We start from the raw sequence: 219,888 nt of genomic DNA on the forward strand, positions 1-219,888 counted from the left end.
CGAGGGCGCCACCGTCGAGTACCTGCCGGTCGACTCCTACGGCCGGGTGCACCCCGAGGCGCTGCGCGAGGCACTCGCCCGCGACCCCGAGGACGTCGCCCTGGCCACCGTGATGTGGGCCAACAACGAGATCGGCACCGTGCTGCCGGTCCGCGAACTCGCCGACGTGGCGGCCGAGTTCGGCGTGCCCCTGCACGCGGACGCGGTCCAGGCGGTCGGCCAGGTCCCGGTCGACTTCGCCGCCTCCGGACTCGCCGCCATGACCGTCTCCGGCCACAAGATCGGCGGCCCGTACGGCATCGGCGCGCTGCTGCTCGGCCGCGAGCACACCCCGGTGCCCGTCCTGCACGGCGGCGGCCAGGAGCGCCACGTGCGCTCCGGCACCCTCGACGTGCCCGCCGTCGCGGCCTTCGCCGTGGCCGCCCGGCTCGCGGCCGAGGGCCAAGAGGAGTTCGCCCGCGAGGTCGGCGCCCTGCGCGACGAGCTCGTCGCCGCGGTCCGCTCCGCCGTCCCCGACGCGCTCCTCGGCGGCGACCCGGTCGACCGGCTCCCCGCCAACGCCCACTTCACCTTCCCCGGCTGCGAGGGCGACTCCCTGCTGCTGCTCCTGGACGCCGCCGGCATCGCCTGCTCCACCGGCTCGGCCTGCACCGCCGGCATCGCCCAGCCCAGCCACGTGCTGCTCGCCACCGGCGCCTCCCCGGAGCTGGCCCGCGGCACCCTCCGCTTCAGCCTGGGCCACACCTCCACCAAGGAGGACGTGGCCGCGGTCGCCGAGGCGATCGGCCCGGCGGTCGAGCGGGCCCGGAGCGCCGGTCTCAGCTGACCCGCCGTTGCAAGGCCGGCCGCCGGTTTCAGCCGGCCGGCGCCGGGATCTTCGCGCGCGCCTGCCGCACCAGCGCGATGTACCGCTTCCAGTCCCAGTGCGGGCCCGGGTCGGTGTGGTCCGTGCCGGGCACCTCCACGTGCCCGATGATGTGCTCCCGGTCCACGGGTATCCCGTACCGCGCGCAGATGCCGGCGGTGAGCCGGGCCGAGGCCTCGTACATCGCCGGCGTGAAGTCCTGCGGGCGGTCGACGAAGCCCTCGTGCTCGATGCCGATGCTGCGCTCGTTCATGTCGCGGTTCCCGGCGTGGAAGGCCACGTCGAGCTCGCGGATCATCTGGGCGACGTGCCCGTCCTTGCGCACCACGTAGTGCGCGGCGGCGCCGTGGGCCGGGTCCTTGAAGACCTTGAGCGCGGAGCGGTAGCTGCCCTGGACGACATGGATCACCACCCGGTCGATCACGTAGTCGTCGGGGCGGTCGGCGCGCCGCCAGTTGTAGCCCGAGGCGGCCGTCCACTCGGCGCCCTTGTGGTCCAGCTCGCCCTCCACCCGCTTCTTCTCCATGCCGGGCAGCCGCCACCAGAGGCGGGCCAGCTCGTCGCGGGCGAAGACGGCCGCGCCGGCCACGGCGACCGTGCCGCCGAGCAGCACCGCCCGCCGGGTGGGCCCGCCCTTCTTCCCCGCGGCTCCCTTCTTCCCGGCGGCTCCCTTCTTCGCGGGCCGTTTCCTTCCGCTCCCCTTGTTCCCCATGTGAGCGAGAACGCTCCCGCCCGCGACCCTGGTTCCCCGCTCCCGGTTCCCGGCGCCCCGTACCCTGGTAGGGCTATGACTGAGACCTCGCCGCAGCGCCCGCACCCCCGACCCCTCCGGGTCCTCGCCGCCATGTCCGGCGGAGTGGACTCCGCCGTCGCCGCCGCCCGCGCCGCCGAGGCCGGTCACGACGTCACCGGCGTGCACCTCGCCCTCTCGGCGAACCCGCAGTCCTTCCGCACCGGCGCGCGGGGCTGCTGCACCATCGAGGACTCGCGCGACGCCCGGCGCGCCGCCGACGTCATCGGCATCCCCTTCTACGTGTGGGACCTCGCCGAGCGCTTCCGCGAGGACGTGGTGGACGACTTCGTCGCCGAGTACGAGGCGGGCCGCACGCCCAACCCGTGCCTGCGCTGCAACGAGAAGATCAAGTTCGCCGCGCTGCTCGACAAGGCCCTCGCGCTCGGCTTCGACGCCGTCTGCACCGGGCACTACGCGACCGTCGTCGTCAACGAGGACGGCACCCGCGAGCTGCACCGGGCCTCCGACATGGCCAAGGACCAGTCGTACGTGCTCGGCGTGCTCGACGAGCGCCAGCTGGCCCACGCCATGTTCCCGCTCGGCGACACCCTCACCACCAAGGACGAGATCCGGGCGGAGGCGGAGCGGCGCGGCCTCGCCGTCGCGAAGAAGCCCGACAGCCACGACATCTGCTTCATCGCCGACGGCGACACCCAGGGCTTCCTCGCCTCCCGCCTCGGCACGGCGGAGGGCGACATCGTCGACGAGTCCGGTACGAAGGTGGGCACCCACGAGGGCGCCTACGGCTTCACCATCGGCCAGCGCAAGGGCCTGCGCATCGGGCACCCCGCCCCCGACGGCAAGCCGCGCTACGTCCTCGACATCTCGCCCGTGAACAACACGGTCACCGTCGGCCCCGTCGAGTCCCTCGACGTCACCGCCCTCACCGCCATCAAGCCCCGCTGGTGCGGCGCCGCCCCCGAGGGCCCCGGCCGCTACACCGCCCAGCTCCGCGCCCACGGCGAGGAGACCCCGGTGAGCGCGGCGATGGCCGACGGCGAACTGACCGTCACCTTCGACGAGCCGGTCCGGGGCGTGGCCCCGGGCCAGGCGATCGTGCTGTACGACGGCACGCGGGTGGTCGGCTCGGCGACCATCGCGAGGACGGTGCGCCGGACGGCCGTCTCGGCGTAGCACCTTCCGGAAGAGGCGTCACGCCCCCACCGGCTGCTCCGTGCGGCAGGCGTCCAGGAAGTTCTCCAGGACCGGCGCCAGCACGTGGGGCGCCACCTCGTGGGTCTGGCCGGTCAGGGTGCGGTGCCGGCCGCGCGGGAGGGCGGCCGCCACGCACCGGGCCGCCCGCCGCGCCCAGGCAGGGCTCGCCCCGCCGTCCACCACGAGCACGCGCGCGTGGACCCGGCCGAGCCGGCCGGAGTCCTCCGGCCCGTACGGCGGCTCGTACACCGACACCGGCCCGACCGGCACCCCGGCGGCCGCCGCCGCGAGGGCAAGCGCGCCGCCGCAGGCCGTGCCGTGCACCGCCGCCGTGCCCGCCGCGCCGCCCACCGCGTCGACCAGCGCCGCCAGGTCGGCGATCTCCCGCTCCACCGCGCACGGCCCGGTGCCCCCGCTCGCACCCCGGCCGCGCCGGTCGTAGGCCACCACCGAATAGCGCCGGGCGAGCAGCCCGGCCAGCGGCCGCTCCCCGCGGGCCGTGCCCGACGCCCCGCTCACCAGGATCACCGGCGGCCCGTCCCCGTACCGCTCGTAGGCGATGCGGGTCCCGTCCTGCGACCTGACCAGGCCCCGGGAGCCGCACCGCGTCGTCGTCACCTCGTCCATGGAAGGGCAGACCGGGGCCGCCCCGGGAACTCATCGCTCCCGGCGGGAACTTCCGGAAAAATTCTCGCCGCCGGGGCGAGCGCCTACGGTGGGGCCCATGAACATCTGCGTCTTCCTCTCCGCCGCCGACCTCGACGAGCGGTACACCGCCCCCGCCCGCGACTTCGCCACCCGCCTCGGCAAGGCGGGCCACACCCTGGTCTGGGGCGGCTCGGACACCGGTCTGATGAAGGTCGTCGCGGACGGCGTCGAGGAGGCCGGCGGGCGGCTGGTCGGCGTCTCCGTCGACTTCCTCGCCCACAAGGCCCGCCCCAAGGCCGATCAGATGGTCGTCGCCCGCGACCTCGCGGAGCGCAAGGCGCTGCTGCTCGCCAAGTCCGACGCGATCGTCGTCATGGTCGGCGGCACCGGCACCCTCGACGAGGCCACCGAGATCCTGGAACTGAAGAAGCACGCCAAGCACACCAAGCCCGTCGTGCTCCTCAACACGGCCGGCTTCTACGACGGCCTGAAGGCGCAGTTCCGCCGCATGGAGGACGAGGGCTTCCTGCCGATCCCGCTGACCGACCTGGTCTTCTTCGCCGACGACGGGGCGGCGGCGCTCGCGTACCTGGAGGAGACGGTGCTGGGCCACGGGGCCTGAGAGCATGGGTCCCATGGCTACTCATGTGATCACCGGAGCCGGTTCCGGCATCGGCGCCGCCGTCGCGCGTCGGCTGCACGCGCGCGGGGACGAACTCGTGCTGCACGCGCGCGACGCGGGGCGGGCGAAGGAGCTGGCGGCGCGGTTTCCGGGCGCGCGCACGCTCGTCGGCGACCTGGCGGACCCGGACCGCCTGTCCTGGGCGTTCTCGCACCAGTCGCTGCCCGAGCGGGTCGACACCCTGCTGCACGTCGCCGGCGTCGTCGACCTCGGACCGGTCGGGGAGCTCACCCCGAAGGCCTGGCACCACCAGCTGAACGTCAACCTCGTCGCCCCCGCCGAGCTCACCCGGCACTTCCTGCCCCAACTGCGGGTCTCCAAGGGCCACGTGCTGTTCGTGAACTCCGGCGCCGGCCTCAACGCGCACGCCGAGTGGAGCGCCTACGCCGCCTCCAAGCACGGCCTCAAGGCGCTCGCCGACTCCCTGCGCCACGAGGAGCACGGCAACGGCGTGCGCGTCACGTCCGTCTACCCGGGCCGCACCGCGAGCCCCATGCAGGCGAAGGTCCACCAGCAGGAGGGCAAGGAGTACGACCCGTCCCGCTGGATCGATCCCGAGTCGGTGGCCACCACCATCGTCATGGCGATCGACCTCCCGCGCGACGCCGAGGTCAACGACCTGACCGTCCGCCCGGGGCGCTGAGCCGGAACGGGACACGGGGGCGGGAGCGGGGATGAGCACGGGGGCGGGGAGCGGCAACTCCATCACCGGCGGGACGCAGGGGACCGTCGTCCAGGCCGGCCACATCGAGCACCTGGTGGTGCACCAGGCTCCGCAGCCCGCCGACGAGGTGACCGTCGCGCCCCCGTTCGGGCGGCGCGGCGCGCCCTTGCGCGGGCGCGGGGACCTGCTCGACCGGTTGCTCGCCGCCACCGGCACGCACGTCCTCCACGGCCTCGGCGGCGTCGGCAAGACCAGCATCGCCCTGGAGGCCGCCGACGTCCTCGCGCGCCGCGGAGCCCCCGTCTGGTGGGTGGCCGCGCAGGACGCCGGACGGCTCGCGGGCGGGCTGCGGGCGGTGGCCCGCCGGGTCGGCCTCCGCGAGGACGAGCTGGCGAGCGGTCAGACCGCCGACCTCCTGTGGGAGCGCCTCGCCGCCCTTCCCGGCCCCTGGCTCCTCGTCCTCGACAACGCCGACGACCTCTCCCTGCTCGACGGCCCGGGCGCCCTCGCGGCCGGCACCGGCTGGGTCCGGGCGCCCCGCGCCGGGGGCCTGGTCCTCGTCACCACCCGCGACGGCGACCCCGCCGCGTGGGGCCACGGCCCCGTGCTCCACCCGCTGGGCGCGCTCCCGGGCGACGAAGGCGCCCGCGCCCTGGCCGACCGGGCGGGGGAGGGGGCCGGGCCCGCCACGGACGCCGCCGCCCTCTCCGTACGCCTCGGCGGCCTTCCGCTCGCCCTGGACAGCGCCGGCCGCTACCTGGCCTCCGTCGCCGAACGCCCCGCCTTCCTCCGCACGGACGGCGAGCCCGCCACGTACGCCGCCTATCTCGCAGCCCTCGGCGCGGGGGACCTCGCCGTCGACCGCGACGGCACCCTCGCCCGCATCTGGGAGATGTCCCTGCGCCTGCTGCGGGACCGCGGGCACGCGCGCGCGGAGGAGGTCCTGCGGCTCCTCGCCGGCTTCGCCGACGCGCCGGTGCCGCTGCGGGTGTTCGCCCCCGGTCGGGTCGCGGTCCCGCCGGGCGAGCTGTGGAGCTGCCTCCAGGGCCTGGACCGCGTGGGCCTCGCGGCCCTGCGGACGGACCGGGAGCCGGTGGTGACGCTCCATCCGCTGGTGCGGGACGCGTACCGGGGAGCGCGGGAGCTCCTGTCGGCGCGGGCGGCGCTCGACAGCGAGGTGCCGGAGGAGCACGGTCCGCTGTGGCCGCTGCTCGTCCCGCACCTGCTCGACGCCCTGCGGCCGGGCGTGCCGGAGGACGTCTGGGAGGGCGCGGTGCTCGCCGTGCGCTCGCTGAACGCGCGCGGTCTGGTCGCCGAGGCCGGCACGGCCGTGGACCTGGTGTGCCGGGGCGCCGAGGAGGGACTCGGGGCCGGGCACCGCATCGTGCGGGAGGCGCGCTTCGAACGGGGCCGGGCGCTGCTGAACGCGGGCCGCGACCGCGAGGCACTGGAACTGCTCGGCGACCTCGCGGTGGAGAGCGCGGCGGACGACGTCGAAAGGGAGTTCGCCCTCCAGGTCCGCAACGAGCTGGCGACGGCGTTCCAGCGCAACGGGCGGCTGGACCGGGCCTGCGCGGAGTACTCCCTGGCGCTGGCCGACTGCGCCCGCGCTCTGGGCCCGGAGCACTGGCGAACCCTGGCCTGCCGGCAGAACCTCGCGGTCTGCTTCGCCCTGCTCGGGCGCACCCGCGAGGCGCTGGCCGAGCTGGAGACCGTACGGGAGGTCGAGGCCCGCACCCTGGGGGCCGAGCACCCCAACGCGCTCGTCACCCGGGAGAACCGGGCCGTCCTCCTCCTGGAGTTCGGCGACCGGGCCCTCGCACGGGCGGAACTGGAAGCCGTGACCGCGGCCCGGCGGCGGCTGCTCGGCACGGAGCACCCGCACACCCTCACCGCCCGCTTCAACCTGGCCCGCTGCCTGGAACCCGACCTCGCCCGTGCGGAACTCGCCGCCGTCCTCGACGCCCGCGCCCGCGTCCTCGGCCCCGACCACCCCGTCACCGTCGCCACCCGCGACGCCCTGGAGCGCACGGCACGTACCCTGCCGGGGTGAGTGACACGAATGACTTCCCCTGGGCCTCCGCCACCGGCGTCGGTTCGCTGCCCGGCGGCGACGCCCGGGAGGCCGCCAAGACCGTGACCGGGTCCTTCGAGGACTTCCCGTTCCTGGCCGAGCTGCCCGCCCGCGGGCCGGGCGCGGACATGATCGGGCGGACCGCCGGGATGCTCGTCGAGCTGTACGCGCACGTGGAGCCGAGCGGCTGGCGGATCAGCGACCGGCCGGGGCGGGACACCCGGCGGGCCAGGTCCTGGCTGGGCGAGGACCTGGACGCCCTGGAGGAGTTCACCCAGGGCTACGAGGGCGCCCTGAAGGTGCAGGCGGTGGGGCCGTGGACGCTCGCCGCGGCCCTGGAGCTGCGCGGGGGAGAGGCCGCCCTCTCCGACCCGGGGGCCTGCCGGGACCTGGCCGGCTCACTGGCCGAGGGACTGCGCGGGCACCTCGCCGAGGTGCGCCGGCGGGTGCCGGGCGCCCGGCTCGTGCTCCAGCTCGACGAGCCCTCGCTGACCGCCGTGCTGCTCGGGCGGATCCGCACCGCCAGCGGCTACCGCACCCACCGGGCCGTCGACCGGCAGGTGGTGGAGAGCGCGCTGCGCGAGGTGATCGCCGTGCACGACGGTCCGGTCGTGGTGCACTCGTGCGCGCCGGACGTGCCCTTCGGGCTGCTGCGGCGGGCCGGGGCGGCCGGGGTGTCGTTCGACTTCGCGCTCCTCACCGAGCGTGACGAGGAGCCGATCGGCGAGGCCGTGGAGGCCGGGACCAAGCTCTTCGCCGGTGTGGTGCCGTCCACGGACCCGGCCTCGGGGGCATTGTCGGACCCGGGCGGTAGCGTCATGGGTGTCAGGACGCTGTGGCGCAGGCTGGGGCTGAATCCGGGGACTCTCGCCGAGTCCGTGGTGGTCACCCCGTCCTGCGGTCTCGCGGGCGCCTCGCCGGCGTACGCCCGCAAGGCGCTGGCGCACTGCGTCCGGGCGGCGAGATCGCTCGCGGACAACCCAGAGTGACCGGGTTTCAGGGATCGGGAGGACGAGGAACGGTGGCAGTCGAACAGGGGGCCCCCGCCGAGGCGCGGGAGAAGCACGCCGAGCTGGCGGAGCAGGTCGAGGAGCACCGCTTCCGGTACTACGTGAAGGACCAGCCGGTCATCAGCGACGCGGAGTTCGACCGGCTCCTGCGCGCCCTGGAGGCCCTGGAGGAGGAGTATCCCGAGCTGCGGACGCCCGACTCGCCGACCCAGAAGGTCGCCGGGTCGTACGAGACGGAGTTCACCGCGGTCCAGCACCGCGAGCGGATGCTGTCGCTGGACAACGCCTTCGACGACGAGGAGCTGGCCGCCTGGGCCGAGCGGGTCGCCAAGGACGTCGGCACGAGCACCTACCACTTCCTGTGCGAGCTCAAGGTCGACGGCCTCGCCGTGAACCTCACCTACGAGCACGGCCGGCTGACCCGGGCCGCGACCCGCGGCGACGGCCGCACCGGCGAGGACATCACGCCGAACGTGCGGACCATCGCCGACATCCCGGAGCGGCTGCGCGGCGAGCGCGTGCCGGACCTGGTGGAGATCCGCGGCGAGGTCTACTTCCCGATGGAGGCCTTCGAGGGGCTCAACGCGCGCCTGGTCGAGGCCGGCGACAAGCCCTTCGCCAACCCGCGCAACGCCGCCGCGGGCTCGCTGCGCCAGAAGGACCCGAAGGTCACGGCGACCCGCCCGCTGCACATGGTGGTGCACGGCATCGGCGCCCGCGAGGGCCTGGAGATCGGCCGCCTCTCCGACGCGTACGAGCTGCTGCGCGAGTGGGGCCTGCCCACCGCCCGGCACAACAAGGTGGTCGACTCGCTCGACGGCGTGCGGGAGTTCATCGCGTACTTCGGGGAGAACCGGCACTCCGTCGAGCACGAGATCGACGGCGTGGTCGTCAAGCTGGACGAGATCCCGCTCCAGGGCCGGCTCGGCTCCACCGCGCGCGCCCCGCGCTGGGCGATCGCCTGGAAGTACGCGCCGGAGGAGGTCAACACCAAGCTGGTCGACATCAAGGTCGGCGTCGGCCGCACCGGCCGGGTCACCCCGTACGCGCAGGTGGAGCCGGTGACGGTGGCCGGCTCCGAGGTCGAGTTCGCCACCCTGCACAACCAGGACGTGGTGAAGGCCAAGGGCGTGCTGATCGGCGACACGGTCGTGCTGCGCAAGGCCGGTGACGTGATCCCGGAGATCCTCGGCCCGGTCACGGACCTGCGGGACGGCAGCGAGCGCGAGTTCGTCATGCCGGCCGAGTGCCCGGAGTGCGGGACGCCGCTGAAGCCGATGAAGGAGGGGGACATCGACCTGCGCTGCCCCAACGCGCGGACGTGCCCCGCCCAGCTCCGCGAGCGCCTGTTCTACCTGGCCGGGCGCTCCTCCCTGGACATCGAGAACTTCGGCATGGTCGCGGCGGCGGCGCTCACCCGCCCGCTGGAGCCGGCCGAGCCCCCGCTGGCCGACGAGGGCGACCTCTTCGACCTGACGATCGAGCAGCTGCTGCCGATCAAGGCGTACGTCCTCGACCAGGACAGCGGGCTGCCCAAGCGGGACCCGAAGACCGGCGAGGAGAAGGTCGTCTCCGTCTTCGCCAACCAGAAGGGCGAGCCGAAGAAGAACGCCCTGGCGATGCTGGCCAACATCGAGGCGGCCAAGACCCGCCCGCTGGCCCGCTTCCTCAACGGCCTGTCGATCCGGCACGTCGGCCCGGTGGCCGCCGAGGCGCTGGCCCGTGAGTTCCGCTCCCTGGAGCGGATCGAGCAGGCCACCGAGGAGGAGCTGGCGGCGGTCGACGGGGTCGGCGGGATCATCGCCGCCGCGGTGAAGCAGTGGTTCACCGAGGACTGGCACCGCGAGATCGTGCGCAAGTGGCGGGCCGCGGGGGTCACCTTCGAGGACGAGGGCGCCGGCGAGGACCAGGGCCCGCGTCCGCTGGAGGGGCTGACCGTGGTGGTCACCGGCACCCTCCAGGACTTCACCAGGGATGGCGCAAAAGAGGCGCTGCAAGCCCTGGGTGCGAAGGTGACGGGTTCCGTTTCGAAGAAGACCGGCTTCGTGGTCGTCGGTGACAATCCCGGCTCCAAGTACGACAAGGCCATGCAGCTGAAGGTTCCGGTTCTCGACGAGGCCGGCTTCCGGATCCTGCTCGAACAGGGTCCCGAAGCCGCTCAGGAGGCCGCGCTGCCCGTCGCCGAGTAGCCGCCGCCGGGTCGCGGCGGGCCGGCGGCCGGCCGCGACCCGCCCCTCGACGGGCCCCGGAAGCTCACCCGTTCGGCGCATACCAGATCGTTACGGGTGGCCTGGTGGCATTCGGGCAAGAGATGGAGAGCGCTGCCCGTAGCGGCCCTCCGCGGCCTAGTGTGGTGACCGTGCGTCCGTCGCGCACGGCCGCACGAGGGCCCTGCCGGCGCGCAGGAGCAGGACACGCGTGTCCGGCGCGCGGCGGGACGACGGCCCAGTGGCATCACGACGGCCCCGCGTTGCGACGGCACCGCCGGCTGTGAGAGGGACGGGAATGAAACCGACCGAGAGTGCCGCCCCGGTCGCACGGCCCCAGGGCCGTGCGGCGTTCGTGGGCATCACCTCCGGGCTGCCCGGAGTGCTGGTGGGCGTCGCCGCCGTCCTGCTCGTCGCCGGTCTGTACCGGGCGCTGAGCACCGGCGAGGGCCTCTTCCCCGGCGGCGCCGCCGGCTGGTCACTGGCCGTCCTCACCGGCCTGATCGTCGGCCACCTGGTCGCGCTCGGCCGCGACCGCTGGTGGGGCGGCACCGGCTCCGGCGCCGCCCTCACCCTCGCCGTGCTGCTGCTCTACGGCTGGCTGCCCGCCTGTCTGGTCGCGCTCACCGTCGTCGTGCTGGTCGCCGCCGCCCGCCGGCACCGCTGGCGCCAGGGCCTGCTGCACGGCGCCGTCGACGTCGTCGGCACCGCCGCCGCCGCCCTCGTCCTCGCCACCTTCGGCGACGTCCCCACCGTCGAGCACCCCTGGCGACCCCTCGACTGGGGGATCGCCGACGTCCCGGAAGTGATGCTCGCCGCCGTCGCCTATCTCGTGGCGACCCGGCTGCTGCTGTGGTACGCGCTCGCGCCGCAGACCGGCGGACTGCCCACCGCCGCCCGCACCGCACTGCTCCGGCAGGGCCTCGTCGCCGTCGCCCTGCTCGGCATCGCCCCCCTCATCTGCGTGGTCGCCGCCTCCCGGCCCGTACTCCTGCCGCTCTTCGCCGTCCCGCTGATCGCCCTCGACTCCACCCTGTGGATCGCCCGCGCCCGCGCCGAGGAGCAGCTGCGCGACCCGCTCACCGGCCTGCCCAACCGCCAGTGGCTCCTGGAGCGCACCTGGACCGCCCTGGAGGAGGCCGAGGGCGAGGGCGTGCGCTCCGCGCTCGTCCTCATCGACCTCGACCGCTTCCGCTCGGTCAACGACACCCTCGGGCACCTCGCCGGCGACCGGCTGCTGCTCCAGATCGCCGAACGGCTCCGGCTCGCCCTGCCCCGCGGCGCCGAGGCCGCCCGGCTCGGCGGCGACGAGTTCGCCGTCCTGCTGCCCACCGCCGACTCCACCACCAGCGCCCAGCGGGTCGCCCGGCACCTGGTCGCCGAGCTGTCCTCGCCGCTCGACCTCGACGGGCTCACCCTCGTCCTGGAGGCCAGCGCCGGCGTCGCCGTCTTCCCCGAGCACGCGCTCGACGCCGAGGGCCTGCTGCGCCGCGCCGACGTCGCCATGTACCAGGCCAAGCGGGACCGCACCGGCGTCGAGGTCTACGAGTCCAAGCGCGACTCCAACACCCCCGACCGGCTCGGGCTCCTCGGCGACCTGCGCCGCGCCCTCGACGCCGGCGAGGTCGAGCTGCACTACCAGCCCAAGGTGCGCTTCGACGGCCAGGTGGCCGGCCTGGAGGCGCTGGTCCGCTGGGTCCACCCCGAGCGCGGGAAGGTTCCTCCGGACGAGTTCATCGCCATCGCCGAGTCCTCCGGCCTGATGCCCCACCTCACCGAGTACGTCCTGGAGACCGCCCTCGCCCAGGTCGCCCGCTGGCGCGCCCAGGGCCTGGACGTGCCGGTCGCCGTCAACGTCTCGCCCCGCGACGTGCACACCCCCGGCTTCGCCGGCGCCGTCGCCGCCCGGCTCGCCCGGCACGGCGTCCCGGCCGGCGCGCTCCAGCTGGAGATAACGGAGCACGTGCTCCTGGAGGACCCGCAGCGGGCCGCCGACACCATGGCCGGCCTCACCGGCCACGGCGTCAAGATGTCGCTCGACGACTTCGGCACCGGCTACTCCTCCCTGGTGCACCTGCGCCGCCTCCCGGTGAGCGAACTGAAGATCGACCGCTCCTTCGTCGCCCGGCTCGCCGTCGACACCGAGGACGCCGAGATCGTCCGCTGCACCGTCGACCTCGCCCACTCGCTCGGCCTGCTCGTGGTCGCCGAGGGCGTCGAGGACGACGAGACCTGGGAGCGCCTGCGCGACCTGGGCTGCGACGCCGTCCAGGGCTGGCTGGTCGCCGCCGCGATGCCGCCCGGCGAGACCACCGCCTGGCTCCGCGCCCGAGGCGAACACGGCTGGCGCCGCCCCTCGGAGATCGCGGCCCTGGCCGAGGTCGAGGCCTCCCCGGACCGTGTCGTCCAATGACCCCGGGCGAGCCCGGGCGGCGGCGTATCGTGGTGCCCCCGGCCCCCGACCGGGATGTCCCCTCTCCTGGGGATGATCCGGGCGACGAACTCGTGCATTTCGCCGGACAACCCTGCTCCCCGCACCGGCGGGGAGGGCGATCGGTGTTCATGGCCGCGGCGCACGCCCCCTAGGATTGCGGTACATCCACAAGACTCACCCAGAGGATCGCTGCATGCCTGGCATCACGCGCGAGGAGGTCGCACACCTCGCTCGGCTGGCGCGTCTGGAACTCGCCGACGAGGAACTCGACCACTTCGCCGGACAGCTCGACGACATCATCGGCGCGGTCGCCCGCGTCTCCGAGGTCGCCGACCAAGACGTACCGCCGACCTCCCACCCGCTGCCGCTGACCAATGTCATGCGCGCGGACGAGGTCCGTCCGTCGCTCACCCCCGAGCAGGCGCTCTCCGGCGCCCCGGCCCAGGAGCAGCAGCGTTTCAAGGTGCCGCAGATCCTGGGGGAGGACTAAGACCGTGACGGACATCATCAAGCTCACCGCCGCCGAGATCGCGGCGAAGATCGCCTCCGGCGAGCTCACCGCCGTCGAGGTCACCGAGGCCCACCTCGCGCGCATCGACGCCGTGGACGAGAAGGTCCACGCCTTCCTGCACGTCGACCGCGAGGGCGCCCTCGCCCAGGCCCGTGCCGTGGACGAGAAGCGGGCCCGCGGCGAGAAGCTCGGCCCGCTGGCCGGCGTCCCGCTGGCGCTCAAGGACATCTTCACGACCCAGGGCGTGCCCACCACGGTCGGCTCGAAGATGCTGGAGGGCTGGATCCCGCCGTACGACGCCACGCTGGTCAAGAAGCTCAAGGCGGCCGACGTGGTCATCCTGGGCAAGACCAACATGGACGAGTTCGCCATGGGCTCCTCCACCGAGAACAGCGCCTACGGCCCGACCGGCAACCCCTGGGACCTCACCCGGATCCCCGGCGGCTCCGGCGGCGGCTCCTCGGCCGCGCTCGCCGCGTACCAGGCCCCGCTCGCCATCGGCACGGACACCGGCGGTTCGATCCGCCAGCCCGCCGCCGTCACCGGCACCGTCGGCGTCAAGCCGACCTACGGCGCGGTCTCCCGCTACGGCATGGTGGCCTTCTCCTCCTCGCTCGACCAGGGCGGCCCCTGTGCCCGCACGGTCCTCGACGCGGCCCTGCTGCACGAGGCCATCGCCGGGCACGACCCGCTCGACTCCACCTCCATCGACGCCCCGGTCCCGCCGGTCGTCGAGGCCGCCCGCAACGGCTCGGTGGCCGGCATGCGCGTCGGCATCGTCAAGCAGTTCCGCGGCGAGGGCTACCAGGCCGGCGTCGTGCAGCGCTTCGACGAGTCCGTCGAGCTGCTGAAGTCGCTGGGCGCCGAGATCGTCGAGCTGGACTGCCCGTCCTTCGACCTCGCGCTCTCCGCGTACTACATCGTGGCGCCGTCCGAGTGCTCGTCCAACCTGGCCCGCTTCGACGGCCTGCGCTACGGCCTGCGGGCCGGCGACGACGGCACCCGCTCCGCCGAGGACGTCACCGCGCTCACCCGCGAGGCCGGCTTCGGCCCCGAGGTCAAGCGCCGCATCATCCTCGGCACCTACGCGCTGAGCTCGGGCTACTACGACGCCTGGTTCGGCTCGGCGCAGAAGGTCCGCACGCTCATCACCCGTGAGTTCGAGAAGGCCTTCGAGCAGGTCGACGTCATCGTGTCGCCGACCACGCCGACCACCGCCTTCCCGATCGGCGAGCGCGCCGACGACCCGATGGCGATGTACCTCGCGGACCTGTGCACGATCCCGACCAACCTGGCCGGCAACGCCGCCATGTCGCTGCCCTGCGGCCTCGCGCCGGAGGACGGCCTCCCGGTCGGTCTCCAGATCATCGCCCCCGCCCTGAAGGACGACCGGCTCTACAAGGTCGGTGCCGCCGTCGAGGCCGCCTTCGTGGAAAAGTGGGGTCACCCGCTGCTCGAGGAGGCTCCGTCGCTGTGAGTGCCATGGCAAAGAAGGCCAAGAACTTCAAGAAGTCGAAGACGGGCATCTACGTGTCGCTGGCGACCACCGCCTTCGGCGCCGTCAGCGTGGCCAAGCAGGCCAAGCTGGCCCGCAACGACCACGACGTGCTGCGCCTGATCGACTCCGCCGTGTCGGCCGCCGCCATCGTCACCGGTCTCGCGATCCTGTACCGCGAGCTGAAGCGTCTCGGCGACGACGACGTCCTGCTGGGCTGAGAGGGAAAGTTCCACCGTGACTGTCACTGAACTGCTGTCGTACGAGGCGGCGCTCGCCGAGTTCGACCCCGTCATGGGCCTGGAGGTCCATGTCGAGCTCGGCACCAAGACCAAGATGTTCTGCGGCTGCTCGACCGAGCTCGGCCAGGACGCCAACACGCAGACCTGCCCGACCTGCCTCGGCCTGCCCGGCGCGCTGCCGGTCGTCAACGCCGTCGGCGTCGAGTCCGCCGTCAAGATCGGCCTCGCGCTGAACTGCGAGATCGCCGAGTGGTGCCGCTTCGCCCGGAAGAACTACTTCTATCCGGACATGCCGAAGAACTTCCAGACCTCCCAGTACGACGAGCCGATCGCCTTCAACGGCTACCTCGACGTGCAGCTGGAGGACGGCGAGGTCTTCCGCGTGGAGATCGAGCGCGCCCACATGGAGGAGGACACCGGCAAGTCCACCCACATCGGTGGCGCGACCGGCCGCATCCACGGCGCCTCGCACTCGCTGCTCGACTACAACCGGGCCGGCATCCCGCTCATCGAGATCGTCACCAAGCCGATCGTCGGTGCCGGCGAGCGGGCCCCCGAGGTCGCCAAGGCCTACGTGGCCGAGCTGCGCGAGCTGATCCGCGCCCTGGGCGTCTCCGAGGCGCGCATGGACAAGGGCCAGATGCGCTGCGACGTCAACCTCTCGCTGATGCGGAAGGGCGCGTCGGAGTTCGGCACCCGCTCGGAGACGAAGAACGTGAACTCGCTGCGCTCGGTCGAGCGGGCGGCGCGCTTCGAGATCCAGCGGCACGCGGCGATCCTGGAGTCCGGCGGCAAGGTCGTGCAGGAGACCCGGCACTTCCACGAGGACGACGGCACCACGACCGCCGGCCGCATCAAGGACAACGCCGAGGACTACCGCTACTTCCCCGAGCCGGACCTGGTGCCGGTGGCCCCCGCCCGCGAGTGGGTCGAGGAGCTGCGCAAGGGCCTTCCGGAGCTGCCGCGGGTGCGCCGCAACCGGCTGCGCGAGGAGTGGGGCGTGTCCGAGCTGGACATGCAGGCCATCCTCAACGCCGGCGCGGTCGACCCGATCGTCGCCACCATCGAGGCGGGCGCCGACGCGGCCTCGGCCCGCAAGTGGTGGATGGGCGAGCTGGCCCGCAACGCCAACGAGAAGGGCGTCTCCCTGGAGGAGCTGCCCATCACCCCGGCGGACGTGGCCCGGATCTCGGCCCTGGTCGCCTCCGGCGACCTGAACGACAAGCTGGCCCGTCAGGTCATCGAGGGCGTCCTCGCCGGCGAGGGCACCCCGGACGAGGTCGTCGACAAGCGCGGTCTGAAGGTCGTCTCCGACGACGGCGCGCTCGGCGCGGCGGTCGACGAGGCCATCGCGGGCAACGCCGCCATCGCCGACAAGATCCGCGGCGGCAAGGTCGCCGCGGTCGGCGCCCTGGTCGGCGCGGTCATGAAGGCCACCCGCGGCCAGGCGGACGCGGCGAAGGTCAAGGACCTGATCCTGGAGAAGCTGGGCGTCAGCGAGGGCTGATCCCGGCCACCCGGCACAGAGCGGCCCCGCACCGGAGTTCCGGTGCGGGGCCGCTCCCTTGAGCCGTACGAGGGGGTCAGACCCGCCAGGGGCTCCACTGCTGGTTGGCGCCGTAGTGGCAGTCCCACAGGCGGGCCGGGGCGCCGTTGTCGGTGCGCCAGTCGGCGATCTCCAGGCACTTGCCCGGGGCGTAGTCGAAGGGCGCGGAGATCGTGTAGTTGCCGGTCCACTGCTGGTTGGCGCCCCAGTGGCAGTCCCACTGGCGGGCGGGCGCGCCGTTGTCGGTGCGCCAGTCGGCGATCTCCAGACACATGCCGCTGTTGAGGTTCACCCACCACACGACGCCGGTGTCCTTCATGGGGTCGTTCTCGTAGAACTTCATCCACTTCTGGTTGGCCCCGCCGGTGCAGTCCCACAGGCGGACCGGAGCTCCGGCGTCCCTCCGCCAGTCGGCGACCTCCAGGCACTTGCCGGGGGCGTGCTTCGGGCTGAGGGTGTAGGTGAAGTCGGAGACGTGCGCGGCCTGCGCCGGCGTCGCCGTGACGCCGAAGAGCAGCCCGAGGGAGGCTGCGAGGACGAGCAGGCCGCGGCGGACGCGGCGGGGCGAGATGAAGGACATGGCCTCTGCATTCCGTGTCGTGCGCGGTCGGTGACCGGCGGTCGACGGCATGATGGCACGCACGGGCGAGCCCGACACCCCGTTTTCGATCAAGTGTCCTGTGGTCTCAGGTCGTTGTGCCGACGAAGGCGCTCCAGGCGGCGGGGGAGACGGTGAGGACCGGGCTGGTCTCGCCGAGCTTGGAGTCCCGGAGGTGGACGGCGGCGGGGTGGGCGGCCACCTCGACGCAGTTGCCGCCCTCGCTGCCGCTGTAGCTGGACTTGCGCCAGTCGTAGGCGACTTCGACGCAGTCGCCGCCCTCGTCGCCGCTGTAGCTGGACTTGAACCACGAAAGTGCTGCTGCGCTCATGTCACTCCTGCCAGACGTTCCAGCAGGCCCATGGTGTCCTCGGGCGTCAGGGCCTGTGACCGCAGCATTCCATACTTGGCCTGGAGGATGCCGACCTCGTCGGGGTCGTCGATGAGGAAGCTCACCCGCTGCCCCTCGATGTAGGCGACGTGCTCGTGGTCGCGGGTTTCGATGAGCACCATGGGACCGTTGAGCCCCGCGTGCGTGGTCCGTGCCTTCGGGATGATCTGAAGGGTGAGGAAGGGGAGTTCGGCCATCTCGCGCAGGTGGAGGATCTGCCCCCGCAGCACCTCCCGTCCGCCGATCGGCTTCTCCAGGACGGACTCGTCCAGGAGGAAGGACATCATCGGCGGCCAGGGCGTCTGCTCGAAGATCCGCTGGCGGTCCAGCCGGTCGAGCATCCGCTCCTCGGCCTCCTGCGGGGTGATCGGCGGATACAGGCAGTCGAAGACCGCGCGGGCGTATTCGGCGGTCTGGAGCAGACCGGGCACCACCCCGTTCTGGTACGAGCAGATGCTGAGCGCCTGCGCCTCCAGCTCGATGAACTCCTGTGCGAACGCCGGGTATCGCTCCTTCTTCGGTGCCTTCTCGACCGCCACCGCGAGCGCGCCGCCCGTGCTCAGGAGCGAGTCCAGCTCACCCGCGAGCCCCAGCCGCAGCGCCCGCCGCCCCTGCTCGATCGAGCCGAGCGTCTCCAGCGCCACGCACGCCTGCGTGGCCAACTGGGGCTGTGTCAGGCCCGCTTGTTTCCGGTAGAGCGCCACCAGGGCGCCGACCACTTCCCATGAGGGGACCTTCTTCCTGGAGTTCGTACCGCGCTGCATGAGCGGTGCCTTCCCCGTCCCGTACGTACGCGACGCGTTCCCGACCCGTACAAAGAATTTGTACGGGCCCGCGTCCTGGGGCGCGTGGGGCGCGAGGCGCCACCGTGAACCCCATGAACGCCCAACTCCCGCTGTTCCGCGAGGCCTTCTACCGCCGCGAGCGCCGCTCCGTCCCCCTCGCCCGCGCCTTCGCCCGCACGGCGCTGGCCGACTGGGGCCTGGACGCCCGCGCGGAGGACGTACTGGTGTGCGTGAGCGAGCTCGCCACCAACGCCCTCCTCCACGGAGTCCCGCCCGGCCGCGGCTACCGCCTCCAGCTCTTCCTGGACCACCCCGGCCCCCTCCGCGTCGAGGTCCACGACAGCGGTGCCGGCACCCCCGCCGTCCGCGAGCCCTCGGACGAGCCGGGCCGCGGCCTCCTCCTGGTCGCCGCCCTCGCAGACCGCTGGGGCGTGGGGGAGCGGAACCCCGGCAAGATCGTCTGGTGCGAGTTCACCGCCCCGGCGGACCGCCACCTCCAGGGCGTCCGTCTCAAGGGCCCCGCGATGCCGGACCCCGCGGCCCTGTGAGAGGCTCCGCTCCGCTCCGTCGCGCCCGGCGGAGCGGGGGTGGGGAAAGGGGAACACTGGTGGAAGCCACGGACTACGTCGCCCGGCTGCGCTCGCAGGCGAACGATCCGGGTCGTGAGGAGGCGCTGCGGCGCGACCGTGCGGTGCGGCGCCGCAAGATCGCGCTCGGGGCCGGCGCCGGTGTGCTGGTCCTCGGCGGGTTCGGCTTCTGGCTGGCCGACGTGACGGGGGAGCGGCCGCCGTACGAGCCGTACAGCCCGCAGACGCTCCACGAGCCGAGCTGGCCCGCGGCGTGGCCGTACTCCGTCCGCATGCCGTTCCGGAACTCGCCCGCGTCCCCCTGGGCGGAAGGGGCCGACGGGATCCACCTCCCCCCCGGCTGTGCCCTCCGGGAAGTTCACCGCGAAGGACGTGACCGCCGTCCTGGAAGACGTGAAGACCCTGCTGTCCGAGACGAACGTCTCCGACGGCACGCTCGCCGGCGAGGCGCCCACGGCGGCGCTCGCCCTGCTCGACCCGCGCGGCGTCGACGCCGCCGTACGACAGGACATGGTCACCCGCTTCGACCCCGAGGAGGCCTATCCGCACGAGACGGGCGTCCGGGTCAAGGGCACCATGACCTACAAGGTCTCGCCGGCGGGCGAGCTGGTGGTGGACGCCGACTACACCTTCGTCCACCCGCTGGTGCGGGCCGGGGAGGGCCACGAGGTGCTGCCGGGCGTCGACGAGGTGGCCCGGGTCGTCGTACGGCGCCGGATGACCCTCACGGCGAGGGACGGCAAGCTCGTCCTGGACGCCTACGCGAGCGAGGTCGCCAACCACGACTGCTCGGCGCCGAAGGACGGAACCCTCCACCCGCTCTTCGCCGAGGGGCGCTGGAAGGCGGCCCAGGCGGCCGAGGGGGCCCTCGTCGACCCGTACGACCGGGCGCGGGCCCTCCCCGACGGGCCCGGACACTGCGTCACCCCGACCCGGACCTGACACTTCACCACCGCGCTCCCGCCGGGCCTTCTCCGCGTCACCCCGTCTCATTAGCGTCCCCGCCGAACCACCCCCGTGGCTCGAAGGCGAACCACGGGGCCGTCGATGAGGAGGTCGGGGCGTGGCACCGGAGATTTCGCGCAGGAGGCTGCTCGCACTGGGCGGGGGCGCGCTCGGCGTGGCCGCCGCCGGGTCCCTGCTGCCGCCGTCGCTCCAGCAGGCGCTGGCCGCGGGGCCGCCGGCCGGCGGGCTCGGCGCGGTGCGGCACGTGGTGATCCTCATGCAGGAGAACCGGTCCTTCGACCACTACTTCGGCACCCTGCGCGGCGTGCGCGGCTTCGCCGACCGCAACGCCATCGAGCTGCCCTCCGGCCGGCCGGTCTTCGAGCAGCCCGCGGCGGACGGCCGGACCGTGCTGCCCTTCCCGGTGCGCGGCGCCGCCGAGGCCCAGCGGAAGGACCTCCAGTACATCGGCGACCTCGACCACTCCTGGGGCGGTGGCGCCAAGGCCTGGCACGGCGGCTGGATGGACGGCTGGGTGACGGCCAAGACCGCCGCCACCATGGCCCACTACGACCGGCAGGACCTGCCGCTGCACTACGAGCTCGCCGACACCTTCACCATCTGCGACGCCTACCACTCCTCCATCCACACCTCCACCAGCCCCAACCGCAACCACCTGTGGTCCGGCTGGACCGGCTACGAGGCCGACGGCCGCCGCGCCGTCACCAACGCCGCCTACGCCGAGGCCACCCACCCCGGCTACACCTGGCCCACCTAAGCCGAACGGCTCGAAGCCGCCGGGCGGAGCTGGAAGACGTACACCGAGTGGGAGAACTTCACCGACAACAACATCGAGTTCTTCACCACCTTCAAGAAGATCGCCCGCAAGGCGCTGGCCCGCACCGGCGGCGCCGGCACCCCGGCGCACACCTTCATGGAGTCCTTCTACGCGGCCGTCCGCGACACCGCCGACCCCGCCGAGCGGGCCAGGCTGCTCGGCCTCCTGGAAGAGGGCGTCGCCGGGCTCACCGCCGCCGAGCGCTCCCTCTTCGAGCGCGGGCTGCGCCGGGTGGAGACCGGCACCCTGGCCGCCGCCTTCCGCGCCGACGTCGCCGCCGGCACCCTGCCCGAGGTGTCCTACCTGGTGCCCTCGGCCGCCGACTCCGAGCACCCCGGCGCCTCCTCGCCGATCGCCTCCGCCTCCCTCGTCTACCAGGTGCTCGACGCCCTCGGCGCGCACCCGGACGTGTGGCGGCACACCGTCGTCCTGATCAACTACGACGAGAACGACGGCTTCTTCGACCACGTGCCGCCGCCGGTCCCCGGCGCCGACGACCCGGCCGGCGCGGCCGAGCGCTGGCAGGGGCTGCCCACCGGCCTCGGCATCCGGGTCCCGCTCCTGGTGATCTCGCCCTGGTCGGTCGGCGGCTACGTCTGCTCCGAGACCTTCGACCACACCTCCGTGATCCGCTTCCTGGAGCGCCTGACCGGCGTCGAGGAGCCCCAGATCACCCCCTGGCGCCGGGCCGTCACCGGCGACCTCACCTCCGCCTTCGACTTCCGTCACGCCCGCTCGCAGCCGCCCGTCGAGGCGCCCGCCCCGATCCCGCCGTTCTCCGGGCGCTGGCGCCCCCAGCCGCCGGCGGTTCAGTCGATGCCGGTGCAGGAGCCCGGCGTGCGGCCGGCCCGCCCGCTGCCGTACCAGCCGGACGCCTCCGCCACGGTGGGCGACGGGCTCGTCACCGTCGCCCTGCGCAACACCGGCCGGGCGAGCGCGCACTTCGCGCTCTACCCGTACGCGGGCGAGTTCGCCGTCCCGCAGCACCGGGACGTCCGCGGCGAGGCGCGCTGGACGGTCCCGCTCGCGGGGGACCGCTACCGCTTCACGATCACCGGCCCGAACGGCTTCCGCCGCGAGTTCGAGGGCCCCGCGGCCGGGCGCGCCCAGCTCACCTCGCGCGTCGACCACCACGACCGCGACCTGCACCTCACCCTGCGCAACGACTCTCCGGTGCCGGTCACCTTCACCGTCCGCCCGCTGGCCTACGTGGACGCCGACGACCTCGCCGACTGGCGCCGCACGGTCACCGTGAAGCCCGGGCGGGCGCGCAGCGTCGTGCACTCCGCCGCCGACGCCCACGGCTGGTACGACCTGGAGGTCACCGGCCCCGACGGCTTCCGGCGCCGGCTGATGGGCCACATCGAGAACGGGCGCCCGAGCGTCTCCGGCTGAGCCGGGCGGAGGGCGGTGAGGGGCCGGATACGGGGAGGTGAGGAGCCGGATACGGGGCGGTGAGGGGCCGGAGGCGGCGGTTCCTTATGTCCCTCCGACACCCCTGTGAGGATCGCCACGAAACGGGCAAACGATCACTATTGGCTGTAACAGTGGGCGGAGCACTGATCCACCCAGGGGAGAACCTTCGTTGGCAGCCATCGCCCGGTGGTGCGTGAAGCACCGCCTCGTCGCCGTTCTGCTCTGGCTCGTCGCCCTCGGCGGCGCCGTCACCGGAGCGGCGCTCGCCGGCAGCGCCTACTCCAACGACTACGAGGTGCCCGGCACCGAGTCCGGCCGGGCCACCGCCCTCCTGGACCGCGGCTTCCACGGCGCCGGCGGTGACAGCGACACCATCGTCTGGCACACCGAGCACGGCAGCGTCCGCGCCGCCGACGTCGAGCAGCGGATGTCCGCCATGCTCGACCGGGTCGAGGACCTCCCCGGCATCGCCTCCGTCACCTCCCCCTACGGCTCCGCCCCCGGCCAGATCAGTGAGGACGGGCGCACCGCCTACGCCGCCGTCACCTTCGAGGCCCAGGCCGACGACATCCCCGAGGCCCAGGCCCAGGCCCTCGTCGACACCGCCCGGGCCGCCGCCACCGACGACGTACGGGTCGAGCTCGGCGGGGCCGCCGTCGGCGCCACCGTCGCCCCCGGCGGCCACACCGCCGAGGCCGTCGGCGTGGCCGTCGCCGCCGTCGTCCTCTTCCTCGCCTTCGGCACCGTCGCCGCCGCCCTGCTCCCCATCGCGACCGCCCTCGTCGGCGTCGGCATCGCCTACTCCGGGATCGTCCTCCTCGGGCACCTGATGACCGTCGCCGACTTCGCGCCCATGCTGGGCCTGCTCATCGGCCTCGGCGTCGGCATCGACTACGCGCTGTTCATCGTGACCCGGCACCGCAAGGGCCTCAAACGCGGCCTGTCCGTGGACGAGGCCGCCCGCACGGCCGTCGCCACCACCGGCCGGGCCGTGGTCTTCGCCGGCGCCACCGTCTGCATCGCCCTGCTCGGCATGCTCATCCTGCGGCTCGGCTTCCTCAACGGCGTGGCCATCGCCGCCTCGCTCACCGTCGTCCTCACCGTCGCCGCCTCGGTCACCCTGCTGCCCGCGCTGCTCTCCCTCATCGGCATGCGCGCGCTCAGCCGCAAGGAACGCCGGCAGCTCGCCGAGCACGGCCCGCAGCCCGAGCTGCCCACCGGCTTCGCCGCCCGCTGGTCCGCCTTCGTCGAGCGGCACCCCAAGCTGCTCGGCGCGGTCGCCGCCGTCGTCATGGCGCTGCTCGCCCTGCCCACCCTCTCGCTCCACCTCGGCAGCTCCGACCAGGGCAACAACCCGGCAGCGACCACCACCCGCAAGGCCTACGACCTGATCGCCGAGGGCTTCGGCCCGGGCGCGAACGGCCCGCTCACCCTCGTCGCCGAGCTCGACGGCGCCGACGACCGGGTCGCCCTCGACGCGCTGCCTGCCCGCCTCGCGCACACCCAGGGCGTCGAGTCGGTCTCCCCGATCACGTACAACGGACCCGGCGACACCGCCGTCCTCACCGTCGTGCCCGACTCCTCGCCGCAGTCCAAGGCCACCAGCGAGCTGGTCGACCGGCTCCGGGACGACGTGCTGCCGGCCGCCGAGGACGGCAGCTCGCTCCAGGTGCACGTCGGCGGCGTCACCGCCTCCTTCGACGACTTCGCCGAGATCATCGTCGGCAAGCTGCCGCTCTTCGTCGGCGTCGTGATCGCCCTCGGCTGCGTGCTGCTGCTCCTCGCCTTCCGGTCGATCGGCATCCCGCTCAAGGCCGCCCTGATGAACGTCATGGCCGTCGCCGGCGCCTTCGGCGTGGTCGTCGCGATCTTCCAGTGGGGCTGGGGGAGCGAGCTGCTCGGCCTGGGCAGCGCCGGCCCGATCGAACCCTTCCTGCCCGTGATCATGGTCTCGGTGCTCTTCGGCCTCTCCATGGACTACCAGGTCTTCCTGGTCAGCCGGATGTACGAGGAGTGGCTGGAGACCGGCGACAACCGGCGGGCGGTCCGGGTCGGCCTCGCCGAGACCAGCCGGGTGATCAACTCGGCGGCGGTCATCATGATCTCCGTCTTCCTCGCCTTCGTGCTCTCCGGCGACCGGGTCATCGCGATGTTCGGCATCGGACTCGCCGCCGCCGTCGCCCTCGACGCCTTCGTCCTGCGCACCCTCCTCGTCCCCGCCCTCATGCACCTGCTCGGCGGCGCCAACTGGTGGCTGCCCCGCTGGCTGGACCGCCGGATGCCGCGGATCAGCATCGAGCCGCCCGAGTGCCGCGTGGCCGCCGACACCCGTGCGAAGATCGCCACCGAGACCCTGGCGGCCGTGGCCGCCGGGGAGCCGGGGGAGACCCGGCAGGCCGGGGATCCCGCGCGGATACCGGCCCAGCGCGTGCTGACGACCGAGGCGAAGGCGGAGGGACCCGAGGATGTTCGCGATACCACTGGGTGACGACGGAGCCGAGCTGACCCCGCTCGCCCCCTGGCAGGCCGAGGAGTTCCTCGCCCACATCGACCGCGGCCGCGAGTTCATCGGCGCCCACGTCGGCCTGCCGGACATCGTCACCGACCTCGACTCCGCCCGCGCCCACCTCACCCGCTACGCCGACAAGGCCGCCCGCGACGCCGGCTACCTCTACGGCATCCGGGTCGACGGCCTCCTCGTCGGCGGCGTCCTCTTCGTGCACTTCGACGCGGCGAACGGGACGGCCGAGGCCGGCTGCTGGATCGAGCCCGGATACGCGGGCCGGGGCCTGGTCACCCGGGCCTGCCGGGCCGTCATCGACTGGGCGGTCGAACGGCGCGGCATCCACCGCGTCGAATGGCAGGTCTCCCCGCTGAACACGCCCAGCATCGCCGTCGCCCGCCGCCTCGGCATGACCAAGGAGGGCACGCTCCGCGAGGACTACCCCTACCGCGGCCGGCGCAACAGCACCGAGATCTGGTCCGTGCTCGCCCCGGAGTGGCGCGCCGCGAAGGAAGCCACCCGCGCCTCCTGACGCCCCCCCGCCCGCGCCCGAGGCCGGGCCGCCGTACGCCTGAGGCCGGGCCCGCCGTACGCGTAAGGCATGCCGCCGTACGCCTAAGGCACCCCGGCGTACGCCTAAGGCCCCCGGCGGTCCACAGATGCGGCACCCGCCCGATGTGGGCGCACCCCCTGGGACACGACAGTGGAGGCATCGCGGAAAGCGACACCGACACCGATGCCGACACCGGGACCCGAGGTCCCGCGGCCCCAGGGAGCACACCATGATCGCGTACGAACTCCACCAGGCCCGCCACGCCGAGCTGGTCCGGGAGGCCGCCGCCCACCGCCTCGCCCGCGAGGCCCGCGCGGCCGCCCGCACCGGACGCCGGGAACCCGAAGGGCGGGTGAGCCCGCAGCCGCACCGCTTCGTCCGGGCCGCGTGACCCCCCGTATGGGTGCGGACAAGGACGCCTGTGCGATGCTCGGCGCCGTGGAGACCAGGTCAGTCAGCCCCGTCTTCGTCGGCCGGGCCGGCGAACTCACCGCCCTCACCGAGGCGCTCTCCCGCGCGGGCGCGGGAGAGCCCCAGGCCCTGCTCCTCGGCGGCGAGGCCGGCGTCGGCAAGACCCGGCTCGTCGAGGAGTTCACCACCCGCGCCCGCGCCGCCGGCGCCGTCGTCGCCCTCGGCGGCTGCGTCGAGATCGGCGCCGACGGACTGCCCTTCGCCCCCTTCTCCACCGCCCTGCGCGCGCTCCGCCGCGAACTGCCCGAGCCCTTCGCCGCGGCCGCCGCCGGCCAGGAGGGCGAACTCGCCCGCATGCTGCCCGAACTCGGCGACCCCACCGGCCACGAACCCGCCGCCGAGGAGGCCACCGCCCGCCTCTTCGAACTCACCGTACGGCTCCTGGAAGGCCTCGCCGCCGACCGCACCGTCGTCCTCGTCCTGGAGGACCTGCACTGGGCCGACGCCTCCACCCGGCACCTGCTCGCCTACCTCTTCCGCACCCTCGCCCGCGGCCGGATCACCGTCGTCGCCACCTACCGCGCCGACGACATCCACCGCCGCCACCCGCTGCGCCCGCTGCTCGCCGAACTCGACCGGCTGCGCTCCGTCCGCCGCGTCGAACTCGCCCGCTTCACCCGCGCCGAGGTGCACCGCCAGCTCACCGGCATCCTCGCCGCCGAACCCGAACCCGCCCTCCTCGACGAGGTCTTCGCCCGCTCCGAGGGCAACGCCTTCTTCGTCGAGGAGCTCGTCGCCTCCCACGAGTCCGGCTGCGCCGCCGGCAGCCTCAGCGACTCCCTGCGCGACCTCCTCCTGGTCCGCGTCGAGGCGCTGCCCGAGGCCGCCCAGCGGGTCGTCCGGATCGTCGCCGAAGGCGGCTCCACCGTCGAGTACGACCTGCTCGCCGCCGTCGCCGGGCTCCCCGAGGACACCCTCATCGAGGCCCTGCGCGCCGCCGTCGGCGCCAACATCCTGCTCGCCGCCCCCGACGGCGAGGGCTACCGCTTCCGCCACTCCCTGGTCCGCGAGGCCGTCAGCGACGACCTGCTGCCCGGCGAACGCTCCCGGCTGCACCGGCGCTACGCCGAGACCCTGGAGGAGCGGCCCGCCCTCGTCCGGGCCGACGTGCGCGCCACCCGGCTCGCCACGTACTGGTACCACGCCCGCGACGCCGCCCGCGCCCTGCCCGCCGTGCTCCGCGCCTCCGTCGAGACCCGCAAGCGCTACGCCTACGCCGAACAACTCCGGCTCCTCGAACGGGCCATGGAGCTGTGGGACGAGGTCCCCGACGAGGTCCGCGCCGCCCTGCGCCCCATCGACTACGCCGAGTCCTACCCCGCCTGCGGCTGCGACCCCGAGACCCCGCTGCGCCACCTCGACCTGCTCGCCGAGGCCGCCGTCGCCGCCCGGCTCAGCGGCGAGCGGGAGCGGGCCGCCAAGATCTGCCGCACCGCCCTGCGGATCCTCGACGGCGACGAGCACGACCCGCTGCGCGCCGCCTGGTTCTGGACCGAGATGGCCCGCCTCCAGTCCAACCTCGGCAAGGGCGACGGCTGGCCCGAGATCGCCCGCGCCCAGGAACTCGTCAAGGGCCTCCCGCCGTCCGCCGTCCACGCCACTGTCCTGGTCGGCGCGGCCGGCTGGGGCATGCTCCGCAACCCCGGCCCCGAGGCCCTCGCCGCCGCCGAACGCGCCGTCGAGTACGCCCGGTTCGTCGAGGCCGAGCCGATCGAGCTCAACGCCCGGATCACCCTCGGCACCCTCATGGTCTCGGCCGGCGACCCCGAGGGAGGGCTCGCCGCGATGCACGAGGCCCGGGAACGGACCCTCGCCCTCGGGCAGTTCCACGAGGCCGCCCGCGCCCATGTGAACCTCTCCTCCTCCCTGGAGGCACTCGGCCGCTCCCGCGAGGCCGTGGACATCGCCACCGCCGGCATCGAACTGGCCCGCTCCCGCGGCCTCGTCGAGGCCACCGGCTGGATCCGCGCCAACCTCGCCGAGTCGCTGCTCTCGCTCGGCGCGTGGGACCGCTGCAAGGAGGAGGCCGAGCGGCTGCTCGGCTCCGGCGTGAGCAACAGCAAGACCTGCGGCACCGCCCTGCTCCAGCTCGCCCACCTCGCCACCGCCCGCGGCGAACCGGACACCGCCGCCGGGCACCTCGCCGAGGCCCGCGTGCGCTACGGCACCCGCGACCCGATCCCGCAGTACACCCTGCCCATGGCCCAGGCCGCGACGGCCGTCGCCGCCGCCGCGGGACACCTCGCCGAGGTGCGCGAACAGTTCGCCGCCGCCGCGGACACCGGCTTCCCGCCCGGCACCCACCGCTACGGCTGGCCGCTCGTCCTCGCCGCCGTCACCGCCGAGGCCGACGCCCGCGGCCTCCCGGCCGCCGCCGACGGCCGCCCGGCCGCCCTCGACGCCGTACGCCGCTGCGTGCGCGCCCTGGCCACCCCCGCGCCCGTATGGCAGGCCCACTCGCTCGCCGTCTCCGCCGAGCTGGCCCGCGCCGAGGGCCGCGCCACCGCCGAGCGCTGGGCCGAGGCCGCCGCCGCCTTCGAGGCCCTGGAGCGGCCCTACGAGCTCGCCCGGGTCCGGCACCGGCACGCGGACGCGCTGCTGGCCGAGGGCGGCCGGCGCGAGGAGGCCGCCGCCCTGCTCCGGGCCGCCCACGCCACCGCCGTACGCCTCGGGGCGCACCCGCTGCGCGAGGACGTCGAACTCCTCGCCGCCCGCGCCCGGCTCGCCCCGCTCGACGCCGCCCCCGACACCCCGGCGCGCCCCGAGCCGGAGGACGACGCCTTCGGGCTCACCCCGCGCGAACAGGACGTGCTGCGCCTGGTCGCGGCGGGCCGCACCAACCGCCAGATCGCCGAGGAGCTGTTCATCTCGCCGAAGACGGCGAGCGTCCACGTCTCGAACATCCTCGCCAAGCTCGGCGTCGCGGGCCGCGGCGAGGCGGCCGCCCTGGCCCACCGGCTGCGGCTGCTCGACGGCTCCCCGGCCTGACCCTCAGGAGGCCCCGTCCGGAGCCTCCGGCGCGTCGGGGGCCTCCGGCGCCTCCGGCGCCGGGCCGGGCAGCCGTATCGTCACCTTCCCCGAGGACAGGTCTATCGGCCCCTTGTGCGGATCGCCCTCGCCCAGGTCCTCCCGGGTCAGCGCGAGCCGCCGGCGCTCGTCGTCCGTGTGCTTGCGGCCCGGCGCGAACAGCTCTTCCATCAGGTTGAACACGTGCTCCGCCTCCCTCTCGGGGATGTCAGCCGAGCTCCAGCCGGAGGATCCGGTCGTCGCCGGGCCCCGGGGTGCCCCGGGTGTCGGTCTCGCTCGTCACGAGCCAGAGCCGGGCACCGCCCGCGGTCGCCAGGACCGTGCGCAGCCGCCCGTACTCACCCCTGAGGAACGCCTCGGGCTCCCCGGACCGTTCCCCTCCGGAGAGCGGGATCCGCCACAGGCGCTCGCCGCGCAGCCCGGCCGTCCAGATCGCGCCCCGGGCGTACGCGATCCCGCTCGGCGAGGCGTCCGCCGTCCGCCACTGGGCCACCGGGTCGGTGTACCCGGAGCGGTGCGCGGCCCCTTCGACCACCGGCCAGCCGTAGTTCCGGCCCGGCCGGACCAGATTGAGCTCGTCCCAGGTGTCCTGGCCGAACTCCGAGGCCCACAGGCGCCCGTCCGCGTCCCAGGCGAGCCCCTGCACGTTGCGGTGCCCGTACGAGTAGACGAGCGAGTCCGGGAAGGGGTTGCCGGGCGCCGGGCGGCCCTCCGGGGTCATCCGCAGGATCTTCCCGCCGAGCGAGCCGCGGTCCTGCGCCAGGCCGGTCCGCCCGGTCTCGCCGGTCCCCGCCCAGAGCATGCCGTCCGGGCCGAAGGCGATCCGCCCGCCGTTGTGGACGAAGCCCTTGGGAATCCCGGTGAGCACCGGTTCCGGCGCCCCGAGCCGGTCGCCCGCCCCGCCGCCGTAGCGCATCCGGACGATCCGGTTGTCGGAGGCGGCGGTCAGGTACGCGTACACCCAGCCGTCCCGCACGGCCAGGCCGAGCAGCCCGCCCTCGCCCTCCGGCCGGACCCCCGGCACCTCGCCGAGCGGGGTCTGCCGCCCGGACCGCGCGTCGACCCGGGTGACCGTCCGCTCGTCCCGTGACGACACCAGCAGGTCCCCACCGGGCAGCTCGGCCAGCCCCCACGGCGACTTCAGGCCCTCGGTGAGCGTGCCCGCGACCCGTACGGGGGCCGGGGCCCGGGACCCGCTCGTCGCGGGCGCGGACGGCGTGCCGGACGGGGCCCCGGCGGGGGCGCCGGCGCACCCGGCGAGCAGGAGCAGCGCCACCGCCCCGCCCGCGAGCGCCCGCCCCGCTCCGGTCCCGCTGCGGACGGTCCTGCTGACGACACGGCCTCGGCGCATCCGGCGCACCCCTTCCCGCGACCGCCTCCCGACGGCCGCTCCGGCGGCTCCTTCCTTGATACACCGCCGACCCGCCCCGGGCCCGGAGACGCTCGGGGCCCGTCCGGCCGCCCAGGGGCGGACACCCCTGGGCCCTGTCCGGAAGGTTTCGCCTGGCTCGTGGCTCCCCCAGAGCTTCGCCTGGGTGGGGGTGCCCCGGCGGAGCCTGGGGGAGTGCCCCCAGCACGCCCCCGTGGCCCTGCGGGCGCGGGAAGTGTCCCCACGCCGCGTTGTCGTCGGTCGCCATGGCAGCGTCGTCTCCGCCCCCTCGGCCTGGCGGCCGGGGAGGTGCCCCCCCCACCTCCGCCTTGCGGTCCTTCCCCTGGGCCCTGGCGGGCCCGGGGAGACCCCAACCCTCGGCCCTGACGGGCCTGGGGAGACCCCATGCACCGGACGCCGCTCTCCCCTGTAGCCCTCCGGGCACGGGAGGTGCCCCCAGGTCCGGCCTGATCGACAAGACACCCCCTAGTCCCAGGACCCGCGGGGCGCCGGAAGTGCCGCGATCTCCGTCAGGTCGGCCGGCTCCAGGACCAGGCCGGCCGCCGCCGCGTTCTCCACCGCCCAGCGCTCCCGCTTCGCGCCCGGGATCGGGATCACGTGCGGGCCCTGGGCGAGCACCCAGGCCAGCGCGACCTGGGCCGGGGTGACGCCGGCGCCGTGCCGGGCCGCGACCCGGCGCAGGCCGGCCACCAGCGGCTGGTTGGCGGCCATCATCTCGGCCGTGAAGCGGGGGTGCCGGGCCCGCGGGTCGTCCTCCTCGAATCCGCCGCCGGGCGTCAGCGTGCCGGTGAGGAAACCGCTGCCCAGCGGCATCGCCGCCAGGAAGCCCACGCCCCTGGCCGCGCACCAGGGCAGCAGCCGGTCGAGCGCCTCCGGGGACCACACCGACAGCTCCGCCTCGACCGCGCTCACCGGGAACACCTGCTGGATCCGCTCCAGCTGCCGGATCGTTCCCTCATGGGCGCCGCCGCCCGCCGAGCGCCGCGAGGGGCGGGTCCGGGCACCGACCGCGCACAGCCCGAGCGCCCGCACCTTCCCCGCCCGCACCAGATCGGCCATCGCGCCCCAGGTCTCCTCCACCGGCACCTCGGGATCGGCCCGGTGCAGCTGGTAGAGGTCGATCACATCGGTCTGCAGCCGCCGCAGCGAGGCGTCGCAGGCCCGGCGCACATAGCCGGGGCGCCCGTTGGCCACGACGTGCCCGTCGCCCACCAGCAGACCGCACTTCGTCGACACGAAGGCCTCCGCCCGGCGCTCCTTCAACACCCGCCCGAGCAGCAGCTCGTTGGTGAACGGCCCGTACATGTCGGCGGTGTCGAGCAGCGTCACCCCGGCGTCCAGGGCCGCGTGCACCGTGCGCAGCGAGCGGTCGCCCCGCTGCTGGGAGGAGCTGTACGCCCAGTTCATCGGCATGCACCCCAGGCCCACCGCACCCACCCCGAGCGCCGCCGCCCCGATCGTCCTGCGCTCCACCTGCCGCTACCCCTCCCTGTGCAGCCCCCAAAGTAACCAATGGAGCACGGGATTCTTCGCATAGCCTCCCGGTCATGACACTCGATGACACCGCCGCTGACGTGTGGCTTCCGATTCCCGCGGACGAGATCGAAGGGCTGCCCGCGCCGGGCGCGTCGGGCCTGAACTACCGCTTCTGGGACGGCGGACCGGACTTTCCGGCCGATCCCGCCCGCTGCGCCTTCTACGTCGTGCCCTACATGAAGGGCGAGGAGATCGCGGTCCGCCCGCTCGCCGGGATGGGCGCGCTGCGGGTCGTGCAGACGCTGTCCGCCGGCGTCGACCACGTCACCCCCGGCCTCGGCCTGCTGCGGCCCGGCGTGCGGCTGTGCAACGCCCGGGGCGTGCACGAGGCCAGCACCGCCGAGCTCACCCTCGCCCTGATCCTCGCCTCGCTGCGCGACATCCCCGGCTTCGTGCGCGGCCAGGACGCCGAGGAGTGGCGGTCCGGCTTCTACCCGGCGCTCGCCGACAAGTCGGTGCTGATCGTCGGCTACGGATCGATCGGCGCCGCCATCGAGGACCGGCTCGTGCCCTTCGAGTGCGCGCGGATCACCCGCGTCGCGCGCTCCGCGCGCACCACCGCGCGCGGACCGGTGCTGCCGTTGACCGAGCTGGCCGCCGAACTGCCCCGGGCGGACGTGGTGGTGCTGTCCACCCCGCTCACCCCGGAGACCCGGCAGCTGGCCGGCGCGGACTTCCTCGCCCGGATGAAGGACGGCGCCCTGCTCGTCAACGTGGCGCGCGGCCCCGTCGTGGACACCGCCGCGCTCCTCAAGGAGGTCGAGAGCGGGCGGATCCGCGCGGCACTCGATGTCACCGACCCGGAACCGCTGCCGGCCGGACACCCGCTGTGGCACGCTCCCGGTGTGCTCGTGAGCCCCCATGTGGGCGGCTCCACGTCGGCGTTCATGCCGCGCGCCAAGCGCCTGATCGCGGCCCAGGTGAGCCGGTTCGCGGCGGGCGAGGAGCTGGTCAACACGGTCCTCACCACCTGAGCCGCCGCTCCGGGGGGCGTGCGCCCCCCGAACGCGCTCCTCGCGAGCCCCCTGTTCGTCACGGAGAGTACTCCACCCCTGTCCCTGAGTGACGATCCTGGTGTATGGTCCCGGAGCGGGGGACTGCGTCGAGAACGGGCAGACGCTGGGGAGCGAAGTGACGGGACATCAGATTCCGAGGGGGGCGACGGGTGGAGCACGGCCGAGCGACCGACGATCCGACGCGACGGCGCCACCGCCGCCCACCCCACGCCCCACAGCCGCCCCACCGCCCGGAGCGGTACCCGACCAGCCCGTCCGCGCCGTGGGACCGGCTTCGGACGCCCGCGACATCCAGCCGACGGCCGGAGCTGTGCCGGACCAGCCCGTCCGCGCCGTGGGACGGGCTTCGGACGCCCTTGGTGTCCAGCCGACGGCCGGGGCGGTGCCGGACCAGCCCGCCCGTGCCGTGGGACCGGCTTCGGACGCCCTTGGCGTCCAGCCGACGGCCGGAGCGGTACCCGACCAGCCCGTCCGCGCCGTGGGACCGGCTTCGGACGCCCGTGACATCCAGCCGACGGGTGCTCCCGGCCCGGGGCCCGGCACCGGCGCCGGAAACGGTGCCGTCGCCGTGCCCGCGCCCCGCGCGGCCGGGATGCGCTGCGCGGACCACACCGAGCCGGCCGGCGGCTGCGGCGGCCACGCCGGGCCGCGGACCGGAGGCCCCGACGACCCCCTCGCCGGGCAGCCGGCGCAGCCGCATCCCGGTGAGAACCCGGAGGAGCCCGTGAGCGCCGGGGCGCTCGCCGGACCCGCGCCCGCCGTCGCCAGGACGGCGCCCGCCGGGCGCGGCACCGGCGCGCCCGCGCCCGCGCCCGGCCGCGGACCGGGGCGGCGGCCCGGGCCCGGCGCGGGCGGGCTGCTCGCGCAGATCGGCCTCGGCCTGATCTGCGGCGGCTACGCCACCGGCGCCGCGCTCGGCTGGGGCTCGGAGGAACTCGCCCTGATCATGGGCGACTTCGGACTCAGCGCCGCCGCGCTCGCCGCCGCCCTCTCCTGCTTCCGCTACGCCCGCGGCCACCGCCGCAGCTTCCGCCCCGCCTGGTACCTCTTCGCCTTCTCGTCCTTCATGGCCGCCGCGGGCAACGCGGTCTGGGGGTGGTACGAGGTCGTGCTGCGCCGGGACGTGCCCAGCCCCTCCGCCGCGGACCTCTGCTTCCTGCTGTTCGCCCCGCCCGCCATCGTCGGCCTGCTCGTGCTCGCCAAGAAGCCCGTCACCCGGGCCGGCTGGGTCTGCCTCGGGCTCGACTCCTGGCTGATCGGCGGCTCGCTGCTCACCCTCTCCTGGAGCCTGGCGCTCGCGCACACCGCGTACGTGCCGGGCGAGAGCGTCGCCCGGGCGGCGCTCTCCCTCGCGTACCCGCTGCTCGACATCGTGCTCGTCAGCATGGTGCTCGCCCTGCACTTCCGGCGCTCCCACGTCAACCGCTCGGCCGTGCACACCGCCATCGCCGCGCTCGCCCTCACCGTGCTGTGCGACGCGCTGTTCACCTCGCCGCTGCTGCGCGAGCACTACAGCTCCGGACAGCTGCTCGACGCCGGCTGGTTCGCCGGCTCGCTGCTGCTCGCCTACGCGCCCTGGGGCGCCCGCCGGCCCGCGGAGCCGGGCCCCGCCGCCCGGGCCCGCCAGCCGCACAGCCGCCCGCTCGCCGGCTCGCTCGCCGCCCTCACCCCGTACCTCGCCGCCGCCGTCTGCACCCTGAGCATCCTCTACAACGTCGTCGAGGGCCGCAGCGTCGACCGCGTGGTCGTCCTCACCGGGTGCACCGTCGTGCTCGCGCTGGTCGTCCGGCAGGGCATCATGCTGCTCGACAACATCGCCCTCACCCACGAACTGGCCCAGAAGGAGAACCACTTCAGGTCCCTGGTGCAGGGCTCGAGCGACGTCATCATGATCGCCGCCCCCACCGGCATACTGCGCTACGTGAGCCCGGCCGCCGCCGGGGTGTACGGGCGCGAGGCCGAGGAGCTGGTCGGCTCCGAGCTGGCCTCCCTCATCCACCCCGAGGACCTCGGCGCCGTCGTCCACGAGGTGCGCCGCTTCCTGGCCGCCCCGCCCTCCGAGGAGCCCACCACCCGCATCGAGTGCCGCTTCCGCTCCGGCCGCGGCGACTGGCTCAACGTCGAGTCCACCGTCAACCGGCACCAGGGCGGACTGATCTTCAACAGCCGGGACGTCACCGAGCGGGTCCGGCTCCAGGCCCAGCTGCGGCACAACGCCGAGCACGACCCGCTCACCGACCTGCCCAACCGGGCGCTGTTCACCGAGCGGGTGCGCGGCGCGCTGAGCGGCCGGCGCGCCACCGACCCCGGCACCGCCGTGCTCTTCATCGACCTCGACGGCTTCAAGGCGGTGAACGACCGGCTCGGCCACCAGGCCGGCGACGAACTCCTCGTCCAGGCCGCCCGCCGCCTCCAGGACTCCGTACGGGCCGGGGACACCGCCGCCCGGCTCGGCGGCGACGAGTTCGCCGCGCTCATCCTCGGCGACGGCGGCCGCGACCGGGCCGAGCGCGAGCAGCGGGTCGCCGAGATCGCCGACCGGCTGCGGCTCACCCTCTCCCAGCCGTACCGCGTGGACGGCGGCGAGGTACGGGTCGCCGCCTCGATCGGCGTCGCCTTCGCCGAGCCCGGCATCAGCGCGGGCGACCTGCTGCGCAACGCCGACCTCGCCATGTACCGGGCCAAGGCCGGCGGCAAGGACCGGGTCGAGCTCTACGCCCCGCAGATGCAGGCCGAGGTGGTGCGCCGCACCGAGCTCGCCGCCCGGCTGCGCACCGCGCTGACCGACGGCGAGTTCGCGCTGCTGCACCAGCCCGTGGTCGACCTGAACACCGGCCGGATCGCCGCCGTCGCCGCCCAGGCCCGGTGGCGCTCCGCCCAGGGCATCCTCTTCACCCCGGCCGAGTTCCTGCGGGTCACCGAGGACGGCGAGCGCACCGCCGAGCTCGGCCGCTGGCTCCTGGAGGAGGCCGTCGAGCAGGCCGCCGAGCGGGCCGGCCTCGGGCACCGCGCGCCCGTCACCGTCCGGCTCTCCGCCCGCCGGCTGCTCGACCGCTCGCTGCCGCTCGGCTCCGTCGAGTCATTGCTCACCCGGCACGGGCTGCCCTCCGGCTCGCTGATCGTCGAACTCACCGGCAGCGACCCCCGGGACCCCCGGGTCTCCTTCGACGAGCTGGAGCAGCGCCTGGCGGCCCTGCGCCGGCTGGGCGTCCGGATCGCTCTTGACGGATTCGGCAGCGGACATGCGGCGATCAACGCCCTGCGGAGGCTTCCGGTCGACATACTGAAGCTGGACCGCGGCCTGGTCGAGGGCATCGTGGAATCGGCCAGACTGCGCAAGATCACCAGCGGGCTGCTGCGCATCGCCGGCGACCTCGGCATGCAGTCCGTGGCCGACGGCGTGGACATGCCCGAGCAGGTGCTCGCGCTGCGCTCCATGGGCTGCACCCACGGCCAGGGCATGGCCTTCTCCGGCCCGCTGGACGAGTACCGGCTGCGCCGGGCCCTGGTCAGGGACGAGTATCCGCTGCCCGGGCCGGTCCCGGTGAGTGCCGGAAACCGACCCCCCGCCCGCTCACATGATGAGACGCCCGTCCCACCCACTTGACAGTGACCTGGCGTCGGGGGGAGGGTCAGTGCCATGCGCACCCGAATTCTCGTACTTGGACAGCGCGTCGGCTGAGACGGGCCGAAGAAGGCCCGCCTGAAACGCACCCGACGCGCTCCCCTCGCTTGCCTATCGGCACGAGGGGTTTTTTGTTGCACTGGAACCATGCAAAACCGGCCCAAACCGCCGTAGAACACCTCGCACAACGCTTCGCCAAAACCCTCTGCTTCGAGAAGAGAATGCTGATGACCGAGCAGGCCACCGGGCACCATCCGCAGCCGCGGACCCGTAGCGGCGCACAGCCCGCCACCACCGTCGAGCACGTCACGGGTGCGCAGTCCCTCATCCGCTCTCTCGAGGAAGTGGGCGCCGACACCGTCTTCGGCATCCCGGGCGGCGCGATCCTCCCGGCCTACGACCCGATGATGGACTCGAAGCGGGTGCGGCACATCCTGGTCCGCCACGAGCAGGGCGCGGGCCACGCCGCCACCGGCTACGCGCAGGCCACCGGCAAGGTCGGCGTCTGCATGGCGACCTCGGGCCCCGGCGCGACCAACCTGGTCACCCCGATCGCCGACGCCCACATGGACTCCGTCCCGCTGGTCGCGATCACCGGCCAGGTCGCCTCCAAGGCGATCGGCACCGACGCCTTCCAGGAGGCGGACATCTGCGGCATCACGATGCCGATCACCAAGCACAACTTCCTCGTCACCAGGGCCGAGGACATCCCGCGGACCATCGCCGAGGCCTTCCACATCGCCTCCACCGGCCGCCCCGGCCCGGTCCTGGTCGACATCGCCAAGGACGCCCTCCAGGCGAAGACCACCTTCAGCTGGCCGCCGCAGACCGACCTGCCCGGCTACCGCCCGGTCACCAAGCCGCACGCCAAGCAGATCCGCGAGGCCGCCAAGCTGATCACCGCCGCCAAGCGGCCCGTGCTGTACGTCGGCGGCGGCGTCATCAAGTCCGGCGCCACCGCCGAGCTGAAGGTCCTCGCCGAGCTCACCGGCGCCCCGGTCACCACCACCCTGATGGCCCTGGGCGCGTTCCCCGACAGCCACCCGCTGCACGTCGGCATGCCGGGCATGCACGGCTCGGTCACCGCCGTCACCGCGCTGCAGAAGGCCGACCTGATCGTCGCCCTCGGCGCCCGCTTCGACGACCGCGTCACCGGCAAGCTGGACAGCTTCGCCCCGTACGCCAAGATCGTCCACGCCGACATCGACCCGGCCGAGATCGGCAAGAACCGCACCGCCGACGTCCCGATCGTCGGTGACGCCCGCGAGGTCATCGCCGACCTGGTCCAGGCCGTCCAGGCCGAGCACAGCGAGGGCAACAAGGGCGACTACAGCGCCTGGTGGACGGATCTGAACCGCTGGCGCGAGACCTACCCGCTCGGCTACGACCTGCCGGAGGACGGCAGCCTCTCGCCGCAGCAGGTCATCCAGCGGATCGGCCAGCTGGCCCCGGAGGGCACGATCTTCGCCGCCGGCGTCGGCCAGCACCAGATGTGGGCCGCCCACTTCATCGACTACGAGCAGCCCGCCACCTGGCTCAACTCCGGCGGCGCCGGAACCATGGGCTACGCCGTCCCGGCCGCCATGGGCGCCAAGGCCGGCATGCCGGACCGCACGGTCTGGGCGGTCGACGGCGACGGCTGCTTCCAGATGACCAACCAGGAACTGGTCACCTGCGCGCTGAACAACATCCCGATCAAGGTCGCCATCATCAACAACGGCGCCCTCGGCATGGTCCGCCAGTGGCAGACCCTGTTCTACAACCAGCGCTACTCCAACACGGTCCTGCACTCCGGCCCGGAGGACGTCAACCCGGAGGCCAAGGGCACCCGCGTCCCGGACTTCGTGAAGCTCGCCGAGGCCATGGGCTGCGTCGCCCTGCGCTGCGAGGACCCGGCCGACCTCGACAAGGTCATCGAAGAGGCCAACGCCATCGACGACCGCCCGGTCGTCATCGACTTCATCGTCCACGAGGACGCCCAGGTCTGGCCGATGGTCGCCGCCGGCACCTCGAACGACGAGGTCATGGCCGCCCGGGGCGTCCGCCCCGACTTCGGCGACGGCGAAGACGACTGAGGCGAAGAGCGAAAGCGCGAACAGGAGACCCACACCATGTCCACGAAGCACACGCTCTCCGTCCTGGTCGAGAACACGCCCGGCATCCTCGCCCGGATCGCCGCCCTGTTCTCCCGCCGCGGATTCAACATCGACTCCCTCGCGGTCGGTGTCACCGAACACCCCGACATCTCCCGCATCACCATCGTCGTGAGTGTCGAGGACCTGCCCCTGGAGCAGGTGACCAAGCAGCTCAACAAGCTGGTCAACGTCCTGAAGATCGTCGAACTCGAGCCCAGCGCCGCGATCCAGCGCGAGCTCGTCCTGGTGAAGGTCCGCGCCGACAACGAGACCCGCTCCCAGATCGTCGAGATCGTCCAGCTGTTCCGAGCCAAGACCGTGGACGTCTCGCCCGAGGCGGTCACCATCGAGGCCACCGGTTCGAGTGACAAGCTGGAGGCGATGCTCAAGATGCTGGAGCAGTTCGGCATCAAGGAGCTCGTCCAGTCCGGCACGATCGCCATAGGGCGTGGGGCCCGGTCCATCACGGACCGCTCGCTGCGCGCCCTCGACCGCAGCGCCTGATACACCGCACGACCCCGCGGCGCGACCGCCGGTCCGACCGGCGGTCCGCCTGGCGAGACCCGAAAACTCATCCCACGCACCCCGCCGTACGGTGGGACGCAACACCAGCACCTCAAGGAGATTTCCCAGTGGCCGAGCTGTTCTACGACTCCGACGCCGACCTGTCCATCATCCAGGGCCGCAAGGTCGCGGTGATCGGCTACGGCAGCCAGGGCCACGCCCACGCGCTGTCGCTGCGGGACTCGGGCGTCGACGTCCGCGTCGGTCTGCACGAGGGCTCCAAGTCCAAGGCCAAGGCCGAGGAGCAGGGCCTGCGCGTGGTCACGCCCGCCGAGGCGGCGGCCGAGGCCGACGTCATCATGATCCTGATCCCGGACCCGATCCAGGCCAAGGTCTACGAGGAGTCCATCGCCCCGCACCTGAACGACGGCGACGCCCTCTTCTTCGCCCACGGCTTCAACGTGCGCTTCGGCTTCATCAAGCCCCCGGCCGGCGTCGACGTCGCCCTGGTCGCCCCGAAGGGCCCGGGCCACCTGGTCCGCCGCCAGTACGAGGAGGGCCGCGGCGTCCCCGCGATCGCCGCCGTCGAGCAGGACGCCACCGGCAACGCCTTCGCCCTGGCCCTGTCGTACGCCAAGGCCATCGGCGGCACCCGCGCCGGTGTCATCAAGACCACCTTCACCGAGGAGACCGAGACCGACCTCTTCGGCGAGCAGGCCGTGCTGTGCGGTGGCGCCAGCGCCCTGGTCAAGGCGGGCTTCGAGACCCTGGTCGAGGCCGGCTACCAGCCGGAGATCGCCTACTTCGAGTGCCTCCACGAGCTGAAGCTGATCGTCGACCTCATGTACGAGGGCGGCCTGGAGAAGATGCGCTGGTCGGTCTCCGAGACCGCCGAGTGGGGCGACTACATCACCGGCCCGCGCGTCATCACCGCCGACACCAAGGCGGAGATGAAGAAGGTCCTCGCGGAGATCCAGGACGGCACCTTCGCCAAGAACTGGATGGACGAGTACCACGGCGGTCTGAAGAAGTACAACGAGTACAAGACCCAGGACGAGCAGCACCTCCTGGAGACCACCGGCAAGGAGCTGCGCAAGCTCATGAGCTGGGTGAACGACGAGGAGGCGTAAGCCTCCCGGCGCGGGGCCGGACGACCTGTCCGGCCCCGCGCCACATCCTTGGACACCCCGTCCAACCACGGACGGGTGATCCTGCCAACGAGGCGTATGAGCGACGCCAAGCCACCACTACACTGCTCAACAACATCGCGTCTGGCCCACAGCGTCGTGCGCTTTCACGCGGCAAGCCCCCTCCACCGCTGCGGCCGTCGGGACGGCCGTCCGCACTGCCTTTGTGAGGACTCACGTGAGCTCGAAACCCGTCGTACTCATCGCTGAAGAGCTGTCGCCCGCCACCGTCGACGCCCTGGGACCGGACTTCGAGATCCGCCAGTGCAACGGCGCCGACCGCGCCGAGCTGCTGCCCGCGATCGCCGACGTCGACGCGATCCTGATCCGCTCCGCGACCAAGGTCGACGCGGAGGCCATCGCCGCCGCCAAGAAGCTGCGCGTGGTCGCCCGCGCCGGCGTCGGCCTGGACAACGTGGACGTCTCCGCCGCCACCAAGGCCGGCGTGATGGTCGTGAACGCCCCGACCTCCAACATCGTCACCGCCGCCGAGCTCGCCTGCGGTCTGCTCGTCGCCACCGCGCGCAACATCCCGCAGGCCAACACCGCGCTGAAGAACGGCGAGTGGAAGCGCTCGAAGTACACCGGCGTCGAGCTCAGCGAGAAGACCCTCGGTGTCGTCGGCCTCGGTCGCATCGGCGTCCTGGTCGCCCAGCGCATGTCCGCCTTCGGCATGAAGATCGTCGCGTACGACCCCTACGTGCAGCCGGCCCGCGCCGCGCAGATGGGGGTGAAGCTGCTGGCCCTGGACGAGCTCCTGGAGGTCGCCGACTTCATCACCGTCCACCTGCCCAAGACCCCCGAGACCCTCGGTCTCATCGGCGACGAGGCGCTGCACAAGGTCAAGCCCTCCGTGCGGATCGTGAACGCCGCGCGCGGCGGGATCGTGGACGAGGCCGCGCTCTACTCGGCCATCAAGGAGGGCCGGGTCGCCGGCGCGGGCCTCGACGTGTACGCGAAGGAGCCCTGCACGGACTCCCCGCTCTTCGAGCTCGACCAGGTCGTCTGCACCCCGCACCTCGGCGCCTCCACGGACGAGGCCCAGGAGAAGGCGGGCATCGCGGTCGCCAAGTCGGTGCGCCTGGCGCTCGCCGGCGAGCTGGTCCCGGACGCGGTCAACGTCCAGGGCGGTGTCATCGCCGAGGACGTGAAGCCGGGTCTGCCGCTGGCCGAGAAGCTCGGCCGGATCTTCACCGCGCTGGCCGGCGAGGTCGCCTCCCGGCTCGACGTGGAGGTCTACGGGGAGATCACCCAGCACGACGTGAAGGTGCTCGAACTCTCCGCGCTCAAGGGCGTGTTCGAGGACGTGGTCGACGAGACCGTGTCCTACGTCAACGCCCCGCTCTTCGCGCAGGAGCGCGGTGTCGAGGTGCGCCTGACCACCAGCTCCGAGTCGCCCGACCACCGCAACATGGTCACCGTGCGCGGCACCCTGGCCGGCGGCCAGGAGGTCTCGGTCTCCGGCACGCTCGCGGGCCCGAAGCACCTGCAGAAGATCGTCGCGGTCGGCGACTACGACGTGGACCTGGCGCTCGCCGACCACATGGTGGTGCTGCGCTACGAGGACCGCCCCGGCGTCGTCGGCACGGTCGGCCGGATCCTCGGCGAGGCCGGTCTGAACATCGCGGGCATGCAGGTCTCCCGCACGGTGGAGGGCGGCGAGGCGCTCGTCGTGCTCACCGTCGACGAGACGGTCCCGGCGGCCGTGCTCGCGGAGATCGCCGAGGAGATCGGCGCGGCCTCGGCCCGCTCGGTCAACCTGGTCTGATCCCACCCTCGCGCGTCCCGTACCCGGCCGCTAGACATTCGTCTTACACGAGCGTCTAGCGGCCGGGTACAGTGCTGTCATGGGACACAAGGAAGATCTGCTGGAGGGCGCCAAGCGCTGCCTCCTGGAGAAGGGGTACGGGCGCACCACCGCCCGTGACGTCGTCGCCGCCTCCGGCACCAACCTCGCCTCCATCGGCTACCACTACGGCTCCAAGGACGCCCTGCTCCAGCAGGCCTTCCTGGCGCTGACCGAGGAGTGGGGCGAGCGGGTCGGCGGGGCGGACGCCGAGGGGGCCGGGAAGCTCCCGGCCGATCCGTACGAGCGCTTCCGCGCGGTCTGGGAGCGCCTGATCGGCGCCGCCGAGGCCAGCCGCCCGGTGTGGCGGCTCCAGACGGAGGTCGTCACCCGCCTCGACGACGACGAGAAGCTCCGCGAGGCGATCAAGGAGCCGCAGCGCGAGGGCCGGCTCGGCATGGCCGAGGGCATGCTCGGCCTCGACCCGGCGGCCGACCCCGAGAAGGCCCGGGTGGCCGGCCTGCTCCTGCAGGCCCTCGCCACCGGCGTGATGATCCAGTGGGTGGTCGACCCGGACACTGCGCCGACCGCCGACGACCTCACGGCCGGCCTGAAGGTCCTGATGGGCGAGGACGGCTGACGCACCCCTGGGTCGTCTCTTCCGGATCGTGCCGGGCTCCCGACTCCCCCAGAGCTTCGCCTGGGTGGGGGTGCCCCCGGCGGAGCCTGGGGGGGTGCCCCCGGCACCGCGCCTCGCCGTGTTGTCGTCGGTCGCCGGTGGCCCCCTGGGCTTCGCCCGGGTGGGGGTGCCCCCGGCGGAGCCTGGGGGAGTACCCCCACCGCATCGCTTCGGCCCCCTCGGCCTGGCGGCCGGGGAGGTGCCCCCACCTCCGCCGTGCGATCGCACGCACCGGACACCGCGAGCCCTGCCCTGCGGGCAGACGACGCCACGTTCCGGACAGGACCTAGAGCCGGGCCGCCTTGAGGGCCATGTGGAGCAGCAGCCGGTCCTCGCCCGCGTCCAGGTCGAGGCCGGTGAGCTGCTCGACCCGGGAGAGGCGGTAGTAGAGGGTCTGGCGGTGGATGCCGAGGGCCGTCGCCGTGCGGCCCGCCTGGCCCGCGTGGTCCAGGAACACCTCGGCCGTGCGGGCCAGTTCGGCGTGGGCCGGGGCGAGCAGGGCCCGCACCGCCGGGTCCGGCTCGGCCGCCGGCAGGGCGGTCAGCATCCGGTACGGGCCGATGGCCGCCCACTCGGCGAGCGGGCCGAGCCGCGGCTGGGCGCTCGCCGCCCGGGCGGCCGAGGCGGCCTCGCGCCAGGACGCGTCGAGCTCGGCCAGGCCCCGGCGGGGCGCGGCGATGCCCGCCACCGCGTCCGGGCCCGCCGTGGAGCGCAGCCGGCCGGCCGCCGTGCCGGCGGGGGAGAGGTTGTCGGCCGAGCGCAGCCGGACCAGGACCGCGAGCGCCCGGGCGCCCTGCCGGGCCCAGGGCACCGTGCACAGGGCCGCCGCGCCCGGCACCGTACGCGGCGAGGGGGAGTCCTCGCCGGGCCAGGGCGCGAGGCAGACCAGGGCGTGCAGTCCGTCCGCGTCCGGGCCGAGCGCGGTGCGCAGGGCGGCCACGGCCATGTCGTACTGCCAGCCGCGCTCGGACGTCAGCGTGGTCCGCAGCTCGCGGGAGAGGTCGGCGCCGGCCCGCTCCTCGTCGGCGAGCAGCTCCCCGATCCGGGCCGCGACCTCCATCGCGGCGGCCAGCCGCTCGTGCGAGGGGCCCGGCTCGGCGTCGAGCAGCCACACGTACCCGAGGACCACGCCCCGATGGCGTACCGGGAGACAGATCCGGTCCCGGAACACCCCCGCGTCCGGCGCGGCCGGAATCCGCACCGGGCCGGTCGCCCGGGCGATCCCGAAGCCCTCGAACCAGGCGCGGACCGCCGGGGTGGACTTCCTGGTGAGGATCGAGCGGGTGCGCACCGGGTCCATGGCGCTGTCGTCCTCGCTGTCGTGCGCGCCGAAGGCGATCAGCCCGAAGTCACGGTTCTCCAGGGTCGCCGGGGTGCCGAGCAGCGCCGAGATCTCGTCGACCAGCTCCTGGTAATCGCCCTTCACGGCGCCATTCTCGCACCGCCCGGCCGCTGCTTCAGACATATGTCTGAGAGCGTGTCCACGGATGCGTGACAGCTGTAGATGGCGGACGATCGGAGCGATCCTTAGGTTTCACGGTGGTTCTTCGTGTGGTTCCCGATTCATCACCCGCGATCCGGTTTCGGATGATCGGGCACCGCACCCTCGTCACCCGCCCTCAGGAGGTCCCCGTGCTGGGTCCCGTGATCCTCGCCGCGTCGCGCAGCGACAAGATGCGCCGTTTCGTCTCGGCCGCCCCCGGCACCAAGCAGGTCGTGGCCCGCTTCATCGCCGGCGAGTCGGTGAACGACGTGGTCCCGATCGTGCAGGACCTGGCCGCCCGCGGCCTGGAGGTCACCCTCGACGTCGTCGGTGAGGACATCACCACCGTCGAGCAGTCCTACGCCGCCCGGGACGCCTACCTGGAGCTCATCGGCCGCCTCAAGGAGCTGGGCCTCGGCACCCGCGCCGAGATGTCCGTCAAGCTGTCGATGTTCGGCCAGTCGCTGGAGGACGGACACGAGCTGGCCCTCTCCAACGTGCGCCCGGTCGTCGTCGCCGCCGCCGAGATCGGCACCACGGTCACCCTGGACGCCGAGGACCACACCACCCTCGACTCGATGTTCGCCATCCACGAGGAGCTGCGGAAGGACTTCCCGCAGACCGGCTGCGTCATCCAGGCCTACCTCTACCGCACCGAGGACGACGCCCGCCGGCTCGCCGCCAACGGCTCGCGCGTGCGGATCGTGAAGGGCGCCTACAAGGAGCCCGCCGAGGTCGCGATCCAGGACAAGGCCGAGATCGACAGGGCCTACGTCCGGATCATGAAGATCCTCATGGAGGGCGAGGGCTACCCGATGATCGGGTCCCACGACCCGCGCCTCATCTCGATCGCCCAGGAGCTGGCGCGGCGCGCCGGGCGCAAGCTGGACGAGTACGAGTTCCAGATGCTGTACGGCATCCGCAGCGAGGAGCAGAACCGGCTCGCCGCCGAGGGCCACCGGATGCGCGTCTACACGGCCTACGGCACCGACTGGTACGGCTACTTCATGCGCCGCCTCGCGGAGAAGCCGGCCAACCTGCTCTTCTTCGTCCGCTCGATCCTCACCAAGGGCTGAGCCCCCCACCGCCCTCCCGGCCTCACACCCCTCAGAAGGAGTTCCGCGACTCATGGACGCTGTGACCCAGGTCCCCACTCCCGTCAACGAGCCGGTGCACGGCTACGCCCCCGGCTCCCCCGAGCGCGCCCGTCTGGAGGCCAAGCTCAAGGAGCTGGCCGACAACCCGCGCGAGCTGCCGATGACCATCGGCGGCGTCAAGCGCATGGGTGGCGGCGAGCGCGTCGACGTCGTGCAGCCGCACAACCACAAGGCCGTCATCGGCACCTTCGCCGGCGCCACGGAAGCGGACGCCCAGGACGCCATCGACGCCGCCCTGGCCGCCGCCCCGGCCTGGCGCGCGATGTCCTTCGACGACCGCGCCGCGATCATCCTGCGCGCCGCCGAGCTGCTCGCCGGCCCCTGGCGCGAGACGCTGGCCGCCTCCACCATGCTCGGCCAGTCGAAGACCGCCCAGCAGGCCGAGATCGACACCCCGTGCGAGCTCGTCGACTTCTGGCGCTTCAACGTGGCCTACGCCCGCCAGATCCTCGCCGAGCAGCCGCCGGCGAACTCCCCGGGCGTGTGGAACCGTCTGGACCACCGCCCGCTGGAGGGCTTCGTCTACGCGATCACGCCGTTCAACTTCACGGCCATCGCGGGCAACCTGCCCACCGCCCCCGCCCTCATGGGCAACGTGGTGGTCTGGAAGCCGTCCCCGACCCAGACCCACTCCGCCGTGCTCCTCATGGAGCTCCTGGAGGAGGCCGGCCTGCCGAAGGGCGTCATCAACCTGGTGACCGGCGACGGCATCGCCGTCTCCGAGGTGGCCCTGAACCACCCCGACCTGGCCGGCATCCACTTCACCGGCTCGACCAAGACCTTCCAGCACCTGTGGAAGACGGTCGGCAACAACATCGAGAAGTACCGCTCCTACCCGCGGATCGTCGGCGAGACCGGCGGCAAGGACTTCGTCGTCGCGCACCCCAGCGCCGACCGCGCCGTCCTGAAGACCGCGCTGACCCGCGGCTCCTTCGAGTTCCAGGGCCAGAAGTGTTCGGCCTCCTCGCGCGCCTACATTCCGGCCTCCATCTGGAACGACGGCTTCAAGGAGGAGTTCGCGGCCGAGGTCGACGGCATCAAGATGGGTGACGTCACCGACCTGTCGAACTTCATCGGCGCCGTCATCGACGAGCGTGCCTTCGCCAAGAACAAGGCTGCGATCGACCGCGCCAAGGCCGACGCCTCCTGCACGATCGTCGCCGGCGGCACCTACGACGACTCCGAGGGCTGGTTCGTGCGCCCGACGGTCATCGAGTGCACCGACCCGGAGAACGAGGTCTTCACGACCGAGTACTTCGGCCCGATCCTCGCCGTGTACGTCTACGAGGACGAGAAGTACGACGAGATGCTGACCCAGATGGAGTCCGTCTCCGACTACGCCCTCACCGGCTCGGTCATCGCGAACGACCGCGCCGCCGCCGCGTACACGATGGAGAAGCTGCGCTTCGCCGCGGGCAACTTCTACATCAACGACAAGTCGACCGGCGCCGTCGTCGGCCAGCAGCCCTTCGGCGGCGGCCGCGCCTCCGGCACCAACGACAAGGCCGGCGCCCCGCAGAACCTGATGCGCTGGACGCTGACCCGCGCCATCAAGGAGACGCTGGTCCCGCCGACCGAGTACGGCTACCCGCACATGGGCTGACGCCCGCCCGCCGCGCGAGCGGCCCCTGATCACCGCCCCCCTCCTCGGTCCCCCAACTGAGGACGGGGGCGGTTCTCATGCGGGCGTTACGCTGGCCGGGAGGGGGCTGTCCCGACCAGGAGGTGCGCCATGCCCGGTTCGACGACCCTCGGCCACGGGCACGGGGCGGACGCGATCGACCACCCCGACGCGCTGCGGCTGACGGCCGTGCTGCGCGAGCTCCACCGGCTGCTCACCACGACCGGGGCCGACCGGATCACCGACGCGCAGGCGGCGGCCCTGTCCGGCGGCGACCCCTACGGCCGCGGCGAGCTCGTCGACTGGGTGGAGCGGGTGACCCGGGAGCTGGAGCGGGTCACGACGTAGGCGGCGTCTCCCGGCCCTTGCGGGTCTCCAGGTTCGCCGTGACCACCGCGGCGGCCGCGCCGCCGAAGGCCATCAGGACCGCGAAGCCCGGCAGGCCCATCGACGCGTACGCCGCCACCGAGGCCAGCGCCCACAGCGCGAGCAGCGCCTTCGCGCGCCGGCTGAGGAAGAGGCGGCCGGCCGGGGTGCGCGGCAGCGTGCGCAGGGCGCCCGCCGGGCCCGCGGTGGCCGCCTTGGGGCGCTTGAAGTAGCCGTACACCAGCCACTCGCCGCACAGCTCCCAGCCCTCGGGCTCCAGCGCGCCGAGCACCGCGGCCCGGCGCCGGCCGGCGAGCACCTCGCGGCGGTACTCCCAGGCGAGCGCCACCCCGGGCGCCCGGCGGCACACGAACCGGCCGAGCGAGTCCAGGGACTCCACCTCCCAGCCCTGGTCGCCGTGGACCGCCAGCATCCGGCGGTCGTTGAACAGGTCCGCCGTCCAGGTCCAGTGCTCCGCCTCGGCGTCCGGCTCCCCGGGCGCGGGCGCGAGCCCGCCGAGCGAGACCGCGAAGCGGTCGGCGGGGCCGAACTCCTCCTCCGGGGCGGTGCCCGACTCGGCCAGGTGGCCGCGCAGTTCGTCCACCGTCCGGGTGATCTGCTCCTCCGGGACGCGCGCGGCGCCCAGGGCCCGCGTCAGCTCCGCGAACCAGTCCTCGGTCGTGCTCATGATGTGTGGTCTCCCCCTGCGTGTCCCGGGGCGCGCGACCGCTCCCCGGCGTGCAACTGCCTGCCGACGGCCCGGTGGAACTCCGTCCAGGCCTCGGTCTCGGCCGCGAGCGCGGTCCGCCCGGACTCCGTGAGCCGGTAGTAGCGCCGGCCGGGGCCGCGCTCGGCGGCCCGGAACTCGGCCTCCACCAGGCCCGCCTCCTCCAGGCGGTTCAGGACGGGGTAGAGCGTCCCGCCCTTGATCTCGCCCAGGCCCGCCTCGGCGAGCGCCTTGGCGATCTCGTACCCGTAACTCTCCCGCTCGGTCAGACAGGAGAGGACGAGCAGGTCGAGGACTCCCTTGAGCCAGCTGGATCTGCGGTCTGCGGCCATGACGGCATTCCATCACACTACCTAGGTAGGAACGCAACCTAGGTGGGCGTGCGACCCGTCCCCGTCTCAGATAGTAGGAAGTCCGAGTAATTGTGGAGACAGTCGCGCCCTTCGGGTCTAGCTTTGTAGGAGCCGAACGTCCCGCTCCATCGAGCGCAGGGCGGTCGAGAGCGCGACGCCCCGTGCAGGCCACCCCTGCGGCGGCGCTCCCCGCCCCTTTCCGGCGCCTTCGATCACCACCGATCTCGCATCACCGTTGCTCGTCGATCTCGGATCAACGCTGATCTCAAGGAGTCGATCCCTCATGGCCGCTCAGACCGCCCGCCGCGTCCGCCACTCCGCCGCCCGCCCCAGCGACGACGCCCGCAAGAACGCCGCCGCCGCCCTCCAGCGCGCCCTCGACCGCCGTGACAACGGCGGCGAGACCGGCCACTGAGCCCTCCCGCGCCTGTGCGTTCGTCCACATGGTGGACGGAACGTGTCAGACGATGGGACGAGCAGTAGGGTGCCGACATGTCTCACAGCATCAATCTCGCAGTCATCCCCGGCGACGGCATCGGCCAGGAGGTCGTGACCCAGGGCCTCAAGGTCCTCGCGGCCGTGCTTCCGCAGGATGTGAAGCTGGAGACGAAGGAGTACGACTTCGGCGCCAAGCGCTACCACGCCACCGGTGAGACCCTCACCGACGCCGACCTCGACGCCCTCAAGCAGCACGACGCGATCCTGCTCGGCGCGATCGGCGACCCGTCCGTCCCGTCCGGCGTCCTGGAGCGCGGCTTCCTCCTGAAGCTGCGCTTCGCCTTCGACCACCACGTCAACCTGCGTCCCTCGAAGCTGCTGCCCGGCGTCGCGACCCCGCTCGCCGGCCAGCCCGAGATCGACTTCGTCGTGGTCCGCGAGGGCACCGAGGGCCCGTACACCGGCAACGGCGGCACCATCCGCAAGGGCACCGCCCACGAGGTCGCCACCGAGGTCTCGGTCAACACCGCCTACGGTGTCGAGCGCGTGGTCCGGGACGCCTTCGCCCGCGCCCAGGCCCGCCCCCGCAAGAAGCTCACGCTGGTCCACAAGAACAACGTGCTGACCTTCGCGGGCCACCTCTGGACGAACGTCTTCAACAAGGTCGCGGCCGAGTTCCCCGAGGTCACGACCGACTACCTGCACGTCGACGCCGCGACGATCTTCCTCGTCACCGACCCGGCCCGGTTCGACGTCATCGTCACCGACAACCTCTTCGGCGACATCATCACCGACCTCGCCGCGGCCGTCTCCGGCGGCATCGGCGTCGCCGCCTCCGGCAACATCAACCCGAGCGGCGAGTTCCCGTCCATGTTCGAGCCGGTCCACGGCTCCGCGCCGGACATCGCGGGCCAGGGCAAGGCCGACCCGACGGCCACCGTCCTCTCCGTCGCCCTTCTGCTGCGTCACCTCGGCCACGACGCCGAGGCCGCCCGGATCGAGGAGGCCGTCGCGGCCGACCTCACCGAGCGCGGCGACGCCGTCCGCTCCACGGACCAGATCGGCGACGCGCTCGCCGCGCGAGTAGCGAGCTGACCCGCCGCTGACGCTCCACGACAGCCGCCGGGTCGCCCTTCGCACCCGGCGGCTGTACCTGTGCGGTCGCAGGGTGCCACCATCGAACCCTGGACCGCGCACGCACCGTTTCGTGCACCGGCCCCCACGCGCGATAATCGAACGTGGGGCCGCGGCATGCGGGAAAGCTCGGACGTCCAAGCAGTGCCTGTGTGACTGCGGAGCGGCGTGAGCGCGGTCCGACCCACACAACCGGTGAAGGACAAGCACTCATGACGACGCCCACCATCGAGCTCAAGCCCTCCTCCAGCCCGCTGTCCGCCGCGGAGCGCGAGGCGATCCTGGCCAACCCGGGATTCGGCCGGCACTTCACCGACCACATGGTCACCATCCGCTGGACCGAGGGCCGCGGCTGGCACGACGGCCAGCTCGTGCCGTACGGCCCGCTCTCCCTCGACCCGGCGACCAACGTCCTGCACTACGCCCAGGAGATCTTCGAGGGCCTGAAGGCCTACCGCCGCCCCGACGGCTCCGTCGCCACCTTCCGCCCGGACGCCAACGCCCGCCGCTTCCAGGCCTCCGCGCACCGGCTCGGCATGCCCGAGCTGCCGGTCGAGACCTTCGTCGAGGCCTGTGACGTGCTGGTCCGCCAGGACCAGGCCTGGGTCCCGGCGCACGGCGGCGAGGACTCGCTCTACCTGCGTCCGTTCATGATCGCCACCGAGGTCGGCCTCGGCGTCCGCCCGGCCAACGAGTACCTCTTCGTCGTCATCGCCTCGCCGGCCGGCCCGTACTTCCCCGGTGGCGTCAAGCCCGTCTCCATCTGGGCCTCCGAGGACCGGGTCCGCGCCGTCCCCGGCGGCATGGGCGACGCCAAGACCGGCGGCAACTACGCGGCCTCCCTGCTCGCGCAGGCCGAGGCGGCGGCCAAGGGCTGCGACCAGGTCTGCTACCTCGACGCGGTCGAGCACAAGTGGGTCGAGGAGCTCGGCGGCATGAACCTGTACTTCGTGTACGGGAACAAGATCGTCACCCCCACCCTCACCGGCTCGCTGCTCGCCGGCATCACCCGCGACTCGCTCCTCAAGGTCGCCCGCGACCTCGGCTACGAGTCCGAGGAGGCCCGCGTCTCCATCGACCAGTGGCAGGAGGACACCGCGAACGGCACCCTCACCGAGGTCTTCGCCTGCGGCACCGCCGCCGTCATCACCCCGGTCGGCACGGTCAAGTCCGCCCGGGGCGAGTGGCAGCAGTCGGGCGGCGAGCCCGGCGAGGTCACGATGAAGCTGCGCGAGGCGCTGCTCGCCATCCAGACCGGCCGGGCCGAGGACGCCCACGGCTGGATGCACGAGCTGGGCAAGTAGCACCGGCTCCGGAGTCGTGACCCCGCCGTGGGGTCACGACTCCGAGTCCACCAGGGCGCCCGGGACGGTCACCGTCCCGGGCGCCTCCGCGTCCGGCGCCGGGCCGCCGGCCGGCCGCGCGGCCGGGGTGAGCACCGCGTACAGCAGACCGCCGACGATGCCGGAGAGCACGAAGCTGCAGTCGATGCCGCCGGTCAGGGCGAGCAGCGGGCCCTCGTAGAGCGGGGTGGACACCCCGGCCAGGCCCACCGCCGCGCCGATCGCCCAGGAGGCGGTGGCGCGCGGGTGCCAGCCCGCCGCGAACCAGTAGACCCCGCCGCGCGAGCGCCGGTTGTAGACCTGGAGCGCCTCCGCGTCGTACCCGCCGCGACAGCGCCGGTGCCCGATCAGGGTGATGACCGCCCAGGGGGTGCCGATCGCGGTGAGCAGCAGCACGAACGAGGTCATGGCGGTCTGCGCGTCCGAGGCGAAGTGCCCGAGGAAGACGAAGGCGGTGGCGACGGCCGCGACGACGAGGGTGGCGCGGGCGCGGGTGGCCTTCGGCAGGATCGCGTCCAGGTCCAGGCCCATCGAGTAGAGCATCAGGCCGGCGTTGCCGACCGAGCCGGCGGTGGCGGCGAGCAGCAGCGGCACCAGGTACCAGCCGGGGGACGCGGCGACCAGCGGGCCGGCGTAGTCGGCGCCGCCGCGGGCGGCGAGCGCGGTGAAGGTGCCGAAGAGCTGCGGCACGAGCAGGCCGACGAGCAGGCCGAGGCAGGTGGCGCGCCAGACCTTCCGCGGGCTGTGCTTCGCCGGCGAGATGTAGCGGGTGTAGTCGCCGAGCAGGGTGATGAAGGCGACCGGGCCGCTGAGCCCGGCGGCGACCGCGGAGAGCAGCCAGGTGGGCCAGAAGGAGCCGAGCAGGTACGGGGTGTCGGGCACGGCCGCGGTGGTGAAGTCCCCGGCGTAGGCGACGAGGCCGACGGCGAGCAGCACGGTCATGCCGAGCGCGAGGGCCTGGCTGAGCCGGAGCAGCAGCCGGTAGCCGTAGACCGCGCCGACCACGGTGAGCGCGGCGAGCAGCGCGTAGACGGCGGCGTGCACGGCGCCGCCGGTGGGCAGGCCGACGAGCCGCTCCAGGGTGCCGACCATCACGTCGCCGCCGATCCACAGGGTCAGCGCGGTGTAGCCGAGCGAGAGCAGCAGCCCGACCACCGAGCCGACCAGCCGGCCCCGGACGCCGAAGAAGGCGCCGGAGGAGGTGGAGAGGTTGGTGGCGGTGCGCAGCGAGACCAGTGCGAGTGGCGCGGTGACGGCGACGCCGACCAGGGTGCCGGCGACGACCGAGGTCACCGAGGCCCACCAGCCGAGGCCGAAGGAGACCGGGAGCCAGCCGAAGACGATCACGCCGAGGCAGAGGTTGGAGCCGAGCAGGATCGACACCAGGTCCCGGGGACCGCTGGTGCGTTCCTCCTCGGGGACGGTGTCGACTCCGCGCTGTTCTATCGCCATGAGCACTCCCAGATCGTGGGCACCAATTTTGAGCGCCGCTCTAGTCCTGGCCTGTCGTTCAATGTGAGGCACGCTTATTGGTCACGTCAATGCTTGGAAGATGGCGTCTCAGCATTTAGAGTGTCGCTCAAACAGGAGGTGTGACCACGTGCGACTGACCCCCACGGAACGCGACCGGCTGCTGATCTTCGGCGCCGCCGAACTGGCCCGCGCCCGCCGGGCCCGCGGGCTCCGGCTCAACGTCCCGGAAGCCACCGCGCTCATCGCGGACACCGTCTGCGAGGCGGCCCGCGACGGCAAGCGACTCGCCGAGGCGATCGAGGCGGCCCGCTCCGTGCTCGGCCCGGACGACGTGCTGCCCGGCGTCGCCGACGTGGTCACCGAGGTGCACGTCGAGGCCGTCTTCGACGACGGCTCCCGGCTCGCGGTGGTCTCCGACCCCATCGGCGGGGAGTCGCTGGGGGAGGGCGCGCCCGGCGCGCTGCTCCCGGGGCCCGGATACGAGGAGACCGCCCCGGCCGTCACCCTCGCCGTCCGCAACACCGCCGCCGTGCCGGTGAGCGTCACCTCCCACTTCCACTTCTTCGAGGCCAACCCGCGCCTCGATTTCGACCGCGCGGCGGCCTACGGCATGCGCCTCGCCATCCCGGCCGGCGCCTCCTTCCGCTTCGACCCCGGCGGCTCGGCCGAGGTCGGCCTCGTACCGATCGGCGGCGCCCGCGTCGCCATCGGCTTCGCCGGCCTGGTCGACGGCCCGCTGGACGCCCCCGGGGCGAAGGAGGAGGCCCTGCGGCGCGCGGCGGCCTGCGGCTACCTGGGCGCCGAGCCCGGCACGTCCGGCAAGGAGGACAGCTGATGGACCCCTACGAGTACGCCTCCGTGCACGGCCCCCGGGCCGGCGACCGGGTGGTCCTCGGCGACTCCGGCCTCGTCGTGCGCGTCGAGTCCGACTCCCAGCGGCCCGGCGACGAGTTCCTGGCCGGCTTCGGCAAGACCGCCCGCGACGGACTGCACCTGAAGGCCGCCGCCGTCCGCGAGACCTGCGACGTCGTCATCAGCAACGTGCTGGTGATCGACGCCGTGCAGGGCATCCGCAAGACCTCGATCGGCATCCGCGAGGGCCGCATCCACGCCATCGGCAGGGCCGGCAACCCGGACAGCCTCGACGGGGTCGAGGTGGTCGTCGGCACCGGCACCTCGATCGTCTCCGGCGAGGGCCTGATCGCCACCGCCGGCGCCGTGGACACCCACGTCCACCTGCTGTCGCCGCGGATCATGGAGGCCTCGCTCGCCTCCGGCGTCACCACCGTCATCGGCCAGGAGTTCGGCCCCGTCTGGGGCGTCGGCGTCAACTCGCCCTGGGCCCTCCGGCACGCCTTCAACGCCTTCGACGCCTGGCCCGTCAACGTCGGCTTCCTCGGCCGCGGCTCCTCCTCGGACCCGGCGCCGCTGGTCGAGGCGCTCGCCGAGGGCGGCGCCTCCGGCTTCAAGGTGCACGAGGACATGGGCGCCCACACCCGGGCCCTGGACACCGCCCTGCGGGTCGCCGAGGAGCACGACGTCCAGGTCGCCCTGCACTCGGACGGCCTCAACGAGTGCCTGTCCGTGGAGGACACCCTCGCCGTCCTGGAAGGCCGTACGATCCACGCCTTCCACATCGAGGGCTGCGGCGGCGGACACGTCCCCAACGTGCTGAAGATGGCGGGCGTGCCGAACGTCATCGGCTCCTCCACCAACCCCACCCTCCCCTTCGGGCGCGACGCCGTCGCCGAGCACTACGGCATGATCGTGTCCGTCCACGACCTGAAGACCGACCTGCCCGGCGACGCCGCCATGGCGCGCGACCGGATCAGGGCCGGGACGATGGGTGCCGAGGACGTCCTGCACGACCTCGGCGCGATCGGCATCACGTCCTCGGACGCGCAGGGCATGGGAAGGGCCGGCGAGACCGTACGCCGGACCTTCGCCATGGCCGGCAAGATGAAGGCCGAGCTCGGCCCGCTGGAGGGCGACGGTCCGCACGACGACAACGCGCGCGTGCTGCGCTACCTCGCCAAGCTCACCCTCAACCCGGCCATCGCCCACGGCCTCGCCCACGAGATCGGCTCCATCGAGACCGGCAAGCTCGCCGACATCGTGCTGTGGCGGCCCGAGTTCTTCGGCGCCAAGCCCCAGCTGGTGCTGAAGTCCGGCTTCCCCGCGTGGGGCGTCGTCGGCGACCCCAACGCCGCCACCGACACCTGCGAACCGCTCGTCCTCGGACCGCTGTTCGGCGGCCACGGCGCGACCGCGGCCGACCTCTCCGTGGCCTTCGTCGCCCAGGCCGCCGTCGACCTCGGCGGCGACCGGATGCCGACCCGCCGCCGGCGCGTCGCCGTCCGCGGCACCCGCGGCATCGGCCCCGCCGACCTCAGGCTCAACTCCCGCATCGGCGACGTCCAGGTCGACGGCCGCACCGGCCTCGTCTCGCTGGACGGCTCCCCGATCCGCTCCGAGGCGGCCGAGTCCGTCTCCCTCAACCGCCTCTACTTCCTCTGACCCCGCTAGGACCTGATCCCATGACGTACCGCATGCCCGCCGAGTGGACGCCGCACGAGCGCACCTGGATGGCCTGGCCCAGCCCCAACCCCACCTTCACCAACGAGGAGGAGCTGGCCGAGGCCCGCGAGGCCTGGGCCTGCGTGGCCCGCGCCGTCCGCCGCTTCGAGCCGGTCACCATGGTCGTGGCGCCCGGCGACGCCGACTCGGCCCGCGCCCTGCTCGGCGCGGACGTCGAGCTGGTCGAGCGGGAGCTGGACGACGCCTGGATGCGGGACATCGGCCCCACCTTCGTCAAGGACGAGCAGGGCCGGCTCGCCGCCGTGGACTGGGTCTTCAACGGCTGGGGCGGCCAGGACTGGGCCCGCTGGGAGCACGACTCCAAGATCGCCCGCCACGTCGCCGACGCCGCCGGCGTCCCGGTCCTGAGCAGCGCTCTGGTGAACGAGGGCGGCGCCATCCACGTCGACGGCGAGGGCACCGTCCTGCTCACCGACACCGTCCAGCTCGGCGCCGGCCGCAACCCGGAGTGGAACCGCCAGGAGGTCGAGGCCGAGATCCACGCCAAGCTCGGCACCACCAAGGCGATATGGCTGCCGCACGGCCTGGCCGGCGACTACGGCCTCTACGGCACCCAGGGCCACGTCGACATCGTCGCCGCCTTCGCCCGCCCCGGCACCGTCCTCGTGCACAGCCAGCAGAACCCCCAGCACCCCGACTACGAGCGCTCCCGCCTCTACGTCAACCTCCTGCGCGGCCAGACCGACGCCCAGGGCCGCCCCCTGGAGGTCATCGAGGTCCCGGCCCCGACCGTCCTCAAGGACGAGGAGGGCGACTGGGTGGACTACTCGTACATCAACCACTACCTGTGCAACGGCGGCGTGGTCCTCTGCGCCTTCGACGACCCGCACGACGAACTCGCAGCCGAGATCTTCCGCCGCCTCTTCCCGGAGCGCGAGGTCGTCCTGGTCGACGCCCGCCCGATCTTCGCGGGCGGCGGCGGCATCCACTGCATCACGCAGCAGCAGCCGGCGGTCTGAGCGCGCGGAGGGGGTGAGGTAGAACATACGGGTGAGTCAGAGCAGCAGCACGCCGCCCCACCCCCGCCGCCGCAACCAGGCCGCGCCGCCCCGCGAGGACGTGCTCGCCGCCGCCATGGACACCATCGCCGAGCGCGGGCTCGACGGGCTGACCATGGCCGGGCTCGGGCGGCAGGTCGGGATGAGCAGCGGGCACCTGCTCTACTACTTCCGCACCAAGGACGAGCTGCTGCTGCGGACGCTCGAGTGGAGCGAGGGCCGGCTCGGGGTCCGGCGCGGGGCGCTGCTCGCCGGGCCCGGCACGGCCCGGGAGCGGCTGGACGGCTATGTGGACGTGTACGTGCCGGACGGCCCGCGCGACCCGCACTGGACCCTCTGGCTGGAGGTCTGGAACCGCTCGCAGAACGCCGACGACGACGCCCGCGCCCGGCAGGCCGCCATCGAGGGTGCCTGGCACCGCGACCTGGTCGCGCTCCTCGCCGAGGGCGTCTCGCGCGGCGAGTTCCGGCCGGTCGACCCGGACCGCTTCGCGCACCGGATGCGGGCCCTGCTGGACGGGTTCAGCGTGCACGTGGCGGTCGGCATCCCCGGCACGGGGAGGGAGCAAGTCCTGGCCCATGTACGGGAGTTCATCGCCGAAACCCTCATTCCGTGACCGTTAGGCACGCAAGTACTCCTGATCGTTGTCCGGTGCACCCTTGTTGCCGCCCGGCGCTCTCCGGCACGGTTCGGGGCCATGGGACGAGAGCACTGGAAGAAGATCTGGGTCGGCTCGGCCGGCAACATGGTCGAGTGGTTCGACTGGTTCGTGTACGCGAGCTTCGCGACCTACTTCGCGGGGGCGTTCTTCCCCGAGGGGAACGACACCGCCAAGCTCATGAACACCGCCGGCATCTTCGCCGTCGGCTTCTTCATGCGCCCGGTCGGCGGCTGGCTGCTCGGCCGGGTCGGTGACCGCAAGGGCCGCAAGGCGGCCCTCACCCTCACCGTCACCCTGATGTCCGCCTCGGCGGTCCTCATCGCCGTCGCCCCCACCTACGCCGTCGCCGGCTACGGCGGCGCCGCCGTCCTCCTGGTCGCCCGGCTCCTCCAGGGCCTGTCCGTCGGCGGCGAGTACGCCGCCAGCGCCACCTACCTCACCGAGGCCTCCGCGCCGCGGCACCGCGGCTTCGCCTCCAGCTTCCAGTACGTGTCGATGACCGCCGGCCAGATCCTCGGCCTCGGCCTGCAGATCATCCTCCAGCGGACCATGTCCACCGAGGCCCTGCACGGCTGGGGCTGGCGCATCCCCTTCATCGTGGGCGCCCTCGGCGCCGCCGTCGTCTTCTACCTGCGGCGCACCATGCTGGAGACCGAGGTGTACGAGGAGAGCGCCGACGCCGGCGTCGCCCAGGGCCAGCAGGGCACCCTCAAGGCGCTCTGGGCGCACAAGCGCGAGGCCTTCCTCGTCATCGCGCTCACCATGGGCGGCACGGTGGCCTACTACACGTACACCACCTACCTCACCAAGTACCTCTCGAACTCCGCCGGACTGCCCAAGCAGTCCGCCACCCTGGTGTCCTTCTGCGCGCTGATCGTCTTCGCCTGCCTCCAGCCGCTGGCCGGCCGGCTCTCCGACCGGATCGGGCGGCGCCCGCTGCTCATCACCTTCGCGGTCGGCTCCACCCTCCTCACCGTGCCGATCATGACGATGCTCCAGCACGCCGGGTCCTTCTGGCCCGCGCTCGGGCTCTCCCTGCTCGCCCTGGTCGTGGTCACCGGCTACACCTCGATCAACGCCTGCGTGAAGGCCGAGCTCTTCCCCACCGGCATCCGCGCGCTCGGCGTCGCCCTGCCGTACGCCATCGCCAACGCCCTCTTCGGCGGCACCGCCGAATACGTGGCCCTGTGGTTCAAGGACGCCGGCGTCGAGTCGGGCTACTACTGGTACGTGGCCGGCTGCGCGGCCGTCTCCCTGATCGTCTACCTGACCATGCGCGAGACCCGCGACATCGACCTCGGCCGGGTGGGCGGCGCCCCCGCGCCCGAACCGAAGCGAGATCAACTGCCCGTATCGTGAGACCGGCGTCCCGCTGAAACCGGACCTGTGCCAGAATTCCGGCGTGCTTGCTACCACGATGATTATCGGCAGCAGCGCGCCGGTCCGCAGTGGCCGCTGATTCGCGGAACGACCCCCGCGGCAGTGGACACCGTGCCCCAGACCCGCGCGCAGACCTCTCGCACCCGCGAGGGGTTTTTTCGTTTTCCGGCCCCACCTCCGCCGGAAGCGGACGACGCGTGAGAATGGGGGCAAGTGGATCCATACCTTCCGGAGCCACATCCGACAGGAGCCATCACAGCCATGACCACGGAGAACGCCGAGGGTTCGCGCCTCGACGACAGTTTCCATGTCTTCGACACCACCCTGCGCGACGGAGCGCAGCGGGAAGGCATCAACCTCACCGTCGCCGACAAGCTCACCATCGCGCGGCACCTGGACGACTTCGGGGTCGGCTTCATCGAGGGCGGCTGGCCCGGCGCCAACCCGCGGGACACCGAGTTCTTCGCCCGGGCCCGGCAGGAGATCGCCTTCAAGAACGCGCAGCTCGTCGCCTTCGGCGCCACCCGCCGGGCCGGCGGCAGCGCCGCCGACGACCCGCAGGTCAAGGCCCTGCTCGACTCCGGCGCCCCGGTGATCACCCTGGTCGCCAAGTCCCACGACCGGCACGTCGAGCTCGCCCTGCGCACCACCCTCGACGAGAACCTGGAGATGGTCCGCGACACCGTCTCCCACCTGCGCGCGCAGGGCCGCCGCGTCTTCGTCGACTGCGAGCACTTCTTCGACGGCTACAAGGAGAACCCCGCGTACGCCAAGGCCGTCGTCCGCACCGCGCACGAGGCCGGCGCCGACGTCGTCGTGCTCTGCGACACCAACGGCGGCATGCTGCCCGCCCAGATCCAGGCCGTGGTCGCCACCGTCCTCGCCGACACCGGCGCCCGGCTCGGCATCCACGCCCAGGACGACACCGGCTGCGCCGTCGCCAACACCCTCGCCGCCGTGGACGCCGGCGCCACCCACGTCCAGTGCACCGCCAACGGCTACGGCGAGCGGGTCGGCAACGCCAACCTCTTCCCGGTCGTCGCCGCCCTCCAGCTCAAGTACGGCAAGCAGGTGCTGCCCGAGGGCGCGCTCGCCGAGATGACCCGGATCTCGCACGCCATCGCCGAGGTCGTCAACCTCACCCCCTCCACCCACCAGCCGTACGTCGGCGTCTCCGCCTTCGCGCACAAGGCGGGCCTGCACGCCTCCGCGATCAAGGTGGACCCCGACCTCTACCAGCACATCGATCCCGAGCTGGTCGGCAACACCATGCGGATGCTGGTCTCCGACATGGCCGGCCGCGCCTCCATCGAGCTCAAGGGCAAGGAGCTCGGCGTCGACCTCGGCGGCGACCGCGCCCTGGTCGCCCGGGTGGTCGAGCGGGTCAAGGAGCGCGAGCTCCAGGGCTACACCTACGAGGCCGCCGACGCCTCCTTCGAACTGCTGCTGCGCGAGGAGGCCGAGGGCCGGCCGCGCCGCTACTTCCGCACGGAGTCCTGGCGCGCGATCGTCGAGGACCGCCCCGACGGCACCCACGCCAACGAGGCCACCGTGAAGCTGTGGGCCAAGGGCGAGCGGATCGTCGCCACCGCCGAGGGCAACGGCCCGGTCAACGCCCTCGACCGGGCGATCCGGGTCGGCCTGGAGCGCATCTACCCGCAGCTCGCCAAGTTCGAGCTGATCGACTACAAGGTGCGCATCCTGGAGGGCCGGCACGGCACCGAGTCCACCACCCGGGTCCTGGTCACCACCAGCGACGGGAACGGCGAGTGGTCCACGGTCGGCGTCGGCACGAACGTCATCGCCGCCTCCTGGCAGGCCCTGGAGGACGCCTTCACGTACGGACTGCTGCGGGCCGGGATCGACCCGGCGGAGTAGGCGCACGGCGGGTCTCGGGGTTCTCGGGGGTCCTCAGGGTCTCGGGTTGTCAGGATCCTCGGGGGTCTCAGGGGGTCTCGGGGTCCTCTCCGGGATATCCCCTATGTCCTGTTCGATGGTGTTCGGGTAGCGTCGAACCATGAGGACCAGGGCCCTTCCCGTGCTGCCCGCCCTCGGCGGGCTGCTCCTGCTGCTGCTCCTGGTCCTGGCCCCGTCCGCGGGGGCCAGGGCCACGGGGGTCTCCGACGTGGCCGCCGCCCTGAAGCAGGGCCCGGTGTACGTGGACCCGGGGGCGGCCGACCAGCTCTCGAAGAGCGACGCGGACGCCCTCGCGCGCAAGATCAAGGACGCCGACAAACCCCTCTTCGTGGCCGTGCTCCCGGCGAACGCGCAGTTCCCGCCCGAGAACCTGCTGCGCAACGTGCGCACCCAGACCGGCATCACCGGGCTCTACGCGATACGCCTCGGCGACCGCTTCGACGCGGGCGCCGACCGGGCCGTGATGTCGGGCGCCGCCGTGGACAACCTGGTCACGGCCGTGCAGCAGCCCGGCGTGGACGCGAGGACCGAGCTGAACGACTTCGTCGACCAGGCCCTGCCGACCATGCGCGGCTCCGCCCCGGCCTCCTGGGGCGGCGCCGCCGACGACTCCGGGGTGCCGGTGGCCGGGCTGGTCGTGCTCGGCGGCGTCGTGGTGGCCGGTGGCGCCGGCGCCTACGCGGTGGTGCGGCGCAACCGGCGCCGCAAGGAGGCCGAGGAGCGTGCCGCCCTGGACCGGCTGCGGGTCGTCGTGGACGAGGACATCACCGCCTTCGGCGAGGAGCTGGAGCGGCTCGACTTCCACCCGGCCGAGGCCGGCGCCGACGACGCCATGCGCGGCGACTACGAGCGGGCCCTCGACGCCTACGACACGGCGAAGTCCCGGATGGGCGCCGTGACCCGGCCGCACGAGGTGCGGGAGGTCACCCAGGCCCTGGAGGACGGGCGCTACTCCCTCGCCGTGCTGGCCGCCCGCCGGGAGCACCGGCAGCTGCCCGAGCGCCGCCCGCCCTGCTTCTTCGACCCCCGCCACGGACCCTCGGCCGGGGACCGCACCTGGACCCCGGCGGGCGGCGCGCCCCGCCAGGTGCCGGTCTGCGCCGCCGACGCGGCCCGCCTCGACGACGGCCAGGACCCGCGGGCCCGGACCGTCGAGACCGACACCGGCCGCCGCCCCTACTGGGAGGCGGGCCCGGCGTACGGCCCCTGGGCAGGGGGCTACTTCGGCGGCGGCATGCTGCCGGGCCTGCTGGTCGGCACCATGCTCGGCTCGATGCTTTCCACCCCCGCCTACGCGGGGGAGTACGGCGGCGGTGACTTCCAGGACTTCCAGGGCGGCGACTTCTCCGGCGCCGACTTCAACCCGGGTGACTTCGGCGGCGGAGACTTCGGCGGTGGGGGCGGCTTCGATGGAGGCGGCGGCGGTTTCGACGGCGGAGGAGGCTTCTGACGTCCGGCGGGACCGGGCTCCGGCCCGGGTCGCCCGTCAGACCAGCGGCTTCACCGACATCAGCAGGTGGCGGTGGGTGGCCCCGCCGGCGTCCGGGGTGCCGGTGGTGTCCGCGGTGTCCGTGATCAGGGCACGCTGGCCCGGGCCGAGGAGGCGGAGGGCCAGCTCCGGGGTGTCGAAGGAGCCGAGCGCGTCCAGGAGGTAGCCCGGGTTGAAGGCCACCGTCAGGGGCGCGGATCCGGACGGGGAGCCGGTCAGGGAGGCGGGCAGGCGCTGGGAGGCCACGTCGTCCTCGTAGCCCGCCTGGAGGTGGACGGTGGTCCCGTCGAAGGTCAGCTGGACCGGGCTGTCGCCCTCGGCGACCACCGCGACCCGCTTCACGGCCTCCACCAGCGGGCCGCGGGCGGTGATGGCCACCGCGTGCTCGCCGAGCGCGAAGAGCTTGTCGTGCCGGGGGAGCCGGCCGTCGAGCAGCCGGGTCGTGGTGCGCGTCCCGCCGCTCTCGAAGCCGAGCGAGCCGCCGTCCAGACCGAGCCGGACCGTCCCCGCGCCCGCGAGGGAGCGGGCCAGCTCGGTCAGCCGGCGGGCCGGCACGACGACGTCCAGTGCCTCGGCCGGGGCGTCCGCCGCCGGCTTCCACTCCAGGGTGCGCACCGCGTAGCGGTAGCGGTCGGTCGCGGCCAGGGTCATCGTCGTGCCGTCCAGGCCGAGCCGGATGCCGGTGAGGACCGGCAGCGCATCGTCCCGGCCGGCCGCGACCGCCACCTGCCCGACGGCCGCCGCGAACGCCGCCGCGTCGACCTCGCCGCGCGGCGCGGGCAGCCCGGGCCGGTCCGGGTAGTCGTCCAGCGGCAGCAGCGAGAGCCCGAAGCGGGCCCCGCCTCCGGTCACCGACAGGCGCGCCCCGTCCACGGCGCACTCCACCGGCCCCTGCGGCAGCACCTTGCAGATGTCGAGCAGCCGCCGCCCGAGCACCAGCGCCCGGCCCTCCCCGAGCACCTCGGCCTCGGCCTCGGTCCGGGCGGACGCCTCGTAGTCCAGGCCGGAGACGGCGAGCCGGCCGTCCGCCGCCTCCAGGAGCAGACCGCCGAGTACGGGCACGGGGGAGCGGGCGGGCAGGACGCGGGCCGCCCAGGCCACGGCCTCGGTCAACGCACCGCTGTCGATGTGGAATTCCATGCCGGGGACGCTAGCGACCGCCACTGACAATCGGCCCGGGGCGGAAATCCCGGAGCGGGAATCCCGTAGCGGGAATCCCCGGGCGGGAATCCCAGGGCGTCCTTGATCGTTCCTTGGAGGGAACGAGCGTTCCGCGGGACGGCTCGCGGACCCAGGGGGAGGGGCGGTCATGACGCAGGTCCACGGCACCGTGGCGAGCGGATTCGAGTCCGTGCGGGAGGAGTTCGCGACGGTCGCGGACGGGGAGGCGCGCGACGGCGGCGCCCAGCTCGCCGTCTACCACCGGGGCGAGCTGGTGGTCGACCTGTGGGGCGGCGAGGGCGTGGACGGTGACACGCTGCTCGCGCTCTACTCCTCCTCCAAGGGCGTCACCGCCCTGGTCGCCGCCCTCCTGGTGCAGGACGGCGCGATCGAGCTGGACCGCGAAGTGAGCGCGTACTGGCCGGAGTTCGCCGCCGAGGGCAAGGGCGCCGTCACCGTGCGGGAGCTGCTCGCGCACCGGGCCGGCGCCATCGGCGCGACCGGCGGCTTCAGCCTCGCCGAGCTCGCCGACGACCGCGTGGTCGCCGCCCGGGTGGCCGCCCACGCCCCGTACTGGACGCCCGGCACCGGCCACGGCTACCACGCGCTGACCTTCGGCGCCCTGGTCGGGGAGGTGGTGCTGCGCGCCACCGGCCGCACGGTCCAGGAGCACTACGCGGAGCGGGTGCGCGAGCCGTACGGCGCCGACTACTTCCTGGGGCTGCCCGAGGAGCTGGAGGCCCGCTTCCGCACGGCCCTGCCGGTGCGGCCCACTCCGGCCCAGGCGGCCTTCGAGGCGGAGCACCCGGTGGCGCCGGACAGCCTGCTCGCGGTCGCCTTCGACCAGCAGGCCGACCCGCCCTTCGACGTCCTCGCCTACGGCAACTCCCGCGCGGTGCACGCGGCCGCGCCGCTCTCCGGCGGCGGCGTCGGCACCGCGCGCGGCCTCGCCCGGGTCTACGCGGCGGTGGCCGGCGAGCTGGACGGGCGGCCCCCGCTGCTGAAGCCGGAGACGCTCGCCGAGTTCTCCCGTACGCACTCCTCGGGCACCGACCTGGTCACCGGCGAGTCCAACGCCTTCGGCCTCGGCTTCGTCCCGCTCGCCACCCGCTACCCCTCCCTCGGCCCCACCGCCGTCGGCCACAGCGGCGTCCCCGGCAGCCAGTCCCTCGCCGACCCCTCCCGCACCCTCTCCTACAGCTACGCCCGCCGCCGCTTCGGCTTCCTCTCGGGCCCCGGCGCCCCGGAGAACGCCCGCCTGATCGCCGCGGCCACGGCGGCGGCGGACCGCCGGGACGGCCGCGGCTGAGTACGCCTCCGGGGCGCCGGGGGGGCACACCGTCCCGGAAACACCACCGCCCGGCAGCCCTGGGGGCTGCCGGGTGCGGGGTGACGCGCTGTCGCGGGGGCGCGGGGCCGGTGGGGTGCCGGCCCGGGCGATCCGGGGGATCCGGGGGGATCAGGCGGCGTTCTTGATGGCGGAGATGTCGAAGGTGAGCTTCACCTTGTCGGAGACCATGACGCCGCCGGTCTCCAGGGCCGCGTTCCAGGTCAGGCCCCAGTCGGAGCGCAGGATCTCGGCGGTGCCCTCGAAGCCGACCCGCTCGTTGCCGAAGACGTCGGTCGCGGTGCCGTTGAACTCCAGGTCGATGGCGAGCGGCTTGGTGACGTCCTTGATGGTCAGGTCGCCCGTGATCCGGTACGTGTCGCCGCCCAGGTAGGCCGCCTCCGTGGAGCGGAAGGTCATCAGCGGGAAGGTCTCGGCGTCGAAGAAGTCGGCGCCGCGCAGGTGCCCGTCGCGGTCCGCGATGCCGGTGTCGATCGAGGCGATCTTGACATCGATGGAGGCGCTGGAGGCGGCCGGATCCGTGCCGTTGAGCTTCAGCTTGCCCTCGTACTCGGCGAAGGAGCCGCGGACGTTGGTGACCATGGCGTGCCGGACGGTGAAGCCGATGCTGCTGTGGGCCGGGTCGATGGTGTAGTCGCCGGTCAGGGCGGCCAGGGCCGGGTCGACGGGGAGGGTGGCGACGGCGGAGGCGGACTCGGTGTTGTTCTTGCGGTTGAAGAGACCCATGACGTGCTGCTCCTTGGGGACGGTGCGCGGGGGTGGGTGCGCTTGGTCGTGCATTCGTTGAACCTTCAACGACATCGACCATAGACCTATTCCGTTCAACTTTCAACATCTAGCGCGAGGGGATTCCCCGGGACGGCCCCGGCCCGCCGCCCGCCCGTCATCCACTCGTCGTCGACGCCCTCTGGCGGACGCGCGTAGAACTGCGGCACCATGCCCAGGCACCACCTGCACAGCCGTCCCCAACCGTCACGGTCATCCGCAGGAGGCAACCCTCGTGAAGTCCCCGATGAGACTCCGCTCCGTCCTCACCGCGCTCGCCCTGGTCCTGGGCGCGCTCCTCGCGCCCGGCTTCGGCGTCCTCACCGGCGCCGGCGACGCCCACGCCGCCGTCACCAAGATCAGCCACGCCACCGCGACCTCGATGTTCCGCGAGGTCGGCATCACCTGGTCCTCGTCCGGCAACTGCTCGGACCGCTACAACTCCAGCTGTACGTCCTTCGAGCAGCTCAACCTCGCCACCGCCCAGGGCGCCCAGACCCTCAAGCGGGCCAGCGGCTGCGCCCTGAACATCACCGGCGGCACCGAGACCGGCCACGCGAGCGGCACCTACTCGCACTGGAACGGCTACAAGCTCGACTACAGCAAGTACACCTGCATCGGCAGCTACATCAAGAACACCTTCACCTACATCGGCCTGCGCGGCGACGGCGCCCCGCAGTGGAAGTCCGGCTCCGGCAACATCTACGCCGACGAGGGCAACCACTGGGACGTCACCTACTACAACTGCGGCGGCTGCTGAGCCGGTCGGCCCTCTCCCGGCCGCCCCGGCGCCACCCGCGCCGAGGCGACTTGGACTAACCGGAAGGGATTGTTGGACTGGCGGCGCCCTCGGCGCACGATCTCGTTGACGGTGCTCCGTCACCCAGGCCAACTGGTGCGCATGTCGCACCCCTACCCCCGTTCCGCCGCGCGGCGGCCGCGCACCGCGCGTGCGCTGGCCGCCGCCACCGCCACCATCGCCGTGCTGGGCCTCGCGGGCCCGGCCCGCGCCCAGTCGCCGGGCCCCTCCTCAGCGGCCGCCGCCGAGGCCGTCATCGGCTCGGCCGAGCTGGCCGTCGCCGTCGCCGGGGACTTCCCCCGCGTCCTGTCGTACACCGACCGCGGCACCGGCGCCCGGTTGCTCGGCTCCACCGCACCCGTCACCCAGGTCGTCCTCAACGGCACCGGACACCCGGTCCGCACCACCGCCGCCCCCGTGGTGACCGCCGACTCCGCCGCGTACACCCTCGCCTTCCCCGACCTGCCCGGCGTCGAGATCGACGCCCGGCTGAGCGTCCGCGGCAGGGCCACCACCTTCGAGGTCACCGCCGTCCGCGACACCGAGGCCTTCCGGGTCGGCACCCTCGACATCCCCGGCCACGACCTGGTCTCGGTCGGCTCCGCCGACCCCGGCGCCGGCACCGCCTTCACCCGGCTCGACCCCGACTCCACCCGCACCGCCGACGTCTTCACGAAGATCACCGGCGCGACCCCGGCCGAGGCCGCCGCCACCGGCGCCAGCTACGCGATCGTGCACACCGGCCGGCTCGCCGCCGCCGTCGAGTCGAACTCCTCCTACGACCGGCCCGCCGGGCCCTCCGCCCGGGACGGCGCCCGCTTCTGGCACCAGGCCCGCACCCGCACCACCGACACCGGAGCCACCGAGACCCGGGTCGGCGTCTGGTCCGGCCAGTGGACCTACCGCGGCGCCGGCGCCCCCGCCCCGGAGAGCGGCCCGAACCTGCCGCGCGCCCAGGTCGTCGTCACGCCCGACGCCAACGCCGACGGCACCGTCGACTGGCAGGACGGCGCCCTCGCCTTCCGCACCATCGGGGTCCGGGCCCCCGGCAGCGAGGAGACCCCCGACCGGGTGGTCGCCCACATCCCCTTCAACTTCGCCTCCCAGGCCACCCACCCCTTCCTGCGCACCCTCGACGACGTCAAGCGGATCTCCCTGGCCACCGACGGACTCGGCCAGTTCGCACTGCTCAAGGGATACGGCTCCGAGGGCCACGACTCCGCGCACCCCGACTACGGCGGCAACCACAACAAGCGGGCCGGCGGCCTCGCCGACCTCAACACCCTGCTCCACGAGGGCCGGAAGTGGGGCGCCGGCTTCGGCGTCCACATCAACGCCACCGAGGCCTACCCGGAGGCCAGGAACTTCAGCGAGACCCTGGTCGACAAGACGAAGCCCGGCTGGAACTGGCTCAACCAGAGCTACTACATCGACCAGCGCCGGGACGTGAACAGCGGCGACCTCGCCCGCCGCCTCAAGCAGCTGCGCGACGAGACCGACCCCAACCTGTCGACGCTCTACATCGACGTCTACTACACGCACGGCTGGATCGCCGACAAGACCGCGCAGGCCGTCCGGGCCCAGGGCTGGAACCTCGCCACCGAGTGGTCCGAGAAGTTCGAGCGGGCCTCCCTCTGGTCCCACTGGGCCAACGACCTCGACTACGGCGGTGCCACCAACAAGGGCCTCAACTCGCAGATCGTGCGGTTCATCCGCAACGGCGAGAAGGACGTCTGGAACGACCACCCGGTCCTCGGCCACACCGCGCTCGTCGACTTCGAGGGCTGGACCGGCGAGACCGACTTCACCGCCTTCACCGCCAACGTCTGGCAGCGCAACCTGCCCGCCAAATACCTCCAGCACCAGCGGATCACCCGCTGGGACGGCAACGACATCACCTTCACCGGAGGCGTCCGCGGCACCCTGGAGAACGGCCGCCGCACCTTCTACGAGCACGGCCGCAAGGTCCTCGACGGCGACGCCTATCTGCTGCCCTGGGCCGACGGCCGCGGCGGCACCAAGCTCTACCACTACAACAAGGCGGGCGGCCGCACGAGTTGGGCCGTGCCCGGCACCGGCCCGTACACCGTCTACGAGCTCACCGACAACGGCCGCCGCAGGACCGGCACCGTGACCCCTGCCGACGGCCGGATCACCCTCGACGCCACCGCCGGCCGGCCCTACGTCCTCTACCCGGACCGGGCACCCGAAGCGCCGGACCCGCGCTGGGGCCAGGGCACCCCCGTCAAGGACCCCGGCTTCAACGACGCCGCCCTCGCCGCCTGGACCACCACCGGCACCGTCGCCCGCGACACCGACGCCCAGGGCCGCAACAGCGCCCGGCTCACCGGCCCCGCCACCGCCTCCGTGCGCCAGCGGATCACCGGCCTGAAGCCCGGCGCCCGCTACACCGCCTCCGCCCTCGTCGAGGTCGAGCCCGGCGCCACCCGCCCCACCACCCTCTCCGCCGGCGGCCGCTCCGTCACCGTCGAGCGCTCCGCAGTGGAGAACCGGGTCGCCGCCTCCGACTGGAACGGCACCCGCTTCCAGCGCGCCAAGGTCACCTTCACCGCGCCCCCCGGCGGCACCACCACGCTCCGCGTCGAGGCCGCCGCGGGCAGCTCCGCCACCGTCCGGGTCGACGACGTCCGGATCGTCGCCAACGACCCCGCGGGCAAGCCGGGCGCCCTGGTGTACGAGGACTTCGAGGCCGTCGACCAGGGCTGGGGCCCCTTCCTCAAGGGCGACGCCGGCGGCACCACCGACCCGCGCACCCACATCGCCCAGCTGCACGCCCCCTACACCCAGGCGGGCTGGAACGGAAAGGCGATCGACGACGTCCTGGACGGCGCCGAGTCCCTCAAGTCCCACGACGAGAACAGCGGACTGGTCTACCGCACCGCGCCCTGGACCGTGCCGATGAAGGACGGGCACCGCTACCGCGTCTCCTTCGACCACCAGTCCAGCCACGCCGGCGCCTACGAGTGGGTCACCGGCTACGACCGCACGAGCGGCCCCCGGGGCGGCGCCGTCGAGACCCGCCGCACCCCGATCGGACAGCAGCGGACCACCGGGCACTTCACCGAGACCGTCACCGCCGGCTGCGGCGACACCTGGACCGGCCTGCGCAAGCGCGCCGACGCCCCCGACGGCGCCGACTTCGTCCTCGACCGCTTCACCGTCACCGACCTCGGCCCGGCCCCCGAACGCGCCGCCTGCGGCACCCTCGCCGTGACCGCGCCCGAGGCCCTGGAGCCCGGCCGGGCCAACACCGTCACCGTCGACTACGCCAACGACGAGACCGGCACCGTCTCCGGCGCCCGCGCGAGCCTCGCCCTGCCCGCCGGCTGGACCGCCGAACCCGCCGGGCCCGTCACCCTCGACCCGGTCGCCGCCGGCGGCACCGCCACCGCCACCTGGCGGGTCACCCCGCCCGCCGACGCCGCCTACCGCCCGTACGAGCTCGGCGCCACCCTGGCGTACGAGACGGACGGCACGCCCCGCACCCTGAGCGCGGCCACCACCGTCCGCACCCTGCCCCCGCCGCCCACCGCGGACGTCTGGGCCAGCGACCTCGACTGGACCACGGCGTCCAACGGCTGGGGCCCGGTCGAGAAGGACGGCTCCAACGGCGAGACCGGCAGCGGGGACGGCGGGCCGCTGCGGATCGGCGGGGTGACCTACGCCAAGGGGCTCGGCACCCACGCCCCGGCCCGGGTGCGCTACTACCTGGGCGGCCACTGCACCTCCTTCACCGCCCAGGTCGGCGTGGACGACGTGCAGACCAGCCGCGGCAGCGTGCGGTTCGCCGTCCTCGCCGACGGCACCGAGAAGGCGGCCTCGCCGGTGCTCCGGGCCGCCGACAGCGCCTGGAGCCTCACCGCCGACGTCACCGGCGCCTCGTACGTGGACCTCGTGGTCGGCGACGGCGGCGACGGGAACGGCAACGACCACGCGGACTGGGGCGAGGCGCGCTTCCACTGCGCGGCCTGAGCGCCGGGAGAAAGCGCTTGCGGTGCTCATTGATTGCGTCGGAACGGGGGTGTTACACCGGGCGCCGACCGGTCTCCACCACTTCCCCCGGGAGGCTCCCGTGTCCCTGCCCCTCTGGTCCCGCCGCACCTTTCTGAGCACCACCGCCGGCGCCGCCGCGGCCCTCGCCCTGTCCCCGTCCCCGGCCGCGCACGCCGCCGGGAACGCGGACGAGTTCGAGGCGCTGCGGCTGCGCTGGCTCGACCTCCAGCTCGGCTCCGGCTACGACGCCGGGGCCGAGCCCTACGCCTCCCGGCTCGCCGAGACCGGCACCCTGGCCCGCGGCTTCCGCGCCGCCATGGCCCCCACCGACACCACCCTGTGGCCCGGCGTCCCCTTCGACCCGCCGTCCGGCATCACCCAGAGCTACGGCCGGCTGTGGACCATGACCCAGGCCTACCTCCAGGAGGGCACCGGCTCCACCGGCGACCCCGGCCTGCTCGCCGACGTGCTGCGCGGCCTCGACCACCTCTCCGCCCGGGTCTACCGCGCGGGCACCGCCCGCTACGGCAACTGGTGGGAGTGGCAGATCGGCTCCCCGCGCCTCCTCATGGACATCGTCGCCGCCCTCCACCCCCTCCTCGGCGCCGAGCGGATCGCCGCCGCCTGCGCCGCCGTCGACCACTTCGTCCCCGACTCCGCGCTCGGCTCCTACACCGGCACCTCCACCGGCGCCAACCGGGTCGACCTGTGCCGCTCCGTCGCCCTGAGGGGGGTCCTCGGCGCCGACCCGGCCAAGATCGCCCTCGCCCGCGACGCGCTCTCGCCCGTCTTCCCGTACGTCACCAAGGGCGACGGCCTCTACGCCGACGGCTCCTTCGTCCAGCACACCTGGGTCGCCTACTCCGGCACCTACGGACAGGTCATGCTCGACGGCCTCGGCCGGCTCTTCACCCTGCTCGCCGGGTCCCGCTGGGAGGTCACCGACCCCGCCCGGCAGATCGTCCTCGACAGCGTCGAGCACGCCTACGCGCCCCTCCTCTACGACGGCCTGATGATGGACAGCGTCAACGGGCGCGCCATCAGTCGCGGATACCTGAGGAACGACGAGCGCCGGATCATGCGCTCCGACCACTTCCACGGCCAGGGCGTCATCGCCGCCATCGCCCTGCTCGCCGGCGGCGCGAGCCCCGCCGAACGCGAGCGCTGGCACGCCCGGGTGAAGGGCTGGATCGAGCGCGACACCGTCTCCCCGGTCCTCCGGGCCCGCCAGTTCGGGGTCGCCGACCTCGCCCGGCTCCACGCCATCGCCGACGGCCCCGTGCCCGCCGCCCCCGAACCCACCGGCCACCGCCTCTTCGCCGCCATGGACCGGGCCGTGCACCGGCGCCCCGGCTGGGCCGCCAACATCGCCATGGCCTCCGAGCGGATCAGCCACTACGAGTGCGGCAACGGCGAGAACCCGCGCGGCTGGCACACCGGCAGCGGCATGCTGTCCTGGTGGACGGCCGGTCAGGGCGGCCAGTACACCGACTGGTTCTGGCCCACCGTCGACCCCTACCGGCTGCCCGGCACCACCGTCTCCACCAAGCGCCTCGCCGACCGCGCCGGCGGCGAGTGGGGCGCGCCCCGGCCCGCCGTGACGTGGGTCGGCGGCACCACCGACGGCGAGTTCGCCGCCGTCGGGCAGCACCTCAAGGGCCTCGGCTCCACCCTGGAGGCCCGCAAGTCCTGGTTCTGCGCCGCCGACGCCGTGATCTGCCTGGGCGCCGGGATCACCGCGCGCGACGGCGTGCCGGTCGAGACGGTCGTCGACAACCGCAACCTCGGCGATGGGGGCACCTCCCGGACGGAGTCCGGGGGAGGCTCCGCCGCCCTCACCACCGGTCCGGGCTGGGCCCACCTCGAAGGCCACGGCGGCTGGGTCTTCCCGGCCGGCACGCGGAACCTGCGCACCCTGCGCGAGGACCGCACCGGCGCCTGGAGCGACATCAACACCACCAGCTCCACCGAGCGCCGCACCCGCCGCTACCAGACCCTCTGGTTCGACCACGGCACCGACCCGGTGGACGCCTCGTACGTCTACCTCCTGATGCCCGGGGCCGACCCGCGCACCCTGGCCGCCCGCGCCGCCGACCCCGGCTGGCTGCGGGTCCTCGCCAACCGCGCCGAGCTCCAGGCCGTCGCGGTCCCGTCCCTCGGACTGACCGCCGCCAACTTCTGGCGGGCCGGTACGGTGGAGCGGATCGCCGTCACTGCCCCCGCGAGCGTGCTGCTCCGCCGGACGCGGACCGGCGTGACGGTGCGCACCGCCGAGCCGGTGCGCTCGGGACAGCCCTACGAGCTGCGCTGGGACCGCCCGGTCCGGGCGGTGACCGCCCGCGACGACACGGTCGAGGTGCTGGCCGCCGGGGCGGCCGGGCTGCGCCTGCGGATCACCCCGGGCACGGCCGGCGCCACCCACGGCTGCGAGGTGCTCGTGTAGGGGCCGTCCAGCGGGCCCGGAGGGGCGGACGCGCGGAGACCGGCAGGCGTCTATGTGGAAACCCTACAATCATCCGGGCCTGCTGGCTGTGGACTCGGCCTGGTGGGGCAGCGGTTCTGTCACGCCCCACCAGGATTCGACACGCGAGACTGTACGGAGTGGACGGCGGGGTTTCCCCGGGTGAGTTCGTAGGGTCGGTACATGACCGTTGTGGACCAGATCCCGAGCGAGCCCGCCGACGCCCGTGGCCGTGTGGCCGAGCTGCACGAACTGCGCGAGCAGGCGCGGCGCGGCCCGAGTGACCGTGCGACCGAGGCGCAGCACGCGAAGGGCAAGCTCACCGCGCGCGAGCGGATCGAGCTGCTCCTGGACCCGGGGTCCTTCCAGGAGGTCGAGCAGCTCCGCCGGCACCGCGCCAGCGGCTTCGGCCTGGAGGCGAAGAAGCCGTACACCGACGGTGTCATCACCGGCTGGGGCACGGTCGAGGGCCGCACGGTCTTCGTCTACGCGCACGACTTCCGGATCTTCGGCGGCGCCCTCGGCGAGGCCCACGCCACCAAGATCCACAAGATCATGGACATGGCCATCGCGGCCGGTGCCCCGCTGGTCTCCCTCAACGACGGCGCCGGCGCCCGCATCCAGGAGGGCGTCTCCGCCCTCGCCGGCTACGGCGGCATCTTCCAGCGCAACACCAAGGCGTCCGGCGTCATCCCGCAGATCAGCGTGATGCTCGGCCCGTGTGCCGGCGGCGCCGCCTACAGCCCCGCCCTCACCGACTTCGTCTTCATGGTCCGCGAGACCTCGCAGATGTTCATCACCGGCCCCGACGTCGTCAAGGCCGTCACCGGCGAGGAGATCACCCAGAACGGTCTGGGCGGCGCCGACGTGCACGCCGAGACCTCGGGCGTCGCGCACTTCGCGTACGACGACGAGGAGACCTGCATCGCCGAGGTGCGCTACCTCCTGTCGATGCTGCCGCAGAACAACCGCGAGAACCCGCCGGCCGTGGCCTCCGAGGACCCCGCCGACCGCCGCTCCGACGTGCTGCTCGACCTGGTTCCGGCCGACGGCAACCGCCCGTACGACATGCACAAGGTCATCGAGGAGCTCGTCGACGAGGGCGACTACCTGGAGGTCCACGAGCGCTGGGCGCGCAACATCATCTGCGCCCTGGCCCGGATCGACGGCCAGGTCGTCGGCATCGTCGCCAACCAGCCCCAGACCCTGGCCGGCGTCCTCGACATCGAGGCCTCCGAGAAGGCCGCGCGCTTCGTCCAGATGTGCGACGCCTTCAACATCCCGATCGTCACCCTTCTGGACGTCCCCGGCTTCCTGCCCGGCGTCGACCAGGAGCACGGTGGAATCATCCGGCACGGCGCCAAGCTGCTCTACGCCTACTGCAACGCGACCGTGCCCCGGATCTCGCTGATCCTGCGCAAGGCCTACGGCGGCGCGTACATCGTGATGGACTCCCAGTCCATCGGCGCCGACCTGACGTACGCCTGGCCCACCAACGAGATCGCGGTCATGGGCGCCGAGGGCGCCGCGAACGTGATCTTCCGCAAGCAGATCGCCGAGGCCGAGGACCCCGAGGCGATGCGCGCCCGCATGGTCAAGGAGTACAAGGCCGAGCTGATGCACCCGTACTACGCGGCGGAGCGCGGCCTGGTCGACGACGTCATCGACCCCGCCGAGACCCGCGAGGTGCTCGCCCGGGCCCTCGCGATGCTCCGCACCAAGCACGCGGACCTGCCGTCCCGCAAGCACGGCAACCCGCCGCAGTGAGCCCCGGGCCTCCCCGCCCCCACGAAGCCTCAGCACCCAGCAAGAGGAGCCGAACGAAGTGACCACGCCCGCCACAGCCAACCTGCTCCGGGTCGAGAAGGGCCACGCCGACCCCGAGGAGCTCGCCGCCATCACCGCGGTGCTCCTCGCCCGCGCCGCGGCCACCCCCGACGAGCCGGCCGCCCACCACCGCCCCCGCACCGCCGGCTGGCGGCGCCTGGAGCGCGAGAGCGGCTTCCGCGCCCCGCACAGCTGGCGCTGACGCCCCGGGTACCCCCGAAGGGCCCCGCACCCATCGGTGCGGGGCCCTTCGCCGTCCCACGGCCGTACGCGCAGACATGGCGAGACATGACGAAGGCCCCCGCACCGGGAAACCGGTGCGGGGGCCTTCCTTCGTACGGTGAGCCCGTCGGGACTACCGCAGGCGCGCCATCAGCGCGTGCTCGACGAGCGTGATGAGCGCGCTCTTGGCGTCCGCGCGGTGGCGGGCGTCGGTGGTGATGATCGGCGTGTCCGGGCCGATCTGGAGGGCCTCGCGGACCTCCTCCGGGTTGTACGGCTGGTGGCCGTCGAAGCCGTTGAGGGCGATGACGAAGGGCAGGCCCGAGTTCTCGAAGTAGTCGACCGCCGGGAAGCAGTCGGCGAGCCTCCGGGTGTCCACGAGCACCACGGCGCCGATCGCACCGCGGACCAGGTCGTCCCACATGAACCAGAAGCGGTCCTGGCCCGGCGTACCGAACAGGTACAGGATCAGGTCCTGGTCCAGGGTGATGCGGCCGAAGTCCATGGCGACAGTCGTCGTCGTCTTGTCGCCCGTGTGGGTGAGATCGTCGATGCCCGCGGAAGCGGACGTCATCACGGCCTCGGTTCGCAGCGGGTTGATCTCCGAGACCGCGCCGACGAACGTGGTCTTGCCCACGCCGAAGCCGCCCGCCACCACGATCTTCGCGCTGGTGGTTGAACGGGCCGCGCCGCCGTTAGAGCTTGCGAAGTCCACTGAGCACCCTTTCGAGCAGTGTCACGTCTGGCTGACCGCCGGCGGCCTCGTCGCCGCCGGGCTGGTGGATGGCGACAAGTCCGGCCTCGGCCAGGTCGGCGACGAGAATCCGGGCAACGCCGAGGGGGATGGAGAGCAGTGCCGAGATCTCGGCGACCGACTTGATCTCGAAGCACAGCCGGCAGATCCGCTGGTGCTCGGGCAACTGCCCCTGCAGCCGGGCGGGATCGGCCGTGGTACTGACCAGCGCCTCGATGGCGAGCTGGTATCGCGGCCGGGTCCGGCCGCCGGTCATCGCGTACGGGCGGACGAGCGGGTTGTTCCCGCCCGAGGCACCTGACCGGCCGGCCGGCGCGGCGGGCGCACCCGGGGCGCCGGCGGGCGCGGGCTGGGCCTGCGGCTGCTGGTAGGGCTGCGTCATGCCCGGTCTGCTCGGCGCGGAGGGAAAGTTGTAGCGGTTCTGCGCGGGATCGCCCAGCGGCGACTGGTGCGCGTCAAAACCGTTGTAGGGGCTTGCGCCCGGGGGTGTGCCCACGTCTCCTCCTCCGACTGCCTCGCGGTGCCATGTCCCTTGGAACCGCGCCACCGCACCCTACGGTGCGGTGGCGAGAAACGCACTGTCTGTCTGTTAGTTGAGAAGACTTCCCTGAAGCTCCGCCCGCAGGTCGGGGGTCAGGACGCTGCCCGCCCGGTCGACCAGGAGCGCCATCTCGTAGCCCACCAGACCGATGTCGGACTCGGGGTGGGCGAGCACGGCCAGCGAGGAGCCGTCCGAGATCGACATGATGAAGAGGAAGCCGCGCTCCATCTCCACGACGGTCTGGTTGACCGCACCGCCCTCGAAGATCCGGGACGCGCCCGCGGTCAGCGAGGTCAGTCCGGACGCGACCGCCGCAAGCTGGTCGGCGCGGTCGCGGGGGAAACCCTCGGACATCGCCAGCAGGAGGCCGTCGGCGGAGACCACCACCGTGTGGGACACCCCGGGGGTGTTGTCCACGAAGTTGGTGATCAACCAGTTCAGATTCTGCGCCGCCTGGCTCATCGCGCTCACACTAACGCTCCTGGTTGTAGGTGTTGCCCGGGCCGAGGCCCGATCCGTTCGTGTCCGTACCCGCGCTGCGTCCCTGCTGGATGCCCCGGCGCAGGTTGCTCAACCTGCCCCGGACGTCCTCGGGTGCGCGGGAGACCTGTGGGCCGCCCTGCGGGGTGTGCTCCGCGGCTCCCTCGACCAGGTTGGCCTTCGGGACCCGTCGGGGAAGGCCGGAGGAGGTGACCCCGCCCGCCTTCGGGTCGCGGAGCTTCTCGGCCCGCTGCCAGCGCTCGTCGTTGGTCGAGCGCCAGGCGTCGGAGCCGTCGGCGTCCATGGGTGCCGTGCTGTTCGGCCGCGCCGGCTGGGCCGGCTGCTCGGACTGTCCCGCCTGCGGCTGCGGCGCCTGCGGGGCGCTGCCGCCGCGGCGCGGCAGACCGGCGTCGGTCAGCGCGTGGCCGGCGTCCGGGGTGGGAGCGGGGGCGCTCGCCGGACGGTCGAAGCCTACGCGGTCGCGGTCCTGTTCGGGAGCGCGGACGGCAGATTCCGATTCCGTTCCGAACTGCTGTGCGTAGCCCTGCTCGTAGCCCTGCTGCTGCGGCCAGTCGTCCTGGTGGGCCTGGGTGCCGTAGCCGTTGTCGTAGCCCTGCGGGGCGGCCGCGGCCTGCTCGTAGCCGGCTTCCGCATAGCCCTGCGCCGGGTAGCCGTCGACGGGCTGCTGGTAGCCCTCGTAGCCCTGCTCGGCATAGCCGAAGGCCTCTTGGCCCTGCGGCTGCTGCTGCGACGCCGGCTGCGCGTAGTCCTGCTGGTACTCCTGCGGGTACTCACCGGGGTAGGCCGATGCGTAGTCCTGCTCGTGCTGCTGCGGTACGAAGGCCTGCTGCTCGTGCGCGGCGGACTCGGTCCCGTCGTGGAACGGCTGGCGCTCGCCGCCGTGCACCTGGGCCTCCAGGGCCGCCCGGCGCTCCTCGCGCATCAGCGAGCGGTTGACCGGGTCGAGCTGGCGCTCGCCGTCCTGCTGCTCGTAGCGCGAGTCGTCGAAGCCGAGCTCGGCCGCGGTGCGCATCGGCTGGGCCTGCGGCTCGAAGGCGCTCTGGGCCTGCTGCGGGATGATCTGGGAGACGGTGAAGTCGTCCTGCACCGGGGCGTTCTCGCCGCCACCGCCGTGCGTGATCGCGTCCGGCAGCATGACCAGCGAGGTGGTGCCGGCCTGCTCGCCCGAGGGGCGCAGCTGGACCCGGATGCCGTGCCGGTCGGACAGCCGGCCGACCACGAAGAGGCCCATGCGCTGCGAGACGGCGGCGTCCACGGTCGGCGGGTTGGCCAGCTTGTGGTTGATGTCCGCGAAGTCCTCGGCGGTGAGGCCGATGCCCTTGTCGTGGATCTCGACCATCACGCGGCCGTCGGGCAGCCGGGTCGCGGTGACCCGGACCTTGGTCTGCGGGGAGGAGAACGTGGTGGCGTTCTCCAGGAGCTCGGCGAGCAGGTGCACGAGGTCGGTCACGGCCTGGCCGTGGATCTCGGCGTCGGGGACGCCGGCGATGTCGATGCGCTCGTACTGCTCCACCTCGGAGGCGGCGGCGCGCATGACGTCGACCAGCGGGACCGGCTGGTCCCAGCGGCGGCCGGGCTCCTGGCCGGCGAGGACCAGGAGGTTCTCGCCGTTGCGGCGCATGCGGGTGGCCAGGTGGTCCAGCTTGAAGAGGTTCTCCAGCTGGTCCGGGTCGGCCTCGTTGTTCTCCAGGTCGGTGATCAGGGTCAGCTGGCCCTCGATCAGCGACTGGTTGCGCTGCGACAGGTTGGTGAAGATCGCGTTGATGTTGCCGCGGAGCAGGGCCTGCTCGGCGGCGAGCCGGACGGCCTCGCGGTGCACCTGGTCGAAGGCGCGGGCGACCTCGCCGATCTCGTCCGTGGAGTCGATCGGGATGGGCTGCACGCGGGTGTCGACCCGGCCGGGCTCGGTCCGGGAGAGCTGGTCGACGAGCATCGGCAGGCGCTGCTCGGCGATGCCGAAGGCGGCGGTGCGCAGCTCGCGCATCGAGCGGCTCATCTGGCGGGCCATGAGGCCGGCCAGGACGAAGGCGGCGAGCAGCGCGACGACGGTGATGCCACCGGTGACGTAGGCGTCGGTCTGGGCGTCCGCGGAGATGTCGGCGGCCTCGGTCACGGCCTTGTCGACGAGCTCCTTCTCGACCTCGGTGTAGCCGTCGAACTTGGCGGTGGCGACGGCCATCCAGGTGTCGGGGGTGATCTGCTGCTTCTTCAGGTCCGCGATGGCGTCGGCGTCCTTGGCGCCGCCGATGGCCTGGGCCACGCCCGCGTAGACGGAGGGGTCCTTGCCGCCGCCCTTGGGCAGCTCGATGCCCAGGGCCGCCATCTTCTTGGAGCCCTCGGCGGACTTGGCCGCCATGACCTCCTTGAGGCGGTTCACGTCCTCCTCGGTACCACCGGACTGGTACTCGCCGAGGGCGATCTGCTCCAGGTAGTTGTACGAGTTGAAGGCGACCGACTGCTGGGCGAAGACGGCGTCCTTGGCGCTGGGCCGGACGAGCAGGTGGGTGCCGATGGAGCGCTGGAGCGACTCGGCGGCCTTGGCGAGCTGGATCGCGTAGACGGTCCGGCCGTAGCTGGTGATGTTGCCGGTGCCCAGGCCGAGCTCGTTGGAGAACTCCATCAGGTAGTGCTGGACCTCGGTGTAACCGGTCTCGGTGTTCACCGGGTCCAGGGCCTGCGTGTAGGCGATCTTGCGGAGCTCCTGGAGCTTCGGCTCGGCGTTGCGGAACAGGCCCAGGCGGCGCTCCAGGCCCTGGCCGCCCGGCATGTCCTTCACGGCCTCGTCGAACTTCGCCTTGGCCTCGTCGGTGGCGGCGTAGGCCTGGGTGACCTCGGCGCTCTCCCGGTCCCCGGCCTTGAGCAGCGTGGCGGCGGTCAGGTCGCGCTCGTTGAGGAGGGCCTGGCCGTAGTCCGAGGCGGCGCGCACGATGAGCGCCGTCTTCTCGGCGTCCTGTGCCTCCTGCCAGGTGTCGATGGCGGCCTTCACCTGGAAGCCGCCCATGACCAGGCCGACGAGCACGGGTATGAGGAGGATCGCGTTCAGCCTGGTGGGCACCCGCCAGTTGCGCGGGGACAGCTTGCTCGTGCTGCCCGTGCGGCTCGGGGCCGGCGACGCCGCGGGCTCGTCCGCGGGCGGCATCGCCGCGCGCGACGGCGGCGTGAAGTTGCCCCGCGCCTGCTGCTCCGCGGAGCTTTCCTTGCTTCGCCTCACTCGACCAACAACCTCTCGGCGCCGGCACCTGTGTTGTGCCGGGTGTTTCGTTCAGGGCCGTACTACTCGGGAGTTCATGAATTGCAGCACGTGAAGGGGGTCCCTTCCAAACAGTGCGAAGCAGCCGGTTTTCCTTGCCCGCCCTGGAGATAAAACGGGCATAAAGAGCGAGCCCCGCCAAATGGCGGGGCTCATGTGAGCGCAGCGGCATCGGCCGGATGCGTCGGGTGTCCGAGGCGCCGCAATTCTCTGTCGAAACGTTATGAACCGGCGGAACCGTCAAGGGCGGTCGTGTCGAACGACACAGACCGCCCCCAAAATCTCTACGACAACTGACGTATATCGACTTCTACTTGAGGTGTACTACTTCAGCCGCGCCATGAGGGCGTGCTCGACGAGGGTGATGAGCGCGCTCTTGGCGTCCGCGCGGTGCCGGGCGTCGGTGGTGATGATGGGAGCGTCCGGCCCGATCTGCAGCGCCTCGCGCACCTCGTCCGGCGTGTACGGCTGCTGCCCGTCGAAGCCGTTGAGCGCGATGACGAAGGGGAGGCCCGAGTTCTCGAAGTAGTCCACCGCCGGGAAGCAGTCGGCGAGCCGCCGGGTGTCCACGAGCACCACGGCGCCGATCGCGCCCCGCACGAGGTCGTCCCACATGAACCAGAAGCGGTCCTGGCCCGGCGTGCCGAACAGGTACAGGATCAGGTCCTGATCCAGGGTGATGCGGCCGAAGTCCATGGCCACCGTGGTGGTCGTCTTGCCACCGGTGTGCGTCAGGTCGTCGATGCCCGCGGAGGCGGACGTCATGACCGCCTCGGTCCGCAGCGGGTTGATCTCGGAGACGGCGCCCACGAACGTGGTCTTGCCCACGCCGAAGCCGCCGGCCACCACGATCTTCGCGCTGGTGGTCGAACGGGCCGCGGGGGCCTGGCCGCTAGAGCTTGCGAAGTCCACTGAGCACCCTTTCGAGCAGTGTCACGTCCGGCGTGCCGCCGGCCTCTCCGTTGCCCGGCTGGTGGATGGCCACCATGCCCGCCTCGGCCAGGTCGGCGACGAGGATGCGGGCGACGCCGAGCGGCATCGACAGGAGCGCCGACACCTCGGCCACCGACTTGACCTCACGGCAGAGGTGGCAGATCCGCTGGTGCTCCGGAAGCAGGGTGGCCAGATGCGCCGGGTCGGCCGTGGTGCTGACCAGCGCCTCGATGGCGAGCTGGTAGCGCGGCCGGGTCCGGCCGCCGGTCATGGCGTAGGGCCGGACCAGCGGCTGGTCGCCTTCAGCTCCGTACGGCTCGTCTATCGATGTGCCGTACGGATCGTGAGAGGCGGGGGGCGGGGTCATGAATCCTCCGGGCGTGACAGCAGAACCTTCTGCCGTCTGATGGGGCCGGTGGGGGGCCGGGTGGGGCGGCCGGACGGTGAACGGGTCCGGGGCGGTGCGGAGGGGCGCACCGCCCGGGCGTCTCGGTTTCGGGTACGGATCGGGTGCGGGTACGGATTCGAGCGGTCCGGGCTCGGCGGGCGGACGCTCCGGCTAGCGGAGCAGACTGCCCTGGAGCTCGGCCCGCAGGTCGGGGGTGAGCACGCTGCCCGCTCGGTCGACGAGCAGCGCCATCTCGTAGCCCACGAGACCGATGTCGCACTCCGGGTGGGCGAGTACGGCCATCGAGGACCCGTCCGAGATCGACATGATGAAGAGGAAGCCGCGCTCCATCTCCACCACGGTCTGCGCCACGGGTCCGCCCTCGAAGATCCGGGACGCCCCCGCGGTCAGCGAGGTCAGTCCGGACGCGACCGCCGCCAGCTGGTCGGCGCGGTCGCGGGGGAACCCTTCGGACATGGCAAGGAGCAGTCCGTCGGCGGAGACCACCACCGTGTGGGACACCCCGGGGGTGTTGTCCACGAAGTTGGTGATCAACCAGTTCAGATTCTGCGCCGCCTGGCTCATCGCGCTCAACTAACGCTCCTGCTGGTGGGTCGGGCCGAGGGGGAAGGAACCCGTGGTCGAGTTGCCCGCCTGACGGCCCTGCTGGATACCGCGGCGCAGATTGGTGAGCCGGCCGCGGACGTCGTCGGGTGCGCGGGACACCTGGGGGCCGGCCGTGGTGGCCTGCTCCTGGGCGGTCCCGGGCACGAGGTTGGCCCGCGGCACGCGCCGCGGGAGCCCGGAGGTGGTGACCCCGCCGGCCGCGGGCTTGCGCACCCGCTCGGCCTGGCGCACCAGCTCGTCGTTGGGCGAGGTCCGCCAGGCGGCCTGGCCGCCCGGCCGGCCCGCCTCGGACTGCTGGACCACCGGGGTCTGCATCGTCCGCTCGACGTCCGGCACGCCCTGGGCGGGCGCGGCCGGGGCCGCCGGGGCCGGACGCCGGGCCTCGAACTGGCCCTGCGCCGGAGCCTGCTGCGCGGGCCGGCCCTGCGGCTGACCCTGGGGCTGGCCGCCCTGACCCTGCTCCTGGCGGAACCAGTTGGTCTCCAGGGTGTCGTACAGCGGGGTGCGCCCGTCGCCCTGCTGGGCCGGCGGCAGCGCCTCCGGCTGACGCGGCTGCTGGAGCTGCGGCTGCCGCGGCTCCTCGGCGCGCGGACGCGGGGCCTGCGGCTGGGGCGCCTGGTGCTGCGGAGCCTGCGCCTGCGGTACGAACGGCTGGTGGCCGTACGACTGCTGCTGCGGGCTCTGCTGCAGCGGGGCCTGGGGCGCCGGCTGCTGCGGGACGCCGAAGTCCTGGCCGTAACCCTGCGGGGCCTGCTGCTGGGGCGCCTGGTGCTGCGGGGCCTGCTGCTGCGGGACGCCGAAGTCGGGGCGCGCGAACTGGCCGGTGGAGCCCGGACCGTCGAACGGCTCCTCGTGGCCGCGCGGCGCGTCCAGCGGCGTCATGTCCTGCTGCGGCCGGCGGACCGGCTGCGCCTGGTCGTTGCCCCAGCTGGCCGCCTGCGGCCGGGCCGGGTGCTGCGGCTGCGGGGTGCCGCCGGGCAGCTCGGCCCGCGGGAAGCCGCCCTCGACCGGACGGGGCTGCTGGGGGGCCTGCTGCTGCGGAGCCTGCGGGGCCTGGGGCGCCTGCGGACCGCGCGCGGGCTGGCCCTGCGGCGCGCCCTGGCCGCCCCACACGTCCGTACGGGACGGGATCGCGCTCTGCGCGCCGCCGACGAAGCCGCCGGGCGCCGGGCGCCGGTCGTCCTGCGGAACGGGCGGCATCGGCTGGGTCTGCGGACCCTGGTCCTGCGCGGGCGCCTGGGCCTGCGCGGAGGCCGGCACCTGCGAGCGCTCCTGGAAGAAGTTCTGGCCGCTCGGGCCGTTCTGGCCCTGGCCGGCACCGTCGCGCGCGGGCAGCGCGCCGCGGGCCGCACCGGCACCGAGCCGGCCGCCGGGCGCGCCCGGGGCACCGCCCGGACGTCCGCCGCCGACTGCGCCGGGACCGGCGGTCAGCCGGCCGCCCGGGGCGCCCTGGCCGCCCTGCGGCATCGCGCCCTGGCCGCCGGCGCCGGGCTTCGGCGCGGGCTTCTTGCCGCCGTGGGCGACGTCGACCGGGAGCATGACGAGCGCGGTGGTGCCGCCGGAGTCGGACGGACGCAGCTGGATCCGGATGCCGTGCCGCAGGGACAGGCGGCCGACCACGAACAGACCCATGCGGCGGGAGACCGAGACGTCCACGGTGGGCGGCGAGGCGAGCCGCTCGTTGATCGCGGCCAGGTCCTCGGGGGAGAGGCCGATGCCGGTGTCGTGGATCTCGACGAGCACCCGGCCGTCGGGCAGGGCGTGACCGGTGACCCGGACCTTGGTCTGCGGCGAGGAGAAGGAGGTGGCGTTCTCCAGCAGCTCGGCGAGGAGGTGCACGAGGTCGTTGACGACCCGGCCGGCGACCTCGGTCGCCGGGACCGCGGCCAGTTCGATGCGCTCGTACTGCTCCACCTCGGAGGCGGCGGCGCGGAGCACGTCGACCAGCGGGACCGGGCGGGTCCAGCGGCGGCCCGGCTCCTCGCCCGCGAGGACGAGGAGGTTCTCGCCGTTACGGCGCATGCGGGTCGCGAGGTGGTCGAGCTTGAACAGCGAGGACAGCTGGTCCGGGTCGGCCTCGCGGGACTCCAGCTCGGAGATGAGCGAGAGCTGGCGCTGGATGAGGCCCTGGGAACGCCGCGAGAGGTTGGTGAACATCGCGTTGACGTTGCCTCGGAGGAGGGCCTGCTCGGCGGCGAGGCGGACCGCCTCGCGGTGCACGTCGTCGAAGGCCGCGGCCACCTGGCCGATCTCGTCCCGGGAGTGCACACCGACGGACTCGACGGAGGTGTCGACGTCCTGCGGGTCGGACTCGGAGAGCTGCTTGACCAGCTCGGGCAGGCGTTCCTGGGCGACCTTGGTCGCGGTGTCCTGGAGCCGGCGCAGCGAGCGGATCATGGACCGGGCCACCACGAAGGCACCGACCAGCGAGACGCCGAGGACGAGGAGGATCAGCGCACCGTTGATGATGGCGTCGCGCTGCGACTCCTGGCGCAGCTCGCGCGCCTTGGTCTCCATCTCGCCCAGCAGCGTGGCCTCGATGGTCTTCATGGCACGCATCTTGGTGCCGTACTCGTCGGTGAAGTTCAGGTGACCGCGCTTGACGTCCGGCAGGCCGCGGTCCGACTTCAGCATGCGCCGCGCGTAGTTGTCGGCGGCCTCGATCGAGGGGTTGCCGCTCTCCAGGGAGGCGGTGAGCTCCTCGGCGTCGCCGCCGGTCGACTCGTAGATCGACTTGAAGGACTTGAGCTCGACGCCCTCACTGGTGAGCGCGGCGTCGCCGTAGAGGCGGTCACCCAGCTCGATCTTGGCGGGCCGGCTGTCGTTGGGCGGCAGCGCGGAGGCGATGATCGCCTGCTGGATGGAGGCGTACTCCTTGGCGGACGAGAACGCGGCGAGCGCGCGGGTCCGCTTGATCATGTCCGGGTTGCTGGTCGCCTGCGCCATGTCCTGCGACAGGCTGAGCAGCGAGCGGATGAGCCGGCTGTAGGCCTCGACGGTCACCGAGTGGGCGACCTTGTCCTCGTACGCGGTCGCGCGGATCGAGCCGAGCTGGCTGACCTGCGAGGCGATCTGGCTGACGTTCTGCCGGATGCTGCGCAGCGACTCGTCGTCGTCGGTCGTCGGAATGTCGTTGGTGGCCTCCAGGAAGGCCTTGTGCGCGCGGTCGGTCTCCTTGCGCGGGTTGGAGACCTGGTAGTCGCCGCTCGACCGCCCGTTCGCCAGCGGACCGGCGGAGAGGTCACGCTCCGCCTGGAGCTTCTCGGCGAAGTTGGTGGCTTCCTTGGTCAGCTTGGTGAGCAGCTGCATCTGGTCCAGCTGCTCCATGTCCTGCAGGGACTCGTTGATGCGGATGCCGCCGAGGCTGGTGGCCGCGACCACGGGGAGGGTCAGCAGGGCGACCAGACGCGTCGAGATGCGCCAGTTGCGCAGGGCTATTCGCGGGCCGACCTGGGTGTCGCCGGCGAGCCGGGGGAGCGGTGCGCTCTCCGCCACGGCGTCCGCGGCCGTGCCGCGCGCCGTCTTGTCGCCGGAGTCGCCCTTGGGGCTCTTGCCCTGGGCCTTGCCCTGGTTCTGGTTCGGGGAGTGCGGGGCCGCCGGAGAGCCGTGCTGGGTCCCGGCACGCGGCTCCTGCTCCGCCGAGGCTTCTCCTCGGCCCTTGCGGGCCTGGGAAGAGCCCGTGCCATCCCTCTTGAAACGTCCCTGCACTAGCGTCGCAACCTCTGGACCAGGCGTCCTTCCGGGTGAACGGAGAGGACGGTGTCGGCGTCGTGGGGCGCAGGCGCGCCCCAGTGGTGGTCGTCGGTGACCGGCGCAGATCCCCCTTCCCCGCCACTCGGCCGGACGCTGCGTTGCGCCCCCTGCGCGCCGGCCTGAAACCCGCGGCGGTGCGTGGAATTCCAGCACAGTGCCGGATCTCCAACAAGGGCCGTGGAGCGTGCCGCGACCGGCATGACAACGCGTGCACGCCATGTCACCCCATGTAGAAGATGATCACGGGCGAATCGGGCGTTACCCGGCGAAGCGCCAAGGTGGCGCGGGTGTCCCAGTCGCGATGATCAGCAGCGGAATGGAGCGTTCAGTGGAGGAATGTCCGTTTCGGTTAGCCCGGATGGCGGTGCGTAATGCCCGGTTTGTTCCCGCGGTGGTGAGCAAACTCACACGTAGTTCGTTGAATCCGCCATGCATTCGAAGGGAATTGCATGTTTAGCCTGACGCTTTACAGAATGGGCAACCCCCACCGCGCGCGCCCGCGCGCGCCCCACGCAGACGACAAGGGTCCGACACCGCGATGAACACGACGCCCGTACTCCGCACGACGGCCAACCCCCGCCGCTCCACCCTCGCCCACCTCGAGGACGCGGCGGAGCTCGGCCGGGGCGCCCAGCCCGAGTACGCCGCCGAGCTCCCCGGCACCACGGCCAACCCGCGCCGCACGGTCCTGATGAAGGCCCCCGAGCCGCACGTCCCCGCCTACCTCTCCGCCGAGTAGTCAGGCGGTCACCGCTCCTGGCCGAGATAGCCTGACGGGGTCAGACTCCAGCCAGTAGCAAGTGAGGGGCGGCAGCACTCGTGCGCATCGCCAGATTCTCCATCGACGGCAACGTCGCCTTCGGAGCGGTCGAGGGCGAGGGGACCGTCGAGTCCGGCGGCCTGGTCCTCGACATCATCAAGGGCATCCCGTACACCGACTTCGAGCTCAGCGGCACCAAGGTCCCGCTGAGCAAGGTCCGGCTCCTCCCGCCCGTGCTCCCCAACAAGGTCGTGGCCATCGGCCGCAACTACGCGGAGCACGCGCGTGAGCTCGGCAACGAGGTCCCCGAGGTCCCGGTGGCCTTCTTCAAGCCCACCACCTCGGTCATCGGCCCCGGCGACGCCATCGAGTACCCCTCCTTCTCCCGCGAGCTGCACCACGAGGCCGAACTGGCCGTGGTCATCGGCCGCATGTGCCGCGAGGTGCCCCGCGAGCGCGTCCAGGACGTCGTCCTCGGCTACACCTGTGCCAACGACGTCACCGCGCGCGACGTCCAGAAGCGCGAGTCCCAGTGGGCCCGCGCCAAGGGCTTCGACACCTCCTGCCCGCTGGGCCCCTGGATCGAGACCGGCCTGAGCACCGCCGACGCGAACGACCTCACCGTCCAGGCGACGGTCAACGGCGAACAGCGTCAGCTGGGTCGTACGAGCGACATGATCCGCTCCATCGAGGACCTGGTCGTCCACATCTCCGAGGCCATGACGCTGCTCCCGGGCGACGTCATCCTCACCGGCACCCCCGCCGGGGTCGGCCCCCTCAACGTCGGCGACGAGGTCGCCGTCACCATCGAAGGCATCGGCACTCTCACCAACAGGGTGATCAAGCGTGGCTAACGCGAACATCCGCGTCCGTTTCTGTCCCTCCCCGACCGGCAACCCCCATGTGGGCCTGGTCCGCACCGCCCTCTTCAACTGGGCCTTCGCCCGGCACAACCAGGGCACCATGGTCTTCCGCATCGAGGACACCGACGCGGCCCGCGACTCCGAGGAGTCGTACCAGCAGCTCCTCGACTCGCTGAAGTGGCTCGGCCTCGACTGGGACGAGGGCCCCGAGGTCGGCGGCCCGCACGCGCCGTACCGCCAGTCGCAGCGGATGGACATCTACAAGGACGTCGCCGAGAAGCTGCTCGCCGGCGGCCACGCGTACCACTGCTACTGCACCCAGACCGAGCTGGACGACCGCCGCGAGGCCGCTCGCGCCGCCGGCCGGCCCTCCGGCTACGACGGCCACTGCCGCGAGCTGACCGCCGAGCAGGTCGAGGCCTACAAGGCCGAGGGCCGCGAGGCCATCGTCCGCTTCCGGATGCCGGACGAGACGATCACCTTCACCGACCTCGTCCGCGGCGAGCTCACCTTCACCCCGGAGAACGTCCCGGACTACGGCATCGTGCGCGCCAACGGCGCCCCGCTGTACACCCTGGTCAACCCGGTCGACGACGCCCTGATGGAGATCACCCACGTCCTGCGCGGCGAGGACCTGCTCTCCTCCACCCCGCGCCAGATCGCGCTCTACAAGGCCCTGATCGAGCTGGGCGTCGCCAAGGAGATCCCGCAGTTCGGCCACCTGCCGTACGTCATGGGCGAGGGCAACAAGAAGCTCTCCAAGCGCGACCCGCAGGCCTCCCTCAACCTCTACCGGGAGCGCGGCTTCCTCCCCGAGGGCCTGCTGAACTACCTGTCGCTCCTCGGCTGGTCCTTCTCCGCCGACCGGGACCTCTTCACCATCCCCGAGATGGTCGAGAAGTTCGACATCGCGGACGTCAACGCCAACCCGGCCCGCTTCGACCTCAAGAAGGCCGAGTCGATCAACGCGGACCACATCCGCATGCTCGACGTGAAGGACTTCGCCGCGGCCTGCGAGCCCTGGCTGGAGGCCCCGCACGCCAACTGGGCCCCCGAGGACTTCGACCGGGCCGCCTGGGAGGCCATCGCGCCGTACGCCCAGACCCGCCTGACCGTCCTGTCGGACATCACGGCCAACGTCGACTTCCTCTTCCTGAAGGAGCCGGTCCAGGACGAGGCCAGCTGGACCAAGGCGATGAAGGAGGGCTCGGACGCCCTCCTGATCACCGCCCGCGAGCGCCTCGGCCAGGCCGACTGGAACGACCCCGAGTCGCTCAAGAACGCCGTCCTCGCCGCCGGCGAGGCCCACGGCCTCAAGCTCGGCAAGGCCCAGGCCCCGGTCCGCGTCGCCGTCACCGGCCGCACGGTCGGCCTGCCGCTCTTCGAGTCGCTCCAGATCCTGGGCCGGGAGAAGACCCTGGCCCGCATCGACGCGGCCCTGGCGAAGTTTGCCGGCTGACCTGTCCCGGACCCGTCCGGAGTACCCCCGTCCCGCCCCGGGACGGGGGTACCGTCGTTTTCATGCCGCTGCGCGCCGTCCTGTGGGACATCGACGACACGATCTTCGACTACGCGGGCGCCGACCGCGCCGGCATGAGCGCCCATCTCGCCGCCGAGGGGCTGCTCGGGCGGTACGGATCGGTGGAGCGGGCCCTGGGGCGCTGGAAGGAGCTCACGGAGCTGCACTGGCGGCGCTACGAGGCCGGCGGCGGCGACTGGCGGGAGCAGCGGCGGGACCGGGTGCGGGACTTCCTGGAGCGGCCCGGGATGGGCGCGGGGGAGGCCGACGCCTGGTTCGACCGGTACGCGGCGCACTACGAGGCCGCCTGGCGGCTCTTCCCCGACGCCCTGCCGGTCCTGGACCTGCTGGCGCGCAGCCACCGGCACGCCGTCCTGTCGAACTCCAGCGTCCACGCCCAGGAGCCCAAGCTGCGGGCCCTCGGGGTGCGCGACCGGTTCGAGGCCGTGGTCTGCGCCGCCGAGCTCGGCGTGGCCAAGCCCGCGCCCGAGGCCTTCCACGCCGCCTGCGCGGCTCTGGGGCTGCCGCCGGGGGAGGTGGCGTACGTCGGGGACCAGCCCGACATCGACGCCCGCGGGGCCACGGAGGCGGGGCTCGTGGGCATCTGGCTGGACCGCGCGGACACCGGCGACCGGCCCGGTCTGACCCGGATCACGGGCCTCCACCAGCTGCCCGGGGTGCTGCGTGCGGATACGCGTTTTGGAGCACCGTCCACCTTCGGGTAATGTTCTTCCTGCGCCGAGGGGAACGGGCCGAAAGGCCGGAAAACCCCGGAAGCGCAAGCCGAGCAAGATCCCTTCTCGAAGAGATCGCGTTCCGGTGGCCTATGGTGTAATTGGCAGCACGACTGATTCTGGTTCAGTTAGTCTTGGTTCGAGTCCAGGTAGGCCAGCTCGCAGAGCTCATCTGCAACCGTGGATTGGCATCCACAAAGCCCCCGTTGTGTAGCGGCCTAGCACGCCGCCCTCTCAAGGCGGTAGCGCCGGTTCGAATCCGGTCGGGGGTACAGATCCTTCCCGCAGGATCACTTGGGTAGCTCCCGGTGATGCTGATGCAGGATCGCTAGGGCCCCCGTTGTGTAGCGGCCTAGCACGCCGCCCTCTCAAGGCGGTAGCGCCGGTTCGAATCCGGTCGGGGGTACCAACTGGTCTAAACCACCAGTGGCCTATGGTGTAATTGGCAGCACGACTGATTCTGGTTCAGTTAGTCTTGGTTCGAGTCCAGGTAGGCCAGCGGATCTCTTGAGATCTTGCCCCCGTTGTGTAGCGGCCTAGCACGCCGCCCTCTCAAGGCGGTAGCGCCGGTTCGAATCCGGTCGGGGGTACGCACAGAGGAAGCCCTTCCCTTCGGGGGAGGGCTTCTTCGCTGTTTCCGGCCGACCATGATCACGATGTGATCCGGCACACAACTCCGGCCCACCGCTGCGGCGTTGGAGCGGTGGGCCGGACACGTACAGATCAACAGGGGAACGGCGGATCAGCCGTTGCGGCGCAGCGCCTCGGTGAGTCGCGCGGCGGCGTCGATGACCGCCTGGGCGTGCATGCGGCCCGGGTGGCGGGTCAGGCGCTCGATCGGGCCCGAGACCGACACGGCGGCCACCACGCGGTTGCTGGGGCCGCGCACGGGCGCGGAGACGGACGCGACGCCCGGCTCCCGCTCGCCGATCGACTGGGCCCAGCCGCGGCGCCGTACGCCCGACAGGGCGGTCGCCGTGAAGCGGGCGCCCTGCAGGCCGCGGTGCAGCCGCTCGGGCTCCTCCCAGGCCATCAGGATCTGCGCGGAGGAACCGGCCTTCATGGTGAGCGTCGAACCGACCGGGACGGTGTCCCGGAGTCCGGACAGGCGCTCGGCCGCCGCCACGCAGATGCGCATGTCGCCCTGGCGCCGGTAGAGCTGGGCACTCTCGCCCGTCACGTCGCGCAGGTGGGTCAGCACCGGTCCGGCCGTCGCGAGAAGGCGGTCCTCGCCGGCCGCGGCGGCGAGCTCCGCGAGCCGCGGTCCGAGGATGAAGCGGCCCTGCATGTCGCGGGCGACCATCCGGTGGTGTTCAAGGGCCACGGCCAGTCGGTGGGCCGTGGGTCGTGCGAGTCCCGTCGCCGCGACCAGTCCTGCGAGGGTGGCCGGACCGGACTCCAGGGCGCTCAGGACAAGGGCTGCCTTGTCGAGAACGCCTACGCCGCTAGAGTTGTCCATGCAACGATACTCGCGTCTCACTCTGTGAAACGCAAGTTCAATTTTCCGAGGAACCCGTCACTCTGGTGGTGCGGGCCGCCGGGCGGTCCGCGAAACGGGTCTCTAGTGGTGCCGGCGCAGCCGCCGGCCGGAGGGAAAGCGATGGGTAGGACACTCGCGGAGAAGGTCTGGGACGACCACGTCGTCCGGCGCGCCGAAGGCGAGCCCGACCTCCTCTTCATCGATCTGCACCTGCTGCACGAGGTGACCAGCCCCCAGGCCTTCGACGGGCTGCGTCAGAACGGCCGGCAGGTGCGGCGGCTCGACCTCACCATCGCCACCGAGGATCACAACACCCCCACCCTCGACATCGACAAGCCGATCGCCGACCCGGTCTCCCGCGCCCAGCTGGAGACCCTGCGGAAGAACTGCGCCGAGTTCGGCGTCCGGCTGCACCCGCTCGGCGACGTCGAGCAGGGCGTCGTCCACGTGGTGGGACCGCAGCTGGGACTGACCCAGCCGGGCACCACCGTGGTCTGCGGCGACTCGCACACCTCCACGCACGGCGCCTTCGGCGCGCTGGCCTTCGGCATCGGCACCAGCCAGGTCGAGCACGTGCTGGCCACCCAGACGCTGCCCATGGCCCGCCCGAAGACCATGGCCATCACGGTCGACGGCGAGCTGCCCGCCGACGTGACCGCCAAGGACCTGATCCTGGCGATCATCGCGAAGATCGGCACCGGCGGCGGCCAGGGCTACGTCCTGGAGTACCGCGGCGAGGCCATCGAGAAGCTCTCGATGGAGGCCCGGATGACCATCTGCAACATGTCGATCGAGGCCGGCGCCCGCGCGGGCATGATCGCCCCCGACGAGACCACCTTCGCCTATCTGAAGGGCCGCGCCCACGCCCCCGAAGGCGAGGACTGGGACGCCGCCGTGGCGTACTGGAAGACCCTGAGGACCGACGAGGACGCCGTCTTCGACGCCGAGGTCGTCATCGACGCCGCCGAGCTGGCCCCGTTCGTCACCTGGGGCACCAACCCCGGCCAGGGCGCGCCGCTTTCGGCGAACGTCCCCGACCCGGCTTCGTACGAGGACGCCTCGGAGCGCCTGGCGGCCGAAAAGGCCCTGGAGTACATGGGGTTGACCGCCGGCCAGCCGCTGCGCGACATCAAGGTCGACACCGTCTTCGTGGGCTCCTGCACCAACGGCCGGATCGAGGACCTGCGCAACGCGGCCGCCCTCCTGGAGGGCCGCAAGGTCGCCGAGGGCGTCCGCATGCTGGTCGTCCCCGGCTCGGTCCGGGTCGCCCTGCAGGCGGTCGAGGAGGGCCTGGACAAGGTCTTCAAGGAGGCCGGCGCCGAATGGCGGCACGCGGGCTGCTCCATGTGCCTGGGCATGAACCCCGACCAACTGGCTCCCGGTGAGCGCTCCGCGTCCACCTCCAACCGCAACTTCGAGGGCCGGCAGGGCAAGGGCGGCCGCACCCACCTGGTCTCCCCCCAGGTCGCCGCCGCCACCGCCGTCCTCGGCCACCTGGCCTCCCCGGCCGATCTGTCCGACGTCGCCACCACCGCGGGGGTCTGAGAACCATGGAAGCCTTCACCACGCACACCGGCCGGGCCGTCCCGCTGCGCCGCAGCAACGTCGACACCGACCAGATCATCCCCGCGCACTGGCTCAAGAAGGTCACCCGCGACGGCTTCGAGGACGGCCTCTTCGAGGCCTGGCGCAAGGACGAGCAGTTCGTGCTCAACCGCCCCGAGCGGCAGGGCGCCACGGTCCTGGTGGCCGGCCCCGACTTCGGCACCGGCTCCTCCCGCGAGCACGCCGTCTGGGCGCTGCAGAACTACGGCTTCAAGGCCGTGATCTCCTCCCGCTTCGCCGACATCTTCCGCGGCAACTCGCTGAAGAACGGCCTGCTGACCGTGGTCCTGCCGCAGGCGACCGTGGACGCGCTGTGGGAGCTGACCGAGGCCGACCCGACCGTCGAGGTGACCGTCGACCTGGAGGCCCGCAAAGTCCTCGCGCCCGGGATCGACGCCGACTTCGAGCTCGACGAGAACGCCCGCTGGCGTCTGCTCAACGGTCTGGACGACATCAGCCTCACCCTTCAGAACGAAGCGGACATCGCGGCCTACGAGGCGGCCAGGCCGTCCTTCAAGCCCCGTACAATTGCCGTCTGAGCAGCGCTTTTCCAGTACTGCGCCCCCCACCGTCCGGTGGGGGGCGCAGTCGCTTGTTGAGACCCTGTCGGGCGACAACTCGCCCTAGATGGCACAATCGGTGCATGGAACGCGACAGCCAACTCGAGCTCTACGAGGCAGTCGCCGCCCGATTGAAGGAAGCGCACACAAGGGTGCGCGAACTGCAAGTCCCGGAGGGCGTAAGGATGGCGCTGTCCCGGAAGCTGCTGGTCGTGACGGCCGCGGCGAAGCACGACATAGCGGACGCGGCATCGCGTCTGGACCGGTTGATGAAGGACCTCGACGAGGGCCGATTCCCTGAAGACGACTGACACCCGGAACTTCGCAACTCGTCCTCGCGTTGCGGCACAAGGGTGATTAGCCCGTTTCGTGTTTGATTTGCGGTATATACATGCCTAACGTGCGAAAAAGCTTGAACACTTTCGTTCCGGCAAAGTCTCCGAAGGGGAAGACGTGAACAAGGCGCAGCTCGTAGAAGCGATTGCCGACAAGTTGGGCGGTCGCCAGCAGGCCGCCGAAGCCGTCGACCACGTGCTCGACGCCATCGTGCGCGCCGTGGTGTCCGGGGACCGGGTCTCGGTCACCGGATTCGGCTCGTTCGAGAAGGTCGACCGTCCGGCCCGCTACGCCCGCAACCCGCAGACGGGTGAGCGCGTCCGGGTCAAGAAGACCTCCGTCCCGCGCTTCCGTGCCGGTCAGGGCTTCAAGGACCTGGTCAGCGGCTCGAAGAAGCTCCCCAAGGGCGGCGAGGTCTCCGTCAAGAAGGCCCCGAAGGGCTCCCTCACCGGCGGCGCCTCCGCCACGGTGAAGAAGGCCGCCGCGAAGAAGGCCACCACGGCCAAGAAGGCCGCCGCGAAGAAGGCCACCCCGGCCAAGAAGACCACCGCGGCCGCCAAGAAGACCACCGCCACGGCCAAGAAGACCACCGCGGCCGCCAAGAAGACGACCCCGGCGAAGAAGGCCACGACGGCCGCCGCCAAGAAGGCCACCCCGGCGAAGAAGACCACCGCCGCCGCGGCCAAGAAGGCCGCCGCGAAGAAGACCGCGCCGGCCAAGAAGGCCACCGCGAAGAAGGCGCCCGCCAAGAAGACGACGGCGCGCAAGACCACCGCGAAGAAGACCGCCGCGAAGAAGTAGCACGGCGGGTGCTCACACGCCGGGCCGGGCTCCCCCTGGGGGAGCCCGGCCCGCGGCGTGCCCGGCCCGGGAACCCGCCCCGGCCCCGGCTCAGAAGGTCTGCAGCGTCACCAGCGTGATCCGCAGGGCGCCCGGCGCGCCCTCCGTCTCGATCCGCACCCGCTGCCCCGGCCGGAGCAGCCGCAGCCCCCCGGCCTCGAAGGCCTCGGCCCCGAACTCCACCGGGGTGCCGTCGTCGAGCAGCACGCTGCCGCTGCGGGTCTCGGGATCGTACGTGTACGCGGTCGCCTGCATGCCCCGCAGCCTATCCGGCCGCGCGCGCCCAGCGGGCCGCCGTCCGCGGCCCCACGCCCAGCGCCACCGCGGCCGCCAGGTCCTCCCCGGTGTCCACGTCCCGGCGCACCGAATCCACCCCCGCCAGCCGGATTTCCACCGCCCCCGAGGACAAATGCCGGCGGCGCGAAGCCCCTCCGAAAGCCGGTTCCAATTCCACCCCCGGGCCCGCCGAGAGGAATGTCGTACCTATTTCGGCGGCATCCGCGAGAAAAGCCCGCGGAAATTGTCCGGCGGCCGCCAGGACCCGGGCCAGCTCCGCCGGCCGCAGCGCCGGCAGATCCGCGTTCAGGGCCGCGACCCGGGCCCGCGGCCGGCCCGCCCGGACCGCGCGGGCCCCGTGCGCCAGCGCCCCGTTGAGCCCCGCGCCCGGCACGTCGGGCACCACCCGCGCCCCGAGGGCGGCGAGCGCCGCCGCCGCGGCCGGGTCGTCCGTGACCACCACCACGTCCCGTACGCCGGGGCAGGCCAGCACCGCCGCCACCGTGTCCTCGGCGAACGCCAGCGCCAGCCGGCCGCGCAGCGGGCCGCCCACCGCGGGGGCCAGCCGGCTCTTGGCGTACGCCAGCGGCTTCAGGGGGACGACCAGGGACCAGTCGTCGGCTGGGGGCTCGGCGTGGCTCGTCATCGGGCCCCATTCTGTCCCGCCCGCGCGAGCCGCCCGAGCCCCGGGGCGTACGGTGTCCTCGACAGGCCAGGAGCAGGGGGCGACACTTGACCCCTTGCGCAGTCCGGAGAAAGGTGTTCGCGTGTCCCGCCGCAGAATCGGCTTCTGGTACCGCCTGGCGGCGGTCATCGCCAAACCCCCCCTGGTGGTGCTGTTCAAGCGGGACTGGCGCGGGCAGGAGCACATCCCGGCCGAGGGCGGCTTCATCACCGCGGTGAACCACAACTCGTACCTGGACCCGCTCTCGTACGCGCACTACCAGTACAACACCGGCCGCGTGCCCCGCTTCCTGGCCAAGGCGGGCCTCTTCAAGGGCGGCTTCGTCGGCACCATGCTCCGCAACACCGGCCAGATCCCGGTCTACCGCGAGACCACCAACGCCCTGGACGCCTTCCGGGCCGCCGTCGACGCCATCGAGCGCGGCGAGTGCGTCGCCTTCTACCCCGAGGGCACCCTCACCCGCGACCCCGAGATGTGGCCGATGGCCGGCAAGACCGGCGCCGCCCGGGTCGCCCTGCTCACCAAGGCGCCCGTGATCCCGGTCGCCCAGTGGGGCGCCAACCTCGCCATGCCGCCGTACGCCAAGGAGAAGAAGCTCCGGCTGTGGCCGCGCAAGACCCTGATCGTGCAGGCCGGTCCGCCGGTCGACCTCTCCCGCTTCCACGACGTCGAGCCCACGCCCGACGTGCTGCGCGAGGCCACCGAGGAGATCATGGCCGCCATCACCCGCCTCCTGGAGGAGGTCCGCGGGGAGAAGGCCCCGGCCGAGCCGTACGACCACAGGAAGGCCCGGCAGGAACAGCGCCGCAGGGCCGCGGAGGAGCGCAAGAAGTGACCAAGGCAGCCGTCTTCGGCAACGGATCCTGGGGCACCGCCTTCGCCATGGTGCTCGCCGACGCCGGGTGCGAGGTGAGCCTGTGGGGCCGCCGCGCCGCCCTCGCCGAGGCCATCAACCGCACCGGGACCAACCCCGACTACCTCCCGGGCGTCGAACTCCCCAAGGGCATCACGGCCACCGCCGACCCGGCCGAGGCCGCCCGCGACGCCGACTTCACCGTGCTCGTCGTCCCCTCGCAGACGCTGCGCGAGAACCTCGCCGCGTGGGCGCCGAAACTCGCCCCCGACACCGTCCTGGTGTCCCTCATGAAGGGCATCGAGCTCGGCACCGCCAAGCGCATGAGCGAGGTCATCCGCGAGGTCGCCGACGTCCCCGCCGAGCGCGTGGCCGTGCTCACCGGACCCAACCTGGCCAAGGAGATCGCCGCCCGGCAGCCCGCCGCCGCCGTGGTCGCCTGCGCCGACGAGTCGGTCGCCCAGCGGCTCCAGAGCGCCTGCATGACCCCGTACTTCCGCCCGTACACCAACACCGACGTCGTCGGCTGCGAGCTCGGCGGCGCGGTGAAGAACGTCATCGGCCTCGCCGTCGGCATCGCCAACGGCATGGGCCTCGGCGACAACTCCAAGGCCACGCTCATCACCCGCGGCCTCGCCGAGACCACCCGCCTCGGCCTCGCCATGGGCGCCGACCCGCTGACCTTCTCCGGCCTCGCGGGCCTCGGCGACCTGGTCGCCACCTGCTCCTCGCCGCTCTCCCGGAACAACACCTTCGGCACCAACCTGGGCCGCGGCATGACCCTCCAGGAGACCATCGCGGCCACCAAACAGACCGCCGAGGGCGTCAAGTCCTGCGAGTCCGTGCTGGATCTGGGCCGCCGCCACGGCGTCGACATGCCCATCACCGAGACGGTCGTCTCGATCGTCCACGACGGCAAGCCGCCGGTCGTCGCGCTCAAGGAGCTGATGTCGCGCAGCGCCAAGCCCGAGCGGCACTGACGCCGGCCGGGTGACCCGTCCGCGCGCGGCACACGCGCGGCACCCGCGGGGCTGAAGCAGTTCGGACGTCGCAGGGTACGCTCATCGCGATATGAGCGAGAACACCCAGAGCCCCCGCAAGCCGCGCGTGGCCGTCGTCTTCGGCGGACGCAGCTCCGAGCACGCCATCTCCGTCGTCACCGCCGGCGCCGTCCTGAAGGCGATCGACCGGGACAAGTACGACGTGCTGCCCATCGGCATCACCCGCGAGGGCCGCTGGGCGCTGACCGCCGACGCCCCCGAGCGGATGGCGATCGCCGACCGCACCCTCCCGGACGTCGCCCAGCTCGCCGAGTCCCAGACCGGTGGCGTGGTGCTGCCCGTCGACCCGGCCAGCCGCGAGGTCGTCCTCAACGAGCCCGGCGCGCTGCCGCGGGCCCTCGGCGAGGTCGACGTGGTCTTCCCGATGCTGCACGGCCCCTACGGCGAGGACGGCACCCTCCAGGGCCTCCTGGAGCTCTCCGGAATCCCGTACGTCGGCGCCGGCGTGCTCGCCTCCGCCGTCGGCCAGGACAAGGAGTACATGAAGCGGGTCTTCGTCTCCTTCGGCCTGCCGGTCGGCCCGTACGAGGTGATCCGCCCGCGCGAGTGGGAGCAGAACCCGGCCGCGGCCCGCAAGAAGATCGTCGAGTTCGCCGCCGACCACGGCTGGCCGCTCTTCGTGAAGCCCGCCCGCGGCGGCTCCTCCGTCGGCATCACCAAGGTCGACGACCTCTCCGGCCTGGACGAGGCCGTCGAGGAGGCCCGCCGCTTCGACCCGAAGATCATCGTCGAGGCGCTGGTCCGGGGCCGCGAGATCGAGTGCGGCGTCCTGGAGTTCGAGGACGGCCCGCGCGCCAGCGTGCCCGCCGAGATCCCGCCGGTCACCGACCACGACTTCTACGACTTCGAGGCCAAGTACATCGACTCGGCCTCCGGCCTGGTGCCCGCGCCGATCGGCGACGAGGCCACCGCCGAGGTGCAGCGGCTCGCGGTGCTCGCCTACGAGTCCGTGTCCTGCGAGGGCCTGGTGCGCGCCGACTTCTTCCTCACCGAGGACGGCGGCTTCGTCATCAACGAGATCAACACCATGCCCGGCTTCACGCCCATCTCCATGTACCCGCGGATGTGGCAGGAGAGCGGCGTCAGCTACCCGGAGCTCGTCGACCGGCTCATCCAGGCCGCGCTGAACCGCTCCACCGGACTGCGCTAGCGGCAGCCCGGGCCGGCCGCCGAGGGGGCCGCGCCGCGAGGGGGCCCGCCCGGCGTCTCAGACGCTGGGCGGCACGGCCCTGCGCACCGGCTCGGCCAGGTCCACCAGCGGGCCGACGTCGTGCGCGTAGCGCGCGTCGAGCGTCACCTCCACATAGGCCTTGCGGTAGGTGGTGGTGAAGCGCGGGCCGTCGCCGGCGCGCGGCTCGTACAGCCAGTTCACGCCGTTCGCGTCGATCCCCTGGGCCTGTGGATCGTTCATCTTTTCGGGCCGGGGGACCCCGCAGCGCAGTACGATCGCCGCGTCCCCCCACGCGGCGGTCAGCTCCGACTCGGGCTCGGTCCCGGTCCGCGGCAGACCGGCCACGGTGCCGGGCAGCTCCTTCGCGAGGGCACGGCAGACGGCGGCCTCGGCCTCCGGCGGACCGGGGACCGGCACCGTCGCCCTCGCGTCCGGCGCGGAACAGCCGGCGGCGGCCAGCAGCAGGACGGCCGCGGCGGCACGGGCGGGCAGGCCGAAGGGCCGGTGGGAAGACATCACCGGCCAAGGGTAGACGGGGGCTAGATATGCACGACCGGGCAGGTGAGGGTGCGCGTGATGCCTTCCACTTGCTGGACCTTGGCGACCACCATGCGCCCGAGCGCGTCCACGGTGTCGGCCTCGGCCCGCACGATCACGTCATAGGGACCCGTGACGTCCTCCGCCTGGATCACCCCAGGAATCTTGGCGATGGTCTCGGCGACGGTCGTCGCCTTGCCCACCTCGGTCTGAATAAGGATGTACGCCTGAACCACGGAACCTCCAGGGCGGCCACGAGGATCTTGTGGGAGAAAGAGACGCCACGGTACCGCGTCGCCGCGGGCCGCGGGGAGACCTCCGGGTCCGGAGGCGCACGCGGGGTGGCGTACGCACATGAGAAGTTGACGGTCTACTTGACGGTATCCGGCACGGTGACGGCCCGCGACCCGCACGGCGAGGAGCGGCACGGCGGCGCGGCGGCCGGCACGACGACACGAGGTGAATCGCGGTGAAGGGCACAGTCGGAGAGCTCGGCGAGTTCGGGCTCATCAGGGAGCTGACCTCCCGGCTCACCTCCACCCCGGCGGTGCGGATCGGGCCCGGCGACGACGCCGCGGTCGTCTCCGCCCCCGACCGGCGGGTGGTGGCCAGCACGGACATCCTGCTCGAAGGGCGTCACTTCCGCCGCGACTGGTCCACGGCCTACGACGTGGGCCGCAAGGCCGCCGCGCAGAACCTCGCCGACATCGCCGCCATGGGCGCCGTGCCCACCGCGCTGCTCCTCGGCCTGGTCGTGCCCGCCGAACTCCCGGTCACCTGGACCACGGAACTCATGGACGGACTGCGCGACGAATGTCAGGTCGCCGGTGCCGCCGTGGTCGGCGGGGACGTGGTCCGCGGTGACACGATCATGGTCTCCATCACCGCCCTCGGCGACCTGCGCAACCACGACCCGGTCACCCGGGGCGGCGCCCAGCCCGGCGACGTCGTCGCCTACACCGGCTGGCTCGGCTGGTCCGCGGCCGGCTACGCGGTGCTCTCCCGCGGCTTCCGCTCCCCGCGCGCCTTCGTCGAGGCCCACCGCCGCCCCGAGCCGCCGTACCACGCCGGCCCCGCGGCCGCCGGCCTCGGCGCCACCGCCATGTGCGACGTCAGCGACGGCCTGATCGCCGACCTCGGGCACATCGCCGAGGCCAGCAAGGTCCGCATCGACCTGCGCTCCGGCCTCATCGACATCCCCAGCCAGATGAACGACATCGGGCAGGCCGTCGGCGTCGACCCGCTCCAGTGGGTGCTCACCGGGGGAGAGGACCACGCCATCGTCGCCACCTTCCCGCCGGACGTGAAGCTGCCCGCCCGCTGGAAGGTCATCGGCGAGGTCCGGGGCCCCTCCTCGCTGCCCCAGGTCACCGTCGACGGCGCCCCCTGGCACAGCAAGAGCGGCTGGGACCACTTCGGGGAGACCGAGTGAACGACCGGCCGCCGCTGGTGCTGACCGTCGCCGGATCCGACTCCGGCGGCGGCGCGGGCATCCAGGCCGACCTCAAGACCATGCTCGCGCTCGGCGTCCACGGCATGAGCGTGATCACCGCCGTGACCGCCCAGAACTCCCTCGGCGTCCAGGGAGCCTGGGAGCTGCCCGCCGAGGCCGTACGGGCCCAGTACCGGGCCGTGGTGGACGACATCGGCGTCCAGGCGGTCAAGACCGGCATGCTGGCGAGCGCGGTGCTCGTCGAGACCGTGGCGGAACTCCTCGCCGGCACCGACGCCCCCGTGGTCGTCGACCCCGTCGGCGTCTCCAAGCACGGCGACCCGCTGCTCGCCGCCTCCGCGCTCGACGCCGTCCGCACCGCGCTGCTGCCCCTCGCGACCGTCGCCACCCCCAACCTGGACGAGGTGGCGCAGCTCACGGGCGTCACGGTCGAGGACGAGGACGGCATGCGCCGGGCGGCCGGCGCGATCCTGGCGTACGGACCGCGCTGGGCGCTGATCAAGGGCGGGCACCTGCCCGGCGACCACGCCGAGGTCGTGGACCTGCTCACCGACGGCACCGCGGAGCACTGGCTGCACGCCCCCCGGTACGACAACCGGCACACCCACGGCACGGGCTGCACGCTCGCCTCGGCGGTGGCCTCCGGCCTCGCGAAGGGCCTCGCCGTCCCGGAGGCCGTACGGGAGGCGAAGTCGTACGTGACGGGCGCCCTCGCCGCCGGATTCGCCCTGGGCGCGGGCATCGGCCCGGTCGACCACGGCTGGGCGCACCGGCGCTGAGCCTTCTCAGGGCATGGCAAAAGGCCGGTTCACCGAGGTGAACCGGCCTCTCAAGGCAACCGCAGGGGCTGCGCTACGACGAAACGTCGCGGTTAGCGCGAGACCTTGCCGGCCTTGATGCACGAGGTGCAGACGTTGAGCCGCTTCGGCGTCCGACCGACCACGGCACGCACACGCTGGATGTTCGGGTTCCAGCGACGAGACGTACGGCGGTGCGAGTGCGAAATGTTGTTGCCGAAGCCCGGCCCCTTGCCGCAGACGTCGCAGTTGGCAGCCACGGGTCACTCCAAAGACTTCAGATTTACAGTGAAACCGGCGCACCGGAATCGGATCAGGGATCTGAAGTGGTTTGCCGGGGAATGGCCCGACCAGTGCCGGGCAACCGAAGCAGCATACAACGGATGCTTCGGTGGAACGAAACTACCACGGCCCGCCGGGCCCCCGCCCCGGGCCCCGGGCGGTCGCCGGTCTACCCTGCGGTGAACCCACCGCGAAGCACAGGAGGACCACCCGTTGCCGCGAGCTCCGCAGACCCTCGACGCCGACACGGTCCGATCCTGGTGCGCAGGGGCGCTCGCGGCGCTCGGCAGGGAGCGCGCGGAGATCGACGCCATCAACGTCTATCCCGTCGCGGACGGGGACACCGGCACCAACCTCTACCTGACGGTGGAGTCCGCCGCCCGCGCCGTGACGGCCGCCGACGGCTCCGCCGACGTGGCGGAGATCATACGGACCATGGCGCACGGCGCCCTCCTCGGCGCCCGCGGGAACTCCGGCACGATCCTCTCCCAGCTGCTGCGCGGCATGGCCGCCGTCCTGGCCGAGGGCACCGACGGCGACCACCTCGCCCGCGCTCTGGCCGGCGCCGCCGCCGAGGCCCGCAAGGCCGTCGCCCACCCCGTCGAGGGCACCCTCCTCACCGTCGCCGACGCGGCGGCCGGCGCCTGCGCCGCCGGCGGCGACCTCGTCACCGTCGCGCGCAAGGCCCACGAAGGCGCCCGCACCGCCCTGGACGCCACCCCCGGACAGCTCGACGCGCTGCGCCGGGCCGGGGTCGTGGACGCGGGCGGGGCCGGACTCGTCGCCGTCCTCGGCGCCCTCCTGGAGGCCCTCACGGGCGAGGCGCCCGCCCCGGCCGCCGGGGCCGCCGCCCCCGCGGAACACCTCCACCACCCGCCGCTCGCCCTCGACTGCGCCGCCGACAGCGGCCCCGCCTACGAGGTCATCTACCTCCTTGAGGCCGCCGACGAGGCCGTCGACCGGCTCCGCGACCGGCTCGACGCCCTGGGGGAGTCCCTGGTCGTCGTCGGCGGCGACGGCCTGTGGAACGTGCACGTCCACACCGACGACGCCGGCGCCGCCGTCGAGGCCGGCGTCGAGGCGGGACGCCCGTACCGGATCCGCGTCACCCACTTCGAGCGCCGCCCCGAACCCGCCGAGCGGGCCGTCGTCGCCGTGCTGCCCGGCGAGGGCCTGGCCGGGCTCTGCGCCGAGGCCGGCGCCACCACCCTGGTCGCCCGCCCCGGCGAGACCCCCACCGCCGCCGAGCTCACCGAGGCCGTCCGCCGCGCCCACGCCCGCGAGGTCGTGCTGCTGCCCAACGACACCGAGCTGCGCGCCGTCGCCGCCGAGGCCGCCGAGCACGCCCGCCGCGAGGGCATCCGGGTCGCCCTCATCCCCACCCGCGCCGCCGTCCAGGGCCTCGCCGCCCTCGCCGTCCACGAACCCGGGCGCAGCTTCGACGAGGACGTCGTCGCCATGACCGCCGCCGCCGGCGCCACCCGCTACGCCGAACTCGGCGTCGCCGAGGCCCGGTCCTTCACCTCCGCCGGCGTCTGCCAGGCCGGCGACGTCCTCGGCCTCATCGAGGGCGACGTCGCCGTCATCGGCCGGGAGCTCACCGCCACCGCCGTCACCGTCCTCGACCGCATGCTCTCCGCGGGCGGCGAACTCGTCACCGTGGTCGTCGCCGCCGACACCCCCGACGACCTCGCCACCACCCTCGAACAGCACGTCCGCGCCACCTACTTGGCCGTCGACACCACCGTCTACCACGCCGGAGAGGGAGCGCCCCCGCTGCTCATCGGCGTCGAATAGGCCCGGCCCGCCGCCCCGGGGGCGCGACTTCTGTCAGTGCCGTGGTGTGCAATGGACCACGTGCCCGCGCTCGACGAACCCCTCAAGAAACTGCTCGGCGCCGCCACCGCCAAGGTGATGGCCGAGCACCTGGACCTGCACACGGTCGGCGACCTGCTGCACCACTACCCCCGGCGGTACGCGGAGCGCGGCGAGCTCACCACGCTCGCCGACCTGCCGCTCGACGAACACGTCACCGTCGTCGCCCAGGTCGCCGACGCGCGCGTGCACACCTTCAACCGGGGCGGGCGCGGCAAGGGACAGCGCCTGGAGGTCACCATCACCGACGGCAGCGGCCGGATGCAGCTGGTCTTCTTCGGCCGCACGGTGCACTTCCACCAGAAGGAGCTGCTGCCCGGCCGGCGCGCGATGTTCGCCGGCAAGGTCGGCATGTTCAACCGGCGCCTCCAGCTCGCCCACCCCGAGTACAAGCTCCTCGACGCCGAGAGCGGCACCGAGACCGTCAAGGCCTTCGCGAGCGAGCTGCTGCCCATCTACCCGGCCTGCAAGCAGCTGGAGTCCTGGACCATCGAGCAGTCCGTCGGCATCGCCCTCGACTCCCTGGCCGCCACCGGCTGGGAGGGCCTCGTCGACCCGCTGCCGCCCGCGCTGCGCGAGGGCCGCGGCCTCGCCGAGCTGCCCGACGCGCTCCTGAAGATCCACCGCCCCCGCACCAAGGCGGACATCGCGGACGCCCGCGACCGCCTCAAGTGGGACGAGGCCTTCGTCCTCCAGGTCGCCCTGGCCCGCCGCCGGCACGCCGACACCCAGCTCGCCGCCGTCCCCCGCCGCCCGGCCCCCGACGGCCTCCTCACCGCCTTCGACGCGAAGCTGCCCTTCACCCTCACCGAGGGCCAGCAGAAGGTATCGAAGGAGATCTTCGACGACCTCGCCACCGAACACCCCATGCACCGCCTCCTCCAGGGCGAGGTGGGCTCGGGCAAGACCCTGGTCGCCCTGCGCGCCATGCTCGCCGTGGTCGACGCCGGGGGACAGGCCGCCATGCTCGCGCCCACCGAGGTGCTCGCCCAGCAGCACCACCGCTCGGTCACCGAGATGATGGGCGAGCTCGCCGAGGGCGGGATGCTCGGCGGGGCCGAGCACGCCACCAAGGTCGTGCTGCTCACCGGCTCCATGGGCGCCGCCGCCCGCCGGCAGGCGCTGCTCGACCTGGTCACCGGCGAGGCCGGGATCGTCATCGGCACCCACGCCCTGATCGAGGACAAGGTGCAGTTCCACGACCTCGGCCTGGTCGTGGTCGACGAGCAGCACCGCTTCGGCGTGGAGCAGCGCGACGCCCTGCGCGGCAAGGGCAAGCAGCCCCCGCACCTGCTGGTCATGACGGCCACGCCCATTCCCCGGACGGTCGCGATGACCGTCTTCGGCGACCTGGAGACCTCCGTCCTCGACCAGCTGCCCGCCGGCCGCTCGCCGATCGCCAGCCACGTCGTCCCCGCCGCCGACAAGCCGCACTTCCTCGCCCGCGCCTGGGAACGGGTCCGCGAGGAGGTCGAGGCCGGGCACCAGGGGTACGTGGTGTGCCCGCGGATCGGCGACGAGGAGGACCGGAAGCAGAGCGGGAAGCGCAAGGCCTCGCCCGAGGACGAGGCCGAGAAGCGCCCGCCGCTCGCCGTCCTGGAGGTCGCCGAGCAGCTGCGCGCGGGGCCCCTCGCCGGACTCTCCGTCGAGGTGCTGCACGGCCGGATGCACCCCGACGACAAGGACGAGGTGATGCGCCGCTTCGCCGCCGGCGAGGTGGACGTCCTGGTCGCCACCACGGTCATCGAGGTCGGCGTCAACGTGCCCAACGCCACCGCGATGGTGATCATGGACGCCGACCGCTTCGGCGTCTCCCAGCTCCACCAGCTGCGCGGCCGGGTCGGCCGCGGCTCCGCCGCCGGCCTGTGCCTGCTCGTCACCGAGATGCCCGAGGCCAGCCCGGCCCGCGGGCGGCTGGCCGCGGTCGCCTCCACCCTCGACGGCTTCGAACTCTCCCGGATCGACCTCGAACAGCGCCGCGAGGGCGACGTCCTCGGCCAGGCACAGTCCGGCGTCCGCTCCTCCCTGCGGGTCCTCGCCGTCATCGAGGACGAGGAGGTCATCGCCGCCGCCCGCGAGGAGGCCACCGCCCTGGTCCTCGCCGACCCCGGCCTCACCGCCCACCCCGCCCTGCGCACCGCGCTCGACGCGCTGCTCGACAAGGACCGGGAGGAGTACCTGGAGAAGGGCTGAGCGCCGCCGGGCCGCCCGCGTCCGGCCCGGCCCCGATCCGCAACGGGCGGCCTAAGCTAGGGCGTACGCACTGCCTGCCGGAGGACGAGGAACCCACATGACCCGCGTGATCGCCGGCACCGCCGGCGGACGCCGCATCGCCGTGCCGCCCGGCAACGGCACCCGGCCCACCTCCGACCGGGCACGGGAGGGACTCTTCTCCACCTGGGAGTCCTTCCACGGCCTGGACGGCGCCCGGGTCGCCGATCTGTACGCGGGCTCCGGCGCCGTCGGCCTGGAGGCGCTGTCGCGCGGCGCCGCCCACGCGCTCCTCGTGGAGGCCGAGCCGCGCGCGGCGCGCACCGTCCGCGAGAACATCCGCGCCCTCGGCCTGCCCGGCGCCGAGCTGCGCACCGGCAGGGCCGAGCAGATCGTCACCGGACCGGCCCCGGCCGAGCCGTACGACCTGGTCTTCCTCGACCCGCCCTACGCCGTCGCGGACGCCGATCTCCGCGAGATCCTCCTCACAATGCGCGCGGGGGGCTGGATCGCCGATGATGCCCTCGTCACCGTGGAGCGCAGCACCCGGGGCGGAGAATTCGGCTGGCCGGACGGTTTCGAGCCACTGCGGTCCCGTCGCTACGGCGAGGGAACGTTTTGGTACGGTCGCGCCGCCTCTACGTGCGAAGACGCACGATGACCGGACCGGAGAGCGAGGGACCAAAGTTGCGCCGCGCCGTCTGTCCGGGGTCGTTCGACCCCATCACCAACGGACATCTCGACATCATCGCCCGCGCCTCCAAGCTGTACGACGTCGTGCACGTCGCGGTGATGATCAACCAGTCGAAGAAGGGCCTGTTCGCGGTCGACGAGCGGATCGAGATGATCCGCGAGGTCACCGCCGACTTCGGCAACGTCGAGGTCGAGTCCTTCCACGGCCTCCTCGTCGACTTCTGCAAGCAGCGCGACATCCCCGCCATCGTCAAGGGACTGCGGGCCGTCAGCGACTTCGACTACGAGCTGCAGATGGCCCAGATGAACAACGGGCTGTCCGGCGTCGAGACGCTGTTCGTGCCCACCAACCCCACCTACAGCTTCCTGTCGTCCTCGCTGGTCAAGGAGGTCGCGGCCTGGGGCGGCGACGTCTCCCACCTGGTGCCGCCGCAGGTCCTGGGCCGGCTGACCGAGCGCCTGCGGGAGCGCTGAACCGGCCGTGACCCCCGGCCACCATCGCTGACGCTCCGTCACCAGGTCCCGGACGGGGCCCGACTGGCCTTACAGTCGTCCCGTCCGTCTCCATCCAGCTGTAGAGAGTGGCGAGCACCGGTGGACGTGCAGAAGAAGCTCGACGAGATCGTCGATACGGTCCGGAGCGCCCGCTCCATGCCCATGTCGGCCTCCTGCGTGGTCAACCGGGCCGAGCTGCTCGCTCTGCTCGAAGAGGTCCGGGGCGCCCTGCCGAGCTCCCTGGCCCAGGCCCAGGAGCTGCTGGGCGGGCGCGAGCAGATGGTCGAGCAGGCCCGCCAGGAGGCCGAGCGGATCATCGAGGCCGCCCACGCCGAGCGCGGCTCGATCGTCTCCGACTCCCAGGTCGCCCGGCAGTCCCAGGACGAGGCCGAGCGGATCCTCGCCGAGGCCCGCCGCGAGGCCGAGGAGATCCGGGCCGAGGCCGACGACTACGTGGACTCCAAGCTCGCCAACTTCGAGGTGGTCCTCAACAAGACCATCGCCTCGGTGGACCGCGGCCGCGAGAAGCTGCTCGGCCGGGGCCCGGGCCTGGACGCCGACGGGTACGGGGACGAGGACGCCCCCGAGTACAGCGCCGACCCGCAGACCCTGATCCAGCGCGCCGACGGCTACGTGGACGCCAAGCTCGGCGCCTTCGAGGCGGTGCTCAGCAAGACCCTGGAGGCCGTGGGCCGAGGCCGGCAGAAGCTGCACGGCCGGATCGCCACCGACGCCCTCGGCGAGCACATGGCCGCCCAGGACGCGGCCGGCGGCGCGGGCCTGCACCACGCCAGCGACGCGGACTACCTGGCCGGCCTCGCGGAGCTGGCCGACCCCGAGCCCGTACCGCAGCAGCCGGCGCCGATCCCGGCGCAGCAGGCCCAGCCGGAGCCGTACGGCTACGAGCAGCCGGTCCAGGACCCCTACGGCTACCCGCAGCCGGTCCCGCAGGACCCCTACGCGTACCAGCAGCCGCAGGCCGACCCGTACGCCTACCAGGGGCAGTACGGCTACGAGCAGCCCGCCGTCCCGCCGCAGCAGCAGGCGCCCGCCTCGCTCGACGAGACCAGCTTCTTCGACACCAGCATGATCGACCTCGAACAGCTGCGCCGGTACGAGCAGGGGCACTGACCCGGGACGACCCGGATTGGGCCCTGGGCGAAGCGTCCAGTATCCTGGCTCTTCGGTCGCGCTATGTCCGCGATCCGTGCTGCCCGAGACTGGCAGCCCCCCTCACGTCTGTGAACGATCTGAAAGCAGGAAGAACCCTGAGCACGCGCCTCGATCACCGCAACCCCCTCGTGTTCGACACGCACGAGCTGGGGCGGCGTCCTGGTGCCATGCAGCGGATCTCCCGCACGGTCGACGCCCCCAGGGACCTGGGGATCGCGGGGGTCATCGCGGTGCCCGAGGGCGCCCCGGTGGAGATCGAGCTCCGTCTCGAGTCGGTCATGGAAGGGGTGCTTGTCACAGGCACCGCCCGTGCATCGGCCGAGGGGGAGTGCGTAAGGTGTCTGGAGCCCGTCGAGCTGGAGCTCGACGCGGACTTCCAGGAGATGTTCTCGTACCCCGACTCCGACGACCGGGGCCGCTCGAAGGCGGCCGCGGACGACGAAGCCGAGGACGACGAGGACATGATCCCCCTCGAGGACGGCATGTTCGACCTCGAGCCCGTGCTGCGCGATGCGGTGGTGCTCGCACTGCCGATGCAGCCGGTGTGCCGGGAGGACTGCGAAGGTCTGTGTTCCGAGTGCGGAATCAACCTGAACGAGAACCCGGACCACCACCACGACGCCGTCGACATCCGTTGGGCGGCACTGCAGGGACTCGCCGGTTCGCTGGGAACCGACGAGAAGGACAACATGAGCGATGCCGCATCCGGTGTCGACGAGAAGCAGGAGAAGTAGCCGTGGCTGTTCCGAAGCGGAAGATGTCGCGCAGCAACACGCGCCACCGCCGGTCGCAGTGGAAGGCTGCGGTCCCCACCCTGGTTTCGTGTGAGCGTTGCCAGGAGCCCAAGCAGCAGCACATCGCGTGCCCGAGCTGCGGCACCTACAACAAGCGCCAGGTCCTCTCCGTCTGAGGGGCTGGTGAGAGGCACGATGTCTGACCACGTCAATTCGGCCTCGTCCCACACGCTTCTGGAAGGGCGGCTCGGGTATCAGCTCGAGTCCGCCCTTCTGGTGCGTGCGCTCACCCACCGTTCGTACGCGTACGAGAACGGCGGTCTGCCCACCAACGAGCGGCTGGAGTTCCTCGGGGACTCGGTGCTCGGCCTGGTGGTCACGGACACGCTGTACCGCACCCACCCCGACCTGCCCGAAGGCCAGCTGGCCAAACTGCGGGCCGCGGTGGTCAACTCGCGTGCGCTGGCGGAGGTGGGCCGCGGCCTCGACCTGGGCTCCTTCATCCGGCTCGGCCGGGGCGAGGAAGGCACGGGCGGCCGGGACAAGGCGTCCATCCTCGCCGACACCCTCGAAGCGGTGATCGGCGCGGTCTATCTCGACCGGGGCCTCGACGCGGCGTCCGAGCTGGTGCACCGGCTCTTCGACCCGCTCATCGAGAAGTCCTCGAACCTCGGTGCCGGCCTGGACTGGAAGACCAGCCTCCAGGAGCTCACCGCCGCCGAGGGGCTCGGCGTTCCGGAGTACCTCGTCAGCGAGGAGGGTCCGGACCACGAGAAGACCTTCACTGCTGCCGCCCGCGTCGGTGGTGTCTCGTACGGCACCGGCACCGGCCGCAGCAAGAAGGAAGCGGAACAGCAGGCGGCGGAGTCCGCGTGGCGCGCGATTCGCGCCGCCGCGGACCAGCGCGCGGCGGCGGCCAAGGCCGCGAGCGCGGAAGAGGGCGCCGACACCTCTTCCGCCGGGGAGCAGGCCACCGCCTGACCCCCTCCGTTTCCGGTACGCGTGCCCCCGTCCCGCCCAGGGACGGGGGCACCGTGCTGTCGGTGCCCGGCGGTAGGCTGCGGTCAGCGGTCCCCGCCACCCACCGAACCCCCGGAGGAAGTCCCGTGCCCGAGCTGCCCGAGGTCGAGGTCGTCCGACGCGGGCTCGAGCGCTGGGTCGCCGGACGGACCGTCGCCGAGGTCGAGGTGCTGCACCCGCGGGCGGTGCGCCGGCACCCGGAGGGCGCCGCCGACTTCGCGGCCCGGCTGAAGGGGCAGACCTTCGGGATCGCCCGGCGCCGCGGCAAGTACCTGTGGCTGCCGCTGGCCTCCGGCGACGCCTCCGTGCTCGGGCACCTGGGGATGAGCGGCCAGCTCCTCGTGCAGCCCGAGGGCGCGGCGGACGAGAAGCACCTGCGGATCCGGATCCGTTTCGATGACCACGCCGGCACCGAGCTGCGCTTCGTGGACCAGCGGACCTTCGGCGGGCTCTCGCTGCACGACACCGCCCCGGACAGCGCGGACGGGCTGCCGGACGTCATCGCGCACATCGCCCGCGACCCGCTGGACCCGGCCTTCGACGACGCCGCCTTCGCGAGCGCGCTGCGGCTGCGGCGCACCACGATCAAGCGCGCGCTGCTCGACCAGTCGCTGATCAGCGGGGTCGGCAACATCTACGCGGACGAGGCGCTGTGGCGCGCGCGTCTGCACTACGACCGCCCGACGGCCGGCCTCACCCGGCCACGCGCGGCGGAGCTGCTCGGGCACGTCCGCGACGTGATGAACGCGGCGCTCGCGGCCGGCGGCACCAGCTTCGACAGCCTGTACGTGAACGTGAACGGCGAGTCGGGCTACTTCGACCGCTCGCTCGACGCCTACGGGCGGGAGGGCGAGCCCTGCCGCCGGTGCGGCACGCCGATGCGTCGCCGCCCGTGGATGAACCGCTCCAGCTACTTCTGCCCGCGCTGCCAGCGCCCGCCGCGGCTCGTCACCCGCTGACGGGGGCGCGCTCCGCGTCGTAGGCCTCGCGGGCGGCGAGGACCTGGTCCATCCGGCCCTCGACCAGGTGGATCAGGCCGAGCAGCCGCTCCGCGACCTCGCGGCCGAGCGGGGTCAGCCGGTAGTCGACCCGCGGCGGGTTGGTGGGCTGGGCCTCGCGGTGCACCAGGCCGTCCCGCTCCAGGGCGTGCAGCGTCTGGGACAGCATCTTCTCGCTCACGCCGTCGACCCGGCGCCGCAGCTCGTTGAAGCGGAACGTGCCTTCGTGGAGCGCGCCCAGGGTGAGGCTGCCCCAGCGGCCGGTCACGTGCTCCAGCGTGCCGCGCGAGGGGCAGGCCTTCGCGAACACGTCGTAGGCGAGGTCGTCAGTCATGCCCTCTACCATACGCGCGCACAGCGCTGTGGTACAGGTAGCGCTCACCACAGGCTTGCGCTTTCGAAAAGTTAGTGCTCTACTTCCTGTCGTTGTCCCCGCCGTCCCCGACGCACCGCCGAGGAGCCCTCCATGACCACGCCCGTCGTCTCCATCGCCTACCACTCCGGCTACGGCCACACCGCCGTCCTCGCCGAGGCCGTCCGCGACGGGGCCGCCGACGCCGGCGCCACCGTGCACCTGATCAACGTCGCGGAGATCACCGACGCCGAGTGGGAGCTGCTCGACGCCTCCGACGCGATCGTGTTCGGCTCGCCGACCTACATGGGCACCGCTTCCGGCGCCTTCCACCAGTTCGCCGAGGCCACCTCGAAGCGCTGGTTCACCGACGCGTGGCAGGACAAGCTGGCCGCCGGCTTCACCAACTCCGGCTCGAAGAGCGGCGACAAGCTGCACACCCTGCAGTTCTTCCAGACCCTCGCCGGCCAGCACGGCATGACCTGGGTCAACCTCGGCCTGAAGCCCGGCTGGAACACCACCGAGGCCTCCGAGAACGACCTCAACCGCCTCGGCTTCTTCTCCGGCGTCGGCGCCCAGACCTTCAACGACCTGGGCCCGGACGGCGTCCACAAGGCCGACGTCGCGACCGCCGAGCACCTCGGCCGCCGGGTCGCCACCACGGCCCGCACCTTCGCGCTCGGCAAGGCCGCCGCCTGACCGTCCCCGCGCGAGGACCGTACGGCAGAGGGCCCCGTCACCGCACCGGTGACGGGGCCCTCTCGCGTACGACCCTCGCGCGTACGGACGGCGGGGGAGCCGGCTCAGTAGCCGAAGTCCTGGGTCCACCAGGGGCCGCCGGCGCCGAAGTGCACGCCGACGCCGAGCGCGGTGTAGTCGCAGTTCAGGATGTTGGCGCGGTGCCCGTCGCTGGCCATCCAGGACTTCATCACCGCGGCCGCGTCCACCTGACCCCTGGCGATGTTCTCGCCGCCGAGAGCCGTGATGCCGGCCTTCTGGGCGCGGGACCAGGGGGTCGCGCCGTCGGGGTCGGTGTGGTCGAAGAAGTTCCGCGCGGCCATGTCGGCGCTGAAGGCGCCGGCCAGGGCGGCGAGCCCGGCGTCCGAACGGATCGGCACGCAGCCCACCCGGGCGCGCTCGACGTTCACCAGGCGCACCACCTCCGCCTCGGCGGCCTGCTCGCGGCTCGCCAGCGAGCGGGCGGTCGCCGTCGGGGCGGCGGGGGCCTCGGTGGCCGGGGCCGGCACGGGCGTCGTCCGCTCCGGGGCGGGGGTGGCCGCGGGCTCGGTCTTGGGCCTCGGCTTGGGCGCGGGCTTCGCGGGCGTGGCCTTCGGGCTCGGGGTCGCCGTCTTCGACGGGGTCGGCTTCGGCTTCGGTGCCGGCTTCGCGGACGGGGCCGCGGACCTCGGCGTGCCCGTCGACGGTCCGGCCGGGGTCATCGAGGAGCCGCCCTGGGTGTTCAGGCTCGGCGCCCGCTGCTCGGCCTGCGCCGTCACGCGGGGCTCCTCGTTGCCGGCGTTGTCGAACGAGAACGTGTCGCCGCCGGGCAGCAGCCCCGAGGCGACGCCGATCGCGCCGACCGCCACCGCCACGGAGACGCCGAGCAGCCCGGTCTTCACGGGCGCGCCGCGCCGTGTGCCGCGATGCCGTCCCATCCGCTCGCCTCCTGACGTACCGAACCGCTTGAGCCGTGTTCTTTGCTGATCTTTGCTTCCGCGGGCTTTCCGGCGGTCCTTCGAACAGGCACCCGCCGAACGGGTGAGGCCCGTTCCGCACGGACTGTACGCCATGACATGCCGGGCTGACGTGCTCCTTCCACAATTGGCCCGTTAGCGTGCAGGCATGAATGAGGACGTACGGATGACCGCCTGGGTGCGCGGCCGGGTACAGGGAGTGGGCTTCCGCTGGTTCACCAGGGCAAACGCGCTGGAGATCGGGGGGCTCGTCGGCTTCGCCCTGAACCTCGACGACGGCCGGGTCCAGGTCGTGGCCGAGGGGCCGAGTGACAATTGCCACCGTCTGCTCGACTGGCTGCGCTCCGCCGACACGCCCGGGCGGGTGGACGGCGTCACTGAGATATGGGACACCCCGCGCGGCGGCTACGAGGGCTTCGCCATCCGCTGACCCGCACCGCCCGAAGACCCCTCCCGCCCTCCCCGCGCCCCCGTCCACCGGCCCCGGGCCGCCCCGGACGGGGGCGCCCGTGAACGGTGGCGGAAGCGAGAACGGCCTGGTGGTTGCGAAGAATCGCTTGCCGTGCCAGGCTGCGGCAGTAAGGATGATCTCCACGCCCCTCGGGCACCGAGTTGCGAGGCGCCGCCGCCGGAATTCCGCGGCCGCAGCCCCCCGGTGAAGCCCGGAAGCAGGGCGTGATCGTGTTGACCGTCAAACTTTTTGGTGAGACTCTGGAAGCCCCGCGCACCTTAGCTGTTCGACCGTGAGAACCGGCACGACAAAGAGCACGGCCGAGCACCGCGGGTGCGAATCCCTCACGACCCACACCGCTTCGGTCGGTCACTCATTGTGGAGGACCATCCATCATGGCAAAGGCGCTTCTCGGTTACGTCGGCGGCTCCGACCCGCGACTCCTCGCCGAGATGCGACGGCTTCAGCAGCGCGTCCAGGACCTCGAGTCCGAGCTGGTTCGGATCCAGTCCGAGAACGACGCGCTCGCCGCTGCCGCCGCACAGCACCAGGGAGAGTCGCTGCTGGACAGCATCGATCTCGACGTCACCAAGGCGGAGCCTGCGCTCACCTGAGGTCCCAGCCCCGAGGGGCCAGGTGAGAAACACTCACGCCAGCACTGCCGGTATCGCGAAGGCTGGACATGCAAGGGGCGCTCCGGCGTCCCTTCTTTCTTTCGGCCGTCTCCGGCGATCTCCCGCGCGGTTCCTGCGGCGCCCCCCGTCCCCCACGTGACACTCCTTGGGGGAGGGTGTGCCCTGCACGTTCAGCGGTGAAACCCGAGACCCCGGGTAGAGTCCGCAGGCGTGCACCTCAAGGCCCTGACGCTCCGCGGTTTCAAGTCGTTCGCCTCCGCCACCACGCTGCGGTTCGAACCGGGAATCACCTGCGTCGTCGGGCCCAACGGCTCGGGCAAGTCCAACGTCGTGGACGCGCTGTCCTGGGTCATGGGAGAGCAGGGCGCGAAGTCGCTGCGCGGCGGCAAGATGGAGGACGTCATCTTCGCCGGCACGACCGGGCGCCCGCCGCTCGGCCGTGCCGAGGTCTCGCTGACCATCGACAACTCCGACGGCGCGCTGCCGATCGACTACGCCGAGGTCACCATCACCCGGATCATGTTCCGCGGTGGCAGCAGCGAGTACCAGATCAACGGCGACACCTGCCGGCTGCTCGACATCCAGGACCTGCTGTCCGACTCGGGCATCGGCCGCGAGATGCACGTCATCGTCGGCCAGGGCCAGCTCGACTCCGTGCTGCACGCCGACCCGGCGGGCCGCCGCGCCTTCATCGAGGAGGCCGCCGGCGTGCTCAAGCACCGCAAGCGCAAGGAGAAGGCGCTGCGGAAGCTCGACGCGATGCAGGCCAACCTCGCGCGCGTGCAGGACCTCACCGACGAGCTGCGGCGCCAGCTCAAACCGCTCGGCCGGCAGGCGGCGGTCGCCCGCCGCGCCGCCGTCATCCAGGCCGACCTGCGCGACGCGCGCCTGCGCCTGCTCTCCGACGACCTCGTACGCCTCCGGGAGGCCCTGAAGGCGGAGGTCGCCGACGAGGCCGCGCTGCTCGCCCGCAAGGAGACCACCGAGGCCGCGCTCAAGGCGGCCCTCGCCGAGGAGGCCGCCCTGGAGGACGAGGTGCGCCGCCTCGCGCCCCGGCTCCAGCGCGCCCAGCAGACCTGGTACGAGCTGTCGCAGCTCGCCGAGCGGGTCCGCGGCACCGTCTCCCTCGCGGACGCGCGCGTGCAGAGCGCCACCGCGCAGCCCGCCGAGGAGCGGCGCGGCCGGGACCCGGAGGACCTGGAGCGCGAGGCCGCCCGCGTCCGCGAGCAGGAGGCGGAGCTGGAGGCCGCCCTGGAGGCCGCCGAGCGCGCCCTCGACGACACCGTCGCGCACCGCGCCGAACTGGAGCGCGCCCTCGCCGTCGAGGAGCGGCGGCTCAAGGACCTCGCCCGCGCCATCGCCGACCGCCGCGAGGGCCTGGCCCGGCTGCACGGCCAGGTCAACGCGGCCCGCTCGCGCGCCGCCTCCGCCCAGGCCGAGATCGACCGGATGTCCGCCGCCCGCGAGGAGGCGCGGCAGCGGGCGGCCGCCGCCCAGGAGGAGTACGAGCAGCTGAAGGCCGAGGTCGACGGCCTCGACGCGGACGACACCGAGCTCGGCGAGCGCTACGAGACCGCCCGCCGCGAGCTCGCCGACGCGGAGGGCGCGCTGGCCGCCGCCCGCGAGGCCGCCGCCGACGCCGACCGGGCCCGCGCCGCGACCCGCGCCCGGCACGACGCCCTCGCCCTCGGACTGCGCCGCAAGGACGGCACCGGCGCCCTGCTGGCCGCCGGTCTCAGCGGACTGCTCGGCCCGGCCGCCGAACTCCTCACCGTCGCCCCCGGCCACGAGGTGCCGATCGCCGCCGCCCTCGGCGCCGCCGCCGACGCCCTCGCCGTCGACGGCCCCGCCGCCGCGGCCGAGGCGCTGCGGCTGCTGCGCAAGCAGGACGCCGGCCGGGCCGCGCTGCTCCTGACCGGCGACCGGCCCGCCGTACCGGAGGCGCCGCTGCCGGACGGGGCGCGGGCCGCCGCCGCGCTGGTCGACGGCCCGGGTGAACTCCTCGGCGCCGTACGGAGACTGCTGCACGGCGTCGTCGTCGTCGACGGGCTCGACGAGGCCGTCGAACTGGTGCGCTCCCGGCCGGAGCTGACCGCGGTCACCGCCGACGGCGACCTGCTCGGCTCGCACGTCGCGCAGGGCGGTTCCGCCGGGGCGCCCAGCCTCCTGGAGGTGCAGGCCTCGGTGGACGAGGCCGCCGCCGAGCTGGCCGAGCTCGACGTGCGCTGCGCCGCGCTGGCCGAGGCGAAGGAGACCGCCCAGGAGCGCCGGCGCGCGGCGGCCCGGCTGGTGGAGGAGCTGACCGAGCGGCGCCGTACCGCCGACCGCGAGAAGTCCCAGGTCGCCCAGCAGCTCGGCCGGCTCGCCGGCCAGGCCAGGGGAGCGGCGGGGGAGGCCGAGCGCACCGCCGCCGCGGCGGCCCGCGCCGAGGAGGCCCTTCAGACCGCGCTCGCCGAGGCCGAGGAGCTGACCGAGCGGCTGCTCGTCGCGGAGGAGGCCCTGCCGGACGGCGGCGCCGAGGAGCCCGACACCTCCGAGCGCGACCGGCTCGCGATCGACGGCTCCAACGCGCGCCAGACCGAGATGGAGGCCCGTCTCCAGGTCCGTACCCACGAGGAGCGGGTCAAGGGCCTGGCCGGCCGGGCGGACTCCCTGGACCGGGCGGCCCGCGCCGAGCGGGAGGCCCGGGCGCGCGCCGAACAGCGCCGGGCCCGGCTGCGCCACGAGGCCGACGTGGCCCGCGCGGTCGCCGCCGGCGCCCGCCAGCTGCTCGCCCACATCGAGGTCTCGCTGAGCCGCGCCGAGCAGGAGCGGACGCTCGCCGAGGAGGCCAAGGGCGCGCGCGAGCAGGGCCTGGCGGAGGTCCGCGCGCGGGGCCGCGAGCTGAAGGCCGAGCTGGACAAGCTCACCGACTCGGTGCACCGGGGCGAGGTGCTGGGCGCCGAGAAGCGGCTGCGCATCGAGCAGCTGGAGTCCCGCTCCCTGGAGGAGCTGGGCGTGGAACCGGCGGTGCTGGTCGAGGAGTACGGGCCCCACCAGCCGGTGCCGCCGTCGCCTCCGGCCGAGGGGGAGGAGCTGCCCGAGGACCCGGCCCACCCGCGCAACCAGCCGCGGCCCTTCGTCCGCGCGGAGCAGGAGAAGCGGCTCAAGGCCGCCGAACGGGCGTACCAGCAGCTCGGAAAGGTGAATCCGCTCGCTCTTGAGGAGTTCGCGGCCCTGGAGGAGCGGCACCAGTTCCTGTCCGAGCAGCTGGAGGACCTGAAGAAGACCCGCGCCGACCTCCTTCAGGTCGTGAAGGAGGTCGACCTGCGGGTCGAGCAGGTCTTCACCGAGGCGTACCGGGACACCGCCCGCGAGTTCGAGGGGGTGTTCTCCCGGCTCTTCCCGGGCGGCGAGGGCCGGCTGGTGCTCACCGACCCGGAGAACATGCTGACCACCGGCGTGGACGTGGAGGCCCGCCCGCCGGGCAAGAAGGTCAAGCGCCTCTCGCTGCTCTCCGGCGGCGAGCGCTCGCTGACGGCCGTGGCGCTGCTGGTCTCCATCTTCAAGGCACGGCCCAGCCCGTTCTACGTGATGGACGAGGTCGAGGCGGCGCTGGACGACACCAATCTGCAGCGGCTGATCCGGATCATGCAGGAACTCCAGGAGTCCTCGCAGCTGATCGTGATCACCCACCAGAAGCGCACGATGGAGGTCGCCGACGCGCTCTACGGCGTCTCCATGCAGGGCGACGGCGTCTCGAAGGTGATCAGCCAGCGGCTCCGCTGAGACACGACCACCCCTATCACTTCAAGTTGTGAACGCAAGCGGCGGAGCTGTGCGTTTCAAGTCATACGACATCAGCTATTGACTTCGAAACCTGAAGGCATAGTCTCTGCAACGTTGCTTTTACCTTCAAGTGGTGCCCGGCGCGATCCTGTGCGCCACTGGAAGGGCTCGCCCCCCACCGCACCGGCGACGCTGCCGGAGCCCCGAGGAGTCCTTGTGACCAGCACCGCGCAGGCGCCCACGCCGCCTTCGTCCGAAGGCCGTTCGGCCCATCCGGACCACATCGGACACGTCATCTTCATCACGGCCTCCGCCGCGATGGGCGGCTTCCTCTTCGGCTACGACAGCTCGGTCATCAACGGCGCCGTCGAGGCCATCCGCGACCGCTACGACATCGGCTCCGGCACCCTCGCCCAGGTCATCGCCATCGCCCTGATCGGCTGTGCCATCGGCGCCGCCACCGCCGGACGGATCGCCGACCGCATCGGCCGCATCCGCTGCATGCAGATCTCCGCGGTGCTCTTCGCCGTCAGCGCCGTCGGGTCCGCGCTGCCCTTCGCCCTCTGGGACCTGGCCTTCTGGCGGATCGTCGGCGGCTTCGCCATCGGCATGGCCTCCGTGATCGGCCCCGCCTACATCGCCGAGGTCGCCCCCGCCGCGTACCGCGGCCGCCTCGGCTCCTTCCAGCAGGCCGCCATCGTCATCGGCATCGCCATCTCCCAGCTGGTCAACTACGGCATCCTGCAGATCGCCGACGGCGACCAGCGCGGCGAGATCGGCGGCCTGGAGGCCTGGCAGTGGATGCTCGGCGTGATGGTCGTCCCCGCGCTCCTCTACGGCCTGCTCTCCTTCGCGATCCCCGAGTCGCCCCGCTTCCTCATCTCCGTCGGCAAGGTCGACCGGGCCAAGGAGGTCCTCTCCGAGGTCGAGGGCCACGGCGTCGACCTGGACCGCCGGGTCGCCGAGATCGACCTCGCCATGCGCAGCGAGCACAAGTCCACCTTCAAGGACCTGCTGGCCGCCGGCAGCCGCTTCCGCCTGCTGCCCATCGTCTGGGTCGGCATCGGCCTCTCCGTCTTCCAGCAGCTCGTCGGCATCAACGTCGCCTTCTACTACTCCGCGACGCTCTGGCAGTCCGTCGGCATCGACCCGTCGAGCTCGTTCTTCTACTCGTTCACCACGTCGATCATCAACATCATCGGCACCGTGATCGCGATGGTCCTGGTCGACCGGGTCGGCCGCAAGCCGCTCGCCCTCGTCGGCTCCGTCGGCATGGCCGTCGCCCTCGCCTTCGAGGCCTGGGCCTTCTCCGCCGACCTCGTCGACGGCAAGCTCCCCAATACCGAGGGCGTCGTGGCGCTCGTCGCCGCCCACGTCTTCGTGCTCTTCTTCGCCCTCTCGTGGGGCGTGGTCGTCTGGGTCTTCCTCGGCGAGATGTTCCCCAACCGGATCCGCGCCGCCGCCCTCGGCGTCGCCGCCTCCGCGCAGTGGATCGCCAACTGGGCCATCACCGCCAGCTTCCCGTCCCTCGCGGACTGGAACCTCTCCGGCACCTACGTCATCTACACGGTCTTCGCCGTGCTCTCGATCCCCTTCGTGCTCAAGTACGTCAAGGAGACCAAGGGCAAGGCGTTGGAGGAGATGGGCTAATCCCCGCTGCCCCCTCCTCCGGTACGGGACTGCCCCGGTTCGAGGCCTACGCCTTGAGCCGGGGCAGTACCGTCTCACCGAACAGCCGCACGCTCCGCCAGCCCTCCTCCACCGGCATCCCGCCGCACAGGGGGTGCAGCACCAGGCTGTCCAGCTCCGCGCCCAGCGCCACGCACTCGTCCGGGGTCACCACCCGGTAGACCCCCTCCGCCCGCAGCTGCGCCACCGTCGTCGCGGTCGACCGCACCGCCGAGGTGATGTCCTTCGACTGCCAGGAGGCGTAGGTCCGCGCCTCGTGCAGGAAGTGCTCGCCGTGCTCCGCCCACGTCCGGTCCGGGTCCTCCGAGACGTGCAGCAGCGGGGTCCTCTCGGCCGGCATCATCGTCCAGCCCTCCGTGCCGTGCGCCGCGCACTGCTCCCGGTAGTACTCCTCCAGCTCCGGCAGGTGCGCGCTCGGGAAGAGCGGGAGCCCCAGCCGGGCCGCGCGCCGCGCCGCGGCCCGCGACGAGCCCCCGACCAGCAGCAGCGGGTGCGGCTGGGTGAACGGCCGCGGGGTGACCCGTACCGTACGGCCCTGGTACGTGAAGGGCTCGCCCGACCACGCGGCGAGCAGGGTCTCCAGGAGCAGGTCCTGGAGCCGGCCCCGGCGGCCCCAGTCGACCCCGCGCTCCTCGTACTCCTCCGGCCGGTAGCCGATCCCGGCCACCGTCACCAGCCGTCCGCCGCTCAGCAGGTCGAGGACCGCGATCTCCTCCGCGAGCCGCAGCGGGTCGTGCAGCGGCCCGATGATCGCCGAGACCGTCACCGCGATCCTCCGGGTCGCCCCGAAGACCGCGCCCGCGAAGGCGAAGGGGGAGGGCAGCCAGTTGTTCGCCGCGCCGTGGTGCTCCTCGGTCTGCACGGTGTCCACGCCGTGCGCGTCGGCGTGCGCCGCCATCTCCACGGCCGCCCGGTAGCGGGCCGAGAGGGAGACCGGGTCGGCGTGCGGGTCGACGAGGTTGAAGCGGACGACGGTGAACGGCATGGGGTCCCTCCGCGGTCGGTGGCGCGTGCCGCCGGAGGTTAGCTGACGCAGTGTCAGATGGGAACGGCGTGGACGCGCCCGCCCGGCCCCGGCCCGGCGCCCGGGGCACCCGGCCGGGCCACGCCATACTGGAGTGGTTATGGAACTCATCCTTGCTGTAGTCATCGCTCTGGTCGTCGCGGTCGCCGTGACCGGCGGGCTCGTGATCAGCGGCCGCAAGAAGAAGCAGCTGCCGCCGGCCGAGCCGCCGTCCACCGCCCCGACCATCACCGCTCCGCCCGCCGAACCGCACGTCGGCGACGAGGCGGAGACGCCGCGGGAGGAACCACGCCGCACGGTCGAGGAGGTCGAGCTCCCGGGCGCCACCGAGGCCCCGGTCGTCGTCGAGGAGCCCGCCGGGGCCCCGGTCGTCGTCGAGGAGCCCGCCGCCCCCGCGATCGAGGTGCCCGAGCCCACCGCCGGCCGGCTCGTCCGGCTGCGCGCCCGGCTCGCCCGCTCCCAGAACTCGCTCGGCAAGGGACTGCTCTCGCTGCTGTCCCGCGAGCACCTCGACGAGGACACCTGGGAGGAGATCGAGGAGACCCTCCTCACCGCCGACGTCGGCGTCGCCCCCACCCAGGAGCTGGTCGAGCGGCTGCGCGAGCGCGTCAAGGTGCTCGGCACCCGCACCCCCGACGAGCTGCGCGGCCTGCTGCGCGAGGAGCTCATCGCCCTCCTCGGCGCCGACCTCGACCGCTCGGTGAAGACCGAGAGCCCCGAGGACACCCCCGGCGTCGTGATGGTCGTCGGCGTCAACGGCACCGGCAAGACCACCACCACCGGCAAGCTCGCCCGCGTCCTGGTCGCCGACGGCAAGTCCGTCGTCCTCGGCGCCGCCGACACCTTCCGCGCCGCCGCCGCCGACCAGCTGCAGACCTGGGGCGAGCGGGTCGGCGCCCGCACCGTGCGCGGCCCGGAGGGCGGCGACCCCGCCTCCATCGCCTTCGACGCGGTCAAGGAGGGCATCGCCGAGAAGGCCGACGTCGTCCTCATCGACACCGCCGGCCGGCTGCACACCAAGACCGGCCTCATGGACGAGCTCGGCAAGGTCAAGCGCGTCGTCGAGAAGCACGGCCCGCTCGACGAGGTGCTCCTCGTCCTCGACGCCACCACCGGCCAGAACGGCCTCATCCAGGCCCGCGTCTTCGCCGAGGTCGTCGACATCACCGGCATCGTCCTGACCAAGCTCGACGGCACCGCCAAGGGCGGCATCGTCGTCGCCGTCCAGCGCGAGCTCGGCGTCCCGGTCAAGCTCGTCGGCCTGGGCGAGGGCCCCGACGACCTCGCCCCCTTCGAGCCGGGCGCCTTCGTCGACGCCCTCATCGGCGACTGAGACCCGTCCGTCACGGAACGGAGAAGGGCCCCTGCCGCAGCTCAACGGCAGGGGCCCTTCTCCGTGTGCTCAGCAGTGGGTGCGATGGCAGATGTACGCCAGCGTGCCGAGCAGCAGCCGGGCCTGCGGCGGTGCCCCGGCCGTGTCCAGGGTCGGCGGCCGCAGCCACCGCACCGGGCCGAGCCCGCCCAGGTCCGAGGGCGGCGCCGTGACGTACGCCCCGGGGCCCAGACAGTGCAGGTCCAGATCCGCGTCGTCCCAGCCCATCCGGTACAGCAGCGTGGGCAGCTCCGCCGCCGCGCCCGGCGCCACGAAGAACCGCGCCCGCCCGGTCGGCGTCGCGCACACCGGCCCCAGCGGCAGCCCCATCCGCTCCAGCCGCACCAGCGCCCGCCGACCCGCCGCCTCGGCGACCTCGATCACGTCGAAGGAACGGCCCACCGGCAGCAGCAGCGCCGCCCCCGGGTACTCCGACCACGCCTTGGTCGCCACGTCGAGCCCCGCGCCGGCCGGGACCGGCTCCGCGAAGGCCAGCGGGTGCGCCCCCGGCGCCGTACAGACCGGATCGCCGCAGGAGCAGCGGCCGGCGACCGCCCGCGCCCCCGGGACCACGTCCCAGCCCCACAGTCCGGTGTACTCGGCCACCGCTGTGCACTCCGTCGTGCGTACGCGGCGACGTGAGCCGGACCGCATCTCACGAATGCCGCCGATCGTGAAGCCCATGCCCCCTCCAACGGGTCGGACGCGCCGGTGGTTACGGACCGGAGGTCCGCCGTCACCATCCGCCACATCGCGCCGCCACACGGGCGTGCGGTGGTGCGGCCGGTGGTGCGCCCCGCGACACGCGCCTCCTCGCGCCCCGGTTCGCCGACCCCGCTCCGTCGCATGTCAAGTGAATCGTGTTCCGCACGCGGCGGGTTCATTCGAAGGGGTGGCGAATGGTGGCGTTTCTTGAATCGCCATGCCCGGACGGGTGATCGTAGGATTACCTTCGGTACACGAACCCCGGGGCGAAGGCCGCGCGCGGGTATGCCGGAGGCAACCCGGTTCTCCGTTCGAAGAGGCGCAAACGCCGGACGGACAGCGCGAGACACGGCATGCTGGCAGGGGTACGCACGAGGACATCAGGTGGATGGGGGGCGTTCCAGTGGGCGACAGCGGCACAGACGGGACGACTGCCGGCAAGCGCCCGAACGAGCAGCTGAGCTCGTGGTTCGTGCGCAGTGGCTGGTCGAAGGGCGAGCTGGCCCGTCAGGTGAACCGCCGGGCCCGTCAGATGGGCGCGCACCACATCTCCACGGACACCTCCCGGGTGCGCCGCTGGCTCGACGGGGAACAGCCCCGCGAACCCATCCCGCGGATCCTCTCCGAGCTGTTCTCCGAGCGCTTCGGCTCCGTCGTCGCCATCGAGGACCTCGGGCTGCGCACCGCCCACCAGTCGCCCTCCGTGTCCGGCGTCGACCTGCCCTGGGCCGGCCCGCAGACCGTCTCCCTGCTCAGCGAGTTCTCCCGCAGCGACCTGATGCTCGCCCGGCGCGGCTTCCTCGGCTCCTCGCTCCAGCTCGCCGCCGGACCCGCCCTCATCGAGCCCATGCAGCGCTGGCTGGTGCCCACCCCGGCCGGCGACACCGAGCGGCCCGGCCCCGCCGAGACCGAGCGGCGCCCGCACCGGCTCTCCCCGGTCGAGCTGGACCTGCTGGAGTCCACCACCGCCATGTTCCGCCAGTGGGACGCCCAGTGCGGCGGGGGACTGCGTCGCAAGGCCGTCGTCGGGCAGCTCCACGAGGTCACCGACCTCCTCCAGGAACCGCAGCCCGGCCCCGTCGCCCAGCGCCTCTTCAAGTGCGCCGCCGAGCTCGCCGAACTGGCCGGCTGGATGAGCTACGACGTCGGCCTCCAGCCCACCGCCCAGAAGTACTTCGTGCTCGCCCTGCACGCCGCCAAGGAGGCCGGCGACAAGCCCCTCGGCTCCTACATCCTGTCCTCGATGAGCCGCCAGATGATCCACCTCGGCCGGCCCGACGACGCCCTCGAACTCATCCACCTCGCCCAGTACGGCAGTCGGGACTGCGCCACAGCCCGCACCCAGGCCATGCTGTATGCGATGGAGGCCCGCGCCTACGCCAACATGGGCCAGCCCTCCAAGTGCAAGCGGGCCGTCCGGATGGCCGAGGACACCTTCGCCGACATCGGCCTGGACGGCGAGCCCGAGCCCGACTGGATCCGCTTCTTCTCCGAGGCCGAGCTCAACGGGGAGAACTCCCACTCCTACCGCGACCTCGCCTATGTCGCCGGCCGCTCGCCCACCTACGCCTCGCTCGCCGAGCCGGTCATGGAGCGGGCCGTCCAGCTCTTCGAGAAGGACCCCGAGCACCAGCGCTCGTACGCCCTCAACCTCATCGGCATGGCCACCGTGCACCTGCTCAAGCGCGAGCCCGAGCAGTCCGTCGCCCTCGCCGAGAAGGCCCTCGTCATCGCCCGGAAGGTGCGCTCCGAGCGGGTCAACACCCGGCTGCGCAAGACCGTCGACACCGCCGCCCGCGACTTCGGCGACGTCGCGGAGGTCGTCCACCTCACCGACCGGCTCACCGCGCTGCTCCCGGAGACCGCCGAGGCGGTCTGACCCGGGCGGCAGTGCCGCACCACCCCGCAGACACCGGCCGCGCCGGCCGTCCCGTAAAGCCCGACTCGGCTCCCCCGCCGCACGGACACACGGACGGCCGACGCGGCCGGGCCACGTCCCGGGGGCGGTGCCCGCGTCCCGGGGCGGCGCCCGCAGGGTACGCCCGTTACCTCCTCGTGACCCTGCCGTTCACGGCCGCGTAACACGCCCCGCCCCTTCGTCACTGCGGCGAAACATCGAGCGGCATCGGCGGAAACCGGCCTGCGCGAACCTCTGGCGCATAACCGGCCCCTCGGCCCCGGCCACCCTCACGGCCCGGCCCGGCCACCGCCCCCTCGGCCCCGCCCCGCACAGGCCGCAACGACGACGAGGAGACGCCGATGGCAGCAGCCATCACGACCCTGGCCGCGGACACGCCCACGCTGTCCGCCGCCAACACCGGGTTCATGCTCATCTGCTCCGCCCTGGTCATGCTGATGACCCCCGGCCTCGCCTTCTTCTACGGAGGCATGGTCCGCGTGAAGTCCACCCTCAACATGCTGATGATGAGCTTCATCAGCCTCGGGATCGTCACGATCCTGTGGGTGCTCTTCGGCTTCAGCGTCGCCTTCGGCACCGACTCCGCCTCGCTCTTCGGCTGGTCCTCCGACTACGTCGGCCTCAGCGGCATCGGCCTCACCGAACTGTGGGACGGCTACACCATCCCCGTGTACGTCTTCGCCGTCTTCCAGCTGATGTTCGCCGTCATCACCCCGGCCCTGATCAGCGGCGCCCTCGCCGACCGCGTCAAGTTCAGCGCCTGGGCCCTCTTCATCACCCTGTGGGTCACGGTCGTCTACTTCCCGGTCGCCCACTGGGTCTGGGGCGCCGGCGGCTGGCTCTTCGAGATGGGCGTCATCGACTTCGCCGGCGGCACCGCCGTCCACATCAACGCCGGCGCCGCGGCCCTCGGCGTCATCCTCGTCATCGGCAAGCGCGTCGGCTTCAAGAAGGACCCGATGCGCCCGCACAGCCTCCCGCTGGTCATGCTCGGCGCCGGACTGCTGTGGTTCGGCTGGTTCGGCTTCAACGCCGGCTCCTGGCTCGGCAACGACGACGGCGTGGGCGCCGTGATGTTCGTCAACACCCAGATCGCCACCGCCGCCGCCATGCTCGCCTGGCTCGCGTACGAGAAGCTCCGCCACGGCTCCTTCACCACCCTCGGCGCCGCCTCCGGCGCGGTCGCCGGCCTCGTCGCCATCACCCCCTCCGGCGGCTCCTGCTCCCCGCTCGGCGCCATCGCCATCGGCGCGATCGCCGGCCTGCTGTGCGCCATGGCCGTCGGCCTCAAGTACAAGCTCGGCTACGACGACTCCCTCGACGTCGTCGGCGTCCACCTGGTCGGCGGAGTCGTCGGCTCGCTCCTCGTCGGCTTCTTCGCCACCGGCGGCGTCCAGTCCGACGCCAAGGGCCTCTTCTACGGCGGCGGCCTGGAGCAGCTCGGCAAGCAGGCGATCGGCGTCTTCGCCGTCCTCGCCTACTCCCTGGTCGCGTCCGCGATCCTGGCCCTGATCATCGACAGGACCATGGGCATGCGGGTCAGCGAGGACGACGAGGTCTCCGGCATCGACCAGGTCGAGCACGCCGAGACCGCGTACGACTTCAGCGGCGCCGGCGGCGGCATCACCGGCCGCACCGCCACCGCCGCCCCCGCACCCGCCCCGACGCAGAACACGAAGGTGGACGCATGAAGCTCATCACCGCGGTCGTGAAGCCGCACCGGCTCGACGAGATCAAGGAGGCCCTCCAGGCCTTCGGGGTCCACGGCCTCACCGTCACCGAGGCCAGCGGATACGGCCGCCAGCGCGGCCACACCGAGGTCTACCGCGGCGCCGAGTACACCGTCGACCTCGTCCCCAAGATCCGCATCGAGGTCCTGGTGGAGGACGACGACGCCGAACAGCTCATCGAAGTCGTCGTCAAGGCGGCCCGCACCGGCAAGATCGGTGACGGAAAGGTGTGGAGCGTCCCGGTCGAGACCGCCGTGCGCGTCCGCACCGGCGAACGCGGACCCGACGCCCTGTAAGCGCGGAAGCTTCCCAAGGAGCCGCTGGTGACGAGCACCGACGTCCGGGACGACGAGCCCGGCCCCACCGACGACACCGGACCCGGCGGTTACGCGGCGGCCCGACTGCGCCTTCTCACCGAGAAGACGCGGTCCGGGCCGCCGCGCCGTGCCGCGCTGGCCCGGCTCACCGACGACTGGCTGGCCGGGCTCTACGAGGCCGCCGCCCCGCCGCCCGGCACCGCCCTCGTCGCCGTCGGCGGCTACGGCCGCGGCGAACTCTCCCCGCGCAGCGACCTCGACCTGCTCCTGCTGCACGACGGGAGCGCCGACGCCCGCACCGTCGCCGCCCTCGCCGACCGCCTCTGGTACCCCGTCTGGGACCTCGGCATCGCCCTCGACCACTCCGTACGCACCGCCGCCGAGGCCCGCCGCACCGCCGGCGAGGACCTCAAGGTCCAGCTCGGCCTGCTCGACGCCCGCACCGTCGCCGGCGACGCCGCCCTCGCCGGAGCCCTGCGCACCGCCGTCCTCACCGACTGGCGCAACCAGGCCACCCGCCGGCTTCCCGAGCTGCACGCCCTGTGCCGGGAACGCGCCGAACGCTCCGGCGAGCTCCCCTACCTCCTCGAACCCGACCTCAAGGAGGCCCACGGCGGCCTCCGCGACGCCCAGGCACTGCGCGCCGTCGCCGCCTCCTGGCTCGCCGACGCCCCCCGGGCCGGCCTCGACGAGGCCCGCCGCCGGCTGCTCGACGCCCGCGACGCCCTCCACCTCGCCACCGGCCGCGCCACCGACCGGCTCGCCCTCCAGGAACAGGACGCCGTCGCCGCCGAACTCGGCCTCCTCGACGCCGACACCCTGCTCCGCGAGGTGTACGAGGCCGGGCGCACCATCGCGTACGCCTCCGACGTCACCTGGCGCGAGGTCGGCCGCGTGGTCCGCGCCCGCACCGCCCGGCCACGGCTCCGCGCCCTCCTCGGCGGCCGCGGCACCCGTACCGGCGGGGCCAAGGCGCCCGCCGAGCGCACCCCCCTCGCCGAGGGAGTCGTCGAGATGGACGGCGAGGCCGTCCTCGCCCTGACCGCCCGGCCCGACCGCGACCCCGTCCTGCCGCTGCGCGCCGCCGCGGCCGCCGCCCAGGCCGGACTGCCGCTCTCCCCGCACGCCGTGCGCCGCCTCGCCGCCGCCGGCACCACCCTGCCCACGCCCTGGCCGGCCGAGGCCCGCGAGGCCCTCGTCACCCTCCTCGGCGCCGGCGAACCCACCGTCCCGGTCTGGGAGGCACTGGAGGCCGAAGGGCTGATCAGCAGGCTGCTGCCCGACTGGGAACGGGTGCGCTGCCGCCCGCAGCGCAACCCCGTCCACACCTGGACCGTCGACCGGCACCTGGTCGAGACGGCCGTCCGCGCCGCCTCCCTCACCCGCCGGGTGCACCGCCCCGACCTGCTCCTGGTCGCCGCCCTGCTGCACGACATCGGCAAGGGCTGGCCCGGCGACCACTCCGTGGCCGGCGAGACCATCGCCCGCGACGTCGCCGCCCGGATCGGCTTCGACCGTGCCGACACCGCCGTCCTCGCCACCGTCGTCCGCCACCACCTGCTGCTCGTCGAGACCGCCACCCGCCGCGACCTCGACGACCCCGCCACCGTCCGCACCGTCGCCGAGACCGTCCGCACGCAGGGCGCCCTGGAGCTCCTGCACGCCCTCACCGAGGCCGACGCGCTGGCCACCGGACCCGCCGCCTGGTCCACCTGGCGGGCCCGGCTCGTCGACGAGCTCGTCGCCCGGGTCGCCGGCGTCCTGGCCGGCGAGGAGCCGCCCGACCCCGAGGCCGCCGCCCCCAGCGCCGAACAGGAACGCCTCGCGATCGAGGCCCTGCGCACCGGGGAACCCGTCCTCACCCTGCGCACCGAGCGCGTCGAGGCGGCCGGGCAGACCGAGCCGGACCCCGACCCGGCGCCCGACCCGGAGCCCGAGCCGGTCGGCGTGGAACTCCTCGTCGCCCTGCCCGAGCGCCCCGGCGTGCTGCCCGCCGTCGCCGGCGTCCTCGCCCTGCACCGCCTCACCGTCCGCGCCGCCGACCTGCGCGCGATCGCCCTGCCCGCCGAGCTCGGCCGGGGACCGGTCCTCGTCCTGGACTGGCGGGTCGCCGCCGAGTACGGCTCGCTGCCCGAGGCCCGCCGGCTGCGCGCCGACCTCGTCCGCGCCCTGGACGGCTCGCTCGACGTGTCCGCCCGGCTCGCCGAGCGCGACGCCGCCCAGCCGCGCCGCCGCGGGGTCACCGCCCCGCCGCCCCGGGTCACCGTCGCCCCCGCCGCCTCCCGGCACGCCTGCGTCCTGGAGGTGCGCGCCCAGGACGCCCCGGGCCTGCTGCACCGCATCGGGCGCGCCCTGGAGGGCGCCGAGGTCCGGGTCCGCAGCGCCCATGTCTCCACCCTCGGCGCCAACGCCGTCGACACCCTCTACGTGACCCGCCCCGACGGCTCCCGCCCCGACCCGGACGAGTCGGCGGCCCTCGCGAAGACCCTGGAGGAGGCGCTGCGGTGAGGGGGTGGCCCCGGGGGCGGGCGGCCGATCCCGGTGGGCAGGGATGATTCGTCCGCCGGGCCGGATACCCTGGAGGGCAGTCCGCCCGCCCGCTCACGACACCGAGGATCCGCGACCGCCGTGTTCGATACCCTCTCCGACCGCCTTTCAGCGACTTTCAAGAATCTCCGCGGCAAGGGGCGCCTCAGCGAGGCGGACATCGACGCCACCGCGCGCGAGATCCGTATCGCCCTGCTCGAAGCCGACGTCGCGCTGCCGGTCGTCCGGGCGTTCATCAAGGCGGTCAAGGAGCGCGCGCTCGGCGCCGAGGTCTCCAAGGCGCTGAACCCGAGCCAGCAGATCATCAAGATCGTCAACGAAGAGCTGATCACGATCCTGGGCGGCGAGACCCGCCGGCTGCGGTTCGCCAAGAACCCGCCGACCGTGATCATGCTCGCCGGTCTCCAGGGTGCCGGTAAGACCACCCTCGCCGGAAAGCTCGGCCTCTGGCTCAAGGGCCAGGGCCACACCCCGCTGCTCGTCGCCTGTGACCTCCAGCGCCCCAACGCCGTCACCCAGCTCGGTGTCGTCGCCGAGCGCGCCGGCGTCGGCTTCTACGGCCCGCAGCCGGGCAACGGCGTCGGCGACCCGGTCCAGGTCGCCAAGGACTCCATCGAGTACGCGCGCTCGAAGATGCACGACGTCGTCATCGTCGACACCGCCGGCCGCCTCGGCATCGACCAGGAGCTGATGCAGCAGGCCGCGGACATCCGCGACGCCGTCAGCCCCGACGAGGTTCTCTTCGTCGTCGACGCCATGATCGGTCAGGACGCGGTCAACACCGCCGAGGCCTTCCGCGACGGCGTCGGCTTCGACGGCGTGGTGCTGTCCAAGCTCGACGGCGACGCCCGCGGTGGTGCCGCGCTCTCCATCGCGCACGTCACCGGCAAGCAGATCATGTTCGCCTCCAACGGCGAGAAGCTGGACGACTTCGACGCGTTCCACCCGGACCGGATGGCGTCCCGCATCCTCGGCATGGGCGACATCATGTCGCTCATCGAGAAGGCCGAGCAGACCTTCAGCCAGGAAGAGGCCGCCAAGATGGCCTCCAAGCTGGCGTCCAAGAAGGGCCAGGAGTTCACGCTCGACGACTTCCTCGCCCAGATGGAGCAGGTCCGCAAGATGGGCTCCATCTCCAAGCTCCTCGGCATGCTGCCCGGCATGGGGCAGATGAAGGAGCAGATCGCCAACATCGACGAGCGGGAAGTCGACCGGGTCGGCGCGATCATCAAGTCGATGACGCCGGCCGAGCGCCAGGACCCGACCATCATCAACGGCTCGCGCCGCGCCCGCATCGCCCGGGGTTCCGGCGTCGAGGTCAGCGCCGTCAAGGGCCTGGTGGAGCGCTTCTTCGAGGCCCGCAAGATGATGTCGCGCATGGCCCAGGGCGGCGGCATGCCCGGCATGCCGGGGATCCCGGGCATGGGCGGCGGCCCCGGCCGGCAGAAGAAGCAGGTCAAGCAGGCCAAGGGCAAGCGCAAGAGCGGCAACCCGATGAAGCGCAAGGCCGAGGAGCAGGCCGCCCAGGCCCGGCGCGAGCAGGCCCAGGCCGGCGGCGCCTTCGGGCTCCCGGCGGCGGGCCAGGGCCCGGGCGACTTCGAGCTCCCGGACGAGTTCAAGAAGTTCATGGGCTGACGCCCTGAGCGGTACGGCCGGAGCGGTACGGCCGGAGGGGCCCGGGGTGGTGCGAAACCGCCCCGGGCCCCTTTTCGTACGGACGGGCCATCCGGAATGCCGCTTTCGCACCGCTCTTCGATACTGGGGCCACTGACGCCCCGAGGAGAGCCCGTGGCCAACCCCGTACCCCCGCGCGACCGGACCGACCAGCCCTGGCGCTCGGAAGGGGCCCCGCCGCCCCCGCCGTCCCGGAAGAAGATGCCCGGCGGCTGGGGCGGGCTCATCCTCACGGCGCTCGTGGTCTACCTCGTCGCCAACCTCGTGCTGTCCCTCTTCAACGAGGGCGACGGGCCCACCATCTCCTACACCGAGTTCGACAAGCAGGTCGCCGCCGGCAACGTCTCCAAGATCTACTCCAAGGGCGACGCCATCCAGGGCCAGCTGAAGGACAAGCAGCCCGTGCCGGGCGGCAAGGGCGACTACACCAAGTTCACCACCCAGCGGCCCGCCTTCGCCGACGACGAGCTGTGGTCCCTGCTCACCAAGAACAACGTCACCGTCACCGCCGAACCGGTCGTCCAGGAACGCAGCTTCCTCGCCAACCTCCTCATCTCCCTCGCCCCGATGCTGCTCCTCGTCCTCCTCTGGGTGTTCATCGCCCGCCGGATGAGCGGCGGCCTCGGCGGCGCCGGCGGCATGCTCGGCCGCAAGGCCCCGCCCCGGCCCGTCGAGCTGGAGGGCGGCAAGCGCACCACCTTCGAGGACGTGGCCGGCATCGACGAGGTCGAGGGCGAGCTCAACGACGTCGTCGACTTCCTCAAGAACCCGGACGCCTACCGCGCGATGGGCGCCAAGATGCCCCGCGGCGTGCTCCTCGCCGGACCGCCCGGAACCGGCAAGACCCTGCTCGCCCGCGCCGTCGCCGGCGAGGCGGGCGTGCCCTTCTTCTCCGCCTCCGCCTCCGAGTTCATCGAGATGATCGTCGGCGTCGGCGCCTCCCGGGTGCGCGAGCTCTTCAACGAGGCCCGCAAGGTCGCCCCCGCGATCCTCTTCATCGACGAGATCGACACCATCGGCCGGGCCCGCGGCGCGGGCGCCGGCATGGGCGGCCACGACGAGCGCGAGCAGACCCTCAACCAGATCCTCACCGAGATGGACGGCTTCACCGGCTCCGAGGGCGTCATCGTCCTCGCCGCCACCAACCGCGCCGACGTCCTCGACCCCGCCCTCACCCGCCCCGGCCGCTTCGACCGCGTCGTCCACGTCAACCCGCCCGACCGCGGCGGCCGCGAGGCCATCCTCAGGATCCACACCCGCGAGATCCCGCTCGCCCAGGACGTCGACCTCCGCCAGGTCGCCCGCACCACCCCCGGCATGACCGGCGCCGAACTCGCCAACCTCGCCAACGAGGCCGCCCTCCTCGCCGTCAAGCGCCAGCAGAAGGCCGTCACCCAGACCGACCTCTCCGACGCCCTCGAAAAGGTCCAGCTCGGCGCCGAACGCCCGCTCGTCATGCCCCTGGAGGAGCGCCGCCGCACCGCCTACCACGAGAGCGGCCACGCCCTCCTCGGCATGCTCCAGCCCGGTGCCGACCCCGTCCGCAAGGTCACCATCGTGCCGCGCGGCCGCGCCCTCGGCGTCACGTTGTCCACACCCGACGCCGATAAATACGCCTATACGGAGGACTATCTGCGGGGCCGGATCATCGGCGCCCTCGGCGGCATGGCCGCCGAACAGGTCGTCTTCGGCGTCATCACCACCGGCGCCGAGAGCGACCTCGAACAGGTCACCAACATCGCCCGCGGCATGGCCGGCCGCTGGGGCATGAGCGAACGCGTCGGCCGGCTCACCGCCATCCCCTCCGACGCCCAGCAGGCCTACGGTCTCTCCGCCGCCCCCACCACCCTCGACACCGTCGACGAGGAGATGCGCCGCATCGTCGACGAGTGCTACGAGAGCGCCGTCCGGCAGCTCCGCGAGCACCGCGACAAGCTCGACGCCCTCGCCGAGGCGCTGCTCGCCCACGAGACCCTGGAGGAGGACCAGGCCTACCGGGCGGCCGGCATCCCGCGCCTCGCCAAGGAGGACGGCCCCGGGGTCCGGTGACCCCCGCCGCCCCGGCCGCTCAGGGCGTGCGCGCCACCACGTACCGGAACACGTTCGGCATCCACACCGTCCCGTCCCCGCGCGCGTACGGCTCCACTGCCTCCAGCAGCTCCTTCTCCACCCGCTCCGGATCCGCCGCCGCGAGCGCCGCGTCGAACTCGCCCGTCGACAGCAGCCCGCGCACCGCGCTCTCCCGGTCCGCGTAACCGAACGGGCAGGACACCCGCCCGGCCCCCGCCGCCCGCAGCCCCGCCGCCCCCAGCACCGTCCCGAGCCCGCCGCGCTCCGCCGGACCCCGGCCCCCCGCGAGCCGCGCCGCGACCCGCAGCACCGAGGACGTCGCACACCGCTCCGCCGGCCCCCAGCCCGCCAGCACGACCGCCCCGCCCCGTTCCGCCGAACGGGTGAGCACCGCCGGGTCCGGGCCGAGCGCCGCCGGCCCGTGGAACGCCGTCACCACGTCGTACGGACCGCCTTCCGGCAGCCCCGACGTCGTCAGCGGCACCTCCGGCAGCCGCTCCCGGGCCAGCGCGAGCCGCGCCGCGTCCCGGTCCGCGCCGGCCACCCGCGCCCCGCGCGCCGCCGCCATCAGCAGCGCCAGGCCGGAGCCGCAGCCCAGACCGAGCACCCGCGACCCGGGCCCCACGCCGAGCCGGTCGTACACCGCCTCGTAGAGCGGCACCAGCATCCGTTCCTGGATCTCGGCCCAGTCACGCGCGGGATGGTGCCGGACGAGCGTAGGTGTCATGGAAAGCGCCCCTATCCGTACTCGGACTTGTCCACGGCTCCGTGCGCGGAACCGTACGCGGACGACGACCCCCCGTAGCCAGGGAACTGCGCCGGGCGCGCCCCGTCCAGTGCTCGCGGCGGACGAGTCGCCGGCCGGCCGCGTCCGCCCGGCGGTCCGGCCGGCCGGCGGGGAAGGGGCACCGACGCACTTCGGCCAACCGAGGGGGGCGGTGCCCGAGTTCGGGCAGACGCCCGGTACTGTCCCTGCCACACCGCACACGACCCTCCCGCGCGGCGCCGTACGAGCGCACCGACTGACGGGTACGTGCAAAATATTTCAGTTGCCCCGGAATGGAACCCGGAAGGGATCCGGCTCGTTGTACCCGACGTGAGCACGACACCACCTGTTCTCGCCGCAGAGCTGGCACAGGCGTGGGCCGACATTCAGCGGCACCACCCCGAGCTGCCGGACCTTGCCGCGCCCGAGTCCCTGATCGGAGAGTCCTCGTCCGCCTGCGGCGCCGAGCTCTCCTTCGAGCGACTGCTCCACGAGGCAGTCCACGGCATCGCCGCCGCCCGGGGGGTCCGCGACACCTCCCGCGCCGGCCGCTACCACAACCGCAGATTCCTCGCGATCGCCGAGGAACTGGGCCTCGACCATCCCGAGGAACCGCACGCCAGCAGCGGCTTCTCCCTGGTCACCCTGAACGCGGACGCCAAGCGGCGCTACCGGACCACCATCGAGCGCCTCCAGCGCGCCCTGAAGGCCCACACCGTCGCGACCGCCGCCGACACCAAGCGCTCCTTCCGCGGACCGGCCGCCCGGCACGGCTCCTCGGGCGGTGGCGTGCGCGTGAAGGCCGTCTGCGACTGCGGGCGCAACGTGCGCGTGGTGCCGTCCGTGCTCGCCCAGGCGCCCATCATGTGCGGCGGCTGCGGAAAGCCCTTCCGCATCCCGGACGGCGTGGGCGAGACCGTGGGCGCCGCGAACTGACCCTCTGCGGTGTGGCACAATGGCTAGCTGTACTCGACAGTCGCACAGGACCCCTCTCTCCTCCGGCTGACGCGTCCATCGGGCACCCGAGTACCGCAACCCCACGTGGCATCTCAAGTGCCCAACCACGTCAAGTTCAGGAGACACCACTCCAGTGGCAGTCAAGATCAAGCTCAAGCGCCTCGGCAAGATCCGCCAGCCGCACTACCGCATCGTCGTCGCCGACTCCCGCACCCGCCGGGACGGTCGTGCGATCGAGGAGATCGGCCTCTACCACCCGACGTACAACCCGTCGCGCATCGAGGTCGACTCCGAGCGTGCCCAGTACTGGCTGTCCGTCGGCGCCCAGCCGACCGAGCCGGTTCTCGCCATCCTGAAGCTCACCGGCGACTGGCAGAAGCACAAGGGCCTCCCGGCCCCGGAGAAGCCGCTGCTGGCCCCGGCGACCAAGGAAGCCAAGCGCGCCTCCTTCGACGAGTTCGCCAAGGCTCTCGAGGGCGACGACACCAAGGGTGAGGCCATCACCCCGAAGGCCAAGAAGGCCGACAAGAAGGCGGACGAGGCCGAGGCCGAGTCCACCGAGTCGACCGAGGCCTGATCATGCTCGAGGAGGCTCTCGAGCACCTCGTGAAGGGCATCGTCGAAAACCCCGACGACGTGCAGGTCGCCTCGCGCAACCTGCGTCGCGGCCGCGTTCTCGAGGTCCGGGTGCACCCCGACGACCTCGGCAAGGTGATCGGCCGCAACGGCCGCACCGCGCGTGCGCTGCGCACCGTCGTGGGTGCCATCGGCGGCCGGGGTATCCGCGTCGACCTCGTCGACGTGGACCAGGTCCGCTGAAAGTTTGACACCGGCACGGGCCGGGGAGGGCTGCGCGCCCGCCCCGGCCCGTTGTCGTACGACAGGGAGAGTTCACCAGTGCAGTTGGTAGTCGCGCGGATCGGCCGTGCCCACGGGATCAAGGGCGAGGTCACCGTCGAGGTGCGGACCGACGAGCCCGAGCTGCGGCTCGGACCCGGCGCCGTCCTGCACACGGACCCGGCCTCCGCCGGGCCCCTCACCATCGAGTCCGGCCGGGTGCACAGCGGCCGGCTGCTGCTGCGCTTCGAGGGCGTCCGCGACCGCAACGGCGCCGAGGCCCTGCGCAACACCCTCCTCATCGCCGAGGTCGACCCCGACGAGCTGCCCGAGGAGGAGGACGAGTACTACGACCACCAGCTGGTCGACCTCGACGTCGTCCTCGCCGACGGCACCGAGATCGGCGTGATCAGCGAGATCTCCCACCTGCCGTCCCAGGACCTGTTCATCGTCGAGCGGCCCGACGGCAGCGAGGTCATGATCCCCTTCGTCTCCGAGATCGTCACCGAGATCGACCTGGAGAACCAGCGCGCCGTCATCACCCCGCCGCCCGGCCTGATCGACGACCGCGAGGCCGTCGTGGCCTCCGCGCGCGACGCGGAGCAGGACGGCGAGGACGCCGGGCAGGGCTCCGGCGCCGAGAACGACGCCGACGCCGACAAGGACGCCGACGCCGAGAAGGGCGCCTCCTGATGCGCCTCGACGTCGTCACGATCTTCCCCGAGTACCTCGAACCGCTGAACGTCTCGCTGGTCGGCAAGGCCCGCGCCCGCGGACAGCTCGACGTGCACGTCCATGACCTGCGGCAGTGGACCTACGACCGGCACAACACCGTCGACGACACCCCGTACGGCGGCGGCCCCGGCATGGTCATGAAGACCGAGCCCTGGGGAGACGCCCTCGACCAGACCCTCGCCGACGGCTTCGAGGCCGGCGCCCACGCCCCGGCCCTCGTCGTCCCCACCCCCAGCGGTCGCCCCTTCACCCAGGAGCTGGCCGTCGAGCTCTCCGAGCGCCCCTGGCTGATCTTCACGCCTGCCCGCTACGAGGGCATCGACCGGCGTGTGATCGACGAGTACGCGACCCGGATGCCGGTCTACGAGGTGTCCATCGGCGACTACGTCCTGGCCGGCGGCGAGGCCGCCGTGCTGGTCGTCACCGAGGCCGTCGCCCGGCTGCTGCCCGGCGTCCTCGGCAACGCCGAGTCGCACCGCGACGACTCCTTCGCCCCCGGCGCCATGGCCAACCTCCTGGAAGGCCCCGTCTACACCAAGCCCCCGGAGTGGCGTGGCCGCGCCATCCCGGACGTGCTGCTCAGCGGGCACCACGGGAAGATCGCGCGCTGGCGCCGGGACGAGGCCCTGCGGCGCACCGTCGCCCACCGCCCCGACCTGATCGAGCGCACCGACCCGGCCGCCTTCGACAAGAAGGACCGGGAGATCCTCTCCATGCTCGGCTGGGCCCCCGAACCCGGCGGCCGATTTTGGCGCGGGCCCGGGCCCGTGGAAGAATAGGCCGCTGTCGTACGTCCGGCGCGCGCCCCTGCCACAGGGGGGACGACGCCCGCCAGAGGCGCACGATCATCTCCATCCATTCGTACGTACCGCTGATGACCTGTGGCATCAGCGAGGAAAGAGACCTCCATGGCCTCCCTGCTCGACCAGGTCAACGCGGGCACCCTGCGCTCCGACGTTCCGGCCTTCCGCCCCGGCGACACCGTGAACGTCCACGTTCGCGTCATCGAGGGCAACCGCTCCCGCATCCAGCAGTTCAAGGGTGTCGTCATCCGCCGTCAGGGCTCGGGCGTCTCCGAGACCTTCACGGTCCGCAAGGTCTCGTTCTCCGTCGGCGTCGAGCGCACCTTCCCGGTGCACAGCCCGATCTTCGAGAAGATCGAGCTCGTCTCCCGCGGTGACGTCCGTCGCGCCAAGCTCTACTACCTGCGTGAGCTGCGCGGCAAGGCTGCCAAGATCAAGGAGAAGCGCGACAACTGAGCATCGGCCCACAGGGTGGCGGGATAGGCTCGCCCCCGATGGACACCGAAGCACAGCACACGGAGCGCGACCGCTCCTCCGGCGAGGAGGAGCGGTCGCGCTCCGCGCGCGTTTCCGGGCCCGGCGGGCCCGACGGCGACGCGGACCGGGACACGAACCCGGAAGCGGATTCGGCGGCGGACCAGGACCCCGACTCCGACCGGGGCGGGGCGCTGACCTGGCGGCGGACCGGTCTGATCGGCCTCGCCTGCATGGTCTTCCTGCTGGTTTTCAGCCATTTCGTGCTCCAGCCCTTCCTGGTGCCCAGCAGTTCCATGGAACCCACCCTCCAGGTCGGCGACCGGATCCTGGTCAACAAGCTGGCGTACCGTTTCGGCAACGAGCCGCGCCGCGGTGACGTCGTCGTCTTCGACGGCACCGGCTCCTTCCTCCAGGAAGAGCCCGCCGGGAACCCGGTCACCGGCCTGCTGCACGACGCGGCCGCCGCCCTCGGCCTCGCCGAGCCCGACGAGACCGACTTCGTGAAGCGGGTCATCGGCACCGGCGGCGACCGGGTCGTCTGCTGCGACAAGGACGGCCGGCTCACCGTCAACGGCGTGCCCGTGCCCGAGTACTACGTGAAGCTCGGCGACCGCCCGTCCAACGTGCCCTTCGACATCGTGGTCCCCGACGGCACCCTGTGGGTGATGGGCGACCACCGCAGCCAGTCCAGCGACTCCCGCGACCACCTCGGCCAGCCCGGCGGCGGCGTCGTCCCGGTCGAGCAGGTCATCGGCCGCGCCGACTGGATCGGCTGGCCGGTCGGCCGCTGGTCCACCGTGCCGGACACCGACGCCTTCGACGCCGTACCGCAGTGGACCGGACCGGGCGGGCATGGGTAGGCGGGGCAGGGCCCCCGCCGGCCGCCGCGCCGCCCACGGCGCCCACGGTGCCGACGGGGCGGCCGGCACCGCCGGCGAGGGCGGACGCGCCACGGCCGGGCGGGCCGAACGGCGCAGGCTCGCCCGCAAGGTCAAGCGGCGCCGCCGGCGCTCCGCGATCACCGAGATCCCGCTGCTGGTCACCGTCGCCGTGCTGATCGCCCTGGTCCTGAAGACCTTCCTGGTGCAGGCCTTCGTCATCCCCTCCGGCTCCATGGAGCAGACCATCCGGATCGACGACCGGGTGCTGGTCGACAAGCTCACGCCGTGGTTCGGCGCCGAACCGGAACGCGGTGACGTCGTCGTCTTCAAGGACCCCGGCAACTGGCTCCAGCAGGAGGCCACGCCGCCCGCCGACGACCCGGTGGGCGTCAAGCAGCTCAAGCAGGCGCTGACCTTCATCGGCCTGCTGCCCTCGGCCGACGAGCGGGACCTGATCAAGCGGGTCGTCGCGGTCGGCGGCGACACGGTGAAGTGCTGCGGTGCCGACGGGCGGCTCACCGTCAACGGCGTACCGCTGGACGAACCGTATCTGCACCCCGGGAACGCCCCCTCGACCATTCCCTTCGAGGTGAAGGTCCCGGCGGGCAGGGTCTTCGTGATGGGCGACCACCGTTCCGACTCCGCCGACTCGCGCTTCCACCTCGACGAGCCGGAGCACGGCACGGTCGCGCTGGAGCAGGTCGTCGGCCGGGCCGTGGTCATCGCCTGGCCGATCGGGCACTGGCGCGGACTGGAGGAGCGCGACACCTTCGCCTCCGTACCGGATCCGGCCGCGGGGCACGGGGCGGCCGCGGCCGAATTCCCAGGTCCGTCGCATAGGGTGTCCCAGCGCAATCTCAACGGATTGCCCGGGCTCCCGACCCCTGCGGAACTTCTGCTCGTTATGGGAGTGGTGGGCCTGTCCCTGTTCCGGGACGGGTGGTGGCACGGACTGAGGAGTGGATGTGGGGGATTTGGCCGTCGGCGCGCGATCAGGACACGACGAGCCCGAGAGGCCCGAGCGCCCCGGCCAGGGTTCCGGCCCCGGCCCTGACCACGGCCCCGGCCCGGGCGGTACGGAGCAGGGCGCGGGCCCGGTGGACGGTCCTGCCGGCGCGGGCTCCGGCGACCACGGTTCCGGCGACGACGGCGACGGGGACGGTGACGGCGAGCGCTCCGGGCGCGGCGGCCGCGGCCCCAACCGGCCCCGTTCCTTCTGGAAGGAACTGCCCCTGCTCATCGGCATCGCGCTCGTCCTCGCGCTGCTGATCAAGACCTTCCTGGTGCAGGCCTTCTCCATCCCCTCCGACTCGATGATGAACACGCTGCAGCGCGGCGACCGGGTCCTCGTCGACAAGCTCACCCCGTGGTTCGGCTCCGAGCCCGAGCGCGGCGAGGTCGTCGTCTTCCACGACCCGGGCGGCTGGCTGGAGGAGGGCAACACCCCCGAGCCGAACGTCGTGCAGAAGGTCCTCAGCTTCATCGGCCTCATGCCGTCCGCCGAGGAGAAGGACCTGATCAAGCGGGTCATCGCGGTCGGCGGCGACACCGTCTCCTGCAAGGAGGGCGGCAAGGTCGTCGTCAACGGCAAGGAGCTCGACGAGAGCGCCTATCTGCACCCCGGCTCGGTCCCGTGCGACCCCGCCTTCGGCCCGGTCAAGGTCCCCGAGGGCCGCATCTGGGTGATGGGCGACAACCGGCAGAACTCCCTGGACTCCCGCTTCCACATGGAGCTCCCGGGCGGCGGCACCGTCTCCAACGACGAGGTCGTGGGCCGCGCCGTCGTCATCGCCTGGCCGGTGACCCGCTGGTCCACGCTGCCCGTCCCGGACACCTTCGACCAGCCCGGGCTCAGCCGGGCCCTGGCCGCGGCGCCCGCCGCCCCGGCGGCCCTGGGCCTCGCCGGAGCGCTCCCGCTGGTCCTGTGGCGCCGCCGGCGGCGGACCGCCCGCGCGGACGTCCCGGCCGCCGGGCATACCGCCGAGAGGTGACCCGCGGGTAGGGTGCCGTCCCGGACCGTCGCACGGACGGCCGCGGATCCCCCGAGGTGCCCATGAGCGTCACATCGAGCACATCGCGTACGCCACGCCCGTCGGCGCGTACGAAGGACGGCCACGGCCGCCTCGGCAGGGTCCTGTCGGGGCTGGTCGTGGCCGTCGGCTGTGTGCTGTTCCTCGGCGGCTTCGTCGCCGGCGCGGTCTTCTACCAGCCGTACACCGTGCCCAGCGACTCCATGACCCCGACGCTCGCCGTCGGCTCCAAGGTGCTCGCCGAGCGCGTCGACGGCGCCGAGGTGAAGCGCGGTGACGTCGTGGTCTTCCAGGACCCGCTGTGGGGCAACGTGCCCATGGTGAAGCGGGTCCTCGGCGTCGGCGGCGACACGATCGCCTGCTGCGGTGCCGACGGCCGCCTCACCCTCAACGGCAAGGCCGTCGAGGAGACCTACCTGGCCGACGGCAAGGCGCCCTCCGGGGAGCGCTTCACCGCCACCGTGCCCGAGGGCAGCCTCTTCCTGCTCGGCGACGAGCGGCACAACTCGATGGACTCCCGCGCCCACCTCCAGGACTCCGCGCACGGCTCGATTCCGCGCTCCTCCGTCCTCGGCCGGGTCGACGCGGTGGCCTGGCCCGCCCCCGGCCTCCTGGCCCGGCCCGCCGGCTTCGCCGCGCTGCCCGGCGGCATCTCCACGCCCGGCCCCGTGGTGCCCCTCTTCACCGCGATCGTCGCCGGGTGTGTACTGATCCTCGCGGGCGCCGCGCACGGACCGGTGGCCCGGCGCCTCGGCCGCGGCCGTCGTACGGCCTGACCGCCGCGGACCGGCACGGGGGAGACGGGCATGGCGGGCACGGGGGAGCACGGGGGAGAGGGAGACGGTGAAGGCATGACGGAGACCGGAGACGGGCCGGCGGCGGGGACCTCGCACGAGGCCGGGGCGGGGAGCGGGTACGCGCCCGCCGCCGAGGTCAGGAAGGTGGCCCGGGTCGTCCTGCTCGACCCGGACGACCGGATCCTCCTCCTGCACGGCCACGAGCCCGAGGACCCCGGCCAGACCTGGTGGTTCACACCGGGCGGCGGCCTGGAGGGCGAGGAGAGCCGCGAGGAGGCCGCGCTGCGCGAACTCGCCGAGGAGACCGGTATCACCGAGGTCGAACTCGGTCCCGTGCTGTGGCGGCGCCACTGCTCCTTCCCCTTCGCCGGCCGCCGCTGGGACCAGGACGAGTGGTACTACCTGGCCCGCACCACCCAGACCGCGACCGCGCCCGCAGGCCTCACCGAGCTGGAGACCCGCAGCGTCTCCGGCCTGAGATGGTGGACCTCCGCCGAACTGTCGGCGGCCCGTGAGACGGTGTACCCCAACAGACTCGCCGAGCTGCTGGACGCGCTGCTCGACGACGGACCCCCGAGCCCGCCGCTCGACCTCGCCCCGGAAATCGTTTAGGGGCCCGGACGACTGGCGCACAATAGGGGGACGCACGGCTGAAGGGGAACATGCCATGAGCGCCGAGGACCTCGAGAAGTACGAGACCGAGATGGAGCTGAAGCTCTACCGGGAGTACCGCGACGTCGTCGGGCTGTTCAAATACGTGATCGAGACCGAGCGGCGCTTCTACCTCACCAACGACTACGAGATGCAGGTGCACTCGGTCCAGGGCGAGGTCTTCTTCGAGGTCTCCATGGCCGACGCCTGGGTCTGGGACATGTACCGGCCCGCCCGCTTCGTGAAGCAGGTCCGCGTGCTCACCTTCAAGGACGTCAACATCGAGGAGCTCAACAAGAGCGACCTGGAGCTGCCCGGAAGCTGAACCCGGGACGCGCCGCTCGGCGTTGACCGCTGCGGGTCAATCCCTCGGACGAGTGAGCCGGTTTTCCACAGCCGGCCGCCCGTCCACAGGCCCGCACACGCAGCGTGACCATGCGTCACAGTCGGTACCGGAGGTGGTACCGCATGAACGCGACCCGAGCACTCGGACGGTACGGCGAAGACGTCGCCGCCCGCCGGCTCACCGACACCGGCCTGCACATCCTCGCCAGGAACTGGCGCTGCGGCCGGACCGGAGAAATCGACATCGTCGCCCGCGACGGCGACACCCTCGTCATCTGCGAGGTCAAGACCCGCCGCGACGGCGCCTTCCAGCACCCCATGGCCGCCGTCACCCCGGCCAAGGCCGCCCGGCTCCGGCGGCTCGCCGCCTGCTGGCTCGACACCCACGGCGGGCCGGCCGCGGGCGCCGCCGTCCGCATCGACCTCGTCGGCGTCCTGCTGCCCCGCCGCGGGGCGCCCGTCGTCACCCACGCCCAGGGGGTGGCCTGACATGGGATTCGCCCGCACCTGTTCCGTGGCCCTCGTCGGCGTCGAAGGCGTGGTCGTCGAGGTCCAGGCCGACCTCGAAGCCGGCGTCGCCGCCTTCACCCTCGTCGGACTCCCCGACAAGAGCCTCAGCGAGAGCCGCGACCGCGTCCGCGCCGCCATCGTCAACGCCGGCGCCGCATGGCCCCAGAAGAAGCTCACCGTCGGGCTCAGCCCCGCCTCCGTCCCCAAGGGAGGCTCCGGCTTCGACCTGGCCGTGGCCGCGGCCGTCCTCGGCGCCGCCGAACGCATCGACCCGCGCACCATCGCCGACCTCGTCCTCATCGGAGAGCTCGGCCTCGACGGCCGGGTCCGCCCCGTCCGCGGCGTCCTGCCCGCCGTCCTCGCCGCCGCCGAGGCCGGCTACCGCCAGGTCGTCGTCCCCGAACAGACCGCCGGCGAGGCCTCCCTCGTCCCCGGCGTCTCCGTGCTCGGCGTCCGCACCCTCGGCCAGCTCATCGCCGTCCTCGCCGACGAACCCGTCCCCGAGGAGGAACCCCACCAGGAGGGCCGCCCCGACCCCATGCTCGCCGGACTCCTCGTCCCCGGCGCCGGCATCGGCACCGGGCTCGCCGCCGGCCCCGCCGACGGACCCGACCTCGCCGACGTCGCCGGCCAGCACACCGCCCGCCGCGCCCTGGAGATCGCCGCCGCCGGCGGCCACCACCTGCTCCTCACGGGACCACCCGGCGCCGGAAAGACCATGCTCGCCGAACGGCTCCCGGGCATCCTCCCGCCGCTCACCCGGCAGGAATCCCTCGAAGTCACCGCCGTCCACTCGGTCGCCGGCATCCTCCCGCCCGGCGAACCCCTCGTCCACCGTCCGCCCTACTGCGCACCCCACCACTCCGCCACCATGCAGTCCCTCGTCGGCGGCGGAAACGGACTGCCCCGCCCCGGCGCCGTCTCGCTGGCCCACCGAGGCGTGCTCTTCCTCGACGAGGCCCCCGAGTTCAGCGGCAAGGCCCTCGACGCCCTCCGCCAGCCCCTCGAATCCGGACACGTCGTCGTCGCCCGCGCCGCCGGCGTCGTCCGCCTCCCCGCCCGCTTCCTGCTCGCCCTCGCCGCCAACCCCTGCCCCTGCGGACGCCACACCCTCCTCGGCACCGGCTGCGAATGCCCCGCCTCCGTCATCCGCCGCTACCAGGCCCGCCTCTCCGGACCCCTCCTCGACCGCGTCGACCTCCGCGTCGAGGTCGAACCCGTCACCCGCACCGACCTCCTCGGCCAGGGCGGCCGCGGCGAACCCAGCGCCGCCGTCGCCGACCGCGTCCGCGAGGCCCGCGCCCGTGCCGCCGCCCGGCTCCACGACACCCCGTGGACCGTCAACAGCGAGATCCCCGGCCACGAACTCCGCACCCGCTACCAGGCCGCCCCCGGCGCCCTCGCCGCCGCCGAACGCGACATCGAGCGCGGGCTCCTGACCGCGCGCGGCCTCGACCGCGTCCTCCGCGTCGCCTGGACCGCCGCCGACCTCGCCGGCCGCGACCGCCCCGGCCCCGAGGAACTCGCCCTCGCCCTCGAACTGCGCACCGGCATCAGCCGCGGCGTCCCCGTCACCGCCGGAGCGGGGGAGTGGACATGACCCCGCACCCGAACCCGGGCAGGGACCCGCACCGGGGCCGGGACCCGCACCAGGGCCCGCACGGCCGACCGCCCGACGAGGAGCGCCTCGCCCGCGCCGCCCTCAGCCACATCGTCGAACCCGGCGACCCCCATGCCGGACGCGCCCTCCGGCGGTACGGCGCCAACGGATTCCTCCGCCTCCTCCGCGAGAACGCCGTCCCCGCGCAACCCGGCCTGTGGGCCCCCGGCACCCCGGGACCGTACGAAGACGTCCATGACGACTCCCACGGCGAGCGCACACCCCCGGCCCTCACCGAAGCCCGCCTCGCCGGGTGGCGCCGCCGCGCCCGCACCGCCACACCCGAACAGCACCTCGACCACATCGCCCGGCTCGGCGGCCGTTTCGTCATCCCCGGCGACACCGAATGGCCCCGCCAACTCGACGACCTCGGCGACGCCCGCCCCATCGGACTCTGGGTCCGCGGCCCCGCCGACCTCCGCGCCTGGGCCCTGCGCTCCGTCGCCCTCGTCGGCGCCCGCGCCTGCACCCCCTACGGCGCCCACACCGCCGCCGCCCTGGCCGCCGGACTCAGCGAACACGGCTGGGTCGTCGTCTCCGGCGCCGCCTTCGGCATCGACGGCGCCGCCCACCGCGGCGCCCTCGGCACCGGCGGCGCCACCATCGCCGTCCTCGCCTGCGGCGTCGACGTCCCCTACCCCCGCGGACACGCCGGCCTCATCCGCCGGATCACCGAACAGGGCCTCGTCCTCGGCGAACTCCCACCCGGCGGACACCCCACCCGCAGCCGCTTCGTCCTCCGCAACCGCGTCATCGCCGCCCTCACCCGCGGCACCGTCGTCGTCGAAGCCGAACACCGCAGCGGCTCCCTCGTCACCGCCCGCGCCGCCGCCCGCCTCGGCCGCCACACCATGGGCGTCCCCGGACCCGTCACCAGCGGCCTCTCCGCAGGGGTCCACGAACTCCTCCGCGGCGAGGCCACCCTCGTCAGCGACGCCGCCGACATCGTCGAACTCGTCGGAGACATCGGCCAACTGGCCCCGCCCCGCCGCGGACCCGTCCTGCCCCGCGACCTCCTCGCCCCCGACACCGCCCGCGTCCTCGAAGCCCTGCCCGCCCGTCACCCCACCCCGCTCGCCGACATCGCCACCCGCGCCGGCACCGACCCCGACCACACCCTCGCCAAGCTGTACGAACTCCACTCGCTCGGGTTCGTCGAGCGGCACGACGACCACTGGCGATTGACGAACACACCCACACAACCGTCGAACGCCCGGCATGGCGGTACTTGACCCGGAGCATTCGGGTGAAAAGGTGAAGACGGTGAAGACGACGAGCAACCGCGATCTCCCCGCCGCCCCCGGGGAGCCGCACCGCGCCCCGACCCCCACTCGAAGATGTGCACGACCACGGCCACCCGGACCGGACCCGTCCCCCGACGTTCGCTCACCGCGACGGCCCACTCACGCTACGCTCACGAGGATCCCCCACCCCACCACCGGAACGACAGCTACGCACCTCACAGCAGAACGGCTCAAGGCGACGCATGCCCCAGCACACCTCCGGGTCTGACCGCGCCGCGGTGCCCCCAGCAGCCCGGGGCACCGACACCGTGCGACCGCCCGCACCGACCTCGCTCGACGAACTGTGGCGCTCCTACAAGGACACCGGCGACGAACGGCTGCGGGAGCAGCTGATCCTGCACTACTCGCCGCTCGTCAAATACGTCGCCGGCCGCGTCAGCGTCGGCCTGCCCTCCAACGTCGAGCAGGCCGACTTCGTGTCCTCCGGAGTCTTCGGACTCATCGACGCCATCGAGAAGTTCGACGTCGAGCGGGCCATCAAGTTCGAGACCTACGCCATCACGCGCATCCGCGGCGCCATGATCGACGAACTGCGCGCCCTCGACTGGATCCCCCGCTCCGTCCGCCAGAAGGCCCGCAACGTCGAACGCGCCTACGCCACCCTCGAAGCCCAGCTGCGCCGCACCCCCAGCGAGGCCGAGGTCGCCGCCGAGATGGGCGTCACCCTCGAGGAACTCCACTCCGTCTTCAGCCAGTTGTCCCTGGCCAACGTCGTCGCCCTCGAAGAGCTCCTGCACGTCGGCGGAGAGGGCGGCGACCGCCTCTCCCTCATGGACACCCTCGAGGACACCGCCGCGGACAACCCGGTCGAGGTCGCCGAGGACCGAGAACTGCGCCGGCTCCTCGCCCGCGCCATCAACACCCTCCCCGAACGGGAGAAGACCGTCGTCACGCTCTACTACTACGAGGGCCTCACCCTCGCCGAGATCGGCCACGTCCTCGGTGTCACCGAGAGCCGCGTCAGCCAGATCCACACCAAGTCCGTCCTCCAGCTGCGCGCCAAGCTGGCCGACGTGGGCCGCTGACGCACCCCCGCCCCGCCGCCGTACAGTGGATCCGTGCCAAGGATTCGAGCGGCCTCCGTGGCCGAGCACCGGACGATGCAGCGCGCCGCCCTGCTGGACGCCGCGCGCTCCCTGCTGTCCGAAGGCGGTACGGAAGCACTGACCTTCCCCGCCCTCGCCGAGCGCACGGGCCTGGCCCGCTCGTCCGTCTACGAGTACTTCCGCTCCCGCGCCGCCGTCGTCGAGGAGCTCTGCGCCGTCGACTTCCCCGTCTGGGCCGCCGAGGTCGAAGCGGCCATGGCCGCCGCCGACACCGCCGAGGGCAAGATCGAGGCGTACGTCCGCCGCCAGCTCGACCTCGTCGGCGACCGCCGGCACCGGGCCGTCGTCGCCATCTCCGCGAGCGAGCTCGACGACGGCGCCCGCGAGAAGATCCGCGCCGCCCACGGCGGCCTCGTCACCATGATCGTCGCCGCCCTCACCGACCTCGGCCGCCCCCAGCCCCGCCTGGAGGCCATGCTCCTCCAGGGCGTGGTCGACGCCGCCGTCCGCCGCATCGAACTCGGCGCCGCCGAGGACCCGGCCACCATCACCGACGCGGCCGTCTCCCTCGCCCTGCACGGCCTCCACGGCACCTGACCCCCGGGAACGCCGCCCGCTCTACTCCTCGGCCGCTTCCCTCGTCCACACCCCGGCCGGGTGCTCGGCCACCGGCAGCCACAGACGGGGCTGCGCCCGGCAGCCCGCAGTCGCCCGCTCGTCCCAGGGCCAGCGCCGGTCACGGTCGGGCCAGACCGCCTGAACCACGGGCACCGGCCTCCGCCGGTAGAAGCCGACCGCCGTGCCCAGCAGCGGCCGGTGCCAGCCGGTCTCCACGGGCTGCAGCCGGACCTCGTACCCCTCGATGACGCCCGCGAGCGCCGTGCCGGGCGCCGTGGCCGCCCCGTCGCGCAGCCGAGCTGCGGCGGTATTCACCCAGTGCATCAGCCCGGACAGCTCCAGGCCGAACATCGCCACCTCCGGCACCCGGTACGAGTGCCACAGGCCGACCGTGAAGGACCAGTCCGGGATGTCCCCGCCCGCGACGCCCACCACGTGCCAGCCGTGCTCGCGGACGTCCGCCGTCTCCCGGGACCAGTGCTCCTCCACGAATCGGCGCGCCCGCGGGGTCGCCGAGGCGGCGGGATCGCACAGCAGGCACGGGCACGACGAGGGCGGGGTCGGGGCGGTCACCCGGGCATCCAAGCAGAGCCGCGCGGGGGCTCCACCCCCTGCCCCCACACCGGCAGCAGGCGCGAGCCGCCTCCGGCGGTCAGGAGGAGCAGGGGGTTCAGGTAGGTGTCGCCGCGGAGGAGGCCCCAGTGGAGGCAGGCGCGGGGGCAGTGGGGGGTCGGGGTGGTGTGGGCGAGGAGGTCGCCGGGGCGGACCCGGGTGCCGGTGGGGACCGCGGGGGTCACCGGGACGTAGGTGGTGCGCAGGGGCGGGCGGCCCGTGCCCGGGTGGGTGAGGACCAGGACGCCCTGGCCGCCGACCGGGCCGGCGAAGGTGACCGTGCCCGCGGCGGGGGCGCGGACCGGGGTGCCCGGCGGGGCCGCGAGGTCGAGGCCGCGGTGGCCCGCGGCGTACGGCCCGGGCGGAGGCTCCCAGCCGCGCAGGACGACGGGACGCGGCGGGCCGACCGGCCACACCGCCGTGAGCAGGGTCAGCAGGATCATCGGGATCAGGCGCATGACGGCAGGCTGCCCCGGGCGCCGGGGCGATGACCGGCATCGGCGGAATCTGTGGACAAGCGCCCGGTTGTGGACAACGGCGTCACCCGGCGCTCCCGGGGTCCCGTACACTTTCCATGGCGACCCGGGTCACCGGGTCGACTTCGCACGCCCCGCCACCGGTCTCGCCGACGGGTGGCAGCGCCGATCGGTCCCTCGTGGCACGGCGCGTCGGGGCGTCAGGACACAACCGATCAATCCAAGGAGATACGGCCATGGCCGTCGTCACGATGCGGGAGCTGCTGGAGAGCGGCGTCCACTTCGGTCACCAGACCCGTCGCTGGAACCCGAAGATGAAGCGCTTCATCTTCACCGAGCGCAACGGCATCTACATCATCGACCTGCTCCAGTCGCTGTCGTACATCGACCGCGCCTACGAGTTCGTCAAGGAGACCGTCGCGCACGGCGGCTCCATCATGTTCGTCGGTACGAAGAAGCAGGCCCAGGAGGCCATCGCCGAGCAGGCGACCCGCGTCGGCATGCCCTACGTGAACCAGCGCTGGCTGGGCGGCATGCTCACCAACTTCTCGACCGTCTACAAGCGTCTGCAGCGCCTCAAGGAGCTCGAGCAGATCGACTTCGAGGACGTGGCCGCCTCCGGTCTCACCAAGAAGGAGCTCCTGGTCCTCTCCCGCGAGAAGGCCAAGCTGGAGAAGACCCTCGGTGGTATCCGCGAGATGCAGAAGGTGCCGAGCGCCGTCTGGATCGTCGACACCAAGAAGGAGCACATCGCCGTCGGTGAGGCGCGCAAGCTCCACATCCCGGTCGTCGCGATCCTCGACACCAACTGCGACCCCGACGAGGTCGACTACAAGATCCCGGGCAACGACGACGCGATCCGCTCCGTCACCCTGCTCACCCGCGTGATCGCCGACGCCGTCGCCGAGGGCCTCATCGCCCGCTCCGGCGCCGCCACCGGCGACTCGAAGCCGGGCGAGAAGGCCGCCGGCGAGCCGCTCGCCGAGTGGGAGCGCGACCTGCTCGAGGGCGAGAAGAAGGCGGACGAGGCTCCGGCCGCCGCCGAGGCCCCGGCTGCCGAGGCGCCGGCCGCCGACGCCGAGCAGGCCTGACCCTTCCGGTCCCTCAGGACCTTCGGGTGACGACGGCGGGGGCTCACGAGGTCCCCGCCGTCCACCCGTGGACCCGCCCGATCTTTCAGACTTCGAAAGAGAAACAGACTCATGGCGAACTACACCGCCGCTGACGTCAAGAAGCTCCGCGAGCTCACCGGCGCCGGCATGATGGACTGCAAGAAGGCCCTGGACGAGGCCGACGGCGACGTCGAGAAGGCCGTGGAGGCCCTGCGCATCAAGGGCCAGAAGGGTGTCGCCAAGCGCGAGGGCCGCTCCGCCGAGAACGGCGCCGTGGTCTCCCTCATCGCCGACGACAACACCTCCGGCGTCCTCGTCGAGCTGAAGTGCGAGACGGACTTCGTCGCCAAGGGCGAGAAGTTCCTGGCCGTCGCCAACGCGCTCGCCGCGCACGTCGCCGCCACCTCCCCGGCCGACCTCGAGACGCTGCTCGCCTCCGAGATCGAGGCCGGCAAGACCGTCCAGGCGTACGTCGACGAGGCCAACGCCAACCTCGGCGAGAAGATCGTCCTCGACCGCTTCGCGCAGTACGCCGACGGCTACGTCTCCGCGTACATGCACCGCACGATGCCCGACCTGCCCCCGCAGATCGGTGTCCTCGTCGAGTTCGACAAGGAGAACGCCGAGGTCGCCAAGGGCATCGCGCAGCACATCGCCGCGTTCGCCCCGAAGTACCTCACCCGCGAGGACGTTCCGGCCGAGGTCGTCGAGTCCGAGCGCCGCATCGCCGAGGAGACCACCCGCGCCGAGGGCAAGCCCGAGGCCGCGATCGCCAAGATCGTCGAGGGTCGCGTCAACGGCTTCTTCAAGGACGCCACGCTGCTCGGCCAGCCGTACGCCCTGGACAACAAGAAGTCGGTCCAGCAGATCCTGGACGAGGCCGGTGTCACCCTGAAGCGCTTCACCCGCATCAAGGTCGGCATCTGAGTCCGTACGCAACGGACACCGGACCCCGGTAGGGTCTGAAGCAGCCGCCCGCCCGCGCGCGGGACGGCCGCAGATCTGACGAGGAGGCCATTGCCGTACGGGAAGCCGCAAGGAACCCCAGGCAATGGCCTTCTTCGTATGTGCACGAGGAGATCTCCATGAATCAGGGCGCCGCACAGGGCGACGACAACAACGGCAAAAAGGCCGGCCGCTTCATGCTGAAGCTGTCCGGCGAGGCTTTCTCCGGGGGCACCGGCCTCGGGGTCGATCCGGATGTCGTGCACGCCATCGCGCGCGAGATCGCGGCAGTCGTCCGCGACGGCGCCCAGATCGCGATCGTGATCGGCGGTGGCAACTTCTTCCGCGGCGCCGAGCTCCAGCAGCGCGGCATGGACCGGGCCCGGTCCGACTACATGGGCATGCTCGGCACCGTGATGAACTGCCTCGCCCTCCAGGACTTCCTGGAGAAGGAGGGCATCGACTCGCGCGTGCAGACCGCCATCACCATGGGTCAGGTCGCCGAGCCGTACATCCCGCTGCGGGCCGTGCGGCACCTGGAGAAGGGCCGCGTGGTCATCTTCGGCGCCGGCATGGGCATGCCGTACTTCTCCACCGACACGACCGCCGCCCAGCGCGCTCTGGAGATCGACGCCGAGGCCCTGCTGATGGGCAAGAACGGAGTCGACGGGGTCTACGACTCCGACCCGAAGCGCAACCCCGACGCGGTGAAGTTCGACGCGCTGGAGTACGGCGAGGTGCTCTCCCGCGACCTGAAGGTCGCCGACGCCACCGCCATCACCCTGTGCCGGGACAACGACCTGCCGATCCTCGTCTTCGAGCTGCTCGCCGAGGGCAATATCGCGCGCGCCGTGAAGGGTGAGAAGATCGGCACGCTCGTGAGCGACCAGGGCACCCGGGCCTGACCCGAACCGGGAACCGCCCCGCGCGGGGGACGGACTCCGTCAGGGGGACGGGTTCCGCGAGGGGGATGGACAGAGCCCTGCCGGTCGTACACCGTGCAGGACACAACGCGACGACACGCAGGAGCAAGTGGTGATCGAAGAGACCCTCCTCGAGGCCGAGGAGAAGATGGAGAAGGCCGTCCTGGTCGCCAAGGATGACTTCGCGGCGATCCGCACCGGCCGTGCGCACCCGGCGATGTTCAACAAGATCGTGGCCGAGTACTACGGTGCCATCACGCCCATCAACCAGCTGGCGTCGTTCTCGGTGCCGGAGCCGCGCATGGCCGTGGTGACCCCGTTCGACAAGAGCGCGCTGCGCAACATCGAGCAGGCCATCCGCGACTCGGACCTCGGCGTCAACCCGAGCAACGACGGCAGCATCATCCGCGTGGTGTTCCCGGAGCTGACCGAGGAGCGCCGCCGCGACTACATCAAGGTCGCCAAGACCAAGGCCGAGGACGCCAAAGTCTCGATCCGCGCCGTGCGCCGCAAGGCCAAGGAGGCCATCGACAAGCTCGTCAAGGACGGCGAGGTCGGCGAGGACGAGGGCCGCCGCGGCGAGAAGGAGCTCGACGACACCACCGCGAAGTTCGTGGCGCAGGTGGACGAGCTGCTCAAGCACAAGGAAGCCGAGCTCCTCGAGGTCTGATGAACGACTCATCCTGGGGGTCCCCGGCCGGATCCGGCTTCGGTGGACCCGACCAGGGGCCTGCCCCGGCGGGTCCCGCCCACGAAGGGCGGCGGGCGGCGCAGACTCGGCCCATGCCCATCGTGTCCGACGTTTCCGCCGGCGACAACCAGGACGATCACGACCGGGGGGCCGCTCTGCCGAGCGGTCCCCTGTTCCGTGACGAGACGCCGCACGAGCACCCGCCGCACGAGCACCCGCGGCACGAGTATCCGCAGGAGCCCATGTCCAGCCCCTCCCAGCCTCCGCCCGCTCCCTCGCCCCGGCAGCAGCCGCGGCAGAAGAAGAGCGCGGGCCGTGACCTGGGTGCGGCGATAGGGGTCGGCCTGGGGCTCGGCGCGGTGATCATCGCGTCGCTGTTCATCTGGAAGCCGGCCTTCGTCGGCGTGATAGCGGTCGCCGTGGTCGTGGGCCTGTGGGAGCTGACCTCGCGGCTGCGGGAGCGCAAGGCCGTCAAGGCGCCGCTGGTGCCGCTCGCGGTCGGCGGCGCGGCGATGGTCGTCGCCGGCTACGTGCGCGGCCCGGAGGGCGCGTGGGTGGCGATGGCGCTGACCGCGCTCGCCGTCCTCGTGTGGCGGATGACGGAGCCCCCCGAGGGATATCTGAAGGACGTCACGGCGGGCGTGTTCGCCGCGTTCTACGTGCCGTTCCTGGCGACGTTCGTGGCGCTGCTGCTGACCGCGGACGACGGCCCGCAGCGGGTGCTGACCTTCCTGCTGCTCACGGTGGTGTCCGACACCGGGGCGTACGCGGTGGGCTGGCGCTTCGGGAAGCACAAGCTGGCGCCGCGGATCAGCCCCGGCAAGACCCGCGAGGGCCTGCTCGGCGCGGTGGCGTTCGCGATGGCGGCGGGCGCGCTGTGCATGGAGTTCCTGATCGACGACGGCACCTGGTGGCAGGGCCTGCTGCTCGGCCTCGCGGTCGCGGCCAGCGCGACCCTGGGCGACCTGGGCGAGTCGATGATCAAGCGGGACCTCGGCATCAAGGACATGGGCACGCTGCTGCCGGGCCACGGCGGCATCATGGACCGGCTGGACTCGCTGCTGCCGACGGCGCCGGTGGTGTGGCTGCTGATGGTGGTCTTCGTCGGCAGCGCCTGACCGGCTCGTCCGGGCAGGCGGGTTCCGGTCCGGCAGGCCGGGGCCGGTTCCGGCCGACCGGGAAGCCGGAGAAGCCGGCAGCTCGTGCGGCCGTGTGGTCGCGCGTGTCGCGGAGTTCGTTGTCGAAGGGCCCGACGTCCCCCCGGGGCGGCGGGCCCTTCTGCGTACGCCGAGCGGGGGACGTCGGCGGCGGGGCCGTCGCCCCGGCGGGTCCGCGAGGGCAGGCATCGGACCATGAAAGCGAAGGCGGATCCGGACCTGAAGCCGGCCGGGGCCGGTGGCGTCCTGCTGACCCTGGCGGCCGGGCAGTTCCTGATGGCGCTCGACAGCTCCGTCATGAACGTGTCCATCGCGACGGTCGCCGAGGACGTGGGGACCACGGTCACCGGGATCCAGGGAGCGATCACCGCGTACACGCTGGTGATGGCGATGCTGATGATTCCCGGCGGCACGGTCGGGGCGCTGATCGGCCGCAAACGCGCCTTCATGATCGGCTGCCTCGTGTACGGCTGCGGATCGCTCACCACGGCCCTCGCGCCGAACCTGACCCTCCTGCTGATCGGCTGGTCGTTCCTGGAGGGTGTCGGCGCGGCGCTCATCATGCCCGCGATCGTGGCGCTGGTGGCCGGGAACTTCCCGACGGAGCGGCGCCCCGCCGCGTACGGCGCGGTGGCGGCCGCCGGTGCCGTGGCCATCGCGCTCGGACCGCTGATCGGCGGTCTCGCCACGACCTACTTCTCCTGGCGGTGGGTCTTCGCCGGTGAGGTGCTGCTCGTCCTCGTGATCCTCGTCGTCGCCCGCCGCATCGCCGACGCGCCGATCACCGAGCCGCCGCGGCTCGACCTGGTCGGGGCGTTCCTGTCCGCCGCCGGTCTGGGGGCCTTCGTCTACGGCGTCCTGCGGGCCGGCGCGTGGGGCTGGGTGCGGCCCAAGCCCGACGCGCCCGCCTGGCTCGGCGTCTCGCCGACCGTGTGGCTGGTGCTCGCCGGTCTGCTGCTCCTCTGGTTCTTCCTGCGCTGGGAGGCCCGGCTCGCCCGCGGCGGCGGGGACCCGCTGGTGGATCCGGCGATGCTGCGGAACCGGCAGCTGACCGGCGGGCTGACCATGTTCTTCTTCCAGTACCTGGTGCAGATGGGCGTGTTCTTCCTCGTCCCGCTCTACCTCTCCGTGGCCCTCGGCCTGTCGGCGCTGTCGACCGGCGCCCACATCCTGCCGCTGTCGGTGACCCTGCTCGCGGCCGCGCTGCTGATCCCGCGCTTCTTCCCCGACGTCTCCCCGCGCCGGGTGGTGCGGCTCGGCGTGTTCGCGCTGCTCGCGGGGGCGGTCGTGCTGATGGCCGCCCTGGACGCGGACGCGGGGGCGGAGGTCGTCACCCTGCCGCTGCTGCTCATCGGGCTCGGCATGGGCGCGCTGGCGTCCCAGCTGGGGTCGGTCACCGTCTCCGCCGTCCCCGACGAGGAGAGCGCCCAGGTCGGCGGTCTGCAGAACTCCGTCACCAACCTCGGTGCCTCCATCGGCACGGCGCTCGCCGGGTCGATCATGATCGCCGTGCTCACGTCGTCGTTCCTGACGAGCGTCGACCAGAACCCGGCGATCCCCGCCGAGGTGAAGAGCCGGGCCTCCGTGGAGCTCCAGAGCGGCATCCCGTTCCTCTCGGACGCCCAGCTCACCGAAGCACTGGACGAGGCGGGCGCCGACCCCGCGGTCGCGGACGCCGCCCTCGACGCGAACGCCGCCGCCCGTCTCGACGGCCTGCGCGCGGCCCTCGCCATCCTCGCCGGCGCGTCCGTCGTGGCGCTCTTCTTCACCTCCCGGATCCCCCGGACCCAGCCCGGCCGGTCACGGCCGTGACCGCCGGCCGCCTTCGGCGCCGGCACACCGCCCGCGGTCTGCGACACTGGTAGGACCATGCCCAAGCCCGGAGAACTCACTTTCGTCGCCCCGCGCGGAGCCAAGCAGCCCCCGCGGCACCTCGCCGACCTCTCGCCCGCCGAGCGCAAGGAGGCGGTCGCCGCGATCGGCGAGAAGCCGTTTCGCGCCAAGCAGCTGTCCACCCACTACTTCGCGCGCTACGCGCACGACCCGGCGGAGTGGACCGACATCCCCGCCGCGTCGCGCGAGAAGCTGGCCGGGGAGCTGCTGCCCGATCTGATGTCGGTGGTGCGGCACATCTCGTGCGACGACGACACCACCCGCAAGACGCTGTGGCGGCTGCACGACGGCACCCTCGTGGAGTCGGTGCTGATGCGCTATCCGGACCGGGTGACGATGTGCATCTCGTCGCAGGCCGGCTGCGGCATGAACTGCCCGTTCTGCGCCACCGGGCAGGCCGGTCTGGACCGGAACCTGTCGACGGCCGAGATCGTGCACCAGATCGTCGACGGGATGCGCGCGCTGCGCGACGGCGAGGTGCCGGGCGGCCCGGCGCGCCTGTCGAACATCGTGTTCATGGGGATGGGCGAGCCGCTGGCGAACTACAAGCGGGTCGTCGGCGCGATCCGCCGGCTCACCGACCCGGAGCCGGACGGCCTCGGCCTGTCGCAGCGCGGGATCACGGTCTCGACGGTCGGTCTGGTGCCGGCGATGCTGCGCTTCGCCGACGAGGGCTTCAAGTGCCGGCTCGCGGTCTCGCTGCACGCGCCGGACGACGAGCTGCGCGACACCCTGGTGCCGGTGAACACCCGCTGGAAGGTGCGGGAGGTGCTGGACGCCGCCTGGGAGTACGCGGAGAAGTCGGGCCGCCGGGTGTCCATCGAGTACGCGCTCATCCGGGACATCAACGACCAGGCGTGGCGGGGCGACCTGCTGGGCCGGCTGCTGAAGGGGAAGCGGGTGCACGTGAACCTGATCCCGCTGAACCCGACGCCCGGCTCGAAGTGGACGGCGTCCCGTCCGGAGGACGAGAAGGCCTTCGTCGAGGCGATCGCCGCCCACGGCGTGCCGGTCACCGTGCGTGACACGCGCGGTCAGGAGATCGACGGCGCCTGTGGACAGCTGGCCGCCGCCGAGCGCTGACCTTGTACTCTGAGCTCGAACACATCTTCATATTCCGACAGGGGAGCGCCACAGCGCTGAGAGTGCGGTGACCGGCCTGTCGACACGCACCGGCTTGTCGACGAGCACGAAGACCGCAGACCCTCTGAACCTCGCCCAGGTCATTCTGGGTAGGAAGTTCGGTCGTAACTCGAGCTGTTGCGCCCTGCCCGCGCCCGGTCCCGCCGGACGCGGGCAGGGCCGCGTCTCTTCCTGGCACCACCAGGAGGACATTCACGTGAACACCCAGAAGGCAGCCGCCGCCGCGCTCGTCGCGGCGCTCGGCGTCGCCACCCTCGCCGCCTGCGGCACCGACGACGTGCGGGACGCGGCCGGCAAGACCGACCGGCCGATGCCGAAGACGGTGACGCTGGTCAGCCACGACTCCTTCAACGCCTCCAAGGAGGTGCTGGCGGAGTTCACCCGCCAGACCGGCCTCACGGTCAAGGTCCTCAAGAGCGGCGACGCCGGCGAGGCCGTCAACAAGGAGATCCTCACCAAGGGCTCCCCGCAGGGCGACGTCTTCTTCGGCGTGGACAACACGCTGCTGTCCCGCGCCCTCGACAACGGCATCTTCGTCCCGTACGAGGCCCACGGCCTGGACCGGGTCCCGGCCGCGCTCCAGCTCGACAAGGAGCACCGGGTCACCCCGATCGACTCCGGCGACATCTGCGTCAACTACGACAAGCAGTACTTCGCCGACAAGAAGCTGGCGCCGCCGCAGAGCTTCGACGACCTCGCGAAGCCGGCGTACAAGAACCTGCTCGTCACCGAGAACCCGGAGCGCTCCTCCCCGGGCCTCGGCTTCCTGCTCGGCACGGCCGCGAAGTACGGCGACGCCGGGTGGCAGGACTACTGGAAGAAGCTCAAGGCCAACGGCGTGAAGACGGTCGACAGCTGGGAGCTCGCCTACAACCAGGAGTTCTCCGGCTCGGCCGGCGGCAAGAAGGCCAAGGGCGACCGCCCGCTCGTCGTGTCCTACGCCTCCTCCCCGCCGGTCGAGGTGCTGTACGCGGAGCCCCAGCCGAAGGTCGCGCCGACCGGCGTGTCCACCGGCACCTGCTTCCGGCAGACCGAGTTCGCGGGCCTGCTCAACGGGGCGAAGAACCCCGAGGGCGGCAAGAAGCTGATCGACTTCCTCCTCTCGAAGAAGTTCCAGGACGACATGCCGCTGCAGATGTTCGTCAACCCGGTGACGAACGACGCGACGCTCCCCGAGCTGTTCACGAAGCACGGCGTGGTGATCGACAAGCCCGAGACCATGGAGCCGAAGAAGATCGCCGAGAACCGTGACCAGTGGATCCAGCAGTGGACCTCGCTCGTCCTGAAGTAGTCGCCCGCCGTACGCGCCGGAGCGGCGCGGCGGGGAGCGCGACGCGGCTCGGGCTGATGCTCCTGCCCGTCGCGTTCTTCGCCGTGTTCTTCGCCTGGCCCGTCGTCTCCATCGTGGAGCGCGGGCTCAGGCCGGACGGGCGGTGGGAGTTCGGGCGGTTCGGCGAGACGCTGGGCCGGCCGGAGATCCTCGACGTGCTGTGGTTCACGCTGTGGCAGGCACTCGCCTCCACGGCGCTCACCCTGCTCGTCGCCCTGCCCGGCGCGTACGTCTTCGCCCGCTTCGACTTCCCCGGCAAGCGGGTGCTGCGGGCCGTGGTCACGGTCCCGTTCGTGCTGCCGACGGTGATGGTCGGCACCGCGTTCCTGGCGCTCGTGGGGCGGCGCGGGCTGCTCGACGACTGGTGGGGGCTGCGGCTCGACACCGGGGTGTGGGCGATCCTCCTCGCGCACGTCTTCTTCAACTACGCGGTCGTCGTCCGCACCGTCGGCGGCCTCTGGTCGCAGCTCGACCCGCGCCAGGAGGAGGCCGCCCGGGTGCTCGGCGCCTCCCGGTGGCGCGCCTGGCGGACGGTGACGCTGCCCGCGCTCGGGCCGTCCGTGGCGGCCGCCGCGCTCATGGTGTTCCTGTTCACCGCGAGCTCCTTCGGCATCGTGCAGATCCTCGGCGGCCCCGCGTACTCCACCCTGGAGACCGAGATCTACCGGCAGACCGCCGACCGGCTCCAGCTGTCCACGGCCGCCGTGCTCACCCTGGTGCAGTTCGTCGCCGTCGGCGCGATCCTCGCCGTGCACGCCCGGACCGTACGGCGCCGGGAGACGGCGCTGCGCCTCGTCCCGGCCGAGCGCACCGCCCACCGCCCGCAGGGCCCCGGCCAGTGGGCGCTGCTCGGCGCGGTGCTGCTGTCCGTCGCGCTGCTGATCCTCGCGCCGCTCGGCGTCCTCGTGGAGCGCTCGCTCGCCACCCCCGACGGCTACGGCCTGGACTACTACCGGGCGCTCGGGCACGTCGACGAGGGCGGCACCTTCCTCGTGCCGCTCACCGACACCATCGTGAACTCGCTGCGGTACGCGCTGGCCGCGACCGGCATCGCCGTGCTGATCGGCGGGCTCGCGGCGGCGGCGCTCACCCGGCGGGCCGGCCGGCTGGTGCGCGGCTTCGACGCGCTGCTCATGCTGCCGCTCGGGGTGTCGGCGGTGACCGTCGGCTTCGGCTTCCTCATCACCCTCGACGAGCCGCCGCTCGACCTGCGGGCCTCCTGGATCCTCGTCCCGCTCGCCCAGGCGCTGGTCGGCGTGCCGTTCGTGGTGCGCACCATGCTGCCCGTGCTGCGGGCCGTCGACGAGCGGCTGCGGGAGGCGGCGGCCGTGCTCGGGGCCTCGCCCTGGCGGGCCTGGCGGGAGGTCGACCTGCCGCTGGTGCGGCGGGCGCTGCTGATCGCCGCCGGGTTCGCGTTCGCGGTGTCGCTCGGCGAGTTCGGGGCGACCGTGTTCATCGCGCGGCCCGACAACCCGACCCTGCCGGTCGCCGTGGCCCGCCTGCTCGGCCGGCCCGGCGAGCTCAACTACGGCCAGGCGATGGCCCTTTCGACGATTCTGATGGTGGTGTGCGCGGTGTCCCTGCTGCTGCTCGAACGGCTGCGCTCCGACCGGACCACGGGGGAGTTCTGATGCTGTCGCTGACCGGCGCGACCGTGCGCTTCGGGGACCGGGCGGTGCTCGACGCGGTGGACCTGGAGGTCGCCGAGCACGAGATCGTGTGCGTGCTCGGGCCGAGCGGCAGCGGCAAGTCGACGCTGCTGCGGGCGGTCGCCGGGCTCCAGCCGCTGGACGCCGGCCGGGTGCTGCTCGGCGGCGCCGACCAGGCGGGGGTGCCGGTGCACCGGCGCGGGCTGGGCCTGATGTTCCAGGACCACCAGCTGTTCCCGCAGCGGGACGTGGCCGGGAACGTGGCCTTCGGGCTGCGCATGCACGGCGTCCCGAAGGGCGAGCAGGGCGCGCGGGTCGCCGAGCTGCTCGACCTGGTCGGCCTGCCGGGCGCCGGGCGGCGGGCCGTGTCCGCGCTGTCCGGCGGCGAGCAGCAGCGCGTGGCGCTGGCCCGGGCGCTGGCGCCGCGGCCCCGGCTGCTGATGCTGGACGAGCCGCTCGGTCAGCTCGACCGCGGCCTGCGGGAGCGGCTCGTGGTGGAACTCCGGGCGCTGTTCGGGCGGTTGGGCACGACGGTGCTGGCCGTCACGCACGACCAGGGCGAGGCCTTCGCCCTCGGCGACCGGGTCGTGGTCATGAACGAGGGGCGGATCGCGCAGTCCGGGACGCCCGTCGAGGTGTGGCGGCGCCCCGCCACCGAGTTCGTCGCCCGTTTCCTCGGCTTCGACAACGTCGTCCCGGCCACCGTCACCGGTGCCGCGGCCGACACCGTCTGGGGCAAGATCCCGGTCCCCGACGGCTCGCCGCAGGGCGAGCGCCGCCTCCTGGTCCGCCCCGCCGCCCTGCGCCCGGTCCCGGCCGGCGAGGGCCTGGCCTGCCGGGTCACCACCCGCACCTTCCGCGGCGACCGGGTCGCCGTCACCCTCCGCCCGGCCGAAGGCCCGCCCCTGGAGGCCGAGTTCACCCTCCGGGACGCGCCGGAGGAGGGCGCCGAGGTGGACGTGGAGTTCCGAGCGGAGGACGTGGTCGTGCTGGAGGAAGGCGCCTAGAACCCGCGGTCGAACAGCGCCCGCAGCCACGGCTCGCGGGCCTCGGGGCACCGGGCCAGGGTGGCGCGGAAGGCCTGGTGGTTCGGGCGGAAGCGGTACCAGGGGTGGTCCGGCAGCGGGTAGTCGTCGCGCAGCACGCCGTCCGGGAGGGTGCCCGAGGCGGGGATCGGCCGGGTCTCGCCGGGCAGCGCGAGATGCGCCCACACGCCGTCGGGCAGCGCCACCGGCACCGCGCCGCCCGTCGGTCGCCAGGGACCGCCGGTGTCCCGGTCGTACGGGACGAGGGCGATGTCCAGGCCGTCGTCGGGCAGCCCCGGGCCGGCGAGGCCCACCCGCAGGGGCGGCGGGCCGGGTGGCAGCAGGGCGTCCAGCGGCGCGCCGAACACCTCGGTGAGCAGGCCGTCGGGCAGGGCGAGCGGGGCGCCGCCCGAGGCGACGAGCAGGTGCGCCAGGGCCGCGCCGGTGGCGTCCTGCCACACGTCGCTCCAGCCGCCGCCCGGGTCGAGCGGCGGCAGCGGCTCGAACTCCCGGTCCTGGGCGGGACATCCGGTGGGGACCCGGCGCACCGCGTCCGGCTCGATCCACACCGCCTGCCACAGCCCGCAGTCGTCCACCCGCGAGGCCACGAGCGCCCCGCAGCCCGCGCACGCCATACTGGGCCGCTCGCCCACGCACATGCCGAGACAGGAGTTCCCCGAGTGCTCCGGGATCAGCCGCGTGCCCCGCACGTCGCCCGGCGCCACGACCACCCGCCCCCGCGCCCCGAAGGACACCGGATACACCGGCGCGAACAGCCCACGGGCCGCCGCCTCCGCCTCCCCGAGCTCCTCCCACTGCCCGAACGGCGGCCCCGACGGCTCCGGATCCACCGCATAGGTGCCGGGCGCCATCAACGGCGGCATCACGTCGTGCCCGTACGACAGGTGCGCCCCGGCCGGCAACGGCACCCGCACCACCGGCACGGTCAGCTCCGCACCGCACCCGGCACACACGAACACGTCCCTCACCCCGTACATCGCGGGGGATTGTGCCCGACGCGGCACGCCGGGCCAAACGGTTTTCCCGCAGCCTTCCGGGACACCACCACTACGGGGCGGCGGCGAGCCGTTCCAGCGTCCCGGGCACCTCGTCGACCGAGTCGACCAGGGCGATCCGCGATGCCATCGGGCGGTCCTCGGCGAGGGCGGCGAGCAGGGGCCAGGCCGGGAGGCGGGTGGTCCAGTGGGAGCGGTCGACCAGGACCATCGGGGTCGGGGCGCCGCGGGAGGCGTAGTAGTTCGGGGTGGCGTTGTCGAAGATCTCCTGGACCGTGCCGGCCGCGCCCGGCAGGAAGACCACGCCCGCGGTCGAGCGGGCGAGCAGCCCGTCCTCGCGGGTGGCGTTGGCGAAGTACTTGCCGATCCGGGTCGCGAACGCGTTCGGCGGCTCGTGGCCGTAGAACCAGGTGGGGATGCCGACCGAGTCGCCGCCGTGCGGCCACCGGGCCCGTACCTCGAAGGCGGCCCGCGCCCAGTCGGTGACCGACGGCGTGAAGGACGGGGCCTTGGCGAGCAGCTCCAGGGCCTCGTCGAGCGCCGGGTCGGGCAGCGGCGCCGCGTAGGCGCCCAGGTTCGCCGCCTCCATGGCGCCCGGGCCGCCGCCCGTCGCCACCGTCAGGCCCGCCCGGGTCAGCGCGCGGCCGAGCCGGGCCGTGCCCGCGTACGCGGCGCCGCCGCGCACCATCGCGTGCCCGCCCATCACGCCCACCACCCGCGCGCCCGCGAGCGCCTCGTCGAGGGCGTCCGAGATGGCGTCGTCGTGCAGCGAGCGCAGCATCGAGGAGAAGATGTCGCCGTCCGCGCGGGTGCGCCCGAACCAGGCGTACGAGCGGGCGTCCGGGGTCTGCTCGTACGAGAGCCCGGTGATCCCCTCGTACAGCTCGGCGGGGGAGTAGAGCCGGGCCCGGTACGGGTCGAAGGGGAGGTCCGGCACCGGCGGGAAGACCAGCGCACCGTCGGCGCGGACCTTCGCCGCGGCCTCGGGCCGCATCGGGCAGCCGAGGAACACGGCGTCGGCGGTGGAGTGGGAGAGCAGCGCGTCGGTGCGCTCGGTGAGGTCCACGGACTGGATCCGGCGGCCGCGCAGGGAGCCGCCGGTGGCGAGCACCGCGTCGAACTCGGCGGCCGAGTGGATCTCGCGCTCGTGGGTCATGCGCCCCACGATAGGCCGGGGCCGGCCGTTCAGCCCCGCAGGGGAACGGCCGCCAGGGCCCCCACCGCCCAGGTGAGCGGCACGAACACGGCGAGCAGCACGCCCGCGCGCAGCAGCGCGGTGGTGCGCAGCACGGTCGGCGGGGCGCCGAGCCGCAGGAGTGCCTCGGTGGTGTGGGTGCGGGCCTGCTTGGACTCCAGGGCGGCGGAGAGCAGGGTCGCGGTGGTGCAGCCGACGACCACGGTCACGCCCAGCCAGGACAGCGGGCCGAGCTCGCCGCCGTACAGCGCGTAGCCGGCGACCGCGCCGGAGCCGACCGCCGCGACCACGCCGAGCGGGCGTCCGATGCGGCGGGCCTCGTCCATGAGGACCCGGCCGGCCAGCAGGCGTACGGCGCCGGGGCGGACCAGCTGGAGGAGCCGGCCGCAGCCGTGGGTGATGCCGGGGCCGGCCATCGCGAGGCCGATCGCGGTGAGCACCCAGCCGGCCAGTACCCCGCCGCCGTCGCCGCGGGCGGCGTACGTCTCGACGGCCAGGCCCGTCGCGAGCAGGGCCACGCCCCAGGGCAGGCCGGCGGTCGCGGACCGTACGACGGGCGCGTCGGCGGTCTTCCGGGGGCGCAGCGCGAGACCGGCCGCGGTGGCGCCGGCGACCGGGACGACGGCGAGCAGGGTGAGGGCGGCGGCGAGCGGGACGGGCTGGTCGGCGGCGAGCAGGTCGGCGGCGGCGCCGTCGAAGGGCAGTCCGGTGATGTCGCCGCGCAGGTGCAGGTAGCAGAGCAGGGCGACGGCCGAGCCGAGGGTGCAGGCGACGGCGGTGGAGGTGGCGGCGATCGCGGTGAGCCGGGCCGGGCCGAGGCCGATCGCGGACAGCCCGGGCCGGGGCCGCACACTGGGGTCGGTGCGGGCCACGGCGACCGCGAACTGCACCGTCGCGGCGAGCGGCAGGGCGCACCACAGCAGGCGCAGCACGGCCTCGGAGGAGTTCCGGGGGTGGCCGACGGCATAGCCGAGGGAGCAGAGCAGCAGGAAGCCCACCCCGGCGGCGGCCGCGGCGACGAGCAGCCGGCGCAGCTGGACGACGGGGTGGGTGCCGCGGACTAGACGGAGAGCGAGCACGCGGTGACGCCCTCCGCCCCGGTGGCCGGCGGTACGGCGCCGACGCGGCGCCCGTCGAGCAGCGCGACCGTGCGGTCGGCGAGGGCGGCGACCTCGGGGTCGCCGCTGGCGAGCAGCACGGTGATGCCGTGCGAGCGGGCCGCGGCGGTCAGGGTGCGCAGCACCTGGGCGCCGTCGGCGCGGTGCAGGGTCGCGGTCGGTTCGTCGGCGAAGAGCACCGCGGGGGTGGTGACCAGGGCGCGGGCGATGGCGATCCGCTGGCGCTGGGACTGGGTGAGGGCATGCGGGCGCTGCTTCGCGGCGGCGCCGGTGTCGAGGCGCTCCAGCCACTCGACGGCGGCGGTGCGGGCGGCGCGGTGCGACACGCCGCGCAGCAGCAGCGGCAGGGCAGCGTTCTCCCAGCCGGTGAGTTCGGGGACGAGTCCGGGCTCGGGGTCGATCCAGCCGAAGCGTTCGCGGCGCAGCCGTTCGCGCTGGGCCCGGTTCATGGTGTGCACGGGGGCGCTGTTGAACCAGACCTCGCCCTCCTGGGGCCGGGTCTGGCCGGACAGACAGCGCAGCAGGGTGGTCTTGCCGCTGCCGCGGGGGCCGGTGACGGCGAGGATCTCCCCCTCGCGCGCGCCGATCCAGACTCCGGTCAGCACGTCCGAGCCGCCCAGGGCGCAGCGCAGGGAACGCGCCCAGAGCACGTCGTTGTCCGGTGGGGCCATCGCGTACACCTCGATCGAAGCCAAACAGTGTTCGTTCCCCTGGACGGGGGAACGACGGGGCGGGCCGGTGGGTCACTGGGGTCCCTCGGCACGTTAAGGATTTCGATCGGGTGATACGGACGGCACGCGGCCCGGGCAGGCCGCCATCCACTCGGATGGCCGCATGCCCGGGCCGGGGTCACGCCGTGAGGGCGGCGTGGCGCGCGTCGAGAACGGTCAGAGCTTGGTCCACGCCTCGGTGAGGGTGGCGCGCAGGATCTGCTCGATCTCGTCGAAGGTGGACTGGTCCGAGATCAGCGGCGGAGCCAGCTGGATGACCGGGTCGCCGCGGTCGTCGGCCCGGCAGTACAGGCCGTTGTCGAAGAGCGCCTTGGAGAGGAAGCCGTACAGGACGCGCTCGGTCTCCTCCTCGTTGAAGGACTCCTTGGTGGCCTTGTCCTTGACCAGCTCGATGCCGTAGAAGAAGCCGTTGCCGCGGACGTCGCCGACGATCGGCAGGTCGTGCAGCTTCTGCAGCGTGGAGAGGAAGTTGCCCTCGTTGTCGAGGACGTGCTGGTTCAGCTTCTCCTTCTCGAAGATGTCGAGGTTGGCGAGGCCGACGGCGGCGGACACCGGGTGGCCGCCGAAGGTGTAGCCGTGCAGGAAGGTGTTGTCACCCTTGTAGAACGGCTCGGCCAGGCGGTCGGAGACGATGCAGGCGCCGATCGGGGAGTAGCCGGAGGTCATGCCCTTCGCGCAGGTGATCATGTCCGGCACGTAGCCGAACTTGTCGCAGGCGAAGGTGGTGCCGAGGCGGCCGAAGGCGCAGATGACCTCGTCGGAGACGAGCAGCACGTCGTACTGGTCGCAGATCTCGCGGACCCGCTGGAAGTAGCCGGGCGGCGGCGGGAAGCAGCCGCCGGCGTTCTGCACCGGCTCCAGGAAGACGGCCGCGACGGTGTCGGGGCCCTCGAAGAGGATCTGCTGCTCGATCTGGTCGGCGGCCCAGCGGCCGAAGGCCTCCGGGTCGTCGCCGTGGATCGGGGCGCGGTAGATGTTGGTGTTCGGCACCTTGTGGGCGCCGGGGACCAGCGGCTCGAAGGGGGCCTTCAGACCGGGCAGGCCGGTGATGGAGAGGGCGCCCTGCGGGGTGCCGTGGTAGGCGACCGCGCGCGAGATGACCTTGTACTTGGTGGGCTTGCCGATGAGCTTGAAGTACTGCTTGGCCAGCTTCCAGGCGGTCTCGACGGCCTCGCCGCCGCCGGTGGTGAAGAACACCTTGTTCAGGTCGCCGGGGGCCTCGTGGGCGAGGCGCTCGGCGAGCTCGACGGCCTTCGGGTGGGCGTAGGACCACACCGGGAAGAAGGCGAGCTCCTGGGCCTGCCGGGCGGCGGTCTCGGCGAGCTCGGTGCGGCCGTGTCCGGCCTGGACCACGAACAGGCCGGCGAGGCCGTCGAGGTACTTCCTGCCCTTGTCGTCGTAGATGTAGGTGCCCTCACCGCGGACGATGGTGGGGACGGGGCTGTTCTCGTACGACGACATGCGGGTGAAGTGCATCCACAGGTGGTCGTAGGCGGACTTTGACAGGTCGCTGCGGGACTGGCTCACGGCTATCGGGTTCCCCACATATAGGTCTGCTTCTTGAGCTTCAGGTAGACGAAGCTCTCGGTGGAGCGCACCCCGGGGAGGGTGCGGATGCGCTTGTTGATCACATCCAGGAGGTGGTCGTCGTCCTCGCAGACGATCTCCACCATGAGGTCGAAGGAGCCCGCGGTCATCACCACGTACTCGCATTCGGCCATGGCCGTCAGCGCGTCCGCGACCGGATCCAGGTCACCCTCGACGTTGATGCCGACCATCGCCTGGCGCCGGAATCCCACGGTGAGCGGGTCGGTGACGGCGACGATCTGCATGACGCCCTGGTCGAGCAGCTTCTGGACGCGCTGGCGCACGGCCGCCTCGGACAGGCCGACGGCCTTGCCGATGGCGGCGTAGGGGCGGCGCCCGTCCTGCTGGAGCTGTTCGATGATCGCCAGGGAGACGGCGTCGATCGTCGGGGACGAACCGGTTCCGGTTCTCGGGTCTGTGCTTCGACTGGCCACGACTTCACTGTGCACCGAACCTGTCGTTCTCGCAACCCCAAAGCGATGAAATTCGTTGTCCAGGGCTGTTGATCACACTGAATCCGAAGTTGGCGGCCGTCGGGCCTGTTGAAAGCGTCAGTGAACCGATTAGGCTGAGGTGTCTCGCACATCGGGACGCCGCACGACGGAGTGCGGAGACAGAACGTGACAGGAGGGGTGGCAAGTGACCACCGAGCTGCGCCGGCTGCGCAACTACATCAACGGGGAGTTCCGGGACGCGGCCGACGGCCGCACGATCGACGTGATCAACCCGGCCACCGGCGAGGTGTACGCCACCTCCCCGCTGTCGGGCCAGGCCGACGTCGACGCCGCCATGGAGGCCGCCGCGGCCGCCTTCCCCGCCTGGCGTGACACCACGCCCGCCGAGCGCCAGAAGGTCCTCCTGAAGATCGCGGACGCCTTCGAGGAGCGCGCCGAGGACCTGATCGCCGCCGAGGTCGAGAACACCGGCAAGCCGGTCGCCCTCACCGCGAGCGAGGAGATCCCGCCGATGGTGGACCAGATCCGCTTCTTCGCGGGTGCCGCCCGGCTGCTCGAGGGCCGCTCGGCCGGCGAGTACATGGAGGGCATGACCTCGATCATCCGCCGCGAGCCGGTGGGCGTCTGTGCCCAGGTCGCGCCGTGGAACTACCCGATGATGATGGCCGTGTGGAAGTTCGCCCCGGCGCTCGCCGCGGGCAACACCGTCGTCCTCAAGCCCTCGGACACCACCCCGGCGTCCACCGTGCTGATGGCCGAGATCATCGGCCAGATCGTCCCCAAGGGCGTCTTCAACGTGGTCTGCGGCGACCGCGAGACCGGCCGCGCCATGGTCGAGCACCCGACCCCGGCGATGGCCTCCATCACCGGCTCCGTCCGCGCCGGCATGCAGGTGGCCGAGTCGGCCGCCAAGGACGTCAAGCGCGTCCACCTGGAGCTCGGCGGCAAGGCCCCCGTCGTGGTCTTCGAGGACACCGACATCGACAAGGCCGTCGAGGACATCTCCGTCGCCGGCTTCTTCAACGCCGGCCAGGACTGCACGGCCGCCACCCGCGTGCTCGTCCACGAGTCCATCCACGACGAGTTCGTCGCCGCGCTGGCCAAGGCCGCCGCCGAGACGAAGACCGGTCAGCCGGACGACGAGGACGTGCTCTACGGCCCGCTCAACAACGCCAACCAGCTCACGCAGGTCTCCGGCTTCATCGACCGCCTCCCGGCGCACGCCAAGGTCGAGGCCGGCGGCCACCGGGTCGGCGACAAGGGCTACTTCTACGCCCCGACCGTGGTCTCCGGCCTCAAGCAGGACGACGAGATCATCCAGAACGAGGTCTTCGGCCCCGTCATCACCGTCCAGTCCTTCACCGACGAGGCCCAGGCCCTGGAGTTCGCCAACGGCGTCGAGTACGCCCTGGCCTCCTCGGTCTGGACGAAGGACCACTCCCGCGCGATGCGCATGTCCAAGGCGCTCGACTTCGGCTGCGTGTGGATCAACACCCACATCCCGCTCGTCGCCGAGATGCCCCACGGCGGCTTCAAGAAGTCCGGCTACGGCAAGGACCTCTCGGCGTACGGCTTCGAGGACTACACGCGCATCAAGCACGTGATGACCTCCCTCGGCTGACCCGCACCGAGCCCCGCGCGGCCCCGGCACCTTGATCGACAAGGTGCCGGGGCCGCGCCCTTCCGGTCGACGGAACGTCCATTGCCGCAGCTCGGAGCCCGCCGGAAAGCTGGGCGGGTGACCAGGACGACAGCGAAGACCATGACCCGCCGCGCGCTGCTGCGCGGACTCGGTGGCACCGGCGCCGGCGCGCTCCTCGCCGGCTGCGGGGTGCCGCCCGCGTACGTCGAGCCGGACGACCGCGCGGGACGCGACCTGTCCGCGGGCGAACGGGTGCTCGCCTTCGCCAACTGGCCGCTCTACATCGACACCGACGAGGACGACGAGGCCAGGCGGCCCACCCTGGACGCCTTCACGCGGCGGACCGGGATCTCCGTGCGCTACACGGAGGAGATCAACGACAACGACGAGTTCTTCGGCAAGATCAGCCCCTCCCTGATGAACCACCAGGAGACCGGCCGCGACCTCGTCGTCATCAGCGACTGGATGGCCGCACGCTTCGTCCGCCTCGGCTGGGTCCAGGAGATGGACCGCTCCCGGCAGCCCCACGTCGCGCGGCACCTCGACCCGCTGCTGCGCACGCCCGCCTTCGACCGCGGCCGGCTGCACTCGGTGCCCTGGCAGTCCGGCATCACCGGCATCGCGTACAACCGCCGGAAGCTCGGCCGGGAGATCCGCTCCACCCGCGACCTGTGGGCCGACGACCTGCGCGGCCGGGTCACCCTGCTGTCCGGCCTCGACGAGTCCTTCGCGCTGCTCATGCAGGGCAACGGCGTCGACGTCACCCGCTGGACCGCCGACGACTTCCACGCCCTGTGCGAGCAGATCGAGGGACTCGTCCGCCGGAAGCACATCCGCCGCTTCACCGGCAACGACTACATCAAGGACCTCTCCACCGGCGACGTCCTCGCCTGCCAGGCCTACTCCGGCGACGTCATCCAACTCCAGGCCGACAACCCCGACATCGCGTTCGTCGTCCCCGAGGAGGGCGCCGAACTGTGGGCCGAGTCCCTGCTGATCCCCAACCTCGCCGCGCACAAGACCAACGCCGAGCAGCTGATCGACTACTACTACGAGCCCGAGGTCGCCGCCGAACTCGCCGCCTGGGTCAACTACGTCTGCCCGGTCCCCGCCGCCCAGGCCGTCCTCGCCGACTCCGGCGACGAGGACCGCGCCGCCCTCGCCGAGGACCCGCTGATCTTCCCGGACGCCGCCATGCGCCGCCGCCTGGCGATCGCCCGGGACATCGGCCCCGAGGAGCGCACCGAGTTCGCCCGGCGCTGGAACGCGATCGTCGGTCTGTGAAACGGGCGGCGCCGCCCGCACCCGCGCCCCACCGTGATAAGCCGTACGCATGACCGAAACGGGGATCAACTCGGCTGTCACGTACGGACTGTTCGCCGCCTGGGCGCTGCACGACGCCGAGGAGGTGGTGTACGGGCCGCGCTGGATGCGGGAGCACCTGCCGGAGCTGAAGGAGCGCTTCCCGGGGGTGCCGGAGCGGGTGTGGCGGGCCCTCGGCTCGGTGGACGAGCGCGAATTCCGGGCGGCCGTCGCGGTGATGGCGGTGATCGTGGGCTCGGCCGCCGTGGCCGGGGCCCGCTCCGGCGGTCGGTCCGCCTTCTACCAGGGGGCGTTGAACGGCTTCGGCCTGCACGGCCTGGTGCACCTCGCGCAGGCCGCGGTCGTGCGCGGGGTCACGCCCGGCTCGGTCACCTCGCCGCTGCTCGTCGTGCCGTTCACGCTGTGGGCGCGCGGCCGGCTGCGGCGGGCCGGGGTGCTGCGGCCCGCCCGGGGCAGGGACGTGGCGGCCGGGCTCGCCCTCGCGGCCGGGGCGACCGCCGTCTCGCACGCCGTCGCGCGCACGCTCGCCCCCCGTTTTTGAACGCGTTCATGAGGGGCGTACGCTGCCCCCATGAGCGACACGAACGGGCCCAGAGCCCTCCTCAAGCGCATCCGCGTCTGGCTGGTCGTCTTCATCGTCTGTCTGGTGCTCAGCGGGGCCACCGCGTTCCCGCTGGTCACCGAACTCCGGCTGCTCGACGGGGCCCTGGACACCTGGGCCGCCCCGCTCGGGCACGCCTTCCCCGGGCTCGCCGAGTGGATCGCCCGGGTGCGCGGCGGCCTCGAAGGAGCCGACGCCGAAGCCCCGTACCTCCTCTACGGCACCGACTGGCTGGCCTTCGCCCACCTCGTCATCGCCGTCGCCTTCTACGGGCCCTACCGCGACCCGGTCCGCAACATCTGGGTGATCGAGTTCGGCATGATCGCCTGCGTCGGCATCGTCCCGCTCGCCCTGATCTGCGGACCGGTCCGCGGCATCCCCTTCTGGTGGTCGGTGATCGACATGTCCTTCGGCGTGTTCGGCATCCTGCCGCTGCTCGCCGTGCGCCGGCTGATCAAGCGCCTGGAGGCGCTCGGCACGGCCGCGGACGCCGGGCCGGCCGGGACCGGACTCACTCCGACGGCGGGCCGTACGTCGCCAGCATGAGGTCCATCGCCACCCGGTTCATGTCCCGGCCCTTCGCGTCGGTCGAGTGGACCCCGTAGACCAGGGTCCGCTCGCCGTGGCGGGTCGAGGCCATGGCCGCGTTGGAGCCCCAGCGGCCACCCGTCTTCCCCCACACCTCGCGCCCGCCCAGCTTCTTCATCGACAGGCCGACCGCGTACGCGGCCGGGGCGCCCGACCCGAAGTCCGTCACCTTCGGCAGCGTGAACATCTCCTCGAGGAGCGGCCCGCGCACCACCCGGCCCGCGAACAGCGCCCGGGTGAAGCGCTCCAGGTCGGCGGTGGTGGAGATCAGGTCCCCGGCCGCGAAGCCGTCCGTCGCGCCCCACACCGTGACGTCCCGCAGCCCGGTCGTCCCGTCGTCGAGCCGCATCCACTGGTAACCGTGGTTGTGCCGGCCCTCGATCCGCGGGCTGTCGCCGGGGAAGTACGTGTCCCGCAGCCCGAGCGGCCGCAGCACGCGCGCCTCCACCTGGTGCGCGTACGTGTCACCGGTGACCCGCTCCACGAGCAGACCCGCGATCGTGTAGCCGATGTTCAGATAGTGCTGGCGCTCGCCGGGGGCGAACTCGCGCGGCCGCGCCGTCGCCGAGCGCACCAGCTCGCGCGGGTCGTACGTGACGAAGCGGCGCGCGTACCACTCCTCGACCGTCTCGCCCGGCAGCTCCGCCGCCGGGATGCCGTGCGTGTGGTTGAGCAACTGGCGCACGGTGACCCCGCCGTACGCGGCCGGGATCAGCTCCGGCAGATACCCGCGGACCGGGCGGTCCAGGTCGATCCGGCCCTCCGAGGCGAGCTGGAGGACCACCGCCGCCGTGAACACCTTGGTCACCGAACCGGCCCGGAACCGGCCGCCCGGGTCCGCCGGCCGGTTCGTCCTCAGGTCGTGCACGCCCGCGCTGCCCCGCCAGGCGCCCTCCGTGCCACCGACCCGGACCAGGGCCGCCGTCGCGTCCTTCGACGGGAGGCCGGCGAGCGCCGCCTCCAGGGCGGCGGTCGGGACGGTGTCGGGCACGGTGGCCGGGACCGCCGCCCCGGCCGCGACCCCGGGGGCCGGCGCGGCGGCGGCCGGCAGCACCGCCGGACCTCCGGCGACGCCCAGGACCAGGGCGGCGGCGAGCAGCGTGCGGGTGGGTTTCCTCATGTCGACTCCATGGGTGCGAACCGGCTTTCTCGATCGCCACCATCCTGCTGACCAGGCACGATCCACGGATCGCCCGCACCGGCGGTCCCCGCCGCTCAGCCCCTCGCCCACCCGGGGGAGCCGCCCGCGCCGTGACCTCCCCCGGCCGGGGGAGCGCCCGCCGTCACCAGACCCGTCTCGTACGCGCAGATCACCGCCTGGATCCGGTCCCGCAGCCCCAGCTTGGCCAGCACGTTCCCCACGTGCGTCTTCACCGTGTGGTCGCTCACCACCAGCTCCGCCGCGATCTCCGCGTTCGACAGGCCCCGGGCGAGCAGCAGCAGCGTCTCCCGCTCCCGGCCGGTCAGCACGTCGAGCCGCGGATCGGGCCGCGGGTCACGGCGCGCCGGGCCGCCCGCCGTGTACTGCTCCACCAGCCGCCGGGCCACCGACGGGGCAAGCAGCGCCTCGCCCGCCGCGACCACCCGCACCGCGTGCACCAGGTCGTCCCGGCGCACGTCCTTCAGGAGGAAACCGCTCGCGCCCGCGTGCAGCGCCTCGTACACGTACTCGTCGGCGTCGAAGGTCGTCAGCATCACCGTCCGGCAGGCCGAACCGGCGGAGATCGCCCGGCAGGCCTCGATGCCGTCCATCACCGGCATCCGGACGTCCAGCAGGGCCACGTCGGGGGAGTGCCGCCGCACCGCCGCCACCGCCGCCGCGCCGTCCCCGGCCTCCGCGACCACCTCGATGTCCTCCTGGACGTCCAGGATCAGCGCGAAACCGCTGCGCACCAGCTCCTGGTCGTCCGCCACCACCACCCGGATCGTCACCCCGGCACCTCCCGCGTCTCCACGACCCGCCCCAGCGGGAGCACCGCCCGCACTTCGAAGCCCCGCCCGTCCGGGCCGGGGCCGGCCGAGGCCGTGCCGCCGTGCGCCGCCGCCCGCTCGCGGACCCCGACCAGACCGTGCCCGGCCGTGCCGCCGGGCCGGGGCCCGCGACCGTCGTCCGTCACCCGGACCTCCAGCTCGGCGGGCCGGTGGTCCAGGCACACCGTGACCGCGCGGGCCCGGGCGTGCCGGACCGTGTTGGTCAGCGCCTCCTGCACGATCCGGAACACCGTCGCCCCGGTCGCCTCCGGCAGCGGGCGCCCGGCGCCCTCCGTCACGTACCGCACGTCGAGACCCCCGGCCCGCACCCGGTCGAGCAGCGCGGGCAGCTCCCCGAGCCCGGGCTGCGGGGCGCGCGGCGCCGCCGGCCCGGTGGTGTCCTCGCGCAGCACGCCCAGCATCCGGCGCAGCTGCACCATGGCGTCCCGGCCGGTCGCCGAGATCGCCTCGAACGCGGCCTCCGCCCGCTCCGGCGCCGCCCGCACCGCGACCGGTCCGGCCTCCGCCTGCACGATCATCAGGCTCACCGCGTGCGACAGGATGTCGTGCATCTCCCGGGCGATCCGGGCCCGTTCGCGCGCCGCGGCGCGCTCCGCGTCGGCCCGGTGCGCCCGCTGCCGGGCGTCGGTGAGCCGCCCGAAGGCGTAGGCGGCGCCGAACACGAAGAGGGAGAAGGTGAGTTCGCGTGCCGACCGGGTGTTGAGCCACACCGACACCGGCACCGCGACCGCCACCAGGGCCCCGGCCGCGAGCCGCTTCCCCGGCGGCGAGAGCACCGCGATCGTGTAGAGGCAGACCAGGCCGGTGTACGGCAGCGGCTGGCCCGGGCCCTCCAGGGCCAGCCGGTAGAGCCCGCTCGTCGCGACGACCGCGAGCAGTACCGCCAGCGGGGCCCGGCGGCGCCACACCAGCGGCACGACGGTGAGCGTGGTCAGCCCGTACGCCGGCCAGGTCGCCGGCTCCAGTTCCGGTCCGCGCGGCACCACGAACGGCATCGTCATCGCCGCCTGCACCAGCAGCGCCAGACCGACGTCGACCGCCCACGGATTGGCCTCGGCCCGCGACCGCAGCCGCTCGGCGAGCGCGCGGGCCCGCGCCGCCGGGTCCCGCCGTTCCGTCCCCCCTGCGCGCATTACGGCTTGCGGGCCACCGCGCCGTACTGCGCCACGTCCGTCCCCTCCGGGTCGCGCCAGCGGGAGCAGGACACGATGCCCGGCTCCAGCACGTCGAGGCCGTCGAGGAAACCGGCGAACTCGGCGCGGCTGCGGGCCGTGATCGGCGGGGTGGCGTGCGCGTTCCAGAACTCCATGGCCGCCACGTTGGCCTCGCCGCCCACCTCGGGGTCGTAGGTGGGGTGGGTGATGACCAGGTAACTGCCGGACGGCACCGCGGCCATCAGGGTGCGGACCACCGAGCGGGCCTCGTCGAGGTCGAGGACGAAGTTGAGGATGCCCAGTATCAGCACGGCGACCGGCCGGGTGAGGTCGAGCGTGCCGGCCGCCGCCGCGAGGATCCGCTCGGGGTCCCGGGCGTCCGCGTCCACATAGGCGGTGGCGCCCTCGGGGGTGCCGGTGAGCAGCGCCCGGGCGTGGGTGAGGACGATCGGGTCGTTGTCGACGTAGACGATCCGGGCGTCCGGGGCGATCCGCTGGGCGACCTCGTGGGTGTTGTCGGCGGTCGGCAGGCCGGTGCCGATGTCGAGGAACTGGCGGATGCCGGCCTCGGCGGTCAGATGGGTCACCGCCCGGCCGAGGAACGCGCGGTCCGCGCGGGCCACCGCGCCGATGCCGGGGTGCAGCGCGGTCACCCGGTCGCCGGCCTCCCGGTCCACCGGGTAGTTGTCCTTGCCGCCGAGCCAGTAGTTCCAGACGCGCGCGTTGTGCGCGATGTCGGTGCGGATCCTGTCGTTCATCCACGGACCTTTCGCAAGACGGCGGCCAGGGCGTCGACCCGGTTCGTGGTGATCGAGTCGACCCCGTTCCCGATCAGCTTACGCATGTTCCGTTTCGTGTCCGGGGTCCACACCGAGACCAGCAGACCGGCCCGGTGCACCCGCTCGACCAGCTCCCGACTCGCAAGGCCGAAGCGGTAGTTGAGCCACTTCGGGCGGACCGCGTCGAGCAGCACCGGGCGCGGCGGGGCCAGCGTGTTCCAGGTCAGCGCGATCTCGGCGGCCGGGTCGGCGGCCCGGACGTCCAGCATGGCCGTGCCGCCCGCGCAGTACAGCACCCGCTCGGCCGCGCCGCACTCGCGGACCGTGCCCACGATCGTCCGCACCGAGGCCGCGTTCCCGCCGGGCAGGTCCAGCATCAGCCGGTGCGGGCCCGCCGCGATCAGCGCCTCGCGCAGCGTCGGCACCCCGTCCCCGGTCAGCTCCCGCAGTTCGCCCAGGCGCAGCGCGGCCAGCGGCCGGTCGAAGCCCCACAGGCGCTTCAGGCCCTCGTCGTGCAGCAGCACCGGGACGCCGTCCGCGGTGAGCCGGACGTCGACCTCCACCACGTCCGCGCCCCGCTCGAAGGCCGAGACGATCGAGGGGACGGTGTTCTCGCGGACGCGGTAGGGGTCGCCGCGGTGGGCTACGAGGGTCACGGGGGCCATGGACCCCATTCTGCTGAATGTCAGGCGCTCAGCCAGCGCTCGGTGTACGTGTCGATCTCCTCGGCGAGCCGCGCCTTGCCGGCCTCGTCCAGGAACGAGGCCTCCACCGCGTTCTTCGCGAGCGCCGCGAGACCGCGCTCGTCCAGGCCGAGCAGCCGGGCCGCGACCGCGTACTCGTTGTTGAGGTCGCTGCCGAACATCGGCGGGTCGTCGCTGTTGATGGTGACGAGCACCCCGGCCTCCACCATCCGCTTCACCGGGTGGTCCTCCAGGCGCTCCACCGCGCGGGTCGCGATGTTCGAGGTGGGGCACACCTCCAGGGCGATCCGGTGCTCCGCCAGGTAGGCCAGCAGCTCCGGGTCGTGCACCGAGCTGGTGCCGTGGCCGATGCGCTCGGCACCCAGCTCGCGGATGGCGTCCCAGACCGTCTCCGGGCCGGTGGTCTCGCCCGCGTGCGGCACGGACCGCAGCCCGGCCGCCCGCGCCCGGTCGAAGTACGGCTTGAACTGCGGGCGCGGCACGCCGATCTCCGGCCCGCCCAGACCGAAGGAGACCAGGCCCTCGGGCCGCAGCTCGACGGCGAGCCGCGCCGTCTCCTCGGCCGCTTCCAGACCCGCCTCGCCCGGGATGTCGAAGCACCAGCGGAGCACCACGCCGAGCTCCTTCTCGGCCGCGAGCCGGGCGTCCTCGATGGCGTCCATGAAGGCGCGCTCGTCGATGCCGCGGCGGGTCGAGCTGTACGGGGTGACGGTCAGCTCCGCGTAGCGGATGTTCTGCCGGGCCATGTCCCGGGCCACCTCGTAGGTGAGCAGCCGCACGTCCTCCGGGGTGCGGACCAGGTCCACGACGGACAGGTAGACCTCGATGAAGTGGGCGAAGTCGGTGAAGGTGAAGTAGTCCGTCAGGGCCTCGGGGTCGGTCGGGACCTTGGAGTCGGGGTGACGGGCCGCCAGCTCGGCGACGATGCGGGGCGAGGCGGAGCCGACGTGGTGGACGTGCAGCTCGGCCTTGGGCAGCCCCGCGATGAAGGCGTGAAGGTCGGTCATCGGGTCATCGTAGGCCGGGGCCCGCCGACCGGAGCGTTCCCCCGGACGGGGGAGGCCGTAGCATGGCGTGACCACATTGGGGGAGGCACATGTCCGACAACAGAGACCAGCCCGCGGACCCGTGGGCGCCGCCGAACCAGGACGGCGTCGAACTGAGCAAGGCCGACCGGCCCGCGGTCCACGACCAGCCCACCATCGCCTCGATGCCGGGCGCCGAGCTGCCACCGCCGCCGGCCGCGCCGGGCGGCGCCTTCGGCCCGCCCGCGACGCCCACGCCCACGCCCGCCGCCGGCACGCCCGGGTACGGCTACCCGCCGGCGCCGGCCCCCGCGCCGTACCCCGGTTACGGGGCGGGGTACGGCGGACAGCCCCCGGGCTGGGGCCAGGCGCCGTCCAACGGCATGGGCACGGCCGCCATGGTGGTCGGCATCATCGCGGTGGTCATCTTCTGCTTCTACGGACTGCCCAGCCTGATCCTGGGCGTCCTCGCCGTGATCTTCGGCGTCATCGGCCGGAAGCGGGTGCAGCGCGGCGAGGCCAACAACGGCGGCCAGGCCACCGCGGGCATCGTCCTCGGCGCCATCGGCATCGTGCTCGGCATCCTGATGCTCGTCTTCTACGGCTGGGTCTTCGCCAACGTCGACGATTGGGAGAAGAGCGGCAACGACTCCTGGGACACCTCCCTCGTCGTCGAGGGACGCTCCTAGCCGGGCCGGACTCCTGGCCGGACGGAACCGGACCGGCGGACCGCTGGTCCGGCGGACATGCCGAAGGGGGCCGCGCACGGCCCCCTTTCGCATGTCCGGACCCGGTCAGTGCAGCCGCTCGCGGGCCTCCATCAGGGCGAAGCCCAGCAGGTTCAGGCCGCGCCAGCGGTCCGGGTCCCCGGCGGCCGGGTCGTCCGCGGCGAGCCCGATGCCCCAGACCCGGTCCACCGGGCTGGCCTCCACCAGGACCCGGGAGCCGGTGCCGAGCAGGAAGGACCGCAGGCCCTCGTCCGAGGCGAACTTGTGGACGCTGCCCTCCACCACGATGCCGAAGCGCTCGCGGCGCCAGACCTCCTCGTCGAAGCCGCGCACCAGCCGGCCCTCCTTCTTCGCCTGCGCAGGAGAGGCGGCCGCCAGCGCCGCCCGCTCCGCCTCCGGGTCCTCGAACAGGCGCGCCTTGCGCGCCATCATCCAGTGTTCCGCGGTCGCGTAGCGCACGCCGTCCACCTCGAAGGGCGACGGCCACCACTGGCTCAGACAGCTCGCCGAGAGCCGTCCGGAGGGGTGCGGGCGGTGGCCCCAGAAGTGCAGCCACTTGACCCGTGCTCCACTTCTGACCTGCTGTTTCAGGGAATCCAGTTCGTTCATGCATGCCACTGTTCCAGTTGCCACGGACACTCCGTACGGCAATTTCCCGCCGTCCTCGACACATTGATCGACCGATTCCGTCGCGTAACCAAAAGGCAACAACGGAATCACTTGTTGGACCGGGAGCCCTCTGCCAGGATCGGCACTCAACTCGAGCGGGAACAACGGAGAGCGTCATGGGCAACCGCTTCCAGGTGTCGGACCGTTTCGCGGACGGCGCGCAGTACATCGGCGGGAAACTCCGCCACGGAACCTCGGAGCGGGAGCACGCGGTCGTCGACCCGGCCACCGGCGAGACCGTCCACACCTACACCCTCGCCTCGACCGAGGACGTGGACGCGGCCGTCGCCGCCGCCAGGGAAGCCTTCCCCGGCTGGTCCGGCGCCACCCCGGGCGAGCGCTCCGACGCGCTGCACCGCTTCGCCGGGGTCCTCGCCGAGCGGGCCGAGGAGTTCGCCCGGGTCGAGTCCCTCCAGTGCGGCAAGCCCATCAAGCTGACCCGCGAGTTCGACGTGCCCGGCACCGTCGACAACACCGCCTTCTTCGCGGGCGCCGCCCGGCACCTCCAGGGCCAGTCGGCCGGCGAGTACTCCGGCGACCACACCTCGTACGTCCGGCGCGAGGCGATCGGCGTCGTCGGCTCCATCGCACCCTGGAACTATCCGCTGCAGATGGCCGCCTGGAAGATCCTCCCGGCCGTCGCCGCCGGCAACACCGTCGTCCTGAAGCCCGCCGAGCTCACCCCGCTGACCTCGCTGATGTTCGCCCGGGCGGCCACCGAGGCCGGCATCCCCGACGGCGTGATCAACATCGTCAACGGCGCCGGCCGGGTCGCCGGCGAGCACCTGGTCGGCCACCCCGACGTGGCCATGACCTCCTTCACCGGCTCCACCGGCGTCGGCAAGCGGGTCGCCGAGATCGCCACCGGCACCGTCAAGCGGCTCCACCTGGAACTCGGCGGCAAGGCCCCCTTCGTCGTCTTCGACGACGCCGACCTGGAGGCCGCCGCCCACGGCGCCGTCGCCGCCTCCCTCATCAACAGCGGCCAGGACTGCACCGCCGCCACCCGCGCCTACGTCCAGCGGCCGCTGTTCGACGCCTTCGTCGCCCGCGTCGCCGAGCTCATGGAGACGGTCCGCCTCGGCGACCCCTTCGACCCCCAGACCGACCTCGGCCCGCTCGTCAGCCACGCCCAGCGCGACCGGGTGGCCGGCTTCGTGGAGCGGGCCCGGGCGTACGCCACCGTCGTCACCGGCGGAGAAGCCCCTGGTGGCGAGCTCGAGAACGGCGCATACTACCGTCCCACCCTGATCACCGGCGCCGCGCAGGACAGCGAGGTCGTGCAGTCGGAGATCTTCGGACCGGTCCTGGCGGCCCTGCCCTTCGACGGCGACGACGAGGGCATCCGGCTCGCCAACGACACCCCGTACGGCCTCGCCGCCTCCGCCTGGAGCCGCGACGTCTACCGGGCGAACAGGGCCACCCGCGAGATCAAGGCCGGCTGCGTCTGGGTCAACGACCACATCCCGATCATCAGCGAGATGCCCCACGGCGGCTACAAGGCCTCGGGCTTCGGAAAGGACATGTCCGCCTACTCCTTCGAGGAGTACACGCAGGTCAAGCACGTGATGTTCGACAACACGGCGGTGCCCGCCAAGGACTGGCACCGCACGATCTTCGGGGACCGATAGCACTCGCCGTCCGACCAGCGGCACCCACCCACCCGGAAGGGCACAGCGCATGGAGCAGTACCAGTCCGACAGCCTCTCGGCCGCGCAGATGGCGGCGATGCGGCGCAGCCTCACCAGCGGCCGGGGCGCCCTCAGCCGCCGCTCGGTGCTGCGCGCCGGAGGCGTCGGCGCGCTCACCGTCGGCGGTCTCGCCTCCCTGAGCGCCTGCGGCATCCCGCCCGCCAAGCGGGAGGGCAACGGTCCCGCGTCCATCGACGTCTCGGCCAAGGAGAAGACCGTCGCCTTCTCCAACTGGACCGAGTACATGGACGTCAGCGAGGACGAGAAGTCCCGCCCGACCCTGGAGGCGTTCGCCAAACGCACCGGGATCAAGGTCAAGTACACCGAGGACATCAACGACAACGTCGAGTTCTTCGGCAAGATCAAGCCGCAGCTCGCGGCCGGCCAGGACACCGGCCGCGACCTGATCTGCGTCACCGACTGGCTCGCCGCCCGCATCATCCGGCTCGGCTGGGCGCAGAAGCTCGACCCGTCAAACCTGCCCAACGCGTACGCGAACCTGTCCGCGCAGTTCCGCCGCCCCGACTGGGACCCGGGCCGCTCCTACTCGTACCCCTGGACCGGCATCTCCACCGTCATCGCCTACAACGCCAAGGCGACCGGCGGGAAGAAGGTCGACTCCGTCACCCAGCTGCTCGACGACCCCGCGCTCAAGGGCCGGGTCGGCTTCCTCACCGAGATGCGCGACTCCGTCGGCATGACCCTGCTCGACATGGGCAAGGACCCGGGCAGCTTCACCGACGCCGACTACGACGCGGCGATCGGGCGCCTCCAGAAGGGCGTCGACACCAAGCAGATCCGCCGCTTCACCGGCAACGACTACACCTCCGACCTGGACAAGGGCGACATCGCGGCCTGCCTCGCCTGGGCCGGCGACATCATCCAGCTCCAGGCCGACAACCCGGACATCAAGTACGCGATCCCGGCCGCCGGCTACATCACCTCCAGCGACAACCTGCTCGTGCCCGCGCAGGCCCGCCACAAGGCCAACGCCGAGAAGCTCATCGACTACTACTACGAGCTTCCCGTCGCCGCCCAGCTCGCCGCGTACATCAACTACGTCTGCCCCGTCGACGGCGTGAAGGACGAGCTCGCCAAGATCGACCCCGAGCTCGCGAACAACACGCTGATCCTTCCGGACAAGGCCATGGCCAAGAAGTCCCACGCCTTCCGCTCGCTCAGCAGCGCGGAGGAGACGGCGTACGAGGAGAAGTTCGCCAAGCTCATCGGCGCCTGAGTCCGGCCTCGTCCACCCCTCTCACTCCCTGGGACAGCAACCCATGACTGACAAGACCACGCACACGGGAAAGAACACCGGCGGCGACGTGCGCCTCTCCGGGATCAGCAAGTCGTACGGCTCCTTCACCGCCGTCCACCCGCTCGACCTGACCGTCCCGCAGGGCTCCTTCTTCGCCCTGCTCGGTGCCTCCGGCTGCGGCAAGACCACCACGCTGCGCATGATCGCCGGCCTGGAGGACCCCAGCACCGGCACCGTCTTCCTCGGCGACACCGACGTCACCGACCTCCCGCCCTACAAGCGGCCGGTCAACACCGTCTTCCAGTCCTACGCGCTCTTCCCGCACATGGACATCTCCGAGAACATCGCCTTCGGCCTGCGCCGGCGCGGCATCAAGTCGGTCAAGCCGCAGGTCGACGAGATGATCGAACTCGTCCAGCTCGGCGAGCACGCCCACAAGAAGCCGCACCAGCTCTCCGGCGGCCAGCAGCAGCGCGTCGCCGTGGCCCGCGCGCTCATCAACCACCCGCAGGTGCTGCTCCTCGACGAGCCGCTCGGCGCCCTCGACCTCAAGCTGCGCCGCCAGATGCAGCTGGAGCTCAAGCGCATCCAGACCGAGGTCGGCATCACCTTCGTGCACGTCACCCACGACCAGGAGGAGGCCATGACCATGGCCGACCAGGTCGCGGTCATGAACGGCGGCCGGGTCGAGCAGCTCGGCGCCCCCGCCGACCTGTACGAGAACCCGAAGACCACCTTCGTCGCCAACTTCCTCGGCACCTCCAACCTCATCGAGGCCGAGGTCCTCGAGACCGGCTCCGACGTGCTCGTCACCGCCGGCGGCGGCAAGCTCCGGGTGCCCGGCGACCGCTGTACCTCCGCCGTCCGCCAGGGCGGCAAGGTGCTCGTGGGCGTGCGCCCGGAGAAGATCTCGCTCGCGCACGCCGACGACGCGGGCTCGATCGCCGACGGCCGCAACCGGGTCACCGGCCGGATCGTCGACTCCTCCTTCATCGGCGTCTCCACCCAGTACGTGGTCAACTCGCCGGCCGGCGCCGAACTGCAGGTCTACGAGCAGAACATCGAACGCGACGCCCGCCTGCGCCCCGGCGCCGAGGTCGTCCTGCACTGGAACCCGGCGCACACCTTCGGCCTCGACGCGGCGCAGGACATCGACGCCGGTGTGGAGACGGTGGAGGACGCCTCGTGACCGCGACCCTGACGAAGGAGGCGCCGGCGGCGGCCGGGGAACCGGTCCTGCGCAAGCCCTCCACCCGCAAGCGGCTCGTCCCGTACTGGCTGCTGTTCCCCGGCATCGTCTGGCTGCTCGTCTTCTTCGCGCTGCCGATGGTCTACCAGGCCTCCACCTCGGTGCAGACCGGCTCCCTGGAGAAGGGCTTCGAGGTCACCTGGCACTTCCGCACCTACTGGGACGCCTTCCAGGAGTACTGGCCGCAGTTCGTGCGCTCGCTGCTCTACGCCGGCACCGCGACCCTGCTCTGCCTGCTGCTCGGCTACCCGCTCGCGTACCTCATCGCCTTCAAGGCCGGCCGCTGGCGCAACCTGCTGCTCGTGCTCGTCATCGCGCCCTTCTTCACCAGCTTCCTCATCCGGACGCTGGCCTGGAAGACGATCCTCGCCGACGACAGCCTGGTGGTCGACGCGCTCAACACGCTGCACGTCCTCGACGTCACCAACTGGCTCGGCTGGACCGAGGGCAACCGGGTGCTCGCCACCCCGATGGCCGTCGTCTGCGGCCTCACGTACAACTTCCTGCCCTTCATGATCCTGCCCCTCTACACCTCCCTGGAGCGGATCGACGGGCGCCTCCACGAGGCCGCGCAGGACCTCTACGCCTCCCCGGCCACCACCTTCCGCAAGGTGACCTTCCCGCTGTCGATGCCCGGCGTCGTCTCCGGCACCCTGCTCACCTTCATCCCGGCCAGCGGCGACTACGTCAACGCCGAACTGCTCGGCTCCACCGACACCAAGATGGTCGGCAACGTCATCCAGTCGCAGTTCCTGCGGGTGCTCGACTACCCGACGGCCGCCGCCCTCTCCTTCATCCTGATGGCGATCGTGCTCGGCATGGTCACCGTGTACATCCGCCGTGCCGGAACGGAGGACCTGGTCTGATGCGCTGGCTGCGGAAGAACCTCGTCGTCATCGCGGGCCTGCTCACGCTCGCGTACATGATCCTGCCGAACCTCGTGGTGATGGCGTTCTCCTTCAACAGGCCGAAGGGACGCTTCAACTACTCCTGGCAGGAGTTCTCGCTCGACGCCTGGAAGGACCCCTGCGGCGTCGCCGACATGTGCGAGTCGCTCTCGCTCTCGCTCCAGCTCGCCGCCTGGGCGACCCTGGGCGCGGTCCTGCTCGGCACGATGATCGCCTTCGCGCTGGTCCGCTACCGCTTCCGGGCGCGCGGCGCGATCAACTCGCTGATCTTCCTGCCGATGGCGATGCCCGAGGTCGTCATGGCCGCCTCGCTGCTCACCCTCTTCCTGAACATGGGGATCGAGCTGGGCTTCTGGACGGTCCTGATCGCCCACATCATGTTCTGTCTGTCCTTCGTCGTCACCGCCGTCAAGGCCCGGGTCATGTCCATGGACCCGCGCCTGGAGGAGGCCGCCCGCGACCTCTACGCGGGCCCCGCGCAGACCTTCCTGCGGGTCACCCTGCCGATCGCCGCGCCCGGCATCGCCGCCGGCGCGCTGCTCGCCTTCGCGCTCTCCTTCGACGACTTCATCATCACCAACTTCAACGCGGGTTCCACCGTCACCTTCCCCATGTTCGTCTGGGGCTCGGCGCAGCGTGGCACCCCCGTCCAGATCAACGTCATCGGCACGGCGATGTTCGTCATCGCGGTGCTGGTGGTCGTGGCCGGGCAGATCATCACGAACCGGCGCAAGAAAACGGCAACAGCCTGAACGAGCGCCCGGCCGGCCGCCCGGCCGGCCGGGCACCGAAGGAGTTGGAAACCATGGCCCCAGTCGCCATGCGTCTCGCTGCACAATCTCTCTCCGACGCCCAGCCCGTCCCCTTCTGGCTGGAAGACCCCGGCAAGCCCGGAGCCCTGCCCGCCCTCACCGGAACCGAGCGCTGCGACCTGCTCGTGGTGGGCGGCGGCTACAGCGGCCTGTGGACCGCGCTCCTCGCCAAGGAGCGCGACCCCTCCCGGGACGTCGTGCTCATCGAGGGCCGCGAGGTGGGCTGGGCCGCCTCGGGCCGCAACGGCGGCTTCTGCGCCGCCTCCCTCACCCACGGCCTCGGCAACGGACTGGCCCGCTGGCCCCGGGAGCTGGCCACCCTCGAGCGGATGGGCGAGGCCAACCTCGACGCCATCGAGGAGGCCGTCGGCCGCTACGGACTGGACTGCGACTTCGAGCGCACCGGCGAGATCGACGTGGCCACCGAGGCCCACCAGCTCGACGAACTCCACGAGCTGTACGAGGAGGCCGACGCCCTCGGCCTGGTCGGCGGCCTGGAACTCCTCGACCGCGACGCGGTGCGCGCCGAGGTCGACTCGCCCACCTTCCTCGGCGGCCTGTGGGACCGCCGCGGGGTCGCCATGCTGCACCCGGCCAAGCTCGCCTGGGGCCTCAAGCGGGCCTGCCGCGAGCTCGGGGTGCGGATCTTCGAGAACACCCCGGCGCTCGACCTGGTGCCGGCCGGCGGCGGCATGGCGGTGCGCACCCCGTACGGCCGGGTCGCGGCCCGTCAGGTGGCCCTCGGCACCAACGTGTTCCCGTCCCTGGTCAAGCGGCTGCGGCACTACACCGTCCCGGTCTACGACTACGCGCTGATGACGGAGCCGCTGAGCCCCGAGCAGCTGGCCGCGGTCGGCTGGAAGAACCGCCAGGGCCTCGGCGACTCCGCCAACCAGTTCCACTACTTCCGGATCACCGCCGACCACCGCATCCTGTGGGGCGGCTACGACGCGGTCTACCGCTTCGGCGGCAAGGTGGCGGCCGAGATGGACCACCGCCCGGAGACCTATCTGAAGCTGGCCCAGCACTTCTTCACCTGCTTCCCGCAGCTGGAGGGCCTGCGCTTCAGCCACGCCTGGGGCGGCGCGATCGACACCTGCTCGCGCTTCTCGGCCTTCTTCGGCACCGCCCACCAGGGCAAGGTGGCGTACGCCGCCGGCTACACGGGCCTCGGCGTGGGCGCGACCCGCTTCGGCGCCGACGTGATGCTGGACCTGCTCGCGGGGGAGCGCACCGAGCGCACCGAGCTCGCCATGGTGCGGTCCAAGCCGCTGCCGTTCCCGCCGGAGCCGATCGCCTGGGCGGGCATCGGGCTCACCAAGTGGTCGCTGGCCCGCGCCGACGAGAACGGCGGCCGGCGGAACCTGTGGCTGAAGACGATGGACAAGCTGGGGCTGGGCTTCGACAGCTGAGCCCGTCGACGGATGTGACGCACGTCACATCATGAAGGTGGTGAACCCGCGTCATAGCCGCGGGTCGGCGCCCTCTCTCCGTACGGACACCGCAGGTCGCGGGTCCGTACGAGGAGAGGGCTTTCGTCATGGCGGATACGGGGACGGGTTCGGGTTCGGGTTCGGGGAACGGTGCTGGGGTCGGGATCGGGGCCGGGGGCGGTGCTGGTGTCGGGATCGGGGCCGGTACGGGCTCGGGCTCGGGATCGGGCTCGGGCTCGGGATCGGGTGCTGGCTCGGGCTCGGGTCCGGGTGCCGGCTCCGCGGCCAGGGCGGTGGTCGAGTGGCTCGTCTCGGTCGCGCCGGACCCGGACGCCTGCCGTTGGGAGTGGGAGCGCAACCCGCACGGGGTCGCCCTGCTGCCGGCCGGGCGCCGCTGGGACGTGCTGATCCTGCCGGCCGAACTCGGCTATCCCACCCTGGACGTGCTCACCCGCCTGGTCGACCGGCCGGGTCCGGTGCTCGCCGACTTCGGTGACTCCCGGATGGGCTTCTTCGTGCCGCCCGGCACCGCGGCCCGCTGGCTCGGCACGGGCGTGCGCAGCGCGGGCGCCGGAACCTGGATCGTGGTCCCGTATCCCGGCCGGGTCACCGGGGGAGTGCGCTGGCTGGTGACCCCGGACGCGGCGGGGACGCTCACGGACGCCGCGCTGCTCGAACTGGCGATGCACGAGGCGGCGGGTCAACTCGCCCGCGGGGAGGGGTGATGCGGCGCGGGTGCGCGCGGCCAGAGGTCTTGACCACTCGATTGGTCTGGACCATGCTGTGGCGCGCTCCCCCTCGATTCCCCCACTCCCGGAGGCAGTTGTGTCCCGCACCAGACCTCTCTCCCTCGTCGTGGCGGGCGTGCTCGCCGCCGGCGGCCTCGTCGCCCTGACCCCGCCCGCCCACGCCGCCGACACCGAACTCGCCCGCAACGGCGGCTTCGAGTCCGGCCTGGACGGCTGGAGCTGCACGGCGGGCAGCGGGGCCGTCGTCTCCTCACCCGTGCACGGCGGGACGAAGGCCCTCCAGGCCACCCCGGCCGGCAACGACAACGCGCGGTGCTCCCAGACCGTCACCGTGAAGCCGAACTCGACCTACACGCTCAGCGGCTGGGTGCGCGGCTCCTACGTCTACCTCGGCGCGACCGGCACCGGCTCGGGCTCCGGCGACCCGTACACCTGGACGCAGTCCGCCCCCGACTGGCAGAAGCTCTCCACCAGCTTCACCACCGGCGCCTCCACCACCTCCGTGACGATCTACACCCACGGCTGGTACGGCACCGGGGCCTACGTCGCCGACGACCTGTCCCTGCTCGGCCCCGGCGGCGACCCCGTCCAGACGCCCGCGACCCCGACCGGGCTCACCGCGGGCTCCGTGACCTCCAGCTCGGTGAGCCTGTCCTGGCCGGCGGTCCCGGGCGCCACCTCGTACAGGGTCTACAAGGACGGCGCCGCGCTCGCCACGGTCACCGGCACCGCGTACACCGCGACCGGACTGGCCGCGTCCACCGCGTACAGCTTCCAGGTCTCCGCGGTGAACAGCGCCGGCGAGTCCGCGAAGTCCGCCGCCGTCAGCGCCACCACCACCTCGGGCGGCGGCGGCACCCCCGGCGGCCAGCTGCCCGCGCACGCCCTCGTCGGCTACCTCCACGCCAGCTTCGCCAACGGCTCCGGATACACCCGGATGGCCGACGTGCCCGACTCCTGGGACGTCATCAACCTGGCCTTCGGCGAGCCGACCTCGGTGACCTCCGGCGACATCCGCTTCAGCCTGTGCCCGCAGACCGAGTGCCCCAACGTGGAGTCCGTCGCCGACTTCAAGGCCGCCATCAAGGCCAAGCAGGCCGCCGGCAAGAAGGTCCTCATCTCCATCGGCGGCCAGAACGGCCAGGTCCAGCTCGCCACCACCGCCGCCCGCGACACCTTCGTCTCCTCGGTCTCGAAGATCATCGACGAGTACGGCCTCGACGGCCTCGACATCGACTTCGAGGGCCACTCGCTCTCGCTGCAGACCGGCGACACCGACTTCCGCAACCCGACCAGCCCGGTCATCGTCAACCTGATCTCCGCGGTGAAGACCCTCAAGGCCAAGTACGGCACCAAGTTCGTGCTCACCATGGCCCCGGAGACCTTCTTCGTCCAGCTCGGCTACCAGTACTACGGCTCCGGCCCCTGGGGCGGCCAGGACCCGCGCGCCGGCGCCTACCTCCCGGTCATCCACGCCCTGCGCGACGACCTCACCCTGCTGCACGTCCAGGACTACAACTCGGGCTCCATCATGGGCCTCGACAACCAGTACCACTCCATGGGCGGCGCCGACTTCCACATCGCCATGACCGACATGCTGCTCACCGGCTTCCCGGTCGCCGGCAACACGGACCGCGTCTTCCCGCCCCTCCGCCCCGACCAGGTCGCCATCGGCCTCCCCGCCTCCACCCAGGCCGGCAACGGCCACACCACCCCGACCGAGGTCACCAAGGCCCTCGACTGCCTGACGAAGAAGCAGAACTGCGGCCCCTACCAGCCCCACGGCACCTGGCCTGCCCTGCGCGGCCTGATGACCTGGTCGATCAACTGGGACCGCTACAACCAGTGGGAGTTCAGCCGCAACTTCGACGCGTACTTCCCGTAGAGCGCTGGTGGCCGGCGCTGACCCGCAGGATCAGCAGCCCCAGGCAGAGGCTGGCGAGCACGTCCAGCGGCCAGTGGAAGCCCCGCAGGATCAGCCCGGTGCCCGCCACCGCCGTGAGCACGGCGGCGACGGGCACCAGGCGTCGGGACACCAGGAAGGCGGCTCCGAAGTACGCCACCATCGCCGTCGCCGTGTGGCCCGAGGGGTAGTAGCCGTGGGCCCAGGGTTCCAGGGGGCCGGGGCGGGCCGTCCATTCCTTCAGGGGGACGACCAGGAGGGGGACGGCGGCCATCGCGAGGGCCGCGTACAGGGCGGCGAGGCGGCGGCCGCGCCAGGCGGCGTAGGCCATGGCGGCGGCGAGCACGGGGAGGGCGACCGTCATGTTGCCGAGGTCGGAGGCGGCTTCGGAGAGGCCGCGCGGGACGGTGTCCACCAGGGAGCGCGAGAGGCGTTCGTCGAGCCGGGCGAGCGGGCCGTGGACCAGGACCTGCCAGGTGGTGACGGAGAGGACCACCACCGCCCAGAACACGGCCGACAGCCCCGGAACAGGGGGGGTGGTTCCGGGGCGGTCGCCTGGACCGGGCTGCCGCGCGCCCCGGGGGGTGTGGGGCGGGCGGCCATCCGATCGGTGAGGAGTTCCGGAGCCCAGGGCTCCAGTGGTGTGCGCGAAGGCACGGTGTGGGCGGGGCTGGGGAGGCTCCGCCCGGGGTGTTTCTCTCATCTGCAGAAACCGTACGGCACGAAGAGGGGGACCGACAGCCGGAACTCCATCCCGCCATCGGCCCCCCACAGCTTCTTCACACGGGGTGTCAGAAGCGCCCTTCGGGCGGTCAGATCTGCGCGAGCGCGGCCTCGATGACGTCCAGGCCCTCGTTGAGCAGGTCCTCGCCGATGACCAGCGGCGGCAGGAAGCGGAGCACGTTGCCGTAGGTGCCACAGGTGAGGACGAGGACGCCCTCGTTGTGGCAGTACTTGGCGAGCGCGGCGGCGGCCTCGGCGTGCGGCTCCTTCGTCGCCGGGTCCTTCACCAGCTCGATGGCGATCATGGCGCCGCGGCCGCGGATGTCACCGATGACCGGGAACTTCTCCTGCATCGTGGCGAGGCGGCCCTTCATGACCTCCTCGATGCGCTTGGCCTTGGCGTTGAGGTCGAGCTCCTTCATGGTCTCGATGGCGCCCAGCGCACCGGCGCACGCGACCGGGTTGCCGCCGTAGGTGCCGCCGAGGCCGCCACCGTGCACGGAGTCCATGATCTCGGCGCGGCCGGTCACGGCGGCGAGCGGCAGACCGCCCGCGATGCCCTTCGCGGTCGTGATCAGGTCCGGGACGATGCCCTCGTCCTCGCACGCGAACCACTGGCCGGTGCGGCAGAAGCCGGCCTGGATCTCGTCGGCGACGAAGACGATGCCGTTGTCGTTGGCGAACTTCACGATCGCCGGCAGGAAGCCCTTGGCCGGCTCGATGAAGCCGCCCTCGCCGAGCACCGGCTCGATGATGATCGCGGCGACGTTCTCGGCGCCGATCTGCTTGGTGATCTGGTCGATGGCCTGGGCGGCGGCCTCCGGGCCGGCGTTCTCCGGGCCGGTGGGCCAGCGGTAGCCGTAGGCGACCGGCACGCGGTAGACCTCGGGCGCGAACGGACCGAAGCCCTGCTTGTACGGCATGTTCTTCGCCGTCAGCGCCATCGTGAGGTTGGTGCGGCCGTGGTAGCCGTGGTCGAAGACGACGACGGCCTGGCGCTTGGTGTACGAGCGGGCGATCTTCACCGCGTTCTCGACGGCCTCGGCGCCCGAGTTGAAGAGGGCCGACTTCTTGGCGTGGTCGCCCGGGGTCAGCTCGGCCAGCGCCTCGCAGACCTCCACGTAGCCCTCGTACGGCGTCACCATGAAACAGGTGTGGGTGAAGTCCTGGAGCTGCGCGGAGGCGCGGCGCACCACGGCCTCGGCGGAGGCGCCCACGGAGGTCACGGCGATGCCGGAACCGAAGTCGATCAGCAGGTTGCCGTCGACGTCCTCGATGATGCCGCCGCCGGCCCGCTTGGTGAACACCGGCAGCGTGGAGCCCACGCCACCGGCGACCGTGTCGAGGCGGCGGGCCTGAAGCTCCTGCGACTTCGGACCGGGGATGGCGGTGACGACGCGCCGCTCCTGCGGGACAGCGTTCATGCGGGGCTCCTGGGGGTGTTCTGGACGCACTTGCGGGTTTCCTCCGCAGGCTAGGCGCGGGGGAGGGGGAGAGGCATGCGCCGATCGGGAGTGTTGCGAGGGGGGTCGTTGTCCTTCATGGACATGGTGGCGCCTTTTCCGCTGCTGCGCGGCGCGGGCCGGACAGCCGGGCGAATCCCCTCCGGCGCGCCGCGGGCCCACTAGATTGGCGGTGGCACAGTGGCGGCGACCTGGCTGGTCAGGGGGCAGGGGTTCATGGAGACCGACGGTACGTACGAGCCGAGCGACACCCGGGGAGCGGAGCTCCCCCGCCCGGCCGCACCCCCGGAGGCCCGACCGGAGGCCCGGCCCGAGGTCCCGCCGCGCCCGGCGGCAGCACCGCAGGTGCCGCCGCCTCCGTCCGCGCCGCCGAGGCCGCCGAAGCCGGCGGGGGCACAGGGCGTGCCGGGTGCGGCCGGCGCGTCCGGCGCCCCCGGTGGCCGGGCGGTGAGCCGCGTCGCGGCGTGGCTGGACGCACCGAGGCCGGAGGCGGGGGTGGGGATCTGGCGGTACGGGCACGTGCCGAAGGAGGAGGAGACGACGAGGCTGGCGCCGGTGACGGTCGCGGGCATGCTGATTCCCGTGGCGCTCGGGCTCCTGCTGTGGAACGCCTGGCTCTCGAACATCTTCCCCTACAAGGCCGAACTCCTCTGGCTGCTGACTCCCGAGGGCTGGTTCTGGCCCGCCAGCACCGATGCCGTCGACTGGCACGGCACGGCCGCGCGCATGATCTTCGACGGCGTGTTCTTCGCCGCGCTCGTCTCCGCCATCTCTTTCCTCGGCTCCTGGCGCAAGATCGTCCGGCACTACTTCGAGCGCTTCCGTCCGGCCGTCCGCGCGGCGGCCGCCGGCGCCGTGGCGCTCGGCGCCCTCGTCCTCGTCTGGCCCGAGGCCTTCGGCCTCGGCTGGGACCCCCTGCCCGTGGTCGGAACGGTCCTCGCGCTCCTCGCCCTCCTCACCGGCGACTTCGCGATCTTCTCCTCTCCGCTCCTCGTCTACACCCTCTACACTCTCATCACCCTCCTCGTCCTCTGGCCCTTCGCCCGCCTCGGCGGCTGGTTCTCCCTCTTCCGCGCCCACCGCGCCCGGAAGGCCCCCGCCGCCCCCGCCCCGTCCACCGCCCTCCTCCCGCCCTCCCAGTGGCCCGCGCTGCGCGCGGCCGGGGAGGAGCGGGCCGCGGAGGCGTTGGTGGCGGCCGTGGGCGAGGGGCGGATGAACGATGTGGACTGTGCGCGGGTGGACCGCGCCTGGCGGGAGAGCGCGGGGGACCCGGTGCGGCGGGCCGCGTTCGTCGGGAAGGTGCTGCGGGACGGCGCCGCCGCAGGGGCGCATCCGTCCGGGGAGCGGGACCTGCCCGGGCGGGCCGCGGCGCACGACCTGTGGCTCGGGCAGGTGCGGGTCGGCCGGTACGCGGACGCCGAGCGGACCCCGTACGCGTACCGGCAGGCCGGGCTCGCGCTCGACCCCGGGCTGCTCGGCACCTCCCTGCTCGCCGTCGGCCCCTCCGGCTCCGGCAAGACCCGGGCCCTCGTGGCCCCGGTCGTCGAGTCGCTGAACCTCCAGGCCCTCGCCTGCGCCACCTCCGTCGTGGCCGTCGCCGCGGCCGGCGCGCCGCTCGGGCCCGACGCGGCGTACGACGTGGTCGTCCGGCTCGGCGACCCGGCCTCCGCGCACGACCTCGACCTGTACGCCGGGGCCACCGACCCCGACGAGGCCGCCGCCTTCCTCGCCGAGGGGCTCGTCGGCGACATGCCCGGCGTGGAGACCCGCCGCGCCGCCACCGTGCTCGCCCAGCTGATCGGCCCGTACCGCGCCGCCCACGGGCGCTTCCCGACCGTCCCGGTGCTGCGCGAGCTCCTGGAGGCCCGGCCCGAGACCCTGCGCACCCTGCACGACCTGCTGCCCGAGGACGGCGCCCAGGCCATGCGCCGCGAGCTCGACTCGCGGATCCGGCAGGTCGGCACCGCCACCGACCTCGGCCCCGTCCTCGCCGACCGGCTCGCCGTGCTCGACCGCCCGGTCTTCGCCGACTTCTTCGGTACGGGCGAGGGCGCCGGCGCGGGCGCGCCGCGGCCGTTCTCGCTCCGGGCCGTCACCACGCACCCCGTACGGGTGCGGATCTGCCTGCCCGACGGCGCCCACGAGGAGGCCGCCCGGCTGCTGAACCGGCTGCTGCTCGCCCAGTTCCAGAGCGTCGTCCGGGACCGCTCGCCGCGCGGCCACTTCGCCTGCCTGGTGCTCGACGACGCGGCCGGCGCGCTCACCCCCGGGACCGTACGGGGCCTCCAGCGGCTGCGCCCGCAGAACGCCGGCGTCGTCCTCGCCCTCCGCACCCTCGCCGAGGTGCCCGCCGAGCTGCACGGCCCGCTGCTCGCCGTCGTCGGCTGCCGGATGGCCTTCGCGGGCATCCCCAACTGGGACGGCCGCGCCTTCGCCGAGGCCTGGGGCACCGAACGCGTCGAGATCACCGAGGTCGCCCACCACACCGTCTTCGCCGACCAGCCGATGACCCGCATGCTGCACGCCCTGCGCAAGCTGACCACCGGCAAGGCCGTCACCACGGAGGCCGTGACCGTACGGGAGGTGGAACGGGAGCGCTGGTCCGCCTCCGAGCTCGCGCACGAGGTACCGCCCGGCCACGCCGTCCTCTCCCTCACCCATGTGCGCGGCGAGCACACCCCGCCGCTGCTCGTGGACCTGCGGAGCTGAGGGCGGGCGCCCGGGCGGACTGGCAGAATCGGGGGCACGCCGCCCCGACGGGCGGCGCGCGCCCTCCCCACCCCCCACGCGCTCCCCGAACAACCTCAAAGGTCCGACGGTCCCCCAATGCCGCCCACCCTCGCCTCGCTCGTCCAGCACTCGGCGCTCAAACTCACCGTCCGCGCCGGTGAGGACCGCCTCGACACCCCCGTGCGCTGGGCCCACGTCAGCGAGCTCGCCGACCCCGTCCCCTACATGGAGGGCGGCGAACTGCTGCTCACCACCGCGCTCACGCTCGACGCCGAGGACCCGGAGGCGATGCGGCGCTACGCGCGCCGTCTGCTCGGCGCCGGGGTCGTCGGCCTCGGCTTCGCCGTCGGCGTCAACTACGAGGACATCCCGGACGCGCTGCTCGAAGCCGCCCGCGAGGAGCACCTGCCGCTGCTGGAGGTGCCGCGCCGGACGCCGTTCCTCGCCATCAGCAAGGCGGTCTCGGCGGCCATCGCCGCCGACCAGTACCGCGCGGTGACCGCCGGCTTCGAGGCCCAGCGCGAGCTGACCCGCGCGGCGCTCGCCGAGGGCCCCGACGCGGTCGTCTCCCGGCTCGCCGCGCACGTGGACGGCTGGGCCGCGCTGTACGACACCTCCGGCACCGTGCTCGCCGTGTCCCCCGAGTGGGCGGCGCGCCGGGCCGCCCGGCTCACCCCCGACGTGGAGCGGCTGCGGGAGCGGCCCGCGCCCGCGAGCGCCGTCGTCGGCGGCACCGACGACCGGATCGAGCTGCAGTCGCTCGGCACCGGACGGCGGGTGCGCGGGGCCCTCGCCGTCGGCACGGGCGCGCCGCTCGGCACCGCCGAACGCTACGCCGTCCACTCCGCGATCGCCCTCCTCACCCTGACCACCGAGCGCTCGCGCTCCCTCCAGGCCGCCGAGCAGCGGCTCGGCGCGGCGGTGCTGCGCCTGCTGCTCGCCGGGCAGCCCGACCACGCCCGCGGCGTGGCCGGCGACCTGTACGGCGGGCTGCTCGACGCGCCGTTCCGGCTGCTGATCGCCGAACCGGCCGGCGCCGAGGCGAAGGAGGCGGCCACGGCCAAGGACGGCGAGTCGCCGCTCGCCGTGCTCGCCGAGACCCTGGACGCCGCCGCCGCGCGGGCCGGCGAGTCCGCGCTGACCGTGCCCGAGGGACCGGAGGGCGCCGAGCGGCTCGTCGTCCTGGCCGGCGACGGGGGAGCGGTGGTCACCGCCTGCGAGGGCTACGCGAGCCGCGAGGCCGAGGAGGCCGGCCTGGTCGTCGGCCTCTCCGCCCCGGCCGGCCCGATCGCCGCGGCCGCCGCCTACAAGCAGGCCGAGCAGGCGCTCTCGGTCGCCCGGCGGCGCGGCCGCGCCCTCGTCGAGCACGAGGACCTCGCCGCCGGCTCCGTCCTGCCGCTCCTCGCCGACGACGCCGTCCGCGCCTTCGCCGACGGGCTGCTGCGCGCGCTGTACGAACACGACGCCACCGGCCGCGGCGACCTCGTCGCCTCGCTGCGCGCCTGGCTCTCCCGCCACGGGCAGTGGGACGCCGCCGCGGCCGACCTCGGCGTGCACCGGCACACCCTGCGCTACCGGATGCGCCGCGTCGAGGAGATCCTCGGGCGCTCGCTCGACGACGCGGACGTGCGCATGGAGCTGTGGCTCGCCCTGAAGGCCACCGGCGACACGCCCCCGACGCCCGGCCCGACCCAACCGCCCCGCCCGTAGGCCCCTGTAGCCCCCCGTGGCGCGCTGTGCCCGAGCCGGACCGCGCACCGTGCCCCGCAACCCGCGCGCGCCGCGACCCGCGCCCTTCGCCCCGAAACCCGCAACCAGCAACCCACGCGCACCGCAACCCGCAACCCGCGCACGGCGCCCCGCGCACGGCGCCCCACGCCCGGCGACCCGCGCCCTTCGCACCGCGCACCGTGCCCCGCGACCCGCGCGCGCCGCGACCCGCGCACAGCGCACGGCGCCCCCCGCCCCGCGCAGAGCAGCACCGCGGCCTTCCGCGCCGCGAATTTCGCCTCCACCTGCCCGATCCCGGGCAGAATTCCTGGTCCGGCGGCGCCCCGCTCCGTAATCTCCTGCGCATGACAACCCCTGCCGCCGATCCGGCCCCCGAGGTCCAGCAGCCCCCGAAGCACCCCGCGTCGGCCCCCGCCACCCCTGCCGCCACCACCCCCGGCCCGCGCCGGCTGCCCGTCGCCGTCTGGGTGGCGCTCGGCATCGTCTACGTCGTCTGGGGCTCCACCTACCTCGGGATCAGGGTCGTCGTCGAGACGCTGCCGCCCTTCCTCTCCGCGGGGACCCGGTTCGTCGTGGCCGGCCTGCTCCTCGCCGGGCTCGTCGCCTGGCGACAGGGCCCGGCCGCGCTGAAGGTGACCCCGCGTCAGCTCGCCTCGGCGGCCCTGGTCGGGCTGCTGCTCCTGGTCGGCGGCAACGGGCTCGTCGTGCTCGCCGAGACCTCCATCCCGTCCGGCCTCGCCGCGCTGCTCGTCGCCGTCGTGCCCGCCTGGGTCGTGCTGCTCAAGGCGGCCACCGGCGACCGGCCGAGCCTCGGCGGCACGGCCGGCGTGCTGCTCGGCCTCACCGGCCTCGGCGTGCTCACCCTGCCCGGGCTCAGCGGCGAGGTCGCGATGGGCGGCGTCCTGATGGTGGTCGTCGGGGCGCTGCTGTGGGCCGTCGGCTCGTTCTCCGCGGGGCGCATCCCGATGCCCGCGAGCCCGTTCACCGCCAGCGCGTACGAGATGCTCGCGGGCGGCCTCGCGGGCCTCGGCATCGCCCTGCTGCGCGGCGAGCAGCACGGCTTCGACCCGGCGGCGGTGTCCGGGCGCTCCTGGGCCGCCCTCGCGTACCTCGTCGTCTTCGGCTCGCTCGTCGCCTTCACCGCGTACGCCTGGCTCATCCAGACCGCGCCGATCTCGCTCGTCTCCACCTACGCGTACGTGAACCCCGTCGTCGCGGTGGCCCTCGGCGCGCTCGTCCTGAACGAGGCCCTGACCTGGTCGATCGTGCTCGGCGGTGCGATCGTCGTGCTCGGCGTGGGACTGATCGTGTCGACCGAGCGGCGCGGGTGATCATCGATCCCTTACGCTGAGGGCCTTTCGGACAGCGGCCCAGGGGTGGGGATCCTTATGACGGGGCGAACGGCGGGAACGGCGGGGCGGACGGACGACGGGGGCGGCGGACCGGCGGGCCCGCCCGGATGGCGGGCGTGGCTCGGCTGTCTGACGGCCCTGGGCGTGCTGCTCGCGATGGTCTACGGCCTGGCCTGGGTGTTCCTGTCCAACTCGGGCTACTGGCCCGGCTCCTCGATGACCACCTCCTGGGAGGCCCCGCGCGACCGGGAGGCCTCCGACGCGGACGGTCCCTGGGTGGCCGGCGACACCGTCGTGCGCGGCCGCTTCGACGGCCTGGTCGGCTACGAGCTCGGCTCCGGCAAGCGGCGCTGGGAGTACGTCCTCCCCGGGCGCGCCGAGACCTGCGCGACGGGCGTCGACCCCGGCGCCGGGATCGCCCTGCTGGTCCACCGCCGGGGCGGGCCCGCCAAGGGCGGGGGCCAGGCCCCGAACGCGCAGGCGGCCGGCTGCGTCACCGTCACGGCCGTACGCCTCGCCGACGGGCGCGAGCTGTGGCACACCACCCGCTCCGGGTCGGAGGCGAGGCTCGCGCACGGCGAGGACCTGGTCCGGGCCGGCGACGGCCTCGGGGTGCTGTTCGACGACGGGCGCCTGCGCGCCCTCGACCTGCGGACCGGTGCGCAGCGCTGGACGGCCGCGCTGCCGAAGGGCTGCGTCCTCGGCGGCCTCGGCCTCGCGCCGAAGCGGGTGCTGGCCGCCCTGGGCTGCGGCGCCGAGGCCGAACTCGCCGCGTACGACCCGGCCGACGGCACGGTCCGCTGGAAGGTGCCCCTGGACGCCCGCCGCGGTGTGGCCGCCGACGCGACGCTCGTCGTGCTGTCCGCCGACCCGCCGGCGGTCTGGTTCGGCGAATCCGGCGGCGAGCGTGCCGTCCTCGGCTTCGGGCCGGACGGGCGGCCGCGGAGCCGGGTCGACGCCGTGGGCGACTACGGCTCGATCACGCAGACGGCGGCCGAGGGCGGGCGGCTCTTCGCCGTCGCCTCGTACGAGGGCGGCCAGGGCGGCTCCTGGGAGCGGCTCGTCGCCTTCGACCTGGCGAGCGGCGACGAACTGTGGCGGGAGGACGTCGGGAACGGCCTCAGCCGCGTCGACGTGCTGGAGGCGAGGGACGGCCGGGTGACGACGGTGCGGACCAACGCGAAGGAGGGCGACACGCTGTACTCCTTCGACGCCGCCACGGGCGACGAGGAGGAGGACCGGTCCTTCCGCGACCACGTGGTGGGCTACGGCGACCCGCTCCGGGGCCTCGTCACCCACGGGGACTGGGCGCTCCTCACCCGCGACGGCGGGGAGCGGCGCCCGTTCTCGGTGTACGAACGCTGGTGACCGGGCCGGGCTGACGACCGGCGAGAGGCCGGCGAGAGACCGGGGTGACGACCGGTGGGGGACGACGGGTGTGACGACCGGCGTACCGATCAGAGACTCAGGGGTGGGGTTCCATGACACGAAGTACCGGAAACGACGGAACGAGCACCGGGGCCGGCGGCACCGCGCGCGGAATCGGCCACTGGGCGCGGCGCGTGCTGCTCTTCGCCGGGGTGCCGCTCGCCCTGGTCGGCGGCGTCGGGTCCTGCGTGGCGCACACCAACGGGAAGCTCCCGGGCGACTCGATGGAGCGCGCCTGGGACACCCCCTTCGACGCCAACGCCGCCGAGCACGGCAACTCCGCCTGGCTGCTCGGTGACACCGTCGTCCGCAGCCGCTACGACGCCGTCACCGCCTTCGACGCCACCGCCGGCAACCGGCGCTGGGAGTACACCGTCCCCGGCCGCGCCGAGATCTGCGCCGTCAGCCGGCCCGACGGCGGCACGGTCGCCCTGGTCGCGTACGGAGAGAAGGGCGAGGAGTACGGCGAGCCCGCCAAGGACAAGGGCTGCCGCACCGTCGCCGCGATCGACCTCGGCGACGGCCGCGAGCTGTGGCGCAGCGCGCTGCTCCCGGGCGACGCCGGGCTTGACGGACGGGACGACCTGGTCGCCACCGGCGGCGGGCTCGCCGTGCTGCGCGACGTGGACGACGACTGGGGGCACGAGCCGTACCCGAGCGAGCCGGCCCCGCTCGCCGGGAACCGGGCGCTGCGCGCGCTCGACCTGCGCACCGGCGCGCCGCGCTGGTCGGCCGCCGTGCCCCGGGGCTGCTTCCCGCACCGGGTCGCCGCCGCGGAGAAGCAGGTGCTCGCGGTCCTCGCCTGCGACCGCACGGAGCTCAAGCTCGCCGCGTACGACCCGGCCGACGGCCGGCAGCGCTGGCTCGTGCCGCTGGGCACCCGCCGGGCCGTCGGCACGGACGCGCGGGTGACCTTCCTGTCCGCCGACCCGACGGTGATCCGGGTCGCCGGGACCGAGGACCTCGACGTGCACGCCTTCCTCTCCTTCGGGCAGGACGGGCGGCCGCGCGCCCTGATCGAGGCCGAGGGCCCGTACGGGGAGATCGCCCTGGACGATCCGGCCCGCTGGTCCCTCGACGGCGACACCTTCTACGCCGCCGTCGGCGGCTCGAACTACGGCGACCGGGAACGGGTCGTGGCCTTCCCGCTGGCCGGCGGCGAGCCGCGCTGGGAGTCGGAGCCGCTGGAGAGCGCCCGGGACATCACCGCGATCCACGCCGAGCGCGGGCGGGTACGGGTGGTGACCCGCTCCTCGAAGGAGAACGACAAGCTGTACGTGCTGGACGCCGGCTCCGGGAAGGAGCGGGACGTGCGCACCTTCGCCGAGGAGGTCGACCGCGGCAAGGGCCGGCTCGCCGGCCTCCTCCAGCACGGCGACCTGCTCGTCGCCGCCCGCTGGGGCGAGGGCGTCCAGCCCTTCTCCGCGTACCGCCCCTGGTGACGCACCCGGCCGGAGGGCCGCCCGCCCCCTGAGCGGCGCCCCGTCGGCGCCCCTCAGGCACCCCCTCCCGCCACCCCTTCGGCCAAAGCGGACAGCAGCCCCACCCCCACCACTCCACACCGGACAAACCCGAACCGGGCTTCCCGGCCCTAACGTGTCAGCAGAGCGCGAGGCACCCCTCGGGCACTCGTACACCCCTACGGAAAGGGCCGGGACGCAATGACGACCACCCACGCCTTCTGGCTCGCCGGCCGCGAGGCCACCGGCGAGGCCACCTTCGACGTCACGAACTCGTACGACGGACGTCTGGTCGGCAAGGTCAGCGTGCCCACCGAGGCTCAGGTCGAGGAGGCCGTCGCCGCCGCGCACGCCGTCGTCGACGAGTTCGCCGCCACCCCGGCGCACGTCCGGGCCGCCGCCCTCGACCACGTGTCGAAGCGGCTCGCCGAGCGCACCGAGGAGATCGCCCAGGTCATCTCCGCCGAGAACGGCAAGCCGATCAAGTGGGCCCGCGGCGAGGTCGGCCGTGCCGTGTCCGTGTTCCGCTTCGCCGCCGAGGAGGCCCGCCGCTGGAACGCCGGCGAGGCCCAGCGCCTGGACACCGAGGCCGGCGGCGCCGGCCGGCTCGCGCTGACCCGCCGCATCCCCAAGGGCGTCGTGCTCGGCATCGCGCCGTTCAACTTCCCGCTGAACCTCAGCGCCCACAAGGTCGCCCCGGCCATCGCCGTCGGCGCCCCGATCATCCTGAAGCCGGCCCCGGCCACCCCGATCTCCTCCCTGATCCTGGGCGAGCTGCTGGCCGAGACCGACCTGCCGGCCGGCTCCTGGTCGATCCTCACCGTGCCGAACGACCGCATGCCCGCCCTGGTCCAGGACGAGCGCCTGCCGGTCATCTCCTTCACCGGCTCCGACAAGGTCGGCTACGCCATCGCCGAGTCCGTGCCGCACAAGCACTGCACCCTGGAGCTCGGCGGCAACGCCGCCGCCGTCGTGCTGCCCGACTGGTCCTCCGAGGCCGACCTGGACTGGGCGGCGACCCGCATCGCCACCTTCTCCAACTACCAGGGCGGCCAGTCCTGCATCTCCGTGCAGCGCGTGATCGCCGACGCCTCCGTCTACGACCGCCTGCTGCCGAAGATCGTCGCCGCGGTCGAGGCCCAGGTCACCGGCGACCCGGCGGACGACGCCACCGACGTCGGCCCGCTCGTCGACGAGAACGCCGCCAAGCGCGTCGAGGCCTGGGTCGACGAGGCCGTCGCGGCCGGCGCCAAGCTGCTCGCCGGCGGCAAGCGCGAGGGCGCCACCTACGCCCCGACCGTCCTCACCGACCTCCCGGCCGACGTCACCCTGGCCCGCGCCGAGGTCTTCGGCCCGGTCCTCACGGTCGCCAGGGTCGACGGCGAGGCCGAGGCCTTCGCCGCGGTCAACGACTCGGACTTCGGCCTCCAGGCCGGTGTCTTCACCCACGACCTGCAGGCCGCCTTCCGCGCCCACCGCGCCCTGGAGGTCGGCGGCGTGATCGTCGGCGACGTCCCGTCGTACCGCGCCGACCAGATGCCGTACGGCGGCGCCAAGCGCTCCGGCGTCGGCCGCGAGGGCGTCAAGTACGCGATGGACGACTACACCTACGAGCGCGTCCTGGTCCTCACGGGCCTGGCGCTCTAGCCCGTACACCCGTACGGCGGACGAGACCGGCGGTCCGAGCCCACTGTGCGGGGGCTCGGGCCGCCCTTCGTCTTTCCGAACCCCCCGAAATCGGGTACGACGGACAGGAAGCCAAGGAGGCGTCCATGTCCGCACCCACCCAGCGGCCGCCCAAGGTCACCGAGCGCGAGGCCCGGCAGGTCGCCGAGGCGGCCCGCCAGCAGGACTGGCACAAACCGAGCTTCGCCAAGGAGCTCTTCCTCGGCCGGTTCCGCCTCGACCTCATCCACCCCCACCCGCTGCCCGCCGACGAGGACGTGCGGCGCGGCGAGGCCTTCCTCGCCAAGCTCCGCGCCTTCTGCGAGACCGAGGTCGACGGCGCCCGCATCGAGCGCGAGGCCCGCATCCCCGACGAGACGATCCGCGGCCTCAAGGAGCTCGGCGCGCTCGGCATGAAGATTGACCCGAAGTACGGCGGTCTCGGCCTCACCCAGCTGTACTACAACCGGGCGCTCGCCCTCGTCGGCTCCGTCAGCCCGGCGCTCGGCGCGCTGCTCTCCGCGCACCAGTCGATCGGCGTACCGCAGCCGCTGAAGCTGTTCGGCACCCAGGAGCAGAAGGACGCCTTCCTGCCCCGGCTGGCCCGCAGCGACATCTCCGCCTTCCTGCTCACCGAGCCCGACGTCGGCTCCGACCCGGCCCGGCTCGCCACCACCGCCGTGCCCGACGGCGACGACGCCTACGTCCTGGACGGCGTGAAGCTGTGGACCACCAACGGCGTGGTCGCCGACCTGCTGGTCGTGATGGCCCGGGTGCCCGCCTCCGAGGGGCACAAGGGCGGCATCACGGCCTTCGTCGTCGAGGGCGACTCGCCCGGCATCACCGTCGAGCACCGCAACGCCTTCATGGGCCTGCGCGGCCTGGAGAACGGCGTCACCCGCTTCCACCGGGTGCGGGTCCCCGCGGCCCACCGCATCGGCCCCGAGGGCGCCGGTCTCAAGATCGCGCTCACCACCCTCAACACCGGGCGGCTCTCGCTGCCCGCCGCCTGCGCGGGCGCCGGCAAGTGGTGCCTGAAGATCGCCCGCGAGTGGGCCGCCGAGCGCGAGCAGTGGGGCAAGCCGGTCGCCCGGCACGAGGCCGTCGGCACCAAGATCTCCTTCATCGCGGCCACCGCCTTCGCCCTGGAGGCGGTTGTCGACCTCGCCTCCCAGATGGCCGACGAGGACCGCAACGACATCCGCATCGAGGCCGCCCTCGCCAAGCTGTACGGCTCCGAGATGGCCTGGAAGATCGCCGACGAGCTGGTCCAGATCCGCGGCGGCCGCGGTTACGAGACCGCCGATTCGCTCGCCGCCCGCGGCGAACGCGGCGTCCCCGCCGAGCAGTTGCTGCGCGACCTGCGGATCAACCGCATCTTCGAGGGCTCGACCGAGATCATGCACCTGCTGATCGCCCGCGAGGCCGTGGACGCCCACCTCTCCGTGGCCGGCGACCTCATCGACCCCGACAAGCCGCTCGCCGACAAGGCCAGGGCCGGCGCCCGGGCCGGCGGCTTCTACGCCCGCTGGCTGCCGAAGCTGGTCGCGGGCCAGGGCCAGCTGCCCGGCGCGTACGGAGAGTTCGGCGAGCTCGCGACCCATCTGCGCTACGTCGAGCGCACCTCCCGCAAGCTGGCCCGCTCCACCTTCTACGCGATGTCCCGGTGGCAGGGGAAGATGGAGCTCAAGCAGGCCTTCCTCGGCCGGATCGTCGACATCGGCGCCGAACTCTTCGCGATGAGCGCCGCCTGCGTCCGCGCCGAGCTGCTGCGCACCACCGGCCCGCACGGCCGCGAGGCCCGGCAGCTCGCCGACGCCTTCTGCCGTCAGTCCCGGCTGCGCACCGACGAGCTCTTCGGGCGGCTGTGGGCCAACACCGACGACCTGGACCGGCGCGTCGTCGACGGCGTCCTCGCCGGCGCGTACACCTGGCTGGAGGAGGGCATCCTCGACCCCAGCGGCGACGGCCCCTGGATCGCCGACGCCACCCCCGGCCCGACGACGAAGGACAACGTCCACCGGAAGATCACATAGCCGCCGGGCTTCCGCCGGCTTCGCCGTCCACCCAGCGGACCGGCCCGCGACCGGCCCGCCCGTCACGGCAGACTGACGGGCGTGACCGTCATCGACATTCCCGGCTCCAAGTCCGTCACCGCCCGCGCCCTGTTCCTCGCCGCAGCGGCCGAGGGCACCACCACCCTGCTCCGGCCGCTGCGCTCCGACGACAGCGAGGGCTTCGCCGAGGGCCTGAAGGCCCTCGGCTACGCCGTGCGCCAGGAGCCCGGCGCCTGGCACATCGAGGGCCGGCCCGCCGGCCCCGGGGTCGCCGAGGCCGACGTCTACTGCCGGGACGGCGCCACCACCGCCCGCTTCCTGCCCGCCCTCGCCGCCGCCGGGCACGGCACCTTCCGCTTCGACGCCTCCGCCCAGATGCGCCGCCGCCCGCTCGGCCCGCTCACCACCGCCCTGCGCGAGCTCGGCGTCGAGCTGAGGCACGGCGAGCGCGAGGGGCACCACCCGCTCACCGTCACCGGTCGCGGCATCAAGGGCGGCGCCGTCCGCCTCGACGCCGGCCAGTCCTCCCAGTACCTCACCGCGCTGCTGATGCTCGGCCCGCTCACCGCCGAGGGCCTCGCCATCACCGTCACGGACCTGGTCTCCGAGCCGTACGTGGAGATCACCCTCGCGATGATGCGCGCCTTCGGCGCCGAGATCGCCCGCGAGGACGGCGCCGACGGCCGCACCCGCACCTACACCGTCGCCCCCACCGGCTACCGCGCCACCACCTACGCGATCGAGCCGGACGCCTCCACCTCCTCGTACTTCTTCGCCGCCGCCGCCCTCGTCCCCGGCGCCGAGGTCACCGTCCCCGGCCTCGGCACCGGCGCCCTCCAGGGCGACCTGGCCTTCGTGGACGTGCTGCGCCGGATGGGCGCCGAGGTCGAGGTCACCCACGCCGCCACCACCGTCCGCTCCACCGGGCGGCTGAGCGGCCTCACCGTGAACATGCGGGACATCTCCGACACCATGCCGACCCTCGCGGCGCTCGCACCCTTCGCCGGCGGGCCGGTCCGCATCGAGGACGTCGCCAACACGCGCGTGAAGGAGTGCGACCGGCTCGACGCCTGCGCCGAGAACCTGCGCCGGCTCGGCGTCGACGTCGCCACCGGCCCCGACTGGATCGAGATCCGCCCCGGCACCCCGGCCGGACCGGTGGAGATCGCCACCCACGGCGACCACCGCATCGTGATGTCCTTCGCGGTCACCGCCCTGCGCACCCCCGGGATCACGTTCGACGACCCCGGCTGCGTCCGGAAGACCTTCCCGGACTTCCACCGGGTTTTCGGCGCCTTCACCCAGGGGCTGTGAAAGCCGCCCGGGGTTTGCGGCAAGAATGGGGGGCATGAGCGACCGCCCCTCTCCTCTCGCCGACCCGCACATCGCCTTCGACGTGTCCGAAGGACGCCGGGACATCGTCGTCCTCGGCTCCACCGGGTCCATCGGCACCCAGGCCATCGACCTGGTCCTGCGCAACCCCGACCGGTTCCGGGTCACCGCCCTCGCCGCCTCCGGCGGCCGGACCGGGCTGCTCGCCGAGCAGGCGCACCGGCTCGGGGTCCGCACGGTCGCGGTCGCCCGCGAGGACGCGGTGGCGGAGCTGCGGGACGCGCTGAAGGCGCGGTACGGCTCCGAGCCGCTCCCCGAGATCCTCGCCGGCCCCGACGCGGCCACCCAGCTCGCCGCCTCGCCCTGCCACACCGTCCTCAACGGCATCACCGGCTCCATCGGCCTCGCGCCCACCCTGGCCGCCCTGGAGGCCGGCCGGACCCTCGCGCTCGCCAACAAGGAGTCGCTGATCGTCGGCGGCCCGCTGGTGAAGGCGCTCGCCAAGCCCGGGCAGATCATCCCGGTCGACTCCGAGCACGCGGCCCTCTTCCAGGCGCTCGCCGCCGGCACCCGGGCCGACGTGCGCAAGCTGGTCGTCACCGCCTCCGGCGGCCCCTTCCGCGGCCGGACCCGCGCCGAGCTCGACGGCGTCACCCGCGAGGACGCGCTCGCCCACCCCACCTGGGCGATGGGCCCGGTCATCACCGTCAACAGCGCGACCCTGGTGAACAAGGGCCTGGAGGTCATCGAGGCCCACCTGCTCTACGACATCCCCTTCGACCGCATCGAGGTCGTCGTCCACCCGCAGTCCTACGTGCACTCCATGGTCGAGTTCACCGACGGCTCCACCCTCGCCCAGGCCACCCCGCCGGACATGCGCGGCCCCATCGCCATCGGCATCGGCTGGCCCGAGCGGGTCCCGGACGCGTCCCCCGCCTTCGACTGGACCGAGGCCTCCACCTGGGAGTTCTTCCCGCTGGACAACGAGGCCTTCCCGTCGGTGAACCTCGCCCGGCACGTCGGCGAACTCGGCGGCACCGCGCCCGCCGTGTTCAACGCCGCCAACGAGGAGTGCGTCGACGCCTTCCTCGCCGGAAAGCTGCCGTTCAACGGAATCATGGATACCGTCACCGCAGTCGTCACCGAGCACGGCACCCCCGCCCGGGGAACCTCGCTCACGGTGTCGGACGTCCTGGAAGCGGAGACCTGGGCACGCGCCCGGGCCCGGGAACTCGCGGCGAAGGCAATCGCGGAGGCGCGCGCATGACCACACTCCTGACCGTCCTCGGCATCGTGCTGTTCGCGCTGGGACTCCTCGTCTCCATCGCGTGGCACGAGCTGGGCCACCTCTCCACGGCCAAACTGTTCGGCATCCGCGTGCCGCAGTACATGGTCGGCTTCGGCCCCACCATCTGGTCGCGGAAGAAGGGCGAGACGGAGTACGGCATCAAGGCCATCCCGGCCGGCGGCTACATCCGGATGATCGGCATGTTCCCGCCCGGCAAGGACGGGCGCGTCGAGGCCCGCTCCACCTCCCCCTGGCGCTCCATGATCGAGGACGCCCGCGAGGCCTCCTTCGAGGAGCTCCAGCCCGGCGACGAGGACCGCCTCTTCTACACGCGCAAGCCGTGGAAGCGCGTCATCGTCATGTTCGCCGGGCCCTTCATGAACCTGGTGCTCGCCGTCGTGCTCTTCTTCGGCAGCGCCATGGCCATCGGCTTCGAGACCCAGACCACCAAGGTCGCCGGCGTCCAGAAGTGCGTCATCGCCCAGTCCGAGAAGCGCGAGACCTGCCGCCCCGGCGACCCGGTGTCCCCGGCCTACGCCGCCGGCCTCAAGGACGGCGACCGGATCGTCGCCTTCAACGGCACCCCGGTCGCCGACTGGAACACCCTCTCCGACCGCATCCGCGCCACCATCGGCCCGGCCACCGTCACCGTCGAGCGCGCCGGCCGGCGGATCGACCTGCACCCCACGCTGATCAAGAACGAGGTCTACGCGAAGGACGCCGACGGCCGCGTCATCCAGCCGCTGCGCACCCAGCCCGCCGGCTACCTCGGCTTCGCCTCCAAGACCGAGGTGCTGCCGCTCACCTTCGGCCAGTCCGTGGACCGCATGTCCGACCAGCTCCAGGCCGGCGTCGAGTCCGTCATCGCCCTGCCCGGCAAGATCCCCGCCCTGTGGAACGCGGCCTTCGGCGACGGCGAGCGCGAGAAGGACTCGCCCGTCGGCGTCGTCGGCGCCGCCCGGATCAGCGGCGAGCTGATGGCCATCGAGGCCCCGCCGCAGACCCGGCTGGTGTTCTTCCTCAACCTCGTCGTCATGTTCAACGTGTCGCTGTTCCTGTTCAACATGCTCCCGCTGCTCCCGCTCGACGGCGGCCACATCGCGGGCGCCCTGTGGGAGTCGATCCGCCGCCACACCGCGCGGATCTTCAAGCGGCCCGACCCCGGCCCGTTCGACGTGGCCAAACTGATGCCGGCGGCGTATGTGGTGGCGGGCGTGTTCGTCTGCTTCACCCTGCTCGTCCTCGTCGCTGACATCGTCAACCCGGTGAAGCTGACGTAGTACGCCCGCGGCCGGACACCCCCGTGGTGTCCGGCCGGCCGCCGCCGGGGCGGTAATCTCGAAGACCTGAGCCCGATGCGCCCGATGAACCACACCTTGGGGTTGTACAGCTGATGACCGCGATCTCTCTCGGTATGCCGTCCGTTCCGACCAAGCTCGCCGAACGGCGCAAGAGCCGCCAGATCCAGGTCGGATCGGTGGCCGTCGGCGGCGACGCCCCGGTGTCGGTGCAGTCCATGACCACCACCCGCACCTCCGACATCGGCGCCACGCTCCAGCAGATCGCCGAGCTCACCGCCTCCGGCTGCCAGATCGTCCGCGTGGCCTGCCCCACCCAGGACGACGCCGACGCCCTCGCGGTCATCGCGAAGAAGTCGCAGATCCCGGTCATCGCCGACATCCACTTCCAGCCGAAGTACGTCTTCGCCGCCATCGACGCCGGCTGCGCCGCGGTCCGCGTCAACCCGGGCAACATCAAGCAGTTCGACGACAAGGTCAAGGAGATCGCCAAGGCGGCCTCCGAGGCCGGCACCCCGATCCGCATCGGCGTCAACGCGGGCTCGCTCGACCGCCGCCTGCTCCAGAAGTACGGCAAGGCCACCCCCGAGGCGCTCGTCGAGTCCGCCCTCTGGGAGGCCTCCCTCTTCGAGGAGCACGGCTTCCGCGACATCAAGATCTCGGTCAAGCACAACGACCCGGTCGTGATGGTCAACGCCTACCGCCAGCTCGCCGCCCAGTGCGACTACCCGCTGCACCTCGGCGTGACCGAGGCCGGCCCCGCCTTCCAGGGCACCATCAAGTCCGCCGTCGCCTTCGGCGCCCTGCTCTCCGAGGGCATCGGCGACACCATCCGGGTCTCCCTCTCCGCCCCGCCGGTCGAGGAGATCAAGGTCGGCAACCAGATCCTCGAGTCCCTCGGCCTGCGCCCGCGCCGCCTGGAGATCGTCTCCTGCCCGTCCTGCGGCCGCGCCCAGGTCGACGTCTACAAGCTCGCCGAGGAGGTCACCGCCGGTCTGGAGGGCATGGAGGTGCCGCTCCGCGTCGCCGTCATGGGCTGCGTCGTCAACGGCCCCGGCGAGGCCCGTGAGGCCGACCTCGGCGTCGCCTCCGGCAACGGCAAGGGCCAGATCTTCGTCAAGGGCGAGGTCATCAAGACCGTCCCCGAGTCGAAGATCGTCGAGACCCTGATCGACGAGGCCATGAAGATCGCCGAGCAGATGGAGAAGGACGGCGTCGCCTCCGGCGAGCCCACCGTCTCCGTCGCCGGCTGAGCGGGCCTCCCGCCGGCCGGGAACGGCCGCCCGGCACCGGTCGAAGCCCCTCCGTCCCGGAGGGGCTTTTTCCGTACCGTCCGCACCCCCGTCACCCCCGTGTCCACCGGAATCGGGGGTACAGTGCGGGGACCAGCAGCATCCGTACGGTGAGGCCCTCGTGTTGACGCAATCATCGACGCGGGTCCTCGAACCCGCCGACCTCGGCGCCGCGCTCGCCGTCCTGGAGAGCGCCCCCGTCGAGAACGCCTTCGTCACCGCCCGCGTCCAGCTCGCCGGGCTCGACCCCTGGCGCCTGGGCGGCGAGATGTGGGGCTGGTACAGCGACGGCCGGCTCACCTCGCTGTGCTACTCCGGCGCCAACCTGGTGCCCATCTGCGCCACCCCCGAGGCCGTCCGCGCCTTCGCCGACCGGGCCCGCCGGGTCGGCCGCCGCTGCTCCTCCATCGTCGGGCCCGCCGGCCCCACCGCCGAGCTCTGGCGGCTCCTCGAACCCGGCTGGGGCCCGGCCCGCGACGTCCGCGCCCACCAGCCGCTCATGGTCGCCGACCGGCCCTCCGCCACCGTCGAGCCCGACCCGCTGGTGCGCCGGGTCCGCAAGGACGAGATGGACGTGATCATGCCCGCCTGCGTGGCCATGTTCACCGAGGAGGTCGGCGTCTCCCCGCTCGCCGGCGACGGCGGACTGCTCTACCAGGCCCGGGTCGCCGAGCTCGTCGGCTCCGGCCGCGCCTTCGCCCGCATCGAGGACGGCAAGGTCCTCTTCAAGGCCGAGATCGGCGCCGCCACCCGCCAGGCCTGCCAGATCCAGGGCGTCTGGGTCGCCCCCGAACACCGCGGCAAGGGCCTCTCCGAGACCGGCATGGCCGCCGTCCTCCAGCACGCCCTCACCGACGTCGCCCCCGTGGTCAGCCTCTACGTGAACGACTACAACACCCCCGCCCGCGCCGCGTACCGCAGGGTCGGCTTCGAAGAGGTCGGCGCCTTCATGAGCGTGCTCTTCTGACCCGGTCCGTCCGAACGGGCCTATAGGGTGCGGCGCATGAATGACACCGAGGTCGTGATCGCGCCGGTCCCTCTCGCCGAACGGGTCGACGAGGCCCTGGCCGTCCAGGCCGTCGCCTTCGGCCTCGACGCCGGCGAGGTGGCCGTCCGCCGGCACATCGTGCTGCGCCACCTCCTCAACCCCGGTGCCCTCGCCTACGGTGCCACCACCCCGGACGGGCGCCTCGTCGGCTTCGTCTACGGGATGCCCAACGACCGCGCCCACTGGTGGTCCACCGTCGTCGAGCCCTATCTGCGCGCCGACGGCCTCGACTCCTGGCTCGACGACTCCTTCGTCATCACCGAACTGCACGTCCACCCGGACTTCCAGGGCCGCGGTGTCGGCCGCGGACTGATCACCACCATCACCGACCGGTCCGACCTGCCCCGCTCGATCCTCTCCGCGATCGACACCGAGAGCCCGGCCCGCGGCCTCTACCGCTCCCTCGGCTACACCGACCTCGCCCGCCAGGTGCACTTCCCGAGCGCGCCCCGCCCGTACGCCGTCATGGGCGCCCCGCTGCCGCTCAGGCGCCGGAACTGATTTCACCGAGCAGGGGCGGCCCGGCTAACCTCAGGGCCATCAACGTCAGTCCCGGCAGGAGTACGAGAACCATGGCCAACGCACCGGTCCAGCGCATGTCCCAGTTGATGGCGAAGACGCTGCGCGACGACCCGGCGGACGCCGAGGTCCTCAGCCACAAGCTCCTGGTCCGCGCCGGATACGTGCGCCGCACCGCCGCCGGCATCTGGAGCTGGCTGCCCCTCGGCAAGAAGGTGCTCGCCAACGTCGAGCGCATCGTCCGCGAGGAGATGGACGCCATCGGCGCCCAGGAGGTCTCCCTGCCGGCGCTGCTGCCCCGCGAGCCCTACGAGGCCACCGGCCGCTGGGACGAGTACGGCGCCGAGCTGTTCCGCCTCCAGGACCGCAAGGGCGGCGACTACCTCCTCGGCCCGACCCACGAGGAGATCTTCACCCTCCTGGTCAAGGACCAGTGCTCGTCCTACAAGGACCTGCCGGTCATCCTCTACCAGATCCAGACCAAGTTCCGCGACGAGGCCCGCCCCCGGGCCGGCATCCTGCGCGGCCGCGAGTTCCTCATGAAGGACTCGTACTCCTTCGACCTGGAGGACGAGGGCCTGGCGCGGTCCTACGCGCTGCACCGCGAGGCGTACCGGCGGGTCTTCGAGCGCCTCGGCCTGGACTACCGCATCGTCGCCGCCACCGCCGGCGCCATGGGCGGCTCCAAGTCCGAGGAGTTCCTCGCCCCGGCCGAGGCCGGCGAGGACACCTTCGCCGACTGCCCGAACTGCGACTTCGCCGCGAACACGGAGGCCGTGTACCAGGCGGTGAAGCCGGTCGACGGCTCCGCCGTCCCGGCCGCCGAGGAGATCCCCACCCCGGACACCCCGACCATCGAGACGCTCGCCGCCTCGCTGGGCGTGCCCGCCTCCGCGACCCTGAAGAACCTCCTGGTGAAGGTCGACGGCGAGATCTTCGCCGTCGGCGTCCCCGGCGACCGCGAGGTCGACATGGACAAGGTCGAGGAGCACTTCGGCCCGACGGCCACCGTCGAGCTGGTGACGGAGGAGGACTTCGCCAAGCGCCCCGACCTCGTCCGCGGCTACGTCGGCCCGCAGGGCCTGGAGAAGGTCACCTACCTCGCCGACCCGCGCGTGGCCCCCGGCACCTCCTGGATCACGGGTGCCAACAAGGAGGGCACGCACGCGAAGAACGTCGTCGCGGGCCGTGACTTCGAGGTGTCCGAGTACGTCGACGTCGTGGTCGTCCAGGAGGGCGACCCGTGCCCCAAGTGCGGCACCGGCCTGAAGCTGGACCGCGCCATCGAGATCGGCCACATCTTCCAGCTGGGCCGCAAGTACGCCGACGCGCTCAAGCTCGACGTCCTCGGCCAGAACGGCAAGCCGGTCCGCGTCACCATGGGCTCGTACGGCATCGGCGTCTCCCGCGCCGTCGCCGCGCTCGCCGAGCAGACCGCCGACGAGAAGGGCCTGTGCTGGCCCGCCGAGGTCGCCCCGGCCGACGTGCACGTCGTCGCCGCCGGCAAGGCCCTGCAGACCGAGCTGGCCCTGGAGGTCTCCGACAAGCTGGCCGCGGCCGGCCTGCGGGTCCTGGTCGACGACCGGGCCGGCGTCTCCCCGGGCGTGAAGTTCACCGACTCGGAGCTCATGGGCGTCCCGAAGATCCTGGTCGCGGGCCGCCGCGCCGGCGAGGGCGTCCTGGAGCTGAAGGACCGCCGCACCGGCGAGCGCGAGGAGCTCACGGTCGACGAGGCGATCGCCCGCCTCTCGGCGTGACGACAGGCGCGAAGGGGGCGGGTCCGTGCCGGGCCCGCCCCCTTCGGCGTACGGCCGCGCCTTGCCCCGTACGGCTCAGGAGCCGTCCTCCTCCCGGGGCGCCGGGTCCACCGACGCGCCCGTCAGGTCCTCGATGGCGTCCATCGCGTCGCCGCGGCCCACCAGATAGGCTTCCGGACGCGAGGGCCCGGCCGACGGCGGCTCCGCGATCTCCGGCGGCACCGGGGGAGGCCCGGCCACCAGCGGCGCGTCCGGCGCGGCCACCGGCGGCGACGGACGGCCCGCCGTCTCCGACAGCGGCGCGCGCTCCAGGAAGCGCAGCAGCTCCACCGGGATCGGCAGCACCAGCGTCGAGTTCTTCTCGGCCGCCACCGCCATCACCGTCTGGAGCAGCCGCAGCTGCAACGCCGAGGGCGTGTCCGCCATCTGGCGGGCCGCCTCCGCGAGCTTCTTCGAGGCCTGCAGCTCCGCGTCCGCGTTGATCAGCCGGGCCCTGCGCTCCCGGTCCGCCTCGGCCTGCCGGGCCATCGAGCGCTTCATCGTCTCCGGCAGCGACACGTCCTTGATCTCGACCCGGTCGATCTGCACGCCCCAGCCGATGGCGGGGGAGTCCAGCATCAGCTCCAGGCCCTGGTTGAGCTTCTCGCGGTTCGACAGCAGGTCGTCCAGGTCGCTCTTGCCGATGATCGACCGCAGCGAGGTCTGCGCCATCTGCGAGACGGCGAACTTGTAGTCCTCCACCCGCACCAGCGCCTCGGCCGCGTCCACCACCTTGAAGTAGACCACCGCGTCCACCCGCACCGTCACGTTGTCCCGGGTGATGCCCTCCTGGGCCGGCACCGGCATCGTGACGATCTGCATGTTCACCTTGTGCAGCCGGTCCACGCCCGGAACGATCATGGTGAAGCCGGGCTGGCGCACGCCGTCGAGCAGCCGGCCGAAGCGGAACACCACCCCGCGCTCGTACTGCTTCACGACCCGGGCCGCCGCACCGGCGTACACGGCCACGGCCGCGCCCGCGCCGACGGCCGCCATCAGGATTTCCTGCATCATCACGGCCCCCTCAAAGGGATACAGAAAGGGTATTCCCCGCAAAGGGGCCGCGACTCACAGCCAGCCGGCGAACTCCAGGAGCAGCTCCGCGTCCGTCCGGCGGCCCGCCGCCAGCGCGCGGGTCGCCGACTCGACCGCGCGGAACAGCGTCCAGCCGCGCAGCCGCTCCCGGTCCAGCTCCAGCGAGTCGGCCAGCTTGTTCACCCGCCGCCGGGCCGCCGAGGCGCCCGCCGAGGCCGCCACCAGGTCCTCCACCCGGTCCCGGACCAGCCGCGCCAGGTCGTAGGCCCGCTCGCCGACCAGCGGCTCCGGCCCGACCGCCAGCCACGGCGCCCGGTCGCCGGCGAGCACCTTGCCCTGCCGGAACTGCCCGTGCAGCAGCAGCGCCTCCACCGGCGAGGCCAGCAGCTCGGTACGGGCCTCCAGGGCGGCCGCCACCAGCGCGCCCGCCTCCGGGTCGGCCCGGTGCGCCTCCATCGGCGCGGACTGCCGCGCGGTGCGCTCGGCCACCGACTCGAAGCCGTGCCCGGCCGGGGGCTCCACCCACAGCCGGCGCACCGTTCCGGCCGCCTCCAGGAGCGCCTTCGCCTCCGGCAGCGAGCGCAGCGAGACCTCCGGGTGCAGCCGCTCCAGGAGCAGCGCGCCCGGTGCCGGCTCGCCCAGGAGCCGGGCGGCGCCCCAGCCGTTCCAGTGCGCGAGCGCGTCCCGCTCCAGATCGGGCCGGGCGAAGGAGGGCGCGAGCTTCACGACGCCGTCGGGCACCAGCACGACGAGGCTGCTGCGCCCGCCCGGGGCCATCACGCGTTCGGCGGCCAGACCCGACCGGTCCAGGGTGTCCCGGGCGAGCTCGGGAAGCGCCTCCAGCCACCCGGCCGCGGCAGCGTCCCCGTACGTCTCGCCGAGAGCCCGCACCAGTCGCTGCGGCGGTTCGAAACCCATGCGTGCGTTGATTCCTTCGTCTCCTGCGGTGCCCGAGGGCCGGCCCGGCCGGGTTCAGGACCCGACCCGAGCCCGCTCCGCGAGCCCAGGAAAGGTTACGTCGCTGCCCCGCCAGCGGACCGCGCGCACCGCCGCCTCGCGCAGCGCGGCCGCCGCCTCACGGCGCAGCGGCCCGTCGGCGGAGCGCACCAGATCGGAGTAGACGCCCGCCACCCGGTCCTCCAGGTGGGCGGCGAGCCGGACGGCGGCGGCCGGGTCCGGCACCTCGAAGGGCAGGGCGTAGCCGGCGGCCGCGGCGACCGGCTCGCCGCCCAGGTCGCGCACGGTGCGCCGGAGCGCGTCCCGGCGGGCCCGGTGGGCCTCGTGGGCGGCCCGGGCCTCGGCCCGGCGGTCGGCGCCGGCCCGGGCGCCGACGACCCCGTAGCCGTACACGGCGGCGTGCTCGGCGGCCAGCGCGGCCTGGGCGGCATCGAGCGCCGTCATCCGCGGCCCCCTTCGGTGAGCAGATAGGCGTGGGCGGCGCCGGCGGCGGCGACGGAGGCGAGCAGCCGGGCGTACTCGGGCGGGGCGGTGAGGAGTGCGGCCGTGTGGGTGTCGGCCGTCGCCCGGACGGCGGCGGTGAGCTCCTTGAGCGCGGCGGCCGGGTCGGCGGGCACCCGGACGGGCGCCGGCGACCGGGTGGGGGAGGGCGGGGCGGTCGGGGAGCCGGTGCCGGAGGGGCCGGGGGCCGGGGCCGGGACGCCCTCGGCGAGGGCGGCCGCGTGGGCCGCCGCCGAGGCACGCAGCGGCGCGAGCCGGGGCGCGAGCGCGGGGTGGGCGGCGATGACGGCGTCGTACCGGGTCACCAGGTCACGGCCGGCGGCCGCGGAACGGCGGCGCAGGGCCGCCTCGGCGGCGGCCGCGCGCGCGGCGGCGTCCGGCTTCCGTGGCCCGCCGCCGGTGTCCTCGGACGTGCAGCCGGCCAGTGCGGCCGCCGCGCCCGCGGCTCCGGCGCCCAGGAGCGCGCGCCTGCCCAGGGTCGTCACGCTTCTCCTCCTCGATGTGCCTCGGTGGCTCGGTGGCTCGTGCCGTGTCTCTTCGTGTCTCTTCGTGTCTCTTCGCGTCTCGTGGTGTTCGAAAAGCTTCGAAGATCGCCGCAGGCGAGCGTACCCGCGGTGCCCGGCCGTGTGGACGGCAACACCCTCCGGGACCGGATACCCTTTGATCTGACACGCGACGAACCCACAACAGCACACGCGGCCGAGGAGTCACCCGGATGAGCACCACCCAGAACGAACGGCTGCGCGGTCTTCTGGAGCCGCTCGTTCACGCGAAGGACCTCGACCTCGAGGAGATCGAGCTGTCCCGGGCCGGCCGCCGCGGACTGCTGAGGGTGATCGTCGACTCCGACCAGGGCGTCGAGCTGGACGCCTGCGCGGAGCTGAGCCGCGTCATCTCCGAGAAGCTCGACGAGACGGACGTCATGGGCGAGGGCGAGTACGTCCTCGAGGTCAGCTCCCCGGGCGCGGACCGCCCCCTCACCGAATCCCGCCACTACGTGCGCGCCACCGGCCGGCTGGTCAAGCTCCAGCTGACCCCCGAGGCCGGCGGCGGCGAGCTGGTCACCCGGATCCTCGCCGTGGACGAGTCGGGTCTGGACACCGAGGTGCCGGGCGTGAAGGGCCGCAAGGCCACCGCCCGCCGGGTCGAGTTCGCCGAGATCGCGAAGGCGCGTGTCGAGATCGAGTTCAACCGCAAGGACAAGAAGGAAGAGGAGGCGTAGCCGTGGACATCGACGTGAAGCTCCTGAAGGGCTTGGCACAGGAGAAGGAAATCTCCTTCGAGATGCTGGTCGAGGCGATCGAGTCGGCCCTCCTCATCGCCTACCACCGGGTCCCCGGCGCCCGTCGCCACGCGCGCGTGGAGCTGGACCGGCACACCGGTCACGTGACGGTGTGGGCGAAGGAAGACCCCGCCGACCTGGAGGAGGGGCAGCAGCCCAAGGAGTTCGACGACACCCCGTCGGACTTCGGCCGGATCGCCGCGAGCACCGCCCGCCAGGTCATCCAGCAGCGGCTGCGGGACGCCGAGAACGACGTCACCTTCGGCGAGTACGCGCGTCGCGAGGGCGACATCGTGGCCGGCCAGGTGCAGCAGGGCAAGGACCCGAAGAACGTCCTCGTCAAGCTGGACGACAAGCTGGAGGCCATCCTTCCGGTGCAGGAGCAGGTGCCGGGCGAGGACTACACGCACGGTCTGCGGCTGCGCACCTACGTCGTGCGGGTGGCGAAGGGCGTGCGCGGTCCGTCCGTCACCCTTTCGCGCACCCACCCCAATCTGGTGAAGAAGCTGTTCGCCCTGGAGGTGCCGGAGATCGCCGACGGTTCCGTCGAGATCGCCGCCATCGCCCGCGAGGCCGGTCACCGCACCAAGATCGCGGTCCGTTCCACCCGTTCGGGCCTGAACGCCAAGGGCGCCTGCATCGGCCCCATGGGCAGCCGGGTGCGCAACGTGATGGCCGAGCTGCTGGGCGAGAAGATCGACATTGTGGACTGGTCGGACGACCCGGCCGAGCTCGTGGCCAACGCGCTCTCCCCGGCCCGGGTCTCCAAGGTCGAGATCGTGGACCTCGCCGCCCGGTCGGCCCGGGTGACGGTGCCCGACTACCAGCTGTCGCTGGCGATCGGCAAGGAGGGCCAGAACGCCCGCCTCGCCGCGCGCCTGACCGGCTGGCGGATCGACATCCGCCCGGACACCGAGCAGCAGGGCGAGCCCGCCGCCCAGTAGCACGGCTGCCCGGTCCCGTACCGGCACTGATCCTTTTTGGCCAACGACTGTTCGATTTTTGCCCCAAACGGGTGAGGTCGGTACGGGGAGGTAGACTTAACGTGTCTGGCCGGACGCATGCCCGCGCATGCCCTGAGCGAACCTGTGTGGGATGCCGGGAGCGAGCGGCCAAGCACGAGCTGCTGCGGATCGTGGTGAATAAGGACGAGTGCGTCCCCGATCATCGCGGTACGCTGCCCGGCCGGGGTGCGTACCTGCACCCCGCCTCGGTCTGTTTCGACCTGGCGGTGCGCCGCCGGGCGTTCCCACGGGCCTTTCGGGTCCAGGGTCCGCTCGACACGGCGTCGCTTCGCGCACATGTCGAGCAGGCCGCACCGTAGAGAAGTACGGCACAAAAGATGTACGGCACGGAACCCCGTGCGGTCAGGTACCTCGCGAGTCGGAAGTAGGTCGAGATTGCGATGAGCACTCGATGAGTACGCGATGAGTACGCCCATGAAGTAGCGACGGTCCGGCGGTAACCGGACCTCAAAGGAGCGAAGTGGCTAAGGTCCGGGTATACGAACTCGCCAAGGAGTTCGGTGTGGAGAGCAAGGTCGTCATGGCCAAGCTCCAAGAACTCGGTGAATTCGTCCGTTCGGCGTCCTCGACGATCGAGGCGCCGGTCGTGCGCAAGTTGACTGACGCTTTGCAGGGTCCCGGCGGTGGCGCCGGCAAGACCTCTGCCAAGCCCGGCGCGCCCCGCAAGGCGGCGCCCTCCCCCAAGCCCGCGGCGCCGTCTCCGGCCGCCGCGGCCCGTCCCGCTGCCCCCAAGCCCGGCGCCCCGGCCCCCAAGCCGGCCCCCGCCGCGCCTGCGGCCCCGGCCACCCCGGCCGCGCCCGCGAGCAGCACCCCGTCCCCGGCTCCGGCCGCGTCCGGCCCCCGCCCGGGCCCGAAGCCCGCGCCCAAGCCGGCTCCGGCCGCCCCGGCCCCGGCCGCCCCGGAGTTCACCGCGCCCCCGTCGGCCCCGGCCGCCGGTCAGCGCCCCGGTGGCGCCACCCCCGGCCCGCGTCCGACCTCGGCCCGTCCGGGTCAGCAGGCGCCGCGTCCGGGTCAGCAGGCCCCCCGTCCCGGTGGCCAGCAGGCCCCGCGTCCGGGTGCCCGTCCGGCCGGTCCGCGTCCGGGCAACAACCCCTTCACGTCCGGTGGCTCCACCGGCATGGCGCGCCCGCAGGCTCCCCGCCCGCAGGGCGGCGCGCCGCGTCCCGGCGGCCCCGGTGCCCCCGGCGGCGCCCCGCGTCCGCAGGGTCCGGGCGGCGTTCCCGGCACCCCGCGTCCCCAGGGCGGCGCTCCGCGCCCGACCCCGGGTGGCATGCCCCGTCCGCAGGCCCCGCGTCCCGGCGGCGGCCCCGGCGGCAACCGTCCGAACCCGGGCATGATGCCGCAGCGTCCCGCTGCCGGCCCGCGTCCCGGCCCCGGCGGCCGTGGCCCGGGTGGCCCCGGCGGTCGTCCCGGCGGTCCGGGCGGGCGTCCCGGCGGCGGCTTCGCCGGCCGTCCCGGTGGTCCCGGTGGCGGTGGCGGCGGCTTCGCCGGCCGTCCCGGCGGTCCGGGTGGCGGCGGCGGTCGTCCCGGTGGTCCCGGTGGCGGTGGCGGCGGCTTCGGCGGTCGTCCCGGCGGCTTCGGCGGCCGTCCCGGCGGCCCGGGTGGCCGTGGTGGCACGCAGGGCGCCTTCGGTCGTCCCGGCGGTCCCGCGCGTCGCGGTCGCAAGTCGAAGCGGCAGAGGCGCCAGGAGTACGAGGCCATGCAGGCCCCGTCCGTGGGCGGCGTGATGCTGCCTCGCGGCAACGGCGAGACCATTCGCCTGTCGCGCGGTGCGTCCCTCACCGACTTCGCGGAGAAGATCAACGCCAACCCGGCGTCGCTCGTCGCGGTCATGATGAACCTCGGCGAGATGGTCACGGCCACGCAGTCCGTCTCCGACGAGACGCTGCAGCTCCTCGGCGACGAGATGAACTACACGGTTCAGATCGTCTCCCCCGAGGAGGAGGACCGTGAGCTGCTCGAGTCCTTCGACCTCGAGTTCGGCGAGAACGAGGGCGGCGAAGAGGCCCTCGTGTCCCGTCCGCCGGTCGTGACCGTCATGGGTCACGTCGACCACGGAAAGACCCGACTCCTCGACGCGATCCGCAAGACCAACGTGGTCGCGGGCGAGGCCGGTGGCATCACCCAGCACATCGGTGCCTACCAGGTCGGCACCGAGGTCAACGGCGAGGACCGCCGGATCACCTTCATCGACACCCCGGGTCACGAGGCGTTCACCGCCATGCGTGCCCGCGGTGCGAAGTCGACCGACATCGCGATCCTCGTGGTCGCGGCCAACGACGGCGTCATGCCGCAGACGATCGAGGCGCTCAACCACGCCAAGGCCGCCGGCGTCCCGATCGTCGTCGCGGTCAACAAGATCGACGTCGAGGGCGCGGACCCGGTCAAGGTGCGCGGTCAGCTCACCGAGTTCGGTCTGGTCGCGGAGGAGTACGGCGGCGACACGATGTTCGTCGACATCTCCGCCAAGCAGGGCCTCAACATCGACAAGCTGCTCGAGGCCGTCGTCCTGACCGCCGACGCCACGCTCGACCTCCGGGCCAACCCGGACCAGGACGCGCAGGGCATCGCGATCGAGTCCCACCTCGACCGCGGCCGCGGTGCGGTCTCGACCGTCCTCGTCCAGCGAGGCACCCTGCGCATCGGCGACACGATGGTCGTCGGCGACGCGTACGGCCGTGTCCGCGCGATGCTCGACGACAAGGGCAACAACGTCGAGGAGGCGACCCCGTCGACTCCGGTCCTGGTCCTGGGTCTCACCAACGTCCCGGGCGCCGGCGACAACTTCCTCGTCGTCGACGAGGACCGCACGGCCCGCCAGATCGCCGAGAAGCGCGCCGCGCGCGAGCGCAACGCCGCTTTCGCCAAGCGCGTCCGCCGGGTGTCCCTCGAGGACCTCGACAAGGTGCTCAAGGCCGGTCAGGTCCAGGAACTCAACCTCATCATCAAGGGCGACGCGTCCGGTGCGGTCGAGGCCCTGGAGTCCTCCCTGCTCCAGCTCGACGTCGGCGAGGAGGTCGACATCCGCGTGCTGCACCGCGGCGTGGGTGCGGTCACCGAGTCGGACATCGACCTGGCCATGGGCTCGGACGCCATCGTCATCGGCTACAACGTCCGCGCGGCCGGCCGTGCCGCGCAGATGGCGGAGCGCGAGGGCGTCGACGTCCGGTACTACTCGGTCATCTACCAGGCGATCGAGGAGATCGAGGCGGCGCTCAAGGGCCTCCTCAAGCCGGAGTACGAAGAGGTCGAGCTCGGTACGGCGGAGATCCGCGAGGTCTTCCGCTCGTCCAAGCTGGGCAACATCGCCGGTGTCCTCATCCGCTCGGGCGAGGTGCGACGCAACACCAAGGCGCGCCTCATCCGCGACGGCAAGGTCGTCGCGGAGAACCTCAACATCGAGGGCCTGCGTCGCTTCAAGGACGACGTCACCGAGATCCGCGAGGGCTTCGAGGGTGGTATCAACCTCGGAAACTTCAACGACATCAAGGTCGACGACGTCATCGCGACGTACGAGATGCGCGAGAAGCCGCGCGCGTAACGCGGCCAGCTGCGCCCGGGGCCGGTCGGCGGAAGTATTTCCGTCGATCGGCCCCGGCCGTTGCGTGTACGGTTTTGATGTTCCCCCGCCGGGCGTCGGTCCGGCGGGACGTCGAACCCGAACCGGCGGGACATCCGGCACCGCATGTACGTGGGGACTCTGTCCTTCGATCTGCTCCTCGGCGACGTTCATTCGTTGAAGGAGAAACGCTCCGTCGTCCGGCCCATCGTCGCCGAGCTCCAGCGCAAGTTCTCCGTGAGCGCGGCCGAGACCGGCGACCAGGACCTCCACCGCAGGGCCCGTGTCGGGGTCGCGCTGGTGTCCGGGGACGCGGGGTTCGTGTCGGACGTGCTGGACCGCTGCGAGCGGCTGGTCGCGGCCCGGCCCGAGGTGGAGCTGCTGTCGGTGCGACGCAGGCTCCACACTGATGAAGACTGAATGAGCAAGGCAAAGAAGGAGACGGACCAGTGGCCGACAACGCGCGGGCGAAGAAGCTGGCGGACCTCATCCGGGAGGTGGTCGCCGAGAAGCTGCAGCGCGGCATCAAGGACCCGCGCCTGGGTACGCACGTGACCATCACGGACACCCGCGTCACCGGTGACCTGCGGGAGGCCACGGTCTTCTACACGGTCTACGGCGACGAGGAGGAGCGCGCGAGCGCCGCCGCCGGCCTGGAGAGCGCCAAGGGCATCCTGCGGTCCGCCGTCGGCAAGGCAGCGGGCACCAAGTTCACCCCGACGCTCACCTTCGTGGCCGACGCCCTCCCGGAGAACGCCCGGACCATCGAGGACCTCCTCGACAAGGCGCGGGCCTCCGACGCCCAGGTGCGGCAGGCGTCCTCCGGCGCCACCTTCGCCGGTGACGCCGACCCGTACAAGAAGCAGGGCGAGGACGAAGCCGCCGAATGAGTACAGGAAAGACGCCCGATGGTCTTGTCGTCGTCGACAAGCCGTCGGGCTTCACTTCGCACGACGTCGTGGCCAAGATGCGGGGGATCGCCAAGACCCGCCGCGTCGGCCACGCCGGCACGCTCGACCCCATGGCCACGGGCGTCCTCGTCCTCGGCGTGGAGCGGGCGACCAAGCTGCTCGGTCACCTCGCGCTGACCGAGAAGGAGTACCTGGGCACCATCCGCCTGGGCCAGACCACCGTCACGGACGACGCCGAGGGCGAGATCACGGCGTCGGTCGACGCGTCGAAGGTCACCCGCGAGCAGATCGACGCGGGCGTGGCCGAGCTCACCGGCGACATCATGCAGGTGCCGTCGAAGGTCTCCGCCATCAAGATCGACGGCAAGCGGTCCTACGCGCGCGTGCGCGGCGGCGAGGAGTTCGAGATCCCGGCCCGTCCGGTGACCGTCTCCTCCTTCCGGGTGTACGACGTGCGCGAGGCCGAGGCGGAGGACGGCACCCCGGTCCTCGACCTGGTCGTCTCCGTGGTCTGCTCCTCCGGTACGTACATCCGGGCGCTCGCCCGGGACCTGGGCGCCGGACTCGGCGTGGGCGGCCACCTGACCGCGCTGCGCCGCACCCGGGTCGGCCCGTACAAGCTGGACAGCGCCCGCACCCTGGACCAGCTCCAGGAGGAGCTGACCGTGATGCCGGTCGCCGAGGCCGCCGCGGCGGCGTTCCCGCGCTGGGACGTCGACGAGAAGCGCGCCCGGCTGCTGCTCAACGGCGTGCGCCTGGAGATGCCCGAGTACCCCAAGGGCCCGGTCGCGGTCTTCGGGCCGGACGGGAAGCTGCTCGCGCTCGTCGAGGAGCAGCGGGGCAAGGCCAAGAGCCTGGCCGTCTTCGGCTGAGCCGCCCGGAAAACGGCGGTGGGGGGGGGGCCCCCCCGGGGGGCCCCCCCCCCCCCGGGCGCCCCCCCCCGGCCCCGGGCCCCCCCCCCCCCCCCGGGGGGGGGGGGGGGGGGGCCCCCCCCCCCCCCCCCCCCGGCCCCGCCC

Annotated in this window: 194 protein-coding genes, 5 tRNA genes, 1 pseudogene and 1 riboswitch (1 of these 201 only partly in view); of the genes and pseudogenes, 145 read left to right on the forward strand and 55 right to left on the reverse strand. The window is 72.9% G+C overall.

What is annotated here, in order from left to right:
• A protein-coding gene (locus ACIGW2_RS06120; RefSeq protein ID WP_391652605.1) for a cysteine desulfurase family protein crosses the window boundary here: on the forward strand, positions 1 to 826 show its 3' portion. It extends 338 nt beyond the left edge of the window; only the last 826 of its 1,164 coding nucleotides appear in the window; the start codon falls outside the window, past its left edge; it ends in the stop codon at positions 824 to 826.
• Positions 827 to 854: 28 nt separating this feature from the next.
• Here the strand turns inward: ACIGW2_RS06120 and ACIGW2_RS06125 are convergent, their stop codons facing one another.
• Complete coding sequence (locus ACIGW2_RS06125; protein ID WP_391652606.1) at positions 855 to 1,577, reverse strand: N-acetylmuramoyl-L-alanine amidase; 723 nt, start codon at positions 1,575 to 1,577, stop codon at positions 855 to 857.
• Positions 1,578 to 1,652: 75 nt separating this feature from the next.
• Here ACIGW2_RS06125 and mnmA point away from each other — a divergent pair, with 75 nt between their 5' ends.
• The gene (gene mnmA / locus ACIGW2_RS06130) at positions 1,653 to 2,792 is read left to right on the forward strand and encodes a tRNA 2-thiouridine(34) synthase MnmA (RefSeq protein WP_361579655.1); all 1,140 of its coding nucleotides are present in this window, start codon (positions 1,653 to 1,655) and stop codon (positions 2,790 to 2,792) included.
• Positions 2,793 to 2,810: 18 nt separating this feature from the next.
• Here the strand turns inward: mnmA and ACIGW2_RS06135 are convergent, their stop codons facing one another.
• A complete protein-coding gene (locus tag ACIGW2_RS06135; protein WP_399841402.1) occupies positions 2,811 to 3,440 on the reverse strand; it encodes an alpha/beta fold hydrolase in 630 nt (209 codons plus the stop codon).
• A gap of 97 nt (positions 3,441 to 3,537) precedes the next feature.
• On the opposite strand from ACIGW2_RS06135, the gene ACIGW2_RS06140 reads away from it, so the two are divergent.
• The 10 genes from ACIGW2_RS06140 (at position 3,538) to gatB (ending at position 16,287) form a co-directional block, all read left to right on the forward strand.
• A complete protein-coding gene (locus ACIGW2_RS06140) occupies positions 3,538 to 4,083 on the forward strand; it encodes a TIGR00730 family Rossman fold protein (protein ID WP_391652609.1) in 546 nt (181 codons plus the stop codon).
• 4 nt (positions 4,084 to 4,087) lie between these two features.
• Positions 4,088 to 4,786: an SDR family oxidoreductase gene (locus ACIGW2_RS06145; RefSeq protein WP_361579667.1), complete on the forward strand. Its 699-nt coding sequence runs from the start codon at positions 4,088 to 4,090 to the stop codon at positions 4,784 to 4,786.
• Positions 4,787 to 4,817: 31 nt separating this feature from the next.
• Complete coding sequence (locus ACIGW2_RS06150; RefSeq protein ID WP_399841405.1) at positions 4,818 to 6,860, forward strand: tetratricopeptide repeat protein; 2,043 nt, start codon at positions 4,818 to 4,820, stop codon at positions 6,858 to 6,860.
• Positions 6,857 to 7,870 carry a methionine synthase gene (locus ACIGW2_RS06155; RefSeq protein WP_391652612.1) on the forward strand — a complete coding sequence of 338 codons (1,014 nt, stop codon included), beginning with the start codon at positions 6,857 to 6,859 and terminating at the stop codon, positions 7,868 to 7,870. Before ACIGW2_RS06150 ends, ACIGW2_RS06155 begins: the two co-directional genes overlap by 4 nt.
• Positions 7,871 to 7,902: 32 nt before the next feature.
• Positions 7,903 to 10,080: an NAD-dependent DNA ligase LigA gene (gene ligA, locus ACIGW2_RS06160; RefSeq protein ID WP_391652613.1), complete on the forward strand. Its 2,178-nt coding sequence runs from the start codon at positions 7,903 to 7,905 to the stop codon at positions 10,078 to 10,080.
• Between the two features lie 316 nt (positions 10,081 to 10,396).
• Positions 10,397 to 12,511 (forward strand): putative bifunctional diguanylate cyclase/phosphodiesterase, encoded by a 2,115-nt coding sequence (locus ACIGW2_RS06165; protein WP_399841410.1) that lies wholly within the window; start codon positions 10,397 to 10,399, stop codon positions 12,509 to 12,511.
• A gap of 214 nt (positions 12,512 to 12,725) precedes the next feature.
• Positions 12,726 to 13,022 (forward strand): Asp-tRNA(Asn)/Glu-tRNA(Gln) amidotransferase subunit GatC, encoded by a 297-nt coding sequence (gatC, locus tag ACIGW2_RS06170; RefSeq protein WP_046905390.1) that lies wholly within the window; start codon positions 12,726 to 12,728, stop codon positions 13,020 to 13,022.
• A 4-nt stretch (positions 13,023 to 13,026) separates the two neighbouring features.
• Positions 13,027 to 14,520 carry an Asp-tRNA(Asn)/Glu-tRNA(Gln) amidotransferase subunit GatA gene (gene gatA, locus ACIGW2_RS06175; protein WP_356068183.1) on the forward strand — a complete coding sequence of 498 codons (1,494 nt, stop codon included), beginning with the start codon at positions 13,027 to 13,029 and terminating at the stop codon, positions 14,518 to 14,520.
• Positions 14,521 to 14,525: 5 nt separating this feature from the next.
• Positions 14,526 to 14,759, forward strand: coding sequence for a hypothetical protein (locus ACIGW2_RS06180; RefSeq protein ID WP_189800629.1), 234 nt, complete (start codon positions 14,526 to 14,528; stop codon positions 14,757 to 14,759).
• Positions 14,760 to 14,775: 16 nt separating this feature from the next.
• The gene (gene gatB / locus ACIGW2_RS06185; protein WP_391652615.1) at positions 14,776 to 16,287 is read left to right on the forward strand and encodes an Asp-tRNA(Asn)/Glu-tRNA(Gln) amidotransferase subunit GatB; all 1,512 of its coding nucleotides are present in this window, start codon (positions 14,776 to 14,778) and stop codon (positions 16,285 to 16,287) included.
• Between the two features lie 76 nt (positions 16,288 to 16,363).
• On the opposite strand, the gene ACIGW2_RS06190 is transcribed toward gatB, so the two are convergent.
• The 3 genes from ACIGW2_RS06190 to ACIGW2_RS06200 all read right to left on the reverse strand — a co-directional run bounded on the left by ACIGW2_RS06190 (position 16,364) and on the right by ACIGW2_RS06200 (position 18,079).
• On the reverse strand, positions 16,364 to 16,906 hold the full coding sequence (locus ACIGW2_RS06190; RefSeq protein ID WP_356068187.1) for an RICIN domain-containing protein: 543 nt from the start codon (positions 16,904 to 16,906) through the stop codon (positions 16,364 to 16,366).
• A 106-nt stretch (positions 16,907 to 17,012) separates the two neighbouring features.
• The gene (locus ACIGW2_RS06195) at positions 17,013 to 17,255 is read right to left on the reverse strand and encodes a DUF397 domain-containing protein (RefSeq protein WP_399841415.1); all 243 of its coding nucleotides are present in this window, start codon (positions 17,253 to 17,255) and stop codon (positions 17,013 to 17,015) included.
• Positions 17,252 to 18,079: a Scr1 family TA system antitoxin-like transcriptional regulator gene (locus tag ACIGW2_RS06200; RefSeq protein WP_399841418.1), complete on the reverse strand. Its 828-nt coding sequence runs from the start codon at positions 18,077 to 18,079 to the stop codon at positions 17,252 to 17,254. Before ACIGW2_RS06200 ends, ACIGW2_RS06195 begins: the two co-directional genes overlap by 4 nt.
• Positions 18,080 to 18,192: 113 nt before the next feature.
• Here ACIGW2_RS06200 and ACIGW2_RS06205 point away from each other — a divergent pair, with 113 nt between their 5' ends.
• The 7 genes and pseudogenes from ACIGW2_RS06205 (at position 18,193) to ACIGW2_RS06235 (ending at position 28,401) form a co-directional block, all read left to right on the forward strand.
• Entirely contained in the window at positions 18,193 to 18,648 is a 456-nt protein-coding gene (locus ACIGW2_RS06205) for an ATP-binding protein (RefSeq protein ID WP_399841420.1), read from the forward strand.
• 381 nt (positions 18,649 to 19,029) lie between these two features.
• Positions 19,030 to 19,629 (forward strand): hypothetical protein, encoded by a 600-nt coding sequence (locus ACIGW2_RS06210; RefSeq protein ID WP_399841423.1) that lies wholly within the window; start codon positions 19,030 to 19,032, stop codon positions 19,627 to 19,629.
• A 121-nt stretch (positions 19,630 to 19,750) separates the two neighbouring features.
• Positions 19,751 to 21,865, forward strand: a pseudogene (locus ACIGW2_RS06215) (phosphocholine-specific phospholipase C).
• A 190-nt stretch (positions 21,866 to 22,055) separates the two neighbouring features.
• Positions 22,056 to 24,374 (forward strand): MMPL family transporter, encoded by a 2,319-nt coding sequence (locus ACIGW2_RS06220; RefSeq protein ID WP_391652623.1) that lies wholly within the window; start codon positions 22,056 to 22,058, stop codon positions 24,372 to 24,374.
• Positions 24,352 to 24,921 (forward strand): GNAT family N-acetyltransferase, encoded by a 570-nt coding sequence (locus ACIGW2_RS06225; RefSeq protein WP_391652624.1) that lies wholly within the window; start codon positions 24,352 to 24,354, stop codon positions 24,919 to 24,921. Before ACIGW2_RS06220 ends, ACIGW2_RS06225 begins: the two co-directional genes overlap by 23 nt.
• 250 nt (positions 24,922 to 25,171) lie before the next feature.
• Positions 25,172 to 25,333, forward strand: coding sequence for a hypothetical protein (locus ACIGW2_RS06230; RefSeq protein ID WP_356068200.1), 162 nt, complete (start codon positions 25,172 to 25,174; stop codon positions 25,331 to 25,333).
• 8 nt (positions 25,334 to 25,341) lie between these two features.
• Entirely contained in the window at positions 25,342 to 28,401 is a 3,060-nt protein-coding gene (locus tag ACIGW2_RS06235) for an AAA family ATPase (RefSeq protein ID WP_399841429.1), read from the forward strand.
• Between the two features lie 3 nt (positions 28,402 to 28,404).
• Here the strand turns inward: ACIGW2_RS06235 and ACIGW2_RS06240 are convergent, their stop codons facing one another.
• The 3 genes from ACIGW2_RS06240 to ACIGW2_RS06250 all read right to left on the reverse strand — a co-directional run bounded on the left by ACIGW2_RS06240 (position 28,405) and on the right by ACIGW2_RS06250 (position 31,303).
• Positions 28,405 to 28,623, reverse strand: coding sequence for a DUF6191 domain-containing protein (locus tag ACIGW2_RS06240; protein WP_391652626.1), 219 nt, complete (start codon positions 28,621 to 28,623; stop codon positions 28,405 to 28,407).
• A gap of 25 nt (positions 28,624 to 28,648) precedes the next feature.
• Positions 28,649 to 29,791 carry a PQQ-dependent sugar dehydrogenase gene (locus tag ACIGW2_RS06245; protein ID WP_399841431.1) on the reverse strand — a complete coding sequence of 381 codons (1,143 nt, stop codon included), beginning with the start codon at positions 29,789 to 29,791 and terminating at the stop codon, positions 28,649 to 28,651.
• Positions 29,792 to 30,295: 504 nt separating this feature from the next.
• Entirely contained in the window at positions 30,296 to 31,303 is a 1,008-nt protein-coding gene (locus ACIGW2_RS06250) for an aldo/keto reductase (RefSeq protein ID WP_391652628.1), read from the reverse strand.
• 74 nt (positions 31,304 to 31,377) lie between these two features.
• On the opposite strand from ACIGW2_RS06250, the gene ACIGW2_RS06255 reads away from it, so the two are divergent.
• The 7 genes from ACIGW2_RS06255 to ACIGW2_RS06285 all read left to right on the forward strand — a co-directional run bounded on the left by ACIGW2_RS06255 (position 31,378) and on the right by ACIGW2_RS06285 (position 42,259).
• Positions 31,378 to 32,340, forward strand: a complete 963-nt coding sequence (locus ACIGW2_RS06255) for a 2-hydroxyacid dehydrogenase (protein ID WP_399841433.1) — start codon at positions 31,378 to 31,380, stop codon at positions 32,338 to 32,340.
• Between the two features lie 634 nt (positions 32,341 to 32,974).
• Positions 32,975 to 35,989, forward strand: coding sequence for a putative bifunctional diguanylate cyclase/phosphodiesterase (locus ACIGW2_RS06260; protein WP_399841705.1), 3,015 nt, complete (start codon positions 32,975 to 32,977; stop codon positions 35,987 to 35,989).
• A gap of 239 nt (positions 35,990 to 36,228) precedes the next feature.
• Positions 36,229 to 38,082, forward strand: a complete 1,854-nt coding sequence (locus ACIGW2_RS06265) for an acetolactate synthase large subunit (RefSeq protein ID WP_391652629.1) — start codon at positions 36,229 to 36,231, stop codon at positions 38,080 to 38,082.
• A gap of 36 nt (positions 38,083 to 38,118) precedes the next feature.
• Positions 38,119 to 38,646: an acetolactate synthase small subunit gene (ilvN, locus tag ACIGW2_RS06270; RefSeq protein WP_128978596.1), complete on the forward strand. Its 528-nt coding sequence runs from the start codon at positions 38,119 to 38,121 to the stop codon at positions 38,644 to 38,646.
• A gap of 128 nt (positions 38,647 to 38,774) precedes the next feature.
• Positions 38,775 to 39,776, forward strand: coding sequence for a ketol-acid reductoisomerase (ilvC, locus tag ACIGW2_RS06275; protein ID WP_361579712.1), 1,002 nt, complete (start codon positions 38,775 to 38,777; stop codon positions 39,774 to 39,776).
• A gap of 235 nt (positions 39,777 to 40,011) precedes the next feature.
• A complete protein-coding gene (gene serA / locus ACIGW2_RS06280; protein WP_361579714.1) occupies positions 40,012 to 41,601 on the forward strand; it encodes a phosphoglycerate dehydrogenase in 1,590 nt (529 codons plus the stop codon).
• 79 nt (positions 41,602 to 41,680) lie between these two features.
• Complete coding sequence (locus ACIGW2_RS06285) at positions 41,681 to 42,259, forward strand: TetR/AcrR family transcriptional regulator (RefSeq protein ID WP_391652630.1); 579 nt, start codon at positions 41,681 to 41,683, stop codon at positions 42,257 to 42,259.
• Positions 42,260 to 42,584: 325 nt separating this feature from the next.
• Here ACIGW2_RS06285 and ACIGW2_RS06290 read toward each other — a convergent pair whose 3' ends face one another.
• Positions 42,585 to 43,724, reverse strand: coding sequence for a PucR family transcriptional regulator (locus ACIGW2_RS06290; RefSeq protein WP_391652631.1), 1,140 nt, complete (start codon positions 43,722 to 43,724; stop codon positions 42,585 to 42,587).
• A 206-nt stretch (positions 43,725 to 43,930) separates the two neighbouring features.
• Between ACIGW2_RS06290 and ACIGW2_RS06295 the strand changes: the two genes are divergently transcribed.
• The 3 genes from ACIGW2_RS06295 to ACIGW2_RS06305 all read left to right on the forward strand — a co-directional run bounded on the left by ACIGW2_RS06295 (position 43,931) and on the right by ACIGW2_RS06305 (position 46,907).
• Entirely contained in the window at positions 43,931 to 44,857 is a 927-nt protein-coding gene (locus ACIGW2_RS06295) for a proline dehydrogenase family protein (protein ID WP_391652632.1), read from the forward strand.
• Between the two features lie 52 nt (positions 44,858 to 44,909).
• Positions 44,910 to 46,541, forward strand: a complete 1,632-nt coding sequence (gene pruA / locus ACIGW2_RS06300; RefSeq protein WP_361579722.1) for an L-glutamate gamma-semialdehyde dehydrogenase — start codon at positions 44,910 to 44,912, stop codon at positions 46,539 to 46,541.
• 129 nt (positions 46,542 to 46,670) lie between these two features.
• Positions 46,671 to 46,907: a hypothetical protein gene (locus tag ACIGW2_RS06305; protein WP_361579724.1), complete on the forward strand. Its 237-nt coding sequence runs from the start codon at positions 46,671 to 46,673 to the stop codon at positions 46,905 to 46,907.
• On the opposite strand, the gene ACIGW2_RS06310 is transcribed toward ACIGW2_RS06305, so the two are convergent.
• Both ACIGW2_RS06310 and ACIGW2_RS06315 read right to left on the reverse strand, forming a co-directional pair.
• Entirely contained in the window at positions 46,897 to 47,613 is a 717-nt protein-coding gene (locus ACIGW2_RS06310) for a hypothetical protein (RefSeq protein WP_391652633.1), read from the reverse strand. The genes ACIGW2_RS06305 and ACIGW2_RS06310 overlap by 11 nt on opposite strands.
• A complete protein-coding gene (locus ACIGW2_RS06315; protein WP_391652634.1) occupies positions 47,610 to 47,984 on the reverse strand; it encodes a PadR family transcriptional regulator in 375 nt (124 codons plus the stop codon). The genes ACIGW2_RS06310 and ACIGW2_RS06315 overlap by 4 nt, the downstream gene beginning before the upstream one ends.
• A 304-nt stretch (positions 47,985 to 48,288) precedes the next feature.
• Here ACIGW2_RS06315 and ACIGW2_RS06320 point away from each other — a divergent pair, with 304 nt between their 5' ends.
• The 3 genes from ACIGW2_RS06320 to ACIGW2_RS06330 all read left to right on the forward strand — a co-directional run bounded on the left by ACIGW2_RS06320 (position 48,289) and on the right by ACIGW2_RS06330 (position 50,881).
• On the forward strand, positions 48,289 to 48,420 hold the full coding sequence (locus tag ACIGW2_RS06320; protein WP_329424501.1) for a hypothetical protein: 132 nt from the start codon (positions 48,289 to 48,291) through the stop codon (positions 48,418 to 48,420).
• A 77-nt stretch (positions 48,421 to 48,497) separates the two neighbouring features.
• The gene (locus ACIGW2_RS06325) at positions 48,498 to 49,538 is read left to right on the forward strand and encodes a 3-isopropylmalate dehydrogenase (protein WP_391652635.1); all 1,041 of its coding nucleotides are present in this window, start codon (positions 48,498 to 48,500) and stop codon (positions 49,536 to 49,538) included.
• Between the two features lie 251 nt (positions 49,539 to 49,789).
• Positions 49,790 to 50,881 (forward strand): branched-chain amino acid aminotransferase, encoded by a 1,092-nt coding sequence (locus ACIGW2_RS06330; RefSeq protein ID WP_399841444.1) that lies wholly within the window; start codon positions 49,790 to 49,792, stop codon positions 50,879 to 50,881.
• Positions 50,882 to 50,914: 33 nt separating this feature from the next.
• On the opposite strand, the gene ACIGW2_RS06335 is transcribed toward ACIGW2_RS06330, so the two are convergent.
• Positions 50,915 to 52,372: a cytosine permease gene (locus ACIGW2_RS06335; RefSeq protein ID WP_399841447.1), complete on the reverse strand. Its 1,458-nt coding sequence runs from the start codon at positions 52,370 to 52,372 to the stop codon at positions 50,915 to 50,917.
• Between the two features lie 148 nt (positions 52,373 to 52,520).
• On the opposite strand from ACIGW2_RS06335, the gene ureA reads away from it, so the two are divergent.
• The 7 genes from ureA (at position 52,521) to ACIGW2_RS06370 (ending at position 61,397) form a co-directional block, all read left to right on the forward strand.
• Positions 52,521 to 53,228 carry an urease subunit gamma gene (gene ureA / locus ACIGW2_RS06340; protein ID WP_399841450.1) on the forward strand — a complete coding sequence of 236 codons (708 nt, stop codon included), beginning with the start codon at positions 52,521 to 52,523 and terminating at the stop codon, positions 53,226 to 53,228.
• Complete coding sequence (locus tag ACIGW2_RS06345; RefSeq protein WP_399841452.1) at positions 53,228 to 54,910, forward strand: urease subunit alpha; 1,683 nt, start codon at positions 53,228 to 53,230, stop codon at positions 54,908 to 54,910. Before ureA ends, ACIGW2_RS06345 begins: the two co-directional genes overlap by 1 nt.
• 20 nt (positions 54,911 to 54,930) lie before the next feature.
• Positions 54,931 to 55,950, forward strand: coding sequence for an agmatine/peptidylarginine deiminase (locus ACIGW2_RS06350; protein WP_391652639.1), 1,020 nt, complete (start codon positions 54,931 to 54,933; stop codon positions 55,948 to 55,950).
• 115 nt (positions 55,951 to 56,065) lie between these two features.
• On the forward strand, positions 56,066 to 56,605 hold the full coding sequence (locus tag ACIGW2_RS06355) for a TetR/AcrR family transcriptional regulator (RefSeq protein WP_391652938.1): 540 nt from the start codon (positions 56,066 to 56,068) through the stop codon (positions 56,603 to 56,605).
• Positions 56,606 to 56,686: 81 nt separating this feature from the next.
• On the forward strand, positions 56,687 to 58,009 hold the full coding sequence (locus tag ACIGW2_RS06360; protein ID WP_391652640.1) for an MFS transporter: 1,323 nt from the start codon (positions 56,687 to 56,689) through the stop codon (positions 58,007 to 58,009).
• Positions 58,010 to 58,291: 282 nt separating this feature from the next.
• The gene (gene cimA, locus ACIGW2_RS06365) at positions 58,292 to 59,908 is read left to right on the forward strand and encodes a citramalate synthase (RefSeq protein ID WP_391652642.1); all 1,617 of its coding nucleotides are present in this window, start codon (positions 58,292 to 58,294) and stop codon (positions 59,906 to 59,908) included.
• A 139-nt stretch (positions 59,909 to 60,047) separates the two neighbouring features.
• Positions 60,048 to 61,397 carry a hypothetical protein gene (locus ACIGW2_RS06370; RefSeq protein ID WP_391652643.1) on the forward strand — a complete coding sequence of 450 codons (1,350 nt, stop codon included), beginning with the start codon at positions 60,048 to 60,050 and terminating at the stop codon, positions 61,395 to 61,397.
• Between the two features lie 36 nt (positions 61,398 to 61,433).
• On the opposite strand, the gene dnaN is transcribed toward ACIGW2_RS06370, so the two are convergent.
• Complete coding sequence (gene dnaN / locus ACIGW2_RS06375; RefSeq protein ID WP_391652644.1) at positions 61,434 to 62,576, reverse strand: DNA polymerase III subunit beta; 1,143 nt, start codon at positions 62,574 to 62,576, stop codon at positions 61,434 to 61,436.
• A gap of 169 nt (positions 62,577 to 62,745) precedes the next feature.
• On the opposite strand from dnaN, the gene ACIGW2_RS06380 reads away from it, so the two are divergent.
• Positions 62,746 to 63,906 (forward strand): serine hydrolase domain-containing protein, encoded by a 1,161-nt coding sequence (locus tag ACIGW2_RS06380; protein WP_399841456.1) that lies wholly within the window; start codon positions 62,746 to 62,748, stop codon positions 63,904 to 63,906.
• Positions 63,907 to 64,056: 150 nt separating this feature from the next.
• Here the strand turns inward: ACIGW2_RS06380 and ACIGW2_RS06385 are convergent, their stop codons facing one another.
• Positions 64,057 to 64,671 carry a YceI family protein gene (locus ACIGW2_RS06385; RefSeq protein ID WP_391652939.1) on the reverse strand — a complete coding sequence of 205 codons (615 nt, stop codon included), beginning with the start codon at positions 64,669 to 64,671 and terminating at the stop codon, positions 64,057 to 64,059.
• A 286-nt stretch (positions 64,672 to 64,957) separates the two neighbouring features.
• On the opposite strand from ACIGW2_RS06385, the gene ACIGW2_RS06390 reads away from it, so the two are divergent.
• The 5 genes from ACIGW2_RS06390 to ACIGW2_RS06410 all read left to right on the forward strand — a co-directional run bounded on the left by ACIGW2_RS06390 (position 64,958) and on the right by ACIGW2_RS06410 (position 74,013).
• Positions 64,958 to 65,470 (forward strand): hypothetical protein, encoded by a 513-nt coding sequence (locus tag ACIGW2_RS06390; protein ID WP_361586358.1) that lies wholly within the window; start codon positions 64,958 to 64,960, stop codon positions 65,468 to 65,470.
• 141 nt (positions 65,471 to 65,611) lie between these two features.
• The gene (locus ACIGW2_RS06395) at positions 65,612 to 69,502 is read left to right on the forward strand and encodes an endo-alpha-N-acetylgalactosaminidase family protein (protein WP_399841459.1); all 3,891 of its coding nucleotides are present in this window, start codon (positions 65,612 to 65,614) and stop codon (positions 69,500 to 69,502) included.
• A 106-nt stretch (positions 69,503 to 69,608) separates the two neighbouring features.
• Positions 69,609 to 71,966 carry a polysaccharide lyase 8 family protein gene (locus ACIGW2_RS06400; RefSeq protein ID WP_399841710.1) on the forward strand — a complete coding sequence of 786 codons (2,358 nt, stop codon included), beginning with the start codon at positions 69,609 to 69,611 and terminating at the stop codon, positions 71,964 to 71,966.
• A gap of 201 nt (positions 71,967 to 72,167) precedes the next feature.
• Positions 72,168 to 73,751, forward strand: a complete 1,584-nt coding sequence (locus ACIGW2_RS06405) for an acyl-CoA carboxylase subunit beta (RefSeq protein ID WP_356061799.1) — start codon at positions 72,168 to 72,170, stop codon at positions 73,749 to 73,751.
• A 58-nt stretch (positions 73,752 to 73,809) separates the two neighbouring features.
• Positions 73,810 to 74,013, forward strand: coding sequence for an acyl-CoA carboxylase subunit epsilon (locus ACIGW2_RS06410; RefSeq protein ID WP_391652647.1), 204 nt, complete (start codon positions 73,810 to 73,812; stop codon positions 74,011 to 74,013).
• Between the two features lie 153 nt (positions 74,014 to 74,166).
• Here the strand turns inward: ACIGW2_RS06410 and ACIGW2_RS06415 are convergent, their stop codons facing one another.
• The 8 genes from ACIGW2_RS06415 to ACIGW2_RS06450 all read right to left on the reverse strand — a co-directional run bounded on the left by ACIGW2_RS06415 (position 74,167) and on the right by ACIGW2_RS06450 (position 84,735).
• Entirely contained in the window at positions 74,167 to 74,748 is a 582-nt protein-coding gene (locus tag ACIGW2_RS06415) for an ATP/GTP-binding protein (protein WP_046905430.1), read from the reverse strand.
• On the reverse strand, positions 74,729 to 75,283 hold the full coding sequence (locus ACIGW2_RS06420) for a DUF742 domain-containing protein (RefSeq protein WP_361586351.1): 555 nt from the start codon (positions 75,281 to 75,283) through the stop codon (positions 74,729 to 74,731). The genes ACIGW2_RS06415 and ACIGW2_RS06420 overlap by 20 nt, the downstream gene beginning before the upstream one ends.
• 93 nt (positions 75,284 to 75,376) lie before the next feature.
• Positions 75,377 to 75,790, reverse strand: coding sequence for a roadblock/LC7 domain-containing protein (locus ACIGW2_RS06425; RefSeq protein ID WP_128978734.1), 414 nt, complete (start codon positions 75,788 to 75,790; stop codon positions 75,377 to 75,379).
• 10 nt (positions 75,791 to 75,800) lie between these two features.
• Entirely contained in the window at positions 75,801 to 79,040 is a 3,240-nt protein-coding gene (locus ACIGW2_RS06430; protein ID WP_399841464.1) for a nitrate- and nitrite sensing domain-containing protein, read from the reverse strand.
• Positions 79,041 to 79,403: 363 nt separating this feature from the next.
• On the reverse strand, positions 79,404 to 79,991 hold the full coding sequence (locus ACIGW2_RS06435) for an ATP/GTP-binding protein (RefSeq protein ID WP_361586345.1): 588 nt from the start codon (positions 79,989 to 79,991) through the stop codon (positions 79,404 to 79,406).
• Positions 79,972 to 80,379: a DUF742 domain-containing protein gene (locus ACIGW2_RS06440; RefSeq protein WP_265864666.1), complete on the reverse strand. Its 408-nt coding sequence runs from the start codon at positions 80,377 to 80,379 to the stop codon at positions 79,972 to 79,974. The genes ACIGW2_RS06435 and ACIGW2_RS06440 overlap by 20 nt, the downstream gene beginning before the upstream one ends.
• Positions 80,380 to 80,571: 192 nt before the next feature.
• Positions 80,572 to 80,985: a roadblock/LC7 domain-containing protein gene (locus tag ACIGW2_RS06445; RefSeq protein ID WP_128978732.1), complete on the reverse strand. Its 414-nt coding sequence runs from the start codon at positions 80,983 to 80,985 to the stop codon at positions 80,572 to 80,574.
• Positions 80,986 to 80,994: 9 nt separating this feature from the next.
• The gene (locus ACIGW2_RS06450; RefSeq protein ID WP_399841467.1) at positions 80,995 to 84,735 is read right to left on the reverse strand and encodes a nitrate- and nitrite sensing domain-containing protein; all 3,741 of its coding nucleotides are present in this window, start codon (positions 84,733 to 84,735) and stop codon (positions 80,995 to 80,997) included.
• Positions 84,736 to 85,318: 583 nt separating this feature from the next.
• On the opposite strand from ACIGW2_RS06450, the gene ACIGW2_RS06455 reads away from it, so the two are divergent.
• The 9 genes from ACIGW2_RS06455 (at position 85,319) to ACIGW2_RS06495 (ending at position 89,246) form a co-directional block, all read left to right on the forward strand.
• Positions 85,319 to 85,519, forward strand: a complete 201-nt coding sequence (locus tag ACIGW2_RS06455; protein WP_356061817.1) for a hypothetical protein — start codon at positions 85,319 to 85,321, stop codon at positions 85,517 to 85,519.
• Positions 85,520 to 85,599: 80 nt separating this feature from the next.
• A complete protein-coding gene (locus tag ACIGW2_RS06460) occupies positions 85,600 to 86,394 on the forward strand; it encodes a fumarylacetoacetate hydrolase family protein (RefSeq protein WP_356061820.1) in 795 nt (264 codons plus the stop codon).
• The gene (gene gltX / locus ACIGW2_RS06465) at positions 86,387 to 87,862 is read left to right on the forward strand and encodes a glutamate--tRNA ligase (RefSeq protein WP_399841470.1); all 1,476 of its coding nucleotides are present in this window, start codon (positions 86,387 to 86,389) and stop codon (positions 87,860 to 87,862) included. The genes ACIGW2_RS06460 and gltX overlap by 8 nt, the downstream gene beginning before the upstream one ends.
• Before the next feature lie 62 nt (positions 87,863 to 87,924).
• Entirely contained in the window at positions 87,925 to 88,647 is a 723-nt protein-coding gene (locus ACIGW2_RS06470) for an HAD family hydrolase (protein WP_399841473.1), read from the forward strand.
• Between the two features lie 95 nt (positions 88,648 to 88,742).
• Positions 88,743 to 88,814 (forward strand) — tRNA-Gln (locus ACIGW2_RS06475).
• Between the two features lie 41 nt (positions 88,815 to 88,855).
• Positions 88,856 to 88,928, forward strand: a tRNA-Glu gene (locus ACIGW2_RS06480).
• Positions 88,929 to 88,989: 61 nt separating this feature from the next.
• A tRNA-Glu gene (locus ACIGW2_RS06485) sits at positions 88,990 to 89,065 on the forward strand.
• 18 nt (positions 89,066 to 89,083) lie between these two features.
• Positions 89,084 to 89,155, forward strand: a tRNA-Gln gene (locus tag ACIGW2_RS06490).
• 18 nt (positions 89,156 to 89,173) lie between these two features.
• Positions 89,174 to 89,246: transfer RNA gene (locus ACIGW2_RS06495), tRNA-Glu, on the forward strand.
• Positions 89,247 to 89,398: 152 nt separating this feature from the next.
• On the opposite strand, the gene ndgR is transcribed toward ACIGW2_RS06495, so the two are convergent.
• Positions 89,399 to 90,115, reverse strand: a complete 717-nt coding sequence (gene ndgR / locus ACIGW2_RS06500; protein ID WP_128977462.1) for an IclR family transcriptional regulator NdgR — start codon at positions 90,113 to 90,115, stop codon at positions 89,399 to 89,401.
• A gap of 141 nt (positions 90,116 to 90,256) precedes the next feature.
• Here ndgR and leuC point away from each other — a divergent pair, with 141 nt between their 5' ends.
• The 4 genes from leuC to ACIGW2_RS06520 all read left to right on the forward strand — a co-directional run bounded on the left by leuC (position 90,257) and on the right by ACIGW2_RS06520 (position 93,438).
• On the forward strand, positions 90,257 to 91,681 hold the full coding sequence (gene leuC, locus ACIGW2_RS06505; RefSeq protein WP_391652653.1) for a 3-isopropylmalate dehydratase large subunit: 1,425 nt from the start codon (positions 90,257 to 90,259) through the stop codon (positions 91,679 to 91,681).
• A gap of 5 nt (positions 91,682 to 91,686) precedes the next feature.
• A complete protein-coding gene (gene leuD, locus ACIGW2_RS06510; protein WP_361586330.1) occupies positions 91,687 to 92,280 on the forward strand; it encodes a 3-isopropylmalate dehydratase small subunit in 594 nt (197 codons plus the stop codon).
• A 104-nt stretch (positions 92,281 to 92,384) separates the two neighbouring features.
• Positions 92,385 to 92,612, forward strand: coding sequence for a hypothetical protein (locus tag ACIGW2_RS06515; RefSeq protein ID WP_356061833.1), 228 nt, complete (start codon positions 92,385 to 92,387; stop codon positions 92,610 to 92,612).
• Between the two features lie 142 nt (positions 92,613 to 92,754).
• Positions 92,755 to 93,438 (forward strand): HU family DNA-binding protein, encoded by a 684-nt coding sequence (locus ACIGW2_RS06520; protein WP_399841477.1) that lies wholly within the window; start codon positions 92,755 to 92,757, stop codon positions 93,436 to 93,438.
• A gap of 90 nt (positions 93,439 to 93,528) precedes the next feature.
• Here ACIGW2_RS06520 and ACIGW2_RS06525 read toward each other — a convergent pair whose 3' ends face one another.
• Complete coding sequence (locus tag ACIGW2_RS06525) at positions 93,529 to 93,732, reverse strand: hypothetical protein (RefSeq protein ID WP_356061838.1); 204 nt, start codon at positions 93,730 to 93,732, stop codon at positions 93,529 to 93,531.
• Positions 93,733 to 93,742: 10 nt separating this feature from the next.
• Positions 93,743 to 94,399, reverse strand: a complete 657-nt coding sequence (cofC, locus tag ACIGW2_RS06530) for a 2-phospho-L-lactate guanylyltransferase (protein ID WP_361586325.1) — start codon at positions 94,397 to 94,399, stop codon at positions 93,743 to 93,745.
• A gap of 121 nt (positions 94,400 to 94,520) precedes the next feature.
• Between cofC and ACIGW2_RS06535 the strand changes: the two genes are divergently transcribed.
• From ACIGW2_RS06535 to ACIGW2_RS06545, 3 genes are all read left to right on the forward strand, one after another.
• On the forward strand, positions 94,521 to 95,273 hold the full coding sequence (locus ACIGW2_RS06535; RefSeq protein ID WP_399841481.1) for a lysophospholipid acyltransferase family protein: 753 nt from the start codon (positions 94,521 to 94,523) through the stop codon (positions 95,271 to 95,273).
• Positions 95,270 to 96,271, forward strand: a complete 1,002-nt coding sequence (locus ACIGW2_RS06540) for an NAD(P)H-dependent glycerol-3-phosphate dehydrogenase (RefSeq protein WP_399841484.1) — start codon at positions 95,270 to 95,272, stop codon at positions 96,269 to 96,271. The genes ACIGW2_RS06535 and ACIGW2_RS06540 overlap by 4 nt, the downstream gene beginning before the upstream one ends.
• Positions 96,272 to 96,362: 91 nt before the next feature.
• A complete protein-coding gene (locus ACIGW2_RS06545) occupies positions 96,363 to 97,502 on the forward strand; it encodes a D-alanine--D-alanine ligase family protein (RefSeq protein ID WP_399841487.1) in 1,140 nt (379 codons plus the stop codon).
• Between the two features lie 57 nt (positions 97,503 to 97,559).
• Here ACIGW2_RS06545 and ACIGW2_RS06550 read toward each other — a convergent pair whose 3' ends face one another.
• Both ACIGW2_RS06550 and ACIGW2_RS06555 read right to left on the reverse strand, forming a co-directional pair.
• A complete protein-coding gene (locus ACIGW2_RS06550) occupies positions 97,560 to 98,039 on the reverse strand; it encodes a DUF3515 domain-containing protein (protein WP_356062111.1) in 480 nt (159 codons plus the stop codon).
• 23 nt (positions 98,040 to 98,062) lie between these two features.
• Positions 98,063 to 98,296 (reverse strand): Lrp/AsnC family transcriptional regulator, encoded by a 234-nt coding sequence (locus tag ACIGW2_RS06555; RefSeq protein WP_265864650.1) that lies wholly within the window; start codon positions 98,294 to 98,296, stop codon positions 98,063 to 98,065.
• A gap of 233 nt (positions 98,297 to 98,529) precedes the next feature.
• On the opposite strand from ACIGW2_RS06555, the gene ACIGW2_RS06560 reads away from it, so the two are divergent.
• Both ACIGW2_RS06560 and thiD read left to right on the forward strand, forming a co-directional pair.
• On the forward strand, positions 98,530 to 99,492 hold the full coding sequence (locus ACIGW2_RS06560; RefSeq protein WP_356061852.1) for a thiamine-phosphate kinase: 963 nt from the start codon (positions 98,530 to 98,532) through the stop codon (positions 99,490 to 99,492).
• The gene (thiD, locus tag ACIGW2_RS06565) at positions 99,489 to 100,292 is read left to right on the forward strand and encodes a bifunctional hydroxymethylpyrimidine kinase/phosphomethylpyrimidine kinase (protein WP_391652657.1); all 804 of its coding nucleotides are present in this window, start codon (positions 99,489 to 99,491) and stop codon (positions 100,290 to 100,292) included. The genes ACIGW2_RS06560 and thiD overlap by 4 nt, the downstream gene beginning before the upstream one ends.
• Before the next feature lie 92 nt (positions 100,293 to 100,384).
• On the opposite strand, the gene rpmB is transcribed toward thiD, so the two are convergent.
• Complete coding sequence (gene rpmB, locus ACIGW2_RS06570; RefSeq protein WP_003957616.1) at positions 100,385 to 100,570, reverse strand: 50S ribosomal protein L28; 186 nt, start codon at positions 100,568 to 100,570, stop codon at positions 100,385 to 100,387.
• A gap of 235 nt (positions 100,571 to 100,805) precedes the next feature.
• On the opposite strand from rpmB, the gene ACIGW2_RS06575 reads away from it, so the two are divergent.
• The 9 genes from ACIGW2_RS06575 to mutM all read left to right on the forward strand — a co-directional run bounded on the left by ACIGW2_RS06575 (position 100,806) and on the right by mutM (position 109,752).
• The gene (locus tag ACIGW2_RS06575; RefSeq protein WP_391652658.1) at positions 100,806 to 102,389 is read left to right on the forward strand and encodes a DAK2 domain-containing protein; all 1,584 of its coding nucleotides are present in this window, start codon (positions 100,806 to 100,808) and stop codon (positions 102,387 to 102,389) included.
• A gap of 51 nt (positions 102,390 to 102,440) precedes the next feature.
• Positions 102,441 to 104,660 (forward strand): ATP-dependent DNA helicase RecG, encoded by a 2,220-nt coding sequence (gene recG, locus ACIGW2_RS06580; RefSeq protein WP_391652659.1) that lies wholly within the window; start codon positions 102,441 to 102,443, stop codon positions 104,658 to 104,660.
• A 97-nt stretch (positions 104,661 to 104,757) separates the two neighbouring features.
• Complete coding sequence (gene rsmD, locus ACIGW2_RS06585; RefSeq protein WP_391652660.1) at positions 104,758 to 105,339, forward strand: 16S rRNA (guanine(966)-N(2))-methyltransferase RsmD; 582 nt, start codon at positions 104,758 to 104,760, stop codon at positions 105,337 to 105,339.
• Between the two features lie 26 nt (positions 105,340 to 105,365).
• Entirely contained in the window at positions 105,366 to 105,845 is a 480-nt protein-coding gene (coaD, locus tag ACIGW2_RS06590; protein ID WP_356062114.1) for a pantetheine-phosphate adenylyltransferase, read from the forward strand.
• Between the two features lie 120 nt (positions 105,846 to 105,965).
• Positions 105,966 to 106,997, forward strand: coding sequence for a cell division initiation protein (locus tag ACIGW2_RS06595; protein WP_391652662.1), 1,032 nt, complete (start codon positions 105,966 to 105,968; stop codon positions 106,995 to 106,997).
• 170 nt (positions 106,998 to 107,167) lie between these two features.
• Positions 107,168 to 107,773, forward strand: a complete 606-nt coding sequence (locus ACIGW2_RS06600) for a DUF177 domain-containing protein (RefSeq protein WP_356062117.1) — start codon at positions 107,168 to 107,170, stop codon at positions 107,771 to 107,773.
• A gap of 2 nt (positions 107,774 to 107,775) precedes the next feature.
• A complete protein-coding gene (gene rpmF, locus ACIGW2_RS06605) occupies positions 107,776 to 107,949 on the forward strand; it encodes a 50S ribosomal protein L32 (protein ID WP_030496967.1) in 174 nt (57 codons plus the stop codon).
• A 19-nt stretch (positions 107,950 to 107,968) separates the two neighbouring features.
• Positions 107,969 to 108,754, forward strand: a complete 786-nt coding sequence (gene rnc / locus ACIGW2_RS06610; RefSeq protein ID WP_391652663.1) for a ribonuclease III — start codon at positions 107,969 to 107,971, stop codon at positions 108,752 to 108,754.
• Between the two features lie 125 nt (positions 108,755 to 108,879).
• The gene (mutM, locus tag ACIGW2_RS06615; protein ID WP_391652665.1) at positions 108,880 to 109,752 is read left to right on the forward strand and encodes a bifunctional DNA-formamidopyrimidine glycosylase/DNA-(apurinic or apyrimidinic site) lyase; all 873 of its coding nucleotides are present in this window, start codon (positions 108,880 to 108,882) and stop codon (positions 109,750 to 109,752) included.
• On the opposite strand, the gene ACIGW2_RS06620 is transcribed toward mutM, so the two are convergent.
• Positions 109,742 to 110,125: a helix-turn-helix domain-containing protein gene (locus ACIGW2_RS06620; RefSeq protein ID WP_356061875.1), complete on the reverse strand. Its 384-nt coding sequence runs from the start codon at positions 110,123 to 110,125 to the stop codon at positions 109,742 to 109,744. The two genes, mutM and ACIGW2_RS06620, sit on opposite strands and share 11 nt — an antisense overlap.
• 132 nt (positions 110,126 to 110,257) lie before the next feature.
• Between ACIGW2_RS06620 and ACIGW2_RS06625 the strand changes: the two genes are divergently transcribed.
• Positions 110,258 to 110,842, forward strand: a complete 585-nt coding sequence (locus ACIGW2_RS06625) for a flavodoxin family protein (protein ID WP_399841494.1) — start codon at positions 110,258 to 110,260, stop codon at positions 110,840 to 110,842.
• A gap of 104 nt (positions 110,843 to 110,946) precedes the next feature.
• Here ACIGW2_RS06625 and ACIGW2_RS06630 read toward each other — a convergent pair whose 3' ends face one another.
• Complete coding sequence (locus tag ACIGW2_RS06630; protein WP_399841497.1) at positions 110,947 to 111,798, reverse strand: CAP domain-containing protein; 852 nt, start codon at positions 111,796 to 111,798, stop codon at positions 110,947 to 110,949.
• Between the two features lie 187 nt (positions 111,799 to 111,985).
• On the opposite strand from ACIGW2_RS06630, the gene ACIGW2_RS06635 reads away from it, so the two are divergent.
• The 4 genes from ACIGW2_RS06635 (at position 111,986) to ACIGW2_RS06650 (ending at position 118,341) form a co-directional block, all read left to right on the forward strand.
• Complete coding sequence (locus ACIGW2_RS06635; protein WP_361586292.1) at positions 111,986 to 112,267, forward strand: acylphosphatase; 282 nt, start codon at positions 111,986 to 111,988, stop codon at positions 112,265 to 112,267.
• Between the two features lie 416 nt (positions 112,268 to 112,683).
• Positions 112,684 to 112,902 carry a hypothetical protein gene (locus ACIGW2_RS06640; RefSeq protein ID WP_356061887.1) on the forward strand — a complete coding sequence of 73 codons (219 nt, stop codon included), beginning with the start codon at positions 112,684 to 112,686 and terminating at the stop codon, positions 112,900 to 112,902.
• A gap of 231 nt (positions 112,903 to 113,133) precedes the next feature.
• Positions 113,134 to 116,691, forward strand: coding sequence for a chromosome segregation protein SMC (smc, locus tag ACIGW2_RS06645; RefSeq protein ID WP_399841501.1), 3,558 nt, complete (start codon positions 113,134 to 113,136; stop codon positions 116,689 to 116,691).
• A gap of 216 nt (positions 116,692 to 116,907) precedes the next feature.
• A complete protein-coding gene (locus tag ACIGW2_RS06650) occupies positions 116,908 to 118,341 on the forward strand; it encodes a sugar porter family MFS transporter (protein ID WP_361586287.1) in 1,434 nt (477 codons plus the stop codon).
• Between the two features lie 46 nt (positions 118,342 to 118,387).
• Here ACIGW2_RS06650 and ACIGW2_RS06655 read toward each other — a convergent pair whose 3' ends face one another.
• Entirely contained in the window at positions 118,388 to 119,365 is a 978-nt protein-coding gene (locus ACIGW2_RS06655; RefSeq protein ID WP_391652670.1) for an LLM class flavin-dependent oxidoreductase, read from the reverse strand.
• Between the two features lie 139 nt (positions 119,366 to 119,504).
• Between ACIGW2_RS06655 and ftsY the strand changes: the two genes are divergently transcribed.
• Positions 119,505 to 120,737 carry a signal recognition particle-docking protein FtsY gene (gene ftsY, locus ACIGW2_RS06660; RefSeq protein WP_391652671.1) on the forward strand — a complete coding sequence of 411 codons (1,233 nt, stop codon included), beginning with the start codon at positions 119,505 to 119,507 and terminating at the stop codon, positions 120,735 to 120,737.
• Positions 120,738 to 120,806: 69 nt separating this feature from the next.
• Here ftsY and ACIGW2_RS06665 read toward each other — a convergent pair whose 3' ends face one another.
• Positions 120,807 to 121,460 (reverse strand): bifunctional DNA primase/polymerase, encoded by a 654-nt coding sequence (locus ACIGW2_RS06665; protein ID WP_391652672.1) that lies wholly within the window; start codon positions 121,458 to 121,460, stop codon positions 120,807 to 120,809.
• Positions 121,461 to 121,869: 409 nt separating this feature from the next.
• Between ACIGW2_RS06665 and ACIGW2_RS06670 the strand changes: the two genes are divergently transcribed.
• The 6 genes from ACIGW2_RS06670 to ftsH all read left to right on the forward strand — a co-directional run bounded on the left by ACIGW2_RS06670 (position 121,870) and on the right by ftsH (position 131,716).
• The gene (locus ACIGW2_RS06670; RefSeq protein WP_361586275.1) at positions 121,870 to 123,360 is read left to right on the forward strand and encodes a hypothetical protein; all 1,491 of its coding nucleotides are present in this window, start codon (positions 121,870 to 121,872) and stop codon (positions 123,358 to 123,360) included.
• A 380-nt stretch (positions 123,361 to 123,740) separates the two neighbouring features.
• Positions 123,741 to 125,090 carry an ammonium transporter gene (locus ACIGW2_RS06675; protein WP_399841507.1) on the forward strand — a complete coding sequence of 450 codons (1,350 nt, stop codon included), beginning with the start codon at positions 123,741 to 123,743 and terminating at the stop codon, positions 125,088 to 125,090.
• Positions 125,087 to 125,425, forward strand: coding sequence for a P-II family nitrogen regulator (locus ACIGW2_RS06680; protein WP_128977495.1), 339 nt, complete (start codon positions 125,087 to 125,089; stop codon positions 125,423 to 125,425). The genes ACIGW2_RS06675 and ACIGW2_RS06680 overlap by 4 nt, the downstream gene beginning before the upstream one ends.
• Positions 125,426 to 125,452: 27 nt before the next feature.
• On the forward strand, positions 125,453 to 127,954 hold the full coding sequence (locus tag ACIGW2_RS06685) for a [protein-PII] uridylyltransferase (RefSeq protein WP_399841509.1): 2,502 nt from the start codon (positions 125,453 to 125,455) through the stop codon (positions 127,952 to 127,954).
• Positions 127,955 to 128,074: 120 nt separating this feature from the next.
• Positions 128,075 to 129,628: a signal recognition particle protein gene (ffh, locus tag ACIGW2_RS06690; protein ID WP_356061912.1), complete on the forward strand. Its 1,554-nt coding sequence runs from the start codon at positions 128,075 to 128,077 to the stop codon at positions 129,626 to 129,628.
• A 153-nt stretch (positions 129,629 to 129,781) separates the two neighbouring features.
• Positions 129,782 to 131,716 carry an ATP-dependent zinc metalloprotease FtsH gene (ftsH, locus tag ACIGW2_RS06695; RefSeq protein ID WP_391652674.1) on the forward strand — a complete coding sequence of 645 codons (1,935 nt, stop codon included), beginning with the start codon at positions 129,782 to 129,784 and terminating at the stop codon, positions 131,714 to 131,716.
• A 19-nt stretch (positions 131,717 to 131,735) separates the two neighbouring features.
• Here the strand turns inward: ftsH and ACIGW2_RS06700 are convergent, their stop codons facing one another.
• Positions 131,736 to 132,464: a class I SAM-dependent methyltransferase gene (locus ACIGW2_RS06700; RefSeq protein WP_399841514.1), complete on the reverse strand. Its 729-nt coding sequence runs from the start codon at positions 132,462 to 132,464 to the stop codon at positions 131,736 to 131,738.
• A 369-nt stretch (positions 132,465 to 132,833) separates the two neighbouring features.
• Here ACIGW2_RS06700 and ACIGW2_RS06705 point away from each other — a divergent pair, with 369 nt between their 5' ends.
• From ACIGW2_RS06705 to ACIGW2_RS06785, 17 genes are all read left to right on the forward strand, one after another.
• A complete protein-coding gene (locus ACIGW2_RS06705; RefSeq protein WP_356061920.1) occupies positions 132,834 to 133,439 on the forward strand; it encodes a hypothetical protein in 606 nt (201 codons plus the stop codon).
• Positions 133,440 to 133,593: 154 nt separating this feature from the next.
• On the forward strand, positions 133,594 to 134,037 hold the full coding sequence (rpsP, locus tag ACIGW2_RS06710) for a 30S ribosomal protein S16 (RefSeq protein ID WP_361586255.1): 444 nt from the start codon (positions 133,594 to 133,596) through the stop codon (positions 134,035 to 134,037).
• 2 nt (positions 134,038 to 134,039) lie between these two features.
• Complete coding sequence (locus ACIGW2_RS06715) at positions 134,040 to 134,279, forward strand: RNA-binding protein (protein ID WP_056566048.1); 240 nt, start codon at positions 134,040 to 134,042, stop codon at positions 134,277 to 134,279.
• Positions 134,280 to 134,357: 78 nt separating this feature from the next.
• Positions 134,358 to 134,990 carry a ribosome maturation factor RimM gene (gene rimM, locus ACIGW2_RS06720; RefSeq protein WP_399841519.1) on the forward strand — a complete coding sequence of 211 codons (633 nt, stop codon included), beginning with the start codon at positions 134,358 to 134,360 and terminating at the stop codon, positions 134,988 to 134,990.
• Entirely contained in the window at positions 134,990 to 135,811 is an 822-nt protein-coding gene (trmD, locus tag ACIGW2_RS06725; protein WP_356061929.1) for a tRNA (guanosine(37)-N1)-methyltransferase TrmD, read from the forward strand. The genes rimM and trmD overlap by 1 nt, the downstream gene beginning before the upstream one ends.
• Before the next feature lie 129 nt (positions 135,812 to 135,940).
• A complete protein-coding gene (rplS, locus tag ACIGW2_RS06730) occupies positions 135,941 to 136,291 on the forward strand; it encodes a 50S ribosomal protein L19 (RefSeq protein WP_265864619.1) in 351 nt (116 codons plus the stop codon).
• A 38-nt stretch (positions 136,292 to 136,329) separates the two neighbouring features.
• On the forward strand, positions 136,330 to 137,172 hold the full coding sequence (gene lepB, locus ACIGW2_RS06735) for a signal peptidase I (protein ID WP_391652677.1): 843 nt from the start codon (positions 136,330 to 136,332) through the stop codon (positions 137,170 to 137,172).
• On the forward strand, positions 137,165 to 138,247 hold the full coding sequence (gene lepB, locus ACIGW2_RS06740; RefSeq protein WP_399841524.1) for a signal peptidase I: 1,083 nt from the start codon (positions 137,165 to 137,167) through the stop codon (positions 138,245 to 138,247). Before lepB (ACIGW2_RS06735) ends, lepB (ACIGW2_RS06740) begins: the two co-directional genes overlap by 8 nt.
• A complete protein-coding gene (gene lepB, locus ACIGW2_RS06745) occupies positions 138,168 to 139,184 on the forward strand; it encodes a signal peptidase I (protein WP_399841716.1) in 1,017 nt (338 codons plus the stop codon). The genes lepB (ACIGW2_RS06740) and lepB (ACIGW2_RS06745) overlap by 80 nt, the downstream gene beginning before the upstream one ends.
• Before the next feature lie 62 nt (positions 139,185 to 139,246).
• Entirely contained in the window at positions 139,247 to 139,999 is a 753-nt protein-coding gene (gene lepB / locus ACIGW2_RS06750; protein WP_399841527.1) for a signal peptidase I, read from the forward strand.
• Positions 140,000 to 140,074: 75 nt separating this feature from the next.
• A complete protein-coding gene (locus ACIGW2_RS06755; RefSeq protein ID WP_399841529.1) occupies positions 140,075 to 140,632 on the forward strand; it encodes an NUDIX hydrolase in 558 nt (185 codons plus the stop codon).
• 55 nt (positions 140,633 to 140,687) lie between these two features.
• Positions 140,688 to 140,996: a DUF2469 domain-containing protein gene (locus ACIGW2_RS06760; protein ID WP_005311352.1), complete on the forward strand. Its 309-nt coding sequence runs from the start codon at positions 140,688 to 140,690 to the stop codon at positions 140,994 to 140,996.
• A 143-nt stretch (positions 140,997 to 141,139) separates the two neighbouring features.
• Positions 141,140 to 141,505 (forward strand): YraN family protein, encoded by a 366-nt coding sequence (locus tag ACIGW2_RS06765; RefSeq protein ID WP_391652682.1) that lies wholly within the window; start codon positions 141,140 to 141,142, stop codon positions 141,503 to 141,505.
• Position 141,506: 1 nt separating this feature from the next.
• On the forward strand, positions 141,507 to 143,126 hold the full coding sequence (locus tag ACIGW2_RS06770; protein ID WP_391652683.1) for a YifB family Mg chelatase-like AAA ATPase: 1,620 nt from the start codon (positions 141,507 to 141,509) through the stop codon (positions 143,124 to 143,126).
• The gene (gene dprA, locus ACIGW2_RS06775; protein ID WP_399841532.1) at positions 143,123 to 144,418 is read left to right on the forward strand and encodes a DNA-processing protein DprA; all 1,296 of its coding nucleotides are present in this window, start codon (positions 143,123 to 143,125) and stop codon (positions 144,416 to 144,418) included. The genes ACIGW2_RS06770 and dprA overlap by 4 nt, the downstream gene beginning before the upstream one ends.
• 254 nt (positions 144,419 to 144,672) lie before the next feature.
• Positions 144,673 to 145,515, forward strand: coding sequence for an RNA polymerase sigma factor WhiG (gene whiG / locus ACIGW2_RS06780; protein ID WP_356061956.1), 843 nt, complete (start codon positions 144,673 to 144,675; stop codon positions 145,513 to 145,515).
• A 57-nt stretch (positions 145,516 to 145,572) separates the two neighbouring features.
• Positions 145,573 to 146,133, forward strand: a complete 561-nt coding sequence (locus tag ACIGW2_RS06785) for a helix-turn-helix domain-containing protein (RefSeq protein ID WP_356062124.1) — start codon at positions 145,573 to 145,575, stop codon at positions 146,131 to 146,133.
• Between the two features lie 21 nt (positions 146,134 to 146,154).
• On the opposite strand, the gene ACIGW2_RS06790 is transcribed toward ACIGW2_RS06785, so the two are convergent.
• Both ACIGW2_RS06790 and ACIGW2_RS06795 read right to left on the reverse strand, forming a co-directional pair.
• Complete coding sequence (locus ACIGW2_RS06790; RefSeq protein ID WP_399841536.1) at positions 146,155 to 146,727, reverse strand: DUF4262 domain-containing protein; 573 nt, start codon at positions 146,725 to 146,727, stop codon at positions 146,155 to 146,157.
• Positions 146,724 to 147,224, reverse strand: coding sequence for a M23 family metallopeptidase (locus ACIGW2_RS06795; RefSeq protein WP_391652686.1), 501 nt, complete (start codon positions 147,222 to 147,224; stop codon positions 146,724 to 146,726). Before ACIGW2_RS06795 ends, ACIGW2_RS06790 begins: the two co-directional genes overlap by 4 nt.
• A gap of 254 nt (positions 147,225 to 147,478) precedes the next feature.
• Between ACIGW2_RS06795 and rpsB the strand changes: the two genes are divergently transcribed.
• From rpsB to ACIGW2_RS06845, 10 genes are all read left to right on the forward strand, one after another.
• Positions 147,479 to 148,333 (forward strand): 30S ribosomal protein S2, encoded by an 855-nt coding sequence (rpsB, locus tag ACIGW2_RS06800; protein ID WP_356061964.1) that lies wholly within the window; start codon positions 147,479 to 147,481, stop codon positions 148,331 to 148,333.
• Between the two features lie 111 nt (positions 148,334 to 148,444).
• Positions 148,445 to 149,281, forward strand: a complete 837-nt coding sequence (gene tsf, locus ACIGW2_RS06805) for a translation elongation factor Ts (RefSeq protein WP_391652687.1) — start codon at positions 148,445 to 148,447, stop codon at positions 149,279 to 149,281.
• A gap of 158 nt (positions 149,282 to 149,439) precedes the next feature.
• Positions 149,440 to 150,204, forward strand: coding sequence for a UMP kinase (pyrH, locus tag ACIGW2_RS06810; RefSeq protein ID WP_356061969.1), 765 nt, complete (start codon positions 149,440 to 149,442; stop codon positions 150,202 to 150,204).
• A gap of 130 nt (positions 150,205 to 150,334) precedes the next feature.
• Entirely contained in the window at positions 150,335 to 150,892 is a 558-nt protein-coding gene (frr, locus tag ACIGW2_RS06815; protein WP_356061971.1) for a ribosome recycling factor, read from the forward strand.
• Positions 150,892 to 152,031 carry a phosphatidate cytidylyltransferase gene (locus ACIGW2_RS06820; RefSeq protein ID WP_391652689.1) on the forward strand — a complete coding sequence of 380 codons (1,140 nt, stop codon included), beginning with the start codon at positions 150,892 to 150,894 and terminating at the stop codon, positions 152,029 to 152,031. The genes frr and ACIGW2_RS06820 overlap by 1 nt, the downstream gene beginning before the upstream one ends.
• Positions 152,032 to 152,265: 234 nt before the next feature.
• Positions 152,266 to 153,882: an MFS transporter gene (locus ACIGW2_RS06825; protein WP_399841541.1), complete on the forward strand. Its 1,617-nt coding sequence runs from the start codon at positions 152,266 to 152,268 to the stop codon at positions 153,880 to 153,882.
• Between the two features lie 57 nt (positions 153,883 to 153,939).
• On the forward strand, positions 153,940 to 155,046 hold the full coding sequence (rlmN, locus tag ACIGW2_RS06830) for a 23S rRNA (adenine(2503)-C(2))-methyltransferase RlmN (RefSeq protein ID WP_356061980.1): 1,107 nt from the start codon (positions 153,940 to 153,942) through the stop codon (positions 155,044 to 155,046).
• Between the two features lie 29 nt (positions 155,047 to 155,075).
• Positions 155,076 to 155,220: riboswitch (TPP riboswitch) on the forward strand.
• Positions 155,221 to 155,302: 82 nt separating this feature from the next.
• Positions 155,303 to 156,397: a thiamine ABC transporter substrate-binding protein gene (locus ACIGW2_RS06835; RefSeq protein ID WP_356061983.1), complete on the forward strand. Its 1,095-nt coding sequence runs from the start codon at positions 155,303 to 155,305 to the stop codon at positions 156,395 to 156,397.
• 56 nt (positions 156,398 to 156,453) lie between these two features.
• Positions 156,454 to 158,067 (forward strand): ABC transporter permease, encoded by a 1,614-nt coding sequence (locus tag ACIGW2_RS06840; protein ID WP_399841545.1) that lies wholly within the window; start codon positions 156,454 to 156,456, stop codon positions 158,065 to 158,067.
• Positions 158,067 to 159,092, forward strand: coding sequence for an ABC transporter ATP-binding protein (locus tag ACIGW2_RS06845; RefSeq protein WP_399841548.1), 1,026 nt, complete (start codon positions 158,067 to 158,069; stop codon positions 159,090 to 159,092). The genes ACIGW2_RS06840 and ACIGW2_RS06845 overlap by 1 nt, the downstream gene beginning before the upstream one ends.
• Here ACIGW2_RS06845 and ACIGW2_RS06850 read toward each other — a convergent pair.
• From ACIGW2_RS06850 to ACIGW2_RS06875, 6 genes are all read right to left on the reverse strand, one after another.
• A complete protein-coding gene (locus ACIGW2_RS06850; protein ID WP_399841550.1) occupies positions 159,089 to 160,108 on the reverse strand; it encodes a hypothetical protein in 1,020 nt (339 codons plus the stop codon). The two genes, ACIGW2_RS06845 and ACIGW2_RS06850, sit on opposite strands and share 4 nt — an antisense overlap.
• 70 nt (positions 160,109 to 160,178) lie before the next feature.
• Positions 160,179 to 161,282 (reverse strand): LOG family protein, encoded by a 1,104-nt coding sequence (locus tag ACIGW2_RS06855; RefSeq protein ID WP_399841553.1) that lies wholly within the window; start codon positions 161,280 to 161,282, stop codon positions 160,179 to 160,181.
• Between the two features lie 29 nt (positions 161,283 to 161,311).
• Entirely contained in the window at positions 161,312 to 162,400 is a 1,089-nt protein-coding gene (locus ACIGW2_RS06860; RefSeq protein ID WP_391652697.1) for a hypothetical protein, read from the reverse strand.
• Positions 162,382 to 163,110 (reverse strand): ABC transporter ATP-binding protein, encoded by a 729-nt coding sequence (locus ACIGW2_RS06865; protein ID WP_391652943.1) that lies wholly within the window; start codon positions 163,108 to 163,110, stop codon positions 162,382 to 162,384. The genes ACIGW2_RS06860 and ACIGW2_RS06865 overlap by 19 nt, the downstream gene beginning before the upstream one ends.
• 216 nt (positions 163,111 to 163,326) lie before the next feature.
• Positions 163,327 to 164,715, reverse strand: a complete 1,389-nt coding sequence (locus ACIGW2_RS06870; protein ID WP_356062003.1) for an aspartate aminotransferase family protein — start codon at positions 164,713 to 164,715, stop codon at positions 163,327 to 163,329.
• Positions 164,700 to 165,191, reverse strand: coding sequence for an Lrp/AsnC family transcriptional regulator (locus tag ACIGW2_RS06875; RefSeq protein WP_356062006.1), 492 nt, complete (start codon positions 165,189 to 165,191; stop codon positions 164,700 to 164,702). Before ACIGW2_RS06875 ends, ACIGW2_RS06870 begins: the two co-directional genes overlap by 16 nt.
• Before the next feature lie 205 nt (positions 165,192 to 165,396).
• Here ACIGW2_RS06875 and ACIGW2_RS06880 point away from each other — a divergent pair, with 205 nt between their 5' ends.
• The 4 genes from ACIGW2_RS06880 (at position 165,397) to ACIGW2_RS06895 (ending at position 169,324) form a co-directional block, all read left to right on the forward strand.
• Positions 165,397 to 166,833: a gamma-aminobutyraldehyde dehydrogenase gene (locus tag ACIGW2_RS06880; protein WP_391652698.1), complete on the forward strand. Its 1,437-nt coding sequence runs from the start codon at positions 165,397 to 165,399 to the stop codon at positions 166,831 to 166,833.
• A gap of 141 nt (positions 166,834 to 166,974) precedes the next feature.
• Positions 166,975 to 168,138, forward strand: a complete 1,164-nt coding sequence (locus ACIGW2_RS06885; protein ID WP_399841719.1) for a spermidine/putrescine ABC transporter substrate-binding protein — start codon at positions 166,975 to 166,977, stop codon at positions 168,136 to 168,138.
• A 49-nt stretch (positions 168,139 to 168,187) separates the two neighbouring features.
• Entirely contained in the window at positions 168,188 to 168,718 is a 531-nt protein-coding gene (locus ACIGW2_RS06890) for an HXXEE domain-containing protein (RefSeq protein ID WP_391652699.1), read from the forward strand.
• Positions 168,719 to 168,748: 30 nt separating this feature from the next.
• On the forward strand, positions 168,749 to 169,324 hold the full coding sequence (locus tag ACIGW2_RS06895) for a hypothetical protein (RefSeq protein ID WP_391652700.1): 576 nt from the start codon (positions 168,749 to 168,751) through the stop codon (positions 169,322 to 169,324).
• On the opposite strand, the gene ACIGW2_RS06900 is transcribed toward ACIGW2_RS06895, so the two are convergent.
• From ACIGW2_RS06900 to ACIGW2_RS06925, 6 genes are all read right to left on the reverse strand, one after another.
• Positions 169,290 to 170,486, reverse strand: coding sequence for a serine hydrolase domain-containing protein (locus ACIGW2_RS06900; RefSeq protein ID WP_399841559.1), 1,197 nt, complete (start codon positions 170,484 to 170,486; stop codon positions 169,290 to 169,292). The genes ACIGW2_RS06895 and ACIGW2_RS06900 overlap by 35 nt on opposite strands.
• 95 nt (positions 170,487 to 170,581) lie before the next feature.
• Entirely contained in the window at positions 170,582 to 171,298 is a 717-nt protein-coding gene (locus ACIGW2_RS06905) for a response regulator transcription factor (protein WP_361586186.1), read from the reverse strand.
• Entirely contained in the window at positions 171,295 to 172,491 is a 1,197-nt protein-coding gene (locus ACIGW2_RS06910) for a sensor histidine kinase (RefSeq protein ID WP_399841563.1), read from the reverse strand. The genes ACIGW2_RS06905 and ACIGW2_RS06910 overlap by 4 nt, the downstream gene beginning before the upstream one ends.
• Entirely contained in the window at positions 172,491 to 173,270 is a 780-nt protein-coding gene (locus ACIGW2_RS06915) for an SAM-dependent methyltransferase (RefSeq protein WP_391652703.1), read from the reverse strand. The genes ACIGW2_RS06910 and ACIGW2_RS06915 overlap by 1 nt, the downstream gene beginning before the upstream one ends.
• Positions 173,267 to 173,956, reverse strand: coding sequence for a glycerophosphodiester phosphodiesterase (locus ACIGW2_RS06920; RefSeq protein ID WP_399841566.1), 690 nt, complete (start codon positions 173,954 to 173,956; stop codon positions 173,267 to 173,269). The genes ACIGW2_RS06915 and ACIGW2_RS06920 overlap by 4 nt, the downstream gene beginning before the upstream one ends.
• Before the next feature lie 20 nt (positions 173,957 to 173,976).
• Positions 173,977 to 175,002 carry an adenosine deaminase gene (locus ACIGW2_RS06925; protein WP_356062029.1) on the reverse strand — a complete coding sequence of 342 codons (1,026 nt, stop codon included), beginning with the start codon at positions 175,000 to 175,002 and terminating at the stop codon, positions 173,977 to 173,979.
• 89 nt (positions 175,003 to 175,091) lie between these two features.
• Between ACIGW2_RS06925 and ACIGW2_RS06930 the strand changes: the two genes are divergently transcribed.
• A complete protein-coding gene (locus ACIGW2_RS06930) occupies positions 175,092 to 175,709 on the forward strand; it encodes a DUF4190 domain-containing protein (protein ID WP_391652706.1) in 618 nt (205 codons plus the stop codon).
• A 105-nt stretch (positions 175,710 to 175,814) separates the two neighbouring features.
• Here ACIGW2_RS06930 and ACIGW2_RS06935 read toward each other — a convergent pair whose 3' ends face one another.
• Positions 175,815 to 176,357, reverse strand: coding sequence for an NADAR family protein (locus ACIGW2_RS06935; RefSeq protein WP_399841569.1), 543 nt, complete (start codon positions 176,355 to 176,357; stop codon positions 175,815 to 175,817).
• Positions 176,358 to 176,533: 176 nt separating this feature from the next.
• Between ACIGW2_RS06935 and ACIGW2_RS06940 the strand changes: the two genes are divergently transcribed.
• The 8 genes from ACIGW2_RS06940 (at position 176,534) to ACIGW2_RS06975 (ending at position 186,402) form a co-directional block, all read left to right on the forward strand.
• Complete coding sequence (locus ACIGW2_RS06940) at positions 176,534 to 178,048, forward strand: gamma-aminobutyraldehyde dehydrogenase (protein WP_391652708.1); 1,515 nt, start codon at positions 176,534 to 176,536, stop codon at positions 178,046 to 178,048.
• 49 nt (positions 178,049 to 178,097) lie between these two features.
• A complete protein-coding gene (locus ACIGW2_RS06945; protein WP_399841572.1) occupies positions 178,098 to 179,345 on the forward strand; it encodes a PotD/PotF family extracellular solute-binding protein in 1,248 nt (415 codons plus the stop codon).
• A 43-nt stretch (positions 179,346 to 179,388) separates the two neighbouring features.
• Positions 179,389 to 180,555 (forward strand): ABC transporter ATP-binding protein, encoded by a 1,167-nt coding sequence (locus ACIGW2_RS06950; RefSeq protein WP_361586166.1) that lies wholly within the window; start codon positions 179,389 to 179,391, stop codon positions 180,553 to 180,555.
• Positions 180,552 to 181,481 carry an ABC transporter permease gene (locus ACIGW2_RS06955; protein WP_399841575.1) on the forward strand — a complete coding sequence of 310 codons (930 nt, stop codon included), beginning with the start codon at positions 180,552 to 180,554 and terminating at the stop codon, positions 181,479 to 181,481. Before ACIGW2_RS06950 ends, ACIGW2_RS06955 begins: the two co-directional genes overlap by 4 nt.
• A complete protein-coding gene (locus ACIGW2_RS06960) occupies positions 181,481 to 182,275 on the forward strand; it encodes an ABC transporter permease (RefSeq protein WP_392172078.1) in 795 nt (264 codons plus the stop codon). Before ACIGW2_RS06955 ends, ACIGW2_RS06960 begins: the two co-directional genes overlap by 1 nt.
• Before the next feature lie 53 nt (positions 182,276 to 182,328).
• Positions 182,329 to 183,747 (forward strand): NAD(P)/FAD-dependent oxidoreductase, encoded by a 1,419-nt coding sequence (locus tag ACIGW2_RS06965; RefSeq protein ID WP_399841578.1) that lies wholly within the window; start codon positions 182,329 to 182,331, stop codon positions 183,745 to 183,747.
• Positions 183,748 to 184,061: 314 nt separating this feature from the next.
• The gene (locus ACIGW2_RS06970; protein ID WP_361586157.1) at positions 184,062 to 184,493 is read left to right on the forward strand and encodes a hypothetical protein; all 432 of its coding nucleotides are present in this window, start codon (positions 184,062 to 184,064) and stop codon (positions 184,491 to 184,493) included.
• A gap of 100 nt (positions 184,494 to 184,593) precedes the next feature.
• A complete protein-coding gene (locus tag ACIGW2_RS06975) occupies positions 184,594 to 186,402 on the forward strand; it encodes a chitinase (RefSeq protein ID WP_399841581.1) in 1,809 nt (602 codons plus the stop codon).
• Here the strand turns inward: ACIGW2_RS06975 and ACIGW2_RS06980 are convergent.
• The 3 genes from ACIGW2_RS06980 to ACIGW2_RS06990 form a co-directional block, all read right to left on the reverse strand.
• Complete coding sequence (locus tag ACIGW2_RS06980) at positions 186,371 to 186,931, reverse strand: phosphatase PAP2 family protein (RefSeq protein ID WP_399841583.1); 561 nt, start codon at positions 186,929 to 186,931, stop codon at positions 186,371 to 186,373. The genes ACIGW2_RS06975 and ACIGW2_RS06980 overlap by 32 nt on opposite strands.
• 301 nt (positions 186,932 to 187,232) lie before the next feature.
• A complete protein-coding gene (gene gabT / locus ACIGW2_RS06985) occupies positions 187,233 to 188,567 on the reverse strand; it encodes a 4-aminobutyrate--2-oxoglutarate transaminase (protein WP_356062066.1) in 1,335 nt (444 codons plus the stop codon).
• 200 nt (positions 188,568 to 188,767) lie between these two features.
• Positions 188,768 to 189,178, reverse strand: a complete 411-nt coding sequence (locus ACIGW2_RS06990; RefSeq protein ID WP_399841586.1) for a hypothetical protein — start codon at positions 189,176 to 189,178, stop codon at positions 188,768 to 188,770.
• Here ACIGW2_RS06990 and ACIGW2_RS06995 point away from each other — a divergent pair.
• From ACIGW2_RS06995 to ACIGW2_RS07060, 14 genes are all read left to right on the forward strand, one after another.
• On the forward strand, positions 189,177 to 191,315 hold the full coding sequence (locus ACIGW2_RS06995) for an ATP/GTP-binding protein (RefSeq protein ID WP_399841589.1): 2,139 nt from the start codon (positions 189,177 to 189,179) through the stop codon (positions 191,313 to 191,315). The two genes, ACIGW2_RS06990 and ACIGW2_RS06995, sit on opposite strands and share 2 nt — an antisense overlap.
• Positions 191,316 to 191,432: 117 nt before the next feature.
• The gene (locus ACIGW2_RS07000) at positions 191,433 to 193,046 is read left to right on the forward strand and encodes a PucR family transcriptional regulator (RefSeq protein ID WP_391652717.1); all 1,614 of its coding nucleotides are present in this window, start codon (positions 191,433 to 191,435) and stop codon (positions 193,044 to 193,046) included.
• A 365-nt stretch (positions 193,047 to 193,411) separates the two neighbouring features.
• Positions 193,412 to 194,398 (forward strand): EamA family transporter, encoded by a 987-nt coding sequence (locus ACIGW2_RS07005; protein WP_399841592.1) that lies wholly within the window; start codon positions 193,412 to 193,414, stop codon positions 194,396 to 194,398.
• A 57-nt stretch (positions 194,399 to 194,455) separates the two neighbouring features.
• Positions 194,456 to 195,787, forward strand: a complete 1,332-nt coding sequence (locus ACIGW2_RS07010) for a PQQ-binding-like beta-propeller repeat protein (protein WP_399841594.1) — start codon at positions 194,456 to 194,458, stop codon at positions 195,785 to 195,787.
• A 113-nt stretch (positions 195,788 to 195,900) separates the two neighbouring features.
• Positions 195,901 to 197,289, forward strand: a complete 1,389-nt coding sequence (locus ACIGW2_RS07015; RefSeq protein WP_391652720.1) for a PQQ-binding-like beta-propeller repeat protein — start codon at positions 195,901 to 195,903, stop codon at positions 197,287 to 197,289.
• 219 nt (positions 197,290 to 197,508) lie between these two features.
• The gene (locus ACIGW2_RS07020) at positions 197,509 to 198,954 is read left to right on the forward strand and encodes an aldehyde dehydrogenase family protein (RefSeq protein ID WP_361586131.1); all 1,446 of its coding nucleotides are present in this window, start codon (positions 197,509 to 197,511) and stop codon (positions 198,952 to 198,954) included.
• A 125-nt stretch (positions 198,955 to 199,079) separates the two neighbouring features.
• Positions 199,080 to 201,008 (forward strand): acyl-CoA dehydrogenase family protein, encoded by a 1,929-nt coding sequence (locus ACIGW2_RS07025; protein WP_399841596.1) that lies wholly within the window; start codon positions 199,080 to 199,082, stop codon positions 201,006 to 201,008.
• Positions 201,009 to 201,089: 81 nt separating this feature from the next.
• A complete protein-coding gene (aroA, locus tag ACIGW2_RS07030; protein ID WP_399841599.1) occupies positions 201,090 to 202,343 on the forward strand; it encodes a 3-phosphoshikimate 1-carboxyvinyltransferase in 1,254 nt (417 codons plus the stop codon).
• 34 nt (positions 202,344 to 202,377) lie between these two features.
• The gene (gene dxr, locus ACIGW2_RS07035) at positions 202,378 to 203,628 is read left to right on the forward strand and encodes a 1-deoxy-D-xylulose-5-phosphate reductoisomerase (protein ID WP_399841602.1); all 1,251 of its coding nucleotides are present in this window, start codon (positions 202,378 to 202,380) and stop codon (positions 203,626 to 203,628) included.
• The gene (locus ACIGW2_RS07040; RefSeq protein WP_391652726.1) at positions 203,625 to 204,929 is read left to right on the forward strand and encodes a M50 family metallopeptidase; all 1,305 of its coding nucleotides are present in this window, start codon (positions 203,625 to 203,627) and stop codon (positions 204,927 to 204,929) included. Before dxr ends, ACIGW2_RS07040 begins: the two co-directional genes overlap by 4 nt.
• A gap of 113 nt (positions 204,930 to 205,042) precedes the next feature.
• A complete protein-coding gene (ispG, locus tag ACIGW2_RS07045) occupies positions 205,043 to 206,200 on the forward strand; it encodes a flavodoxin-dependent (E)-4-hydroxy-3-methylbut-2-enyl-diphosphate synthase (protein ID WP_361586120.1) in 1,158 nt (385 codons plus the stop codon).
• Positions 206,201 to 206,360: 160 nt separating this feature from the next.
• The gene (locus ACIGW2_RS07050) at positions 206,361 to 207,206 is read left to right on the forward strand and encodes a GNAT family N-acetyltransferase (protein ID WP_361586117.1); all 846 of its coding nucleotides are present in this window, start codon (positions 206,361 to 206,363) and stop codon (positions 207,204 to 207,206) included.
• Between the two features lie 36 nt (positions 207,207 to 207,242).
• The gene (locus ACIGW2_RS07055) at positions 207,243 to 207,788 is read left to right on the forward strand and encodes a GNAT family N-acetyltransferase (RefSeq protein ID WP_361586114.1); all 546 of its coding nucleotides are present in this window, start codon (positions 207,243 to 207,245) and stop codon (positions 207,786 to 207,788) included.
• A 71-nt stretch (positions 207,789 to 207,859) separates the two neighbouring features.
• On the forward strand, positions 207,860 to 209,563 hold the full coding sequence (locus ACIGW2_RS07060) for a proline--tRNA ligase (RefSeq protein ID WP_391652727.1): 1,704 nt from the start codon (positions 207,860 to 207,862) through the stop codon (positions 209,561 to 209,563).
• 75 nt (positions 209,564 to 209,638) lie between these two features.
• Here the strand turns inward: ACIGW2_RS07060 and ACIGW2_RS07065 are convergent, their stop codons facing one another.
• Genes ACIGW2_RS07065 through ACIGW2_RS07080 form a run of 4 tightly spaced genes read right to left on the reverse strand, consistent with a single transcriptional unit; the run spans position 209,639 to position 212,580 of the window.
• Positions 209,639 to 210,616 (reverse strand): SPFH domain-containing protein, encoded by a 978-nt coding sequence (locus ACIGW2_RS07065; RefSeq protein WP_399841608.1) that lies wholly within the window; start codon positions 210,614 to 210,616, stop codon positions 209,639 to 209,641.
• 54 nt (positions 210,617 to 210,670) lie between these two features.
• Positions 210,671 to 211,555 carry an aminoglycoside phosphotransferase family protein gene (locus ACIGW2_RS07070; RefSeq protein ID WP_399841611.1) on the reverse strand — a complete coding sequence of 295 codons (885 nt, stop codon included), beginning with the start codon at positions 211,553 to 211,555 and terminating at the stop codon, positions 210,671 to 210,673.
• A 54-nt stretch (positions 211,556 to 211,609) separates the two neighbouring features.
• Complete coding sequence (locus ACIGW2_RS07075) at positions 211,610 to 212,038, reverse strand: ferritin-like domain-containing protein (protein ID WP_361586105.1); 429 nt, start codon at positions 212,036 to 212,038, stop codon at positions 211,610 to 211,612.
• Complete coding sequence (locus tag ACIGW2_RS07080; protein ID WP_399841612.1) at positions 212,035 to 212,580, reverse strand: hypothetical protein; 546 nt, start codon at positions 212,578 to 212,580, stop codon at positions 212,035 to 212,037. Before ACIGW2_RS07080 ends, ACIGW2_RS07075 begins: the two co-directional genes overlap by 4 nt.
• A 230-nt stretch (positions 212,581 to 212,810) precedes the next feature.
• On the opposite strand from ACIGW2_RS07080, the gene rimP reads away from it, so the two are divergent.
• The 7 genes from rimP to truB all read left to right on the forward strand — a co-directional run bounded on the left by rimP (position 212,811) and on the right by truB (position 219,744).
• Entirely contained in the window at positions 212,811 to 213,317 is a 507-nt protein-coding gene (gene rimP / locus ACIGW2_RS07085) for a ribosome maturation factor RimP (RefSeq protein ID WP_399841614.1), read from the forward strand.
• Between the two features lie 2 nt (positions 213,318 to 213,319).
• Positions 213,320 to 214,321 carry a transcription termination factor NusA gene (gene nusA / locus ACIGW2_RS07090; protein WP_356076758.1) on the forward strand — a complete coding sequence of 334 codons (1,002 nt, stop codon included), beginning with the start codon at positions 213,320 to 213,322 and terminating at the stop codon, positions 214,319 to 214,321.
• A gap of 101 nt (positions 214,322 to 214,422) precedes the next feature.
• Positions 214,423 to 214,701, forward strand: coding sequence for a YlxR family protein (locus ACIGW2_RS07095; protein ID WP_356076756.1), 279 nt, complete (start codon positions 214,423 to 214,425; stop codon positions 214,699 to 214,701).
• Between the two features lie 161 nt (positions 214,702 to 214,862).
• Positions 214,863 to 217,943 (forward strand): translation initiation factor IF-2, encoded by a 3,081-nt coding sequence (infB, locus tag ACIGW2_RS07100; protein ID WP_399841618.1) that lies wholly within the window; start codon positions 214,863 to 214,865, stop codon positions 217,941 to 217,943.
• A gap of 144 nt (positions 217,944 to 218,087) precedes the next feature.
• Entirely contained in the window at positions 218,088 to 218,381 is a 294-nt protein-coding gene (locus tag ACIGW2_RS07105; RefSeq protein WP_361586092.1) for a DUF503 domain-containing protein, read from the forward strand.
• Between the two features lie 29 nt (positions 218,382 to 218,410).
• Complete coding sequence (rbfA, locus tag ACIGW2_RS07110) at positions 218,411 to 218,851, forward strand: 30S ribosome-binding factor RbfA (protein ID WP_356076749.1); 441 nt, start codon at positions 218,411 to 218,413, stop codon at positions 218,849 to 218,851.
• The gene (gene truB, locus ACIGW2_RS07115; RefSeq protein ID WP_399841623.1) at positions 218,848 to 219,744 is read left to right on the forward strand and encodes a tRNA pseudouridine(55) synthase TruB; all 897 of its coding nucleotides are present in this window, start codon (positions 218,848 to 218,850) and stop codon (positions 219,742 to 219,744) included. Before rbfA ends, truB begins: the two co-directional genes overlap by 4 nt.
• The last annotated feature ends 144 nt before the right edge of the window (positions 219,745 to 219,888 follow it).

Source organism: Streptomyces sp. NPDC053541 (assembly GCF_044544705.1).
Classification (GTDB): Bacteria; Actinomycetota; Actinomycetes; order Streptomycetales; family Streptomycetaceae; genus Streptomyces.

Bases quoted from the DNA above. Each gene is read 5' to 3' on its own strand.
- ACIGW2_RS06700 (WP_399841514.1), bottom strand. From the start codon at position 132,464: ATGACACCTACGCTCGTCCGGCACCATCCCGCGCGTGACTGGGCCGAG.
- ACIGW2_RS06470 (WP_399841473.1), top strand. From the start codon at position 87,925: ATGCCGCTGCGCGCCGTCCTGTGGGACATCGACGACACGATCTTCGAC.
- lepB (WP_391652677.1), top strand. From the start codon at position 136,330: ATGGACACCGAAGCACAGCACACGGAGCGCGACCGCTCCTCCGGCGAG.
- ACIGW2_RS06625 (WP_399841494.1), top strand. From the start codon at position 110,258: ATGACCACGCCCGTCGTCTCCATCGCCTACCACTCCGGCTACGGCCAC.
- dprA (WP_399841532.1), top strand. From the start codon at position 143,123: ATGACCCCGCACCCGAACCCGGGCAGGGACCCGCACCGGGGCCGGGAC.
- ACIGW2_RS07015 (WP_391652720.1), top strand. From the start codon at position 195,901: ATGACACGAAGTACCGGAAACGACGGAACGAGCACCGGGGCCGGCGGC.
- tsf (WP_391652687.1), top strand. From the start codon at position 148,445: ATGGCGAACTACACCGCCGCTGACGTCAAGAAGCTCCGCGAGCTCACC.
- ACIGW2_RS06380 (WP_399841456.1), top strand. From the start codon at position 62,746: ATGACGCAGGTCCACGGCACCGTGGCGAGCGGATTCGAGTCCGTGCGG.
- ACIGW2_RS06200 (WP_399841418.1), bottom strand. From the start codon at position 18,079: ATGCAGCGCGGTACGAACTCCAGGAAGAAGGTCCCCTCATGGGAAGTG.
- gatC (WP_046905390.1), top strand. From the start codon at position 12,726: ATGCCTGGCATCACGCGCGAGGAGGTCGCACACCTCGCTCGGCTGGCG.
- ACIGW2_RS07005 (WP_399841592.1), top strand. From the start codon at position 193,412: ATGACAACCCCTGCCGCCGATCCGGCCCCCGAGGTCCAGCAGCCCCCG.
- ACIGW2_RS06320 (WP_329424501.1), top strand. From the start codon at position 48,289: ATGGCCGCTCAGACCGCCCGCCGCGTCCGCCACTCCGCCGCCCGCCCC.
- ACIGW2_RS06890 (WP_391652699.1), top strand. From the start codon at position 168,188: ATGACCGAAACGGGGATCAACTCGGCTGTCACGTACGGACTGTTCGCC.
- gabT (WP_356062066.1), bottom strand. From the start codon at position 188,567: ATGAACGCTGTCCCGCAGGAGCGGCGCGTCGTCACCGCCATCCCCGGT.
- ACIGW2_RS06335 (WP_399841447.1), bottom strand. From the start codon at position 52,372: ATGGCGATAGAACAGCGCGGAGTCGACACCGTCCCCGAGGAGGAACGC.
- ACIGW2_RS06630 (WP_399841497.1), bottom strand. From the start codon at position 111,798: ATGGGACGGCATCGCGGCACACGGCGCGGCGCGCCCGTGAAGACCGGG.
- ACIGW2_RS06680 (WP_128977495.1), top strand. From the start codon at position 125,087: ATGAAGCTCATCACCGCGGTCGTGAAGCCGCACCGGCTCGACGAGATC.
- ACIGW2_RS06285 (WP_391652630.1), top strand. From the start codon at position 41,681: ATGGGACACAAGGAAGATCTGCTGGAGGGCGCCAAGCGCTGCCTCCTG.
- ACIGW2_RS06550 (WP_356062111.1), bottom strand. From the start codon at position 98,039: ATGTCTTCCCACCGGCCCTTCGGCCTGCCCGCCCGTGCCGCCGCGGCC.
- truB (WP_399841623.1), top strand. From the start codon at position 218,848: ATGAGTACAGGAAAGACGCCCGATGGTCTTGTCGTCGTCGACAAGCCG.
- ACIGW2_RS06760 (WP_005311352.1), top strand. From the start codon at position 140,688: ATGAGCGCCGAGGACCTCGAGAAGTACGAGACCGAGATGGAGCTGAAG.
- ACIGW2_RS06205 (WP_399841420.1), top strand. From the start codon at position 18,193: ATGAACGCCCAACTCCCGCTGTTCCGCGAGGCCTTCTACCGCCGCGAG.
- ACIGW2_RS06920 (WP_399841566.1), bottom strand. From the start codon at position 173,956: ATGGCCCCCGTGACCCTCGTAGCCCACCGCGGCGACCCCTACCGCGTC.
- ACIGW2_RS06895 (WP_391652700.1), top strand. From the start codon at position 168,749: ATGAGCGACACGAACGGGCCCAGAGCCCTCCTCAAGCGCATCCGCGTC.
- ACIGW2_RS06235 (WP_399841429.1), top strand. From the start codon at position 25,342: ATGGGTGCGGACAAGGACGCCTGTGCGATGCTCGGCGCCGTGGAGACC.
- leuC (WP_391652653.1), top strand. From the start codon at position 90,257: ATGGGTAGGACACTCGCGGAGAAGGTCTGGGACGACCACGTCGTCCGG.
- ACIGW2_RS06440 (WP_265864666.1), bottom strand. From the start codon at position 80,379: ATGACCCCGCCCCCCGCCTCTCACGATCCGTACGGCACATCGATAGAC.
- ACIGW2_RS06825 (WP_399841541.1), top strand. From the start codon at position 152,266: ATGAAAGCGAAGGCGGATCCGGACCTGAAGCCGGCCGGGGCCGGTGGC.
- trmD (WP_356061929.1), top strand. From the start codon at position 134,990: ATGCGCCTCGACGTCGTCACGATCTTCCCCGAGTACCTCGAACCGCTG.
- ACIGW2_RS07000 (WP_391652717.1), top strand. From the start codon at position 191,433: ATGCCGCCCACCCTCGCCTCGCTCGTCCAGCACTCGGCGCTCAAACTC.
- ACIGW2_RS06355 (WP_391652938.1), top strand. From the start codon at position 56,066: ATGGACACCATCGCCGAGCGCGGGCTCGACGGGCTGACCATGGCCGGG.
- ACIGW2_RS06930 (WP_391652706.1), top strand. From the start codon at position 175,092: ATGTCCGACAACAGAGACCAGCCCGCGGACCCGTGGGCGCCGCCGAAC.
- ACIGW2_RS06885 (WP_399841719.1), top strand. From the start codon at position 166,975: ATGACCCGCCGCGCGCTGCTGCGCGGACTCGGTGGCACCGGCGCCGGC.
- ACIGW2_RS07010 (WP_399841594.1), top strand. From the start codon at position 194,456: ATGACGGGGCGAACGGCGGGAACGGCGGGGCGGACGGACGACGGGGGC.
- ACIGW2_RS06350 (WP_391652639.1), top strand. From the start codon at position 54,931: ATGACGTACCGCATGCCCGCCGAGTGGACGCCGCACGAGCGCACCTGG.
- ACIGW2_RS06145 (WP_361579667.1), top strand. From the start codon at position 4,088: ATGGGTCCCATGGCTACTCATGTGATCACCGGAGCCGGTTCCGGCATC.
- ilvN (WP_128978596.1), top strand. From the start codon at position 38,119: ATGTCCACGAAGCACACGCTCTCCGTCCTGGTCGAGAACACGCCCGGC.
- ACIGW2_RS06620 (WP_356061875.1), bottom strand. From the start codon at position 110,125: ATGACTGACGACCTCGCCTACGACGTGTTCGCGAAGGCCTGCCCCTCG.
- ACIGW2_RS06180 (WP_189800629.1), top strand. From the start codon at position 14,526: ATGGCAAAGAAGGCCAAGAACTTCAAGAAGTCGAAGACGGGCATCTAC.
- ACIGW2_RS06260 (WP_399841705.1), top strand. From the start codon at position 32,975: ATGCGCTGCGCGGACCACACCGAGCCGGCCGGCGGCTGCGGCGGCCAC.
- ACIGW2_RS07070 (WP_399841611.1), bottom strand. From the start codon at position 211,555: ATGGGTTTCGAACCGCCGCAGCGACTGGTGCGGGCTCTCGGCGAGACG.
- rnc (WP_391652663.1), top strand. From the start codon at position 107,969: ATGTCTGACCACGTCAATTCGGCCTCGTCCCACACGCTTCTGGAAGGG.
- ACIGW2_RS06225 (WP_391652624.1), top strand. From the start codon at position 24,352: ATGTTCGCGATACCACTGGGTGACGACGGAGCCGAGCTGACCCCGCTC.
- ACIGW2_RS06670 (WP_361586275.1), top strand. From the start codon at position 121,870: ATGGGGGGCGTTCCAGTGGGCGACAGCGGCACAGACGGGACGACTGCC.
- ACIGW2_RS06855 (WP_399841553.1), bottom strand. From the start codon at position 161,282: ATGACCCACGAGCGCGAGATCCACTCGGCCGCCGAGTTCGACGCGGTG.
- ACIGW2_RS06310 (WP_391652633.1), bottom strand. From the start codon at position 47,613: ATGAGCACGACCGAGGACTGGTTCGCGGAGCTGACGCGGGCCCTGGGC.
- ACIGW2_RS07040 (WP_391652726.1), top strand. From the start codon at position 203,625: ATGACCACACTCCTGACCGTCCTCGGCATCGTGCTGTTCGCGCTGGGA.
- ACIGW2_RS06390 (WP_361586358.1), top strand. From the start codon at position 64,958: ATGAGACTCCGCTCCGTCCTCACCGCGCTCGCCCTGGTCCTGGGCGCG.
- ACIGW2_RS06405 (WP_356061799.1), top strand. From the start codon at position 72,168: ATGACCGTTGTGGACCAGATCCCGAGCGAGCCCGCCGACGCCCGTGGC.
- ACIGW2_RS06850 (WP_399841550.1), bottom strand. From the start codon at position 160,108: ATGTACGGGGTGAGGGACGTGTTCGTGTGTGCCGGGTGCGGTGCGGAG.
- rsmD (WP_391652660.1), top strand. From the start codon at position 104,758: ATGACCCGCGTGATCGCCGGCACCGCCGGCGGACGCCGCATCGCCGTG.
- lepB (WP_399841524.1), top strand. From the start codon at position 137,165: ATGGGTAGGCGGGGCAGGGCCCCCGCCGGCCGCCGCGCCGCCCACGGC.
- ACIGW2_RS06795 (WP_391652686.1), bottom strand. From the start codon at position 147,224: ATGCGCCTGATCCCGATGATCCTGCTGACCCTGCTCACGGCGGTGTGG.
- ACIGW2_RS06640 (WP_356061887.1), top strand. From the start codon at position 112,684: ATGGCAAAGGCGCTTCTCGGTTACGTCGGCGGCTCCGACCCGCGACTC.
- ACIGW2_RS06325 (WP_391652635.1), top strand. From the start codon at position 48,498: ATGTCTCACAGCATCAATCTCGCAGTCATCCCCGGCGACGGCATCGGC.
- ACIGW2_RS06305 (WP_361579724.1), top strand. From the start codon at position 46,671: ATGCCCGGTTCGACGACCCTCGGCCACGGGCACGGGGCGGACGCGATC.
- ACIGW2_RS06265 (WP_391652629.1), top strand. From the start codon at position 36,229: ATGCTGATGACCGAGCAGGCCACCGGGCACCATCCGCAGCCGCGGACC.
- ACIGW2_RS06425 (WP_128978734.1), bottom strand. From the start codon at position 75,790: ATGAGCCAGGCGGCGCAGAATCTGAACTGGTTGATCACCAACTTCGTG.
- ispG (WP_361586120.1), top strand. From the start codon at position 205,043: ATGACCGCGATCTCTCTCGGTATGCCGTCCGTTCCGACCAAGCTCGCC.
- ACIGW2_RS06935 (WP_399841569.1), bottom strand. From the start codon at position 176,357: ATGAACGAACTGGATTCCCTGAAACAGCAGGTCAGAAGTGGAGCACGG.
- pyrH (WP_356061969.1), top strand. From the start codon at position 149,440: ATGAATCAGGGCGCCGCACAGGGCGACGACAACAACGGCAAAAAGGCC.
- ACIGW2_RS06915 (WP_391652703.1), bottom strand. From the start codon at position 173,270: ATGAACGACAGGATCCGCACCGACATCGCGCACAACGCGCGCGTCTGG.
- ACIGW2_RS06455 (WP_356061817.1), top strand. From the start codon at position 85,319: ATGAACACGACGCCCGTACTCCGCACGACGGCCAACCCCCGCCGCTCC.
- ACIGW2_RS06820 (WP_391652689.1), top strand. From the start codon at position 150,892: ATGAACGACTCATCCTGGGGGTCCCCGGCCGGATCCGGCTTCGGTGGA.
- ACIGW2_RS06960 (WP_392172078.1), top strand. From the start codon at position 181,481: ATGCGCTGGCTGCGGAAGAACCTCGTCGTCATCGCGGGCCTGCTCACG.
- ACIGW2_RS07060 (WP_391652727.1), top strand. From the start codon at position 207,860: ATGGCCAACGCACCGGTCCAGCGCATGTCCCAGTTGATGGCGAAGACG.
- ACIGW2_RS06515 (WP_356061833.1), top strand. From the start codon at position 92,385: ATGGAACGCGACAGCCAACTCGAGCTCTACGAGGCAGTCGCCGCCCGA.
- ACIGW2_RS06940 (WP_391652708.1), top strand. From the start codon at position 176,534: ATGGGCAACCGCTTCCAGGTGTCGGACCGTTTCGCGGACGGCGCGCAG.
- cofC (WP_361586325.1), bottom strand. From the start codon at position 94,399: ATGACGAGCCACGCCGAGCCCCCAGCCGACGACTGGTCCCTGGTCGTC.
- dxr (WP_399841602.1), top strand. From the start codon at position 202,378: ATGAGCGACCGCCCCTCTCCTCTCGCCGACCCGCACATCGCCTTCGAC.
- ACIGW2_RS06370 (WP_391652643.1), top strand. From the start codon at position 60,048: ATGAGGACCAGGGCCCTTCCCGTGCTGCCCGCCCTCGGCGGGCTGCTC.
- mnmA (WP_361579655.1), top strand. From the start codon at position 1,653: ATGACTGAGACCTCGCCGCAGCGCCCGCACCCCCGACCCCTCCGGGTC.
- ACIGW2_RS06945 (WP_399841572.1), top strand. From the start codon at position 178,098: ATGGAGCAGTACCAGTCCGACAGCCTCTCGGCCGCGCAGATGGCGGCG.
- dnaN (WP_391652644.1), bottom strand. From the start codon at position 62,576: ATGGAATTCCACATCGACAGCGGTGCGTTGACCGAGGCCGTGGCCTGG.
- ACIGW2_RS06990 (WP_399841586.1), bottom strand. From the start codon at position 189,178: ATGCCCGCGACCGTCACCGGCGCCAGCCTCGTCGTCTCCTCCTCCTTC.
- ACIGW2_RS06900 (WP_399841559.1), bottom strand. From the start codon at position 170,486: ATGAGGAAACCCACCCGCACGCTGCTCGCCGCCGCCCTGGTCCTGGGC.
- ACIGW2_RS06865 (WP_391652943.1), bottom strand. From the start codon at position 163,110: ATGGCCCCACCGGACAACGACGTGCTCTGGGCGCGTTCCCTGCGCTGC.
- ACIGW2_RS07105 (WP_361586092.1), top strand. From the start codon at position 218,088: ATGTACGTGGGGACTCTGTCCTTCGATCTGCTCCTCGGCGACGTTCAT.
- ACIGW2_RS06765 (WP_391652682.1), top strand. From the start codon at position 141,140: ATGAACGCGACCCGAGCACTCGGACGGTACGGCGAAGACGTCGCCGCC.
- ftsY (WP_391652671.1), top strand. From the start codon at position 119,505: ATGGAACTCATCCTTGCTGTAGTCATCGCTCTGGTCGTCGCGGTCGCC.
- ACIGW2_RS06255 (WP_399841433.1), top strand. From the start codon at position 31,378: ATGACACTCGATGACACCGCCGCTGACGTGTGGCTTCCGATTCCCGCG.
- ACIGW2_RS06525 (WP_356061838.1), bottom strand. From the start codon at position 93,732: ATGCAGGCGACCGCGTACACGTACGATCCCGAGACCCGCAGCGGCAGC.
- ACIGW2_RS06230 (WP_356068200.1), top strand. From the start codon at position 25,172: ATGATCGCGTACGAACTCCACCAGGCCCGCCACGCCGAGCTGGTCCGG.
- ACIGW2_RS07055 (WP_361586114.1), top strand. From the start codon at position 207,243: ATGAATGACACCGAGGTCGTGATCGCGCCGGTCCCTCTCGCCGAACGG.
- rpsB (WP_356061964.1), top strand. From the start codon at position 147,479: ATGGCCGTCGTCACGATGCGGGAGCTGCTGGAGAGCGGCGTCCACTTC.
- ACIGW2_RS06395 (WP_399841459.1), top strand. From the start codon at position 65,612: ATGTCGCACCCCTACCCCCGTTCCGCCGCGCGGCGGCCGCGCACCGCG.
- ACIGW2_RS06140 (WP_391652609.1), top strand. From the start codon at position 3,538: ATGAACATCTGCGTCTTCCTCTCCGCCGCCGACCTCGACGAGCGGTAC.
- ACIGW2_RS06135 (WP_399841402.1), bottom strand. From the start codon at position 3,440: ATGGACGAGGTGACGACGACGCGGTGCGGCTCCCGGGGCCTGGTCAGG.
- ndgR (WP_128977462.1), bottom strand. From the start codon at position 90,115: ATGGACAACTCTAGCGGCGTAGGCGTTCTCGACAAGGCAGCCCTTGTC.
- ACIGW2_RS06635 (WP_361586292.1), top strand. From the start codon at position 111,986: ATGAATGAGGACGTACGGATGACCGCCTGGGTGCGCGGCCGGGTACAG.
- ACIGW2_RS06150 (WP_399841405.1), top strand. From the start codon at position 4,818: ATGAGCACGGGGGCGGGGAGCGGCAACTCCATCACCGGCGGGACGCAG.
- leuD (WP_361586330.1), top strand. From the start codon at position 91,687: ATGGAAGCCTTCACCACGCACACCGGCCGGGCCGTCCCGCTGCGCCGC.
- ACIGW2_RS06385 (WP_391652939.1), bottom strand. From the start codon at position 64,671: ATGGGTCTCTTCAACCGCAAGAACAACACCGAGTCCGCCTCCGCCGTC.
- ACIGW2_RS06655 (WP_391652670.1), bottom strand. From the start codon at position 119,365: ATGCCGTTCACCGTCGTCCGCTTCAACCTCGTCGACCCGCACGCCGAC.
- ACIGW2_RS07075 (WP_361586105.1), bottom strand. From the start codon at position 212,038: ATGACGGCGCTCGATGCCGCCCAGGCCGCGCTGGCCGCCGAGCACGCC.
- ACIGW2_RS06995 (WP_399841589.1), top strand. From the start codon at position 189,177: ATGCTGATTCCCGTGGCGCTCGGGCTCCTGCTGTGGAACGCCTGGCTC.
- ACIGW2_RS06190 (WP_356068187.1), bottom strand. From the start codon at position 16,906: ATGTCCTTCATCTCGCCCCGCCGCGTCCGCCGCGGCCTGCTCGTCCTC.
- ACIGW2_RS06675 (WP_399841507.1), top strand. From the start codon at position 123,741: ATGGCAGCAGCCATCACGACCCTGGCCGCGGACACGCCCACGCTGTCC.
- ACIGW2_RS06245 (WP_399841431.1), bottom strand. From the start codon at position 29,791: ATGCGCCGAGGCCGTGTCGTCAGCAGGACCGTCCGCAGCGGGACCGGA.
- ACIGW2_RS06665 (WP_391652672.1), bottom strand. From the start codon at position 121,460: ATGGGCTTCACGATCGGCGGCATTCGTGAGATGCGGTCCGGCTCACGT.
- ACIGW2_RS06165 (WP_399841410.1), top strand. From the start codon at position 10,397: ATGAAACCGACCGAGAGTGCCGCCCCGGTCGCACGGCCCCAGGGCCGT.
- rlmN (WP_356061980.1), top strand. From the start codon at position 153,940: ATGCCCAAGCCCGGAGAACTCACTTTCGTCGCCCCGCGCGGAGCCAAG.
- ACIGW2_RS06755 (WP_399841529.1), top strand. From the start codon at position 140,075: ATGACGGAGACCGGAGACGGGCCGGCGGCGGGGACCTCGCACGAGGCC.
- whiG (WP_356061956.1), top strand. From the start codon at position 144,673: ATGCCCCAGCACACCTCCGGGTCTGACCGCGCCGCGGTGCCCCCAGCA.
- ACIGW2_RS07025 (WP_399841596.1), top strand. From the start codon at position 199,080: ATGTCCGCACCCACCCAGCGGCCGCCCAAGGTCACCGAGCGCGAGGCC.
- ACIGW2_RS06315 (WP_391652634.1), bottom strand. From the start codon at position 47,984: ATGGCCGCAGACCGCAGATCCAGCTGGCTCAAGGGAGTCCTCGACCTG.
- ACIGW2_RS06715 (WP_056566048.1), top strand. From the start codon at position 134,040: ATGCTCGAGGAGGCTCTCGAGCACCTCGTGAAGGGCATCGTCGAAAAC.
- ACIGW2_RS06770 (WP_391652683.1), top strand. From the start codon at position 141,507: ATGGGATTCGCCCGCACCTGTTCCGTGGCCCTCGTCGGCGTCGAAGGC.
- ACIGW2_RS06925 (WP_356062029.1), bottom strand. From the start codon at position 175,002: ATGACCGACCTTCACGCCTTCATCGCGGGGCTGCCCAAGGCCGAGCTG.
- lepB (WP_399841527.1), top strand. From the start codon at position 139,247: ATGAGCGTCACATCGAGCACATCGCGTACGCCACGCCCGTCGGCGCGT.
- ACIGW2_RS06965 (WP_399841578.1), top strand. From the start codon at position 182,329: ATGGCCCCAGTCGCCATGCGTCTCGCTGCACAATCTCTCTCCGACGCC.
- ACIGW2_RS06445 (WP_128978732.1), bottom strand. From the start codon at position 80,985: ATGAGCCAGGCGGCGCAGAATCTGAACTGGTTGATCACCAACTTCGTG.
- ACIGW2_RS07020 (WP_361586131.1), top strand. From the start codon at position 197,509: ATGACGACCACCCACGCCTTCTGGCTCGCCGGCCGCGAGGCCACCGGC.
- recG (WP_391652659.1), top strand. From the start codon at position 102,441: ATGGACCACGTGCCCGCGCTCGACGAACCCCTCAAGAAACTGCTCGGC.
- rplS (WP_265864619.1), top strand. From the start codon at position 135,941: ATGGCCTCCCTGCTCGACCAGGTCAACGCGGGCACCCTGCGCTCCGAC.
- ACIGW2_RS06910 (WP_399841563.1), bottom strand. From the start codon at position 172,491: ATGCGCGCAGGGGGGACGGAACGGCGGGACCCGGCGGCGCGGGCCCGC.
- ACIGW2_RS06840 (WP_399841545.1), top strand. From the start codon at position 156,454: ATGCTCCTGCCCGTCGCGTTCTTCGCCGTGTTCTTCGCCTGGCCCGTC.
- rimP (WP_399841614.1), top strand. From the start codon at position 212,811: ATGAGCACCACCCAGAACGAACGGCTGCGCGGTCTTCTGGAGCCGCTC.
- ACIGW2_RS06195 (WP_399841415.1), bottom strand. From the start codon at position 17,255: ATGAGCGCAGCAGCACTTTCGTGGTTCAAGTCCAGCTACAGCGGCGAC.
- pruA (WP_361579722.1), top strand. From the start codon at position 44,910: ATGGACGCTGTGACCCAGGTCCCCACTCCCGTCAACGAGCCGGTGCAC.
- cimA (WP_391652642.1), top strand. From the start codon at position 58,292: ATGACCACGGAGAACGCCGAGGGTTCGCGCCTCGACGACAGTTTCCAT.
- ACIGW2_RS06330 (WP_399841444.1), top strand. From the start codon at position 49,790: ATGACGACGCCCACCATCGAGCTCAAGCCCTCCTCCAGCCCGCTGTCC.
- ACIGW2_RS07065 (WP_399841608.1), bottom strand. From the start codon at position 210,616: ATGATGCAGGAAATCCTGATGGCGGCCGTCGGCGCGGGCGCGGCCGTG.
- ACIGW2_RS06345 (WP_399841452.1), top strand. From the start codon at position 53,228: ATGGACCCCTACGAGTACGCCTCCGTGCACGGCCCCCGGGCCGGCGAC.
- ACIGW2_RS06950 (WP_361586166.1), top strand. From the start codon at position 179,389: ATGACTGACAAGACCACGCACACGGGAAAGAACACCGGCGGCGACGTG.
- ACIGW2_RS06845 (WP_399841548.1), top strand. From the start codon at position 158,067: ATGCTGTCGCTGACCGGCGCGACCGTGCGCTTCGGGGACCGGGCGGTG.
- ACIGW2_RS06360 (WP_391652640.1), top strand. From the start codon at position 56,687: ATGGGACGAGAGCACTGGAAGAAGATCTGGGTCGGCTCGGCCGGCAAC.
- ACIGW2_RS06125 (WP_391652606.1), bottom strand. From the start codon at position 1,577: ATGGGGAACAAGGGGAGCGGAAGGAAACGGCCCGCGAAGAAGGGAGCC.
- ACIGW2_RS06545 (WP_399841487.1), top strand. From the start codon at position 96,363: ATGAGCGAGAACACCCAGAGCCCCCGCAAGCCGCGCGTGGCCGTCGTC.